The 198,941-nt window shown below is 65.2% G+C and carries 196 protein-coding genes and 1 tRNA gene; 90 read left to right on the top strand and 107 right to left on the bottom strand.

The genetic code is table 11. From position 1 onward, the window contains the following. Positions 1-769: 769 nt before the first annotated feature. Positions 770-1,558, bottom strand: coding sequence for an SDR family NAD(P)-dependent oxidoreductase (locus L338_RS04325; RefSeq protein ID WP_022697140.1), 789 nt, complete (start codon positions 1,556-1,558; stop codon positions 770-772). Positions 1,559-1,710: 152 nt separating this feature from the next. On the opposite strand from L338_RS04325, the gene L338_RS04320 reads away from it, so the two are divergent. From L338_RS04320 to L338_RS04300, 5 genes are all read left to right on the top strand, one after another. Then, on the top strand, positions 1,711-2,943 hold the full coding sequence (locus L338_RS04320; protein ID WP_022697139.1) for an EAL domain-containing protein: 1,233 nt from the start codon (positions 1,711-1,713) through the stop codon (positions 2,941-2,943). Positions 2,944-2,992: 49 nt separating this feature from the next. After that, complete coding sequence (locus L338_RS04315; protein WP_022697138.1) at positions 2,993-3,583, top strand: uracil-DNA glycosylase family protein; 591 nt, start codon at positions 2,993-2,995, stop codon at positions 3,581-3,583. A gap of 39 nt (positions 3,584-3,622) precedes the next feature. Beyond that, on the top strand, positions 3,623-4,486 hold the full coding sequence (locus L338_RS04310; protein WP_022697137.1) for a TIGR01459 family HAD-type hydrolase: 864 nt from the start codon (positions 3,623-3,625) through the stop codon (positions 4,484-4,486). A gap of 113 nt (positions 4,487-4,599) precedes the next feature. After that, positions 4,600-5,031, top strand: coding sequence for a MaoC family dehydratase (locus tag L338_RS04305; RefSeq protein WP_022697136.1), 432 nt, complete (start codon positions 4,600-4,602; stop codon positions 5,029-5,031). Between the two features lie 13 nt (positions 5,032-5,044). Then, the gene (locus L338_RS04300) at positions 5,045-5,977 is read left to right on the top strand and encodes a bifunctional riboflavin kinase/FAD synthetase (RefSeq protein ID WP_022697135.1); all 933 of its coding nucleotides are present in this window, start codon (positions 5,045-5,047) and stop codon (positions 5,975-5,977) included. Here the strand turns inward: L338_RS04300 and L338_RS04295 are convergent. Further along, positions 5,974-6,249: a hypothetical protein gene (locus tag L338_RS04295; protein WP_022697134.1), complete on the bottom strand. Its 276-nt coding sequence runs from the start codon at positions 6,247-6,249 to the stop codon at positions 5,974-5,976. The two genes, L338_RS04300 and L338_RS04295, sit on opposite strands and share 4 nt — an antisense overlap. Before the next feature lie 200 nt (positions 6,250-6,449). Between L338_RS04295 and ileS the strand changes: the two genes are divergently transcribed. From ileS to mutL, 4 genes are all read left to right on the top strand, one after another. Next, positions 6,450-9,380, top strand: a complete 2,931-nt coding sequence (gene ileS, locus L338_RS04290) for an isoleucine--tRNA ligase (RefSeq protein ID WP_022697133.1) — start codon at positions 6,450-6,452, stop codon at positions 9,378-9,380. Further along, positions 9,373-9,861 carry a signal peptidase II gene (lspA, locus tag L338_RS04285; protein ID WP_051122699.1) on the top strand — a complete coding sequence of 163 codons (489 nt, stop codon included), beginning with the start codon at positions 9,373-9,375 and terminating at the stop codon, positions 9,859-9,861. The genes ileS and lspA overlap by 8 nt, the downstream gene beginning before the upstream one ends. A 70-nt stretch (positions 9,862-9,931) precedes the next feature. Continuing rightward, complete coding sequence (locus tag L338_RS04280) at positions 9,932-10,456, top strand: DUF3035 domain-containing protein (protein ID WP_022697131.1); 525 nt, start codon at positions 9,932-9,934, stop codon at positions 10,454-10,456. Positions 10,457-10,539: 83 nt separating this feature from the next. Further along, positions 10,540-12,411, top strand: a complete 1,872-nt coding sequence (mutL, locus tag L338_RS04275; RefSeq protein WP_022697130.1) for a DNA mismatch repair endonuclease MutL — start codon at positions 10,540-10,542, stop codon at positions 12,409-12,411. On the opposite strand, the gene L338_RS04270 is transcribed toward mutL, so the two are convergent. From L338_RS04270 to L338_RS04250, 5 genes are all read right to left on the bottom strand, one after another. After that, positions 12,408-13,685, bottom strand: a complete 1,278-nt coding sequence (locus tag L338_RS04270) for a cation:proton antiporter (protein WP_022697129.1) — start codon at positions 13,683-13,685, stop codon at positions 12,408-12,410. The genes mutL and L338_RS04270 overlap by 4 nt on opposite strands. A 34-nt stretch (positions 13,686-13,719) precedes the next feature. Next, on the bottom strand, positions 13,720-14,310 hold the full coding sequence (locus tag L338_RS04265) for an NADPH-dependent FMN reductase (protein ID WP_022697128.1): 591 nt from the start codon (positions 14,308-14,310) through the stop codon (positions 13,720-13,722). A 3-nt stretch (positions 14,311-14,313) separates the two neighbouring features. Then, complete coding sequence (rsmD, locus tag L338_RS04260; protein WP_022697127.1) at positions 14,314-14,886, bottom strand: 16S rRNA (guanine(966)-N(2))-methyltransferase RsmD; 573 nt, start codon at positions 14,884-14,886, stop codon at positions 14,314-14,316. A 15-nt stretch (positions 14,887-14,901) separates the two neighbouring features. Next, positions 14,902-15,714, bottom strand: coding sequence for a DUF1206 domain-containing protein (locus tag L338_RS04255; protein ID WP_022697126.1), 813 nt, complete (start codon positions 15,712-15,714; stop codon positions 14,902-14,904). Positions 15,715-15,789: 75 nt separating this feature from the next. Continuing rightward, entirely contained in the window at positions 15,790-16,539 is a 750-nt protein-coding gene (locus L338_RS04250; RefSeq protein WP_033310466.1) for a pseudouridine synthase, read from the bottom strand. 136 nt (positions 16,540-16,675) lie between these two features. Here L338_RS04250 and L338_RS04245 point away from each other — a divergent pair, with 136 nt between their 5' ends. Further along, positions 16,676-17,377: a 2OG-Fe(II) oxygenase gene (locus L338_RS04245; RefSeq protein ID WP_241762227.1), complete on the top strand. Its 702-nt coding sequence runs from the start codon at positions 16,676-16,678 to the stop codon at positions 17,375-17,377. 74 nt (positions 17,378-17,451) lie between these two features. Here L338_RS04245 and L338_RS04240 read toward each other — a convergent pair whose 3' ends face one another. Further along, on the bottom strand, positions 17,452-18,210 hold the full coding sequence (locus tag L338_RS04240; RefSeq protein ID WP_022697124.1) for a Bax inhibitor-1/YccA family protein: 759 nt from the start codon (positions 18,208-18,210) through the stop codon (positions 17,452-17,454). Between the two features lie 135 nt (positions 18,211-18,345). On the opposite strand from L338_RS04240, the gene def reads away from it, so the two are divergent. The 16 genes from def (at position 18,346) to L338_RS04155 (ending at position 34,459) form a co-directional block, all read left to right on the top strand. After that, on the top strand, positions 18,346-18,906 hold the full coding sequence (def, locus tag L338_RS04235) for a peptide deformylase (protein ID WP_022697123.1): 561 nt from the start codon (positions 18,346-18,348) through the stop codon (positions 18,904-18,906). After that, complete coding sequence (locus L338_RS04230; RefSeq protein WP_081639466.1) at positions 18,906-19,505, top strand: hypothetical protein; 600 nt, start codon at positions 18,906-18,908, stop codon at positions 19,503-19,505. The genes def and L338_RS04230 overlap by 1 nt, the downstream gene beginning before the upstream one ends. A gap of 131 nt (positions 19,506-19,636) precedes the next feature. Further along, positions 19,637-19,921, top strand: coding sequence for a hypothetical protein (locus L338_RS04225; RefSeq protein WP_152485807.1), 285 nt, complete (start codon positions 19,637-19,639; stop codon positions 19,919-19,921). 117 nt (positions 19,922-20,038) lie between these two features. Next, positions 20,039-20,977 carry a methionyl-tRNA formyltransferase gene (gene fmt, locus L338_RS04220; protein ID WP_027068266.1) on the top strand — a complete coding sequence of 313 codons (939 nt, stop codon included), beginning with the start codon at positions 20,039-20,041 and terminating at the stop codon, positions 20,975-20,977. Positions 20,978-21,031: 54 nt separating this feature from the next. After that, positions 21,032-21,859: a TIGR00282 family metallophosphoesterase gene (locus L338_RS04215; protein ID WP_022697119.1), complete on the top strand. Its 828-nt coding sequence runs from the start codon at positions 21,032-21,034 to the stop codon at positions 21,857-21,859. Positions 21,860-21,948: 89 nt separating this feature from the next. Beyond that, entirely contained in the window at positions 21,949-22,611 is a 663-nt protein-coding gene (locus L338_RS04210; RefSeq protein ID WP_022697118.1) for a glutathione S-transferase family protein, read from the top strand. Between the two features lie 154 nt (positions 22,612-22,765). Next, positions 22,766-23,512 carry a YebC/PmpR family DNA-binding transcriptional regulator gene (locus tag L338_RS04205; RefSeq protein WP_027068265.1) on the top strand — a complete coding sequence of 249 codons (747 nt, stop codon included), beginning with the start codon at positions 22,766-22,768 and terminating at the stop codon, positions 23,510-23,512. A 64-nt stretch (positions 23,513-23,576) separates the two neighbouring features. Next, a complete protein-coding gene (locus L338_RS16340; protein ID WP_022697116.1) occupies positions 23,577-25,094 on the top strand; it encodes a sensor histidine kinase in 1,518 nt (505 codons plus the stop codon). An 8-nt stretch (positions 25,095-25,102) separates the two neighbouring features. Then, a complete protein-coding gene (locus L338_RS16335; RefSeq protein WP_022697115.1) occupies positions 25,103-25,609 on the top strand; it encodes a response regulator in 507 nt (168 codons plus the stop codon). Positions 25,610-25,714: 105 nt separating this feature from the next. Continuing rightward, positions 25,715-26,773: a serine hydrolase domain-containing protein gene (locus L338_RS04190; protein ID WP_022697114.1), complete on the top strand. Its 1,059-nt coding sequence runs from the start codon at positions 25,715-25,717 to the stop codon at positions 26,771-26,773. A 194-nt stretch (positions 26,774-26,967) separates the two neighbouring features. Then, on the top strand, positions 26,968-27,801 hold the full coding sequence (locus tag L338_RS16330; protein ID WP_022697112.1) for an MBL fold metallo-hydrolase: 834 nt from the start codon (positions 26,968-26,970) through the stop codon (positions 27,799-27,801). 100 nt (positions 27,802-27,901) lie between these two features. Continuing rightward, positions 27,902-30,157, top strand: a complete 2,256-nt coding sequence (locus L338_RS04175) for a M3 family metallopeptidase (protein WP_022697111.1) — start codon at positions 27,902-27,904, stop codon at positions 30,155-30,157. Between the two features lie 144 nt (positions 30,158-30,301). Next, positions 30,302-31,345 (top strand): efflux RND transporter periplasmic adaptor subunit, encoded by a 1,044-nt coding sequence (locus L338_RS04170; RefSeq protein WP_022697110.1) that lies wholly within the window; start codon positions 30,302-30,304, stop codon positions 31,343-31,345. 77 nt (positions 31,346-31,422) lie between these two features. After that, a complete protein-coding gene (locus L338_RS04165) occupies positions 31,423-32,115 on the top strand; it encodes an ABC transporter ATP-binding protein (RefSeq protein ID WP_022697109.1) in 693 nt (230 codons plus the stop codon). Then, positions 32,112-33,275 (top strand): ABC transporter permease, encoded by a 1,164-nt coding sequence (locus L338_RS04160; protein ID WP_022697108.1) that lies wholly within the window; start codon positions 32,112-32,114, stop codon positions 33,273-33,275. The genes L338_RS04165 and L338_RS04160 overlap by 4 nt, the downstream gene beginning before the upstream one ends. 5 nt (positions 33,276-33,280) lie before the next feature. Beyond that, positions 33,281-34,459 (top strand): ABC transporter permease, encoded by a 1,179-nt coding sequence (locus L338_RS04155; protein ID WP_022697107.1) that lies wholly within the window; start codon positions 33,281-33,283, stop codon positions 34,457-34,459. Positions 34,460-34,467: 8 nt separating this feature from the next. Here L338_RS04155 and L338_RS04150 read toward each other — a convergent pair whose 3' ends face one another. From L338_RS04150 to L338_RS04140, 3 genes are read right to left on the bottom strand one after another with little or no spacing between them, the layout of a single operon-like run. Beyond that, the gene (locus L338_RS04150; protein WP_022697106.1) at positions 34,468-35,631 is read right to left on the bottom strand and encodes a Kelch repeat-containing protein; all 1,164 of its coding nucleotides are present in this window, start codon (positions 35,629-35,631) and stop codon (positions 34,468-34,470) included. Then, positions 35,628-36,152, bottom strand: coding sequence for a hypothetical protein (locus L338_RS17530; protein ID WP_022697105.1), 525 nt, complete (start codon positions 36,150-36,152; stop codon positions 35,628-35,630). Before L338_RS17530 ends, L338_RS04150 begins: the two co-directional genes overlap by 4 nt. Positions 36,153-36,159: 7 nt before the next feature. Next, entirely contained in the window at positions 36,160-36,900 is a 741-nt protein-coding gene (locus tag L338_RS04140; RefSeq protein ID WP_022697104.1) for a creatininase family protein, read from the bottom strand. A gap of 114 nt (positions 36,901-37,014) precedes the next feature. On the opposite strand from L338_RS04140, the gene L338_RS04135 reads away from it, so the two are divergent. Further along, the gene (locus tag L338_RS04135; RefSeq protein WP_161624595.1) at positions 37,015-37,503 is read left to right on the top strand and encodes a VLRF1 family aeRF1-type release factor; all 489 of its coding nucleotides are present in this window, start codon (positions 37,015-37,017) and stop codon (positions 37,501-37,503) included. On the opposite strand, the gene arsC is transcribed toward L338_RS04135, so the two are convergent. From arsC to L338_RS17525, 3 genes are read right to left on the bottom strand one after another with little or no spacing between them, the layout of a single operon-like run. After that, a complete protein-coding gene (arsC, locus tag L338_RS04130) occupies positions 37,500-37,856 on the bottom strand; it encodes an arsenate reductase (glutaredoxin) (RefSeq protein ID WP_022697102.1) in 357 nt (118 codons plus the stop codon). The genes L338_RS04135 and arsC overlap by 4 nt on opposite strands. Beyond that, entirely contained in the window at positions 37,853-38,728 is an 876-nt protein-coding gene (locus L338_RS04125) for an HpcH/HpaI aldolase/citrate lyase family protein (RefSeq protein WP_022697101.1), read from the bottom strand. Before L338_RS04125 ends, arsC begins: the two co-directional genes overlap by 4 nt. A gap of 9 nt (positions 38,729-38,737) precedes the next feature. Then, on the bottom strand, positions 38,738-38,893 hold the full coding sequence (locus tag L338_RS17525) for a hypothetical protein (protein WP_022697100.1): 156 nt from the start codon (positions 38,891-38,893) through the stop codon (positions 38,738-38,740). 159 nt (positions 38,894-39,052) lie between these two features. Here L338_RS17525 and L338_RS04120 point away from each other — a divergent pair, with 159 nt between their 5' ends. From L338_RS04120 to L338_RS04105, 4 genes are all read left to right on the top strand, one after another. Then, a complete protein-coding gene (locus L338_RS04120; RefSeq protein ID WP_022697099.1) occupies positions 39,053-39,757 on the top strand; it encodes a glycosyltransferase in 705 nt (234 codons plus the stop codon). Then, a complete protein-coding gene (locus L338_RS04115) occupies positions 39,754-41,829 on the top strand; it encodes a glycosyltransferase (protein ID WP_022697098.1) in 2,076 nt (691 codons plus the stop codon). Before L338_RS04120 ends, L338_RS04115 begins: the two co-directional genes overlap by 4 nt. Positions 41,830-42,406: 577 nt before the next feature. Next, positions 42,407-43,021 carry a hypothetical protein gene (locus L338_RS04110; RefSeq protein WP_022697097.1) on the top strand — a complete coding sequence of 205 codons (615 nt, stop codon included), beginning with the start codon at positions 42,407-42,409 and terminating at the stop codon, positions 43,019-43,021. A 4-nt stretch (positions 43,022-43,025) separates the two neighbouring features. Next, positions 43,026-43,331 carry a winged helix-turn-helix domain-containing protein gene (locus L338_RS04105; protein ID WP_022697096.1) on the top strand — a complete coding sequence of 102 codons (306 nt, stop codon included), beginning with the start codon at positions 43,026-43,028 and terminating at the stop codon, positions 43,329-43,331. A gap of 9 nt (positions 43,332-43,340) precedes the next feature. Here L338_RS04105 and L338_RS04100 read toward each other — a convergent pair whose 3' ends face one another. Together L338_RS04100 and L338_RS04095 are read right to left on the bottom strand one after the other, a co-directional pair. After that, on the bottom strand, positions 43,341-44,276 hold the full coding sequence (locus L338_RS04100; RefSeq protein WP_022697095.1) for an L-threonylcarbamoyladenylate synthase: 936 nt from the start codon (positions 44,274-44,276) through the stop codon (positions 43,341-43,343). Between the two features lie 36 nt (positions 44,277-44,312). Next, a complete protein-coding gene (locus tag L338_RS04095; protein ID WP_022697094.1) occupies positions 44,313-44,852 on the bottom strand; it encodes a redoxin domain-containing protein in 540 nt (179 codons plus the stop codon). Between the two features lie 123 nt (positions 44,853-44,975). On the opposite strand from L338_RS04095, the gene L338_RS04090 reads away from it, so the two are divergent. Then, the gene (locus L338_RS04090) at positions 44,976-46,346 is read left to right on the top strand and encodes a DNA recombination protein RmuC (protein WP_027068262.1); all 1,371 of its coding nucleotides are present in this window, start codon (positions 44,976-44,978) and stop codon (positions 46,344-46,346) included. Here the strand turns inward: L338_RS04090 and L338_RS04085 are convergent. From L338_RS04085 to L338_RS04060, 6 genes are all read right to left on the bottom strand, one after another. Further along, positions 46,343-47,467, bottom strand: coding sequence for an ABC transporter permease (locus tag L338_RS04085; RefSeq protein ID WP_022697092.1), 1,125 nt, complete (start codon positions 47,465-47,467; stop codon positions 46,343-46,345). The two genes, L338_RS04090 and L338_RS04085, sit on opposite strands and share 4 nt — an antisense overlap. Positions 47,468-47,473: 6 nt before the next feature. Continuing rightward, entirely contained in the window at positions 47,474-48,412 is a 939-nt protein-coding gene (locus L338_RS04080) for an ABC transporter ATP-binding protein (protein ID WP_022697091.1), read from the bottom strand. Beyond that, a complete protein-coding gene (locus L338_RS04075) occupies positions 48,409-49,350 on the bottom strand; it encodes an HlyD family secretion protein (protein WP_022697090.1) in 942 nt (313 codons plus the stop codon). Before L338_RS04075 ends, L338_RS04080 begins: the two co-directional genes overlap by 4 nt. Then, complete coding sequence (locus L338_RS04070; RefSeq protein ID WP_022697089.1) at positions 49,347-50,000, bottom strand: TetR/AcrR family transcriptional regulator; 654 nt, start codon at positions 49,998-50,000, stop codon at positions 49,347-49,349. The genes L338_RS04075 and L338_RS04070 overlap by 4 nt, the downstream gene beginning before the upstream one ends. Before the next feature lie 85 nt (positions 50,001-50,085). Continuing rightward, a complete protein-coding gene (locus L338_RS04065) occupies positions 50,086-50,472 on the bottom strand; it encodes a VOC family protein (RefSeq protein ID WP_022697088.1) in 387 nt (128 codons plus the stop codon). A gap of 15 nt (positions 50,473-50,487) precedes the next feature. Beyond that, positions 50,488-50,955, bottom strand: coding sequence for an NUDIX domain-containing protein (locus tag L338_RS04060; RefSeq protein ID WP_022697087.1), 468 nt, complete (start codon positions 50,953-50,955; stop codon positions 50,488-50,490). A gap of 47 nt (positions 50,956-51,002) precedes the next feature. On the opposite strand from L338_RS04060, the gene L338_RS04055 reads away from it, so the two are divergent. The 3 genes from L338_RS04055 (at position 51,003) to L338_RS04045 (ending at position 52,241) form a co-directional block, all read left to right on the top strand. Beyond that, entirely contained in the window at positions 51,003-51,431 is a 429-nt protein-coding gene (locus L338_RS04055; RefSeq protein WP_022697086.1) for an NUDIX hydrolase, read from the top strand. 10 nt (positions 51,432-51,441) lie between these two features. After that, a complete protein-coding gene (locus L338_RS04050) occupies positions 51,442-51,888 on the top strand; it encodes a TIGR02301 family protein (RefSeq protein WP_022697085.1) in 447 nt (148 codons plus the stop codon). Positions 51,889-51,971: 83 nt separating this feature from the next. Next, positions 51,972-52,241, top strand: a complete 270-nt coding sequence (locus tag L338_RS04045) for a hypothetical protein (protein WP_051122703.1) — start codon at positions 51,972-51,974, stop codon at positions 52,239-52,241. Here the strand turns inward: L338_RS04045 and L338_RS04040 are convergent. Beyond that, positions 52,238-52,450, bottom strand: a complete 213-nt coding sequence (locus tag L338_RS04040; protein WP_033310459.1) for a hypothetical protein — start codon at positions 52,448-52,450, stop codon at positions 52,238-52,240. The genes L338_RS04045 and L338_RS04040 overlap by 4 nt on opposite strands. Positions 52,451-52,779: 329 nt before the next feature. Here L338_RS04040 and L338_RS04035 point away from each other — a divergent pair, with 329 nt between their 5' ends. Beyond that, the gene (locus tag L338_RS04035; RefSeq protein WP_022697082.1) at positions 52,780-54,069 is read left to right on the top strand and encodes a DUF2235 domain-containing protein; all 1,290 of its coding nucleotides are present in this window, start codon (positions 52,780-52,782) and stop codon (positions 54,067-54,069) included. On the opposite strand, the gene L338_RS04030 is transcribed toward L338_RS04035, so the two are convergent. Both L338_RS04030 and L338_RS04025 read right to left on the bottom strand, forming a co-directional pair. Next, a complete protein-coding gene (locus L338_RS04030; protein WP_022697081.1) occupies positions 54,054-55,394 on the bottom strand; it encodes a dihydroorotase in 1,341 nt (446 codons plus the stop codon). The genes L338_RS04035 and L338_RS04030 overlap by 16 nt on opposite strands. 93 nt (positions 55,395-55,487) lie before the next feature. Continuing rightward, on the bottom strand, positions 55,488-55,940 hold the full coding sequence (locus L338_RS04025; RefSeq protein ID WP_022697080.1) for a hypothetical protein: 453 nt from the start codon (positions 55,938-55,940) through the stop codon (positions 55,488-55,490). 132 nt (positions 55,941-56,072) lie between these two features. Here L338_RS04025 and ygfZ point away from each other — a divergent pair, with 132 nt between their 5' ends. Then, entirely contained in the window at positions 56,073-56,849 is a 777-nt protein-coding gene (ygfZ, locus tag L338_RS04020; RefSeq protein ID WP_022697079.1) for a CAF17-like 4Fe-4S cluster assembly/insertion protein YgfZ, read from the top strand. Here the strand turns inward: ygfZ and L338_RS04015 are convergent. After that, complete coding sequence (locus L338_RS04015) at positions 56,846-57,481, bottom strand: YceI family protein (protein WP_022697078.1); 636 nt, start codon at positions 57,479-57,481, stop codon at positions 56,846-56,848. The genes ygfZ and L338_RS04015 overlap by 4 nt on opposite strands. An 8-nt stretch (positions 57,482-57,489) precedes the next feature. Beyond that, complete coding sequence (locus tag L338_RS04010; protein ID WP_022697077.1) at positions 57,490-58,065, bottom strand: cytochrome b; 576 nt, start codon at positions 58,063-58,065, stop codon at positions 57,490-57,492. A 182-nt stretch (positions 58,066-58,247) separates the two neighbouring features. Between L338_RS04010 and L338_RS04005 the strand changes: the two genes are divergently transcribed. Next, positions 58,248-60,026 carry an acyl-CoA dehydrogenase family protein gene (locus tag L338_RS04005; RefSeq protein ID WP_022697076.1) on the top strand — a complete coding sequence of 593 codons (1,779 nt, stop codon included), beginning with the start codon at positions 58,248-58,250 and terminating at the stop codon, positions 60,024-60,026. A 13-nt stretch (positions 60,027-60,039) separates the two neighbouring features. Here L338_RS04005 and L338_RS04000 read toward each other — a convergent pair whose 3' ends face one another. Continuing rightward, complete coding sequence (locus tag L338_RS04000) at positions 60,040-60,945, bottom strand: glycosyltransferase family 2 protein (RefSeq protein WP_022697075.1); 906 nt, start codon at positions 60,943-60,945, stop codon at positions 60,040-60,042. Between the two features lie 105 nt (positions 60,946-61,050). Here L338_RS04000 and L338_RS03995 point away from each other — a divergent pair, with 105 nt between their 5' ends. Together L338_RS03995 and L338_RS03990 are read left to right on the top strand one after the other, a co-directional pair. Then, positions 61,051-62,181, top strand: a complete 1,131-nt coding sequence (locus L338_RS03995; protein ID WP_022697074.1) for a GNAT family N-acetyltransferase — start codon at positions 61,051-61,053, stop codon at positions 62,179-62,181. 44 nt (positions 62,182-62,225) lie between these two features. Continuing rightward, positions 62,226-63,509, top strand: coding sequence for a mechanosensitive ion channel domain-containing protein (locus L338_RS03990; protein WP_022697073.1), 1,284 nt, complete (start codon positions 62,226-62,228; stop codon positions 63,507-63,509). A gap of 37 nt (positions 63,510-63,546) precedes the next feature. On the opposite strand, the gene L338_RS17760 is transcribed toward L338_RS03990, so the two are convergent. The 11 genes from L338_RS17760 to fliF all read right to left on the bottom strand — a co-directional run bounded on the left by L338_RS17760 (position 63,547) and on the right by fliF (position 74,057). Beyond that, entirely contained in the window at positions 63,547-64,155 is a 609-nt protein-coding gene (locus L338_RS17760; protein WP_022697072.1) for a DUF4870 family protein, read from the bottom strand. A 105-nt stretch (positions 64,156-64,260) separates the two neighbouring features. Next, entirely contained in the window at positions 64,261-64,605 is a 345-nt protein-coding gene (locus tag L338_RS03980) for a DUF4870 family protein (RefSeq protein ID WP_022697071.1), read from the bottom strand. A 55-nt stretch (positions 64,606-64,660) separates the two neighbouring features. Next, a complete protein-coding gene (locus tag L338_RS03975) occupies positions 64,661-64,963 on the bottom strand; it encodes a hypothetical protein (RefSeq protein ID WP_022697070.1) in 303 nt (100 codons plus the stop codon). Between the two features lie 35 nt (positions 64,964-64,998). Then, positions 64,999-65,799 carry a nucleotide-binding protein gene (locus L338_RS03970; RefSeq protein ID WP_022697069.1) on the bottom strand — a complete coding sequence of 267 codons (801 nt, stop codon included), beginning with the start codon at positions 65,797-65,799 and terminating at the stop codon, positions 64,999-65,001. Beyond that, positions 65,796-66,803: a flagellar biosynthesis protein FlhF gene (locus L338_RS16320; protein WP_022697068.1), complete on the bottom strand. Its 1,008-nt coding sequence runs from the start codon at positions 66,801-66,803 to the stop codon at positions 65,796-65,798. Before L338_RS16320 ends, L338_RS03970 begins: the two co-directional genes overlap by 4 nt. A gap of 46 nt (positions 66,804-66,849) precedes the next feature. Next, positions 66,850-68,901, bottom strand: a complete 2,052-nt coding sequence (flhA, locus tag L338_RS03955) for a flagellar biosynthesis protein FlhA (RefSeq protein WP_022697067.1) — start codon at positions 68,899-68,901, stop codon at positions 66,850-66,852. 78 nt (positions 68,902-68,979) lie between these two features. Further along, entirely contained in the window at positions 68,980-70,344 is a 1,365-nt protein-coding gene (flbD, locus tag L338_RS03950; protein WP_022697066.1) for a sigma-54-dependent transcriptional regulator FlbD, read from the bottom strand. A gap of 15 nt (positions 70,345-70,359) precedes the next feature. Continuing rightward, a complete protein-coding gene (gene fliN, locus L338_RS03945) occupies positions 70,360-70,734 on the bottom strand; it encodes a flagellar motor switch protein FliN (protein ID WP_022697065.1) in 375 nt (124 codons plus the stop codon). A gap of 12 nt (positions 70,735-70,746) precedes the next feature. Then, positions 70,747-71,373: a FliH/SctL family protein gene (locus L338_RS03940; protein WP_022697064.1), complete on the bottom strand. Its 627-nt coding sequence runs from the start codon at positions 71,371-71,373 to the stop codon at positions 70,747-70,749. A 12-nt stretch (positions 71,374-71,385) separates the two neighbouring features. Next, on the bottom strand, positions 71,386-72,414 hold the full coding sequence (fliG, locus tag L338_RS03935; protein ID WP_206740783.1) for a flagellar motor switch protein FliG: 1,029 nt from the start codon (positions 72,412-72,414) through the stop codon (positions 71,386-71,388). 5 nt (positions 72,415-72,419) lie between these two features. Next, positions 72,420-74,057, bottom strand: coding sequence for a flagellar basal-body MS-ring/collar protein FliF (gene fliF / locus L338_RS03930; protein ID WP_022697062.1), 1,638 nt, complete (start codon positions 74,055-74,057; stop codon positions 72,420-72,422). Between the two features lie 200 nt (positions 74,058-74,257). On the opposite strand from fliF, the gene L338_RS03925 reads away from it, so the two are divergent. After that, positions 74,258-74,506, top strand: coding sequence for a hypothetical protein (locus L338_RS03925; RefSeq protein WP_022697061.1), 249 nt, complete (start codon positions 74,258-74,260; stop codon positions 74,504-74,506). On the opposite strand, the gene L338_RS03920 is transcribed toward L338_RS03925, so the two are convergent. Next, positions 74,503-76,041 carry a M20/M25/M40 family metallo-hydrolase gene (locus L338_RS03920; protein ID WP_022697060.1) on the bottom strand — a complete coding sequence of 513 codons (1,539 nt, stop codon included), beginning with the start codon at positions 76,039-76,041 and terminating at the stop codon, positions 74,503-74,505. The genes L338_RS03925 and L338_RS03920 overlap by 4 nt on opposite strands. 101 nt (positions 76,042-76,142) lie before the next feature. Here L338_RS03920 and L338_RS03915 point away from each other — a divergent pair, with 101 nt between their 5' ends. The 4 genes from L338_RS03915 to L338_RS03900 are packed head-to-tail and all read left to right on the top strand — an operon-like array spanning position 76,143 to position 78,773. Continuing rightward, complete coding sequence (locus tag L338_RS03915; RefSeq protein ID WP_022697059.1) at positions 76,143-76,457, top strand: YbjQ family protein; 315 nt, start codon at positions 76,143-76,145, stop codon at positions 76,455-76,457. Continuing rightward, on the top strand, positions 76,454-77,176 hold the full coding sequence (gene lepB / locus L338_RS03910) for a signal peptidase I (protein ID WP_022697058.1): 723 nt from the start codon (positions 76,454-76,456) through the stop codon (positions 77,174-77,176). The genes L338_RS03915 and lepB overlap by 4 nt, the downstream gene beginning before the upstream one ends. A gap of 27 nt (positions 77,177-77,203) precedes the next feature. Beyond that, positions 77,204-78,085, top strand: a complete 882-nt coding sequence (locus L338_RS03905) for an SDR family oxidoreductase (protein WP_022697057.1) — start codon at positions 77,204-77,206, stop codon at positions 78,083-78,085. Between the two features lie 28 nt (positions 78,086-78,113). Then, entirely contained in the window at positions 78,114-78,773 is a 660-nt protein-coding gene (locus tag L338_RS03900) for a hypothetical protein (protein ID WP_022697056.1), read from the top strand. A gap of 29 nt (positions 78,774-78,802) precedes the next feature. On the opposite strand, the gene L338_RS17300 is transcribed toward L338_RS03900, so the two are convergent. The 5 genes from L338_RS17300 to L338_RS03880 form a co-directional block, all read right to left on the bottom strand. Then, complete coding sequence (locus tag L338_RS17300) at positions 78,803-79,108, bottom strand: hypothetical protein (RefSeq protein ID WP_152485806.1); 306 nt, start codon at positions 79,106-79,108, stop codon at positions 78,803-78,805. A gap of 106 nt (positions 79,109-79,214) precedes the next feature. Further along, the gene (locus L338_RS03895) at positions 79,215-80,468 is read right to left on the bottom strand and encodes a multidrug effflux MFS transporter (RefSeq protein WP_022697055.1); all 1,254 of its coding nucleotides are present in this window, start codon (positions 80,466-80,468) and stop codon (positions 79,215-79,217) included. Between the two features lie 213 nt (positions 80,469-80,681). Continuing rightward, a complete protein-coding gene (locus L338_RS03890; protein WP_022697053.1) occupies positions 80,682-81,194 on the bottom strand; it encodes a hypothetical protein in 513 nt (170 codons plus the stop codon). Between the two features lie 245 nt (positions 81,195-81,439). Further along, positions 81,440-82,564, bottom strand: a complete 1,125-nt coding sequence (locus L338_RS03885) for a 2OG-Fe(II) oxygenase (RefSeq protein WP_022697052.1) — start codon at positions 82,562-82,564, stop codon at positions 81,440-81,442. Between the two features lie 89 nt (positions 82,565-82,653). Then, positions 82,654-83,400, bottom strand: a complete 747-nt coding sequence (locus L338_RS03880; RefSeq protein ID WP_022697051.1) for a sulfite exporter TauE/SafE family protein — start codon at positions 83,398-83,400, stop codon at positions 82,654-82,656. 130 nt (positions 83,401-83,530) lie between these two features. On the opposite strand from L338_RS03880, the gene L338_RS03875 reads away from it, so the two are divergent. Then, a complete protein-coding gene (locus tag L338_RS03875) occupies positions 83,531-85,372 on the top strand; it encodes a M61 family metallopeptidase (protein WP_027068257.1) in 1,842 nt (613 codons plus the stop codon). A gap of 13 nt (positions 85,373-85,385) precedes the next feature. Here the strand turns inward: L338_RS03875 and ychF are convergent, their stop codons facing one another. From ychF to L338_RS03750, 25 genes are all read right to left on the bottom strand, one after another. Beyond that, positions 85,386-86,483 carry a redox-regulated ATPase YchF gene (gene ychF / locus L338_RS03870; RefSeq protein WP_022697049.1) on the bottom strand — a complete coding sequence of 366 codons (1,098 nt, stop codon included), beginning with the start codon at positions 86,481-86,483 and terminating at the stop codon, positions 85,386-85,388. Positions 86,484-86,555: 72 nt separating this feature from the next. After that, positions 86,556-87,161 carry an aminoacyl-tRNA hydrolase gene (pth, locus tag L338_RS03865; RefSeq protein ID WP_022697048.1) on the bottom strand — a complete coding sequence of 202 codons (606 nt, stop codon included), beginning with the start codon at positions 87,159-87,161 and terminating at the stop codon, positions 86,556-86,558. Positions 87,162-87,205: 44 nt separating this feature from the next. Beyond that, complete coding sequence (locus L338_RS03860) at positions 87,206-87,895, bottom strand: 50S ribosomal protein L25/general stress protein Ctc (protein WP_022697047.1); 690 nt, start codon at positions 87,893-87,895, stop codon at positions 87,206-87,208. Between the two features lie 145 nt (positions 87,896-88,040). Further along, positions 88,041-88,199, bottom strand: coding sequence for a hypothetical protein (locus tag L338_RS17520; RefSeq protein WP_022697046.1), 159 nt, complete (start codon positions 88,197-88,199; stop codon positions 88,041-88,043). 157 nt (positions 88,200-88,356) lie between these two features. Then, positions 88,357-89,592, bottom strand: coding sequence for a midas domain-containing protein (locus tag L338_RS03855; RefSeq protein ID WP_022697045.1), 1,236 nt, complete (start codon positions 89,590-89,592; stop codon positions 88,357-88,359). Positions 89,593-89,729: 137 nt separating this feature from the next. After that, on the bottom strand, positions 89,730-90,662 hold the full coding sequence (locus L338_RS03850) for a ribose-phosphate pyrophosphokinase (protein WP_022697044.1): 933 nt from the start codon (positions 90,660-90,662) through the stop codon (positions 89,730-89,732). Positions 90,663-90,775: 113 nt separating this feature from the next. Next, the gene (locus L338_RS03845; protein WP_022697043.1) at positions 90,776-91,108 is read right to left on the bottom strand and encodes a DMT family transporter; all 333 of its coding nucleotides are present in this window, start codon (positions 91,106-91,108) and stop codon (positions 90,776-90,778) included. Then, the gene (gene folP, locus L338_RS03840; protein ID WP_022697042.1) at positions 91,105-91,935 is read right to left on the bottom strand and encodes a dihydropteroate synthase; all 831 of its coding nucleotides are present in this window, start codon (positions 91,933-91,935) and stop codon (positions 91,105-91,107) included. Before folP ends, L338_RS03845 begins: the two co-directional genes overlap by 4 nt. Before the next feature lie 41 nt (positions 91,936-91,976). Next, a complete protein-coding gene (locus L338_RS03835) occupies positions 91,977-92,849 on the bottom strand; it encodes an SDR family oxidoreductase (protein ID WP_022697041.1) in 873 nt (290 codons plus the stop codon). 66 nt (positions 92,850-92,915) lie between these two features. Continuing rightward, positions 92,916-94,847 (bottom strand): ATP-dependent zinc metalloprotease FtsH, encoded by a 1,932-nt coding sequence (gene ftsH / locus L338_RS03830; RefSeq protein ID WP_022697040.1) that lies wholly within the window; start codon positions 94,845-94,847, stop codon positions 92,916-92,918. Then, positions 94,844-96,184, bottom strand: a complete 1,341-nt coding sequence (gene tilS, locus L338_RS03825) for a tRNA lysidine(34) synthetase TilS (RefSeq protein WP_022697039.1) — start codon at positions 96,182-96,184, stop codon at positions 94,844-94,846. The genes ftsH and tilS overlap by 4 nt, the downstream gene beginning before the upstream one ends. 71 nt (positions 96,185-96,255) lie before the next feature. Next, complete coding sequence (locus tag L338_RS03820; RefSeq protein ID WP_022697038.1) at positions 96,256-97,167, bottom strand: tetratricopeptide repeat protein; 912 nt, start codon at positions 97,165-97,167, stop codon at positions 96,256-96,258. A gap of 140 nt (positions 97,168-97,307) precedes the next feature. Next, a complete protein-coding gene (pal, locus tag L338_RS03815; RefSeq protein ID WP_027068256.1) occupies positions 97,308-97,832 on the bottom strand; it encodes a peptidoglycan-associated lipoprotein Pal in 525 nt (174 codons plus the stop codon). Positions 97,833-98,030: 198 nt separating this feature from the next. Then, a complete protein-coding gene (tolB, locus tag L338_RS03810; protein ID WP_152485805.1) occupies positions 98,031-99,338 on the bottom strand; it encodes a Tol-Pal system beta propeller repeat protein TolB in 1,308 nt (435 codons plus the stop codon). 47 nt (positions 99,339-99,385) lie between these two features. Then, complete coding sequence (locus L338_RS16315; RefSeq protein ID WP_022697035.1) at positions 99,386-100,225, bottom strand: energy transducer TonB; 840 nt, start codon at positions 100,223-100,225, stop codon at positions 99,386-99,388. A 6-nt stretch (positions 100,226-100,231) separates the two neighbouring features. Continuing rightward, positions 100,232-100,678, bottom strand: a complete 447-nt coding sequence (gene tolR, locus L338_RS03795) for a protein TolR (RefSeq protein ID WP_022697034.1) — start codon at positions 100,676-100,678, stop codon at positions 100,232-100,234. Continuing rightward, on the bottom strand, positions 100,678-101,403 hold the full coding sequence (gene tolQ, locus L338_RS03790) for a protein TolQ (RefSeq protein ID WP_022697033.1): 726 nt from the start codon (positions 101,401-101,403) through the stop codon (positions 100,678-100,680). The genes tolR and tolQ overlap by 1 nt, the downstream gene beginning before the upstream one ends. 96 nt (positions 101,404-101,499) lie before the next feature. Next, entirely contained in the window at positions 101,500-101,964 is a 465-nt protein-coding gene (gene ybgC / locus L338_RS03785; RefSeq protein WP_022697032.1) for a tol-pal system-associated acyl-CoA thioesterase, read from the bottom strand. A gap of 3 nt (positions 101,965-101,967) precedes the next feature. Further along, the gene (gene ruvB, locus L338_RS03780) at positions 101,968-103,002 is read right to left on the bottom strand and encodes a Holliday junction branch migration DNA helicase RuvB (protein WP_022697031.1); all 1,035 of its coding nucleotides are present in this window, start codon (positions 103,000-103,002) and stop codon (positions 101,968-101,970) included. Beyond that, positions 102,999-103,628, bottom strand: a complete 630-nt coding sequence (ruvA, locus tag L338_RS03775) for a Holliday junction branch migration protein RuvA (RefSeq protein ID WP_022697030.1) — start codon at positions 103,626-103,628, stop codon at positions 102,999-103,001. The genes ruvB and ruvA overlap by 4 nt, the downstream gene beginning before the upstream one ends. Further along, positions 103,625-104,128 (bottom strand): crossover junction endodeoxyribonuclease RuvC, encoded by a 504-nt coding sequence (gene ruvC, locus L338_RS03770; RefSeq protein WP_022697029.1) that lies wholly within the window; start codon positions 104,126-104,128, stop codon positions 103,625-103,627. Before ruvC ends, ruvA begins: the two co-directional genes overlap by 4 nt. Before the next feature lie 145 nt (positions 104,129-104,273). Beyond that, positions 104,274-104,546 (bottom strand): CtrA inhibitor SciP, encoded by a 273-nt coding sequence (gene sciP, locus L338_RS03765; protein WP_022697028.1) that lies wholly within the window; start codon positions 104,544-104,546, stop codon positions 104,274-104,276. Positions 104,547-104,708: 162 nt separating this feature from the next. After that, on the bottom strand, positions 104,709-106,061 hold the full coding sequence (locus L338_RS03760; protein WP_022697027.1) for a flagellar hook protein FlgE: 1,353 nt from the start codon (positions 106,059-106,061) through the stop codon (positions 104,709-104,711). Positions 106,062-106,174: 113 nt separating this feature from the next. Continuing rightward, complete coding sequence (locus L338_RS03755) at positions 106,175-106,861, bottom strand: flagellar hook assembly protein FlgD (protein ID WP_022697026.1); 687 nt, start codon at positions 106,859-106,861, stop codon at positions 106,175-106,177. 10 nt (positions 106,862-106,871) lie between these two features. After that, on the bottom strand, positions 106,872-108,767 hold the full coding sequence (locus L338_RS03750) for a flagellar hook-length control protein FliK (protein WP_022697025.1): 1,896 nt from the start codon (positions 108,765-108,767) through the stop codon (positions 106,872-106,874). Positions 108,768-109,158: 391 nt separating this feature from the next. Between L338_RS03750 and flgK the strand changes: the two genes are divergently transcribed. The 3 genes from flgK to mnmA all read left to right on the top strand — a co-directional run bounded on the left by flgK (position 109,159) and on the right by mnmA (position 113,459). Continuing rightward, positions 109,159-111,279 (top strand): flagellar hook-associated protein FlgK, encoded by a 2,121-nt coding sequence (gene flgK, locus L338_RS03745; protein ID WP_022697024.1) that lies wholly within the window; start codon positions 109,159-109,161, stop codon positions 111,277-111,279. Between the two features lie 13 nt (positions 111,280-111,292). Then, the gene (locus L338_RS16310) at positions 111,293-112,219 is read left to right on the top strand and encodes a flagellin (RefSeq protein WP_081639456.1); all 927 of its coding nucleotides are present in this window, start codon (positions 111,293-111,295) and stop codon (positions 112,217-112,219) included. Positions 112,220-112,295: 76 nt separating this feature from the next. Beyond that, the gene (mnmA, locus tag L338_RS03735) at positions 112,296-113,459 is read left to right on the top strand and encodes a tRNA 2-thiouridine(34) synthase MnmA (RefSeq protein ID WP_027068255.1); all 1,164 of its coding nucleotides are present in this window, start codon (positions 112,296-112,298) and stop codon (positions 113,457-113,459) included. Here mnmA and L338_RS03730 read toward each other — a convergent pair. Next, positions 113,456-114,640, bottom strand: coding sequence for an alpha-hydroxy acid oxidase (locus L338_RS03730; RefSeq protein WP_022697021.1), 1,185 nt, complete (start codon positions 114,638-114,640; stop codon positions 113,456-113,458). The genes mnmA and L338_RS03730 overlap by 4 nt on opposite strands. A 98-nt stretch (positions 114,641-114,738) precedes the next feature. Here L338_RS03730 and L338_RS03725 point away from each other — a divergent pair, with 98 nt between their 5' ends. Together L338_RS03725 and L338_RS03720 are read left to right on the top strand one after the other, a co-directional pair. Then, complete coding sequence (locus tag L338_RS03725) at positions 114,739-115,926, top strand: thiolase family protein (protein WP_022697020.1); 1,188 nt, start codon at positions 114,739-114,741, stop codon at positions 115,924-115,926. A gap of 89 nt (positions 115,927-116,015) precedes the next feature. After that, complete coding sequence (locus L338_RS03720) at positions 116,016-116,609, top strand: hypothetical protein (protein WP_022697019.1); 594 nt, start codon at positions 116,016-116,018, stop codon at positions 116,607-116,609. Here L338_RS03720 and queE read toward each other — a convergent pair. Further along, positions 116,606-117,253 carry a 7-carboxy-7-deazaguanine synthase gene (queE, locus tag L338_RS03715; protein ID WP_022697018.1) on the bottom strand — a complete coding sequence of 216 codons (648 nt, stop codon included), beginning with the start codon at positions 117,251-117,253 and terminating at the stop codon, positions 116,606-116,608. The genes L338_RS03720 and queE overlap by 4 nt on opposite strands. Then, complete coding sequence (gene queC, locus L338_RS03710) at positions 117,235-117,939, bottom strand: 7-cyano-7-deazaguanine synthase QueC (RefSeq protein WP_022697017.1); 705 nt, start codon at positions 117,937-117,939, stop codon at positions 117,235-117,237. The genes queE and queC overlap by 19 nt, the downstream gene beginning before the upstream one ends. A 58-nt stretch (positions 117,940-117,997) precedes the next feature. On the opposite strand from queC, the gene cutA reads away from it, so the two are divergent. From cutA to L338_RS16300, 4 genes are all read left to right on the top strand, one after another. Next, on the top strand, positions 117,998-118,324 hold the full coding sequence (gene cutA / locus L338_RS03705; protein WP_022697016.1) for a divalent-cation tolerance protein CutA: 327 nt from the start codon (positions 117,998-118,000) through the stop codon (positions 118,322-118,324). A 107-nt stretch (positions 118,325-118,431) separates the two neighbouring features. Next, complete coding sequence (locus tag L338_RS16305; RefSeq protein ID WP_022697015.1) at positions 118,432-119,631, top strand: sensor histidine kinase; 1,200 nt, start codon at positions 118,432-118,434, stop codon at positions 119,629-119,631. Positions 119,632-119,699: 68 nt separating this feature from the next. Continuing rightward, the gene (locus L338_RS03695; RefSeq protein ID WP_022697014.1) at positions 119,700-120,221 is read left to right on the top strand and encodes an MgtC/SapB family protein; all 522 of its coding nucleotides are present in this window, start codon (positions 119,700-119,702) and stop codon (positions 120,219-120,221) included. Positions 120,222-120,239: 18 nt separating this feature from the next. Beyond that, positions 120,240-122,543, top strand: a complete 2,304-nt coding sequence (locus tag L338_RS16300; RefSeq protein ID WP_022697013.1) for a glycosyltransferase family 2 protein — start codon at positions 120,240-120,242, stop codon at positions 122,541-122,543. Here L338_RS16300 and L338_RS03685 read toward each other — a convergent pair. Further along, complete coding sequence (locus L338_RS03685; RefSeq protein ID WP_022697012.1) at positions 122,521-123,567, bottom strand: GDP-mannose 4,6-dehydratase; 1,047 nt, start codon at positions 123,565-123,567, stop codon at positions 122,521-122,523. The two genes, L338_RS16300 and L338_RS03685, sit on opposite strands and share 23 nt — an antisense overlap. A 69-nt stretch (positions 123,568-123,636) precedes the next feature. Next, complete coding sequence (locus L338_RS03680; RefSeq protein ID WP_022697011.1) at positions 123,637-126,036, bottom strand: glycosyltransferase; 2,400 nt, start codon at positions 126,034-126,036, stop codon at positions 123,637-123,639. Positions 126,037-126,293: 257 nt separating this feature from the next. On the opposite strand from L338_RS03680, the gene rfbA reads away from it, so the two are divergent. Further along, entirely contained in the window at positions 126,294-127,160 is an 867-nt protein-coding gene (gene rfbA, locus L338_RS03675) for a glucose-1-phosphate thymidylyltransferase RfbA (protein ID WP_022697010.1), read from the top strand. Here rfbA and L338_RS03670 read toward each other — a convergent pair. The 6 genes from L338_RS03670 to L338_RS16290 all read right to left on the bottom strand — a co-directional run bounded on the left by L338_RS03670 (position 127,157) and on the right by L338_RS16290 (position 135,673). After that, positions 127,157-128,131, bottom strand: a complete 975-nt coding sequence (locus L338_RS03670; RefSeq protein WP_022697009.1) for a hypothetical protein — start codon at positions 128,129-128,131, stop codon at positions 127,157-127,159. The genes rfbA and L338_RS03670 overlap by 4 nt on opposite strands. 15 nt (positions 128,132-128,146) lie before the next feature. Further along, positions 128,147-129,094: an NAD-dependent epimerase/dehydratase family protein gene (locus L338_RS16295; RefSeq protein ID WP_022697008.1), complete on the bottom strand. Its 948-nt coding sequence runs from the start codon at positions 129,092-129,094 to the stop codon at positions 128,147-128,149. A 65-nt stretch (positions 129,095-129,159) separates the two neighbouring features. Continuing rightward, on the bottom strand, positions 129,160-130,428 hold the full coding sequence (locus tag L338_RS03660; protein WP_022697007.1) for an FkbM family methyltransferase: 1,269 nt from the start codon (positions 130,426-130,428) through the stop codon (positions 129,160-129,162). Then, on the bottom strand, positions 130,412-131,473 hold the full coding sequence (locus L338_RS17515) for a hypothetical protein (RefSeq protein ID WP_022697006.1): 1,062 nt from the start codon (positions 131,471-131,473) through the stop codon (positions 130,412-130,414). The genes L338_RS03660 and L338_RS17515 overlap by 17 nt, the downstream gene beginning before the upstream one ends. Positions 131,474-131,484: 11 nt before the next feature. After that, complete coding sequence (locus tag L338_RS03650) at positions 131,485-134,580, bottom strand: rhamnan synthesis F family protein (protein WP_022697005.1); 3,096 nt, start codon at positions 134,578-134,580, stop codon at positions 131,485-131,487. Between the two features lie 40 nt (positions 134,581-134,620). Continuing rightward, positions 134,621-135,673 carry a class I SAM-dependent methyltransferase gene (locus L338_RS16290; protein WP_022697004.1) on the bottom strand — a complete coding sequence of 351 codons (1,053 nt, stop codon included), beginning with the start codon at positions 135,671-135,673 and terminating at the stop codon, positions 134,621-134,623. Positions 135,674-135,891: 218 nt separating this feature from the next. On the opposite strand from L338_RS16290, the gene L338_RS03640 reads away from it, so the two are divergent. Further along, on the top strand, positions 135,892-139,116 hold the full coding sequence (locus L338_RS03640) for an amidohydrolase family protein (RefSeq protein ID WP_022697003.1): 3,225 nt from the start codon (positions 135,892-135,894) through the stop codon (positions 139,114-139,116). Further along, complete coding sequence (locus L338_RS03635) at positions 139,117-139,614, top strand: c-type cytochrome (RefSeq protein ID WP_022697002.1); 498 nt, start codon at positions 139,117-139,119, stop codon at positions 139,612-139,614. Between the two features lie 83 nt (positions 139,615-139,697). Here L338_RS03635 and L338_RS03630 read toward each other — a convergent pair whose 3' ends face one another. From L338_RS03630 to L338_RS03615, 4 genes are all read right to left on the bottom strand, one after another. Next, positions 139,698-142,574: a S8 family peptidase gene (locus L338_RS03630; RefSeq protein ID WP_241762230.1), complete on the bottom strand. Its 2,877-nt coding sequence runs from the start codon at positions 142,572-142,574 to the stop codon at positions 139,698-139,700. A 326-nt stretch (positions 142,575-142,900) separates the two neighbouring features. Beyond that, a tRNA-Ile gene (locus tag L338_RS03625) sits at positions 142,901-142,977 on the bottom strand. Between the two features lie 70 nt (positions 142,978-143,047). After that, on the bottom strand, positions 143,048-144,199 hold the full coding sequence (locus L338_RS03620) for a M15 family metallopeptidase domain-containing protein (RefSeq protein ID WP_022697000.1): 1,152 nt from the start codon (positions 144,197-144,199) through the stop codon (positions 143,048-143,050). Positions 144,200-144,230: 31 nt separating this feature from the next. Beyond that, on the bottom strand, positions 144,231-146,057 hold the full coding sequence (locus L338_RS03615) for a L,D-transpeptidase family protein (RefSeq protein ID WP_161624594.1): 1,827 nt from the start codon (positions 146,055-146,057) through the stop codon (positions 144,231-144,233). A gap of 254 nt (positions 146,058-146,311) precedes the next feature. Between L338_RS03615 and L338_RS03610 the strand changes: the two genes are divergently transcribed. Then, positions 146,312-147,019 (top strand): SIMPL domain-containing protein, encoded by a 708-nt coding sequence (locus L338_RS03610; protein ID WP_022696998.1) that lies wholly within the window; start codon positions 146,312-146,314, stop codon positions 147,017-147,019. Positions 147,020-147,041: 22 nt separating this feature from the next. Here L338_RS03610 and panD read toward each other — a convergent pair whose 3' ends face one another. Then, entirely contained in the window at positions 147,042-147,407 is a 366-nt protein-coding gene (panD, locus tag L338_RS03605; protein WP_022696997.1) for an aspartate 1-decarboxylase, read from the bottom strand. Between the two features lie 179 nt (positions 147,408-147,586). Here panD and L338_RS03600 point away from each other — a divergent pair, with 179 nt between their 5' ends. After that, on the top strand, positions 147,587-148,375 hold the full coding sequence (locus tag L338_RS03600) for a Crp/Fnr family transcriptional regulator (protein WP_022696996.1): 789 nt from the start codon (positions 147,587-147,589) through the stop codon (positions 148,373-148,375). Here the strand turns inward: L338_RS03600 and L338_RS03595 are convergent. From L338_RS03595 to dnaG, 6 genes are all read right to left on the bottom strand, one after another. Next, positions 148,372-150,099 carry a M28 family peptidase gene (locus L338_RS03595; protein ID WP_022696995.1) on the bottom strand — a complete coding sequence of 576 codons (1,728 nt, stop codon included), beginning with the start codon at positions 150,097-150,099 and terminating at the stop codon, positions 148,372-148,374. The genes L338_RS03600 and L338_RS03595 overlap by 4 nt on opposite strands. 319 nt (positions 150,100-150,418) lie before the next feature. Next, the gene (locus L338_RS03590; protein ID WP_022696994.1) at positions 150,419-150,706 is read right to left on the bottom strand and encodes an aspartate decarboxylase; all 288 of its coding nucleotides are present in this window, start codon (positions 150,704-150,706) and stop codon (positions 150,419-150,421) included. Positions 150,707-150,772: 66 nt separating this feature from the next. Beyond that, on the bottom strand, positions 150,773-151,249 hold the full coding sequence (locus L338_RS16285) for a GNAT family N-acetyltransferase (RefSeq protein WP_022696993.1): 477 nt from the start codon (positions 151,247-151,249) through the stop codon (positions 150,773-150,775). A 41-nt stretch (positions 151,250-151,290) separates the two neighbouring features. Continuing rightward, positions 151,291-152,409 (bottom strand): serine hydrolase domain-containing protein, encoded by a 1,119-nt coding sequence (locus L338_RS16280; RefSeq protein ID WP_022696992.1) that lies wholly within the window; start codon positions 152,407-152,409, stop codon positions 151,291-151,293. A 100-nt stretch (positions 152,410-152,509) separates the two neighbouring features. Then, positions 152,510-154,462 carry an RNA polymerase sigma factor RpoD gene (gene rpoD / locus L338_RS03575; protein ID WP_022696991.1) on the bottom strand — a complete coding sequence of 651 codons (1,953 nt, stop codon included), beginning with the start codon at positions 154,460-154,462 and terminating at the stop codon, positions 152,510-152,512. 54 nt (positions 154,463-154,516) lie between these two features. After that, positions 154,517-156,451, bottom strand: coding sequence for a DNA primase (gene dnaG / locus L338_RS03570; RefSeq protein ID WP_022696990.1), 1,935 nt, complete (start codon positions 156,449-156,451; stop codon positions 154,517-154,519). Between the two features lie 142 nt (positions 156,452-156,593). Between dnaG and L338_RS03565 the strand changes: the two genes are divergently transcribed. Next, a complete protein-coding gene (locus tag L338_RS03565; protein WP_022696989.1) occupies positions 156,594-156,899 on the top strand; it encodes a GIY-YIG nuclease family protein in 306 nt (101 codons plus the stop codon). Positions 156,900-157,041: 142 nt separating this feature from the next. On the opposite strand, the gene L338_RS03560 is transcribed toward L338_RS03565, so the two are convergent. Next, a complete protein-coding gene (locus L338_RS03560; RefSeq protein WP_022696988.1) occupies positions 157,042-157,503 on the bottom strand; it encodes a GatB/YqeY domain-containing protein in 462 nt (153 codons plus the stop codon). Between the two features lie 166 nt (positions 157,504-157,669). On the opposite strand from L338_RS03560, the gene carA reads away from it, so the two are divergent. From carA to greA, 5 genes are all read left to right on the top strand, one after another. After that, entirely contained in the window at positions 157,670-158,833 is a 1,164-nt protein-coding gene (gene carA, locus L338_RS03555) for a glutamine-hydrolyzing carbamoyl-phosphate synthase small subunit (RefSeq protein ID WP_022696987.1), read from the top strand. Continuing rightward, on the top strand, positions 158,830-160,371 hold the full coding sequence (locus L338_RS03550; RefSeq protein WP_022696986.1) for a peptide ABC transporter substrate-binding protein: 1,542 nt from the start codon (positions 158,830-158,832) through the stop codon (positions 160,369-160,371). Before carA ends, L338_RS03550 begins: the two co-directional genes overlap by 4 nt. Positions 160,372-160,442: 71 nt before the next feature. Beyond that, positions 160,443-163,697, top strand: coding sequence for a carbamoyl-phosphate synthase large subunit (gene carB, locus L338_RS03545; RefSeq protein ID WP_022696985.1), 3,255 nt, complete (start codon positions 160,443-160,445; stop codon positions 163,695-163,697). 14 nt (positions 163,698-163,711) lie between these two features. Beyond that, a complete protein-coding gene (locus tag L338_RS03540) occupies positions 163,712-164,425 on the top strand; it encodes a hypothetical protein (RefSeq protein WP_033310449.1) in 714 nt (237 codons plus the stop codon). A gap of 97 nt (positions 164,426-164,522) precedes the next feature. Next, positions 164,523-164,996: a transcription elongation factor GreA gene (gene greA / locus L338_RS03535; RefSeq protein ID WP_022696983.1), complete on the top strand. Its 474-nt coding sequence runs from the start codon at positions 164,523-164,525 to the stop codon at positions 164,994-164,996. 58 nt (positions 164,997-165,054) lie between these two features. Here the strand turns inward: greA and L338_RS16275 are convergent, their stop codons facing one another. Both L338_RS16275 and L338_RS03520 read right to left on the bottom strand, forming a co-directional pair. Further along, positions 165,055-166,470: a M23/M56 family metallopeptidase gene (locus L338_RS16275; protein ID WP_051122696.1), complete on the bottom strand. Its 1,416-nt coding sequence runs from the start codon at positions 166,468-166,470 to the stop codon at positions 165,055-165,057. Next, positions 166,467-166,844: a BlaI/MecI/CopY family transcriptional regulator gene (locus L338_RS03520; protein ID WP_022696982.1), complete on the bottom strand. Its 378-nt coding sequence runs from the start codon at positions 166,842-166,844 to the stop codon at positions 166,467-166,469. Before L338_RS03520 ends, L338_RS16275 begins: the two co-directional genes overlap by 4 nt. Positions 166,845-166,964: 120 nt before the next feature. On the opposite strand from L338_RS03520, the gene L338_RS03515 reads away from it, so the two are divergent. Next, positions 166,965-167,942: a mitochondrial fission ELM1 family protein gene (locus tag L338_RS03515; RefSeq protein ID WP_022696981.1), complete on the top strand. Its 978-nt coding sequence runs from the start codon at positions 166,965-166,967 to the stop codon at positions 167,940-167,942. 3 nt (positions 167,943-167,945) lie between these two features. On the opposite strand, the gene L338_RS03510 is transcribed toward L338_RS03515, so the two are convergent. Both L338_RS03510 and L338_RS03505 read right to left on the bottom strand, forming a co-directional pair. Further along, the gene (locus L338_RS03510; RefSeq protein ID WP_022696980.1) at positions 167,946-168,209 is read right to left on the bottom strand and encodes a hypothetical protein; all 264 of its coding nucleotides are present in this window, start codon (positions 168,207-168,209) and stop codon (positions 167,946-167,948) included. Further along, entirely contained in the window at positions 168,206-168,457 is a 252-nt protein-coding gene (locus L338_RS03505) for a hypothetical protein (RefSeq protein ID WP_022696979.1), read from the bottom strand. The genes L338_RS03510 and L338_RS03505 overlap by 4 nt, the downstream gene beginning before the upstream one ends. A 111-nt stretch (positions 168,458-168,568) precedes the next feature. Between L338_RS03505 and L338_RS03500 the strand changes: the two genes are divergently transcribed. Continuing rightward, positions 168,569-169,492, top strand: a complete 924-nt coding sequence (locus tag L338_RS03500) for an aminotransferase class IV (protein WP_022696978.1) — start codon at positions 168,569-168,571, stop codon at positions 169,490-169,492. Continuing rightward, positions 169,489-170,217 carry a sulfotransferase-like domain-containing protein gene (locus tag L338_RS03495; protein ID WP_022696977.1) on the top strand — a complete coding sequence of 243 codons (729 nt, stop codon included), beginning with the start codon at positions 169,489-169,491 and terminating at the stop codon, positions 170,215-170,217. Before L338_RS03500 ends, L338_RS03495 begins: the two co-directional genes overlap by 4 nt. On the opposite strand, the gene L338_RS17510 is transcribed toward L338_RS03495, so the two are convergent. Beyond that, positions 170,214-170,372, bottom strand: a complete 159-nt coding sequence (locus L338_RS17510) for a hypothetical protein (protein ID WP_022696976.1) — start codon at positions 170,370-170,372, stop codon at positions 170,214-170,216. The two genes, L338_RS03495 and L338_RS17510, sit on opposite strands and share 4 nt — an antisense overlap. A 41-nt stretch (positions 170,373-170,413) precedes the next feature. After that, positions 170,414-171,853 (bottom strand): PQQ-dependent sugar dehydrogenase, encoded by a 1,440-nt coding sequence (locus L338_RS03490; RefSeq protein ID WP_206740782.1) that lies wholly within the window; start codon positions 171,851-171,853, stop codon positions 170,414-170,416. Between the two features lie 138 nt (positions 171,854-171,991). Between L338_RS03490 and L338_RS03485 the strand changes: the two genes are divergently transcribed. The 4 genes from L338_RS03485 (at position 171,992) to L338_RS03480 (ending at position 175,501) form a co-directional block, all read left to right on the top strand. Beyond that, the gene (locus tag L338_RS03485) at positions 171,992-173,485 is read left to right on the top strand and encodes a UbiD family decarboxylase (RefSeq protein WP_022696974.1); all 1,494 of its coding nucleotides are present in this window, start codon (positions 171,992-171,994) and stop codon (positions 173,483-173,485) included. Between the two features lie 58 nt (positions 173,486-173,543). Beyond that, a complete protein-coding gene (locus tag L338_RS16915) occupies positions 173,544-174,407 on the top strand; it encodes a DUF4747 family protein (RefSeq protein WP_081639450.1) in 864 nt (287 codons plus the stop codon). A 12-nt stretch (positions 174,408-174,419) separates the two neighbouring features. After that, the gene (locus L338_RS17295) at positions 174,420-174,977 is read left to right on the top strand and encodes a hypothetical protein (RefSeq protein WP_152485803.1); all 558 of its coding nucleotides are present in this window, start codon (positions 174,420-174,422) and stop codon (positions 174,975-174,977) included. Positions 174,978-175,066: 89 nt separating this feature from the next. Further along, positions 175,067-175,501 carry a YybH family protein gene (locus L338_RS03480; protein WP_022696973.1) on the top strand — a complete coding sequence of 145 codons (435 nt, stop codon included), beginning with the start codon at positions 175,067-175,069 and terminating at the stop codon, positions 175,499-175,501. An 87-nt stretch (positions 175,502-175,588) separates the two neighbouring features. On the opposite strand, the gene L338_RS03475 is transcribed toward L338_RS03480, so the two are convergent. Further along, positions 175,589-175,900, bottom strand: coding sequence for a GIY-YIG nuclease family protein (locus L338_RS03475; RefSeq protein WP_027068248.1), 312 nt, complete (start codon positions 175,898-175,900; stop codon positions 175,589-175,591). Between the two features lie 609 nt (positions 175,901-176,509). On the opposite strand from L338_RS03475, the gene L338_RS03470 reads away from it, so the two are divergent. Continuing rightward, the gene (locus L338_RS03470; RefSeq protein WP_022696971.1) at positions 176,510-176,737 is read left to right on the top strand and encodes a hypothetical protein; all 228 of its coding nucleotides are present in this window, start codon (positions 176,510-176,512) and stop codon (positions 176,735-176,737) included. Between the two features lie 21 nt (positions 176,738-176,758). On the opposite strand, the gene L338_RS03465 is transcribed toward L338_RS03470, so the two are convergent. Continuing rightward, positions 176,759-177,151: a hypothetical protein gene (locus L338_RS03465; RefSeq protein ID WP_022696970.1), complete on the bottom strand. Its 393-nt coding sequence runs from the start codon at positions 177,149-177,151 to the stop codon at positions 176,759-176,761. A 181-nt stretch (positions 177,152-177,332) separates the two neighbouring features. Between L338_RS03465 and L338_RS03460 the strand changes: the two genes are divergently transcribed. Then, positions 177,333-178,082, top strand: coding sequence for an enoyl-CoA hydratase/isomerase family protein (locus L338_RS03460; RefSeq protein ID WP_022696969.1), 750 nt, complete (start codon positions 177,333-177,335; stop codon positions 178,080-178,082). After that, positions 178,079-179,248 (top strand): hydroxymethylglutaryl-CoA reductase, encoded by a 1,170-nt coding sequence (locus L338_RS03455; protein WP_022696968.1) that lies wholly within the window; start codon positions 178,079-178,081, stop codon positions 179,246-179,248. Before L338_RS03460 ends, L338_RS03455 begins: the two co-directional genes overlap by 4 nt. A gap of 3 nt (positions 179,249-179,251) precedes the next feature. Here the strand turns inward: L338_RS03455 and L338_RS16910 are convergent, their stop codons facing one another. Continuing rightward, positions 179,252-179,425, bottom strand: coding sequence for a DUF4169 family protein (locus L338_RS16910; protein WP_022696967.1), 174 nt, complete (start codon positions 179,423-179,425; stop codon positions 179,252-179,254). Positions 179,426-179,511: 86 nt separating this feature from the next. On the opposite strand from L338_RS16910, the gene L338_RS03450 reads away from it, so the two are divergent. The 5 genes from L338_RS03450 to L338_RS03430 all read left to right on the top strand — a co-directional run bounded on the left by L338_RS03450 (position 179,512) and on the right by L338_RS03430 (position 184,079). Beyond that, complete coding sequence (locus L338_RS03450; protein WP_022696966.1) at positions 179,512-180,447, top strand: NAD(P)H-dependent flavin oxidoreductase; 936 nt, start codon at positions 179,512-179,514, stop codon at positions 180,445-180,447. Between the two features lie 82 nt (positions 180,448-180,529). Next, positions 180,530-180,922: an MAPEG family protein gene (locus tag L338_RS03445; RefSeq protein WP_022696965.1), complete on the top strand. Its 393-nt coding sequence runs from the start codon at positions 180,530-180,532 to the stop codon at positions 180,920-180,922. 95 nt (positions 180,923-181,017) lie between these two features. Beyond that, a complete protein-coding gene (locus L338_RS03440) occupies positions 181,018-183,015 on the top strand; it encodes a BCCT family transporter (RefSeq protein WP_022696964.1) in 1,998 nt (665 codons plus the stop codon). Between the two features lie 58 nt (positions 183,016-183,073). Continuing rightward, the gene (locus L338_RS03435) at positions 183,074-183,448 is read left to right on the top strand and encodes a hypothetical protein (RefSeq protein ID WP_022696963.1); all 375 of its coding nucleotides are present in this window, start codon (positions 183,074-183,076) and stop codon (positions 183,446-183,448) included. A 55-nt stretch (positions 183,449-183,503) separates the two neighbouring features. Continuing rightward, positions 183,504-184,079 (top strand): DUF4142 domain-containing protein, encoded by a 576-nt coding sequence (locus L338_RS03430; RefSeq protein ID WP_022696962.1) that lies wholly within the window; start codon positions 183,504-183,506, stop codon positions 184,077-184,079. Positions 184,080-184,088: 9 nt separating this feature from the next. Here the strand turns inward: L338_RS03430 and L338_RS03425 are convergent, their stop codons facing one another. Genes L338_RS03425 through L338_RS03410 form a run of 4 tightly spaced genes read right to left on the bottom strand, consistent with a single transcriptional unit; the run spans position 184,089 to position 186,757 of the window. After that, positions 184,089-185,327, bottom strand: a complete 1,239-nt coding sequence (locus L338_RS03425; RefSeq protein ID WP_022696961.1) for a CCA tRNA nucleotidyltransferase — start codon at positions 185,325-185,327, stop codon at positions 184,089-184,091. Further along, positions 185,324-185,650, bottom strand: coding sequence for a DUF6111 family protein (locus tag L338_RS03420; protein WP_022696960.1), 327 nt, complete (start codon positions 185,648-185,650; stop codon positions 185,324-185,326). Before L338_RS03420 ends, L338_RS03425 begins: the two co-directional genes overlap by 4 nt. Position 185,651: 1 nt before the next feature. After that, complete coding sequence (locus L338_RS03415; RefSeq protein ID WP_022696959.1) at positions 185,652-186,281, bottom strand: CoA pyrophosphatase; 630 nt, start codon at positions 186,279-186,281, stop codon at positions 185,652-185,654. Beyond that, positions 186,278-186,757, bottom strand: a complete 480-nt coding sequence (locus L338_RS03410; protein WP_422110943.1) for a DUF1285 domain-containing protein — start codon at positions 186,755-186,757, stop codon at positions 186,278-186,280. The genes L338_RS03415 and L338_RS03410 overlap by 4 nt, the downstream gene beginning before the upstream one ends. Positions 186,758-186,905: 148 nt before the next feature. On the opposite strand from L338_RS03410, the gene L338_RS03405 reads away from it, so the two are divergent. From L338_RS03405 to L338_RS03370, 9 genes are all read left to right on the top strand, one after another. Then, positions 186,906-187,901 (top strand): AAA family ATPase, encoded by a 996-nt coding sequence (locus tag L338_RS03405; RefSeq protein WP_022696957.1) that lies wholly within the window; start codon positions 186,906-186,908, stop codon positions 187,899-187,901. Between the two features lie 10 nt (positions 187,902-187,911). After that, a complete protein-coding gene (locus L338_RS03400) occupies positions 187,912-188,802 on the top strand; it encodes a DUF58 domain-containing protein (protein WP_022696956.1) in 891 nt (296 codons plus the stop codon). Next, on the top strand, positions 188,803-191,526 hold the full coding sequence (locus L338_RS03395; RefSeq protein WP_022696955.1) for a DUF4159 domain-containing protein: 2,724 nt from the start codon (positions 188,803-188,805) through the stop codon (positions 191,524-191,526). Beyond that, complete coding sequence (locus tag L338_RS03390) at positions 191,523-193,571, top strand: hypothetical protein (protein ID WP_022696954.1); 2,049 nt, start codon at positions 191,523-191,525, stop codon at positions 193,569-193,571. Before L338_RS03395 ends, L338_RS03390 begins: the two co-directional genes overlap by 4 nt. Before the next feature lie 68 nt (positions 193,572-193,639). Next, entirely contained in the window at positions 193,640-195,193 is a 1,554-nt protein-coding gene (locus L338_RS03385) for a mechanosensitive ion channel family protein (protein ID WP_022696953.1), read from the top strand. Positions 195,194-195,275: 82 nt separating this feature from the next. Then, complete coding sequence (locus tag L338_RS03380; protein WP_022696952.1) at positions 195,276-195,965, top strand: pirin family protein; 690 nt, start codon at positions 195,276-195,278, stop codon at positions 195,963-195,965. A 50-nt stretch (positions 195,966-196,015) separates the two neighbouring features. Then, complete coding sequence (locus L338_RS03375) at positions 196,016-196,606, top strand: hypothetical protein (protein ID WP_022696951.1); 591 nt, start codon at positions 196,016-196,018, stop codon at positions 196,604-196,606. A gap of 9 nt (positions 196,607-196,615) precedes the next feature. Continuing rightward, positions 196,616-196,795 (top strand): hypothetical protein, encoded by a 180-nt coding sequence (locus L338_RS17290; protein ID WP_022696950.1) that lies wholly within the window; start codon positions 196,616-196,618, stop codon positions 196,793-196,795. A gap of 101 nt (positions 196,796-196,896) precedes the next feature. Next, positions 196,897-197,775, top strand: a complete 879-nt coding sequence (locus L338_RS03370) for a peptidylprolyl isomerase (RefSeq protein ID WP_022696949.1) — start codon at positions 196,897-196,899, stop codon at positions 197,773-197,775. 62 nt (positions 197,776-197,837) lie between these two features. Here the strand turns inward: L338_RS03370 and L338_RS03365 are convergent, their stop codons facing one another. Then, entirely contained in the window at positions 197,838-198,803 is a 966-nt protein-coding gene (locus L338_RS03365) for a calcium-binding protein (RefSeq protein ID WP_022696948.1), read from the bottom strand. Between the last annotated feature and the right edge of the window lie 138 nt (positions 198,804-198,941).

Here is a 198,941-nt window from a genome sequence, read left to right as displayed (position 1 = left end):
CGTTGGAGGCAGGCGCTTTGTTCTGAGAGCCGCCCCCTCACCCTTTCGCGCAGCCAATCAGAGATTGGGCGCTCAAAACCCTCTCCCCCTCGCGGGGGCGAGGGGACTTTTCTTTTTCAAATAGCTCCCGGAATCCGCGTTAGCGGATATCCGGGATCCAGTCTCCGTCGTCTCTGGACCCCGGATATTGGCTGCGCCAATTCCGGGGACTCCTAGTGGAGCTGATGCGCGGAAAGCTCCGCATGGCATGGCCATCGGAGGGGCGGGTGATCCTCCGGGCGAGCCGGAGGGTAAGGGGACGGCGCGTGTCGCAAGACGCAGGCCTATGGGTAGTGTTTTGTTTGTTCGCGACCTCACGAACACGCGCCGGGCGGCGTTTGACCTGCCTGACCGGGTGGGTTTGCGGCCGTTTTCCTCCGCAGTTCCCGGCGACAGGCCGGAGACGATATGCGGAAGGTCAAATCCGCCCGGCTCCGGCGCCGCATCCGACCGTCCCTTGATGACCAGCTAGCAAGGCCCCTCATGACGGCGAACAGGGAGGATTATGGGGGCGGCGCGGACCCGGTCTGATATTTTGTGGTTTGTCCCCGTTTTCAGACGCTCTTCGAGACGCCGCGCGTCGCGCGGCTCCTGAGGGAAGGGGGTGATGGACAGGGTTGAACGGCAACGGTTTCCGCTTTCGCGCCCAAGCCTGAGGAGCCCGTCAGGGCGTCTCGAAGGCAGGGTTTGAGAAGACGCTATTTCCTCCGGAAATTCGCGGAACTTTCCCCTAGAACCCGCTCTCTGCGATGTCGACGCCGCCGTCGATGACCAGGGTCTGGCCGGTCATGAAGGCGCCGGCGGGGGAGGCGAGGAAGACGGCGGCGCCGGCGATCTCGTCCGGCATGCCGATGCGCTTCAGCGGGGCCTTGGAGGTGACCTGTTTGAGGATGTCGGGATTTTCCCAGAGGGCGCGCGCGAAATCGGTCTTGATGAGGCCCGGCGCGATGGCGTTGGCGCGTACGCCCTTGGGGCCGAATTCGGAGGCGATATTGCGGGCGAGCTGCATGTCGGCGGCCTTGGAGATGCCATAGGTGCCGATGACCGAGGAGCCCTGCACGCCGGTGATCGAGGAAATGATGACGATGGCGCCCTCGCCCCGCTCCGCCATTTCGGGGAGCACCATCTGGCTGAGCCAGTGATTGGACTTGATGTTGTTGGAGAGGACCTTGTCGAAGGCCTCGTCGTCGATTTCCAGCATCGAGCCGAAATGCGGGTTGGAGGCGGCGTTGCAGACCAGAATGTCGATCTTGCCCCACTTGGCGCGGGTCTCGTCCACCAGGCGCTGGAGGGCGTCCTTGTCCGAAATATTGGCCGGGATGGCGATGGCGGCTTCGCGGCCCTCTTTCTCATTGATGGCGTCGACCACTTCCTGACAGGCGGGCGCCTTGCGGGAGGAGACGACGACATTGGCGCCGGCGGCGGCCATCTGTTCAACGATGGCGCGGCCAATGCCGCGGGAAGAGCCGGTGACGACGGCGACTTTGCCGGAAAGATCGAAAAGACTGGACGCGGACAAGGGCGGCCTCCCCATTTTTCTTGATTGGCTGTTCGTGTTGCGCCGCACCCTAAACCGCATGGGGGCGCTGACAAGAGAATATGGTTAACGCTCTATAAAGCAGGGCATGGGACAAGCGTGGCAGAGTCCTGTTCATCACACGGAATCCGCCGATGCCGCGCCTGATCGATATTCTGCTGACCCTGACCTATTCGATGGCGTGCTGCGTGGGCGCGCTGGCCCTGATGCGGATTTTCGGCGTGCCGCCGGTGGGCACGATGATCGTGGCGGCGGCGGGCATATTGTTGTGCCTGCAGCTACATCTGGCCGGGTCCAGCAACAGTTTCCGCCATGACGTGCGCAAGGATATCGCCAAACTGCGCAAGGAGCAGACGCGGCTGGAGAAGGCGGCGACGGAAACCGCGGCGCGCCTGAAGGAAATTACCGAGGACTTCGCGGTGCGCGGCGAGGAGCGCGAGCGCGCGCTGGTCAGCGAGATGAAGGTGATCGAGACGCTGATCGAGCGCATGGGCGAGCGGATGCCCGCGGGCGGGGCCGCGCGGCGCCCGGCGAGCGGCGGGGCGCCGAATGAGGATATGCTGTCCGTGGTGCGCGAGGCGCTGCAGGAGAACCGGGTGGATCTGTATCTGCAGCCCATCGTCTCGCTGCCGCAGCGCCGGGTTTCCTTCTATGAGAGCTATACGCGGCTGCGCGATGCATCGGGCCGGGTGGTGATGCCCGGCGAGTTCCTGAAGGTCGCCATGGATGCGGGCCTGATGACGGCCATCGACAATCTGCTGCTGTTCCGCTGCGTGCAGATCGTGCGGCGGCTTTCGGCCAAGGACCGCCAGACGGGGGTGTTCTGCAACCTGTCCCCCGAATCGCTGGAGGACCCGGATTTCTTTCCGCAATTCATGGATTTCATGCGGCAGAATTCCGATCTCTCCAGCTCCCTGATCTTCGAAATCGGGCAGGATTCCTTCCTGCGGCGCAGCCCGGAAGCGGCGCGCAACATGGCGCGGCTGGCCGATTTCGGGTTCCGCTTCTCCATCGACCACGCCACGGACCTGTCCGCCGACTTTGCCGACATGCGGCGGGCGGGCGTGAAATTCTTCAAGGTGCCGGGCGAAATTCTGGTCGAGCGCCTGCTGGGCGGAGCGGAGATGATGGACGTGTCGCCGGAAGATTATGTCGGCCATTTGGCGCGCTTCGGCATCGAGCTGATTGCCGAGAAGATCGAGACCGAGGCCACGGTCGTGGAAATCCTCGACCTCGACGCCGCGTTCGGCCAGGGGCATCTGTTCGGCGAGCCGCGCCCGATCCGCGAGGACGCGCTGACCGAGACCCATGCCCCCATCGCCACGCCGACCCATGCCGATATTCCCCGCGCGGCGGCGATGCATTAGGGCATCAGTGCGAGACTCTAGCCAGCGAACCAAAGATATTCTGAACCGGTTGGCACGGAAAAGACTGGAAACCCGCTGGACGTATCAGTTCAAAGGCGAAACCGTCGAGTTCCGGCAGCCGGAGGATTACGGCTACGACTTCCGCGGCCTTGTCTCGCCCTATTCCAAGACAGCCGGCAATATCCGGTCCGACCTAATGCTGGTGCTGCAAGACTGGGCCTCGCATGACAAACTGTCCGGAGCGTTCAATCCCCTCATCCAGACGCATGGGCATGATCCGAACCTTCGCACCAATATCGTCTTGAAAAACCTGCTGCGGCGGAAGCTGAACCGCGCTCTGCAAGATGTTTATGGAACGAACGTATTTCCATTCATCAAGGCGGGAAACATCAGCGCGCCTATTCCGAAAAGCTATTATTTGTACGCCGCGCAAGAATTCACGATTCATGAAGTTGAAGCCGTAGCACCCCGATTCCTCCTCACGCTCGGTCGGGCATCCACAGCCGCTCTCATACCTTTCGAGGTCCGTTTGCGAGGCGCCGGTTGCCGGATATTCCATCTTCCGCACCCGGCAGCGCGCATATCGCGCGTGCGAATGGACGAAGCCTGGAGTGAGCTCGAAAGAGAAATGACGGCTTAGCGATTGATCCCGGGGCGCCCCCCCGCTACCTCCGCCCCCATGAGCCTTCCCCGACCCCTGCCCCGGCTTCGAGACGTTGCGGGCGATTACGACGCCCTGATGTGCGACATCTGGGGCGTGATCCATAATGGCCGCGACGTGTTTGACGAGGCGATCGAGGCGATCCGCCGGTTTCAGGAAACGCGGGGGCCGGTGGCGCTGATCTCCAACTCTCCGCGCCCGTCTTCGGAAATTCCGGCGCAGTTCGCGCAGCTGGGCGCGCCGCGCGATATCAGCGACCTGATCGTGACCTCCGGCGACGCCACGCAGGACGAGCTGAAACATCGCGCGCCCGGGCCGGCCTACAAGCTGGGCCCGGCGCGGGACGAGCCGATCTATGACGGGACCGGGCTGGACTTCGCCGGGATCGATGAGGCGGCGTTCATCTCCTGCACCGGGCTGGTGGACGATGCGACCGAGGGGCCGGAGGATTACCGCGAACTGCTGGGCCGCGCGGCGGAGCGGGGCCTGCCCATGGTGTGCGCCAATCCGGACATCGTGGTGCAGCGGGGGGATGCCACGATCTGGTGCGCGGGGGCGCTGGCGCAGCTCTATGAAAAACTGGGCGGCGAAGTGGTTCTGGCCGGCAAGCCGCATGAGGCGATCTATCGCCTGACCTTCGAGCGGCTGAACAAAGCGGCGGGGCGCGCCGTGCCGCGCGAGCGGATCCTGGCCATCGGCGACAGCCTGGGCAACGACATCGCCGGGGCGAACGCGCAGGGCGTCGACGCGCTGTTCATCGGCGGCGGAATCCACGGCGCGGAAGTCAGCAGCGCGGCGGGCGTGGATATCGAGGCGCTGGACCGCAAACTGAAAGAGCGCGGGCTGACCGCGCGCTATGCGGCGGCGGCGCTGGCCTGGTAGGGCGGCGCCGCTTCATTGCGCCGCGCGCGGGCTGCGTTAAAACACCGCCCCAGCCGCAGCAATTTGAAAAGCTGGCGAGTCATAACGCCGATGCTTTAAGAGGGGGACGCGCCTTGGAGCAGCCCGAGTACAAATATCTGGAAGACCTGGAAGTCGGCCAGACGGCCGAGTGGGACGCGCTGGTCGACGAGAAGGCCGTGAACGCCTTCGCCGAGCTGACCGGCGACCGCAACCCGGTCCATGTCGACGAGGAATACGCCAAAACCACCGTTTACGGCACGCGCATCGCGCACGGGGCGCTGACGGCCTCCTATATCTCCGCCGTTCTGGGCAATATCCTGCCCGGGCCGGGGGCGATCTTCACGGGGATGGAGCTGCGCTTCCGCCGGCCGGTGCCTGTCGGCTCCGACGTGAAGGCGGTGGCCGAGGTTGCCGAGATCAACGAGAAGACGCGGCGCGTGACCATGAAGGTGAAATGCCTGGCCAATGGCAAGCCGGCGGTCTCCGGCATCGCGCACGTGGTCGTGCCGCGCCGCGAAGGCTAGAGCGGACCCGCCGTTGAACGCCGCCGCGATACAGGTTCACCGGGGCTGGACGGGCCTGCCCGATGCGGCGCGCGGATGCGCCGTGGCGCTGGGCAATTTCGACGGCGTCCATAAGGGCCACCGCGCGGTGCTGGCCGCCGCGGCCAAGGAGGGCGCGCCGCTGGCCGCCGCCGTGTTCGATCCGCATCCGCGCCGCTTCTTCGCGCCGGATTCCCCGCCCTTCCGCCTGTCCAGCAACGCCATGCGCGCGGAATTGCTGGACGCGGCGGGCGCGGACCATCTGTTCGCCCTGCCCTTCGACGAGGATTTGCGGGAGACCGCGCCGGAAGCCTTCGCGCGGGACATTCTGAGCGAAGGACTGGGCGCGGTGCGCGTGGCGGTGGGCGAGGATTTCCGCTTCGGCAAGGACCGCGCGGGCGACGTGGCGGCGCTGGAAGCGTTCGGGGAGAAATACGGGTTCGAGGTGGCGGCGGTGGCACCGGTGGAGGCCGGCGGGGGCGTGGCCTCCTCCACCCGCGTGCGGGACGCGCTCAAGGACGGCGACGTGGCGCTGGCAACCGAAATCTTGGGCCATGACTGGCGGATCGACGGCGAGGTGATCGGCGGCGACAGGCTGGGCCGGGAGCTGGGCTGGCCAACCGCGAATATAGAGATGGGCGACTATCTGCGCCCGCTGCACGGCGTCTATGCCGTGCGCTGCCGCATCGAGGACCAGGAGGCGTGGCGGCCGGGCGTGGCGAGCCTCGGCCTGCGTCCGACCGTGGAAGGCAAGGACGAACGGTTCGAGGTTCACCTGTTCGATTTCTCGGGCGACCTCTACGGCAAGCGCGTGGAGACGGCCTTCGCCGGCTTCATCCGCGGGCAGGAGAAGTTCGACTCGGTGGACGCGCTGGTCGCGGAAATGGAGCGCGACGGAGAGAAGGCGCGGGCGTTGCTGAACGCCTAGTGCCTGGTCGTCATGTCGATGACGCTGTGCATCAGGCGGTCGACATGCTCGGCGACGATGTCGCGGGCGGCCTCGTTCTGTTCGTCGGTGAGGTTGGGGGCGTACCACATGGCGACGTCGCGGCGCGTGACCTGGGCCAGACGCTCCATCCATTCCTCGTGATCCCTGGGCGCGGACATCACCACCAGGCGCATCAGGATATGCTCCATCGCGACCACTTGCAGATTGAGGCGGGTGAGCTGGTCGGTGATCTCGACTTTCTTGTCAGCCATGGCGCGGCGCCCCTGTCAGCCGTTTGAAGGCCTGTCAGCTTGCCGGATTCCCGGCGGCTTGGTAATGCCCTTCCACGATGACTGCGTATCGCCTCATTCCGGACTGCATCCGAATTACCCGCCCGGCCCGCTGACTCTTTCGCGGCGCCGGGACGCCTTATACGCTTTGCCTGACAATCTGAGACGTTATTAAGACCGCTATGAGCGACACGCCTGAAAACAAAGAGGGCGCGCGGGACTACCGCGACACCCTGTTCCTGCCCAAGACCGATTTTCCCATGCGCGCCGGGCTGCCCAAGAAGGAGCCCGAGTGGCTGCAGCGCTGGGACGACATCAAGCTGTACGAGCGCCAGCGCGAGGAATCGAAGGGACGGCCGCAATTCGTGCTGCATGACGGCCCGCCCTACGCCAACGGCCATATCCATATCGGCACGGCGATGAACAAGATCCTGAAGGATTTTGTCGTCCGCTCGCGCCAGATGGCGGGCTATGACGCGCCCTACGTGCCGGGCTGGGACTGCCACGGCCTGCCGATCGAGTGGAAGGTCGAGGAAGCCTACCGCGCCAAGGGCCAGAACAAGAACGATATCCCGATCAATGAATTCCGCGCCGAGTGCCGCGCCTTCGCCGACAAGTGGCTGGACGTGCAGCGCGAGGAGTTCAAGCGGCTGGGCGTAAACGGCGAATGGGACCGCCCCTACACCACGATGGCCTTCGAGGCCGAGGCCGTGATCGTCGAGGAATTCCTGAAATTCGCGACGTCGGGCATGCTGTATCGCGGCTCCAAGCCGGTGATGTGGTCGCCGGTGGAGCAGACCGCGCTGGCCGAGGCGGAGGTCGAATATCGCGACCATGTCTCGCCCACCATCTGGGTGAAATTCCCGGTCGTGAACGGCCCCGAAGCGGTGGTCGACGCGGACATCATCATCTGGACGACGACGCCCTGGACGATCCCGGCGAACAAGGCGATCTCCTATGCCGACGACATCGCCTATGGTCTCTACGAGGTCACGGCGGTCGACGATTCGGATTTCCAGCCCTGGGCGGCGCCGGGCGACCGCCTGCTGGTCGCCGACAAGCTGTGGGACGAGGTCGCCGCGGCGGCGAAGATCACCGGGTCCACGCGTATTCAGGACGTCGACCCGTCCGGCCTGGAATGCGCGCATCCGTTCCGCGATTATCAGCCGGACGAGGCGCACGGACACTGGAATTACGCCGTGCCGCTGCTGGAAGGCGATCATGTCACCGACGATGCGGGCACGGGTTTCGTGCACACCGCGCCGGGACATGGTCAGGAAGACTACGCCGTCTGGCGCGCCCACGGCCATCACGAGATCCCGCAGACGGTCGGCCCGGACGGGCGGTTCTATGACAGCGTGCCGCTGTTCGGCGGCGACGAGATCATCCGCACCGAGGGCAAGAAGACCGGCCAGTTCGGCCGCGCCAACGACAATATCATCAAGGCGCTGATCGAGGCGGGCCGCCTGCTGGCGCGCGGACGGATGGAGCATTCCTATCCCCATTCCTGGCGCTCCAAGGCGCCGGTGCTGTTCCGCAATACCGAGCAATGGTTCATCGCGCTGGATGACGAGCATGGCCTGCGCGAGACGGCGCTGGAGGCGATCGGCGCCACGAAATGGACGCCGAAACAGGCCGAGAACCGCATCACCGCGATGGTCGAGGACCGGCCCGACTGGCTGATCTCCCGCCAGCGGGCGTGGGGCGTGCCGCTGACCCTGTTCGTGCACAAGGATAATGGCCAGTATCTGCGCGATCCTGACGTCAATGAACGCATCCTGGACGCGGTGCGCGCGGGCGGCGCAGACGCCTGGTTCGACACCTCCCCGGCGGAGTTCCTGGGCGACGCCTATAACGCCACCGAGTGGGAGAAGGTCACCGACATCCTGGACGTATGGTTCGATTCCGGATCCACCCACGCTTTCGTGCTGAAGCCGTGGGGCCTGAAATGGCCGGCGGACCTGTATCTGGAAGGCTCCGACCAGCATCGCGGCTGGTTCCAGTCCTCGCTTCTGGAATCGTCCGGCACGCGCGGCCGCGCGCCCTATGACGCCGTGCTGACGCATGGCTTCGTGATGGACGGCGAAGGCCGCAAGATGTCCAAGTCGCTGGGCAATGTGATCGCGCCGGAAGAAGTGGCGAAACAGTATGGCGCGGAAATCCTGCGCGTCTGGGTCGCCTTCTCCGACTTTACCGACGATCTGCGCATCGGGCCGGAGATCATCCAGTCCGCGGCCGATTCCTACCGCAAGCTGCGCAATACGCTGCGCTATCTGATCGGCGGTCTGGACGGGTTCGAGCAGTCCGAGCGCGTGGCGCGGGACGAAATGCCGGCGCTGGACCGCTGGGTCCTGCACCGTCTTTCGGAGCTGGATGAGACGGTGCGCGAGGCCTATGCGGCCTATGACTACAAGCGCGCCTTCTCCGCCCTGTTCAATTTCTGCACCATCGACCTTTCGGCCTTCTATCTGGATGTCCGCAAGGACGCGCTTTATTGCGATCCGCTGGATTCGGTCCGCCGCCGCGCCTGCCGCACGGTGATGGACGCGGTGTTCGACCGGCTGAGCGCGTGGCTGGCGCCGCTGATGCCGTTCACGATGGAGGAAGTCTGGCTGTCCCGCTTCCCGAGCGAGGACGACAGCGTGCATCTGCGCCTGTTCCCCGAGACTCCGGACGGCTGGCGCGATGAGGCGCTGGCCGAAGACTGGAAGCTGTTGCGCCGGATGCGGCGCGTGGTGACCGGGGCGCTGGAGGTGGAGCGGCGCGAGAAGCGCATCGGCGCATCGCTGGAAGCCGCGCCGACCGTGCATATCGCCGACAAGGCCTATCTGGACGCCATCGAGCGCCAGCGCGGCGAGGCGGGCGCGGACGCCTTCCTGGCCGATCTGTTCATCACCTCTCAGGCGAAGCTGAGCGAAAAGGCCGCGCCAGAAGAGGCGTGGCGCGACCCGGAAGAAACGGCGGACATCGCCGTGGTTCCGGGCAAGGCCGAGGGCGTGAAATGCCAGCGGTCATGGAAATATTTCGACCCCTCCACCGCGGAGCCGGACTATCCGGACATCACGCCGCGCGACGCCGAGGCGGTGCGGGAATGGGACGCGGCCCATGGATAGGATCAAGCCCCCGATGCTGGGCGGGCTTATCGCCGCGGCCATCATTATCGCCGACCAGATCGTGAAGATGTGGATCCTGTATGGCATCCAGCTTCCCATCCGCCGCACAATCGAGGTGCTGCCGTTTTTCAGCCTGACCATGGTGGAGAACCGGGGCGTGAGCTTTGGCATGTTCCAGGCCGACGGGATTGGCCGCTGGCTGTTGTCCGCGTTCGCGCTGGGCGTCGCCGCCATGCTGGCCTGGTGGCTGCGCCAGACGGAGCGGCGGACGCTGGCGCTGGGGCTGGGGCTGGTGATCGGCGGGGCGATCGGAAACCTGATCGACCGCGTGACGCGCGGCTACGTGATCGATTTCTTTGACTTTTCCGACCTTTACTTTCCTTACGTCTTCAATGTGGCGGACGCCGCGATCTCTATCGGCGTCGCCTTTCTTCTGCTGGATTTCGTGCTCAATAATGACGAGACGGAAAAGAAGGCCTGAAACCTCTCTTGGCCGCACCCGCCGATCTCGGCTAGAACACCGGACGACTTAATTCTGCAAGGCCGCTGATATGAAACGCTTCCTGCTTCTCCTTCCCGCCCTCGCCCTGGCGCTGCCGGGCTGTTCGAGCCTGTCCCGGGCCGTCGGCGGCGGCAAGGCCAAGCCCGACGAGTTCGCAGTGGTCACCAAGCCGCCGCTGGTGGTGCCGCCGGAATATAATCTGCAGCCGCCGCGTCCGGGCGAAACGCGCGAACAGGCGACCAACCAGCAGGCGCAAACCGCGCTGCTGGGCGCGCAGAGCGTGGCCGACGCCTCCGACGCCGAGCAGGCGCTGGTGGCGCAGGCGGGCGGGCTTTCGACCGACAACTCCGTGCGGGTCGAGCTGGACCGCGAGGTTTCCGGCATCACCTACAAGCAGCGCAGCTTTGCCGACCGCATCCTGTTCTGGCGCGGCAATGGCGCGAGCGGCGACACGACCGCGCTGGATTCCGAGGAAGAAGCCGAACGCCTTGAGAAAATCACCGAGGCGACAGGCGGCGGCGAGGTCGAAATCGAGCGCCGGCGCGGCGTGGTTTCCAAACTGCCGGGCCTCTAGGGTTCATCTGACAACAATTTCTGTGGGCGGCGCGGCGCGCCGCCCTTGATCGAATCGCGGCGCGGATCGACGCTTCCGCCCTTATGACGATTCGCCGTCTCCCCCTTGAAACCGTCAACCGCATCGCGGCGGGCGAGGTTATTGAACGCCCCGCCAGCGTGGTGAAAGAGCTGGTCGAGAACGCGCTGGACGCCGGTGCGCGCCGTATCGAGGTGCGGATCGAGGGCGGCGGAACGCGCCTGATACAGGTCAATGATGACGGGCGCGGGATGAGCGCCGAGGAGCTGCCGCTGGCGCTGGAGCGCCATGCGACCTCCAAACTCTCGCCCGACGAGGAAGGGCGCTATGACCTTCTGGCCATAGGCTCGCTGGGGTTCCGGGGCGAGGCCCTGCCCTCCATCGGCTCCATCGCGCGGCTGGCGATCACCTCGCAATCCGCCGATCTGGGCGAGGCGTGGCGGCTGGAGATTGACGGCGGGGAGATGCGGCCGGTGAAACCGGCCTCGACGCTGGGTCATTCGGGAACGCGCGTGGAGGTGCGGGACCTGTTCTACGCCACGCCCGCGCGCCTGAAATTTCTCAAGACCGAACGCTCCGAGACGATGGCGGTGACTGACGTTGTGCGGCAGCTGGCCATGACGCGGGCCGATGCGGGCTTCACCCTGAACGTCAATGGCCGCTCCACCCTCTCCCTCAACCCGGAGAAAAGCGACGACGAGGCCGGACGCAAGGCGCGGCTGGCCGCGATCCTGGGCCGGGAGTTCGGGGACAATACGCTGGAGATCGACGCCGAGCGGGAGGGCGCGCGGGTGACCGGGTTCGCCGCCGTGCCGACCTTCAGCCGCGGTTCGTCCCGACATCAATATCTGTTCGTGAACGGGCGGCCGGTGAAGGACCGGATGCTGAACGGCGTGGTGCGCGCGGCCTATCAGGATTTCCTGGCGCGCGACCGTCACCCCGTCGTGGCGCTGTTCCTGAACGTGGAGCCGCAGCGCGTGGACGTGAACGTGCATCCGGCCAAGGCAGAAGTGCGGTTCCGCGATTCCGGGAATGTGCGCGGGCTGCTGATCTCCGCCCTGCGTCATGCGCTGGCCGGGGCGGGGCATCGCGCCTCCACCACCGTGTCGGGCTTCGCACTGGGCGCGGCGCAACCGGAAGGGGCCCGCCCCTACCCCTCCGCGCCGTATCGCGGCGGCGGCGCGGGAAGCGCGGCCCCGGCATGGCGGCCCGAGCCGCGGCCCGATTACGATCAGGCGCTGGTGGATGGATATTCGGCGCGGGTGGAGGCGCCGGAAGAGGACTGGCGGCCGCGCGGCGACGGTGAAGCGCCGCCTGAGGGCGAATACCGCGCCGAGGAAGAAGTCCCGCTGACGGCGCGCCCGCTGGGCGCGGCGCGGGGGCAGCTGCACGAGACCTATATCGTCGCCCAGACCGAAGACGGCATCGTGATCGTGGACCAGCACGCCGCGCATGAGCGGCTGGTCTATGAGCGGATGAAGGTGGCGCTGGACGCCAAGGGCGTGGAGCGGCAATCGCTGTTGATCCCCGAAATCGTCGACCTTGAGCCGGACGATGCGCGGCGGCTTCTGGAGCGCAGCCATGAGCTGGCCGAGTTGGGGCTGGTGATTGAGCCGTTTGGCGAGGGCGCGGTGGCGGTGCGGGAAGTGCCCGCGCTGCTGGGCAAGCTGGATGCGGGCGGAATGCTGCGCGATCTGGCCGACGAGATCGCCGATTATGACGAGGCGCTGTCGCTGAAAGAGAAGCTGGGCGAGGTGTGCGGTACGATGGCCTGCCACGGCTCGGTGCGCGCCGGGCGGCGGCTGAACGGACCGGAGATGAACGCCCTCCTCCGCGAGATGGAAGCCACCCCCCATTCCGGCCAGTGCAATCACGGCCGGCCAACTTACGTGGAACTGAAACTCAAGGACATCGAGCGGCTGTTCGGCCGGCGCTAGCCCTTGTCCATGCGGAAGCGCGCGGGGCTGGGCTCGATTTCCTCGAACTCCCGCATTTCGGGCGAGTCAGCCTTCAGGCCGGAGATGCGGCCGACATAGAGGCGGGCGAGCGGGCGGGCGCTGAGGCCGTGGGCGAGGATGCTGAGGGCGACCGTGATGGCGGCGACGTTCAGGATCAGGTCCTGCGCGGCGAAGTCCGTCCGGCCCGCGACGATGACCGCGAAGACGATGCTGGCCAGGCCTCGCGGGCCGAACCATCCGAGAAACAGCTTGGTGGAAAGGTGCAGCCGCACGCCCGCGAGGCTGAGCCAGATGGCGAGCGGACGGATGGCGATAAGGCTGAGCGCGGCGAAGACGGCGATGCGCCAGTCCAGCGCGGCCAGCGCGCCGGGCAGCAGGGCAAAGCCGAAAATGGCGAAGGTGATGAGGCTGAGAAGCTGACCCTCCGTCTCGCCGAAATCGGCCACGGCCTCACAGACGCGCCCGGCGAACGCGCCCAGCGCAAGACCGGCCGCGAAGGCGGCGATAAAGCTGTTGCCGCCAATCAGTTCGGCGGCCGCGAAAGCGATCAGGGCGAGGCCGACGGCGCTGAGCTTTTCGAACCCCTCGGTCATCCAGCCGCGCGCCACCGCGACCTCCACCCATTTGCCGCCCAGCCCGCCGGCCAGCAGCCCGGCCGCGGCGCCGAACACGATCTGCTGGCCCGCAAACCCGGCCCAGCCCCATGCGCCGCGCGAGGCCTCGTCCGGCGCCACCAAGGCCAGCAGGATGAACACCATGGGCAGGGCCAGCCCGTCATTCAGGCCGCTTTCGACATTGACCGTCTGGCGCACCTGCGCCGGGACCGCGTCATCGGTGATGACCGCCTGACCCAGCGCGGCGTCAGTCGGCGCCAGAACCGCGCCCAGCAGCATCGCCTCCGCCCAGCCGAGCTGGGGGAACAGCGCATGAGCGGCGAGCCCGCCGAGCGCCACCGCCAGCGGCAGGCCAATCAGCAGCATGCGGGCCGGGATCGAGCCTTCCCGCATCAGGGCGGAGACGCGCACGCGGGCGGCGTCCGCGAACAGGACAAGGACGAGGGTGAGTTCGGTGACAAGCTCGATCACGCGCTCTGGCACGCTGGCGTCCAGCGTTCCGAAGACCGCGTCGCTCATGAGCAGGCCCAGGGCGGCGAACGCCATCGGGGCGGTCACGCTGCGGTTCTGAAGCACGCGCGAGAAACCGCCATAGAGAAGGATAGCGGCGGCCAGAAGGGCGAAGGCGAGGGTTTCCACGCGGCGGAATCTAGCCCGTCAGGCGGGCGCGCGCCTAGTAGGGCGGATCCTTCTTCGCGCGCTGGGCCTTTGCGGCTTCGGCCCACCAGGCAAGGTCGTCGGCGAAGCGGGTGAAGCTTTTTTCGAACCCGTCATGCGCCTGATCGGTGGGTTCGCCGTCTTCCGACAGGGTTTTGTGGATCTGGCCGACGGAGAAAACCTGCGAGACGGACGGCATGCCCATTTCGGCGAGGCTGGTCCGCCAGTTCATCATGGCGCGCACGCCCGCGAAGCGGCCCATCGAATAGGTGGCGATGCCGGAGGGGCGCCAGAAATATTCCTCGAGAAAATGATCCATGAGGTTTTTCAGGCCCGGCTGGACGCCCTGATTATATTCGCCCGAGACGATGATGAAGGCGTCGGCGTTGCGTAAGGACTCCGCGACGCGCTCCATCGCCTCCGGCGCTTCGCCCTCGTCATATTCCTTGTACATGCGGTCGAGGATGGGCAGGCCGACATCTATCGCGTCGATCAGCTCCGGCCGGTCGCCGCGCGCTTCCAGCCGGGAGACGATATAGCGGGCGAGGCGGATGCCCTTCCGGTCGCGGCGGTAGGAGCCATAGAAAACGGGAATATTGAGCGCCATGCGTCAGTCCTCCTGTTGTGCGGCCTTCATGAAATAGAGCTTCGCCGCGCCGTAGCTACGTTCATCGATAATTTCCACGCCCGGCGCGTCCACGTCTTCCCGCTTGCCGACCTCGGCAATGATCAGGGCGTCGCTGCTCAGCCAGCCGCCCGAGAGCAGACCGGGAAGCGTCGCCTCCACCAGCCCCTGGCCATAGGGGGGATCGAGGAAGGCGAGATTGAAGGGGGAGCCGAGACCGGCGGGCTTGGGCCCGAGATCGGTGGCGCTGCGCCGGTGCAACCGGGTAATGCCGAACAGGGAGAGCGTGTCGATCGTCTCCCGTATGGCGCCGCGGGCCGCGGAGTCGGTCTCCACGAACAGGGCGAAAGCCGCGCCGCGGGAGATCGCCTCGAACCCCAGCGCGCCGGTGCCGGCGAACAGGTCGATCACGCGCGCGCCGTCCAGATCCGGCGCCCAGCCGGCATGGGCGAGAATGTTGAACAGCGACTCGCGGGCCTTGTCGGAGGTGGGGCGGGTGTCGCGGCCCTTCGGCGCGGCGATGGGCTGTCCCTTGAAGCGGCCCGATACGATTCTCATAAGGTCTTCGTCTGCTCAGCTCTTGGTGACGGAATCCGGCGGCGTGATGCGGCGATAGAGCGCCTCCACCACCGAATAGACCGCATAGCCCAGCAGGGCGAGCCCGGCCAGAATATAGAACGCCTCGCCATAGGGCTGCTGGCGCAACCAGCCGAGCGTCCCGGCGAGGCCTTTCGCTTCGCTGGCGTCGGCCTCCAAAGCGGCCAGCACGATGAAGCCGCCGATCAGGATGAAGATCAGGCCGCGTCCGCCAACGCCGAACCGGGTGACGGGGCGAAGCCGCCGCACCGTGGGCGCGGCGCGCATCGCCTCCTCATATTGCAGGGTCCAGGCGCGCCAGATCTGCGCCGCGCCGGAGCCGGCCAGCGCCAGTCCGGCCAGGGCCAGCGCAAACCGGCCCAGAGGCTGTTGCAGAAGAAAGCGGGCCGCGGCCTGCGTATCGCCCCCGCCCGGACTGTCGCCAGCCCCGGCGGTGGCGAGAATCGCGAAGGCGGACACGCCCAGCAGGAAATGGCTGACCCCGCTGGTCAGCATGCCAAGGCGGGAGATCAGGCCAGTAGCGTCCCGGCCTTCATCCTCCGCATCCATGAAAGCCTGTATCAGGCGCCAGAGGGCGTAGGTGATCAGGCCGGCGCCCAGCACGGCGAGCGCCATCTGGCCGGCGGGCGCCTTTTCCAGCGTGCGGAAAGCCGTAGTCGGGTCAGGATTGCCGGATCCGCCAACGCCGAACACCGCATCCAGCGCCAGCACGGCCAGCAGCGTGTAGACCACGGCGCGGGCGAACAGGCCGACCTGCGCGGCGCGGCGATAGATCTGGGTGCGTGACATCTTGCGGGCGGGCTTTCCGGATCGCGGCGGCGATCACTGACAACCCCGGCCGGGGCCGCGAAGTTCCGCGCGGCCTTAAAGTTTCCGCCGGAATTCGCGGGGCAGCTGGTCCTTCAGGACGCGGCGGGCGACTTCATCGACCTCCCGCGCGCCCAGACTGCCCAGCTGGAACGGGCCATAGGCGGTGCGGATCAGACGGTTCACCTTCAGCCCGACGGAGTCCAGAACCTTGCGGACCTCGCGATTCTTGCCCTCCTTGATCGCCACGGTGATCCAGAGATGCGAGGCGGTCTCGCGCTCGATCTTCGCCTCGACGGGGCCGTATTTCACGCCATCGACCTCGACGCCTTTCTTGAGGCTGTCCAGGCGGGCCTGCGTGACCCGGCCGAAAGCGCGGGCGCGATAGCGGCGGGTCCAGCCCGTGGAGGGGTGCTCCAGCAGGCGCGCCAGATCGCCGTCATTGGTCAGCAGCATCAGGCCTTCGGAATTCATGTCCAGACGCCCGACCGAGATGACGCGCGGCAGACCCGCGGGCAGGGAGTCGAAAACGGTCTTGCGCCCTTCCGGATCCTTGTGGGTGGTCAGCAGGCCTTCCGGCTTGTGATAACGCCACAGGCGCGGCGGGATGTCCCGCTTCAGAAGCTCGCCATCGACCGCGATCTCGTCATCTTCGGTGACATTGAGGGCGGGACTTTTGATGGTCTTGCCGTTCACCGTCACGCGGCCTTCGGTAATCAGCTTTTCTGAATCGCGGCGCGAGGCGATGCCCGCGCGGGCAATGACCTTGGCGATGCGGTCGCCGGCGGGTTTTTCGGTGTCTGTCATGGCGTGGATGTATCACTCCTGCCGCGCCGGTCCATCCCGCAGGCGCCGCAAGGATCGGAATGCGCCCGCCGGCGGGACGCGTCATGGTCCCCTGACGACAGAGATCTAGCGGCGCAAGGGAAAAGCAATGACGCAAATGGCCAGACGGATTGGCAGACAGGACTGGGGAGAGATCGAAGGCGCGCTGGATGCCTTCGGATGCGCCGTCATGCCCGGCCTTCTGAGCGAAGAGGAATGCCGGTCGCTGCGCGGATTATATGATGAGGCGGACCTGTTCCGCAGCCGCGTGGTGATGGCGCGGCACGGGTTCGGGCAGGGCGAGTATCAGTATTTCGCCTATCCGCTGCCGGATCCGGTCGCGCAGCTGCGCTCCGCGCTCTACCCCCCGCTTGCGGCCATCGCCAATCGCTGGAGCGCGGCGCTGGGGCAGGATGCGTCCTATCCTGACGATCACGCCGCCTATCTGGACCGTTGCCATGAGGCCGGCCAGACGCGCCCGACGCCGCTGATGCTGCGCTATGGGCCGGGCGATTATAACCGGCTGCATCAGGATCTGTACGGCGAACAGGTCTTTCCCCTGCAAGCGGCGGTGCTGCTGTCCCGGCCCGGCGAGGAATTCACCGGCGGCGAATTCGTGATGACCGAACAACGGCCCCGCGCGCAATCACGGGCCGAGGTGGCCCCGTTGCGGCAGGGCGACGGCGTGGTGTTCGCCGTGCATTACCGGCCGGCGGAAGGAAAGCGCGGGATCTACCGCCTGAACTTGCGGCACGGGGTCAGCCGCCTGCGCAGCGGGCAACGTCACGCGCTGGGGGTGATCTTCCACGACGCGGCCTGAAACAAAGACCGCAAACAAAACGCCCCGGCGCGAAGGCCGGGGCGTTTCCTGAAATTATCAGACTTCAGACAGGCCTATTCGCGGCTGCCGCCCATGAACATGAGCAGGAACTGGAACAGGTTGATGAAGTTGATGAACAGCGACAGCGCGCCAAAGGACGTCGCCACGTTCATCGCGGCCTGATCGCCGCCCAGCGCGTAATAGGTGTGCTTCAGGCGCTGCGTGTCATAGGCGATGAGACCGGAGAAGATCAGCACGCCGATGGCCGAGATGGCGAACATCAGGGCCGGCGACTGCAGGAACATGTTCACGATCATGGCCAGCACCAGGCCGATCACGCCCATGATCAGGAAGCTGCCCATGCCCGACAGGTCGCGCTTGGTCGTGTAGCCGAACAGCGACAGGCCGCCGAAGGCCGCCGCGGTCACGAAGAAGGTCGTGGCCAGCGATTCGCCGGTATAGATGAACGCCCAGACGCCGAGGCCAAGGCCGATCGTGGAAACGAACGCCCAGTAGAGCGCGCCCGCCTGACGCGGCGAGGGATTACGCATCGCGAACATGGCGATGAAGATCATCACCAGCGGCGACCACTGGATGATCGTGCCCAGCAGGGTCATGCCCTGGAACTGGCCGGACGGCGAGATGACGTAGAGCGCATCGCGCAGCGGCGCAAAATACACCGTGGCCGCGGCCAGAAGCGCCGACAGCGCAAGGCCCAGCGCCAGCTTGTTGTAAACGCCCAGCATGAAAGCGCGCAGACCGGCGTCGACGGACATATCCATCGAGCCTGCCGCGGCGCCGCGCGGCGCATAGGATCGGTTGAACTGGTTCATTTTGGTCAGACTTTCCTTTCTGCTTTCATAGCAGACCCCTATTCCCGGTAGAATATTGGCGCAGCGCGCCCGTTACGCAAGGGATACCGCCAGCCTTCTTGACCATGAGGCACAGCGCGCTTACCTCCTCAAATCATGGCGATACGGCGAATTCTCACTGTCGCGGACCCGGCCGATCTGGCGGTCCTGAAGAAAGTCTCCGACCCGGTCGAGGGCGGGGTGACGGACGAATTGCGCGCGCTGATGGATGACATGCTGGAGACCATGTACGACGCGCCGGGCATCGGCCTGGCCGCGATCCAGGTCGGCGTGCCCCAGCGCATTATCGTGATGGACCTTGCCGGAGAAGGCGAAGAGCCGCAGCCGCGCTATTTCGTGAACCCGGAAATTCTGGAAACGAACGAGACCAAGGCCCCCTATCAGGAGGGCTGCCTGTCCGTGCCCGACATCTATGACGATGTGGAGCGCCCGACAGAGGCGAAGATTCGCTATCTGGACTATGACGGTAAGGAAGTGGTCGAGGATGCGAGCGGCCTGTACGCGGTCTGTATCCAGCACGAGATGGACCATCTGAACGGCGTCCTGTTCATCGATCATCTCTCCCGCCTGAAGCGTCAGCGCTATATCCAGAAGGTGAAGAAGCTGGAGAAGCTGAAAGCCGACGAGGCGCCCGCCGATCACGCCGCGGCGCTGTGATCCGCCGCGCGCTGGCCGTTCCGGCGCTGCTGGCCCTTACGGCCTGCGGCGCGTCCGAGGATACGGCGGACCGGCAGGCGGATGACGCCTTCTTTGCCGCCCTCTCCGAACTTTGCGGCAATGCCTATGAGGGCGAGGCCACCGATAACCGGCCGGAACCTGAAGCCGGAACCGACCCGTTCGAGGAAAACCGTCTGGTCATGCATGTGCGCGGCTGTACGGCGGACGAAATCCGCATACCGCTGCATGTTGGCGAGGATCGTTCGCGCACCTGGGTGATCACCCGCACGGAAGACGGGCTGCGCCTGAAACACGATCACCGCCATGAAGACGGCGCGCCGGACGCGGTGACGATGTATGGCGGCGACAGCGCGGACGCGACGGCTGAACGCGTCGAATTTCCCGCCGACGACGAAAGCAAGACGCTGTTCCAGCGCGAAGGCCTGGCGGTTTCCACCCAGAACACCTGGGCGCTGGAAATCGATCCCGGCGACGCGTTTGTTTACGAACTCTCTCGCCCGGGCCGCTTCTTCCGGGCCGAGTTTGACCTGACCCGGCCGGTCACGGCCCCGCCCCCGCCCTGGGGCGCGGAGGACTAGACCCCGAACCCTTACGCCTGTTATTTTATTACAAAGCTTGGCGCGCTCTGGCCGCAGAGGGGCGTCGGGGTTATTATGCAAGGGACTTGATCAAGGGCCGCACCGGCCCGGCAGGGGAAAAGGGGCAAACCATGAATATGAAACTCGTCATCGCCGCGGCGGGCGCCGCGCTGGCCGTTAGCGCCTGCGCCGCACAGAATGAAATGGCGGCTTCCGGCGAAACCAAGGTCGCCGGGGACGATCAGCTGATCTGCGAGCGCGTCCAGACCGTGGGCAGCCGTTTTTCCGAGGAGGTCTGCATGACCAAGGCGGAAATGAAAGAGCAGCGGGACGACAATGAAGCCTTGATGGATCGTGTGCGCGGCCAGTCCAACCGGACCGCCGCCGAACCTACAGGCATGACGCCCACCTTCTAGGCGCGCCGCTTTACCGCGTCTGACGCTTAAATCATGGAGCGGGTCATGGAAGATGGCCCGCTCCATTATCATGTCGGGCGGCTTGAATGCGCGCGGCGAGGCTATATCACAGCGGCCATGACGCTACGCCTCGCCTTCATGGGAACGCCGGACTTCGCCGCGCCCTCCCTCACCGAGATCATCACTGCGGGCCATGACGTGGCCTGCGTTTATACGCAGCCGCCCCGCCCCGCCGGAAGGCGCGGCCGCGAGATGACGAAATCCCCGGTGCACGAACTGGCCGAGGGGTTCGGCATCGAGGTGCGCACGCCGGACAGCCTGAAAAGCGAAGAAGAGCAGGCCCGCTTTGCGGCGCTGGAGCTGGATGCGGCCTGTGTGGTCGCTTATGGCCAGATTCTGCCCCCCGCCATTCTGGAGGCGCCGGAGTTCGGCTGCCTGAACCTGCACGCCTCGCTGCTGCCGCGCTGGCGCGGGGCGGCGCCGATCCAGCGCGCCATCATGGCGGGCGATGCGATGACCGGCGTGCAGATCATGCAGATGGCGGAAGGACTGGACACCGGCGACATCCTGCTGTCGGAAACTGCGCGCATCTATCCGTTCGAGACGGCGGGCAGCCTGCATGACCGCCTGATGGAGACGGGCAGCCATATGTGGCCGCGCGCGCTGGCGGCGCTGGAGCGCGGCGGCCTGACCGCCACGCCGCAGGGCGAAGACGGCGTGACCTATGCCAGAAAGATCGAGAAAGCCGAGGCGCGCATAGACTGGACGCGGCCGGGCGAGGAAATCGACCGACTGATCCGCGGCCTCTCCCCCTTCCCCGGCGCCTGGTTCGAAATCGAGACGCCGAAGGGCAAGGCGCGGGTCAAGGCGCTGCAATCGAAATACGAGCCGGAGGAAAGCGGCGCGCCGGGCGAGGTCCTGGATGCGGCGCTGCTGGTCGGCACGGGCGAGGGCGCGGTGCGCCTGACCCGTCTGCAGCGCGAGGGGCGGCCCGTGATGGACGCGGAGGATTTCCTGCGCGGCGCCCAGACGGGCAAGGGCGAACGCCTCCTGTAAGCGGGAACGACATGCGCCTCGACTTGGGCGGCGCGCGGGCTTAAGTCCGGCTGCATGAAAATTGCGATCATCGGAGACATCATGGGCCGGTCGGGCCGGCAGGCGCTGGGCGATCATCTGCCCGGCCTGCGCGAGCGGCTGAATCTGGATTTCGTGGTGGTGAACGCGGAGAACGCGGCCCACGGCTTCGGCATTACCGAAGGCACGGCGGAGGAGCTGTTCGAGGCGGGCGCGGACGTTCTGACCCTTGGCAATCACGCCTGGGACCAGGCCGAGGCGCTGACCTATATCGAACGCGAACCGCGCCTGCTGCGCCCGGTCAATTATCCGGAGCTGGCGCAGGCGCCGGGAACGGGCGCCAACCTGTATGACGCGCCGGATGGCCGCCGGGTTCTGGTCATGAACGTGCTGGGCCGTATCGGCATGGACGCGCTGAACGATCCGTTCGACGCGGTGGACCGGGAGCTGAATTCCTGCCCGCTGGGCGCGGCGGCGGATGCGGTGATCGTGGATTTCCACGCCGAGGCGACATCGGAGAAATACGCCATGGGCTGGTTCTGCGACGGCCGCGCCAGCGCGGTGGTCGGCACCCATACCCATGTGCCGACGGCGGACGCCCGCGTGCTGACGGAGGGCACGGCCTATATCACCGATCTGGGCATGACCGGCGATTATGATTCCGTCATCGGCATGGAGAAGTCCGAACCGCTGCAACGCTTCACCTCCCGCATCCGTTCGGGCCGGTTCAGCCCGGCGGACGGCGAGGGCACGGTGTGCGGCCTGTATGTCGAAACCGACGACGCCACGGGCCTGGCCACCCGCGCCGAGGCGATCCGCATTGGCGGCGCGCTGGATAGCGGCGGGCCCTCTTCGGACCGGTAACGGCGTTTACGCGCGGGGCAGGGTTTACAAGCGCGCGGCGCGGCCCATTTCTTTGCGGGTCCCGCAGCAAGCCATGAAAGGCCGCCCTGATGCTGACCGTCCATCACCTGAACAATTCCCGTTCCCAGCGCGTGCTCTGGCTGCTGGAGGAACTGGGCGCGGAATACGAGATCGTCCGGCACGAGCGGGACAAACAGACCATGCTGGCCCCGCCCTCGCTCAAGGCGGTGCATCCGCTGGGCAAGTCGCCTGTGATCGTGGACGGCGGACTGACGCTGGCCGAGACCGGGCCGATCATGGAGTACATCCTGGACAAGTACGGCGAAGGCCGCCTGACCCCGGCGAAGGGCGACGCCGATTACTGGCCGTATCGCTACTGGATGCACTATGCGGAAGGCTCCGCCATGCCGCCGCTGGTCATGAAGCTGGTGATGACGCAGATCCCCAAGCGCGCGCCCTTCTTCATGAAGCCGTTCGCCAACGCCATTCTGGGCAAGGCCCAGAAAGCGTTTGTCGACCCGCAACTGGTCAGGCACGCCGATTACTGGGAAGCGGCGGTGCAGGACACAGGCTGGTTCGCGGGCGAGGCCATGACCGCGGCCGACATCATGATGAGCTTCCCGGTCGAAGCCGGGGCGCAACGCGCCGGATATGACAGCCGTCCGGCCCTGAAAGACTTCCTGAAACGCATTCATGCGCGCCCGGCCTACAAGGCCGCGCTGGAGAAGGGCGGGCCCTACGCCTACGCATAAAGACGCGGCGCTGCGCACCGGCCCCCTTGGCGAAGCCGGATGGCTTTCGTATTTAGGGGCGTAAAGCTTCAATTCATTGAAAACCTGCGCCGATGCGGGCCTGATCAGGAGGCCTTTCCGGCGCGCGCTTTCAGACCACAAGGAAAAGACCTCCATGGCCGGACATTCAAAATGGGCGAACATCCAGCACCGCAAGGGGCGTCAGGACGCCGCGCGGTCCAAGCTGTTCTCCCGGCTTTCCAAGGAAATCACCGTGGCCGCCAAGATGGGCGCGCCCGATCCGGACATGAATCCGCGCCTGCGTCTGGCCATCGCCAACGCCAAGGGCCAGTCCATGCCCAAGGACAATATCCAGCGGGCGATCGACAAGGCCTCGGGCAATGACGTCGCCGAATATGAAGACATCCGCTATGAAGGTTTCGGGCCGGGCGGGGTCGGCATTATCGTCGAAGTCTCCACCGACAACCGCAACCGCGCCGCCGCCGAAGTGCGGGCCGCCTTCTCCAAGCATGGCGGCAATCTGGGCGAGACGGGCGCGGTCAGCTTCATGTTCGACCAGGTCGGCGAGATCCGCTATCCGCGCGACAAGGCCAGCGACGAGGAAATGCTGGAAGCCGCCATCGAGGCCGGCGCCGAGGACGTGGTGCATGAAGAGGACGAACATGTCGTCTTCACCGTGCGCGAGGACCTGGCGGACGTTTCCACGGCGCTGGAAGGCTCCATGGGCGAGGCCAGCTCCACCAAGATGATCTGGCGGCCGCAGAACACGATCGAGATGGATGAGGACAAGGCCGGGACGCTTCTGAAGCTTCTCGACGCGCTGGACGATTCCGACGACGTGCAGAGCTTCTACGGCAATTACGAAATCTCCGACGACGTCATGGAAAAGCTGGACGCCTGATCGGTTCTGGCGCGGCCTGAGGAAAACCGCTAGACATTCCGCCGGGTTACGGGGAATGCGGTAGATGAGCGGCGCAGCGCCAAGGCTTGGGGACGACGAGGACCTCCAGATCGTTCTGGAGACGGCGATGGACGCCGTCATCGTCATGCGCAGCGACGGAAGCGTGCATCGCTGGAACGGCGCCGCCGAAGCCATGTTCGGCTGGTCCGCCGCCGAGGCGGTGAGCCGCAACATGGGCGACATGATCATCCCCCCGCAATATCGCGAGGCCCACGCCAGGGGCCTGAAACATTATCTGGAAACCGGCGAAGGCCCGGTTCTGGGCCAGCGCCTGGAATTGAGCGCGATACGGCGCGACGGATCGGAATTCCCGATCGAGCTTTCGATCCGCGCGCTGAAAGCCCGGGACGCGCCGGTCTTTCTGGGTTTTATCCGCGATATAACCGCCGAGAAGGCGGAAGAGGAACGGCTTGAAACGCAGGCGCAGGAAGCCAGATTGCTGCACCGTGTCGCGAGCCTGGCCGCTGAATCCGCCTCGACCGACGAAGTCCTGCACACCTGTCTGGAGGCGGTGTGCGAGCTGACGGGCTGGCCGCTGGGCCATGCCTTCATCCCCGACACCAACAATCCCGGACGCCTGAAGCCGACCGGCATATGGGCCGGGTCGGAGAGCGGATTCGAGGCGTTCCGGGAAACGACCGCGAAAACCACGCTGGCCCATGGCGAAGGCCTGCCGGGCCATGTCTGGAAAACCGGCGAGCCGCGCTGGATTGACGACCTTGAGACGCATCCCGAATTCGTGCGGATACGCGATGCCGGTCCGCTAGGGGTGCGGTCCGGTTTTGCGTTTCCGGTGCGGGCGGAAACGCGGATCGTCGCGATTCTGGAATTTTTCAGCCAGGTGCGCGAGGCGCCCGATCCCCGGCTGCTGCTGACCGCCCAGACCATCGGCGACCAGGCCGGACGGGTTCTGGAGCGCCGCCAGGCCAGCGACCGTCAGGAATTGTTGCTGGCGGAACTGAACCACCGCGTGAAGAACATGCTGGCTGTGGTTGTGGCCATTGCCTCCCAGACCGCGCGCAGCGCCACGGACCTTGGCCAGTTCAACGAGACGTTCAGCGCGCGCCTGCAGAGCCTGTCGGCGACCTATGGCTTGCTGACCAAGGGCAACTGGGAAAGCACGCCGCTGACCGACCTGATAGACGCGGTCGTTACGCCGCATGCTGGCGAGGGCCGCCTGACGGCGGATGGCCCGCCGGTCCGGCTGGCGCCGCGCGCGGCGTTGGCGCTGAGCATGGTGCTGCACGAACTATCCACCAATGCGGTCAAGCACGGCGCGCTGGGCGCGCCAGCGGGCAAGCTGTCTGTTTCATGGACGCCCTGCCGGGATGAAACGGGGCAACGCATCATGCTGGACTGGACAGAGTCCGGCATGAAAATCGCAGGGCCGCCCGAGCGCCGGGGGTTTGGCGTTTCATTGATCGAAACCAGCGTCCAGCACGAATTGGGCGGACGGGCCGAGATGAATTACAAACCCGCCGGACTGGCCGTGCGGATCGAGTTTCCGCAACCTTATCGCTGAGGCTTTTTTTGACCCTGCCCGTGTTCATATCGCCAGAATCCATTCACCGCCCGCCGGGCCGGCCCGCGTGTGTCAGGTTCGGCGGCGCTGGCGGCGGTCAGAAGGGGCGCGAAGGCGCGGCGGGCCAGGATGCGCCGAAACGTCTGGATCAGCTGAACATTCTTGTTGTCGAGGACGAGTTGCTGGTCGCCTGGCATCTGGAAGGGCTGGTGCGGGACATGGGCGCCTCGGTCTGCGGTATCGCCAATGACGGCGAAAGCGCGCTGGCCATGGCGCGCCGGGAACAGCCGGACCTGATCCTGATGGACGTCAATCTGGGCCGCGGGAAGGACGGCGTCACCGTCGCCGCGGAACTAACCGGCGATCTGGACGCGTATTTCCTGTTCGTGACCGCCTATGACGCCGGGACAGTGGAATCCCGCAAGCGCCTCATGGGCGTGGAGGGCCCGGTCATCGGCAAGCCGGTGGACGGCGCGCGCCTGGGCGCGGCCATTCGCGGCGTCATTCAGAACTGACCGGCTTATTACGCGGGCCTGTCTGGCCAATGGACAAGGTTTAACGTGGGTTTGCCGCAAGGCTGCCCTAGGTTTCGCGCCGTAAAACGGGGCGGAGACATCATCATGAAAACATGGATCGGATGGGCGTGCGCGGCGATGGCGCTGGGCGCTTGTGCAATGACGCGCGCCGGCGCGGAAACGCCGGACGGCTCTGTTGCCACGGTCGACGGGGAACGGGCCGCCTCAATAGACAAGGTCTTCGAAAGCCTGCTTTCCGACTACGGGCTGCACGCTGCCGGCGCCGGCGTGATCCGCGATGGCGAACTGGTCTGGACCGGCTTCTATGGCGAAGAGAGCCCGGGAGAACCGGCTTCGGCGGACACCTTGTTCAATGTGGCTTCGATCACGAAAACCGTGGCGGCCGAGACGATGTTGCGTCTGGCGGCGGAAGGCCGGCTCGACCTTGATGAATCCATGGCGCGATACTGGGTGGATCCGGATATTGAGGAAGATCCGCGCCATGAGGCCCTGACAGCCCGGATGGCGCTGACCCATGTGACCGGATTTCCCAACTGGCGCTTCTTCCTGGAAGACGGAACCCTGCAATTCATTTCTCCCCCCGGCGAGGCGTTCGGTTATTCGGGGGAAGGCTTCGATTACGCCATGCGCTATGCCGAGGAGAAAATCGGGGCTCCTTTTGACCAACTGGTGCGTGAGGAAGTTTTCGAGCCGGCTGGAATGAAAGATGCGCGGTTCAGTGTCGATGAAACTGCGTTTGACCGCATTGCCCGGCCGGCCAGCAGCCAGGGCGAATTTTACGGATATTATTGCAGACCCAATGGCTGGTGCCGCGAACCGGGGGATTATTCCGCCGCCGACGACATGGTCACCACGGTCAGGGATCATGCGGCTTTCCTGATTTCCGTCATGAACGCGGACGGCTACGGGGCGGAGCTGGCCGAAGACCGTGACCGGGTTCAGTCTGTGCGCGACGAAAACCCGCCGTCGATTGCGCCGCCGCGCCTGCAGGTTTTTGTCCGCAACAGCAAGGCTATGGCCTGGGCTGGGAAGTGCTGGATTACGGCGATTTCAAACTGGTCGGACACGGGGGCAGCGACTGGTCGGAAATGGCGCTGGCCTATTTCTATTCCGGGTCGAAGGACGGGGTCATCGTGTTCGTGAACGCGCCCCAGACCGAGGCCGTTATGGCCATGCCCGAAGCGATTGCGGCGCTGGATCCTGATTCACCTATGTTGTCCCGCTATCTTCAATGGCGCGCCGAGGCGGCAAGCCGGAAGAATCAGGAAGAATAGCTGGACGCGGCGGGCCGTGGCGGCGATGCTGAGGCCTGTTTTTCAGACATCGCCGCGACAAAATTGTTCACCACCATATTTCCCCGCCTTGCTCTTGCCGGTCTCGCCCTTCTGACATGGGCCGCGCCCGCGGCGGCGCATGATCCGGAGGCGAAATATCTCGCCAATGAGGGGGTGATGGTCACGCGGGGCGAGACGAAAATCCTGTTCGATCCGCTGTTCGGCGAATCCTTCGGCCAGTACGAGCTGGTCCCGGAGGATATGCGCGCCGCGATGCTGGCCGGCGAAGCGCCGTTCGACGGCGTGGACGCGGTGTTCGTCAGCCATGCCCACGCCGATCATTTTGCCGCCGAAGACATGGTGGCCTATATGCGCGCCGTTTCCGAAGCCCGCCTCTACGCGCCGCAACAGGCCGTGGACATGATGGCGGAGATCGCGGGCGCGGACGATCCGATATTCGCGCGCGTCACGCCCATCGCGCTGGAGCGCCTGGATGACCCGGCGCGTCTGAATGCGGCGGGCATCGCCATCAAGGCCGTGCGCGTCCCGCACGCCGGATGGCCGCAGCGCGCCGATGTGGAGAACCTGATTTTCCGCGTGACGCTGGATGACGAGACCACGGTCATGCATATGGGCGACGCCGATGTCAGCGACTGGCACTACGCCCCGCATCAGGAAATCTGGGACGAGCGCGCGCTGGACGCCGCTTTTCCGCCATACTGGTTTCTTACCTCTGAGGCTGGACGGTCGATACTGACCAACCGGTTCAAACCCGCGCGCACGATCGGGGTGCACGTTCCGTCAAGCGTTCCCGACGATCCCGCCGCGCGCGAAAAATCCTTGAGGGACGCAGATCTGTTCACCCGCCCGGGCGAAACCCGCAGGCTGGGCGAATAGGCGCGCAAGGCGTTCGCATCATTACGTTTTGCTAATTTTCGCTTCACGTTCGCGGGCGCTATGGTCCGCGCCAAGTTTTAACTGACTGGGGAGTCTGACAATGAAGAAATCCTATCTGACCACCGTGTCGGCGCTGGCCGCGCTGACGCTTTCCGCCGGCGCCGCGCTGTCGCAGGACGCCGAAACCGAGGAGGCTGCGGCGACCGAAATGAGTGCTGACGCCGAGATGACCGCCGAAGTGAGCGGCGACGCGCTTCTGGCCGAATGGGAAGGCCCCTATGGCGGCGTTCCGGCCTTCGACAAGATGTCCGTCGACCAGCTTCAGCCCGCCCTTGAAAAAGGCATGGACATGGCGCGCGCCCAGCTGGAGGCCCTGGCCGCCAGCGAGGAAGCGCCGACCTTCGAGAACACCATTGCGGCCATGGAGCGCGGCGGCGAGGAACTGAGCCGGGTCTTCACCTATTACGGGATCTACAGCTCCAACCTGAACAGCCCCGAAGTGCAGGCCGTGCAGCGGGAAATGTCCCCGAAACTGGCCGCCTTCCAGGATGAGATCTACCAGAACAGCGCCCTCTTCGAGCGGGTGAAGACGGTCTATGAGAACCGGGAAGACCTGAACGCGGAGCAACAGCGTCTGGTCTGGGACTATTACACCGACTTCGTGCGCGCGGGCGCGGCGCTGGACGACGAGCAGAAGGCCCGCGTGGGCGAGATCAACCAGCGTCTGGCGACGCTTTACACCAATTTCTCGAACAATCTGCTGCATGACGAAGAGGCCTATGTCACCTGGCTGGGCGAGGACGACCTGGAAGGTCTGCCGGAATCCACGGTGAACGCCGCCAAGTCGGCCGCGGACAATTACGAGGGCGAGGCGGAAGGCGAATACGCCATCACCAACACGCGCTCTTCCATGGACCCGTTCCTGACCTATTCGGACGACCGCGCCCTGCGCGAGGAAGTCTGGCGCACCTATTACAGCCGCGGCGACAATGGCGACGAGTATGACAATAACGCCCTGATCGCCGAGATCCTGAAGCTGCGCGAAGAGCGGTCGCGTATTCTTGGCTATGACAATTACGCCCAGTACGCCATCGAGAAACAGGTGGCGGCCGAGCCGCAGAACGCCATCGACCTGATGATGAAAGTCTGGCCGTCGGCCGTGGCCCGCGTCGAGGAAGAAGTCGCCGAAATGCAGGCGATCGCCGACGAGGAAGGCGCGGACATCACCATCGAGCCGTGGGATTACCGCTATTATGCGGAGAAGGTCCGCAAGGCGAAATACGACCTCGACGCCAACGAGGTGAAAAACTACCTGCAGCTATCCAATCTGGTCGACGGCATGTTCTGGATGGCGGGGGAGCTGTACGGCTTCGAGTTCACCCCGACCGACGATCTGCCCGTCTATCATGAGGACGTGAAGACCTGGGAAGTGACGGACATCGAGTCCGGCGACCCGGTCGGCCTGTTCTATTTCGATCCCTATGCCCGTCAGGGCAAGCGGTCGGGCGCGTGGATGAACGCCTACCGCACGCAGGAATCGATGGACGGCGAGGTGCTGCCGATCGTCTCCAACAACTCCAACTTCGTGAAGGTCGCGGAGGGCGAGCCGATCCTGATTTCCTGGGACGACGCCTCCACCCTGTTCCACGAGTTCGGTCATGCCCTGCACGGCCTGAATTCCGACGTCACCTATCCGACCCTGTCGGGCACGGCGGTGCCGCGCGACTATGTGGAATTCCCCAGCCAGGTGCACGAGAACTGGCTGGCCACCCCGGAAGTGCTGCAGAACTACGCGCTGCATTATGAAACGGGCGAGCCGATCCCGGACGCGCTGGTCCAGAAGATCGAGAACGCCGGCACGTTCCGCCAGGGCTTCGACACGACCGAGTATCTGGCCAGCGCGCTGGTGGACATGAAGTACCACACGCTAGAAGACGCCTCCGACGTCGATCCTGACGCCTTCGAGCGTCAGGCGCTGGAGGAAATCGGCATGCCGGACGAGCTGCCGATGCGTCACCGCAGCCCGCAATTCGCCCACATCTTCTCGGGCGAGGGCTATGCGGCCGGCTATTACTCCTATCTCTGGGCCGACACCTACGGCGCGGACGCCTGGGAAGCGTTTGAAGAGGCCGAAGGCCCGTACGATCCGGCGGTCGCCGAGCCGTTCCAGAAATGGATCCTGTCGGTCGGCAATACGATCGATCCGACGGTCGCCTATGAGAACTTCCGCGGCCGTCCGGTGGACACCAATGCGCTGCTGCGCCAGCGCGGCTTCCCGGTCTCCGGCGTTGCGGGCGAAGCGTCCGGCGACGCCGGCATGGACACGCCCGCTCCGGGCAACGATCCGGCCGAGTAAGCGCGCCTTCCGGATGTGAAGGGATTAAGGGCGGGCCCGAACCGGGTCCGCCCTTTTTCTGTGTGAATTTTTGCGCTTGCCCCTTCCCGCCGCCCCGCAACCGGGTCTAAAACGCCCGGCCCCGGGGGAGACGGATTTTTAAAGATGAGCGAAGAGCGTAAGGCGCAACTCCAGTCACTGCGGATCGAGCGGGAAGAGGACGCGCCGCGCGGCGGCGTCCCCCTGCCCGCCGTTATCGCAATCGCCGTGGCGGCGGCGCTGATCGCCGCCATTGCCGTCTGGCTGCTGCTTCCGCGGGGAAGCGCGCCGGAAAGCGCCGAAACGCAGGCGGCGGCGCAATCGGCGGCCTCCCCCGCCGGCGGCGAAGGCGAATCCGCCGCGCCGGCGCAATCGGCGCCGCCCAGAGCAGGCGGGCTGGCGGCGTCCGGCTATGTGGTGGCGCGGCGGCAGGCGACGGTCTCCGCCGAGATCACCGGGCGGATACAGGAAATCCTGTTCGAGGAAGGCGCGGAGGTCGAAAAGGGCCAGGTCCTGGCGCGGCTGGATGATGAGCGCGCCCGATATGACCTGGCGCTGGCGCAGGCCCGCGCCGCTTCCGCCGGGGCCAATATCGAAGCGCTGCGCGCGCAATATACCGAGGCGGAAAACGTGTTCCGCCGCGCATCGCGCCTGGCCGAGCAGCAGGCCGGCGCGGAAGCCAATGTCACCGCCGCCCGCGCGCAGCTGGACAGCCTCGCCGCCCAGATACAGGCCTCCCGCGCGGAGCTGAACGTCGCCCGCACACAGGCCGCCAGCGCCGAGGACTACGTGGACCGCCATGTCATCCGCGCCCCGTTCGCGGGCGTTGTGATCGCCAAGAACGCGCAGGTGGGAGAGATCCTCTCCCCGGTGTCGGCCGGGGGCGGGTTCACGCGGACCGGCGTGGCGACGCTGGTGGACATGGCCTCGCTGGAGATCGAGGTGGACGTCAATGAGGGCCAGATTCAGCGCGTGAGCGCCGGGCAGCGGGTCGAAGCCGTTCTGGACGCCTATCCGGACTGGCGCATCCCGGCCCATGTCGAGGCCATCATCCCCACCGCCGACCGCGCGCGCGCCACGATCCAGGTGCGCGTGGCGTTCGACGAACGGGATTCGCGCATCCTTCCGGACATGGCCGCGCAGGTGACATTCCTGGAAAACCGGAACTGACTTTAAAATATAAAGTAGGTCTGCTAGATTGGCTGAAATTCGATACAGCCTGACCTGACGAGAGGGACGAAAACGTCATGACGGAGCCGCTCTACCAGCTCACCGATCTTTCCAAGCGTTACACGCGCGGCAAGGAATCGATCACGATTTTCGAGAAGCTGACGATGACCATCCCCGCCGGGGACTTCATCGCCATCATGGGTCCGTCCGGCTCCGGCAAGACGACGCTTCTCAACCTTCTGGGCGGGATCGACGCCCCCTCCTCCGGCGAGGTGGTGTTCGAGGGCAAGCGCATCGACAATATGAGCCAGGGCGCGCTGGCCAAGTGGCGCGCGGCCAATGTCGGCTTCATCTTCCAGTTCTATAATCTGATGCCGACCCTGACCGCGGCGCAGAATGTCGAGCTGCCGCTGCTGCTGACGAAACTGGGCGGCAAGGAGCGTAAGCAGCGCGTGAGGACCGCGCTGGACATCGTCGGCATCGCCGACCGCGCCGGACACCGCCCGACCCAGCTTTCCGGCGGCCAGCAACAGCGCGTCGCCATCGCCCGCGCCATCGTGGCCGACCCGGAAGTTCTGCTCTGCGACGAACCGACGGGCGACCTAGACCGCGCCACCGCTGACGAGGTCCTGGCCACGCTGCAGCTTCTGAACAAGGAGCTGGGCAAGGCTATCGTGATGGTCACCCACGACCCCAGCGCCGCCAAATACGCCCAGCGCGAACTGCATCTGGACAAGGGCCGGTTCGTCGAGAAGGAGCTGGTGACGTGAACGGCGCGACGCTCGTCCGCAAGAACCTCTTCCGCAAGAAGCTGCGGGCCATCCTTCTGCTGTTCTCGATCCTGATCGCTTTCCTGATCTTCGCCGTGCTGGGCGCCTTCAACAAGACGCTGAATGCGGGCGTGGAAACCGCCGCGGCGGACCGGCTGGTCACGGTGAACAAGATCAATTTCACCGTCTCCATGCCCTATGCCTATTGGGGCCGGGTGGCGAGCGTGGAAGGCGTGAAGAATGTCAGCCAGGCCAACTGGTTCGGCGGCTATTACCAGGAACCGCGCAATTTCGTGCAGACCTTCGCGGTCGATCCCGAAACCTATATGCGCGCCTATCCCGAGCTGGAGTTTACGCAGGGCAGCGCCGAGGCCTTTTTCAATAACCGCCAATGCCTGGCGGTCGGGGCGGATCTGGCCCTGCAATATGAATGGAACGTGGGCGAGCGCGTGCCGCTGAATTCCAATATCTGGCAGCAGCAGGACGGCACCTCGGACTGGGATTTCGATATCTGCGCCATCTTCGACGCCGAGGATGACAATGTCCCGGCCAATTACGCCCTGTTCCACTACGAGTATTTCAACGAGTCGCTGGCCTTCAACCGCGACCAGGTGGGCTGGCTGATCATCAATACCGAGGACCCGTCGATGAATGACGCGGTCTCCCAGCGCATCGACGCGATGTTCGCCAACTCCCCGGCCGAGACCGAAACCACGACCGAGGCCGCCTTCAGCAAGGCGTTCATCGAACAGCTGGGCAATATCGGACTGATCATCACGCTGGTGACCGGCGCGGCGTTCGCCACGATCCTGATGATTGTCGGCACCACGATGGTCATGGCGATCAATGAGCGCACGCGCGAGATCGCGGTGATGAAAACCATCGGTTTCCCGGCGCCGCGCATCTTCCGCATGGTGCTGAGCGAATCCCTGTTGCTGAGCCTGATCGGCGGATTGCTGGGGATCGGTCTGGCGGCCTCGCTGATATGGCTGATGTCGCAATCGCCCGCGGTCAGCGGCTCGCTGCCCGGCCTGTCGGTCGGCTGGCGGGTCACGTTTATCGGTATCGGATTCATGATCGCGCTGGGCCTGATCACCGGGTTGATCCCGGCCTGGAACGCGATGCGGGCGAATATCGCCGAAGCCTTCGGGAAGGTCTGACCGCCATGTTCAAGCAAACCGCAGCCATTACGGCTATGAATATCCGCTCCATCCCGCAGCGCCTTGGCATGTCGCTGGCGGCCATTGTCTCCATCGCCTTCGTGGTGGGCGTGCTGCTGGCCTTCATGGCGATGGCCAACGGCTTCTGCGCCACGGTGTCCGGCACCGGCGCCGAAGACGTCGCCGTCATGCTGCGCGCCGGATCGCAGGCGGAACTGAACAGCAATATGTCGCGCGACGAGGTGCTGCTGGTCGAGCGCGGCCCCGGCATCGCCGCGGGCGGCAACGGCGCGCCCGTGACCTCGGCCGAGCTTTACGTGATCGTGGACGGCAAGAAGCGCGGATCGGGCACGGACGCCAACCTGCCGCTGCGCGGCGTCGGGCCGGAAGGGCCGCAGATGCGCGCCGGCTTCACCATGACCGAAGGGCGCATGTTCGAGCCGGGCGCGGCGGAGCTGATCGTCGGCGAAGGCGTGATCCGGGAGTTTTCCGGTTTCGAGCTGGGCGAGGAAATCCGCCTTGGCACGAACACCTGGCGCGTTGTGGGCGTCTTCTCCACCGGGGGCACGGTGTTCGACTCCGAGATCTGGTCGGAAATCGGCGTGCTGCAGAACCTCTACAGCCGCGGATCCTCGGTTCAGTCCATGCGGGCGCAGATGACCTCTCCCGAGGCGATCGAGGAGTTGCAGGCCTATGTGGAGAACGAGCCGCGCCTGAACCTGGACGTGCAGAGCGAAAAGGAATTCCTGGCCAGCCAGGCCGGAGGCACGGTGACGCTGATCAAGTTCCTGGGCTGGCCGCTGGCCGTCGCCATGGCCATCGGCGCGCTCGCCGGGGCCTGGAACACGATGTATTCCTCCGTCGATGCGCGGACCAAGGAGATCGCGACCCTGCGGGCCATCGGCTTCAGCGGCTTCGCGGCCTTCCTGGGGACGATGATCGAGTCACTGGCCCTGGCCATACTGGGCGGAATTCTGGGGGCAGTGGCGGCCTATCTGCTGTTCGACGGCATCAGCGCATCGACGCTGGGCGGCGGGTTCACGCAGGTCGTGTTCTCCTTCGCGGTGACCCCGGCCTCGCTGATCGCGGCGATGATACTGGCCATCATTGTCGGCTTTCTGGCGGGATTCTTCCCGGCCATGCGCGCGGCGCGCGTGCCGCTGCTGGCCGTGCATCAGGACTAAGGACGCCTCTATTCGGTCAGGCCGATGTCATGGGCGATTACCGCGTCCATGACCTGCCGGTCCGCGTTCATGCCGCCCAGCGTCACGAAGCGCCCGTTCCATTCGATCAGCCCCCGGTGGTCCATCGTGCCGGTGTCGGGATCGGCCAGCACGGCAAACTCCCGGGCCGCAAAATCATAACCCCAGGCATGGGCGGAGGGGTCGCTGGGCGCGCCGTCATAGGCGACGCCATCGTAGTTATAGGGATTGTCCGTGCCGCCGATGAAGACCGTCAGGCCCAGCCGGGCGCTGCCCGTCGCCGCCATGCGGTAATGGGCGGGCGGCAGGGAATCCCGCTGCGTCCAGTCGATGATCTCCGGCTGCGCGATGTCGGCCCGCCCTTCCCAGCACTCGGCGGACGGTTCGAAGCGGCGGTCTTCGCCCGGCTTTGACCCCGGCACGACCTTCACGCCATCGCAGATCACCATATGCGCCATTTGCGGCCCGCCGGTCTGCGGCGGATCGGCGATCACCCCGCCCGCATGGCCGAAGACCGGCGCGCCGGGCCAGGGCGTGGCCTGCCGCCATTCGTCGCGCTGCGCGTCATAGAGCTGGACCAGATCGACATTGTCCGTGTCGTGCCAGCCGGAGACCAGATAGATGTAGCGCCCGCCCACCGGCAGTGCGACGGCGTCATCGACCGGGGTCGGCATGTCCGCCGCGCGGGAATAGGTCCGCCCCGCAGGATCGAAAATCCAGACTTTCGGGGTCGATTTTTCCGAGCCGTCATCAGCCACCGTGTAGCCGCCGAAAACATAGATCCGGTCTTCCAGCGTCGCCGCGACGGCGGCCAGCCGTCCCACCCCGTCCGGCAGGCCCGCGATTTCCGCGCACTGCCCGGCGGCGAGGTCGCACTCATAGGCATCGGCGGTCAGGTCGCGCCACGTCTTGCCCGCGTGCAGCCCGGCAAAGCTGTAGGCCATCGCGCGCCCGTCCACGCGCGCCGCGGCGACCGCGTTGTTCGAGACCGCCTCCGGAAGCCGGGCGATCACGGCGGAGGCCCGGTCCGCCGTTGTGATGGTCATGGTGGTGTTCGATTGAACATCGGCGGCGACGTCATATTGCGCCGGGGCGCCGGTTTGCGTGGCGCAGGCGGCCAGCGCGCCGGCAGCGGCCAGAGATATGTATTTCATTCCAGGCGTCCCTTCAGATTCTTGAGCGCGCCGCGCCACGCCGCCTTCATGATTTCGCATGTTCCGGCGTCGGAAATCTTTTCGTGATTGACCGCGATCTGCGTCTTGCCGCCGGGCTTTTCTGTCAGATAGATCGCGACCCGGCCGCCGCTGTTCCAGGACCCGCGCAAAGTCTTGTTCGGGTGCGCGGTCGTGACCTCGATCCAGCCCGTGGGCGCCCATTCGCGGAAGGCGCCGGTGCTGACTTCTTTCCAGACGGCCTTGGGCGGGGCGGCGATGGTCTTTGAAGCGGTGGCCTGCAAACCGTCCGGCATTTCATGCTTTTCGCGGCGGCCGCGCGCCTGCTCCCACGCATTGGCGATGGTCTGCGCCCACCAGCCGGAGACGCCCTGATCCCGCAGGGCTGCGGCGATGGATTTATGATCCAGCTCCGCCGCCCAGCTGTCCAGATCGGAGAACCACGCGGCCCAGTCCCGGCCCGTGGCCTTGATGGCGGCGTCGTCTCCGGGGCGGGATGTCATGTCCGGTTCAGTCGCCCCGGAAGAATTTCCCGACTTCCGAAATCAGGCCCGCTTTCGCCGCCTTGACGATATGGGCGCCCTTTTCCGGCGTCGCCTGCGAGGGGTCGGAGCCGATGCGGCCGTCCGGGAAGCGCCTGCGATAGTCCGCCGCGTCGCGCACCGGGCCGAGCGGGGCGTGCTTGGGCGACATCTTCACGTCCTTCTGGTGCTCCGGGTACGCGTAATAGGTGACCGACACCTCCGAGGCGGTGGCGTGATAGCCCTCGCCCGAGGGGATCACCTCTTCCACCGCTTTCGCCACGCCCGGCAGCTGCCACCAGTTGGCCTGCTTGCAGACGAACGGCGCGGACTCGCCCGCGAAGGAATAGGCGGCGTAAGCTTCCGCGAAGGCCGCGTCGATCGTGGCGATGTTTCCGCCATGGCCGTTCAGGAAATAGATGCGCGTGAAGCCGTGCCGCGCCAGCGAGGCCAGCCAGTCCTGAATCACCGCGATCATGGTGGAGGGCGACAGCGTCATGGAGCCGGGAAAGCCCAGATGATGCTGCGCCACGCCGATCGAGAAGGTGGGGCCGACCAGAAAGCCGCCCTCGTCCCCCGCCTCGCGCGCGATGACTTCGGGACAGATCGCATCGGTGCCGACCAGTCCGTTCGGGCCGTGCTGTTCATGCGAGCCGATGGGAATGACGATGCCGGTGGATGTTTCCAGATAGGCTTCGACTTCGGGCCAGGATGCGGTGTGTAGGTTCATGGGCTTCGCTCTAGCGCGCAGGACCGGCTGCTGCAAGGCGGCGCCATTGCCGGAACCGGGGCCGCTCCCCACTTGTTGATGACAGGCAAAGACAACAGAGAAGGAGATCCTTCCATGGCGAGAATGGCTGCGGAACGCATTGACTGGATTGTGGTTTTCGATGGCGCCAAGGCGCTTCTGTTCGAGAACGAAGGGTTCAGCGATGCGCCGGACTTCAAGCTTCTGGAGAAGGACGAGATCGACAACCCGCCTGACCGCGAACTGAAAACCGATGCGCCGGGACGTTCGGCCGATAATGGCCACGGCCAGCGATCCGCCATGGACGAGACCGATTTCCATGAGCAGCAGGAAAGGCGCTTCGTCAAACGCATCGCGGAATCACTGAACCACTCCGCGATGGAGAACAAATTCGACCGGCTCTATGTATTCGGCGCGACCAGTTCGCTGGGCACGTTCCGCGACAATCTGCATGAGAAGGTCACGGAGAAAATCGCCAGGGAAGTTCACGGCGACTACGTGAACCACCCGGTGAAGAAGCTGGAAGAGCGGTTCAAGAAGGAACTGGCCCCGCCCAAGGAAGACTTCGAAATTCCCGGCGGCTAGCGCAACGCCGCGACCTCCAGAACATTTTCGGGCGGGCGGCCAAGGGCCGCCCGTTCGCCGTTTATGGCGATGGGACGCTCGATCAGTTTCGGGTTCTCGCTCATCGCCTTGAGAAGCACGTCCTCGTCAGTGACGTCTTTCAGGCCCAGCTCCTTATAGACGTCCTCTTTCGTGCGCATCAGCTGCCGCGCGGAGTCGAAATCCAGCTTCTTGACGATGGCTTTCAGCGTGTCCGGACTCGGCGGGGATTTCATATATTCCACGATTTCCGGATTGATCCCGTGCTGGCGCAGCAGCGCCAGAGTCTGGCGGGACTTGGAGCAGCGAGGATTGTGATAGAGCTGGAGCGTCATTGTCCGGCGTTCCTGTTTTCGTGTTGTGCGGCCATCGCCAGTATGCGGCGGGCGCGCGTCAGGTGAAGAATTTCAACCATCTCGCCATTCACGCTCAACACCGCCTTGCCCTGGTTTTCAGGCGCGTCGAAGGCGGCGGCGACGGCTTCCGCCCAGGCGACTTCGTCCGGGGCGGGGGAGAAGGCGCGATTGGCGATGTCGATCTGCGCGGGGTGGATCAGCGTCTTGCCGTCGAAGCCGAGACGGCGGCCCTGAAGCGCCTCCGCTTCGCACCCTTCGGCGTCTTTCACGTCATTGAAAACCCCGTCCAGCGCGATCAGGCCGCAGGCGCGGGCCGCGGCGACCGTGGCGGCCAGGTGCGGGACCAGTTCGGCGCGGTCCGGGCCGGGACGGGCGCGCAGTTCGGAGGTCATGTCATTGCCGCCAAAGACCAGCGCCTCGAGCCCGGTATCGGCCGCCTGCGCGATCTCTTTCAAATTCATCAGGGCGCGCGGCGTTTCGATCATCGCCCAGAGCGGCGTCTGGGCGCCGGCCGGGAGCATCCGGCGGACTGATTCAAGGTCCGCGGCGGCGGCAACCTTGGGGATGACGATGGCGTCGGCGTTGGCGTCCGCGGCCGCTTTCACGTCCGCCGCGATCCAGTCCGAGTCCAGCGCGTTGACGCGGATAACGTGCGCGGCGCGACCTTCGCGGCTGGCGATGCGGTCCGCCGCCATGGTCCGCGCGGATTCCTTGTCCGCTTCGGCCGTCGCGTCTTCCAGATCAAAGACAAGGATGTCGGCGTCCAGCCCGCGCGATTTTTCCAGCGCGCGGGCGTTGGAGGCCGGCATGAAAAGGGCCGACCGCCAGAGGCGGGGTGCGGAGGCGGTCATGGAGCCGCCCTATTTGGCCTGCTTCTTCAGCTCTTCGAGGATATTGTGGAGCAATCCTTCAACATTGCGGACACGGAACAGGAGTTCCTCAACCTGAATGTCGGAGACTTCAAAATCCGCGTCGGGTTCGAAATCCGCCGCTTTCTCTTCCGGGTCGATCGCCATGACGCGCCTCTTGCTGTTTTGTGAAAACCTTCGGATCGAAGTCGCATTGGCCGGGGATGCTGTCAACTTGGTCGCCAAGCGGTCTCGAATCCGGCTACCCTACCCGCTATACGGGATTTTCCCGCCCGCCAATTCCAGCAGCAAATCCGCCCCGCCGCCATGGCCGATGCGCCCCTGATCTCCATCGTCACCATAAACCGCGATAACGCCGCCGGACTGTACCGCGCCCTGCGCAGCGTGGAGCGGCTGAACCGCGCCTGCGAGCTGGTGGTCGTGGACGGGGATTCCAGCGACGGATCCGCCGAGATTGCGCGCGATTTTTCCCATATCGTCACCACCCTGATCGCCGAGCCCGATGGCGGCATCTATGACGCCATGAACAAGGGCGCGCGGGCGGCCACGGGCGAATGGGTAATCTTCATGAATTCGGGAGACGCCTTCGACGCGCCGGAGGCGCTGGACGATCTGGATCTGGACGAAGCGGACATCGTTTATGGCGATGCGCGCGCCGCCGGAGCCGGCCATGTGCGCCAATACGCGCGCTCGCTGTGGCGGGGCATGGCGTTCTGCCATCAGGCGGCGCTGACGCGGCGCGAATGGCTGGAGAAATTCCCCTTCGACGAGTCCCGGCGCGTGATCGCGGACTGGGAGTTTTTCGTAAAATGCGACCGGGCGGGCGCGAAGATACGGAAGACGGACCGCGTGATCGCCAGCGTTGACGATACGGGCCTGTCCTATGGCGACAGCGCGCGCCTTGCGGCCGAACGCCTGCCTGTCGCGCTGCGCCATTATGGCTGGAAGACCCCGCAACTGATCCCCTTCTATCTGAAGCTGATGGCCCCGGCCGGGGAGCGCGCCGCGTGAGCCGGCCGCCCATCATCATCGCCGGGGTCGGGCGCAGCGGCACGACCGCCGCGTTCGAGCTTATCCATGGCTGGCTGAAGAATCTGGAACAGCTGGGGACCCCGGTTTACGAGCCCTATATCTGGGATTCCAAAGCCCTGTTCCGGGGCGATGATCTGAACCCGGACGGCTTTACGACGCAGGCGTTTTCGGCGCGCGGCGTGCTGACCCATCTGGAAACGCCGCTGTTCCTGACCGAACCCAACGCCGCCCATGACCAGTTCGTCGAGAGCCTGGTTCCGGAGGGCGACGGGCTGATCAAGATGATCCGCGGGTGCGGCCGGCTGGAGGCGTATTCGCGGCTCTACCCGAACGCGAAGGTCATCGGCGTGGTGCGCAACCCGTTCGACAGCGTGAATTCGGCGCATCTGCATTTCTCGCTGCTGGGCGACGAGTTCCACCGCAGCGACAAGCTGCGCCTAGCCGAAGAGATAGAGCGGCGCTTCGGCGACAAGGCCGACCTGCCCGCCAGCCCCGACGAGAAGGAGCATGTCTGGGCCGGTTACTGGTGGCTCTACATGAACCGGGCCCTGACCGAGCATTACGCGGCGCACCCGAAGAACGTGATGCTGCTGCCCTATGAGCTGCTGCTGGAAAACGAGGCCGTGGCGCGCGACCGGCTGGCCGGGTTCCTGGGCCTGGCGCCGCTGGCCGCGCCGGAAGTGACGCAGGGGCGCAAGCGCACCGGAGTCACGACCAAGGCCAACCGCGTGCTGAGCGAGGCGGAGATCGGCTTCCTGACCGATTTACAGAACTGGTACGAGGAATTCCTGCTGGACCCGCTGGAGACGGAGGGCCTGATCTCCGACCGTTACAAGCTGGGCGGTCTGCAGGATTTCTACGAAAAGAGCACCGGCCATTCCCTGCTGCGCAAATATCCGACCTGGCGCACCAGCGTGGGCTGGCGCTTCGCCTTTGACGGACGGACCGGCCACAAGAAGCAGGACGCGGAGACGCGCGCCAGCGAGGCGCAGGCGCAGCTGGAAAACGCGCTGAAATCCCTGGCCCGCCCCTCCCGCAATGACGACGCGCAGATCAGCTGCATCGTCAGCATCCATAACGAACCGCTGGAGACGATCGAGCGGGCGCTGGGCTGCCTGCTGACGCAATCGCTGCGGCCGACGGAAATCATCCTGGCCGACGACGCGTCCGACGAGGCGGTGTCCACGCATTGCCGCCGGCTGGCGGAATCTCATTTCAATGTGCGGCACCTGCGCCAGCCGAACAATGTCGGCCCCGGCGCGAACCGGCATCTTGCGACCCTGCAGGCCCGTCAAAACTGGGTCGCCCACATGGATACGGACGATTTCTGGTGGCCGGACAAGCTGGAGGCTGAATGGGCGGCGCTGCAGGGCGCCGACGATCCGCTGAGCGCTGTCGCGATGAGCGATGTCGAGGTCTATGAGGACGGAGATTACGATCATAGCTGGGTGATGGAAGAGCTGGCGGCCCTGCCGGGCTATCGCCAGGTCGGCTATCTGTTCAGGCGCGACGGCCCGGTGCCGCGCGACATGCTGATGACCAAGGCGCTGTACCGCGCCGCGGGTGGGTTCGAGACCTATGGCCGGATGTACGAGGACTGGGTCTTCAAGCTGCGCCTGACGCGGGTGGCGAGCGCCTGGGTGGCGACCGGGCGGAGCGGGGTTTCCTATTACCGGGAGCGCGATCTGGGCCTGTCTTCCGGCGATGCGATGAAGCATCTCTACTGGCGCTGGTTCGCCCTGTGCCGCAACGCGGCGATCGAACCGGATTACGAACCGCTGCTGCGCGACGGCTTCTGGATGGCGGCGGAGCTGCTGCCGGCCCATGAATGGCTGCGCAAGCTGTTGCACATCGCGCTGGCCCGCGCGGTGAAAAGCGGCGATCCGCAACCGGCCCTGCGCCGCGCCGCGCAAGGCTTTCTGGACCGCGCCCGGCTGGACCGCCCCGAGGGCCATTACGCCGGGGAGCTGGAACGCTTCGCCCAGGACTTGATGGGCATGGAGCGCGGCCAGAATCGGACCCGGAAGCTGAAACTGGTCCGCACGCGGTAGGGTTTTTGCCTCGCCCTCTCGCCTCTCTCCACCGTCATCCTCCGGCTTGACCGGAGGACCCAGGGAACGTGGGGCGCAAAGATTTCAACTGGGTCCTCCGATCTCCGCTGTGCTCCGTCGGAGGATGACGTTTTGGGTTGGTGTTTTCGGTTACGCGTGACCCGGTCTGATTGTTGTTGATTCATCCCCCCTAAATTGTCATCCCGCACGGAGCGAAGCGGAGATGCGGGATCTTGGCGAAGCTTGCGCGCTTGTTCGCCTGGATCCCGGATCAAGTCCGGGATGACAGGTGGGTGATATAGAGGCGCGCGTTTTGTTCTGTGACGGCCCTTCGAGACGCCGCGCCTGAAGGCGCGGCTCCTCAGGGTGAGGGTGATGGGGAGGGTTAAGGGGAAGAGGGCTTCACCCCCCCCGATCCCTTAGCCTGAGGAGCCCGGAAGGGCGTCTCGAAGGCGAACTCCACAGGGCGCAAACTTCCTCTGGAAATCACGCGATTCATCCCGAGAAAACGCCCCTTGCAATCTCCGCTCATTTCATATACTTTATTTTGTAAAGTTATTTATATGAGGGAAATGTGATGAGCACGCTCACTCAGGATCTGGACTATATCAAGGACCTTGCCGAGCGCGGGGAGACCGCGCCGCTGGTGGGGGGACGGTTTGCGTTGTGGTGGGGGGTGCTGACCGCCGCCATGCTGGGGCTTCACTGGATGGCGCTGACAGGACGGACGCCGTTTCCGATTGACGCCATCGGGGCGTTCTGGATCGGTTACGCGATTATCGGCGGCATCGGCACGGCGCTGCTGGCGACCCTGGTCAAGGACCCGGCGGGGGTTTCCTCGGTCAATAACCGTCTGGCCAATATGGTCTGGTCGACCATTGGCGTGCCGATCGGGCTTTATACGTTCGGCGTATTTTTGGGCGTGGCGTTCGGCGCGGCGCCGCTGGCCGCCTTCGACTCCATCCTTGGGGTGGCGTTCGCCTGCTACACCATCGCCTTCTATGCGGTGGGGCGGTTCTCCCGCGACCGGGTGATGCTGGGCTTTGCGGTGATCTGCGCGGCGGCCACCGTCATTTCCGGCCTGTTGATCGGGCAGAGCGTGCTTTATCTGGCCGCGGCGGGCTTTGTGCTGGCCACGGCCGGCGTGTCGGGGCTCTACCAGATGGCGCGGGCGCCGCGCACGACGGTATAAACCGATGTCAGAGTTCAACGCCGATAATCTGGACGAGGTGATCCACGGGCGGCTGCGGCTGGGCGTGATGGCCTATCTCGCCTCCGCCGGGGCGGCCAGCTTCGCCGACCTGAAAGCGCAGACCAGTGCGACGGACGGCAATCTTTCAGTGCATCTGCGCAAGCTGGAGGACGCCGGATATGTGGAGATCGCCAAGAAGTTCGAGGGCCGGAAGCCGTTGACCACGGCGAAACTGACCCCGGCCGGGCGCAAGGCCTGGATCGCCTATCTGGAACAGATGCGCAGCCTGATGGGCGACGCGGCTGAATAATAAAAATCGCTAACCGGCGGCGCGGCGGAGGCGGTCATTGATCGCCTCGCCCAGCCCCGCCTCGGGAACCGGCGCCACCGCGATGGCGCCGGTTTCGCTGTCCAGACGCCGCAGACAGGAAAACAGGTTTGCGGCGGCCTCGGCCAGATCGCCTTCGGGCGAGAGGTTCAGCGCCCCGTCCGGCGCGCCGGGGCCGAAACCCAGATACGCCTCCCCCGCTTCCGGCGCGCTGGCGTTCAGGCGCAGGCGGGCGTTCGGCGCATAGTGGCGGCGCAGCATGCCGGGGGAGCCAGTCTCGCCCGGTTTTGCATCGGCCAGCGGGCCGGAGACGGCTTCGATCTCCGCGCGTGAGAGGCCGCCGGGGCGGAGCAGGGTTGCGCCCTCCCCGCGCACTGCGACTACCGTGGACTCCACGCCGACGCGGCAGGGGCCGCCATCCAGGATCAGGTCGATCGCCTCGCCCATCCCTTCCACGACATGAGCCGCGGTGGTGGGGCTGATGGTCTCTGACGGGTTGGCGCTGGGGGCCACCAGCGGGCCGCCGAAAGCCGTCAAAAGGCTTTGCGCGGCCGGGTGCGCCGGGGCGCGCAGAGCGACCGTATCCAGACCCGCTCGGGCGAGATCGCAGACCCCGCAATCGGGGCGGGCGGGGAGGACGAGGGTGAGAGGGCCGGGCCAGAACGCGGCCGCCAGCCGTTCGGCCAGACCTGACGCCTGACCGTGGCGCGCGGCCTCATCGAAGCCGCCGACATGGGCGATGAGCGGGTTGAAGCGCGGGCGGCCCTTGGCGGCGTAAAGCCCGGCCACGGCGCGCGGGTTGGCGGCGTCCGCGGCGAGGCCATAGACGGTTTCCGTCGGCATCGCGACCAGCCCGCCGCCGCGCAGAATTTCCGCGGCGCGGGCGATGGCGGCCGGATCGGCGGCATTGAGGACAGGCGCAGTCATGACCGCCCCGACATGCCCGCAAAGCGCGGGCGGCGTCTAGTCCGGAACGTGTTCGACCTTGCCGCGCGCCGGGTAGCGTTCCTTCACCACGAAGTCGATGGCGCTGAGGAGATCGTCGAGGCCGGGGCGGGCGAACGGGACCGTCTGGACAAAAGAGGCGTAGAGCGCGAACTCCGGATCGATCAGGAACAGGCCCGGTTCGGTGAAATATTCCGGCTCGCCATCCTTGATCGCCTGCGAAATGAACAGGCCCCATTTGCGGGCTTCTGCCAGCTCGAACCCCCAGCCGACCTTCAGATTTTCGATCTCCCATTCCTTGACCGAAGCCTCGGCGGTTTCCTCGTCATCGGCGCTGAGGAACAGGACGGAGAGACCGCGCGCCTTTAACTCATCGGCCCGCTTGTCCCAGGCCTGCATGGTGTTCTTGCAGATCGGGCAATGCTTGCCGCGATAGACATTGATCAGGGCGAAATGCTCGATCGACTGGTCGCGCAGGGAGAACCGGCCTCCGCCAACCAGCGGAACCGCGAGATCGGGGGCAGGGCGGCCGGGGATGATCGGCTGGATATCGGACATGGCTTTTACGGTCTCTCGCATGAATTATTGAGCGGCGTCTGAAACGCGGCGCGGAATGACGGCGTTCCCGGCCATTGGCAGCGGGCAATGGCGGGAACGGAACGAATCGGGGACAAAGAACGCATGACCGACCCTGTCCTGATTGGCGTTGCCGCCTTCCTCGCCGGCGCGTTACTCGCCGCCCTGATCGTTTTTGTCCTGACCGCGCGGCGCGCGAACGCCGCGCGCGAGGAATTGTTGCACACGAAAGGCGATCTGCGGGAGGCCGCGGTGAAGGCCGGGCAGGCCGACGATATCCGCGCGAAGCTGGACCAGAGCGAAGCCCGGCTGCATCAGGCGGAGAAGGATCTGGAGTCGCTGCGCTCCCGCGCCGAGGAGCGCGAGAAGGCGCATCAGGAGAAGGTGGAGACCCTGATCGCGTTCCGGCAGGACATGGAAAAGGAATTCAAGACGCTGGCCGATCAGGCGCTGGAAAAGCAGTCCAGGACCTTCGCCGAGACCAATCAGGAAAAGGTCCAGATGCTGCTGAACCCGCTTCGCGAACAGATCAAGAATTTCGAGACGGCGTTCCAGAAAGACGGCCATACGCGCACCGAACAGACCACGACCCTGCGTCACATGTTCGAACAGCTGGAAAAACAGACCGGGCAGATTTCCAAGGAAGCGACCGACCTGACCAATGCGCTGAAAGGCTCCACCCAGCAGCAGGGCGCGTGGGGGGAGATGATCCTGGAAACGATCCTGGAGAAATCGGGGCTGCGCGAGGGCGAGGAATTCGTCACCCAGAACACCGCCCACACGGCAGAGGACGGAACCCGGCTGCGGCCGGACGTGGTGGTGAACCTGCCCAACGAGCAGAAGCTGGTGATCGACTCCAAGGTCAGCCTGCTGAGCTTTGAGCGCTGCGTGAATTGCGAGGAAGAGGCGGAACGGAACGCGCACCTGAAAAGCCACATCAATTCCGTGCGCAACCATATCAAGGGATTGTCGGCCAAGGACTACGCCCAGCTTTATGGCGGGGTGGATTTCGTGGTGCTGTTCGTGCCGATTGAATCCGCGCTGTCGCTGGCGATCCAGCATGACAGCGAGATCCAGAGTTATGCGGCGTCGAACAATGTAATGATCGCTTCGCCCAATACGCTGCTGATGGCGCTGCGGACGGTGCAGAATCTCTGGCGGATCGAGAACCAGAACCGCCACGCGCAGGAGATCGCCTCCCGCGCCGGGGCGCTGTACGAGAAATTCGCCGGATTTGCGGAGGATCTGGAGAAGGTCGGGCTGAATATCGACCGGGCGCGCAACGCCTATGACGATGCCCGCAAGAAGCTCTCCACCGGGCGCGGAAACCTGGTGCGACAGGCGGAGATGCTGAAAGAGATGGGCGCGGAAACCAGCAAGTCCCTGCCCGACAAGCTGACCGCCCTGTCGCATCACGAAGACGACGACGAAGATGCGGACGAGGCCGGCGCCCTGCCGGGCGGCGAAGACTCCTAGTCCAGCGTCTGGCGGTAGCGGTTGACCGCGATGGTGGTGATGACGGTGAGCTGGATCAGCATCGGCCAGATTTGATTGACGATGTCGGTAAAGCCGGCGTCTTTCAGCACCACGGCTCGGGTCAGGCGGATGAAATGGGTGGTGGGCAGAGCCTCCCCCAGCCAGCGCGCCCACAGGGGCATCCCCTCGAACGGGAAGATGAAGCCTGACAGCAGGATCGAGGGCAGGAAGAAGAAGAAGGTCATCTGCATGGCCTGCATCTGGGTGCGGGCCAGCGTGGAGATGAGGAAGCCCAGCGCCAGATTGACCACGATGAAAACGGTCGCCCCGAGCAAAAGCGGCGCGAGGCCGCCCGTGAAGGGCACGCCGAACAGGCCGACTCCTGCGATCAGCAATATGGCGATCTGGATATAGCCCACCCCGACATAGGGCAGGATCTTGCCGATCATCACCTCCATTGGCCTGGCGGGGGTGGCGAGCAGGGTCTCCATCGTCCCGCGCTCCAGCTCCCGCGTGATGGCGATGGCGGTGATCATGGCCATGGTCATGGTGAGAATGACCGCCAGCAGGCCGGGCACGATATTATAGGCGGTGACGCCGGCCGGATTGTAGCGGCGGTGGACGACAAGATCCCAGGGCGGGGGATCGGGCGCGGCCAGCGCCGCCTCCTCCATCAGCGGCGAGAGGGCGCGCTCCAGCAGGACGGGCAGCGCGCCGACCGGGCCGCCGGCGGCGACGGGGTCGGTGGCGTCGGCCTCCACCACGATCTGCGGGCGCTCGCCGCGGACCAGCGCGCGCTCGAACCCTTCCGGGATGATGACCACGAAATCGGCCGCGCCGGTCTTCAGGGCCTCGTCGCCCTCCGCCGCCGAGCCGACCACGCCGGTCACGTCAAAGAAGGTGGAGGTGTGCAGGGTGGAGACTATGGCGCGGGTGAAGGGGCCGTCATCGCGGATGTCCAGCAGAGTCGGCAGGTGGCGCGGGTCGGTATTGATGGCGTAGCCGAACAGAGTGAGCTGGACGATCGGGATCATGATCATGATCGCAAAGGTCAGCCGGTCCCGCCGCATCTGGACCAGTTCTTTCTTCAGGACGGCGAATATGCGGCTGAAGGAGTACATGACGCCTCAGGCCGCCTGCGCCGCGTCATCGCGGTTCTGCTCGATCAGGTGGATGAAGACCTCTTCGAGGCCCGCTTCGCTCTCGCGCAGCTCCAGATTTTCACGGTCCCTGTAGGAGGCGAGACTGCGCGCCAGCGCGCCGGCGTCCTTGCCGGAGACGTGCAGGGCGTCGCCGAAGCGGGCGACCTGTTCGACCGGGGCGAGCCGGCGCAGCTCCTTCGCCAGATCGTCGAGGTCCGGACCCTTGATGCGCCATGTAACGAGGCCGGAGCGTTCGGGAATTTCGGCGGCGGGGGCGTCGACCAGCTTGCGGCCCTTGTGGATGAAGCAGATGTGATCGCACTGGATCGCCTCGTCCATGTAATGGGTGGAGACGAGGACGGTGATGCCGCTGGCCGTCATGTCATGGATCCGCTCCCAGAAATGGCGGCGGGCGGCAGGGTCGACGCCGGCGGTGGGTTCGTCCAGCAGGAGAAGGTCCGGCTTGTGGATCATGGAGGCGGCCAGCGCCAGACGCTGCTTCCAGCCGCCGGAGAGCTGGGAGGCGAGCTGTTTCGCGCGGTCGGCGAGACCATATTCCGCCATCACCGCGTCGACGCGGGCGCGCACGTCCGACTCGCCATACATGCGCGCCATGAAATTGAGGTTCTCTCGGACGCTGAGTTCCTCATAGAGCGAAAATTTCTGGGTCATGTAGCCGACGCGTTTCTTGATCCGGCGGCCTTCGGTGAGGATGTCGTAGCCGAGCGCGGTCCCCTTCCCCTCGTCCGGGGTGAGGAGGCCGCACATCATGCGGATCGTGGTGGTTTTCCCCGACCCGTTGGGGCCGAGAAAGCCATAGATCACGCCCTTTGGAACGCTCATGGAGAGATGGTCGACGGCGGTGAAGTCGCCGAACCTTTTGGTCAGACCCTCGACCCGGATGGCGGGTTCGGCGGCGTTCATCGGTCCAGCCGCACCTGGACGGGCTGGCCGGGATGGAAGCGCGCGGGGTCTTCGGGAACGGCCTCGATGCGATAGACCAGCTTGGCGCGCTCGGTCTCGCTGAAGATGACGGGCGGGGTGTATTCGGCCTGTGTGGAGATGAAGGCGATTTCGGCGGTGAGACCGGCCGGACAGCCGTCGCACGCGGCGCTGACGCCCTGACCGGCGGTGACGCGGGCAAGCTCCGCCTGCGGCACGAAAAAGACCAAGCGCATGGCGTCGTCCGGCAACAGGGAGAGGACCGGGGCGTTGGGGGAAGCGGCCTCCCCCGGGCGGCGGAAGATACGCTGCACGCGGCCGGGCGCGGGGGCGCGGAAAGAGCGGTCGGCGAGCTGTTCAGAGGCCAGGGCGAGGCGCGCCTTGGCCGCTTCAACTTCATCCCCGGCGGCTTGAATGGCGTCTTCGCGGGCGGGCAGCGCGGCGAGTTGACGCTGCGAGGCCAGTTCCTGCACCCGGGCGCGGGCGACGCCGAGGGCGCGTTCCGCTTCGTCCAGTTGGCGCTGCGGGGCGGCGTCCTGCGCGACCAGTTGCTGCGCGCGGTCATATTCTTCCTGCGCCAGGGCAAGGTCGGCGCGGGCGGAGGCAAGGCGGTCGCCCGCGGCCTCCACCTCTTCCGGGCGGCCGCCGCGCTGCAGGTCGGCCAGACGCGACCGGGCGGCGGCGAGCTGGGCCTGCGCTTCCTGTACGGCGAGGCGGGCGCGTTCGGCGTCGACAGAGAAGAGCGGCGCGCCTTGCTCCACGCGGTCGCCCTCCGCCACGTCCAGCGTGGTGATCAGGCCCGGTTCGCGGGGGCTGAGATAGCGGTAATCGCCTTCGGCATAGCCCAGCAGGGCCTCGTCATCACTGGCGCCGCAAGCGGCGAGGGCGAGACAGGCGAGCAGGATGGCGGCGCGGATCATTTGGGCTTGCCCCCTTCGGCCCGCATCCCGTTCAGGATGATGTCCAGATGATGCTGGGCCATGATATTGCCGGGCAGCGGCGGATCGTCGGCGCGGGCGAACGTGGTTATCCAGACCATGTGCAGCATCAGCCCGCCGATGATGGAGCGGGCCGCGGCCTGCGGATCGACATCGCGGAACTGGCCCTGCGTGACGCCGGCGCGGATCAGGCGCTGCAGCGCGCCGAGGCCGACCTCAATCACCTCTTCCCGATAGAATTCCGCCAGTTCAGGGAAATTTCCGGCTTCCGCGATGATCAGGCGCGGCACGGCAAAGCGGCGCGGGTCGCTCATCGCCTCGCCCATGAAGCTGACCGCCATGCGCAAGGCCCCGGCGGGGTCGTCCTCCGCATTTTCCATCAGGCTGGCGGCGTGGGCGGCGACCGGCGTGACGGAGCGGCGGATCAGGGCGCGCAGCATGTCTTCCTTGGACGGGAAATAACGATAGAGCGCGCCCTGGGACAGCCCGGCGCCGCGCGCAATCTCCGCCACCGTGGCGCCGGAAAATCCCTTCTTCACGAAGGCGTCCAGCGCGGCGTCCAGAATATCGTCCGGGCGGGCTTCCGGGCGGCGGCGCCAGCCCGGTTTGGGTGTCTTTTCGGCTACGCTCATGCCCCTTAAATAAATGAGCGCTCATTTATTTACAAGAGCAGCGGGAGCTCTTTACACCAAGGCCGGCGCTCAATGAATACGGGTGTCAGGCCCCGGTCTGTATCGGCTGCCAGAGTTCGATCTTGTAGCCCTCCGGGTCGATGAACCAGCCGAAACGGCCATAATCATAGGACTCGATTTCACCCGCGAGTTCGGCCCCGCCGGCGCGCACCTTTTCCAGCACGCCTTGCAGATCGTCGACACGGAAATTGATCATGGCTTCCCGCCCGGACGGCTGGAAATAATCGGTGTCCTGTTTGAACGGACCCCAGACAATACGCAGGTCCGGCGCGTCATCCTTGGACGGCTGGAAGGCCGTTCCGTTCCAGCCATCGGTCACGTCAAAGCCCAGATGGTCGCGATACCAGGCGGCCAGCGCCGCCGGATCCTTGCATTTGAAAAACACGCCGCCGATGCCGAGCACTTTCGCCATGCGAACACGCCTCCCCTACCAGTGCGGCGAGACCTCCCGGCCCGCGAAGGCCTCTTCGAGCCGCCGCCTTGTTCCGTTTGTAACATCATCGGGCAGTCCGGCAGGGGAAAACCAGCCGCGTTCGGCGATTTCGAACCCTTCCAGCGGATCCACCGCGCGCCAGGAATCGGCGCGGAATACGATGACATGGTCGCCGCGATAACTGGCATGGTTGGAATAGACGCCGAAAAGCGACAAGGTTTCGGCATGAACGCCCGCCTCCTCCGCCGCTTCGCGGCCCGCCGCCTCGATGGCCGTCTCGCCGCGCTCCACCCCGCCGCCGGGCAGGTGCCAGCCATGGGCGTAGGAATGGCGGATCAGGGCGACGCGCCCCTGCTCATCGGCGGCGATCACGCGAACGCCCAGCGTCATCGGCCGCTTGAAACGCCACCACAGGCGCATGACAGGTTTCCAGGCCGCGCGCACATCCACCGGATCAATCATGGCGCCCAGACTGGCGTGTTCGCGTCGCGTGGCAAGAGGGCGCGGTCATGATCCGGCCCGTGGCGGCGGCGGGCGCGGTGGTGTTCCGCGGCGATGACGTGCTGCTGATCCGGCGGGGAGGCGCGCCGCTGAAAGGAAGCTGGTCCCTTCCCGGCGGCAAGATCGAGTTCGGCGAGACGGCCATCGAGGCGGTTGCCCGCGAAGTGCGCGAGGAGACCGGCTGCGAGATCGAGGTGATTGGCCTGATCGACGTTGTCGACCGCATCGACCCCGGCAGCCATTACGTGCTGGCCGATTACGCCGCGCGCTGGATCAGCGGCGAACCGCGGCCCGGCGATGACGCCGACCGGGCGCGCTTCTTCGCGCCGGACGCGCTGGCGCCGCTGGATTTGTGGTCGGAAACCGTGCGTGTGATCGCGCAGGCGCGCCGCATCCTTCATGAATCAGTCAGAGACGGTTCAGGGTCCCGGCGTTAGGTTGCGCGCGATGAAACAGCGCGTTTTTCAAATCCTCGCCGGGCTGACCGCCCTGACGCTGCTGGCCGCGCCCGGATGGGCGCAGGAACGCTATGACCGCGTTCTGGAGAACCAGGCCGAAGCGCCTGAGCCGGACGAGGCGTCGGCGCAGCCGAAAGTCGTGCGCTCCAGCCTGCTGATCGCCTTGGCCGAGACGATCGGCGGGGCGCATTATCTGCGCCTGACCTGCGAGGGGCGGGATTCCCAGTACTGGCGGAACCGCATGGTTGAGCTTCTGGAGCTGGAGGCGGGCGAGCGTTATCGCCTGCGCGACGCGATGATCGAGGCGTTCAATGACGGCTATCGCTATCAGGAACGCCGGTATGCGCGGTGCGGGGCCGAAATGAAGGCTGAGGAACAGACGCTGTCGCGCACAGGCGCCGATCTGGCGAGACAACTGGGCGATCCCTATCTATAGGGCTGAATTCAAACTGTCGCTTGACCTTTGAGGCGCGTTCGCGCCGACTGTCTTTTGCGGACAAAACGCTGTGGGAGCATTCAATGCCGAAAGCTGGCCGTTATGAAGGGAATGACGGGCGCGTGGTGGAAGAAGAACAGAAATCCATCGCGCTGGACCGCATCCTGGACGCCTGGGACGACGCGCTGGGCGACGGGTGCGAGCCGGACCACATCGCCACCGCCGCCATCTTCGCCGCGCTGACCGACATGATCGACGCCTATGGCGAGGAGCCGGTGGCGGAAATGGCGGAATCCCTGCCCGAACGCATCCGCAAGGGCGAGTTTTCCATGCGCGAGGGCCAGGCCCACTAGGCCCCGCCGCGCGCCGCCTTCATATCTTCCGACAATTGAGCGATGTCCTTCACGGTGAATTTCTCGCCGCGGACGCAGACGATGTCGCGCTCATCGATCCTGCCGAACCAGTCCACCGATTCCACGGGGACATGGATCAGGCCTTCCACCATGCCGCCGGCCAACATCTGGCGCACCTTGATCTCTATCAGGCCGTTTGACTGGGACATGGCGCGCCTTCTTTCGTTTCGCGGTTCATTGCCGGGGAAACGATAAGGCGCGGCCATTTATAAAGAATGACGGCCGGACCACGCGCCTTGGGGGAGACTGCGTCATGGCCCGGCCGCCGAATCCACCGTTGCCTATTGGGGGGCGCAACGGCAGGGGGTCGCCGGCTTCTATAGGGGGAGGGACGCCGGCTTTGGTTCAACGCACATGGGAAGCGAATCCGGCGTCCGCTAGGGGCTAAAACTGCAGCCATGCCGGAAATTCACGCCGTTATTTAACCCACGATAGAAAAATCCTGTCGGCGGTCGCCCATCGAGGGTATTCTTCGCCCATGGCGCGGCTGGCGATCTTCTGCGACGGAACGTGGAACCGGCTGGATTCCCGCTTTGCGACCAATGTCGTGAAACTGGCCGAATCCGTGGAACCGGTGGCCCGTGACGGCGTGCGGCAACTGGTTTTCTACGATGACGGGGTGGGATCGGGCACGGCGGTCGCCAAGGGCGTGGACAAGCTGATCGGCGGAGCGACCGGCAAGGGATTGCTGCGCAATATCGAGGACGCCTACCGCTTCCTGATCTTCAATTACCAGCCGGGCGACGAGATATACGTTTTCGGCTTTTCGCGCGGGGCGTTCACCGCGCGCAGCCTGTGCGGCCTGATCCGCAATTGCGGCATTATCCAGCGGCGCTACGCCTCCCGCGTGGACGAGGCGATTGCGCTTTATCGCGACGCCAGCGAAGCCGGGCACCCGAACGGGGAGAAGGCGCTGGAATTCCGCGCCCGCTACGCCGCCGATCACATACTGAACGACCGCGATATCGCGCACCGGAAGGCCGAGGCCGATCCGCCGCCGCGTCTGCGGGTGGATTTTCTGGGGGTGTGGGACACGGTCGGCTCTCTGGGCCTGCCCGATACATTCATCACCGGCCTGTTCCAGCGGAACGAAAAGTTCGCCTTCCACGACACCCAGCTGAGCGCGATGATCCGCGCCGGGCGTCACGCCGTGGCGATTGACGAGAAGCGGGAGAGCTTCTCACCGACGCTGTGGACGCCGGACGAAAGCCACGATCCCGAGACTGTGCAGCAAGCCTGGTTTCCGGGCGATCACGGCTCTGTCGGCGGCGGCGGCGACATCACGGGGCTGAGCGACGCGGCGCTTCTGTGGATTGCGGAGGGCGCGCTGGAGGCGGGGCTGGAATATTCCCCCCTGCCCGATACGCCGCTGCGCACCGCGCGGCCCGACCACCGGGCGGCGCTGGAGAATATCTCCTCGGCGGCGCGCAAGGGCGGGCTGACGTCTTTTATTACCCGGCGGCTGCCGAAAAAGGACCGTCTGGCGGTGCTGGAAAAGGCTTATCGCGAAGAGGTCGAGCGGCTGGAAAAGCTGGGCCGGGCGGAACTGGCCGCAGAGCTGAAGCCGCCGCGCATCGCCGTGGAGGAACTGGCGGCGAGCGCCATTCTGCGCTGGAACGAGGCGGCGGAGAACCTGGCCGAGGGCAAGCCCTATCGCCCCGGGACGCTGGACGGGCTGAAAGATTTGCTGGAGGGAGCGGCGGCGCTGGCGAAATCGGCCGCGGAGCGGCTGTCCGCGCTGGCCGCCCGGTTTCAGCCCTCCGGCTGAAACGTTTCCATGAAGCGGACGGGTTCGCCTAGTCCTTCGGCGACCACTTCATCGTCGCGCATCACGATATTGCCGCGGATGATGGTGGCTTTCGGCCAGCCGGTGACGGTCATGCCCGCGAACGGGGTCCAGCCGGACTTGTTGGCCATCATCGCGTCGGTGATTTCCTTCTTCTCTTTCATATCGACGATGGTCAGGTCGCCGTCATAGCCCTTGGCCAGACGCCCCTTCCCGGCCGTGCCGAAGACGCGCTGGGCGCCGGCGCTGGTCAGGTCCACCACGCGCTCAAGGCTGAGGCGGCCGGCGTTTGCGTGATCGAGCATCAGGGGCAGCAGGGTCTGCACGCCCGGCATACCGGAGGGCGATTGCGGATAGGGTTTTTCCTTTTCCTCCAGCGTGTGCGGGGCGTGGTCGGAGCCGATGACGTCGGCAACGCCCTGACGCACGGCCTCCCACAACGCGGCGCGGTGATCGGCGCCGCGCACGGGCGGGTTCATCTGGGCGCGGCCCTTCAGGCGCTCATAGGCTTCAGGGCCCTCCAGCGTGAGGTGCTGGGGCGTGATCTCGACCGTGGCGATATCTCGCGCGGCAGCCAGAAGCGGGATCTCGTCCAGGGTGGAGACATGCAGGACATGGATGCGCTTGCCGCATTTGCGGGCGAGCCGGATCAGGCGCTCGGTCGACAGGCGCGCGGCCTCGGCGTCGCGGACGTCCGTGTGGCTGGTCCAGTCGCCCTGGCGGGCCAGCGAGCGGCGCTCTTCCAGCCGGAATTCGTCCTCCGAATGGAAAGTGGCGCGGCGATTGACGTTGCGCAGCACGGCCTCCACGCCCTCGTCGGTCTCGATCAGGAGATTGCCGGTGGAGGCGCCCATGAAGACCTTGACCCCGCAACAGCCGGGCAGGCGCTCCAGCTCGCCCAGATGTTCGGTGTTCTGCGGCGTGCCGCCGACATAGAAGGCGTGGTCGCAATCCATCCGGCCCTTGGCGCGCTTCAGCTTGTCGGCCATGGCGTCCGGATCGGTGGTGGTGGGGTTGGTGTTCGGCATTTCGAATACCGCCGTCACCCCGCCCAGAACCGCGCCGCGCGCCCCGGCCTGAAGGTCTTCCTTGCGCTCCAGCCCCGGCTCTCGGAAATGCACCTGGGTGTCGATGACACCGGGCAGGACGTGCAGGCCGGTGGCGTCGAATACCTCGCCCGCGTCCGCGGTCGAAAGATCGCCGATATAGACGGTCTTGCCGCCGGTGATCCCGACATCGGCGCGGAACGTGCCCGCGTGATTGACGACGGTGCCGCCGCGTACGATCAGATCATAGGTCTCGGCCATATCTCGCCCTTCGTTTTGACGCGGACCGGAAAATACGGCCCGCCCTCTTTTAACGGGGCGGAGCGTGAAGAATCCAGTTTTGCGCGCGGCGGGTCAGGCGGCCGGGGCCGGCGCTTTCCCCTGCGCGGCGCGGCGGAACAGCCATGCAGACAGCACCCAGAGCGCGGTGAAGAAGGCCGTCGCGAACACGATATCGGTGGCCTGTCCCCATCCCGCGGCCAGGGCGGCGAGCGCGACCAGCGCCTGTGCAAGCGCCGTCGCGCCCAGCGCGGCGGCCATGCCGCGCGGCCGGAACCGCGCGATCAGGGCGCCGATGAAGCCCACGGCCAGCACGCCGACGAACAACATATTGGCGTCGTGATTTTCCGACCCGATGATTCCCACCGCGCCATTCACCCAGATCAGCAGGAAAGTCCCCAGCGCCGCGATTGCCGAAGCGCCGCGATAGGCCAGACTGCCCGAACGCCGGAACGCCAGATAAAGCGCAAGCGCGGCGCCCGTCACCAGCGCGCCCATGATCACGAAATCAGCAATGCTCCAGTCCATGTCCGTCTCCCCGTCGGTCCGGCGGCAGTTTCGCGCCGTCAGTGATTTCTGACAACGCAATAAGGCCGGATGATGGATTTGCGGGCCGGTTCAGGCTTGCAACACGCCCCGGCCGCCCGCATCTAGCCCGGCATGACGCAACCCGCCCTCCTCACCGACCGCGCCGTCCTTCGCATCAGCGGGGAGAATGTGCGCGAATTCCTCAACGGCCTTGTCACCAACGAGATGACCAAGGGCGACGATGCGGTGTTCGCCGCGCTGCTGACCCCGCAGGGCAAGATCCTGGCTGAGATGATCATCAGCGATGGCGGCGACGGGGCGCTGTATGTCGACACGCCCGCGGAGGGCGCGGCGGCGCTGATGCAGCGGCTGGCGATGTACAAGCTGCGCGCAAAGATCGAGGTGGCCGATGTCAGCGACACGCTGGGCGTGGTCCTGCACGGCGCGGGCGCGTTTGCCGATCCGCGCCATGATGGCCTGCCGCCGCGCGCGATCGCCCCGCGCGAGGGCGTCCCGGCGGTGGACGGTTATGACGCAGCGCGCATCGCGCTGGGCGTCCCGGAGCTGTTCAAGGATTACCAGCCCGCCGACATTTTCCCCGCGGACGCGGCGATGGACTGGTTCAACGGGGTCAATCTGAAGAAGGGCTGTTTCGTCGGCCAGGAAGTGGTCAGCCGAATGCACCGCAAGGGAACGCTGCGCAAGCGCATGCTGCCCGTGAGGGTGGAGGGCGGCGCGCCGGACTACGGCGTGGAAGTGACCGCGGATGACAAGCCGGTGGGCGATATCCGCTCCTCCAACGGCGCGGACGCCATCGCCCTGTTGCGCATCGACCGGCTGGAGAAAGCGGAAACGCCGCCCGTGACGGACGGGCGGCGCGTGGACGTGCTGCGGGCGGGCGCGCCCTAGCGGGTCGCCGCGACCTCTATCGTCACGGAAATCGAGTCGGAAACCGCGCCATCGAAATCGCCGCCGCCGACATTCCAGCCCGCGCGCTCAAAGCCGAACGCGGCCTGTGCGTTGGCGGTGTCGCCGCTGATCGCGACCGAGAACGGCAGATTGAACGGGTGCGACTGGTCCTTGATGGTCAGAACGCCCTGCGCCGCATAGCCGCCCTGCGTGGCGGTCACGCTGTTCGAGACAAAGCGCGCCTCGCCGGGCCCCAGCCAGTCGGCGGAGGTCGCCGTTTCGTCCCGGTCGGAATCGCCGGTGCCCAGAGAGGCGAGATTGACGCGGGCGTCGATCTTCGAACCTTCCAGATTATCCGGATCGAACCAGATATCGGCCGACCAGTCGGAAAATTCGCCGTCGAACGCCTCGCCATCGATCTCGCCTGCGAAGGTCAGCGCGCTCTGCGCCTGATCCACCGTCCAGCGGTCGGCGGCGTTCTCGGGCGCCTCGGCGGCCGGGGCGGCGGGTTCGGCGGGCGCGGTCTGGGTTTCGGCTTCGGCCGGGGCCTGGGCGGCGGTGTCCGGGGCGCCGGAGTCGCCGCAGGCGGCGAGGGCCAGCACGGCGAGGGCGGCGGGGGCTATGCGGATCATGGCGGGTCTCACTTCTTCGAGAAGGGAATCGGGATCATGCGCTGCAGCAGGTCGATACGCTCCACGAACTGATGCTTCAGCGCCGCCCCGACATGTAGTGCGAGAAGCGCCAGAATCACCCAGGCCATCTTCGAATGAACATTCTCGAACACCGCGTCCAGGACCTCCTTCGTGTCACGGGGCAGACCCGGCAGGATAGGCAGGTGCGGCCATTCGAACAGGAAGAAGAAGCGCGTCGGGATGCCCAGCGGCGAGGACGACACCATCAGCCAGCCAGCCAGCGGCATGGCGATGATCAGAACATAAAAGGCCCAGTGGACGGCGGTGGCGGCGGTTTTCTCCCACGCTTTCATCTCTTCCGGATAAGGCGGGGTCTTGTGGGTGAGGCGCCAGATCAGGCGCGCGACGGACAACACAAGAATGGTCAGGCCGACCGATTTGTGAATCTGGAAATAGTTGAGCTTCTGCGTGCTGTTCGGCAGGTCGCCCGCCCACCAGCCGAAGAAGATCATGCCGATAATGGCAATGGCGATCAGCCAGTGCAGCGACATCGCGACGGCGTTGTAACGGCGTGTTCCGGTCATGGAGGCGCTGCTCCCTTGAAGCCTGTTTCTGCTTGTACGGGAATGATAACGGCGCGCGTGGCCGCGTCACCTGTGAAAGCGTGACTGGGCGCCGCAGCATTTGCGCCATTGGCCGCGCGGCTTCCGCCCTCTAAGTTCCCCCTCTCCACGCCAGAGACGAGATAAAGAGAGCTTCGCCAAACATGCCCTACACCGCCCCTGTGGAAGATATCCGCTTTTCTCTGGAAGACGTCGTCGCGATGGACGGCCTGAAAACGACCGGCGCGTTCGACGAGCTGTCGCGCGACCTGACCGCACAGATCCTTGAAGAGGCCGGCAAGTTCACCGCCGACATTCTTGGCCCGCTGAACCGGTCCGGGGATCAGGAAGGCTGCACGCTGAAAGACGGCGCGGTGACCACGCCCAAGGGCTTCTCCGACGCCTATGCCCGCATGGTCGAGGGCGGCTGGCAGGGTCTGGCCGCGCCGGCCGAGCATGGCGGCATGGGCCTGCCCCGCGCGCTGGGCGTGGCGCTGCAGGAAATGATGCAGGCGGCCAACATGGCGTTCGGCCTCTGCCCGATGCTGACGCAGGGCGGGATCGAGGCGTTGCTGGCGCATGGCGACGAGCACCAGAACAGCGTCTATCTGCCCAAGCTGATTTCCGGCGAATGGTCCTGCACCATGAACCTGACCGAGCCGCAGGCGGGATCCGACGTTGGCGCGCTGCGCACCAAGGCCGAGCCGAACGGCGACGGATCCTGGTCCATCACCGGCCAGAAAATCTACATCACCTGGGGCGAGCATGACTGCACGGAGAACGTGATCCACACCGTGCTGGCCCGCACCCCGGACGGCGTGCCGGGCACCAAGGGCATCTCGCTGTTCCTTGTGCCGAAATTCTTCGTGAACGAGGACGGGTCACTGGGCGACCGCAACGCGGTGAAGGCGATCGGGCTGGAAGAGAAGCTGGGCATTCACGGCTCCCCCACCTGCACGATGGACTATGCCGGAGCCAAAGGCTGGCTGATCGGCGAGGAATTCGACGGCATGAAGCTGATGTTCACGATGATGAACTCGGCGCGCCTGAATGTCGGGATGCAGGGCGTGGGCGTGGGCCATCGCGCCTATCAGCGCGCGCTGGCCTATGCGCAGGACCGCACGCAGGGCCGCGACCTGGACGGCGACTATCCGGCCGCCATCATCAATCATCCGGACGTGCGCCGCATGCTGATGGTGATGAAAGCCAAGCTGGAAGCCGCGCGGCATATCTGCCTGGCGACCGCCGTGGCGGCCGATTACGGCCTGCATTTCGAGCTGGAGGAAGACCGCAAGGCTGCGAAATGGCGTGAAGACCTGCTGACCCCGATGGCGAAAGCCTGGGGCACGGATCTGGGCGTCGACGCCGCTTCGCTGGGCGTGCAGATCCATGGCGGCATGGGCTTTATCGAGGAATCGGGCGCGCCGCAGCAATATCGCGACGCCCGTATCGCCCCGATCTATGAGGGCACGAACGGCATTCAGGCCATCGACCTTGTCGGCCGCAAGCTGTCCATGGATGGCGGCATGCCGATGAAGCGCCTGATCGAGGAAATGCGGGAGACGGTCGAGGACCTTGAGACCAGCTCCAATGAGGAGCTGCCGCTGATCGCGCGCCGTCTGGCCCCCGCCGTCGACCAGCTGGAGCGCACCGTGGCGTGGCTGACCGACAAGAAACGCGACCCGGAAGAGCGTCTGGCCGGCGCTTATCCCTTCCTGACGCTGGCGAGCGAAGTGACCGGGGGCTATTACATGGCCATCGGCGCGGTGGCCGCGCAGCGCCGTTTGAAGAACAAGGAAGGCGATCCGGGCTTTGCCGATTCAAAGGTGGCGCTGGCCCGCTATTACGCCGACAGCGTGCTGCCCAAGGCTGCGGGCCATGCGGCCGAGGTGATGGGCGCGGCGGACGCCATGCTGGACTTCCCGGACGAATACCTGGCGTAAGACGGCCTGACGCCTAGGCCCCGCCATAGAGGCGGGGGGCGAAGCGGTCGCCCCAGAACACCTTGCCCAGCCCCTGCACGCTGCGATCCAGCATCGCGGCGCGGCGGGGCGAGCGGATAGCCCACAACAGGCCCGCAGCGGCGCCGTAGGCCACGGCCTGCGCCGCCCCGACCGTCATCCAGCCGATGACGCCGGGCGCGTCCGGCGGGGTGCGCGCGGCGCAGCTCTGGCTGGGCCCCTGCCCGTAAGCGAAGCCGCGCGCCAGCGCATAGCGCAGACAGGCGCGCGATTCCGGCACATATTCCAGAACCCGCGCCCGCGACGCCCAGCCGAAACGCGCGCCTTTATGCTTCAACATCGCGAACAGAAGGTCGTCTTCGCCGCCCAGCTGATCGGCCTTCGCGTCGAAGGGCGAAGCGGTCAGGGACAGTCCCTCGCGCGCGATCATGGAATTGCCGCAGCCATGATAATTGTCCAGCACGGCGTCTTCGGCCGGCCCGGTGCGGGCAAAGAAACCCTTGAGGAAATCGCGGTGCGCGGCCGGCGCCGTTTCAGGCAGAACCGTGTCTATAGGGCCGAAAACAATATCGGCGCCCAGATCCGTCAGCGCCGTGTCCAGCGCCCCCAGCCAGCCCGGCAGGGCTTCCTCGTCATCATCGAGAAACGCAATGCGCGGGGCGGAGGCGGCGGCCCATCCTGTGTTGCGCGCGGTGGCCACGCCGGGGTTCGGCTCCGCAATCAGGGTCAGGCGGGCGTCCTTGATGCCCGCCAACGCCCGATCCGCGCCGCCTTCGGGCGCGTTATCGACCACGATGACCTCGAAATCCGGCGCGCCTTCCTGCGCCAGCGCGCTTTCAACGGCGCGCCGCAGACCGTCCGGGCGGCGGAACGTGGGTATGACAACCGAGATACGCGCCATGGGCGGCCTTCGCGAAAATTTTCAACGTCTTTCCTTGATATTCACCTATCACCGATAGGGTTGCGATCCGGTGAAGCCAGAGGGCGGGTGGCGGCGACAAGGTTTATGCGTACGAATCTGATTCACCCGGGCGAGCTCGGGCCTGAAGAAATCAAGGCGTGGAAAGCCATCACGGCGGAGATGGGGACGCACAGCGCCTTCATGGAGCCGGAGTTCGCGCGCGCGGCGGGCCAGGCCCGCGGCGATGCGCGCGTGGCCGTTTTCGAAAATGACGGCGAGATCGTCGGCTTCTGGCCGTTTCACAAGCGCCCCATGCATTTTGCGCGGCCCATCGGCGCGCCGTTCAGTGACCAGCACGGCCCGGCCATCCGGCCCGGCGCGGCGTTCGACCCCGCGGCGGCGCTGAAGGCGATGGGCATGTGCGCCTATGCCTATTCCACCCTGCTGGACCCGGAAGCGCGGTTTTCTTCCGGCGCGCGGGCCGTGCAGGACGGATACGTGGCGGAGACCGGCGGCGACGGGCAAGCCTATGCGGCGCGCCTGAAGGCCGAACACAAACGCTATCACAAGACCATCGAGCGGCGGCGGCGGAAGCTGGAAAACGAGCGCGGGACGGTGGAGATCGTCCTGCGCGACCGCGATCCCGAAGCGTTCGAGCAGGTGTTGCGCTGGAAGCGCGAACAATATGCGGCGACCGGCCTGCATGACGTTCTGGCCCCGCGCTGGGTCCGGGTGATGCTGGACGCGCTGGGCGATACGGACGCCGAAGACCATGGCCTGCGCATGTCCACGCTGCGCGTGGACGGGCGACTGGCGGCCGGGGAAATCTGTCTTCTGGGCGCGGGCAGCCTGCATAGTTGGATTCCCGCCTATGACGCGGAATTCGGGATATATTCGCCCGGCCTGCAATTGCTGCGCGGACTGATCGAAGGGACCAACGATCTGGGCGCGGACCGCGTCGATCTGGGCGCGGGACATGGTTATTACAAACGCTATTTCACGTTCGAGCGGCGGGCGCTGATCGACGGGGCGGCGTTTGCGCGGGGCGCGGGCGCGCAGGTGATGAAATCGGCCATGGGGGGCTGGCGCGGGCTGGAAACCGCGCCGCTGGGCCCGATGTCGAAACTGGCCGGGAAGGCGCGCCGGCGGCTGGGCCAGATCGCGGCCGTGGAGCCGGGCCTTGGCGGACGGGTGCGCGGGGTCGCGCGCGCCTTCAGGCAACACGCGCCGGGCTGAACGCCTTATTGATCCGCCCGCGCAGGGCGGCGCATAGTCTTTCCATGAAACGCCTGTTTGTCTGTCTTGCGCTGCTGTGGGCGCTGCCCGCCCTTGCCCAGTCCCCGGAATCCGAAAACGCGCCGCTGGCGCTGGAGGCGGACGACGCGGCCATTGATGCGCGGCTGGAATCCCTTTTCGGCGAGATCGAGGGCCTGTCCGGGATCGAAGTCCGGGTGCAGTCGGGCGTCGTGACGCTTGGCGGCGAGGCCGGCGCCCCGGAAGCGGCCTTGCGCGCGGAGAATCTGGCGCGGCGGCTGGAGGGCGTGGTCGACGTCACCAATAATGTGGAGGTGTCCGCCGATATATCGGAGCGGGCGCAACCGGCGCTGGCGCGGCTGACCGATTTTTACGAGACCGCGGCGCGGGACTGGCCGGTCTGGCTGGCGGCGCTGGCCGTATTCGCCGCGTTCTGGCTGTTGTCGGTGGTGCTGTCGCGGTCGCGCTTCGTGTTCGACCGGCTGACGCCCAACCCGTTCGTGGCCGATCTGCTGCGGCGGGCCATTGGCTGGGCGCTGATCCTGGCGGGGCTGATCGCGGCGCTGGACCTGGCCGGGGCGGCGGGAATGATGTCCGCGGTTATCGGCGCGGCGGGCGTGGCGGGACTGGCCATCGGCTTTGCCCTGAAGGACACGGTGGCGAATTATATCGCCTCCACCCTCCTCACCCTGCGCCGCCCGTTCGAGGCCAACGACATCGTGCGCATCGGCGATCAGGAGGGCACGGTCGCCCGCCTGACCCCGCGCTCCACCATTCTGATCACCACGGATGGCAATCATGTCTCCGTTCCCAATGGCACGGTGATCCAGTCGGTCATCGTGAACTTCACGCGGCGGCCGCAGCGGCGCTTTTCGTTCGAGGTCGGGATCGGCGCGGCGGACGACGCCGGCAAGGCCTGCCGCGTCACGCGGGACGCCATCGTTGCGACGCAGGGCGTGATCGCGGATCCGGCCCCGGCCTGCATCGTCAAGGCGTTCGGCAATTATAACCTGATCCTGGAGGCGTCCGGCTGGGTGGACCAGCGGGCCAGCAGCTTCCTGTCTGTGCGGGGGCTGGCCATCGCGGCGGTGCGCGACGCGCTGCTGGCGCAGGGCATCGACCTGCCCGATCCGATTGTGCAGGTGCGCCAGCTGGGCGAAGCGGCGCCGGCCGAGGCCGCAACGCCGAGAACCGCGCGGACCGACCTTCAGGACATGGCCGAACAGCAACCGGAATCCGAAGCCGCCGAACAGGCCGCGCGCGAGGCCGAGGAAGGCGAGAACCTTATGAAAAAGGCGGCGCCCGAATGAGCGCCGCCCTGTTTCAAGCTTGGGTTTTCCGTCCCGCCTAGATCAGCCAGGTCTTGGGATCGGGGATCGGCTTGTTGTCGAGCAGCCGGACGACGCCGACCACCAGCCGCAACAACCACCACACCGCCAGTGCGATGAAGAGCGGTATGCCGATAACCACGAAAATCAGGATGAAGCAGATCACCGAACCGGCAAGGCCGATCCAGAAGGTGCGGATCAGATATTCATAATGGCCGGCCAGAACGGGATTTTCCGTGTCCCGCTTCAGATAGGCCAGGATCACGCCCACGATCGCGGCGATGCCGCCCGTCACGAAGGTCGCGAGATAGAGGATATAGGACACAATCGCGATGGTGCGGTCGTCTGAATCGGCAATGGATGAGCGCGCTTCGCTATAGGAGCGCGAGGCTTCATCGCGCGCCGCCGAAGCGGCCTTGGAGGCGCGGTCCTGCGCCGAGCGCGCCGCCGAGCTCATCTTCTCGCGGGTTTCGGACGATTTCTGTCCGCCGGACGCGCTCTGTTCGGCGCCGCCGCCCGCCGCCGCGGTGCGGTCCATCGCGACATCTTCCGGACTGCCGCCTGTGTCAGCGGCGTCCGTGTCCGGCTTTTCAGGATCGTTGGGGGTAGGCTCTTTGGGGTCAGCCATTTGGGAAAGCATCCTCACTCTGGAGACTATTTCCCCTGATAGATGATCCGATTGCGGGTGAAACTCAAGGTCTGCGCGCGGAAATCGGCGAACGCACGCGCCCTGTCAGAGCCCGAGAAACCAGCTGCGGGGCGAGGGAATGGCCTGATTGCCCAGCGCCTTGACCAGCCCGATGACCGAACGCGCCAGGAACCACAGCGCGGCGAGAAACCAGACCGTCTTGGCCAGACCCAGCGGCCAGACCACAAGTCCCAGGACCGCCAGCAATATGCCGATCCAGAACGTCCTGATCTGGAACACGAAATGGGAGTTCGGCCCCGGCCCGCCCATGTTCAGCTTGAGATAGGCGAGGATCACCCCGATAAGCGAGAGCAGCCCGCCCGGAATGGCAAAAAGCACATAGATAATAACGGCGTAGGTTTTCAGCTTGTGCGGATCGCGGTCTGACATGGCGGTCCTCGAAATCCCGGTCTGCTGGCGGCTCTGTGACGATAACCGGCGCGCCCTAGCGCCGGCGGTACATGCGCTTCAAAGCGAAAATCGCGCCAATCGCGGCGGCGTAGAGCGCCGCGCGCAGGATCAGGACATCGCCGGGCTGCTGGGTGAAGCGGTCGCCCGAGCGCGCCAGCGCCGTCCACGGCGCGGCGCCGCCCAGCATGTGGATCAGGCCCATGACGGCGTAATCGGCGATGAGCGCCAGCGCCACGGCCAGCGCAAGCTCCTTCCAGCGGCCGACCAGAAAGGCGGCGACCGCGGAAACGGCGGCCATCACGGCGTAATCGACCGGCGTTAAGGCGTCGAACGGCATAATCCCTCCCCCCAGAGTGAACGGCCGATACTATATCAGGCCGCCCGGGCGGCGGGATCCCCTGCAAGAAACGCGGCCAGACGGCTGACATCGCCCGCCGCCTGGCTGTCGGGCGCACGCTCGAACAGCGGTTTCTGACGTCGGATCGCGTCCTTGGCGCGCGAGTCACGGCGCACGGCGCCGGCATATTCCGGGGTGAAGCCGAGGAAGGTCGTGCAGGTCTTCGCAAACCCCTCATAGGCGCCGCGCGCCTGATTGAAGGTCTCGCTCATATTCAGCGCCACAAACGGTTCGGCGGAATCGTCCCGCAGGCGCAGCATCTTCACGAAGGCGTAGGCGTCGGTCATCGAGGTCGGCTCATCCATCAGCACGACCAGAACATCGTCCGCCGACATGCAAAGCCGCATCAGCGCGGGCTCGACGCCCGCAGCCAGATCCACCAGCACCCGGTCATATTTCAGCGACAGCCCGGCCAGCGCGGCGGCGAGCGAGGCCGCTTCCTCTTTCGAGATTCCGGCCATGGCGCCGGAGCCGGAACGCCCGGCGATAACATCGAACCCGCCCGCGCCGGCCCCGCCCATGGCGGGCGTGACCGCGTCTTTCAGCTCCCGCTCCCCCGTCACAACGGCGGAGAGGTCGTGCGGCGGGGTCAGGCCCAGCTGCACGTCGACATTGGCCATGCCCAGATCGCCGTCGAACACCAGAACGCGCTCGCCGCGCCGGGCGAAGGCCTGCGCCAGCGAGGCGGAAATAAAGGTTTTGCCCACGCCGCCCTTGCCCGAGGCGACGGCCAGGATGCGCCCGGCGGGGGCGTGCGGCGTTTGTTGAGCATTCATGCGGCGGTCTCCTCTTCCCATACCAGGTCGGATTCGCCGCCGGACGGGTCTTCCAGCAGGAAGCGCGCAAGGCGCAGCGGCGTGGCGGGGGCGAAACCGCCCCCCAGATACGGTGTGGCGGAAAACTGCGCATAGGCGAGGCCGCCGGGCCGGGCGAGGCTGACCAGCGCGCCGCGTCCGCGCACCGCATCCAGCTTGGAGGCGATGGCGCGGCTGGCGCCCAGTTCGCCCGCGCGGCGGGCCAGCATGCTGGCCTCTTCCCGCGCCATGCCGGAATCGATGACCAGAACAGGATCGGCCCCGGCGGCGTCGATCAGGTCCACCATGGCGGCGACATCGCGGCGGTCATAGAGATTGGCGGCAGGGGCGTCGACGATCACGAATTCATCCTCGCCCGCCCCGTCCACGATGCGGGCCAGCGCGTCCAGATCCTCCGCCACGTCGAAAGCCGCGCGCGTGGCCTCGGCATAGCGGCGCAATTGATCGGGGGCGGCGGCGCGCGCCCAGTCGGCGCAGACCAGCCGCGCGGACTCGCCGTTCAGCGCGGCGCGGGCGGCCAGCTTGGCGGCGGCGGAGGTCTTGCCCGCGCCCGCCGGGCCGATGAGAACCACCGCGCCGTCCAGCGCCGCGGAAACCGGGCGGAAGCGGAAACGGGTTTCCAGCGCCAGCGCCAGCGCGGCGACCGGCGAATCCTCGTCCAGCGAATCTGCGGCGCGGCCCAGAGAGTCCGCCATCTCGCCCTCCACCCCGTGGGCCGAGAGGATGGCGCCGATCCGGCCGAGGCTTTCAGGCTCCAGCCCCGCCGCGGCCAGAGGGCCGCGCGACGCCGCATCCGGATCCAGCTCCGCTCCGCCGTCCGGCTTCGCCTCGACCGCGGCGCGCACTTCCAGATTGCCGCCCTCTGTGGCGCGCGTCGTCACGATGATGGCGTCCGGTCCCATTTCCCGGCGTACCAGAGTCATCGCTTCGGCCATGTCCCGGACGATGAAGGACCGCAGCCTCATGGCGCGGTCCTCTCACATCCATCCGGCGTGAACCCTGCCCGCCTCATCAAACCTGCCCGGCGGTCCTGAGCCGCGATTTGGGGTGGACCTCGTTCTGCGACATGACCGGGGTCTGGCCGCGGAAGCGTTCGATCAGGGAGCGGACATAGGGGCGGATGGCCGGGCTGGTCAGCAAGACCGGGGCCTCGCCGCGCTGCGCGGCCTCGTCAAAGGCGTTCCGGACGGCGGTGACAAATTCATGCAGCTTGGTCGGCGGCAGGGCGAGCTGACGCTCGTCCCCCTGCCCGATCAGGGACTCGGCGAAGGCCTGCTCCCACGGCGGAGACAGGGTGATGACGCTGAGCGTCCCGTCCGGGCTGATATTCTGATGGCAGAGCTGACGGGCCAGGCGGGACCGCACATGTTCGGTGACCGCATTGAGATTCTGCGAATGGGAGCTGGCCTCGGCGATGCCTTCCAGAATGGCGGGCAGGTCGCGGATGGAGACGCGTTCGGCCAGCAGGTTCTGAAGCACGCGCTGGATGCCCGACCGGGTGATCTGGCTGGGCACGATATCGTCCAGCAGTTTCTGGTGCTCCTTGGAAAGCTCGTCCAGAAGCTTTTCGGTCTCCGCGAAAGAAAGCAGCTCGGGCATGTTGTCGCGGAGGATTTCCGTGAAATGGGTCGCCAGAACCGTGGCCGGGTCGACAATGGTGTAGCCGCGGAAGGTCGCTTCCTCGCGCATATTGTCGTCGATCCAGGTCGCGGGCAGGCCGAACGCGGGTTCCTTCACATGCTCGCCGCCCATATCGATCTGCGCGCCGCCGGGGTCCATCACCAGAAGATGATTCAGCTTCAGCTTGCCCTCGCCCGCGCGCATCTCCTTGACGCTGATCGCGTACTCGTCGCTCTCCAGCACCATGTTGTCGAGGATGCGGACCGAGGGCATGACGAAACCCATCTCCTGCGCCAGAGACCGGCGCAGCGCCTTCAACTGGTCGGTCAGGCGGCGGCCCTCGACCTCGTTGATCAGCGGCAGCAGGCCGTAGCCCAGCTCGATCTTCAGGACATCCATGGCCAGCGCTTCGGAGATCGGCGCCTCTTCGGGCTCTGTCTCCTGCTGTTCGATGGCGGCGCGGGCGACCTCGGCGGCGTTGGCCTCCCGCGTGCGGCGGTGAATGACATAGGCGCTGCCGCCGGCCAGCGCCGACATCAACGCAAAGGGAAGCAGCGGCATGCCGGGCAGCAGGCCGGCCATCAGGGCGATGATGGCGACCATGGTCAGGCCCTGCGGATAACCGGAGAACTGGGCGACAAGCGCCTTGTCGGCCGCGCCCTCCACGCCGGCCTTGGAAACCAGCAGGCCGGCGGCGATGGAGATGATCAGGGCCGGGATCTGGGAGACCAGGCCGTCGCCGATGGTCAGCTTGGTGAAAGCGTTGGCGGCGTCGCCGACCGCCATGTCGTGCTGCATGATGCCGATGACCATGCCCGCGACGATATTGATGCCGGTAATCAGCAGGCCCGCGACCGCGTCGCCACGCACAAATTTCGACGCGCCGTCCATCGAGCCGAAGAAATTGGATTCCGATTCCAGCTCTTTCCTCTTGGCGCGCGCCTCGTCCTCGCTGATCAGGCCGGAGGAGAGATCGGCGTCGATGGCCATCTGTTTGCCGGGCATGGCGTCCAGCGAGAAGCGCGCCGCCACTTCGGCGATCCGGCCCGAACCCTTGGTAATCACGACGAAGTTCACGATCACCAGGATGATGAAAACGATGATCCCGATGACGTAGGAGCCGTTCATCACGAAGGCGCCGAACGCCTCGATAATATCGCCCGCCGCGCCGGTGCCCTCGTGCCCGTGCGAAAGGATCAGCCGGGTGGAGGCGATATTCAGCCCCAATCGCAACATGGTCGCGATCAGCAGGACCGCCGGGAAGGCGGAAAATTCCAGCGGTTTATTGATAAACAGCGCGGTCATCAGGACCAGCACCGAGAAGGAAATCGAGATCGCCAGCGCGAAATCCAGCAGCCAGCGCGGCATCGGCAGGATCAGCATCACCAGAATGGCGAGAATGCCGACGGCCAGCGCCACGTCGCCGCGCAGCGGCGAACGCATGATGGCGCCCCAGTTCCAGGCGGGTGCGCCGGAAGCGGGTGCGTCAGAAGTGGCTGTTGTGTCCGACACCTAGCGCGATCAGGCCGCTTCGCCGGCGCGGGACTGGCCGGACTGGGGCACCTGGACGCCCTCATCGATATAGAGGCGCAGCTTGTTGCGCAGGGTGCGGATGGAAATACCAAGGATATTGGCCGCATGCGTGCGGTTGCCCAGGCAATGCTCCAGCGTGTCCAGGATCAGTTGCTGTTCGACCTCGGCCACCGTCTTGCCGACCGCGCTCTGCGCCGCTTCCGCGGTTTCCGCGGCGCGGCGGGCGGTATTGTCCTCGCCCGGCGTATAGACAGACCCGTCCGGCATGCGGATGGCGTTGCGCTCTATCTCTTCCTCGCGGGAGAGCAGGACGGCGCGGTGCATGGTGTTTTCCAGCTCCCGCACATTGCCCGGCCAGTTGCGGGTCAGCAGCAGGTCACGCGCATCCTTGGAGATGGCCTTGTGCGACAAGCCGTTGGCGGCGGCGTATTTCTTCCCGAAATGATCCGCCAGCGCCAGAATGTCGGCCGGGCGCTCGCGCAGGGCCGGCAGGTGCAGGTTCACCACGTTCAGGCGGAACAGCAGGTCTTCGCGGAACTGGTTTTCCGCGACGGCCTTCTTCAGGTCCCGGTTGGAGGTGGCAATGATGCGGATATCGACCTTTACGGGGCCGGAGCCGCCGACGCGGTCAATCTCGCGCTCCTGCAGGGCGCGCAGAAGCTTGGCCTGCAGGCGGGCGTCCATCTCCGAGATTTCGTCCAGCAGCAACGTGCCGCCGTCGGCTTCCTCGAACTTGCCGATGCGGCGGGCCGTGGCGCCGGTGAAGGCGCCCTTCTCATGGCCGAACAGCTCCGATTCCAGCAGGTTTTCCGGTATGGCGGCGCAGTTCACGCTGATGAAGGGATTCTTGGCGCGTCTGGACTTGGTGTGGACATAGCGGGCCATGACTTCCTTGCCCGCCCCGGACTCGCCGGTGATCAGGATGGAGGCGTCAGAGCCGGCGACCTGGTCGGCCAGGCCCGTGATGTCCTGCATCGCGGGGTCCTGCGCGATCATCGCGCGCTCGTCATCGGAGACCGCGGCCAGAACGGCGGCGATCATGTCCGAGTCCGGCGGCAGCGGGATGAATTCCTTGGCGCCGGCGCGGATGGCCGCGGCCGCCGCTTCCGGGCGCACGTTCACGCCGCAGGCCACGATCGGCACATGGATGCGCTCGGCCTCGTTCGCGGCGATCAGCGCCGCGATATCCAGATTGAGGTCGACCATGATGAGGTCGGCCCCCTGCCCGGCGCACAGCGCGCGGGTGGCCTGTTCGATGCTATCGACCTGGGAGACTTTCGCCCCCCGCCGGTGCGCGATGGAGGTCGCCTCCGAGAGCTGTCCGCTGAGTGATCCGACAATAAGAAGCCGCATTGTTTTCGCCCTTCCCTAGTTCGCGCCGTTGTCTTTGATGATCTCGGTCATCGTCACGCCCAGCCGTTCCTCGACCAGCACAATCTCGCCGCGCGCAACCAGGCGGTTGTTGACGTAAATATCGATCGCTTCGCCGACCTTGCGGTCCAGCTCCAGCACGGTTCCCGCGTTGAGCTTCAACAGCGAGGCGACGTCCACATAGGTCTTGCCCAGAACGGCCGAGATGTTCACCGGCACGTCGAACACGGTCTGCAGATCCGCAGCGGCCTTCACGCCGCCATCCTCGTCCAGGATTTGCGCTTCCTGCCCGCCCGTCGTGGTCAGGGCGTTGGCGTCCTGCGTGTCCTTCTGGTTCTCGAATTCGGGTAGATCCAGATCATTGTCGCTCATGGCGATTCCTTTCTAGGCCGCCTGTTCTTCATCATCGCCGCCGCCCGCCGGGGCGCGGCCCATGCGGCCGCGGACGAGAGTCTCGATCCGCGCCGTTGTCTCTTCAGGGTCGAAGGTCACCGCGCCTTCGTCCCAGTCCAGGCAAACCATGCCTGAGGCTGCGTCCTCGACCGGGTCGACGCGCAGCATGCCTTCAAAGCCGATCTCGGCGACGGCCTGCTCCAGCGCCGGTTTCAGCCGGTCCATCAGATGCGCCGGAACGCGGGCGCGCAGGCGCGGCGCGGCGCGCAGCTCGCTGGCGCAGGACTCGATCAGGTCGGTCAGCTCCGCGTCCGGGTAGCCGTCCAGCGCGGCGCCGGCGATCTTCCGCGCCGCGGTCAGGGCCAGTTCGGCCGCGTCGGCGCGCAGGGAATCGTGAATGGAGGCGGTCTGGCTCAGCGCCATCTGCATCTGGCCGGCCAGCGTCTTCAGCGCCTGCGCGGCCTCGGCCTCCATGCCCTGCCGGCCCTCTTCGCGGGCCTTGTCCTTCTCGGCTTCCACTTCCTCCAGCGTCAGGACGCGCTTGGTCTCCGCCGAGCGCAGCACTTCGCCGTCCGCCGAGAACTCGGTGCCGAACTGGAAGGGTTTTGCGTTCTTCATCGTCCCGGCCCCCTAGTAGATCAGCTCGTCGTCGCCGCCTGAGTCGGCGAGCATGATTTCCCCGCGCCCGGCGAGGTCCTTGGCGGTGGCGACCATGGCCTGCTGGGCGGCGTCGACATCCTTCAGACGGACAGGACCCATCGCGGCCATGTCCTCCCTCATGATCTTGGCGGCCCGCTCGGACATGTTGGAGAAGAAGAGATCGCGCAGGGAATCCGACGCGCCCTTCAGCGCCAGCGCCAGCTGGTCCTTCTCCACCGTCCGGATCAGCGTCTGCACGCCGCCCGGGTCCAGCTTGGACAGATCCTCGAACACGAACATCAGGGCCCGGATGCGCTCGGCCGCGTCGCGGTTGCGCTCTTCAAGCGAGGCCAGGAAGCGGTTCTCCGTCTGGCGGTCGAAATTATTGAAAATCTCGGCCATCATTTCGTGGCTGTCGCGTTTGGACGTGCGGGCCAGATTGGACATGAACTCGGTGCGCAGCGTCTCCTCGATCTTGTCCAGGATCTCGCGCTGCACCGGCTCCATCCGCAGCATCCGGGAGACGACCTCCAGCGCGAATTCCTCCGGCAGGGCGCCCAGCACCTGCGCGCTGTGGTCGGAGCGGATCTTGGACAGGATCACCGCGACGGTCTGCGGGTATTCGTTCTTCAGGTAATTGGCGAGAACCGTCTCGTTCACATTGCCGAGCTTGTCCCACATGGTCCGGCCGGCGGGACCGCGGATTTCCTCCATCACGCCGTCGACCTTGTCCTCTGGCAGGAACTTGGCGAGCATGCGCTGGGTCGCGTCGTAGGAGCCCATCAGCGAGCCGGTCGAGGACATCATCTCGACGAATTCCAGCATCAGCGTTTCGACTGCGCCGGACGCGACATTGCCCAGATTGGACATGGCGGACGAGACTTCCTTGATCTCGTCTTCGTCCATCATCGACCAGATGGGCTTGCTCTCATCGCCCAGCGCCAGCAGGACGACGGCCGCCTTTTCCGCGCCCGTGAGGCGTTCGGAAGTATCAATCGCTCTGCGGTCCCTGCGCGCCATCGCCATCAGGCCTCATTCATCCAGGTGCGCAGGATGGAGAGGGACTCCTCCGGGTGGTTTTCCACGATCTCGGTGATCTGCTTGACGGTGGAGGCTTTCAGCTTGCCGTCCACGCGGTCGATATCGATGCGCGCGCCGTCATCCTCCGGCCCGGGCAGCGCGCGCGGCTGGCTGCTCTGGTCGGTGACCTGCGCGGTCTGGGCGCCCGGCAACGCGCCCTGCGCGCCGGCGCCCGCCAGCGCCGGGGTCATGGGCGAGGTCAGGCCGCTGGCCAGCGGACGCGCGACCAGGAAGATCAGCGCCAGTCCGATGATCAGCAGAACGCCGATTTCCGCAGCGCGCATGATGTCGTTCTTGGAGAAAGAGAACAGGCCCGGCGCGGTCCCTTCCGTGCCCATCGTCGTATCCATGTGCTGGAACGGCAGCGAGGTGATTTCCAGGACATCGCCGCGCGATTCCTCGAACCCGACCGCGGCGCGGGCCAGGGCGGCGATGCGGTCCAGCTCCGCCTGCTCGCGCGCTTCGAACGTGACCGTGCCGTCCTCGGCGACCACGCGGCGCTCGTCCACCGCCACGGCGACCGAAAGGCGCGTCACCGCGCCCGGTTCGCGGACCTCTGTGCGGGTGGTGCGGGAGTTTTCGTAATTGACCGTTTCTTCCAGCCGCTCGCGGGAGGAGCTGGCGGTGGGGCCGTCGGCGGCCTGCTGCTGGTTCGGCAGGTTGTTGGCGACGGTGACGCCCTGCTGCTGGTCGCTTTCCTGATCCTGGGAGGTTTCCTCGACCGTCTGGGTGGACAGCACGACCTGGCTGTCGGGGTCATAGACCTCGGCGTTTTCGGTGATGCGGTTCATGTCCAGCTGGGCGGCAACCTGAACCCGGACCGCGCCATTGCCGACAATCGGCTCAATCGCGTCCAGCGCCTTCTGGCGCAGGCGCTCTTCCAGCCCGGCGCGCTGATCGGCGACGGCCATGGCGTTATATTCGTCGCCGCTTCCCTCCGCGCCGTTGGCCAGCGTGCGGCCCGTCTCGTCAACAACCGTCACGCGGTTCGGCTGCAGGCCGGGCACGGAGGTGGCCACAAGATTTCGGATCGTGTTGGCGTGCGAGGCGCCCATGGAGGAATCGGCCAGGCCGATGACCACGGTGGCGGTCGGATCCTGCGATTCGCGCTCGAACAGGCGGCGCTCGGGCATCACCAGATGCACGCGGGAGGAACGGATGCCGCGCAGCGACAGGATGGTGCGCGCCAGCTCGCCTTCCGTGGCGCGCTTGGCGTTGATGTTCTGGATGAATTGCGTGGCGCCCAGCGCGTCGGTCTCGTCGAAAATCTCGTAACCGACGGAGCCGGAGCCCAGCGGGCCTTCCTGCGCCACCAGAAGGCGCGCATTGGCCACGGAATCGCGCCCGACATAGATCGAGGAGCCGCCGTTTTCGAGGCGGTATTCAATGCCCGCCGCGTCCAGCTGCTGGGTCACGGCGGCCGCGTCCTGCGCCGCCAGACCGCCATAGAGCAGTGATTCGCCCTGCCCCCCGGCGCGCGACATGATCAGCGCCAGCGCGATCGCCACGCCGGCGGTGACGCCGATAATCAGCGCCAGGCGCATGGCGCCCTGTCCCTTGAGAAATTCCGTCAGTCCGTTCACTTCGCGCTGAAGGTCCCCCGACCCGTCTGCAAATCATCGACTAGGCAGGAATTACCCAGTGTGGCGTAACCGAGACGTTAATACGGAGCAGATTGACGGTTTTCGCCTGCAGTTTTCCGCAGAAATTCCATGGCGCTAGGCGCAACGGGCGCGGAGGCGTATCCTTGGGCAGAGCCGCCGAGTCGATAAGGGAAAACGCCATGCGCGAGAAACAGGACGGACTGACCCTGCTGGCCTATGCGCTGATCGGGGCGGGCGCGTTAATCTATGGCGTCGGCGTTCTGGCGACGCTGGTGGCGGGCATTGTCATCGCCGGCCCGCTCTCCCTGCTGGCAATCAGCGTGCTGGGCCTGCCGGTGATCGGAGTGGGCATTCTTCTGATCAAAGTGATTCGCGACCGGATGAACGATCCCGAAGACCGCCACTACTCAAACGACATCCACGACTAGAATTCGCCGCCTTCGGCGATGATCGCCGCATAAAGATCAATACCGTCCCAGAGATGGCCCAGGCGCAGATTTTCGTTCGGGGCGTGCTGGTTATTGTCCGGATTGACCATCGGGATGATGATGGCCGGCGCATCCATCGCCTCGGTAATGATTGAAATGGGCAGGGAGCCGCCCAGCGTCGGCACGACATGGGCGCGGCCGCCGGTGGCGGCCTGCACCACGTCGATCAGGCGTTCGGACACGGCCAGGTCCAGCGGCGTGCGGGCGGCGGCGTAACCCGACTCTTCCCATTCCAGCTTTGCCAGATTGGCGTTGGCGGCGCGCATGGCGCGGTCCGGCTCTTCCGTCACAAGCTGATAGCCCTGACCCTCCACATGGCGGGCGATGGCGGCCTGCACCGCCGGAATTTCCTGTCCCGAGACCAGCCGCACACCGAGAAAGGCCGTGGCCTCTGACGGGATGGCGTTCGGCGCGGCGCCGCTGAGCGGTCCGGCGCGCAGGCCCAGCACGTTCAGCGCCGGACGCATCAGAGACTCGCCGTAGGATTCCGCGCTTTCAAATTCGGCCAGTCCGCCGTCCCGCGCCATGCGTTCATCGTCATGCGCGGTGCGCGCGGCTTCCCGCGCCGCCTCGCCCGGCGTTTCGCCGAACGGGAAATCTTCAATCAGGATATGGCCTTCGTCATCGCGCATGGAGGCGACCAGATGCGTCAGCCGCGCCGCCGGGTTGGGCGCGACATTGCCGTAATGACCGCTATGCAGCGGCCCCGGCGGGCCATAGACGGTTAATTCCGCGCCGATCACCCCGCGTACGCCGAATATGATGCGCGGATCGCCGGACGGATCCACCGGCCCGTCCGCGAAAATCCACACATCGGCGGCCAGCTTGTCCGCATGGGCGGCCAGCAGCCGGTCCAGATTGGGCGAGCCTTTTTCCTCCTCGCCCTCCAGGAAAATCTTCAGATTGGCGGAGGGCGCGATTCCGGCGGCGTCCAGCGCGTCTATCGCCGCCAGAATCGCCACGATCGGTGCCTTGTCGTCGCTGGCCGAGCGGGCATAGAGCCGCCACTCATCGGGGAAATCCTCCGCGGTTTCCAGCGCGGCCGGTTCCCCGCCCTCGTCGCGGCGGGCGGTCATCAAGACCGGATCATACGGGTCGCTGACCCAGCGCGCGCGATCCACGGACTGGCCGTCGAAATGGGCGTAGAGCATCAGGGTGCGCTCCGCCCCCGGCGTCTGGCGCGTGGCCAGCACGGAGACCGGGGCGTCGCCTACCTCAAGAATCTCCGTCTCGAACCCGCGCGCCTCGAACAGCCCGGTCAGGTGTTGCGCATTGGCGCGGATGTCTTCGGGGACCGCCGCGTCGTTGGGAATGCGCAGCAGGGCGTCCAGCTCCGCCATGATCGCCGGGGCGTTTCCGGCGCGCCAGTCGGCGGCCGCCTGCATGGCCGGTTCGACGTCCGGGGATTGCGCCCGGGCCGGGGCGGCGAGCGCGGCGGCGGCGAGAAGCGAAAGCGCGGCGGCGTGTCTGATCATGTTTTCCCGTTCCCAAGTCTCTTGCGCCCGCACGGCGCCCGCGCGCAGGATGCCCGAAGGGCTGCGGCCCGCACAAGTTCAAGGGAGAGAAAGACCAGCCCATGATCGTGACAATGGCAGAGAGCGTTCCGGGCCGTGAAATCGCCGAAGTGGTCGGCGTGACCCGCGGCAATGTGGTGCGCGCGCGTTTTATCGGGCGGGACTTCATCGCCGGCTTGCGAAACCTGGTGGGCGGCGAGGTGAATGAATATTCCAAGCTGCTGGCCGAGGCCCGTGAACAGGCGCTGGACCGCATGACCAGACACGCAACCGAAATGGGCGCGGACGCGGTGATCAGTTTCCGCTTCGCCTCCGCCGCCATCATGGAGGGCACGTCGGAGATTCTGGCCTATGGAACGGCGGTGAAACTGAAATGACGGACTGGCGCAATCTGGCGGCCGAGTTCTGGGCCACGGCGAAACTGTTTGCCGCCGCCGCCGCGGTCTACACCGTCTTCACCACCGCCGCGTTCGGGCAATTCTATATTCCCAGCGAATCCATGCGGCCGAACCTGGCGGTCGGGGACCGCATCGCGGTTTCCAAATACGCCTATGGCTGGAGCCGTCATTCCCTGCCGTTCAATGTGGGCGGACTGCTGCCGGCGGGCGGCAAGATCATGGGCCATACGCCCGAACGCGGCGATGTTGTGGTGTTCCGCCATCCGGAAACCGGCGTCACCCTGATCAAGCGGGTCATCGGCCTGCCCGGCGACACAGTGGCTGTGCGGGACGGCCGTGTGATCCTGAACGGGAAGGCGCTGCCCGCCATGCCCGCCGGCCGCGTACGCGTGACCGCCGAACAGGGTCCGGAGCGATGGGCGGACACGCAACGCGAGCGCCTGCCCAATGGCCGCGAATACATCACCTATGATCTGGGGCCGAGCGCGCTGGACAATGCCGGGCCGTTCCAGGTGCCGGAGGGACAGCTTTTCATGATGGGCGACAATCGCGACAACTCCATCGACAGCCGCGTCTGGGGCGGCGCGCCGCTGGAGAACGTCACCGGCCGGGCGGAGACGGTGATCTACACCTTCGCGCCCTTTCACCGCTCCCACGCCGAACCCGAAACCGAAGGCCGCCTGTGGCGGCGTCTCTAGAGACCTGCAGATACAAGGGACAGAGTTATGAGCCTCCTCAAGGGCAAATCCATTTTCATCACCGGCGCCAGCCGCGGCATCGGCCTGGCCATCGCCAAGAGATGCGCCGCCGACGGCGCGAAAATCGCCATCGCCGCCAAGACGGTGGAGCCGGACCCGCGCCTGCCCGGCACGATCCACACCGCCGCAAAAGAGATCGAGGAGGCCGGGGGCGAAGCCTTTCCCGTGCAGTGCGATATCCGCGACGAGGATCAGGTGCAGCGCGCGGTTGAAATGGCGGCGGGCGAGTTTGGCGGCATCGACATCGTGGTGAACAACGCCTCGGCCATCTTCCCGCGCGGCACGGCGGACACGCCGATGAAGCGCTATGACCTGATGCACCAAGTCAATGCGCGCGGCACCTTCCTGGTCACCCAGAAATGCCTGCCTTACCTGAAGAAGGCCGAGAACCCGCACATTCTCACCCTCTCCCCGCCGCTGGACATGCAGACCAAGTGGTTCGCCCCGCATGTCGCCTATACCAGCGCCAAGTTCGGGATGAGCCTGTGCGTGTTGGGCTGGGCCGGGGAGCTGGCCGAGGACGGCATAGCGGCAAACGCGCTGTGGCCGCGCACCGCCATCGCCACCGCCGCCATCCAGAACGTGCTGGCCGGCGAGGAAGGCATGAAACAGTGCCGCAAGCCGGAAATTCTGGCCGATTGCGCCTATCGCGTCTTCGTGAAGGATTCCCGCAAGTTCACCGGCAATTTCCTGATCGACGACACCTTCCTGCATTCGGAAGGCATTACCGATTTCGACCAGTACAAGGTCGACCCCTCGAAAGAGCTGCTGCCGGACTTCTTCGTGCCGGACAAGGGCTATCCCGCCCCGCCGGGCGTGAAGGTGATGGATGTCAGCCTGATGGGCTAGGCGGGCGCCGGAAGGGGGAGACGCAAACATGTTCATCGGCCATTACGGACCGGCTTTCGCCGCCCCCGCCGCGCGGCGCATACCGCTCTGGCACCTCTTCATCGCCGTACAGCTGGTCGATTACGGCTGGGCCATACTGTCGATCCTCGGCGTCGAGAAAATGCGGATCGAACCGGGCTTCACGGCGATGAGCCCTTACGATCTCTATCACATGCCGTGGACGCACAGCCTTGCCGCCTCGCTGGTCTGGGCGGGCGCAGCGGCGGCCCTCTATGCGCTGGTTCTGAGGCGCGGCTGGCCGCGCGGTCTGGTGATCGGCGCGGCGGTGCTCAGCCACTGGTTCCTGGACCTGCTGGTCCATACGCCGGATCTGGCGCTGTGGCCCGGCGGGCCCAAGGTCGGGCTGGGCTGGTGGGATAGCTGGCCGCTGGGGCTGGGGTCGGAACTGATCGTTCTGGCCGCCGGGTTCGCGCTCTATATGACCGTCTCGACCGCGAAATCGGCGCTGGGCCGCGTGACGCCCTTCATCCTGCTGGGCGTCCTGGCCCTGCTGGAGGCGTCCCACCTCTTCGTCTCCATGCCCGATCAGACGGTGACGCAAGGCGCGGTGAGCATCCTGATTGTCTTTACGGTCCTGACCGCGCTGGCCGCCTGGTGCGACGCGACGCGGCGCTACAAGAGTGTCTAGCGCTTTGGCGATTTTCGCCGGTTATGAGCTTATTCTTCTTTTGGGCGATTGGTCGCCGATGCCGCGATATTTCTGACTAACAGAGCACAATAAAAAAAGAAGCTGACGCCCAATATGACAGCGGCAAGCTCTCTAAAAACATCTGAAAGCGCCATCCACCCGGAAATAAAGCAAACGAGTCCTGGTACATCGACATATTTGCAGAAGCGCAGACTTCTTATCGAAGTTAATTTCGAAAAAGCCACATGCAGGAAGATTGATGTGTGGACGTAAATCACGAACCGTATGCTGACGATGAAGAAGAGCGATGCGAAAAACGCGGTGACAGGCGACATTGGATCACATTGCTCGGCAGGTTCGGGGCTTTCTCACCTCACTGTACGGTAAGCGCAATTGTAGCGACAAATTGTAAGTTGGCGCTTAGTTAGAAGCTGTACGGTTTCAGGCCGCCGCGCCGTCTTCCTCGTCCTCATATTCCTCCGCGCCGAACAGCTTGCCGCGTTCGGTGGCGAAGATGATGAGAAGGGCGAGGACGCCGAGGATGGCGTCGCCGAAGACCAGCGGGAAAGCCGTGCCGGCATAGGCCGCGCCGATAAAGCCGCCAATGACCGCGCTGATGGTGGAGGTCGCCGCGCCATAGGCGGCCGAGGTCACGCCCGCGCGCTTGCCCGCCGGCTCCATGACCAGCGAGGAGAAGTTCGCGCCGATCATGCCGAACAGGAACATTGCGGCGAACAACAGCGAATAGAACACCCAGAATCCGTCGATCCCGGCGGAGATCAGCAGGGCGTGTCCGCCGCTGATCAGGATGAACAGGATCAGCGCGCCGTGCGACAGCCGCCGCTGCCCCACCTGTTCGACCATGCGCGCATTGATGAAATTGGAGATCGACAACCCGCCCGCGATGCCGGCAAAGGCCAGCGGGAACACCGCGCCCAGCGAATATTGCTGCGCCATAATCTGCTCAGACGTGGCGATGAAGGAAAACAGCGCCGCGAAGATCAGGCTGGAAGCCAGCATGTAGCCCAGCGTGATGCGGTGGGAGCAGGCAATCGCGTAATTCTTCAGGATCGGCATGAGGCGGAATTCGGAGCGGTCCTCCGCCGCCAGCGTTTCCGGCAAGCGCGTGAAAATCCAGATAAACAGACCGGCCCCGGCGGCCAGGAGCGCGCCGAAGATCCAGTGCCATTCACCCCCGAACAGGATCAGCTGGCCCAGCGAGGGCGCCAGGATGGGCGCGGCCATGAACACGGTCATGGCCAGAGAGATCACCCGCGCCATGCGCCGCCCGTGCACCAGGTCCCGCACCACCGCCATGGCGATGACGCGCGTGGCGGCCGCCGCCACGCCCTGCAGCGTGCGGGCGATCAGAAGGGTCAGAAAGGTCGGCGCGATGATGCAAAGCAGCGTGGCCGCCATGAACCCGCCCAGCGCGGAGAGCAGCACGCCCTTGCGCCCGTAGGAATCGGCCAGCGGGCCATAGACAAGCTGCGCCAGGCCAAACCCGAACAGATAGACAATGACCACAAGCTGCCGGCGATTGGGGTCCGTCAGCTCGAACGCCTCGCCGATATCGGGAAGGGCGGGCAGCATGATGTCGATGGACAGCGCGTTCAGCGCCATCAGGCTGGCGACCATCGCGATCAGTTCGGGAATCGCAATAACGGGATGTGAGCGGGAATCCGCCTGCGCCATGACGCCAGCCTCCGGGAGGAATTGATATGCCCCGGCGCGCGCAAACGGTGAACCGGCGATTGGTTCTTACCGATTTCGGCCTGCTGCACTGCAAAATCAAGCGCGGCGCAGAAAAAACCCCGCCGTGAAGCACGGCGGGGTTGAAGGTGTCCGGTCCGGCGCGGAACCAAGGAACCGCTAGCCGGACCGGATCAACGGAGATTTTTGGTCTTCTTACGAGCCCGAAACGTCCGCTTCCGCGTCAATCTCGGTCTCGACGTCCGTTTCGGCGCCGGCGGACGGATTCAGTTCGTCTTCCGTCACGGCCGCGACGATGGTGCCATCGTCAGCGATGATCAGGCTTTCCGACTCGACGTCGACCGTCTCGCCGCTGGCCAGCAGGATGGTCGCATTCGCGGTATCCGCATCCAGCGTGTCCAGCGTGCCGATGACTTCGCCCTGGTAATAGACGTCGGAGCCAAGATTGGCTTCGGTCACATAGTCAGGGGCGGTCACTTCCGCGTCGGCCTCGGCGTTCGCCTCGGCGTCCGTTTCAGCTTCCAGCTCGACGTCGTCGACCATCGGCTCCTGAGTGGTCTCAAGATCGCCGTCGACGGACGGCAGTTCGTTCTGAAGCTCAACTTCGCCCGAAGCGTCCGTGTCGATGTTGGAATCGACTTCCTGGGCCAGGGCGGGCGCAGAGATCAGGGCCGCAATCGCAGCGGCGGAATAAAGAATATTACGCATGAGAGCCTCCTTTTCGTGTCTCACATGGGGTATAAATGCATGAACCAAGGCGGCTTTGCGGCAGGTTCTGGAAGTTGTGACGGCGGAATCGTCAGAAATCGCCAAATTCCCGATTTATCAATAAATTCAATTATTTATAAGACTGCATGGCGCGCCGGTCCTGTGCAGTGATTGCAGTCCGGCCTGCAATGGACCGGAACGGTCCCGGTTTTTAAGGCCTGAAGGCGTTTCTCCGGGCCATCCCCTCAAGCGTCCGCGGCGGGGCGGGCCGCGGCGTTCGAGTGATATTGCCCGACATCCTGCGCCAGATAGCGGTTATTGGCCTCGCGGATGGCGGCCGCCGCGTCATCATAGAGGAAGGGCAGGAAGGCGAAGCGCCGTCCGGCCGTCACCGGCGTCACCGCGTGCATCAGCGCGCAGGAGAACACCACCGCCGCCCCCTTGGGAATCTTGATCGAGCGCTGGCCGTATTCCGGAAAATACAGCTCTCCGCCCTCGAACGCGTCATTTAGATTGATCGAGACGGCGAAGCGGCGATGCGCCGTGCCCTTGGAGGTATTATCCCGGTGGGGCCGGAAATGGCCGCCGGTGACGCTGTCGTAGCAGGCCACGATATAGCGCTCCATCCGGGTCACCTTGAAATTGTGGATCCGGGAAATTTCCGGAACCACCTTCCGGATGATGCGCATGCGCAGCTCGGCCTGCAGGGCCTTGTCCTCGATATCATAGTCGGCGCGCCGCTTGTGGGCGTTGTCGAACAGGCGGGTCGTCTTGCCGTCCACTTCCCGCATGAAGCCGGACTCGCGCCCGCCATGCGTCTCGTAAAGCCCGATCAGGCGCTCGCAGAATTCCGGCTCGAACACATTGGGCAGGACAAGGACGGGGGCATGGACGGGCAGGCCCGGATGTTCTGCAACCGGGGGAAGACCGGCCAGGTAATCAGCCACTTTCCGCCATTCGGCCCCGCCCTCCGACTGGAAGACGGCGCGGATGCGCAATGTCGGGTCCATCACCATCCAGACGCGGCGGTCGCCTTGCGGGCCGGAAACGCCATAGAGCTGGCTGATCTTGCGGTCGAAATCCCAGAAATAGCGCACGCCCGGCAGCATCGGCTTCAGGCGCTGTTCCTTCTCGTCCGCCGGATCGGTGGAGACGCCGAAAAAGGCGACCGTGTCGTCGTCGAACAGGGTCCGCCGTTCTTCCACGATACGCAGCATTTCACGGCCCGCCGCGTCGCCGGCGGAATGATGGAAGCACAGCACGACATAGCGCCCGCCCACCGTATCGAACGCATAGTTCGGGTTGGACGTGCTGCGCTGTCTGAACCAGGGGGCCGGTTCGCCCGGCTGCAAGATGCGTGTTCCCGTCATGCTGGCGGCCCTCCCGAAACGCCCGTAGGCGGTATTATTGCCGGGCGCGCGGAACTGTCGAGAAAAATCCGGACGCGCGCTGCGCGAGGCTATTGGAACAGGCCGGCCAAAAGCGCGCGCTGATCCCAGATCATCACCGCGCCGCAGACCGCCATCACCGCGATCACGACGCCGCGAAACTGTAGTTCCGGCATCCGCTCCAGCCACGCCCTGGCCAGCCAGTTGGCGCTGAAAGCCCCCAGTCCCGCGGCCAGACCGAACAGCCATATCTGTCCGCTCATCGCCCCGAACGCGGCATAGGCAGCCAGTTTCACCGCATGCATGGGCAGGGAAACCGCCGTCTTGGTCCCCGCCATGCGGCCCTTTGTGATCTTCGCGTTCAGATAAAGAACATTGAGGATGGGTCCCGAGGCCCCGGCCAGGCCCGAAATCAGGCCGACGACCGCCTGCGCCGGCAAAAACAGCCAGTAGCGGACCCGGAACGTGCGTTCGACGCGGCCCAGACGGTATTGCGCCACGGTGGAAATCAGGAACAGGCCGATCAGGATCTGCAGCCACGGTGCCGGGGCGACGGAAAACAGAACCGCCCCGATGGCGCCGCCAAGCACCCCGCCGGGCAAGGCCCAGCGCACCACGCGCCATTCCACCGATTTCCAGAAAGCCAGCAGACGGCCGCCCCCGGCAATCACGGTCGCCAGCGTCACCACCGGCGCCACGGCCTGCGCCCCGGCCAGAAAACCCACGACCGGCACAAGGATCAGCGCCCCGCCTCCGCCGCCAATGGTGGAAACGATCCAGGCCATGAAGCCGGCCAGGGCGAGAAAGATGTAGAACATGGCGAAAGACTAGATCAGACCGGCTGCGATTTCCCGCCATCTTGAGACGAATGCCGCAGGCGTGTTCAATCGCGCAGTTTGAATTTCCTCACGCGCAATCCACGCGCCCGCCCTTTCAAGGATGGTTTTCATGTCGCCAAAACTGCTCGCCAGCGCCGTATTTCTTGCGCCCGCCCTCGCCGCCGCCCAGCCCGCCGGCTCCGCGCCGGTCCAGTATGAGGCGAGTTTCGAGAACGCGGCGCATCACGAGGCACGCATTTCGGTAACGTATGAGGATGCCGGCGACGCGCCCGTGACCTTCCGCATGGCGCGCTCCTCCCCCGGGCGCTACGCGATCCATGAGTTCGCCAAGAACGTCTATGACTTTTCCGCGACCGACAGCGCCGGGAACGCCCTGACCGTATCGCGCGAAGACCCCTATAGCTGGACGGTTTCGGGCCATGACGGGACGGTGACGGCGACCTATACGCTGTATGCAGACCGCGCCGACGGCACCTATTCGCAGGTCGACACCACCCATGCGCATCTGAACATGCCCTCCGCCTTCCTGTGGGCGGAGGGATTGGGGGAGCGGCCGGTCGAGATCACCTTCAATCCCGCCGATCCGGACTGGAAAATCGCCACGCAACTGGAGCCGACCGGCGATCCAAACGTCTTCCGGGCGCCCGATTTCCAGTATTTCATGGACAGCCCGACCGAGCTTTCCGACTTCGACCTGCGCGAATGGACGGTGGAGGAAGAAGCCGGCAGCTATACGATCCGCCTTGCCTTGCACCATGACGGCACGGCCGAAGACGCCGATGAATACGCCGCAATGGCGCAGAACGTGACCGAGGCGCAGATCGAAATGTGGGGCGACATCCCCGATTTCGACTATGGGACCTACACTTTCATCGCCTGTTACCTGCCGCATGTGAACGGGGACGGGATGGAACACCGCAATTCCACCATCCTGACTTCCGCCAACGGGCTCTATAAGGCCGAATTCGGGCAGCTGGGCACGCTCAGCCATGAGTTCATACACGCCTGGAACGTGGAGCGCCTGCGCCCGGCGGAGCTGGAGCCGTTCGACTTTACCAAGGCCAATCCGACCCCGTCCCTGTGGTTTGCTGAAGGGTTCACCTCCTATTACGCGCCGCTCTTCACCCTGCGCGCGGGCGAAACCGATCTGGACGAGTATCTGGAGGACCTCTCCGGCACGCTGGATTATGTGCTGAACGGGCGCGGACGGGACCTCGCCTCGCCGCAGGATATGAGCCTTCGCGCCCCGTTTGTGGACGCGGCGACGGCCATCGACCCCACGAATTATTCCAACACCTTCGTGTCCTATTATCCGTACGGGGCGGTTATCGGGCTGACGCTGGACCTGACCCTGCGTGAACGCTTCGATGATGTGACGCTGGACGACTATATGCGGCGCATGTGGGAGACCCACGGCCGCGCGGAAACACCCTATACGCCCGCCGATCTGGAAGCCGGACTGGCCGAGGTGACAGGCGATGCGGCCTTCGCGGAAGCGTTTTTCGATCAATATGTGGAGGAAAGCGGCCTGCCGGACCTCGGCGAATTGCTGGAACAGGCGGGACTTATGCTGCGAAAGGCCAATGAAGGCGACGCGTCTTTAGGCCCGGTGACTCTGAAAACGGACGGGAAAGCGGTGGAAATCGCCTCGAATGCGGCCCGGAACAGCGCGCTTTACGCCGCGGGACTGGATCGCGGCGACGAGGTTTTGCGCCTTGGACGGCTGACCATCGACAGCGAAAGCGACTGGGAGGACGCCGTTTCGCGCTTCGAGCCGGGCGATACGGCGGAGATTGTGTTCGTCAAACGCGGCCGGGAACGCACCGAAACCGTGACGTTCGGCGAGGACCAGACGCTGGAAGTGGTCGCGTTCGAGGACGCGGACCGCGATCCGAGCCGCGCGCAAAAACGCTTCCGCCGCGCCTGGCTGGGCGAGGATACGGCCGAATAGGTCCGGAGAGCCCTCAGGCGTTGAAGCGGAAATGCATCACGTCGCCCTCGCGGACGATGTATTCCTTGCCTTCCAGACGCATTTTCCCGGCGTCCTTGGCCGGCTGTTCGCCGCCCACCGCGACATAATCGTCGTATGAAATCGTCTCGGCGCGGATAAAGCCCTTCTCGAAGTCGCCATGGATGACGCCGGCGGCCCTGGGCGCGGTCCAGCCCTCGCGAATGGTCCAGGCGCGGGCCTCTTTGGGACCGACCGTGAAATAGGTCTGCAGGCCCAGAAGCTGGTAGCCGGTATGGATCATCCGGTTCAGGCCCGGCTCCTCCAGCCCCAGCTCGCCCAGATATTCGGCGCGCTCATCAGGCTCCAGAAGGGCGAGTTCCGCTTCGATCTTGGCAGAAATGACCACCGCGGGGGCACCTTCCTGCTGCGCCCGTTCCATGACCTTTTCGGAGTGTTCGTTGCCGGCAGCGGCCGATTCCTCGTCCACATTGGCGATCATCAGGACCGGCTTGGCGGTCAGAAGCTGGAGCATCTTCCAGTCCTTTTTCGCCTCTTCCGGCACATCGGCGTTGCGGGCCGGATTGCCCTCGCGCAACTGGTCCAGCGCCAGGTCGATCAGGACAAGCTGAGCCTTGGCCTCTTTCTCCCCGGACTTGGCTTTCTTCTCCACGCCCGCGCGGCGTTTTTCCAGGCTGTCCATATCGGCCAGCATCAGTTCGGTCTCGACGGTCTCAAAGTCCGCAATGGGATCGACGCGGCCCTCGACATGGGTGACGTCGCCATCCTCGAAACAGCGCAGGACATAGGCCACGGCGTCGACCTCGCGGATAGTGGCCAGGAACTGGTTGCCCAGCCCTTCGCCCTTCGAGGCGCCGCGGACCAGGCCCGCTATGTCGACGAAATTCATGCGCGCCGGGATGATTTCCTTCGAGCCTGCGATCTCTGCCAGTTTCATCAGGCGCGGTTCGGGCACGGCGACCTCGCCCACGTTCGGCTCGATCGTGCAGAACGGATAATTCGCCGCCTGCGCCGCCGCCGTCTGGGTGAGCGCGTTGAAAAGGGTCGACTTGCCGACATTGGGCAGGCCGACGATGCCGCATTTGAAGCCCATCGATGAAAATTCCGTTGGCGTTAAAGGGTTAGAGCGCGAGGTGATGCGGCCGGCGGGGCCGCGCGTCAAGGTTCAGCTGTCAGCCGCCTTGCGGGGATCGGCTTTCGGGGCGGGCGCCAGACGCATTACCTCCGTCTGGAAACGCTCCTCATCGCGCGAGGCGAGATAGGGCGCGGCGTCCGCGCAGGCGTCCAGGAGCGGGGTCAGCCAGTCCCGCTGTTCGGCCTTGCCGAAATCATGCAGCACATAGGAATGGACCATGTCCTTGTGGCCGGGATGGCCAACGCCCATGCGGGCGCGGCGGAAATCGGCGCCGGCGTGGCTGATCATGGAGCGGATGCCGTTATGCCCGGCCGCCCCGCCGCCCGTTTTCATGCGGAAGCGGCCCGGAGCCAGGTCGATTTCATCGTAAAAAACGGCGATGTCCTCGGGGGCGAGCTTGAAAAAGCGCATCGCCTCGGCAATCGAACGGCCGCTTTCATTCATGTAGGTCTGGGGCTTGAGAAGCAGGATCTTCTCGCCATCGATCACGCCCTCGGCGCTTTCCGCCTGAAAGCGGGCGCGCCATGGGCCAAAGCCGTGGCGCGCGGCAATCGCGTCCACGGCCATGAAACCGATATTATGACGATGTCCGGCGTATTTCGGACCCGGATTGCCGAGCCCGGCCCATATCTGCATGACGCTCCGGAAGGCTTTCGGATGCGTCCGCCTGAAAAAGCGGACTAGCCTTCTTCCTTCTCGGGTTCGATATCGCCAGCTTCGCTGTCAGAGGTGTCGATATCCTCTTCCTGCTCGGTCGTCGGCACCTCGTCGGCGGCGACTTCCTCTTCAACGATCTCTTCTTCCTTCTTCATCTTCGCGCCGATGGTGGCGACGGTGAAGTCACGGTCGGTGATCGTCGGGCGGACGCCGGACGGCATCGGGATAGAGGAGATGTGCACGGCGTCGTTGATGTCCAGGCCGGTCAGGTCGGCGATCAGCTCTTCCGGAATGGAGCCGGCCGGGGTGTTCACCTCGACCATGTGGCGGACAACGTTCAGGACGCCGCCGCGCTTAAGGCCCGGAGAGGCTTCTTCATTGATGAAGTGGACCGGGATCTCGACGTCGATCCGGGTGTTTTCCTCGACCCGCAGCACGTCAATGTGCAGCGCCTTGTCGGTGACCGGATGGAACTGGATGTCGCGGGTGATGACGGGCTGACGCTCGCCGTCATATTCGATCTCGATCATGTGGGCCAGCAGGTTGCCTTGCTTGATGGCCTTGACCAGTTCGTTTTCCTTGAAGGCGATCGCGACCGAGCCACGCTCGCCGCCATAGATCACGCCCGGGACCAGACCTTCGCGCCGTGCAGCGCGGGCGCCGCCCGTGCCTTTGGATTCACGCACATCGACCTTGAGAACGATATCGCTCATTGCTTTGCCGCCTTCACCTAAAAACGTATCCGCCGCCCCGTTGCGGGCCGGCGCCTCGCGGAACCGCCACTGCCGTTCCGCGGCATTGAATTTAAGGCGGCGCTTTTATGGGATAAGCGCGCCGGGCGCAAGCCATGCACTGCGGCTAGTCGCGGCGCATGTCCGGATCGCCCAGCCAGAGCACGATGCCGTTATCACTGGCCGCGCTCTCCAGCTCTTCCGCGTGGCTGTAAACCGCCACGGCGGACACCGCCGCGATCAAAAGGCTGACGGCGATCAGAAAACGCGCCTGTCTTGTTTTCATAAGTCTGGTCATCTTGCTTCAGAGCTTACCAGTCCGAGGCTGATTGAACGCTGAAGCCCCCATTCATCCGTCGTTGTAATTACACCGTGATGACAAAGCAAAGGCCGGCCCCTGCGGGCCGGCCTTTTTATGCGGTTATTCTATCCGGAAAAGGCTTTTATTGCTGTTCCGGATTGTCATCGGTCATCGCATCATCGTCCATGGCGGCGTCATCGCCCTGACCGTCATCCATTTCGATGTCGGTTTCGATGCCCGCTTCACCGTCCACGCCGGCATCCGTTTCCGGATCGACCATCATGTCCGCGCCGACATCGGCCGCAACGCCCGCATCAGACTCCACCGCCATCACGGCGACGGGAGTCCAGCCATAGGCTTCGGCGAACTCGGTAAACACCACGCGGCCGCTGCCGTCAGTGTCAACCGCGGTGAAGCCCTGCGTGCGGCTGGCGGTGTCTTCCGCCTGCCAGTCCGACCATTCGTTCGAGGACACCGAACCATTGCCGTCCGCGTCCATCGCGGTGAAGCTGGTCAGCAAGCTGACCTGGTCGTCTTCCGTGCCGTAATCCGACGCCATCGGCGCGCTGGCCTGCATGTCCGCGTCCGCAGACATGGAGGCGCTGGCGCCATCGCCGCCCGCGGTATCATCGGGCGAGGTCAGCTTGGCCGGAGGCGTGGCGTCGTCATCGGCCTGCGGCGTGTTGTTGGCCGCCGCTTCCGGGGTTTCGCCATCGGCGGTCAGCCCCATCTCGGTATTGGCTTCGGCCTCGGCGTCGGTCACTTCCGTGTCCGTGTTCATGGCGTCGGCCGGCGGATCGACCGGCGCTTCCATGTCGCCGTCGCCATCGTTGGTGACTTCCTGATCAACGCCGATTTCGGCGTCGCTTTCCACAACCGTTTCCGGCTGGGTTTCGTCATCGACGGTGGGCTGGGCCATGGCGTCCATGTCCGTCTCCGCGCCCATATCCATTTCGGCGTCAGGGCCGGCTTCCACGCCGGTATCGGCTTCGACATCCATGTCCATGTCGCCGGAATCGGTTTCCGCGGTCATGTCCGCGCCCACATCGGCGGCGATGCCGGCGTCAGGCTCCGGCGCGTCGATTTCCGGCGCTTCCATTTCCATTTCCAGGCCGGTTTCAGCGTCGGCGTCCATCTCGGTCTTCGCCGTCATCCAGGCGTCGTATTCGGTCTGGGAGAGACCTTCGCTGGAATCGGTGTCGTAGATATCGAAATCGGCTTGCGTGACGGCCTTGGATTCGGCTTGAATTTCTTCAAGCGAAAGCTCGCCGTCGGCGTTCGCATCGAGGGCGGCAAAGGCGCTGTCATCCTGCGCATTGGCGGAAAACGCCATGAGCGCAATGGTGGCGGTCGCTGCAAAAAGGGACTGGGTCTTCATTTTGGGTCTCCAGGCTTCAAAAAGCCGCGCGCGCCGCCCGTCCGGTGGGCCGCCGCGTGGCGCTATTGTCTCATTGTGCCTGGATAAACGACTCAACGGCCCTTCCCGTTCCCTGCGATACGGGGCGGGCGTGAATCCTAGTCGAAGAGCTTGGAAACGGATTCGTCGTGCGCGATGCGGCGGATGGCCTCGCCGATCAGGGGGGCGACGGTCACCTGGCGGGTATTGCGGGCCGCCTTGCCGTCTTCGGGCATCTGGATGGAGTCGGTCACGACCAGCTCGGTCAGCTCCGAATTCGCGACCTTGTTCCAGGCGCTGTTGGACAGCACGCCGTGCGAGGCATAGGCGCTGACCTCCACCGCGCCCTGTTCCTTCAGGGCGGCGGCGGCGTTCACCAGCGTGCCGCCGGAATCCACCATGTCGTCGAACAGGATGCAGCGGCGGCCCGAAACGTCGCCGATGATGTTCATTACCTCGGACTCGCCGGCCTTGGGACGGCGCTTGTCGACGATGGCGATATCGGCGCCGATGCGGGCGGCCAGCTGGCGCGCGCGGACCACGCCGCCAACGTCCGGCGAGACGATCATCATGTTCTCGATATCGTATTTCTTGCGGATATCGTCCTCCATCACCGGGGTGGCGAAGAGGTTGTCGGTCGGGATGTCGAAGAAGCCCTGAATCTGGCCGGCGTGGAGATCCATGGTCAGCACGCGGTCCGCGCCGGCGGCCTCTATCAGATTGGCGACCAGCTTGGCGGAGATCGGGGTGCGGCCGCCGGTCTTCCGGTCCTGACGCGCATAGCCGAAATAAGGGATCACCGCGGTGATGCGCTTGGCCGAGGCGCGGGTCAGCGCATCAATGCTGATCAGCAGCTCCATCAGGTGATTGTTTGCCGGGGCCGAGGTCGACTGGACCATGAACACGTCCTCGCCGCGGACATTTTCGTCGATGGTGACGAAAATCTCGCCGTCGGCGAACGTCTTGACCTGCGCATTGGTCAGCGGGACGTCCAGATAATCCGCGATGGCGGAGGCGAGTTCGGGATTGGCGTTGCCGCACATCAGCTTCATGGGGCGGGGCTCTCCGTCATGGGATCGGCGTCGGGGGTTTCGCCGCGCTCAATAGCAAAGGCCCGGGGCCGCGCAAACTGTGACAATGAAGTGACGCTGTGTTTTTCGCGCGCTCAGGCGCCCTGCGGCGCGGTGGCCAGTTTCAGACCCACAATCCCGGCGAGGATCAGCGCGATAAAGAAGATGCGCGGCCAGGTCGCCGGCTCCTTGAAGAACAGGATGCCGAGCACGGCCACGCCAACCGCGCCGATGCCGGTCCAGACGGCGTAGGCGGTTCCGGCGGGCAAAGCCTGCAAGGCGCGGATCAGCAGGACCATGGAGAGAACCAGCGCGCCGATGCACAGCGCCTTCCACGGCAGGCCGCGGCCCCAGAGATATTTGAAACCCAGCGCCCAGACGATTTCCAGCGCGCCAGCAATCACCAGCAAGCCCCAGGGACCGATCATGTTTTCCTGTCCTTTATGGCGCGCCAGACTTTCAGCGCCTGCGCGGTTTCCGCCACATCATGCACGCGCAGCACGCGCGCGCCGCCCTGCGCCGCCGCGATGGCGGCCGCCACGGAGCCGCCCAGACGGTCCGCCACGGAGTCGGCGGCCGGGTCCAGCAGGGCGATGAAACGCTTTCTGGAGGCCCCGTAGAGCACGGGGAAGCCCAGATCGCTGACCTGGCGCAGGCCGCGCGTGAGAGCGAGATTGTCCTCCAGCGATTTTCCGAATCCGATCCCCGGATCCAGCCAGATATTTTCGCGGCTGACGCCCGCCGCTTCCGCGGCCCCGGCGCGGCCGGTCAGGAAAGCGGCGACATCGGCCACGACGTCGTCATAGGGCGCGAGATCGGCCTGCATGGTCTTGGGGTCGCCGCGCATATGCATCAGGACGATGGGGACGCCCAGCTCCGCTGCGGTGGCGGGGCTGTCGTCAGCGAAGCGAAGGGCGGTCACATCATTCCAGATATTCGCTCCGGCGCCGATGGCGGCGCGGGCGACGGCCGGCTTCATCGTGTCGATGGAGACCGGCGTGGCGCTTTCAGCGCGCAGGGCCTCGATAACAGGAATGACGCGGTCCAGTTCCTCGGCCTCGCTGACAGGATCGGAGCCGGGACGGGTGGATTCACCGCCGATATCGATGATGTTCGCGCCCTGATCGATCATCGCCATGGCCTGACGCATGGCGGCGTCGCGCGCGGCAAATCGCCCGCCATCCGAGAACGAATCCGGCGTGACGTTGAGAATGCCCATGATGGCGGGGCGCTCAGGGGGCAGGAGATCGGCCATGACTCTTGCCCTATCCGTTTTCCGCTTCCGCGAAAAGACTCCTAGCCGCCGACCACGGTGCCGCCATTGGGATGCAGCACCTGTCCGGTCATGTAGCTGGAATCCGCGCAAGCCAGAAACAGGTGACAGGGGGCAACCTCGTTGGGCATGCCGGGGCGGCCCATGGGTGTGTCCGCACCGAACTCCTCAACCTGCCCAGCTTCAAAACTGGCGGGGTTGAGGGGCGTCCAGATCGGTCCCGGCGCCACGCCGTTCACCCGGATGCCCTTGTCTGTCAGTTGCTGACAGAGAGAACGCGTGAAGGCGACCATGCCGCCGCGCGTGACGGAGTAATCCACCAATACGGGTTGGCCTTTATATGCCGTGATCGAGACCGTGTTTACGATGGCGTCGCCCTTCTCCAGATGCGGGAGAGCGTGCTTGGTCATAAAGAAATAGCCCATCACATTGGTCTTCAGCGTGCGCTCGAACTGCTCGGTGGAGATATCCTCCAGATGTTCGTCGACATGCTGCTCGGCCGCGTTATTGACCAGCACGTTGAGGCCGCCGAATTCCCGGACCGTGTCGGCGATAAACTGTTTGCAGAATTTCTCTTCGCCGACATCGCCGCGGCGGCAGAACGCCTTGCCGCCCTCGCGCTCTATCAACGCGACGGTTTTTTTCGCGTCCTCGTCCTCCTCCTCGCCCTTGTAGAGAAAGGCGACATCGGCGCCTTCGCGGGCGAACAGGACGCAAATGGCGCGGCCAATGCCGCTATCGCCCCCGGTTATGATGCACGACTTGCCTTTCAAGCGGTCAGAGCCGCGGAATTTCGGTTCGTAATCGGGCGGCGGATCCAGCTCTGTCTCCCTGCCCGGAAGCGAATCCTGAGACTGGCGCGGCGGACCGCCTTCAAGTTTTTCAATACCGGACATGAAACGGCTCCCTCGAGATCATCCTCAAGGGAGCCGAACGGTGATTCTGCGCGGAGGTTCCCGGCGTCAGGCGCCTTGCGGTTCCGGGTCGATGCCGGGGACGTGGTGGCCGGTGGCTTCGTCCTCGTCAGTGACGGGCAACGCGCTGGTCGGGCCTTCGTCCAGTTCCGGGGGGTCTTCCGGGTCGCGATTGGGAGGCTCGCCGGTTTCCAGCAGGCGATTGATCTCCTCGCCCGACAAGGTCTCGTATTCCAGCAGCGCTTCCGACAGCTTGGTCCAGTCCGCTTCCTTCTCGGTCAGGATGCTGGTGGCGCGGTCATAGCCGCCCGTGACCAGTCCCTTGATCTCCGCTTCGATCCGGCGCGCGGTTTCGGGGGAGATGGAGCGGTTATTGGCGATCTGCTGCCCCAGAAAGACCTCGCCCTGATCCTCGCCATAGGCAATCGGCCCCATCTCGTCCGACAGGCCGTATTCGGTGACCATGGCGCGGGCCAGCTTGGTGGCCATCTGGATGTCGGAGGCGGCGCCGGAGGTCACTTTCTCCTTGCCGAACTTGATCTCTTCCGCCACGCGGCCGCCCATCAGGATGGCCAGACGCGAGGTCATTTCCTCTTTCGTCATCGACATCTTGTCGCCTTCGGGCAGCTGCATGACCATGCCCAGCGCGCGGCCGCGCGGGATGATCGTCGCCTTGTGCACCGGGTCGGCGGACGGGACGTTCAGCGCGACCACGGCGTGGCCGGCCTCGTGATAGGCGGTGAGGGTGCGCTCTTTCTCCGACATGACCATGGAGCGGCGCTCCGGCCCCATCATGACCTTGTCCTTGGCGTCCTCGAACTCCAGCATTGTGACCAGGCGCTTCGACCGGCGGGCGGCCAGAAGCGCGGCCTCGTTGACCAGATTGGCAAGGTCCGCCCCGGAGAAGCCGGGCGTGCCGCGGGCGATGACTTTCGGCTCCACGTCGGAGGAGGTCGGGACCTCCTTCATGTGGACTTTCAGAATCTTCTCGCGGCCCGAAATATCGGGGTTGGGCACCACGACCTGACGGTCGAAACGGCCCGGGCGCAGCAGCGCCGGGTCCAGAACGTCCGGGCGGTTGGTGGCGGCGATCAGGATGATGCCGTCATTGGCCTCGAACCCGTCCATCTCGACCAGAAGCTGGTTGAGGGTCTGTTCGCGCTCGTCATTGCCGCCGCCGAGCCCGGCGCCGCGGGAGCGGCCGACCGCGTCGATCTCGTCGATGAAGATGATGCAGGGCGCGTTCTTCTTGGCCTGTTCGAACATGTCGCGGACGCGGGAGGCGCCGACGCCGACGAACATCTCGACGAAATCCGAGCCGGAAATGGTGAAGAAGGGCACGTTGGCCTCGCCCGCCACGGCGCGCGCCAGCAGGGTCTTGCCCGTGCCCGGCGGGCCGATCAGAAGCGCGCCTTTCGGGATCTTGCCGCCCAGGCGCTGGAACTTGGCCGGGTCCTTCAGGAACTCGACGATTTCCTGCAGCTCTTCCTTGGCCTCGTCGACGCCGGCGACGTCCTCGAACATCTTTCGGCCCTGATGCTCGGTCAGCAGGCGCGCCTTGGACTTGCCAAAGCCCATCGCGCCTTTGCCGCCGCCCTGCATCTGGCGCATGAAGAAAATCCACACCGCGATCAGGAGCAGCATCGGGAACCAGCTGATCAGAATATTGGTCAGCATGTTGCCGTCTTCGGAGGTCGGCTTGGCGGTGATCTCCACGCCTTCGTCATACAGGCGGTCGGCAAGACCGTCCGCGTTGGGCGGAGCGTAGGTGACGAAGCGGGACCCGTCCTGGGTGACGCCGGTGATCTGCTCGCCCGCGATTTCCACGCTCTCGACCTCGCCCGCATCGACGCGGCTGATCATCTCGGAGAAGGGAATCTCGCTGGACGCGCCTTGCTGGGCCGGGGCCTGCAGCAGGTTGAACAGGGCGATAAGAAGCAGAAGGATGATCGCCCAAAGGGCCAGATTTCTCAGCGTCATGGACCTAAACCAGGTTTCAAAGAGCGGCGCTCGCCGCGAATTTCAGAGTCCGAATGTGGGGCGCCGGAACGCCCTTCGCCACCCGGACCCGCAGTTTTTGCGCCAAGCCGCATATGCGCCAGCCGCGCAGGGGCCAGATAATCCAGCCCCGCAAGACCTGCATTATAGTCCAGAAGCGGCGCTGCGGCGATATGCGCGCCCCGCATCAGCACAGGCAGGGTCGCTCGCGCGCGTTCCGGCAGGCCGCTCAGGCGATTGCGGGCGGCGGCGGGCAGCGCGGACGCATTGCGCCCCAGCGGCGCCGCTGTCAGGCCCGCCTCCCGGGCCGTGATCTGATAGCGTCCGTCCCAGTCGGCGGGGTTATCAAGCGTAAGCGGCAAGGGCGGCAGAGCGGATTTGTCCGAACGGCCCAGAACCGCACCGGAATCCCGCGTGGCGTGAAGCGCGCCGCCGTCCAGCCACAGAAGCGCGCCGCCCAGCGTCAGGCTTGCCGCCTCGCCGCCTGTCAGGGCCTCTGCCGCCTGATCAGCGCGGTCCCGCGCGGGCGGATGCGCCTGCCCCGAAACCGCCGCGATCAAACCCTGCAGCGCGCGGCCCGCAAGCGGCGCGGGGGCGTCACGAAGAACCGCAAGCGGGATACGCGCCCAGCCTTCCGGGCGAAACTCGGCTTCGGTAAGAATGGCGGCGGCGCCCGCATCCTCCCGGTCCGCGAGGCGCCGGGCGGAGTCCGCAAGCAAGGCGAGGCGTTCGGGAGCGATCCCCGCAGTCTCAAGCCGGGCCAGCGCGCCGCGGATGCGGATGCGTTCAAACCGGGCGTTCTCGTTGGCCGGATCCTCGATCCAGCTGATCTCGCCCTCCTGCAGGCAGGCGCGCAGGGCGTCGCGGCGGCTGTCCAGAAGCGGCCGGACGATTTCCAGCTCCCGCCCCTGCGGCCAGAGCGGATGCGGGCCGCGCCGCGTCATCCCGGCCAGCGCACGCCAGTGGCCGCCGCGCGCCGCGCGCATCCACACCGTTTCGGCCTGATCGTCCAGCGTGTGACCGGTAAGGATGATGCTGGCTTTGAAATCCCGCGCGGCGTCCGCGATCAGGGCGTGGCGCGCCTGCCGGGCGGCGGCCTGCACGCCGGTTTCCGGTTTCTCGCCGCGCCAGCCGATGATTTTGGCGTCCAGACCCATGTGACGGGCCGCTGTGGCGGCGAATTCGGCGTGATCGGCGGAATGCGGCGCAAGCCCGTGATCGATGATAATTGCGCGAAGGGCGACGCCGGAAGCGTCCGCCCAGGGCTTGGCTAGCCGGGCCAGCGCCATGGAATCGCCGCCGCCGGACAGCGCAATCACGGCGCGGTCCGCGCCGGCGGTCAGCCGGGTCAGACGCCCGGCGATATCATCAGAAAGTGGAACGTCCCCGGTCAGCTGCAGCCCGCGCGGCTGCGCTCGCGGCTGGCGGCCTGGAGCACGGAGTCGCTGGCTTGCGGGAATTGCTGGGCCACAGCGCCCAGCGTCTGACAGGCGTCGTTCTTCTGGCCCATATCGACCAGCGCCACGCCCAGCTGCACCATGGCTTCCGGCGCGCGCGGACCGCCGGCCTGCATGGCCTGCATCAGGGATTCGGCCGCGATGGCGGACTCGCCCTCGATCAGTTGCAGGCGGCCGACCCAGAAATAGGCCTCGCCCCGGCGCGGATCGTCCGGCGCGGCGGCCAGGAAATCCTGATAGGCGCCGCGGGCCGCGCCGTAATCGCCTTCATTGAGGCGGGTCTGGGCCTGGGCGAAGAGAAGGTCCGGGTCCGCGTTCATGTCGCGCGAATCCATCACGCTGGAGCCGAGCGGCCGGGTGGCGGCGCGTTTGGCCTCCGCATTGGGGTCGTCCGGATTGACGATGGCGACATCGGCGTCCGGGTCGTCGACAAGGCTGACAGGACCGCGATCGCCCGAACCGCCGGAATTGCTGGAATAATTGCGCGCGCCGTTATTGCCGTTGAAGGCTTCCTCGCCCTCGCCGCCCGCTGCGCCGCCGCGGTCCATCACCGCGAACATGTCCTCCTGCAGCGCCTCATACTGACGCTTCAGCTGGCGGTTCTCGTATTTCACCTCCTCGACCTGGGAGGTGAGGTTCTGGATTTGCCGCTCCAGATCATCGACGCGCGTCAGCATGCGCACGGCCGCCGGGTCGCCCGACATCTGGCGGGATTCCATCTGGCGCATCGTGGCTTCGACCGCGCGAAGGCGTTCGTCCAGTTCGCGGCGGCTCTGGGCCGAGGCGTCCTGAGGCAGGGAGACGGCGACAAGGGCGAAAATCAGGAATGTGGTCAGTGCGCGCATGGGTCGTCCATTAGGCAATAGGGTTGGCGAAACTATGGCCGGGCCGGGCCGGAACGCAAACGGCGCCCGGCGGGGAGGTCCCGGCGGGCGCCGTATTTCAAGCGTCGTCAGCCGCGAACGGCCTTTCCGCTACGCGTCTCCTAGCTGGAGACGGCGCCGGAGACGATGTTGCTGGTCGCATTCCTGTTCAGAGCCCAGCACTCCTGCGAAGACGCAGAGCAGACCGGGCGTTCTTCACCGTAGGACACCGTGGACAGACGCGAGGGATCGATCCCGCGCGACACCAGATAGTCCTTCGCCGAGTTGGCGCGGCGCGCCGCCAGGGCGAGGTTGTATTCGCGCGTGCCGCGTTCGTCGGCGTGGCCGCCGACCAGAACGGTCACGTTCGGATATTCCTGAAGCCAGGCGGCCTGACGGTCGAGCGTCGCGCGGCCTTCGCTGTCCAGCTGATAGGAGTCGAGTTCGTAGAAAACGCGGTCGCCCGCATTCTCGACGAAATCGGCTTCGGTTCCGGGAACCGGACCGCGATCGATATTGGCGTTGGGATCGCCGCGATCAGTGGTCTGGGGCGGTTGAGACGGCGTGGTATCCACCGGCTCGTCTTTTTTGGCGCAACCGGCGGCCACGAGGGCGGCGGCGGCAAACAAGGCAATCTGGAACTTCATGGGATTCCCCTTGAACAAAAAACTTTTCTTTCGGGCGAGCGTCTGCACGGCATCCGTCAGCCCCGTCAACGTTGCGATCCGGGCAACCGGACCGCGCGCTATCGCATTACGCCGTGCGCGCCCTTCCAGAACGGCATTCTACGCGAGAAACGCAACGGAGTTCCAACGATTTCTATAAATTCCCTTTTCAGGCGAGTGTCAGTCCAACAGCGGCGACCACGCCGGATCGGAGGCCGAGCCGGGCGTATTCACCCGGCGCAGGTTCTGGCCGGTCAGGTCAATGCTCCAGATGGAGGGTTCGCCGCCCCGCTCTTCACGCCAGAACATGATCACCCGGCCATTGGGCGCCCAGGTGGGGCCTTCGGCGCGGAACCCGTCGGCCAGCAGGCGCTCGCCTGACCCGTCGGAGCGCATGACGCCGATGGCGAACCGGCCGCCCGTAATCTTGGTGAAGGCGATCAGGTCGCCGCGCGGAGACCAGACCGGGGTGGCGTAGCGCCCCTCGCCGAAACTGATCCGCTCCACGCCCGAACCGTCGGCGTTCATGATGTAGAGCTGCTGCGAACCGCCGCGGTCGGATTCAAACACCACGCGGTCGCCTTCCGGGGAGAAGGTGGGAGAGGTGTCGATGGACTGGCCGAAGGTGAGGCGCGTCATCTGGCGCGAGCGCAAATCCATCACATAGATGTCGGTATTGCCGGCCTCCTCCAGCGACATGACCACTTTCGATCCGTCGGGGGAGAAGCGCGGGGCGAACGTCATATTGCCGATATTGCCCAGCGTCTCGTGGCGGCCGGTTTCGATATCGAACAGATGAATCTGCGGCTTGCCGGTGCGGTAGCTCATATAGGTGATCATCTGGTTCGACGGCGAGAAACGCGGCGTCAGCACCGTGTAATCGCCGCTGGTCAGGAACTGCATATTGGCGCCGTCCTGATCCATGATCGCCAGGCGTTTCACGCGATTCATCTTGTCCCCGCTTTCGGAGACAAAGACGATGCGGGTGTCGAAATAGCCCTCTTCGCCGGTCAGGCGCTTATAGATCTGGTCGGAGACCTTGTGCGCGATCCGCCGCCACAGATCGGGCGTGGCGGTGAAGGACAGGGCCAGGATTTCCTCCTCGCCATAGACGTCCCACAGGCGGAAGGCGACGCGCATGCGCGACTCCGACTGAAGCTCCACTTCGCCGGTCAGCAGGGCCTGGGCGTTGATCAGCCGCCAGTCCTGAAAGCGCGGACGCACATTGAAGTCCTGGATGTCCTCGACGAAGGCCTCCTGGGAGATCGGCTCGAACAGGCCGGACCGCTCCAGATTATTGGTGACCACGCCGGCGATGTCGGCGCCCAGATCGGCGGCCTCGGGCGTATCGCCCATGAACGGGTCGACCGCGACGGGCAGCGGATTCAGGTGGCCCTTGTTGATGTCCACTTCGATCTGGGCGTGCGCGGGCGCAACCACCAGAAGGACCGGGAGGAGGACAAGCATCAGAAAGCGTTGCATGGACATCTCTCTCATCGTTTCGCCGCCAGACGGGCGGGCAATGTGTAGCGCAGTCAGTTCGACGCGTCGAAGTTCATCGTGATCTCGCGCCAGGCGGAATATTTGTCAGCAGGAAGGAAAGAATATGGCGCGCACTGTTGCACCGCGCGCACAGCCCGCTCCCCCGCCAGCCGCAAATAAGGATCGCCTGACAGGCGAATCCGGTTGGCGTTCAGAAGCTGCGGCTGGGAGGCCAGCGTGCCGTCCCGGTTGAGCTGAACGCGCACGGAGACCGCCAGTTCTTCCGGATTGGGCGCGTCCAGCGGCGCGCGCCAGCATTCCAGCATGCGGCGGCGCAGGGCGTCATATTCGGAAATCGTCATGTCGGTGCCGAGCCCGGCGGCCGGGCGCGCCTCCTCGGCGCGTTCGGGCGGGGTGTCGCCGGAATCCTCGCGCCGGTCAGGGGGGCGCTGCTCCTCCTTGGCCTTGTCGACCAGGGAGGCGATGCGGTCGAGATTGAACTCTTCCTTTTCCGGCTCGGGTTCGGGCTCAGGCTCCGGTTCAGGTTCTTCCTCAACCGGCTCCTCGTCCGGGGCGTCGATGACTTCCGGCTCGGCCTCGGGCTCTTCCTCGACCGGCTCGGGTTCGGGGGCCGGAGCTTCCTCGACCTGTTCGGCGGGCGGCTCCTCGTCCGGGGTTTCCTCGACGGCCGGCTCCGGCTCTTCCACCGGTTCGGGCTCCTCGTCCTCCACCGCGGCGCGGATATTGGTCTCCTCGCCGATCGTCACCAGCTCGATCGGGACCACCGGCACGGGGGAATCGTCCACCGTCTTTGCGGCATAGGGCAGCGCGATCAGCCCGCCGGTGATCAGCACGGCGTGCCCGATAATGGATAAGGGCAGTCCGGCGCGCATCGGTCTTTATTCGTTTTCGGTGGTTTCGGTCGGGTCTGTGACCATGCCGATATTGGTAAAGCCCGCCGAATTCAGCCGCGCCATGACGCGCATGACCTTGCCGTACTCAACGGCGTTGTCGCCGCGCACGAAGATGCGCTCCTGATAACCGGCCTCCGACATGGCGGAGAGACGCGGCACCAGTTCCTCCATCGGAATTTCGGTCTCCTGAAGGAAGATCGTTCCGTCCGGCTGGATGGTGATGGTCAGGGGTTCCGAATCCGCCGACAGGGCCTTGGCCTCTGTCTTGGGCAGGTCCACCGGCACGCCGACGGTCAGCAGCGGCGCTGTGATCATGAACACGATCAGCAGCACCAGCATGACGTCGACCAGCGGCGTGACGTTGATCTCGGCCCGGGGGCGGAAACGCCCGCCGCCGCGCCCGCGCGGTTGATGAGTGACTCCGGCTCCCATCAGCGCCGCCCGTGGATGCGGCGGGACAGGATCGCCGACAGCTCGTCCGCATAGCCTTCAAGACGCACGGCGTATCTGGAGATGTCGGTGGAGAACTTGTTGTAGAAAATCACCGCCGGGATGGCCGCGACCAGGCCCAGCGCGGTGGCGAACAGCGCCTCCGCGATACCGGGCGCAACGACGGCGAGATTGGTGTCGCGCGAGGCGGCGATGGCGCGGAAAGAGTTCATGATGCCCCAGACCGTGCCCAGCAGGCCCACGAACACCGACACCGAGCCGATGGAGGCCAGCGCGCCGAGACCGCTTTCGAGATTGGAAATTTCCCGCTGCACGGCGACGTTCATCACGCGGTCGATGCGTTCCCGCAGGCTCAGCATCTGGCCTTCGGAGGTAGAGTCCTTCGACTCCCGCCATTCGGACATGGCCGCGGCGAAGACCCGGCTCATCGGGTCGCGCGGCTTGGCGGCGAAGGTGTTGTTCAGATCGTCCAGAGAGCGGCCGGCCCAGAAATCATCCTCGAACCGGCGCGCCTTGCGGCGCAGGCCCATCAACTGGAACTGCTTGTCCAGAATAATGGCCCAGGACCAGATCGAGGCGAGCGCCAGCCCGATCATCACGGCCTTGACGATAATATCGGCCCTGAAAAACAGGCCGATGAACGAATAGTCGGCTTCGCCGGGGCCGAGCGCGGCGGGTCCGGCGGCGGCCAGCATCAGAATGTCCATCTAGGCGGGTCTCCCCATGGTTAATTCTCTCGCGAGTCGCGGGTTATTCTTGGGCCGCCGCGCGCCCGGTCAAGTTCAGCTTCGTTTCGCGGCTGATTATGACGATTTCAGGACGGATCGGGCGTGGCGGATTATCTGTTCGCTTACTGTTGCAGGAAGGCGACGCGGACGTCCTGCAAAATCGATGCAAGCCGCCTCCACGCTCCCTTCCATCAGCATGGCCTCTTTCCGCAGGATACGCTGCTCCATCTTCAGTCTCGCCCCGCGCGCATCGACCAGCCGTGTTTCCACAATCAGGGCGTCGTCGATCCGCGCCGGGGCATGAAATTTCAGGTTCGCTTCCCGGATGGCAAAGCCCAGAGGCGGATCAAGTTCCGCCAGCGCCGCATGCGCCACGCCTGCGCAGCGCAGGAAATCGGTGCGGCCGCGCTCCATGAATTTCAGATAATTGGCGTAATAGACAACGCCGGTGAAATCGGTGTCTTCGTAATAGACGCGCACGGGCAGGCGGTGCAGGCCGTCTTCGATCCGGCCCTGAGCCGGCTGCTCTTTTCCGCTCATGGTCTATTTCTCGCCGAACAGGCCGGCCTGCGGGCCGCTGGGCGGCGGGGTCAGGCCCATATGTTCATAGGCGCGGGGGCAGGCGACGCGGCCGCGCGGGGTGCGCATGACAAAACCTTCGCGCACCAGAAACGGCTCGATCACTTCCTCAATGGCGTCGCGCGCTTCCGCCAGCGCCGCGGCCATGGTCTCCACGCCGACAGGGCCGCCGCCGAACATCTCCGCCAGGGCTTTCAGGTAGCGGCGGTCCTGCCGGTCCAGCCCGATAGCGTCCACGCCAAGCCGTTTCAGCGCCTTGTCAGCTTCGGCGCGGTCGATCATTTCCGCGCCGTCGCTTTCGGCGAAGTCGCGCACGCGGCGCAGCAGGCGCCCGGCGACACGCGGCGTGCCGCGGGCGCGGCGGGCGATTTCCAGCGCGCCTTCCTCGCTGAGCGGCGCGCCCAGCTTGCGCCCCTGCCGGGCGACGATATGGGCCAGCTCCTCGACTTCATAAAAATCCAGCCGCACGGGCACGCCGAAACGGTCGCGCAGGGGCGTGGCCAGAAGCCCGGCGCGGGTGGTGGCCCCAATGAGTGTGAAGGGAGCCAGGCCGACCTTCACCGAGCGGGCCGACGGCCCCTCCCCGATAATCAGGTCCAGCTCGAAATCCTCCATCGCCGGATAGAGGACCTCTTCGACCGCCGGGTTGAGGCGGTGGATCTCGTCAATGAACAGGACGTCGCGCGGCTCCAGATTGGTCAGCAGCGCGGCGAGGTCCCCCGCCTTGGCGAGGATCGGGCCGGACGTGGAGCGGAAATTCACCCCCAGCTCCCGCGCCGTGATCTGCGCGAGCGTGGTCTTGCCAAGGCCCGGCGGGCCGGACAGCAGGACATGATCCAGCGCCTCGCCGCGATTGGCGGCGGCGCGCACGAACACTTTCAGATTGCCGACCGGATCGCGCTGGCCGACGAATTCATCGAACGTTTCTGGGCGCAGCGCCTTGTCGCGGCCGTCATCGTCCTGACGTTCGCCGGATATGAGACGGTCTTCCTCGCTCACCGGGCCAGCTCTTTAAGCGCGGCTTTCAGGACGGCGTCGAGTTCGGGGTCATCGCCGGCGTCCGCCAGCGCCTCGGCCACGGCGCGTTGGGCGTCGGTGCGGTCATAGCCAAGATTGGTGAGCGCCGAGACGGCGTCCAGCCGCACGCCGGAAGCCGCGGCGGCGGGCGAATTGGGCGCCGCGCCTGGCCCAGAGGGCGCGGGCGCGGCGGCAAGGCCCCGCCCGGAAGGCGGCGCCTTGTCCTTGAGTTCGGATACCACGCGGGCGGCCAGCTTCTTGCCGACGCCATGGGCGCGGGACACCGCGCCGGCGTCTTCCAGCGCGGAGGCGTTCATCAGGTCGTCCGGGGTCAGGGCGTCGAGGATCGCGGCGGCGACCTTGGAGCCAACGCCCGGCACTTCCTTCAGGCGGGCGAACCAGGCGCGTTCGCCCTCGCTGGCAAAGGCCCAGAGCTTGAAGGCGTCCTCGCGCACCTCGGTCTCGATATGCAGCTCCGCCGCCTCGCCGATCTGGAGATTGCGCAGCGTCCGCGCCCCGGCGAAGACCAGATAGCCGACCCCGTGGACGTCCAGGATCGCCTCGCCCTCGCCGATCGTGTCGACGACGCCTTTCAGTTTGCCGATCACGAGGCGGCCGCCAGACGGTCGCGCGTCAGCCCGGTGTGCGCGTGGCAAATCGCAACGGCCAGCGCATCGGCCGCGTCCGCCGTCGCGCGGCAGCCGGGCAACAGGACGGAGACCATGGAGGCCACTTGGCTTTTCTCCGCGCCGCCCGTGCCGACGACCGATTTCTTGATTTCCCGCGCGGCGTATTCGGCCACCGGCAGACCGGCGCGCGCCGGGGCCAGCAGCGCCATGGCGCGGGCCTGCCCCAGTTTCAGGGCGGACGATGCGTTCTTGGCCATGAAGGCTTCCTCGACGGCGGCGTGATGGGGCGCGTGTTCGGCGATCAGCGCATCCAGCGCGTCAAACAGCACACAGAGCCGGTCTGACATGGCCGCATCGGTCGGCGGCGCAATCACGCCATGGGCGACATGGGTCAGCCGCGCGCCCTCGACCGTGACGACGCCCCAGCCGCACCGGCGCAGGCCGGGGTCCACCCCCAGAATGCGAATCGCTCCCCGCATGGGGCCATCATAAACGAGAACGTAAAGGAAACGTCGATAGGCGCGGCGGAGATTTCAGCGCGGACGCGCAGCGCGCGTCAGGTCAAAATGAAAGAGGCCGCTTTCGCGGCCCCGTTTCTTCGCCTGACATGTAAAAGCGTAATGCCTAGTGATTGCGGTATTTCTGGACGCGCGTGGTGCGCAGGCCGGCGAGGCCGTGATCGTCCAGGCTGCGCTGCCAGGCGAGGAATTCCTCGACCGTCAGGCGGTAGCGGGTGCAGGCGTCCTCCAGGCTGAGGAGGCCGCCACGGACCGCGGCGACGACTTCCGCCTTGCGGCGGGCGACCCACCGGCGGGTTTCCGGCTTGGGAAGATCAGCCAGGGTCAGCGGGCTGCCATCGGGTCCCATAACGTAATTTTCTGTTCGGCGCGGATTCATGGTCGGTCAGCCAATTCCCTTGTTTGTTATGACGTATGTCTTACCCCAAGCGTCCTAACAATCGGCTAAAGCAATCATCGACCATCGAGTCGATTTGTTAGCTTAATCATATGGTTAACGCCGGCTGAATCGGCTCAGCCGGCGTCTCCCATGCCCCCTCAATTACCGCTTCATCCGGATCAGCTCGTCGAGCATTTCGTCGGCGGTTGTGATGATTTTCGAGCTGGCCGAATAAGCCCGCTGAGTCTTGATAAGATTGGCGAATTCGGTCGCCAGATCGACGTTCGACGCCTCCAGAGTCGCCGAAGAGATTATTCCGGCGCCGCCGGTCTTGGGCACCTTCAGGGAGAAGTCGCCGGAGTCCCCAGAGATGCGGTAGGCGCCGCCGACTTCGGAGATCAGCCCGTTAGGATTCGGGAAGGTCGCCAGCGGCAACTGATAAACTTTCCGCACCACGCCGTCGCCGAAGGACGCCACGACGAAGCCTTCGTCATCGATGGAGATGGACGGATTATCGTTGAAGGCCGAGCCGTCAATGGCGGTGGAAACCAGCACGGACGGGCTGTCGAACTGGGTCAGGCCGCCGGTCTCGCCCGGGCCGCCGAGATTCAGCGCCACGGTCTGGGGCGATTCCACGCCGGTGGAGGCCGCCCAGGGAATGTCCAGAGACGCCGGAAGCGTGGTTCCCCCCGCATCGATCTGGCCGTTGGCGTCGAACGTCACGATACCGGTCGCGATCTGGCCGTCGACCAACGGCGGCGCGCCATTCACGTCGCCCGGCGGATCGGAATAGACCTCGACATGCCATTCGTTCGGATTGGCGCTGGATTTCAGGAAAGCGAGATTCAGCGTGCGCGAACCGCCCTGGGAGTCGTAAACGGTGATGGTGCGCGTGAAGTCCGGATCCACGGCGCCGGAGGCCATGTTGTTGGCCGTGGCGGTGGCGTCATAGGTGGCTTCCGCGGCGCTGATCTCTGTCGAGGCGCGCAGATTGGCGTTGATCTTGACGTTGCTGGTGGCCTCCGCGACGCCGGAGATGGAGCCGATATCCACCGGCTCGAGCGCGGTCAGGTCGGACGGGTTCGCCGTGACGCTGCCGTCCGGATTCACCGGCCAGCCTTGCAGATAATAGCCCGAGGAATTCACCAGCAGGCCGCTTTCATCGACATTGAAGGAGCCAGCGCGGGTGAACAAATAGTCCGAAGCCTGCCCGGTGGAGGCGGTCGGGCTGACCACGAAGAAGCCGGCGCCGGAAATGGCGAGGTCGGAGCTGTTGCCCGTGGCGGTCAGCTGGCCCTGCGTGTTCACCAGCTGGCGCGTCGTGGATTTGACGCCGCCCGCGGAATAGGAGCTGGAAGCCGAGGAATCGGCCTGGAACAGAGAGTCGAACAGGGTGTCGGTCCGCTTGTAGCCGACCGAGTTCACGTTCGCGATATTGTCCGAAATCGCGGCCAGGGCGCTGGAGTTTGCGGCCAGGCCGGTCGTTCCGGCGAGAAGCGCAGAGTTGATGGACATTGGAGAGTGCTCCCTTTGTTTGTGTCCTTATGTGAGGGAGCGCGTTTTGCGCTTTGTTTTCATTTCGCTCCCGTTTCCGGCGTTCTTGCCGATGGGGAGCGCCGGCCGTTTATTCAGGCGGCCGGGTCTTCAGTGGCGGGGGCTTGCGCCTCCCGCAAATCCTTGACCGATCCGAGCGCGACACGAAGGTCGCCGATCAGGAGGGCCGGCTCGGCCCCCGTGAAATCGGCGCCGGTGACGCGGCCAGTAACGGTGGTTCTGGCGGTAATCTTGTCGCCGTCCTCGTTCAGGGCGGTGACCTTCATCGTGTAGACGCCGTCTTCCAGCGGGTCCCCGTTATTGTCGGTTCCGTCCCAGACAAATTCGTGATCGCCGGATTCCAGCGCGCCTTCAGTCTCGAAGACCACGCGCCCCTTCTCGTCGGTCACGACCAGCTTATTTTCGGCCGCGTCCTGCGGCAGGTTGTAAGACCATTTCGCCTGGCCATCGATCAGCGGAGACTGGTTGGAAAACACCGTCGCCTCGCGGCCCAGATAGCTGGCGGTGGAGCCGAACGCGGCCGCGTATTGCAGGCCGATCATCGTCTCCAGGCTTTCATTCTGCTTGATCTGCTGCTCGACGCCGGAGAACTGGACCAGCTGGGTCATGAACTCGGTCGATTCCAGCGGATTGAGCGGGTCCTGATTCTTCATCTGCTCGGTCAGCAGGGTCAGGAAAGTCTCGAAATTATTGGCCAGTGACGCGGAGGCGTTGGTGGCGCCCGCCGCCTGTCCCTGTGATGCGATGCCGCCGATATCCATGGGGGCCTCCTTAAATCCTGACGCTCATGCCGCCGCGGGCGGCAAGGCGGAAGCCAAAGGCGTCCACGCTGCGCTCGACGGGGGTTTCGATCCGGGCTGTGGCCTCGGCCGCGCCATCAGCCGAGGCGATGGCCGGGGCGTTCGATCCGCCGCCCTGCCGCTGCGATCCGAATTGTCCGCCGGCATTATCCTGACGCAGGCCGAACTGCAGGCTGTCCTGCTGCAAATCCAGACCGGAATCGGCCAGGGCGCGCTCCAGCGCGCGGGCGGCCTGTTTCAGATCGGTGAGGGTTTCGGGGCGCTCGGCCAGCAGAATGGCATGGGCTTTCTTGTCGGCGCCGATTTCCAGCCGCACCTCGACCTTGCCCAACTCCGGCGGGTCCATACGGATCTCGAAGCGGCGGGAGCCATTATTGGCCTGCCGCGCAATATCCTTGGCCATGCGCGCCACGGCCGCCGCGTCGACATGCGGACCCGGGCGGGTCTGGGCCTGTTGCGTGGCGGCGCTGCGATCGGCGCGGGCGCCATCGGCGGCGCGATTCATCGTGTCCATCGCCCAATCGCCTTCGGGGTCGGCCATCTGACCGCCGTCACCCAGCTTTTCATTCATCGCGGCGGCCGCGACGGCGGTTTCCATGACAGGGGCCACGGCGCCGGGAGTTGTTGCAGACGGCGCGGAGGCCGCTGCCGTCTGGGGCGCGCCTGTTTCCGCGCCGCGATTGGCGCCGGCGGACTGACCGCCCGCGCGTTGCGCGTTCGCAGCGGCGTGGGCGGCGGCCAGCTGGGCGCCCGGCGTGGCGGAAGCCGCGCCCGTCGCGCTCTGGCGAATGGAAAGATTGAGCTTGCCGGCATCAGCGTCACCGGCCGCGGCGGCCGCCGCCTGGGCCAACGTTCTTGACGACTCTCCGTTCGACTGCGGGGCGGATTGCGCCGCGGTCTGAGCGGTTGCGGATTTCCCCGCCCCGGCCGCCGTTTGTGCATTGGCGGCGGACGGGTCAGCCTTGACAGCGACAGCGTCCGGCGCGGTCCGGCCCGCGCGGCTGCCAAAGCGGGATTCTATATTGCGCGCAAACTGTGCGGCAGCGCCTTCAGTCAGGGCGCCCGGGACCGGCAGCGCCGCACGGTCTGTCGGGTTGCCGATCACCGCGCCGGTTTTGGGGTCTGTGACCGGGACAACGCCGGGCTGTTCATCCGGAACGGGCAGCAGGGAGGGCGTGGTGTCGCCCGTCGCGGGCGGCTTCACGGTGATATCCCCGCCGGTCGGGGAGCCGCCATTATAATTAGGCTGCGCGCCGTCGGGCGAGATCGTGACATTGGCGAACAGGGCGCGGCGCGCGGCGGCTTCCGCCTGATGCGCTTCACGCGCGGCCATATTGTTCATCAGTTTGTGGGCGAAGCTGTTCAGGCGCATGGGGTCGCCCGCCGTGCCGCGGAAATCGCCCATTTCGGTGTTGCCGCGCACGAATGTCTTCGACCAGCGCAGACCCATCAGGGTGTTCAGGGTTTCCTGGTGCCCGGCCTGGGCCGCGGCGCGCTCGGCCAGCTCTTCATCGGACAGAAGCTGATAGCCCGGCGCCGAGGCAGCGGCGGCCTCGGGATTGGTGGCGACCGCCGCGGCGGCGTCTTCAGTTTCAGCGCCGGTGGTTTCAGCGCCGCCGCCAGACGAACCGGCCTTGCCGCTTTCGGAAGACGCGCCCGCGCCCGTGGAAGCGGCGGCTTTGAGGGTGCGCGCCAGGCCGCCATTATAATTGGCTTTGCCCGCGCCCGCCTCGCCGGTCGCCGCGGATCCCGCATTGGACAGCATGGAGGAGAACAGGCTGGCGTTCTTTCCGCCAGTCTTGCCTGTGGAGGCGGAGCCCCCCGTCGCGCCGGCGAAAACCAGATTCAGGAGATTGGCTGCGTCCATTGTGCGTATTTCCGCGTCTACCCTGTCCTGAGCGCACCCCGCGCCCGGTCCCTGCCTGACTTCAGCAAGGAGCAAGCCAGTTTTCAAAAACGCATAACTTATTGTTTTAACTGTCTATTTTTTGATTCACGTTTTTCAACCCGCCATTCTTGCCGGGTCGATTCTACCCCCCTGAGGGAAGAGTTTTCCGCCCCCGCCATTGCGGCACGCCGCTTGAAACAGAGTCCGCCAGAGCACTGCGCGGGCTGACGTCGCGCGGCAAAAGAAACGCGAAGAAACGCAAGAATGACAATGAGTTACGGGAAATCAGGCGCGCCCTCCGCTCTCAAGCGGACGGGCGGTTCTTGCCGGGCTCCACGGAAGTTCTTGCCGGGAAGGCGGGTTTGACGCGATGAGCATCAACGGAGTTCTTGGAAACGCCCTGACCGGTCTGCTGACAAGCCAGACCGCGATGCGCAACACCTCCAATAATATCGCCAATGTGAACACGCCCGGCTATGCGCGCGTCGATACGCAGTTTTCCGCGCGGTCCTATGCCGGCATCGGGGCCGGAGTGGAAATCGGCACGATCCGCCGCGTGGTCAGCGAATTTCTGGACGGCTCCGCCCTGCGCACAACTTCAGGGGCGAGCGAAGCGGAAACGCGCGCAGACCTGCTGGACCGCGTGCAGGCCCAGTTCGGTTCGCCGGATGATTCCGGCTCCATCTTCGCGCGGCTGCAATCCACCTTCACCAAGATCGGCGCGGCCGCGCTGGACCCCGCCAGCATCGCCGGACGCCAGTCCGCCATCAGCCAGGCCGAGCAGCTGTTCGATGAATTCTCCCGCCTGTCGGCCGAGATCCGGACGGTGCGCGCGGAAACCGACGCGCGGATCGGGGATTCCATCGGCAAGGTCAATTCCCTGCTGACCGAGATTCACGACATCAATGCCCAGATTTCCCGTCTGCACGCCTCGGGCGGCGATGTGACGGGTCTGGAAAACCGCCAGTCACAACTGATCGACGAGTTGTCGAAATATGTCGATGTGCGCACACAGGCCGGGTCGTCCGGCGGGGTGATCGTACGCACGGGCGACGGGGTGGAGCTGGTCGGCCAGACGCTGAAGACGTTTGAATATAACGCCTCCGGACAGGGCGGACTGAACGCCGCCTATTCCGCCATCACGCTACGCAGCGAAAACGGCACGGCCATCAATATCGAACCGCACATCCAGTCCGGCGAATTGCGCGGCCTTCTGGACGTGCGCGATCACGAACTTCCGGAACTCGCCGCCGAGTTGTCGGAGTTGGCGGCAGGCAGCGCCGATGCATTGAACGAGGCGCATAACAACGCCACCGCCGTTCCCGCGCCCGCCAGCCTGACGGGCCGCAATACCGGCCTTATGGCGGGCGATGCGTTGAACTTTTACGGGGCGACGACCGTGGCCATCACCAATGCGGACGGTACGCTGGCCCGGCGCGTGGATATCGATTTCGACGCCGGAACCCTGTCCGTCGATGGCGGCGGCGCCACGCCCATCGGGGGCGGCACGGTGGGCGATCTGGTCACCGCGCTGAACACCGCGCTGGGCGGCAGCGGGTCGGCCAGCTTCACGAACGGATCGCTGCAGATTTCCGCAGCCGGGGGCGGCGGCGTCTCCATGCTGCAGGACGAGGCCAATCCCAGCGATCGCGGCGGGCGCGGCTTCTCTCATTTCTTCGGGTTGAACGACATGATCGTGTCGGAGCGCCCGGCCTTCTTTGAGACGGGTCTCAGCGACGCCGACGCGCACGGATTCACGCCGGGGGAGACCCTGACATTCCGGGTGACCGGCGCGAACGGAACGGTGCGCGACATCGACGTGACGGTGGGCGGGACCAGCTTCGCGGACCTGCGCAACGCGATCAATGACGCGACATCGGGCATCGGCAATTACGGCTCTATCCAGTTCGACGCGGACGGGCAGTTGTCGATCAGCGAGAGCGGCGGCAATTCCATCCAGCTTGTCGGCGACACGACCAGCCGGGGCGGGACAGGCCTGTCCTTCTCCCAGATGTTCGGTCTGAGCCGGGAGGCGGCGGCCGGGCGGGCGGAGGCGTTCTCCGTCGCAGACCGCATCGCGAACAATCCAGAGCAGCTTTCCCTGGCGCAGCTGGACCTTGCCAGCGGCGCGGTGGGCGACACGGTGCTGTTCGCGGGCGACAATCGCGGCGGGCTGGCCCTGCAGAGCATGCTGACCTCGTCCCGCGCCTTTGACGCCGCGGGCGGGCTGAATTCCGCGCAGACCAGTCTTGAGCAGTTCGCAAGCCGCGTGGCCGGGGATATCGGCCTGCGCGCCGCCCGCGCCGATTCCGACCGGGCGAGCGCGCTGGCGCTGGCCGAACAGGCCGAGGCGAAACGGGCTGAGATTTCCGGCGTCAATATGGACGAGGAACTGGCCAACATGACCATCTACCAACAGTCCTATAACGCCTCGGCGCGCCTCATCCAGGCGGCCAAGGAAATGACCGACACCCTCCTCAACATGGTCTAGGGGATTTGAAGCCATGACGCGTATCGCAACATCTCAATTGAACCAGTCGGCGCTGGCCGACCTCATGCGCGCGCAACAGCAAAGCTTCGACGCGCTGCAACAGGTCAATAGCGGCAAGAAGGCGCAGGATCTCAAAGGGTTTGGCGCCGACGCGCCGGCGCTGCTTTCGGCGCGCGGGCTGCAATCGCGCACCGAAGGCTATCTGGATAATCTGAAAGTGCTGCAGAACCAGACCTCGGCGCAAAACCTGGCGCTGGAAAACGTCTATGATTCCGCGACCGGCCTGCGGGAAATCGTCACCAACGCCATGTCCGTCGATGACGCCGATGTTCTGATGCAGGAAGTGGAGCGCGTCTTCCTGGACGCGGTGAACGCCATCAATGTGAAACAGGGCGGGCAATATCTGTTCGGCGGCGTGAAGACCGACACGCCCCCGGTCAATATCAACTCAATGGCCGATCTGGCCGCCGCGGCCAGCGTCGACGACATTTTCGACAATGCGGACCGGGCGCGGGTCACGCGGCTGGACGATGACCGGATTGTGGAAGCCGCCCCGGTCGCCGACGAGGCGGCGCGGGAGCTGTTCGCCAGCTTCAAGCGGATTGCCGAATTCGACGCCGGGCCCAACGGTCCCTTCGGGGCCGACCTGACCGACGCCCAGCGAACCTTTCTGACCACCGAGCTGCAGAACATCTCCGGAGCGACGGACGATGTCAGCGCGGCGGTTTCCAAGAACGGCCTGCTGCAGTCACAGGTCGACGACGCCTTCGCGCAGCAGACGGCGAAGTCCGATTACCTGAAAGGTCTGGTCAGCGATCTGGAAGAAGTGGACATGGCGGAAGCCATCAGCCGGCTGCAGCAATCCCAGCTGGCCGTGGAGGCCTCGGCGCGGGTCTTCTCATCGCTCTCCCGCACCTCATTGCTGGATTTTCTGCGCTAGATCGCCTACCTGACGCGCTTGAAAAACAAGCTTTGTCGCGGGCCTTGACCCCGCGGGAGAGGATGAGATGAGCGTTATGACCGCCCCTGCGCCCGAAATGCGCGCCGGGCTGAACTCCCTTGGATTCGCAAAACCGCCTTCGGAAACCCGCGTGGTCGCCGCCATGTCGGGCGGCGTGGATTCGTCCGTCGTCGCCGCCATGCTGGCCAAAGAGGGCTATGACGTTATCGGCGTCACGCTGCAGCTTTACGATCATGGCGCGGCGCTGAAGAAAAAGGGCGCGTGCTGCGCCGGTCAGGACATCCATGACGCGCGCCGCGTGGCCGAGGCCTGCGGCATACCCCATTACGTTCTGGATTATGAAAACCGGTTCCGCGACTCCGTGATGGAGGACTTTGCCGACACCTATCTGGCCGGCGCCACGCCCATTCCCTGCGTGCGCTGTAACCAGAAGGTGAAGTTCAAGGACCTCCTCGAAACCGCCAAGGATCTGGGCGCGGACTGCATGGCCACCGGCCATTACGTGCAGCGCGTCATGGGCGAGGCGGGCGCCGAACTGCATCGCGGCGCCGATGACTCGCGCGACCAGTCCTATTTCCTGTTCACCACCACGGCTGAACAGCTGGATTACTTACGCTTTCCGCTGGGCGGTCTGGAAAAGGACGAGGTGCGCAAGCTGGCCGCCGAGTTCGGCCTGCGCGTGGCGTCAAAGCCTGACAGTCAGGATATCTGTTTCGTGCCGCAGGGCCGCTATACCGACGTGGTCGAGAAACTGCGCCCCGGCGCGGCCGATCCGGGCGACATCGTGCATGTCGACGGCCGGGTTCTGGGCCGCCATGACGGGGTGATCCACTACACGGTGGGTCAGCGGCGGGGCCTTGGCGTCTCCACGGGCGAGCCGCTGTTCGTGATCCGGCTGGACCCTGAAAACAGCCGCGTCATCGTCGGCCCGCGCGAGGAACTGGGCGTGTCGCGAATTGCGCTGAAAGAGGTCAACTGGCTGGGCGACGAGGCGCTGGATTCGGACGCTCTGGACGGCAAGCCGGTGCTGGTGCGCGTGCGCTCCACCCGGCCGCCGCTGCCCGCACGCCTCTCCACTAAAGGCGAAACGCCGCTATCGGTCATCATGGATGATCCCGAGGAAGGCGTGGCTCCAGGACAGGCGGCGGTTTTTTACGACGCCGCACGGCCGATGCGCGTCCTCGGCGGCGCCTGGATCACAGGCACGGAAAACAGCTAGAGGCGTTGAACATCGCCGGACGAAAGTCCGGCGATGTTCTGCTTCCCCATCAGCGCCAATGTGCGCGTAACTTCTTCCTTGAGGCGTGTCAGCGCGCGGGTCGCGCCCGCCTCCCCCGCTGCGGCAAGGCCGTAGAGATAGGGACGGCCCACGGAACAGGCCTTCGCGCCCAGCGCCAGCGCGATGACGGCGTGCTTGCCGCGCCGGATTCCGCCATCGCAGATCACGTCCAGCCTTCCGTCCGCGGCCTCGACGGCGGCGGCGATGCCGTCCACCGGCGCTGGAGCGCTGTCCAGCTGGCGGCCGCCATGATTGGAGATCATCACTGCATCGGCTCCGAGTTGGGCCGCACGCGCCACGTCCGCCGCACTCTGCAATCCCTTGATCACGAAGGGGCCATCCCAGTGTTCGCGCAGCCATTCGGCGTCTTTCCAGGTCAGCGTGCTGTCGAACTGGGTATGGATATATTGCAGCAGCGACATCGTCTTGCCCGACAGTCCGCCGCCGCCATGCGAGACATTCTCCAACTCGAACCCGCCGAAGCCCGTGGTCAGCGCCCAGTGCGGATGGGCGGCGAAAGACAGCGCAGATTTCAGGGAGAAACGCGGCGGGATGGTCATGCCGGTCTTCAGGTCCCGCTCCCGATTGCCCTGCACGGGCGTATCCACGGTCAGGCAAAGCGCGTCGTATCCGGAAGCCTTCGCGCGCTCCACGAACTCCGCCGTCAGGCCGCGATCCCTGAAAATATAGACCTGAAACATTTTCGGCCCCGGCGTCGCCGACGCGATATCTTCCATGCTGGTTGTGGCGAGCGTGGACACGGAATAGAGCGTGCCTGTGGCGTCCGCCGCCCGGGCCGCGGCCCGTTCGCCTTCGTGATGAAACAGCCGGGTCATTGCGGTGGGCGCAAGGAAGACCGGCCAGTCCAGCTTGCGTCCGAACAATTCGATCCCGGTATCCACCGCCGAGATGTCGTTCAACTGGCCGGGCGTGATCTCGTAATCGTCGAACGCGGCCGTGTTGCGTTTCAACGTCCACTCATCGTCCGCCCCGCCATCAATATAGTTGAACATCGGCGCCGGCAGGCGGCGGCGCGCGGCTTCACGGAAATCGGCGGTATTATAGAGGCGGTCCAGCTTCATGGGACGATCATAGGGGATGGGCCGCACGGGGAAAGCCATGCGGCCGGGTCATCTTCTGCCGGGATTGTTGCGGTGCGTCAGAGCCGGGTCCATATAGCGGGAAAGAGAATTTCAGACCTTGAATTGAGGAGCCCGCCATGTCCCAAGAATCCGATCCGATCGTCATTGTCGGCTATGCCCGCACCCCCATGGGCGGCCTGCTGGGCGAGCTTTCGGCCATGAACGCCAATGAGCTGGGCGCCGTCGCCGTGGAAGCGGCGCTGAAAGACGCCGGCGTCTCCGGCGATGACGTGACCTCCATTTACATGGGCAACGTGCTGTCCGCCGGTCAGGGCCAGGCCCCGGCCCGCCAGGCCGGCATCAAGGGCGGTCTGCCCAAAGGCGTCGAGGCGACCACGCTGAACAAGATGTGCGGATCCGGCATGCAGGCCGCGATCATGGGCCGCAATGCGCTGCTGGCCGGCGAAGGCGAGATCATCGTGGTCGGCGGCATGGAATCCATGACCAACGCCCCGCACCTGATGAACCTGCGCAAGGGCCACAAATACGGCTCCGCCGAGCTGCCGGACCATATGGCGCTGGACGGCCTGACCGACGCCTATGACGGCAAGCCGATGGGCTATCACGCCGACGAAGCCGCCAAGAAATACCAGTTCACGCGCGAGGCGCAGGACGCCTACGCCATCGAGACGCTCAGCCGCGCCCAGCGCGCGACGACCGAGGGCGACTTCAAGCGCGAGATCAGCCCGGTGACCATCGCCGACCGCAAGGGCGAGATCGTGGTGACCGAGGACGAGCTGCCCAAGCGCGCCCGTCCGGACAAGATTCCGTCCCTGAAGCCGGCCTTCCAGCCGGAAGGCACGATCACCGCGGCCAATGCCAGCGCCATTTCCGACGGCGCGGCGGCCATGGTGCTGATGCGCGCCTCCACGGCCAAGGACAAGGGCCTAAAGCCCATCGCCAAGATCGTCGCCACCGCCGCCCACGCGCACGAGCCGGAGTGGTTCACGACCGCGCCGGTCCCGGCGATGGAAAGCGTGCTGAAAAAATCAGGCTGGAAAAAAGACGATGTCGATCTGTGGGAAATCAACGAGGCGTTCGCCGTGGTCCCGATGATCGCGATGAAGGAAATGGGCCTTTCCCACGACAAGGTGAACGTCAATGGCGGTGCCTGCGCGCTGGGCCATCCCATCGGCGCGTCCGGGGCGCGCATCATGGCCACGCTCCTGGCGGCGCTGGAAAACCGCAAAGCCAAGCGCGGCGTTGCCTCGCTTTGCATTGGCGGCGGTGAAGCCACGGCGGTGGCTCTTGAAATGCTCGACTAAGCTCCTGATTTATACATGTGTCTTACCCTTGGCGGCGGATTGGGCTACAATCGGCCGCGGGGGGCGAACACCAATTCGGGAGCCTCAATATGCGTAACCAAATCGCAATTGCCGCCTCTTCGATCCTGGCGCTGGCTGCGACGCCCGCCATGGCGGGAGGCGACTGGGAAAACACTCTGAACGCACAGATTCAGGGTCCGCTGACCATCGGCACGGTTTCATTGACCGCGGAGATGGAAGAAACCGCCCAGAATGTCGGACCTGACGATGTTCAGGACCTTCTGGCCGATCTGCGCAGTGACGCCGAACAGTCGCTCGGCAAGGCCGGGCTTCTTGGCTCCGGCCCCTCCGCGGTGACGGTGAACCTGTATCTGGCCGATGCGGAGCCGAACCGTCCGACGCACTGGCAGCTGTCCGGCAAGGGCGTCTTCGGGGACTCCGACGACCCGCGCGCGCGTGTCTCGCAGTCAAACTCGCTCAGCCTTCAGAGCATTGCGCTCGGCGGCGTGGAAGTCACCGCCGAGTTCGTCGACCAGACCGGCGCGAGCCTTGGAACCGTGACCTATGATTACGAGGAAAACACCCTCGAGGACGTCAAGGGTTACGCCACCTGGACAACGGCCAATCGCGGCATCGAGCGCTTCGCGCGCAAGCTGCCGGGCAAGCTGACGCCGACTTCTTAAGGGACTTCGATCCATTTGTGCGTCTGAAGGCTCAGACGCCATTTCGGATGGTCCAGACAATAGCGATAGGCCGCGGCGGCGTTCTCTTGCCGCTGCGGCCCATCCATTGGCTGTAGCGAAAAGCGGCCAAACTCCAGCGATTCAAACGCAGACGGCTCAAGCCCGTCTTGCGGAAAGACCAGTTTCAGCTCGTCTCCGTGAAGCTGTTTCAGGGGCGCCCCGGCTTTCGGGCTGACGCAGAGCCAGTCGATGCCGTCCGGCGCTTGCAGCGTGCCGTTGCTCTCCACCGCAATCTCGAACCCTTCGGCGTGCAGCGCCGCCACCAGAGGGGCGTCCAGCTGAAGAATCGGCTCGCCCCCTGTACAAACGACCAGCGGATCGCCGCCCGCCGGCCAGAAGGATTTGACGTGGCGCGCCAGCGCCTCCGGCCCTTCAAACCGGCCGCCGCCGGGACCGTCCACGCCAACAAATTCGGTATCGCAGAACTGGCAGATGGCTTTCTCGCGGTCCTGCTCCCGCCCGGTCCACAGATTGCAGCCCGCAAAGCGCAGGAAAACGGCCGGACGGCCGGCCTGCGCGCCTTCGCCCTGCACTGTCAGGAACGTCTCTTTGACCGAATAGATTTTCACGCTGCGCTCCGCCATTCGCGCCAGCCCTTTTCGCGCAGATCGCAGGCCGGGCAATCGCCGCAGCCCGCGCCCCAGTCATGGGGGGTACGGTCGCCGCGGTAACAGGTATGGGTTTCCGTCACGATCAGACCGGTCAGCGCCGCCCCGCCCAGTTCGTCGGCCAGCGCCCAGGTCCGCGCCTTGGTCAGATCCATCAGCGGCGTCCTGATCGGCACTGGCCGGCCCATGCCGCGCTCCAGCGCGGTTTCCATGGCGTCCATCGTGTCGCGCCGGCAATCGGGATAGCCGGAATAATCCGTCTGGCACATGCCCCCGACCAGATCGTCTATATCGCGCACCGCCGCGCGCGCCGCCGCCGATGTCAGGAAGGCCAGATTACGGCCCGGGACAAAGGTGGAGGGCAATTCGCCCTCGGGCGCGGCAATCTCCTGATCGGCCGTCAGCGCGCTTTCGGCCAGCCGGCCGAACCCGGTCAGGTCGGCGACCAGGTCCTCGCCCATCTTCGCGCCCCATTCCGGAAACCGGACGGGAAATTCCCGCAGGACATTCGCGCGGCATTCCATTTCCACCGCATGGCGCTGGCCGTAATCAAAGCCGATGGTTTCCACTCTGTCATAGCGGGCGAGCGCCCATGCAAGGCAGACCGTGGAGTCCTGCCCCCCGGAAAACAACACCAGCGCGGATTGAGATTGTGCGGTCATCTATGCCCTAAATCGGTATTCTTTCGCCGCCTGTATAGCCCCCGACGGGAGTATTCGCATGAGCGAGCACCGCCTGATTTACAGCACGTGGCCCGACGCCGAAGCCGCGGAGGCCGCCGCGCGGACCGTAATCGCGGAGAAGCTGGCCGGGTGCGCCAATATCCTGCCCGGCGCCGTGTCGGTCTTTCAATGGGAGGGCAAGACCATGCGCGACCCCGAATGCATCATGCTGTTCAAGACCACGGCGGGAAGCGCGGAAACCCTGATCCGCCGGCTGGCCGACCTTCACCCCTATGACGTTCCGGCGCTCAGCGCGATCCCGCTGGACGAGACCGCCTCCCACGCGCCCTATCTGGCCTGGCTGGACGAAAGCTGCGGGGCGTGAAGCTTTCGTGAAATCTGCCGCGCCGGCGGCCCTCATTAAGATGCGTGAAACACCGTTCCCACAGAAGAACGCGGTAGATTTCCCTGCGCCTTTACCGGGTCCTTTGAATGGAACGCACTGTTGAATCCCTGATCGTCGACGCGCCCGCACTCCCGCCGGAAACGACCGGGGACGCGGCCTATGAGATATTCTCAAGCGACGAAAACCTGTTTGTCTGCGCCGTTGTCGATCATGGCCGCCCCGTCGGCCTGCTGAACCGCGACCGCTTCTATCAGCAGATGGCCGACCGTTTCGGCCGGGCGCTGTATTCCCAGCGCCCTGTAACCTTTCTCATGCAGGACGATCCGCTGATCGTGCCGCATGACACGCCGGTCGCTCGGCTGAACACGCATATTCTGGAATCCCGGCCGGCCGCGCTCCTGGACGGTTTCATCATAGCCGACGGGGATGGCAGATTTCTGGGCGCGGGCACGACATTCGCCCTGTTCTCCGCCGCCGTGGAAGAGACCGAAAGCCGCTCCGCCATGCTGGAACGGATGACGGTGGATCTGGAAACCGCCAGGCAGGAGGCGCTGGAGCACGCGCGCGTCAAAGGCGAATTCCTGGCCACGATGAGTCATGAAATCCGCACGCCGCTCAACGGCGTTCTGGGCCTGTCCAATGTACTCATCCGGGCCGGGCTTAATCCCGACCAGGAAAAGCTTGCCCGGACCATTCACGAATCCGGCGAGACGCTCTTGTCCCTGCTGAACGATATTCTCGACATGTCGAAAATGGACGCGGGACAGGCCGAGCTCAATCGCGAGCATTTCGATATCGAGTCGCTGGCCGAGCATACGCGAACCTTCTGGGATGCGCGGGCGCGCGAGGCCGGGTTGAGCTACGCCGTCGAATGCAAGTGCGAGATCAGCCGCATCGACGCCGATCAGGGCCGCATACGGCAGATCATCTCCAATCTCGTCGGCAACGCCCTGAAATTCACGCCTGAAGGCGGGGTGACCGTGCGCATCCTTTCCGAAGACAGCTCCGCGCCGGGGCGCGGACGGCTGCGCGTGGAGGTCGCCGATACCGGCATCGGCGTTCCCGCCGCCGCGCGGGAGCGTATTTTCGAGGCGTTCTCACAGGCCGAATCCTCACATACGCGCCGGTTTGGCGGCACGGGTCTGGGCCTGACCATCTGTAAGCGGCTGGTCGACATGATGGGCGGGGAGATCGGCTTCCGGAATCGCGATAGCGGCGGCTCGACATTCTGGTTCGACCTTCCAGTGGAAACCCCCGCGGGGGATCAGCGGCACGAGGCGGCGTAAACTTCGTTTCACGGCCGGCCCGGTCTGCGTCTAGAATTGGCGCGCCGCCGTCCGAAACGGGATTTGTCATGCCTGAATTTCTGATGCTGACCCAGACGCCCCTTTGGGAGGCGGCTCTGCGTCTGGTTCTGGCCGCTCTTCTGGCTTTCTCTGTCGGCTTTGAGCGCTACGTGAAGGACAAGCCGCTGGACGTGCGCCCTTTCATGATGGTGTCCGTAGGCGCTTGCCTGGCGGTGATCGCGACCATGGAGCTGGCGGCCACGGTCAATACCGAGCTGCCGGTCTCCGTCGATCCGGCCAAGGTCTTCAACGGAATTATCACCGGAATCGGCTTCCTGGGCGCCGGCGCGATGTTCCGCGCCGACGGCGCGGTGAACGGCGCGGCGACGGCGGCCAGCGTCTGGGTCATGGGCGCGGTCGGGATCTGCTGCGGCATGGGGCTTTACGGCCTTGCCCTGCTGGGCGCGCTCTCGGCGCTGGGCGTGTTGTTGCTGCTGGGGCCGCTGGCCGCGCAGACAAAGGATGGCATGGACGAGGTCGAGGACTCAGTGGCCCGGCAGCGCAACAACCATCACGATGAAGAGCCCTGATTTGTCTGCACCCGCCCCATGAGCCGCCCCGCGTCTGAAACCCCGCCCGTCGAAGACATTCACTGGGCCTGCGCCGCCGTGCTCGGCGCGCCGCTGGCGCCGCCGCGGCTGGTTGCGCGACTGTCCGGCGCCGCGCCCGATGAAGTCCTGAAGGCGCTGGCCGCCGAGCGCGTATTCAAGCGCCGCGTTTATGACGCCATTCAGGACAACGCCACGCTTCCCCATGACGCCCTGCCCGCAATCACGCTGGGCCGCGCCCGGTCATGGCTGACGGGCGAAACGGCGCGCCCGGCGAGCGGGGCGGAAACCCTGCTTGCGGCGCTGGAGCGGGACGGCTTCCGCGACGGTCTTGAAGCGGCGGGGCTGGACGGTGAATCCCTGGCGGCGGGACTGCGGCGAAGGCTGGCGCATCCGGAGTCGGAAATCCGCGGCGCGCTGGAAGTCGGGATCGCCGGCGAGTGCCGGGGCTGGGCGCTCCGCCCTGGCGGCGGAACGATTGCGCTGGACATCCTGATTGATGGCGAAACGCTGGCGCGCACGGAAACCGGAGTCTGGCGGCCCGATATCGCCGCCGCGCCGGAGGGCGGCGGCGCCTGCGGTTTTCATGTGTTTTTCGATATTCCGTCCCGGCTGCTTCAGCAGGAACGATTGAGTTTGCGGGTCGTGGAAACCGGAACCGGCCGACAGATCGGACCGGTTCATCATCTGACCGGCGCGGGCGGGCTGACGCCGGAGCGCATGGCCGGGGGCGCCGCGCGCATAGCGCCGCCGCTACACGCCGCCCTGCTGCGCGGCCTGACCCTGACTGGCCCGCCCGACAGGACGGAAGCGAGCCGCGTCAGCATCATCCCCTGCGGCCCGGACGATTCCCTGGAAGCCGCGCTGGAAAACGAAAGCGAAGCGGAAGTTCTGCCCCTGGGCGCGCGGCTGGCGGATGCCCGGAACGAGACCGTGATCCTGCAGGCGCCGGGCGTGAGGTGGCGGCCGGGGGCGATGCAATGGCTGTCCCGGGCGGTGCAGGCGAGCGGCCGCGCCGTGTTCTGCGACGGACAGACCACCGACAAGGCTGGAGAAGCGTCTCCCCTCTGGAAGCCGGGTTTCGATTATGACCTGCTCCTCCAGGGCGCTCTTCCCGGCGCGGCCATCGCGCTGCCGCGGCCTGACGCCCGGATAATCGCGGAAGAAGACCCGGCGTCGGATGCACGGATGATGGAAACCTGCCTCCGGTTCTGGGAGATGCGCGGGGATGCGGCGTTCCTGCATCTTCCCCTCATTCTGAGTCTTGCGCCTGAAAGCGCAGAACAGCCGCAGCCGGGCGCCCGTCAGGCCGTTGAGGCCCATCTGGCGCGGCGCGGCCTGTTGGCGGAATCAACGCCTGCGCTGGACGCTTTTACCGGCGCGGCCCTGCCCGGCCGGCTGGCCGTTCACTGGCGCCGCCGGGAAGCCGAACCGATCCGCGTCATCATTCCCACGCGCGACAAGGCGGAGGATCTGAAAACCTGTATCGACAGCCTTCGCGGAACGGCGGCGCAGCCCGAGGCGCTGCATATCACCGTGATCGACAATGGCAGCGCGGAGGACGCCACCGCCGCCTATCTGGCCACGCTGGAAGGATATGAGCGGGTGAGGGTCCTGCGCGATCCGCGTCCCTTCAACTGGGCGGCGCTGAACAATGCGGGCGCGGCGGACGCCGTCGAGCCAATTCTGGTCTTCGCCAATAATGATATCGAAAGCCTGACGCCCGCCTGGGACGCCATTGTGCGGGGGCAGATGCAAAGACCGGAGATCGGCGTTCTGGGGGCGCGCCTGCTTTATCCCGACAACCGGCTTCAGCACGCCGGGATTATCCGCGGGCCCGGCGGAGGCACGGTTCACGATTGCGAGGGCGATCCGGTGGACCTCGCCGCGCCGCGCAGCGACCTCACCCGGCTGGATCATGCCTGCCTTGGCGTCACCGGCGCGTTCCTGTGCTGCCGGGCGGAGGATTTCAGGGCGCTGGAGGGATTCGATGAAGGGTTCGCGGTCGCGTACAACGATCTGGATTTCTGCCTGCGCATGAAACAACGGGGGCTGAAATCGCTCTACGCGCCGGCGCTGACGCTGCGCCATGCAGGGTCGGGCACGCGCGGACCGGACGCCGCCAGCCCGGAGGCGCTGTTGCGCGGCGCCGATGAGTTTTCACGGTTCCAGTCCCGCCACGGCGAAGCCGCCATGACCGATCCGCTCGCCAATCCCAATTTCACGGGCCTGCCGCCGCGAACTCTCGTCTCGCCGATTTCGGAAGCCGGTGCGGACCAGCTTATCCGGCCGCCACGCGCGTAAAATTCTGCGCCGAAAGCCGGTCGCAATCCTCGGCCACCATGGTCTCGATCAGCAATTCGAAACTGGTCTTGGCGCGCCAGCCCAGAACCTCGTACGCCTTCGCAGGATCGCCGCAGAGGCTCAGGGAATCCAGCGGGCGGTATAGCGCCGGGTCGACGCGGACCAGGGTCTTCCCCGTTTTCCGGTCAATGCCGATCTCGGTCTCGTCCTCGCCTTCCCAGACGATGTCAAAGCCCAGCAGGGAGCCGGCCAGGGAACAAAGCTGACGGACGGTGTGCGTGCGGCCCGTGGCAATGACGAAATCATCGCCCTGCGGCTGCTGCAGAATGCGCCACATGGCGTCGGCGTAATCGCCAGCGTATCCCCAGTCGCGCCGGGCGTCCAGATTGCCGAGCGTGAATGCGCCGCAAGCGCCATAGGCAACCTGAACCAGGCTGTGCACGACCTTCCGCGTCACGAACTGGACCGGCCGCAACGGCGATTCATGGTTGAACATGATGCCCGACGAACAGTGCAGATCGAACGATTCCCGATAATTGACGGTCGTCCAGTGCGCCGAGGCCTTGGAGACCGCATAGGGACTCAATGGATGCAGCGCCGTGTTCTCGCGCTGCGGCGTCATGCGGGCGTTTCCGAACATTTCCGATGACGAGGCCTGGAAGAACCGGGTTTCCGGCGCGAAAGCGCGTATGTCTTCCAGGAATCGATTGACCGCGATGGCGTTCACATGGGCGTAGGCCACCGGATGGTTCCAGGACTCCGCGACCGAACTCAGCGCCGCCAGATTATAGATTTCGTCAGGCCGGTATTGCGTGAGCGCGGTGCGTATCTGGTCCGGATCCGTGATGTCCAGGCGGATTTTATCGATGTCGAGATCGACGCCCAGCGTTCTCAGGCTGGCGCAGTGAAAATCCGAAACATGCTGGTCCGCGCCAATTACCCGGTAGCCCTTCTCCAGAAGAAGACGGGAGAGATAGGCGCCGTCCTGGCCCATCACGCCGGTAATCAAGGCGATCGGCTTCATTCGAATATCACTTCCACCATGGGAAAAGCGCGTTCAACCACCACACATTAACCAGTGTATTCCGGGCGTCTAGAAGGCCAGCGCTTCGGACAGCCGTCTTGCGAACCGGTCCTGACTGTAAATCGACCCGATCAAGACGCTTCCACGTTCCGCGCGCACCAGCGCCGCGCCGTAATCTCCGTGTACGGCGCGCATCTGTTCAACTGCTGCGTCGGGATCGGGTTCCGCCCAATCTCCCAGCGATTCCGTCTGGTCCATCTTTTCATAGGGAACAGGCGTGAGGCTGGCCGCGACCGGATATCCCGTTTCCTCCGTGCAGAAATCGCGCGGGCCGGAAAAATCGGTGGAGACCACGGGAATGCCGAGCGCCAGAGAATGCGCCAACCCGTAACCGAATCCTTCGCCGCGATGCAGCGAGAGAAAACAGTCCGCCCCCGCAATCATGGCCCAGTATTCCTCCGCCGGGAGGTCTCCCAACACGATTTCAACACGGTCGTCGCGGGCCGCCAGGTTCTGGATCAGCGGCCAGTCCTCGCCCGCGCCCCAGTGATCCTCGTCAATACTGCGGATCTTCAGAACCAGCCGCACGTCCCTGTTCCCGGGAAAGGCCTTCTGGAACGCCTGAATGGAGCCGAGCGGGTTCTTGCGCGCCAGACCCGAATGGACATCGGCGATGGAAAGAAACGTGGTCGGCCCGGACCGTCCTGCGCGCGCCAGCCCTTGCGGAAGATCGATCGGCAGACCGATGGTCACCACATCCGCGTCATCGCCCAGCGAGGCCCGAACCGTGTCCTTGACAAACCGCGTGGCGGTCACCACCCGGCTGACGCGGGACAGCGCCTGCGCGTGCATTTCCGGCAGTCGCGTTGTCTCCCAGAACGGGAAAGCCACAGTATTACGCCGGGTCAGATCGGTATATTGCGCCGCATACATATCCAGAATGCGTTGCGCATTGGCGCAAAACAGGATGGTGCCGGTTTCAGGCTTCAGCCGCGAGGTGCGGCGTATGAATCCCGCTACGGGCCGGCTCAGGGCCTTGCGGCCGAAACCGTTCAGCGCCGTCGCCGCGCTGCGCGCCACATCGCCCAGTGAACGCTCGGTCTCTCCGATAACGGCCACGCCCGGTCCGGGCGTGGGAGCGATGTTTTCGCCATCCCGGATCGCCAGAAGAACAGCGCGCAAGTCTCCGGCCTCCGCTGGCCCGGCGCGCTCAAGAACGAAATCCACCCATGCCGGCTCGATCAGACGCCGCGCCCCGGCGGCGCCCGCATCGGAAATCGCGGCCAGCAGGCGCTCTGCCAGCTCGCTCCGGCTCAGGGAGCGCGCGTGAGACTCCCCCGCGTTGTCCAGCCGGTGCGCCGCCCAGCGGTTTATCTGCAGGCCATGGAGCGAATAGGCGGGTTCGGTCAGGCTGGCGCAATCCACGTCCAGACCCAGGCGCAACCACCGCCAGCCGCCGGGCAGGATGCGATTGGCCAGAGCCGCGGTCCGCCGCCAACGTTCGGAAGTCTTGAGTTGATCGTACAGGCCCGAACGGCGGTCTTTCCAGAATTCCAGAAAGAACAGCAAGGGGGCCTGAAAACCGGAAATCGTCTCCAGCTGGGCCAGCGCCTGAACATAATCGTCTTCGACGATCAGGTCTGGCGACAGCCGGCGGAGCGTCCGGTAGATCGCCAGATGATCCTCGAACGGCCAGTTGTCGGCATTGACCGGGTTAGAGGCCGGCAGCTTGGCGGCGAACATGTAGCGGCTAAGGAAACAGCACCCGGCAGATGCGGGCACGCTGTCCGGCGGCGCGCTGGCCGATAGCTTTTTCTGCGCGGCTTCCAACGCATCCTGTGAAATCGGCTCATCAAGCGCGGGCTTGAACTCCAGCCGCTTTTCGCCGGCCTGTACAATGACCCTGTCCTGCGCCGTCAGCGCCCGCGGCAGGCGCACGCAGCGCATGGAAAAGCCGGGGCGAACAGGCTCGGCGTCCATGACCGGATCGTCATTGACATGGATCCGGATGCTGCAATCGGGATCGCCTTTCCGGACAATGCCGATCAGGACGATTTCATCGCTGGCATATTCAAGGGGGTTCAGCACCCGGACCACCGCCGCGCCGCCATCGGTGCGGGCCGAGGCGGAGACCGCCGCATGATGTTCGAGCGCGGAGAACGCTCCGTCGATAACATTCAGGAAGGACGCCAGACGCTCGCCCTGCGACTGAAAATGCCCGGAGAACAGCGCCGCGCCTTCCGCCAGCGCCCGGACCGGAATGCGCTCCAGACCGCCCTCGAACTGATAGATCAGGTTCCCCAGCAAGGTGACCGGATCGCGGCCCGCGTCGCTCAACAGCTCCCGCGCCCATTCCAGTTCCGGCTTGTAAGGATGACGCCCGGCCAGAAGCTGATAGAGCCGCGCCAGGAACGCATCCGTCGAAGCCGGCGGGCCGGGACCGTCAGGGTGCTCATTCAAACCGGCCATAAATGCTCCCCGAACGCCGCCTCTTCACAATCCAGCTTTGCCGGCCAAATGAACAATCCAAGATGACAGCGGTTTGAACCGTGCCCAAAGACCGCGTCAAGATACAGACCAAACTGCGCTTACCCGTGTAACGTAAAACGGCGCTTCGAGCGGGCCTCAAAAAACCTGCTGTTCAGCCTCGCCGCTTGAAGGGCGGGAATAAACTTGGCACAGCGGCGCGGTTGGGCGGCTTTGAAGATTGGAAAAGGGGAACACGGGTGAAGGGAATCATACTGGCGGGGGGCAGCGGCACGCGGCTTTATCCTTTGACCATTCCGGTGTCGAAACAGGTCCTGCCTGTCTACGACAAGCCTATGATCTATTATCCGCTCTGCACGCTGATGCTGGCCGGAATCCGCGAAATTCTGGTGATTTCCACCCCGCGCGACGTGGAAACCTTTGAAAATCTGCTGGGCGACGGCTCGCAGTGGGGCGTGCGCATAGAATACGCCACCCAGCCCAAGCCGGAAGGACTCGCACAGGCCCTGATCATCGGCGAGGAATTCACCAATGGCGATCCGTCCTGTCTGGTTCTGGGCGACAATCTTTTCTACGGCGCGGGGATGACCGCGCTGCTGAAGCGCGCGGGGGAGCTGACCTCGGGCGCGACCGTGTTTGGCTATCGCGTCGAAAAGCCGTCCCGCTACGGCGTTGCGACGGTCGACGACGCCGGCCGGGTCACCTCCATCGTCGAGAAACCCAAGGACCCGCCCTCCAATCTCGCTGTCACGGGCCTTTATTTCTATGACGGCAAGGCTGCGGAAATGGCGCGGTCCCTCAAGCCCTCGCCGCGGGGCGAGCTGGAAATTACCGATCTGAACCGGCTCTATCTGGAGAAGGGCCAGCTTTCCATGGAAACCATGGGCCGCGGCTATGCGTGGTTCGACATGGGCACGCACGACTCGCTGGCCGATGCGACCAATTTCATCCGCACGATCGAAACCCGGCAGGGCCTGAAGGTCGCCTGCCCGGAGGAGATCGCCTTCCATAATGACTGGATTTCCGACGACCAGCTTACGCGTCAGATCGATGCGCTGGGCCGCAACAAATATGCGGGCTATCTCTCCCGCCTGCTTTCCAGCTAGCGGGCGGGATTCTTTCCGCGCTTCTCGTTCGCCATCAGGTGCAGGACATAGCCCATCGCCCGGTACAGCCGGTCGATATCGCTCTCGCCGGATTCATCGGCCGGCGGCTCCAGCCCGAACAGCGCGTCATGGTCCACGTCCGGCGCGAAACGCCGGCGCAGGGTTTCATTGCTCTCCCGGAACGAATCCATGACGGCTTTCGCCAGCGGAAACGGCATCCGGCCTGAAACGAACGCCTCTTCCGGGAGGCGGTCTTCCAGATAACGATAGACGACATTGTCGTGCGGCCCTTCGAACAGGAAGGGCGCGCGCTGGAACACCTCCATCAGGGCCGGGTCGAAACCCGGATTGATGCGGCCCGGGCGCGCCAGCCCGTCCCCGTCAATGCCCGCGCGGGCGCAGAAATCGGTCAGCAAATCGCCGCCCGTCAGCGTCTTCTCGTTCAGCCAGACCATTTCATAGGCCTCTTCCGGGATCGCCGATTGCGTCCAGGCCGACCAGATCCCTTCATAGTCGGGCGTGGTCCGGTTCAGGCATTGCTCCACCCATTCCTCCAGCGTCAGGCCCGCCTTCACCTGCCACTGCTTCCACGCGGCGTAGATCCACGCATCCTGACGACGCACATAATGCAGGACTTTCAGGTCGAACCTGTCCGCCATTCCTTCGAACAGGGCCGCCCGCTCTCGTCGCCCCAGCGTTTCGGCGGAAATGACCGCGATTTTCACGCGCCGGTCCTGCGAGGCCTTTTCCAGGGCTTCGCGGATGCCTGCGCCGGCCGATTCAGGGTCCTTGGCCTTGTCCTCCAGCCAGAAATTGGGCGGACGGCGGATTTCAGCCTCGTTCGAAAATTCGAAATCCTTGCCGGCCGTGGCCACGCCGCGCTCCAGAAGCGCCGCCTGATTGTCGATCAGGAAGCGTTGAATGCTGGAGCTGCCGGCCTTGCTGTGGCCGATATGAAGAACAACGCGCATATTTTCTCTTCTGGTTTACCGGCCGCGCCAGGCGTGATGGGCGGCGTAGTGCTCGAAGGTTCTGTTCAGTCCGTCGCGAAACGCGACGCGGGGCCGCCAGCCCAGCCGCGCCCGGGCGCGGCTGATGTCCAGAATCACGTCCCGCACCTCCTGCGCCCCCGCTTCCTGATGGTCGATCTCCGGCTCTGTCTGGCTCCACTGGCGGAAGGCCTGAAGAATATCCTGCACGGAATGGCCCCGGCCGCTGCCGATATTCAGGGTCAGACCGGAGGTATCGGGCGCGGCGATCAGCGCCTTTACCGCCTCGATCACATCGTCTGCATAGACATAGTCGCGCCTGGCCCGGCCCTCCCCGAACAGCTTGAAGGCGCGGTCCTCGAACACCGCCTCCAGCAGCGCCGGGATCACGCCCTGGCCGCGTTTCACCGGCTGGTCGGGGCCGTAAATATTCCCCACGCGCAGGATCGAATAATCCATGCCCTTGGCCGCGTGAAACATGCTGAGATAGCGCTCCAGCGTCAGTTTCGAGGCGCCGTACGGGCTGATCGGACGGGCTGGCGCGTCTTCCTGGATCGGCAGGCGGTCGGCATTGCCGTACACCGTGCCCCCCGATGAGAAGAAGATGAGCTTGGCCTGCGACCGCTCGGCCATGCGCTCGAAAAACGTGATGTGCGGCAGCAGGTTGTTCTCGACATCCTCCGCCACCGCCCCTTCCGCATTGCGCGGAGGCGTGGCGTTGATCAGGTCGATGATGATGTCGGCCTTGCGGCAGATATTGACCATGCGGTCGGTTTCATTGAAGTCGGCGGAAATCAGGTCGCCGCGCGGGCAGATTTGCGCAAAACGGGCGGCGTCCAGATTGCGGCTGACCAGCGTGAGGTGCGCGCCCGCCTCCCCGGCGAGGCCCTGGCTCAGCTGGCGGCCGATATAGCCGTTCGCTCCCAAGATGATAATTCGCTTCATGCCAGCCCTGTCTGTGTGCCCGCGATGCACTCTACCTGCGGATAGAACATCATCCAGCCGCTTGGTCACCCCTTGGCGGACGCGCGGCTTGTCAGCGCCCCGGCCCAGCCCGCCGCGTGCGTTGCAAGTTCTTTCAGCCCGGCCTGCCGGTAAGCCCGCTGCAGCAGAGCGATATGGTTCGCCGCATAGGGCGCCAGTTCGGCCAGCCGCACGGCGTGGCGCAGCGCCTCGCCCGTCATGCCGGCCTGATGTGCAGCCTGACAGGCCATGTGGCGGTAGCGCGGCGCGGCCGGGGCCAGCGCAATAGCGGCCTCCGCATATTTCACCGCCGCCGCCGGATGACCGCGGCGCATTTCGCAGACCCCGGCCAGATAGGACGATACCGGATTGGCGGGGTCGAGGCGGTGAAATGTCTCCGCCTCCGCCAATGCGCTTTCCGGGTCCCCTGCGGCCAGGTGGATCTGGGTCAGGCGTTCATGCGCGTCCGGATTGCCGGGCGCCAGATCGATAAAGGCCCGCATTTGCTCCGCCGCGGATGCGTAATCGCCCGCCTTGTGCGCGGCGGCGGCGCGCAGCGATGCGGCCACGGCGGCGCGGGCGGCGTCATCATGGCGCGCCGAACGGGTGAAGGCATAGACATCGCCATGGATCAGGTCGGCGCGCGGGAACAGGCCCGCCGCGGCGAAATCTTCCGCGGCTTTGATCGCGCCATCAGCGCCCAGAATTTGCGGATGGATTTCCGCCACCACCGCCTCAGCCGGCCCCAGAGCGTCACAGGCCGCCAGCGCCGCCTCGCCGCCTTCGATGTCCATCAGGATGACATTGGCGCGGCTATCGGTCAGCGCGTCGGCAAGGGAGACGGTCTGGACCTCGATCATTCCGCGTCCGGCCTCGACATTTTCATGCAATGACCCGGCGAGGAAATTCTCGTTCGCGCGATACTGGACGCTGTCTCCGCCCTGCGCGGTGACCGCAGCCTGAATCAGGCGCACCGGCATTGCATTCAGTAGGAAATTGCGCGCCGCCGCGTCTGCGGTCTGCGGATTGGCTTCATAGCTGACGACATTGTCCGGCCCCAGGATGCGGGCCGCGTGCAGGGCGACCACGCCGAAACCGCCGCCAATCTCCAGCAGGCGGTCGCCCGGCTTCAACAGCGCGCGCAGCACGGCGATCTCTGCGCGCTCATAGGCGTCATTGGCCAATGCCAGCGCGATGGTCTCGTCAATCAGGCCCGGATCGTCCGCCAGATCGAATCCCCCGCAGCCGAGCCGCCAGGGCCTGCGGGGCGGATCGTATGGCGGGGCAGTCACTTGCGGCTCAGGAGTCCGGCTCATGCTTGACGCCGAGCCGCTCTTCCAGCGCCGCGATCCGGTCCCGCAATTCCTTCTCGCGACGGCGTGTCTGTTTGAGGTGGACCGCAAACAGTTTGGCGAGCGTTTCGGCCGGCAGCGCGCCGGTAAAGTCCACGCCGCGATCCGGGTCCGCGGGCGCATCGTCCAGCGCCAGAGCAGACTTGTCGCCGTCGAAATAGGCGTCGACCACCCTCTGGTTGGAGTCGGCGTAAAGCGTCCGGTACTGCTCGGCCAGTTCGGCGCTCATGCGGTATTTTGGCGCCCACTCCCCGGCCGCCGCCACGCCGGCCAGCCACTTGTCCAGCCCGAAATCGCCAAACATGTTGGCCAGCCGCTTGAATTCCAGAAGGTCGGCGGGAAGGCTTTCATTGACGCGGCCTTCGCCATTTTCCAGCTCGCCCGCTTCCAGAATGTCGGGCCGGTCCAGCGCCTCGAAAAAGCTTTTCTGTACAGTCTGGTCGCGCGCCGCCCTGTCATAACCGATGGCGCGGATGTTCTCGCGTCCGAAGCTCTCCGCCCAGGCGCCCAGCACCTTCTCCCAGTCCAGCCGCTCGCTGTAATTCGGCGCGCGGACCGGCTCACGGCGATTCATCGCCTTCACGTCCTGATTATAGCCGGACTCGGTCAGGTAATCCTGACGGCGCAGATAGATGATAATCTTGCAGGGAAGCCCTATGCGGTCGGCGATCTGGGCCTTTGCGCGTTCGGCCAGCCCCATGGAGAGATATTCGGAGGACAGAACGATCGTGCCGAACTGCGGCTGCGACAGCGCGTGTTCGATATCCTTCCAGACGTCCTGCTCGTCGATCCGGCGAATGCTCTGCACGTCCGCCGCCTTTGCGCGGGCGTCATCGGGCAGCGTATCCACGGCGACGCGGTGCGCGTAAATCTTGCGGGACGGCGTCCAGAAACCTTTTTCCAGAAGGTCGCCGCGATGTTCCTCCATCAGGCGCTGGAGATATGACGTGGCCGTCTTCGGCAGGCCGATATGGAGATAAAGAGTCTTGTCCGGTTGTCCTGACGCCACGTCTGTTCCCTCTAGAAGCCGGCTGCGCGGCGGTCGGTTCTGTCAACCGTGCGCCAGTGATGCCCCGTCGCCTCGCAGACGACCGGGAGCATCCGTTCGATCGCATGGAGCATGGTGCCGTCATAGGGCAGCGGCTCCGCCGGGAAATCGGTCCAGTCGAATTTTTCATCCAGCATGGGCTTCAAGGCCGCGGTTCGCGCCCAGAACATGTTGCCCAGCGGAAATTCTATGACGTCGGGCAGGGCGTCCGCCGCCAGACCAATCCGCTCGGCGAACCGCGCCGCTTCCTCGCGGTTTTCCGTCCAGCCGATGATGTGCGGGTCTTCCGGGAAGACCAGGCCCAGCGTCTGATCCTCCGCGAAAGCGGTCAGGATGGTGTTCAGCGCCGCGCGTCCGCCCAACAGCCGGTCGATCATGTAATCGCGCCACGTATCGCCCTGGTCCGATTGCAGGTCGGCGCTCTTCTTGCCGTGAATATGGCCAACGACGTCGTACTCGCTCCACTTGCCCGGCCAGGCCGCCAGGAAGGGCCCGATATCGCGGCCGCGATTGGGCACGTCCTTGATCTCCACCTTGCCGTTCCGATAGGCGGAGAACACGGTTTTCAACCGCTTCGCCTTGTCCTTGCCCGTGGTGGTGATGAACAGGTCGCAGGACGCGTCCGCCCCCAGAAGCCGGCTAAGCATGTCGGGCGCCAGCTCGTCATAATGAAGATGGATGTGCAGGGCGGTTTTCTGCCCCTGCGGCGGCTCGGACTCGTCCAGTTCCAGACCGCTGACGCAGATGCAGTCATGATTCAGGCCGACATCGCCGCTGCGCGCGATCGTGGCCAGGGGATTGTCTCCGCGCTTGCCATGGGTCGCGGCATAGAGCCGGTCATTGAAGCCGCGCCGCGATTTCGCCGGGAACACGCCATGGGCGGCCAGCTTGCAGTACAGCTTGACCAGGTCGCTCTGGCGCGGCGCGATCAGGTTGTTGCGCACCTGCAGCCAGGCCGGCGCTCCCTGATCGAAAAAATCCTTCTGGAACAGGCCGGCGTTCAGGATCGCCTCGGCGTCCGCGGCCTGACGCTGGACGCTTTCCTTGGCCCGGCGCGCCGCCGCGCGGATTTCATCGACATAGGACGGGAAGTCCAGAAGCTTCTCGATCTTCGTCTCGTCGAACTCCGGAATCTCGCCGTCGGCCAGGGACTTCAGCGCCGCCGCGGCCGCTTCCTTGTCCTGATACGGCGCGGCCTGCACCGGGAAGCTTTTGCTGGCGAGGTCCGCAACGCCCGTCGCGCCCTCAAAACACACCACCGGCGTCCGGTGCGCCAGCGCGTCCAGGACCACGTTCGGGAACGGGTCGAGGCGCGAAGGCAGGTAGAAGGCGTCCGCCATTGACCACAGCGTGTTCAGCGAGCCCTGCTCGTCCACGAACACGACCTCGTCCTCCAGCCCGGAGCGCTTGACCTCGTCCGCCAGCCAGACCGAATAATTGATGTCGTTTTTGGGCCGGTAATTGCCCCCGACCCACACGAAGCGGAAAGGCCGGTCCGTCAGCTTCTTGAAGTGGCGCGCGGTGGAAATGAACAGGTCCACGCCCTTGCGCGGATGCACCCATCCCGCGCCCATGACGACAAAGGGTTTGTCCGGGTCTTCCGGCGCGGCGGCGGGCGCTTCATCGTCATCGGCGGCTTCGGGCGCCTCGCCCAGTTTCAGCTTGGCGTAGAGCTGCTCGCGCGTCAGGTCGTCGTCCGAGGCTTCCGTCGTGCCGATCACGCAGCGGCCTTGATGACGGGTGATCAGGCTGTCGGGGACATCGTCGATCAGGAAGCTTTCCAGCTCGTCAATGGCGCTTTCGCGCACCAGATTGGCCGGGAAGATGGTCACGTCCGACAGCAGCACGCTGCGCCCGATCTTGCCGCGCGGCAGGGAATATTCGGAAAATTCGTGGATCAGCGAGACAATCGGGATGCCCGCCTTGGTCAGCGCCGGGGCGACCTTGTTGGTCTCCACCGAATTGAGAATCGCGTAATCCAGTTCCGCCCGGTCGCCGATCGCCTTGATCACGGCCTCCACCGCGCCCGGTTCAGGGATGCGTTTTAGCGTAAATATGCTGAAATCCGCAAAATCGTCGGCCAGGTCGCCCGGACGCCCCAGCCAGGACACGACATTGTGGTCCCGCGACAGTTCGGCCACCAGATTGAGGCCGAGGATCGGCGCGCCGGTCCGGTTGGCGTCATGGCAGACCACCAGGACTGTCGGCTTGTTCGGGTCCAGCGTGCGGCCGCCTTTGTTGAACAGATATCCTGTCTTGGGCGTCGCGGCGCGCCCCTCGGAGGCGCCGGCGTCGATGAAATGGAGCAGCGGATTGACCTCCGCCTCCATGATGTCGGGATGGTTCGCCAGATAATATTGCGCGTCGAACCGGGCTGACGGCTCATAGCCGCGGCGGAAACCGTAAGTGCAGAAATGCACGACCGGATCGAGGTCCGGCGTCTCGTGCAGGTAACGCTCGCGGTAATAATCCTCGTCGAAATATTCGCTGTCGCGCAGGCGTTCGCCGATCCGGTCCGCCGCCTTGAAGCTGGGATAGGCCCAGCGCCGCTCGTGATGCTCCACATAGTGCATGAACGGACAGCGGAACGCCGTCCAGTCCGGGTAGTAGTCGCCGTAAAACTCGCCATCGAAATCCGGGCGCGGGCGGAACCGGTTCAGGACGCCGTGCTTCAGATAATGTTCGATCGCGTCCTGGTCATGCGGCGTGCCGTACCGCTTGCGATAGAAATGGAAGTCGAAAAGCCCGCTGCTCCGGATGCGGAAAGCATCGGCGCGCAGCACTTCCGGTCCGGGATAACGCCCTTCCGCGCGGCCGCTCAGCACGTAATGCTGGAACGGATCGACGTCCGCCGCCTGAACATCGGCATAGGTTTCGACATAGAATTGCGCGTCGAACACCGGCGAAGGGCGCAACCCGTCGCGCGCGCCTTCGGTCATGTAGTGACCGATCAGGTCGCGGCGTCCGCCTTCTTGCCCGCTGCGGGCGCGGTAATAATCGTAATCGAACAGGCAGGATCGCTCGATCCGGTCGATGATGGCGTCATCAAGCTGGTCTTCGGCCGGCACAATCTGTTCCTTCTTGATGGGTGTTGGCGCGGAGGCGGAATTATCCGGGCTTCACCATGATGGCGGCGTTCTGGCGGGTAATGAACGTGCCGGGATCCTTGAAGTCGCGAACCTCGAAATACCGCCCCCAGACGCGGCGGATATAGTCCTTGGTATGATAGGCGTCGGCGTAGAATTCGGAGAATACGCCCTGCCAGCGCTGGTGGCTTTCAAATACGAAGCCGCCGTCATTCATCAGCCCCTTGGTGACGCGCTCCACCATTTCCTGGCTGCGCACGAAGGCCTCCAGGAACTCTTCGTTGCGGAACGTCACGATCGCCACGCCCCCGGGCTTGAGAACCCGCGCCCATTCCTCCAGCCACTTGATCTGGTGGTCTTCGTCCAGATGGGTGAGCACGGAGATGGCGTACATCAGATCGACGCTGTCGTCGGGAATATCGACCGGCGGATACTCCGTCCCGATCAGGAAACGATGCTCCGGCATGTGCTGGCTGAGCCAGGCGATGGCGTCTTCGTGAAGGTCGCAGCCGATCAGCTTGGCCTTGGTGTGGCGCGGCAGCCCGCGCAGCACGCGCCCCACGCCGCAGCCGAAATCAAGGATGCTGTCGAAGTCCGCGATGTCCTTGCCCAGATCCGAAACCGTCTGGGCGATCAGGTCGGCCTGCCGGTCCCCGTTGCGGATATGTTTCTCGACGGACGGCACGTTTGTGAAGGCCTGGATCAGCCAGGCCGGCGGGACCGGACGGTCTAGCGCGTCCCGGGGCGGATTCTGAAAGCTTTCGTCCGCCCGCGGATCCTCCAGCGGGGCCGCGCGCACCGCGCCAGTGGGCAAGACGGTAAACTTCAGCGGCTGGCCCGGCGTCAGGCCCGCTTTTTCAAGCTGAGCGGGGCCAAATTTGACATTGCCATGGGCGGCAAACTCGGTGTCCGGTTTGACCTTCGCAAAGACAAATTCGCCATTGCCCAGCGGAATGGCCGCAACCGGATCGCCCGGCGCGAAGCCGGCCTCTTTGAGGACGCTTTCAGGAACAGGGACTTCCTTGGGCCGCGCGCTGGAGGAGAATGCGACGGGCTTCAGGTCGGAATCTTTCATTGAACGTACCAGGCTCGCTTTTTCACGCCGGTCGGGAAAGCTGGCGTCATGCCCTCCGTTTCCGGCCATTCCATGTCTTAGGCGGTTTCGCGGGGCAAAGGCAAAAACAGTTTCACGCCCCTCCTCCCGTGCGCTCGATAGCCGCCTTGTGACCGGCCGTCCACGCACCTAAGGTCCGCGGCGACAAATCAATAACTTCATGTTCGGGGAGAGGGACGATGAAACTCGGCGCCGCCGCCGCGCTCAGCGCGTTTTCGATTATGGGAGCCACCGCCGCCGCTCAGGATGGCGATTCGGACAAGCCGGAATGGGATGTCGCCAATCCGCCGATGGAAACGCGCGAGGTTTCCATCGACGTGACAGAGGGCACATGGATGAGCCTAGACGTCAGTCCGGACGGGCGGACCATTGCCTTCGACCTGCTGGGCGATATCTACACGATGCCGATGTCCGGCGGCGACGCCACGCCGGTCTCCAGCGGCCTGCCCTGGGAATACCAGCCGCGTTTTTCCCCTGACGGTTCGCGCCTGGCCTTCACCAGCGACCGCGGCGGCGGGGACAATATCTGGATCATGAACGCCGACGGCTCCGACCGCCGGCAGGTGACCGAGGAAACATTCCGCCTTCTCAATAATCCCAGCTGGAGCCCCGACGGAAAATTCATCGCCGCGCGCAAGCATTTCACCACTTCGCGTTCGCTCGGGACCGGCGAGATTTGGCTTTATCACGTCACCGGCGGCGGCGGCGTGCAGCTGGTCGAGAAGCCAAGCGAGGAGCACCAGAAAGAGCTGGGCGAGCCGGCCTTCTCCCCCGATGGCCGCTATGTCTATTACTCCCAGAACGTCACCCCGGGCGGGACATTTATCTACGCTCAGGACTCCAATACCGACCTGTTCAATATCAAGCGCTATGACATGGAGACGGGCGAGATCGACACCGCCGTCTCCGGCCATGGCGGCTCTGTGCGTCCCGAACCCTCACCGGACGGGCGTTATCTGGCTTTTGTCCGGCGGGAGCGCGCCAAATCCAGGCTCTATCTGAAGGATTTGCGCTCCGGCGAGACGTTCAAGATTCATGACGCCCTGGATCAGGACATGCAGGAAACCTGGGGCGTACAGGGCATGTACCCGAACATGGACTGGACCCCGGACAGCCAGGCGCTGGTCTTCTGGGCCGGCGGCAAGATCAAGCGGATCGATATCGACAGCCGCGAAGTCACGGAAATTCCCTTCCGCGTTCAGGATTCGCGGCAGGTCATCGACCCGCCCCGGCCGCAGATCGATGTCTTCACCGACACGTTCCAGACGACCATGCCGCGCTTCGCCGCGGTGTCGCCGGACGGAAACCGCGTGGTCTTCCAGTCCCTGGGCAAGCTCTACGTCAAGGATATGTCCGGCGGCGGCCCGCGCCGCCTGACCGGCAATGACAGCGACCGGCGCGAGCTTTTCCCCGCCTGGTCGCGGGACGGAAGCCGCATCGTCTTCGCCACATGGGATGACGAGGATCTGGGCGCCATCCGCACCGTTTCGGCTTCGGGCCGGGGCGAGCGGCTGGTCACCGACAATCCGGGCCATTACCGCCGCCCGGCTTTCTCGCCGGATGGAAACACCATCGTCTTCGAGAAGGGCGAAGGCGGCTATTTGACCGCCCCCGAATGGTCGGAAGGCAGCGGCGTCTATCGCGTCCCGGCCGGCGGCGGCGAGATCGAGCGCGTCTCCAAATCCGGCGGCGAGCCGCATTTCGGGGCCCGTGGCGACCGTGTCTTCATGACGGTTTACGAGGATGACAAGCGCCAGCTGATCAGTACGGACCTGAATGGCGAGGCGCGGCGCGTTCACGCCTCCGGCGTCCTGAACGCCGGCTACCGGGTTTCTCCGGCGGGCGATTACGTGATCTTCCGCGAAAACTACGACGCCTATGTCATGCCGCTGGCGCCCGGCCCGCAATCGGCGGACGCCTCCAAGGACGCCAAGGCGTTCCCGGTCACCGAAATAAGCAAGGACGGCGCGTCATGGCCGCACTGGTCCAATGACGGCCAGCGCTTCCACTGGTCGCTGGGTCCGGCGCTGTATTCCGCCGATCTGAACGCCATCACCCGCAACGCCCCCGCCGCGGAGGGAGAGGACAACGCCTTCACCCCGCCGGAGAGCGGGGTCTCGCTTTCCATGAGCGTCGATGCGGCCAAGCCTTCGGGCGTGGTCGCCCTGACCAGCGCGCGCATCGTCACCATGACCGATGCGGAGGGCGGCGTCATCGAGGACGGCGTGATCGTGATCAACGGCAACCGCATCGCCGCCGTCGGCGCGTCCGGCGACGTGGAAATTCCCGGCAATGCGGAAACCGTCGATGTGGCGGGCAAAACGATCATCCCCGGCCTGATCGACGCGCACGCCCATGGCGCGCAGGCCGATGACGAGATCATCCCGCAGCGCAACTGGCTGGCCGTGGCGCATCTGGCGCTGGGCGTGACCACCGTGCACGACCCGTCCAACGACTCCTCGGAGTTTTTCGCCGCGAACGAGCTGCAGCGCGCCGGCCGGTATCTCGGCCCCCGCCTGTTCTCCACGGGCGAGGTTGTCTATGGCGCGAAAGCCCCCGGCTTCTTCGCCGACATTCAGGATTATTCTGACGCGCAGGAACATGTGCGCCGCCTGAACGTGCAGGGCGCGCACAGCATCAAGAACTATAACCAGCCCCGCCGCGACCAGCGCCAGCAGGTCGTGGCCGCCGCCAAGGCGGTCGATATGGCCGTCGTGGCGGAGGGCGGTTCTCTCTATCACATGGACATGGCGATGGTCGCCGACGGCAACTCCACCATCGAGCACAATATCCCGCAATCCATGCTCTATGAGGACGCGCTGAGCTTCTATGGCCAGACGGACGTCGCCTATACGCCGACGCTGGTCGTCACCTATGGCGGTCCGGCGGCGGATCCCTACTGGCGCATGACCGATGATGTCTGGAAGCATCCGATCCTGTCCCGCCACGTGCCGCCGCATGTCCTGCAGCCGCGCAATGTCCGCCGCACCAAGGCGCCGGAGGAGGACTTCGCCGATCAGGTCAGCGCCGCGACCGCGAAACTGCTGTCGGAGCGCGGCGTGATGGTCTCCATCGGCGCGCACGGACAGGAAGAGGGTCTCGGCTCCCACTGGGAGATGTGGTCCTTCGTGCGCGGCGGCTGGAGCCCGTTGAACGCGCTGAAGGCCGCCACCATCACCCCGGCCCGCGCGCTGGGCTTTGACCGCGATCTCGGCTCGCTGGAGGAAGGCAAGCTGGCGGACCTCGTGGTTCTGGACGCCAACCCGCTGGAGGATATCCGCAACAGCGACGACATCTCGCATGTCATGCTGAACGGGCGGCTCTATGATCCGGTGACCATGCGGGAAACGGCGACCGGCGATTACGCGCCCGCGCCCTATTACTGGGAAGAGGAGCAGGAATAGATGACAAGACTGACCCTGTTCGCCCTGGCCGCCCTGGCCGCCGCCGGCCTGGCGCTGGCGGCGTGCGGCGGCGAGGATTCCGCTCCGGCGGGTGATGGCGCCGCCGGCGGATCCGCCGGCGCGGGCGACACCGCCACGGCCGATCCGCTGGAGGGCGTGACGTTCGAGATCGCCGGCGTCACGGGCGATGCGAAGTCCGGCAAGCGCATTTTCCGCCAGTGTCAGGCCTGTCACACGCTGGAGCCGGGCATGAACCGCGTCGGACCGTCCCTGCACGGCGTCATCGGCCGCGAAGCCGGCGCGGTCGAAGGCTTCCGCTATTCAAACGCCAACGCCAATTCGCACCTGATGTGGAGCGAAGAGGTCCTTTTCGAGTATCTGGAAAACCCGCGCGAGTATCTGCCGGGCACCACGATGTCGTTCGCGGGCCTGAAGGTGGCGCAGCAACGCGCCGACGTGATCGCCTATATCAAGGCCGCCGGCGGCGACGCCGAATAGGCGCTCCACGCAAAGAAAAACGGGGCCGAATTCAATGGAGGAACCCGGCCCCGCCCCAACGCATCGCGCCGTGGGAGAGTGTTTTAGAAGCCGATCCCGAAGCGCGCCCCGACGGTTACATCCGTACTGCCGCGGGACCGCGTTTCGGCCTGGCTGAAGGCGCTGATTTCGCCGCGCCCGTCCATGACCGGCGCTGCATAGAGCGCCTCGAAGACATAGTCGCGGTTCTGGCCGCCTATATCGAAAGTCTCGGTCACCACGCCGATTTCACCGGTCTGGCGATCCACGACCTGCACCGATGTGTATTCCAGCTGCCCGCTGGAAACCTGCAGCGGCTGCGCCATCGACAGGCGCACCCGGTCTGACTCGCCGAACAGGCCGGTCTTGGCGGCCGCCACGCCGAACGCGGTGGAGGTCAGGCCGCCATCGGCGACCGACAGCACATTGTCCGCCAGCGAACCGGCGCGCGTCCGGCCCACCGTGACGGAGGCCGACAGGTTGACCGTGTCGGTCAGCTGATAGCCGCCGCTGAAGGTCGCCGCGTCAGTCACGCCGCCCTTGTCCATGGCCAGCGAACCAAGGCCCTGAATGCCCAGCAGGCCGGAGTTTTCCTGCAGCTGGGTATAGGCCACGCCAAACGAGGCCCGCCCGGTCAGGGCGTAGTCCATGCCGAAATTGATCGCCGAGGCCTTGTAATCCTCCAGCCCTTCGATCAGCGGCAGCTCCTCATTGCTCCAGGGCGCGACATAGAAGCGGTCATTCTGCGTCTCCGTCATGCCGAAGCTGAGGGTCGCCTTCTCGCCCAGCCCGTAGGAGCCGCCGGCATAGGCCCCGCCGGAGGCCAGGCCCAGCACCGGATTGGCGCCACCCGTGGAGACGTCATAATCGGAGAACAGGCCAAAGCCTTCCTGCCCGGAAAGCGCCATCGCGCCTTCGCCATAGCCGAATTTCAGCGCCAGGCCCGTCTCCGGCTGTTCCAGGCTGAAGCCGGTCTGGAAGGGCAGCGCGCTTTCGGAATAATCCTCGAACGGGCTGCGATTGGCGATCGACATTTCGAAGCGCCAGTCCTGTCCGCGCGCGATTGGCGCGGTGTGCGTCGTCACGTCGCTGAAGCTGAAGCCATCCATCCAGTCGATCATCCGCTCATAGAGATAATGCTGGAAGCGTTCGTCCTCGCCGCGGATCTTGGCGGTCTGGCCGATCAGCTGGGTGGACAGCGGAATGGCGAAGTCGCGCCAGGTGTCGCCGATATATTCAAAGGCATAGAAATACATGCCGTCGGCTTCCCAGGCCTCGCGCTCGCTTTCGCTGGGATTGCGGATCTGCGTCGCGCGCTTCCGCTTCAGCTTGTATTTGTGAAGCTCGCCGTTCTTCTTGTATTTCGGGACGTTCTCGTACCAGTAGAGCCGGTTGAAATTCAGCGGCGATTGCGACGCCTCGATGTCCAGCATCCCCCAGCCATAAACGCCGTCCACGCCGGGCTCGCCCAGATCACGCGCCGATTGCAGGATGATGCCCGCGCTCTCTTTCGGATAACGCGACAGCCACGGCCAGCGGTCGTGCAGCAGCGCGATGGCGCCGGTCACCAGCGGCGCAGCGAAGGAGGTGCCGCTGCGGCGGACCAGCCCGCCTTCGCCGTCGGCGACCAGGATCATTTCACCCGGCGCCACCAGGAAGCGGTATTTCAGCTTGTTCTCTTCGTGACAGATCCCGTTATCCAGCAGGCATGCCTCGCCCGGCGTATTGGAGAAGCTGGAAATTTCGCCTGAAGGGCCGACCGATCCCACGATCAGCAGGTTGGGATCGTTCCGGAAATCCCAGTCCAGATCCACGGTCTGCTGAATGCCGTCATTGCCCGCGGCTTTCACAAAGATGACCCGGTCCATCTTCTTGATGACCTTGTCGGAGAAGATACCGCTCCATTCCTGGTTCAGCGTCCAGCCCGACACGCCCAGCGACATATTAATGATGGTCGATTTCTGCTGCAGCAGATTATAGATGCCAAGGCGGATATCGTCCCAGCCGGCCGTGCCGGTTTCATCGAACGGGCTATAGGCCGCCACATCGGCGTTCGGCGCGATGCCCATCACGCCCTCGCCGTCATGTTCGGAGACCAGGAGGCTGATCACGCCCGCGCCATGACCGCCCGTCTGGCTGTCATAGCCGCCGGCATAGATCAGGTTGTCCGTCAGATCGTCATGCCCGTGAACAGAGGCGTCCAGCAGGCCAATTCGCACATCGTCGCCGCTGCCCTGGATCTGCGTCAGCGCCGGGGACCAGTTGGCCGCAGCCATCCAGTGATCGACGCGGTCCGCGCCGGAAAACGCCATCAGCCCGTCATACCAGTCCATGAAGAAGGCCGAACGGTCCGCCGCGTCCAGGTCTTCCAGAGAGCTGGCGTCGGTCAGGTCGATGCCGTGCTTTGCAAAAACGTCCTGTGCAAAGCCGTTCCAGAAGGAAAGCCCGGTATCGGCCTCGACAACCTCGCCCCACACCGCTTCGGACTGGGCCAGCATGGCGTTGAGATCGCTCAGAACCTGCTGATAGTCGGCTTCCGTGCCGCCATCGAACGGGCCGATATCACCCCAGAAGGCGTTGATGTCGCCCCAGAACGGGCCCATATCCCCCCAGAAGGGACCGATATCCCCCCAGAACGGTCCCAGATCGCCATAGAAGGGGCCGATATCCCCCCAGAAGGCGCTGATATCGCCGTAGAATGGATTGATGTCGCCCCAGAACGGACCGATATCGCCCCAGAACGGGCTGATATCGCCGTAAAACGGATTGATGTCGCCGTAGAAAGGATTGATGTCGCCGTAAAACGGATCGAGGTCGCCATAGAAAGGGTTGATGTCCCCGTAATATGCCGTGCGGTCCGTACCGTCCTCGGCGCCCGGTTTTGCGAGAGCCGGCCCGGCAAACAGAACCGTCAGGGAAGCAACGCCAGCAAACAAATGCATCTTCTGCACCGGCCGACTCCTTATTATTTTTAGCGGCGACGACGGAGCTTCCCATAAAAAAACTATTTAAATTCTAATGACTTAGGTTGAAACTTCCTTTCTGATATTATTCGTATTTGATGCAATTCTTAAAACTCGATTAGGCACAAAATCTCTGCCCGCCATTCTCCAATCAAAAAAAGCTCTTTGATTTCAGCGGGTTGAAAAATGCCTGCTTGAAAGCGGCGGGTTCCGCTACAGGGCGGCGTCGCGTCTGCCCGGACGGCAGGACCGAAAATGCGTTTAAAACCCGGTTCGCGGGATTAAAGAATGTCCCGCAAGAGGGATGGTGGGCCCGGCAGGACTCGAACCTGCAACCAGACCGTTATGAGCGGCCGGCTCTAACCAGTTGAGCTACAGGCCCACAAGACGCGAAGTCCAAGCGGACCTGTCAGGGTTTAGCGCGGGCGCGGCGGCGGGAAAAGCCGTTGCTGTCAGCGGCCCCAGCGCGCGGCGCGGCCGCGGCCGTCCACATGAATGAACGGGCCGTGCACCGCGTTGGCGCCGTAGGAGCCAAGCCCGCCGTCTGGAAGGTCGTCGCGTTCGGCGAACAGCTCTTCAGCGTAGTCGTAGAGCCAGTCGGCGTCCTTCTTGTTCAGCTCTCCGTCGCCGTTCAGATCGTCCATCACGCCGTCCTGCGGCGCGACATCGACATAGACGTCGGACGCGTCCCCCCACATATGGCGCGAGAATTCGGTCGCCCCGATGCCGTAATTATAAAAGGGGGAACGGAAACCGCTCATCACATACAGCGTCTCGGCGTCCGTCACCCCGTCCTCGCGAAGGCTGATCAGCAGCGCCTCCAGGCGGCGCATCATCGGGTCCGTCAGCGCGATATATTTCGGCCAGTGGCCGGGTTGCTGCTTGCAGATGAACTGGCCGGCGCGGAAATGCGGCGTGATGCGGCGGTCCATGTCCTCTTCAGTCAGGCGGATATAGCCGGCCGGCGGGGTGCGCGGATGTTCGTCCATGCGGAATCCGTCCTCTGACCCGTCCTCGAAATTCTCCGCAGGCTCAAGCACGATCGCCGTAACCTGCTGCACGGTTTCGCCATCGCCATTCGTAATCTCGATATCGTGGAAGCCCGTTTCTTCCGGCGCCGTCCAGGAAACCTTGCCCTCGCTCACTTCCGCCAGATCGCCATCCACGCGCAGGGAATGTCCGCCAGGCAGGCCAAAGCGCGCATTCTCGCCCGGCAACAGTTTCACGAACCAGAAATCATAGGGCGCCGCCTCGCCATTGAGCAGCAGCGGCGCATCGTCCTCGGCGCCGGATACAAAGGCGGCGGCTTCCCCCGCAATCGCCGGGCCGGGCGGCACCATGTCGGTCTCAAGCGAATCAGCGGGCAGCGACGCCTTGTTCGCTCCGGTCAGGCGGGCGGACAGCGCCGCCACCTTTTGCGGCGCGGCGTCGGGCCCGGGCTCACGATATTCCCGCAGGCCCCGCCGCTCGCCAGTTTCAGGCGGGGTCCGGGGCTGATCGAACATGACGCCGTCCTGATGACCGGGTTCAAGGTCATCGGCCAGCGCGGACGCAATCAGCGCCGCGCCGGCCACAGAGGCGCACAGGAAAATGGCGGCTTTCATCAGGCTGTCCCGTCCGTTCCTCAGGTCCCGGTTATCCAGCCTGCAGCGAAGCATATTGCTCTGACGAAATCTGGGCAGGCTCGGCCATCATGACAGGCTGCTCCTGACGCTGGTAGATATCCCGCCAGAAATAGACTTCGCCGTCTTCCACCGTGGTCAGGTCATAGGTGATCTCGACCGGGATTTTCCAGGCCAGCGGGATGCGCTGGTTGTCGCCGCTGCGGACCGCGCTTTCCACGTCATCGGTCGCGCCGCCGGCGCGGGCGGTCCAGCTGGCGAATTTCACCGGGTCTTCAAGCCGGATACAGCCCGAGGAGAAAGCCCGCTCGTCCTCCGCGAACAGATGATCGTCCGGCGTGCCGTGCAGATAGATCGCGTCCTTGTTGGGGAACTTGATTTTCAGTTCGCCCAGCGCGTTCCACGGGCCGGCCTTCTGCACCAGACGATAGCGGGAGGGCGCCTCGCTGCTGTGCCAGTTCACATTATAGGCGCTGACGCGGTCACCGGATTCGCGGTCATAGACGATGAAATTATGCGCGTCCGCATAGCCGGGATCGGCGCGGAGCTTGGACAGTTTCTGACGGATCATCAGGCCGGTCGGCACATACCAGCGCGGATTGGCGACGATGAATTCGGCTTCGTCGCTGAAACTCGGCGTCGGCGTGCTGGTCTTGCCGACGATCGCCTTCATGGAAAGGACTTCCTTGCCGTCCTCCCAGGCCTCGGCCTGATAGGAAGGGATATTCACACGGATCAGCTTGCCGTCGCGGCCGGCGATCTCGCGTTCCGCCTGCATCGCGGTTTCAATCCGCGCAATCTTGGATTCGACGGATTCGTTCAGCGCCTCCAGCGTGCGCGGACCGACCACGCCGTCGCGCTTCAGCCCATGACGGGCCTGAAAGGCTTTCAGCGCGTTCTGAAGCTCCGGGCCGTAAACGTCCTGCCGGGATATATCGTCCGCGTCCGGGCCCATATCGCCCAGCCGCACAGACTGGAAGAATCCCTGCTGCTCGCCGGCGTAAAAGCCTTCCGCCTCCAGGCGCTGACGCAGCAGGGGAATGCGCGGATCACTGTCGCCCGCCTCGATCAGCTCGCCCTCGGGCAGGGCGCGCCATCCGCCATCCGCGGCGATGTCGCGATAATGCTCCAGCTCCTCGTTCAGCGCGCTCCAGTTCTGACGGTCCTGGTAATCGCGCGGCGCCTGACGGCTGCCGAATGCGCCGCTCACCGGTTCAATCGCCGGCGCGGTGTTGGCGCGGTCTGCGCGGGCGGGCGCGACCAGATCCATTCCGGCGGCGATGTCGCCGTTGGCCGCGGTCAGCAGGGCCTGCGTTGTCTGGGAATGCGCCGGCGCGGCCTTGGGCGAGCGCACGGCGGCGCCCTCGTCCTGAAGCCCGCGGCTGACCTGCTCGGCCAGCTGAAGGAAGGCGCAGCTCATGGCGATTTCCGCCTGCGCCAGTTGTTCGGCCGATTGCGGCTGGCGCGGAATGGTCATCAGGGTTTCGCTCAGCCGGGGCGTGATTTCCGCATCATGGCGGCGGGCGGTTTCACGGATCGCCTCTTCGAACGACTGCCCGTCATAGGTCCAGATCGGCTGGAAGAGATTGCGCGCATAAGCGGCCCGGGCGGCCTGCGGCACGCCTTCGGAGAGATTTTCCGCCAGCATGGCTTCAAACGCGCCGTCGGTGATCTGGGTCTCCAGCGCGGAAGATATGGCGGCGGAGGACAAGGCCGTGGAATTCAGGGCGTTTGTATCCTCGGCATTGGCATCGGCCGTCAGAACGCCGGATGCTACGGCAAGGGAACCGATCGCGGCGGCGGTGCTCAGGGCGGCGCTCATGCCAGTCAGGGCTCTCATTATGACGTCTCCGTTTTTATCATCTTGGCCGGAGGAAGGCGGCAAAGCCCTGTTCTGTTCCCGAATCTAAGCCATTCTTTTTCATGTGTTTTTCGATGGAACCATCGGACAAAAAACGCGTTTGGCGCCGTCACATTTAAGGCGGCCGGGTCATCGGAATGTCCCCGCTTCGCCTTGATCCTGTCGTGATTCCAAGATCAATTGGCGGGCGTGAGAGGGACGTTACAACCGCCCGCCCTCCAAGGAGATTTCATATGATACGATCCGCCCTAGTCGCCCTGACCCTGCTGGCCGTTCCGGCCTCGGCCATGGCGCAGAATGTCGATTTGCGTCCCAAGCTGTCGCTGAACGCCACCGGCGAGGCCAAGGCCGCGCCCGATATGGCCACGCTCTCCGCCGGCGTTGTCAGCCAGGCCCAGACCGCCGAAGCCGCGTTGTCCGAGAACTCATCCAAGATGAACCGCGTGGTGGCGGAGCTGCGCAAGGCGGGCGTCGCGGACAAGGATATCCAAACCTCGAACCTGAATATCAGCCCGGTCTACGCCAATAACCGCGAGAACACCGAAACCGGCCCGCGCATCAGCGGCTATCGCGCCTCCAACCAGGTCACCGCCACCGTGCGCGATCTGGACGATGTCGGCCCGGCGATCGACGCCATGGTCCGCGCCGGCGCGAACAATGTGAACAATGTCGGCTTCAGCCGTGAGAATTCGGACGAGGAAATGGACGCCGCGCGCCGCGACGCCATGGAAAAAATTCTGGAAAAGGCCCGCCTTTACGCCGAGGCCGGCGGCTTCAAGCTTGGCCCGATTCTGGAGCTGAGCGAGAGCGGCGGTTATTACCCGCAGCCGCAATATGCCCGCATGGCGATGGCCGAATCCGCGGACGGCGCCACCCCGGTCGAGCCGGGCGAGCTGACCATGTCGGTCAACGTCAACGCGACGTTCCAGATCGAATATTGATTGTTTTCAGGAAAGGATCCGGTCAGGCGGCCCTGGGCTGGCTGACCGGCTCGTTCCGCTCGTCCAGCTGCACCACGGTCGGCGCGTAGCTGGCCGCCGCTTCCGCATCCATCTGGGCGTAGGACACCACGATGATGCGGTCGCCGGTCTGCACCATGCGGGCCGCCGCGCCATTCACGCCGAACACGCGGCTGCCGCGCGGCGCTTCGATGGCGTAAGTCGTGAACCGGGCGCCCGAATTGATATTCAGCACGTCCACCTGCTCATGCGGCAGAATGTTCGCCGCATCCAGAAGATCGCGGTCAATGGCGATCGATCCCTCGTAATTGAGGTCCGATTGCGTCACCACCGCGCGGTGGAGCTTGGCTTTCATCATCGTCAGGATCATGTCGGGTCAGCCCTCATTCCATAAGCTGTCTGGCCTGATATGGGGCTATATAGGGGGCATCCTTCGCAGATGCAAAAAATTCCGGCGCCCGGTTTTTCTTGCGGAAAGTCCTTGGGAATTGACGCTCGAAGCGGGATACTCTTGGAAAAACGCCCAGACATTCAGACAAGCAGAGGCTCATGAGCCAGGTCCAGACCAAAAGCCGGATACGGGAAAGCGCGTCCCGCGCCGAAATCCACAGTTGTGTTGTGGAGAAACTCTCCCATTACGCGCCCCTTAGCGACTCCGAAGCGCGGCTGATTTCACGGCTGGAGGAACGCCCCCGCACCTTCAAGGCGAACGAGGTGATTTGCGGCTCCGGCGAGGAGCTGGGCAGCCTGTTCATCGTCCGCGAGGGCCGCGCCTATACCTATCAGATCCTGGGCGATGGCCGCCGCCAGATCCTGCAACTCTACTATCCCGGCGATATTATCGGCACGCGGGACATCGTCTTCGAACAGTGCACCGCCTCCACCGTCTGCGCGACGGAGGCCGTGCTCTGCCCCTTCGACAAGAAGGACCTGAAGGAGGTGTTCGAGAAGGCCCCGAAGGTCGCCGCCCTGATCTACGCCATCGGGATGCTGGAGCAGGTCGTGGTTCTGGACCGGCTGAAAGCGATCGGCCGGATGCAGGCGCGCGAGCGTCTGGCGCATTTCCTTCTGGAGGTTCTCAGCCGCTCACGCGTGGCCTGTCACGACCCGGCGGCGCCGCTGGAGCTGCGCCTGAACCAGGAAACCATCGGCGATGTTCTGGGCCTGACGCAGGTCCATGTGAACCGCACGTTCAAGCAGCTGGAGCGCGACGGCCTGATCAAGCGCGTCAACGGCAAGATGGAGCTTCAGGAAGCGGAGCTGACCCACATCGCCGAATTTACCGACCGCTATCACCGCATCGACACGTCATGGTTCCCGGTTTCGCGGGAAGACTAGTTGGCGGCTTCATTCGCCCCTGAGGCGTTCCCCGCTTCATCGGCGGCGTCCGCCATGGGGCCGCCATACCGCGTCCCGAAATAATCGCCGGCGTTCCAGACCGGCCGTTCGTCGGCATTGGCCACCTCGGTCATGATCTCGTAATTGGCGCGGGCGAACTTGGCCCCGGCCAGATAGTTCAAAGGCTGGCTGAGATCATCGCCGGGACGGTGATAATTGGTCGCCAGAAAACCCCGGAACTCCGTCTCGCCCTCGCCCTCGAACCCGGTCATCAGGAACAGCGAGGGGATGCCCTGCTGAACGAAGCGGTAATGGTCGCTGCGGGTGAACAGGTTCTGGTCGGGCAGCGGGTCGGGCGTCAGGGTCACGCCGATCTCCGCCAGCGCCGACTCGGTCAAGGACCCCAGCGTGGAATGGTCCGCCCCGAACGCGATGACGTCCGTAAAATCATAGAGCAGGACCGGCATGTCCAGATTGATATTGGCGATGATCGATTCTTTGGGGACGGTCGGGTTGTTGACGTAATATTCCGCGCCGACCAGCCCCTTTTCTTCCGCCGTCAGGGCAATGAACATCAGCGAGCGGCGCGGCGCGGCCTCTGACGCCGTCACGCGCGCCACTTCCAGCATCGCCGCCGTGCCGGAGGCGTTATCCATCGCGCCATTATTGATCTTGTCCCCGCCATCGACGCGTTCGGAAATGCCGATATGGTCCAGATGCGCGGTCAGCACGACATATTCGTCCTTCAGCGCCGGGTCCGAGCCCTCGACCACGCCGATGACATTCTCGCTCGCCAGGTCCGAATGCTCGTTGACCGCAGACATGCGGACAGAGACCGGCAGGTCAAAACCCGCAATATCCGCTCCACCGGCCTCCGAGGCGGCCATGATGTCCTCATAGCTCCGCTCGGCGCCTTCAAACAGGCGCGCCGCGCCGGCCTCGCTGAGCACGGCCTGCCCGTCCAGTCCGGGCGCGGCCTCGTACGCCGTCCCGTCCGGGCCGATCCAGGTGATGCTGCCGCGGCCCGCGAAACGCGCCAGCGTTTCGAACGAAAAGCGGCGCTGCCCTTCCGGGGCCATCAGAACGATCATACCCGCCGCGCCCTGTTCCACGGCGGTTTCCGCCTTGGTGGTGCTGGACGCCAGATGCGCGGCCAGAGAGCTATCGACCCCCGGCGGCGCGGCGCCGATCACCGCCACGATCTTTCCTTCCGCGTCGATCCCCGCGTAATCGTTCCGCTGCTCCGTCACCGCGCCGTAGCCGGCAAACACCACCGGCGCCTCGACAAGGGTCTCGGTCCTGTTGGGATCGTCGCCGGGCAGAAATTCCACCCGCGCGTCCAGCGTCTCTTCACCGCCATCGCGCAGAATGGCGAATCCGGCGGCCTCGACATCGCTGGTATAGCGGCGCAGGGCCACCGGTTGCATGTAGCCCTCGCCGGCGCCCGGTTTCAGGCCCGCCTGCGCAAACTGGCTGGCGACATATTCGGCCGCGATGTCATAGCCGCGGGTTCCCGCCTCGCGCCCCTCAAGCTCGTCACTGGCCAGAAAGCCGATATGGGCGCGGATATTGCGCGCCTCGAACAGGGGGTCGTTCGCCGCGTCATAGCCGGCGGACTGCGCGTCGCCGCCGCGGGCGCCGGCGGCCTCCCCGTCAGTCTTTTCGCTGTCCGCCCCGCAGGCGGCCAGCAGCAGCGCCGCCGCGATCAGGATTGCTCGTGTCATGCTTGTCGTCCCCATCTGTCCTTGCGCTCCTTCTAGCCCCCGCAGCGACAGGCGCAAATGTCTGCGCCGCCGCACGGGCGCATAACGGGCATTCCCGCGCCGAAACACGCGCCGCACGGCGCGCGGCGCCGTCACTGTAAAAGGGCGCCGCGCCGCTCTTCCCAAGCGCGGCGGCCACCCCACATCATTTTCAAGAAGCCCCCCATGGCTTCCGCATCATCGATCGGTCCTCCCCACAAGCCGATCGACCCCGCGCCCCGTCATTCCTCCGCGAATGGCGGGGCGCTTTCATTTGAGGAAACGCGGAATGGAAAGCGGCCTAGCGCTTGTCGCGCCAGTTTTCCATGGCCGAAGAAATCGCGAACGTCTCCCGGTATTTCGGGGAGTCGGAGGGGCGCGGCGGCTTGTCCCGCGTCAGCTCCATGATCTCGGCCAGCTTATTGTGCGCCGCGCCGGACTGGCCCGCCCCGATATAGGCGTGCAGCTCGACCAGCGCGTTGGACAGCGGGTCGTCCGCCCGGATCACGAAATAGGGTTCGTCGTCAGCCAGGTCGGGCAGGCAGTCGAACTGGGACGGATTGGCTTTCGAGCCGAGCGGCGCAGACATGGCGGGTAGCCTCGCAATAGTGAGAATCAGTCACCGCCAAGCCTACAGGATAGCCAAGGTCCGCGCCTAGCCGCCCTCGTCCTCGCCCTCCAGCCCGTGCAGCGTCCAGCGCTGGACCGAGACTTCCTCCGCGCCGGAGGAGCGGTAGAGCCCGTCCGCGGCGTCGGTTTCGGAGCTGGTCCACATCATGAAGGTGGCCGGGCTGGCCTTCACATCCTCGACCACGGCCTCGAACAGCGCCCGGCCCGTGCCTTCGCCGCGCCCTTCCGCGCCCACGCAGACCTCGGCCAGCCACGCCCCGGCGCCGCCGTGGCCGCTGTCATAATAGGCGTGCCAGACGGCGTAGCCGACCGGAACCTCGTCCTTCTCGGCGACCAGGACATGGAAGCTGGTGTCGTGCTGGAACAGCGAGGTCTTGATGCCCTGCGGCGTGCAATGTTCGGTCGAACACCCAACCACCTCGTTCAGCTGGGCGGACAGGCGGCCAATCGCGGCGGCGTCTTTGGGACGGGCGGCGCGGATCTTGATCTCGGTATCGGACATGGGCGGCGTTCCTTTTGTCTGGGCGTCAGGGAGCGGGAAATTCACTCCCAGCACTTCAAACCCGAATCCGGGATAGAGGGTTCCACCGCATGCGCCGCCGCCCAGGCGATCGCAAAAGGCGACATCAGGTCCTGTCCGTCCTGCCGGTTGGTCAGGACGATGGCGGACACCCCGTCATCGACCGCCCGGACATAGGCCGTGCCGGAATAACCGGCATGGGTGACGATGCGCTTTCCGCCGGCCACATGCGACCACCAGCCCCGCGCATAGCCCCAGCGTTCACAACGCTCCCCGGCGTCGAATTCCCGCTGGATCTCCCACGCCGCCTCCATGGCCGCGGCGTTGATGACCTCGGGATCGGCCAGTTCAGCCTCCCACTTCATCATGTCGTTGAGAGAGGACATCACCCCGAAATGCGGCGTCAGTTCGAACTGCCAGACCCGGCGGTTGCGCTGTATCCCGCCGTCCTTCCACGCATAGCCCTCGGCGCGGTGCGGCACGATGGCGGACTGGTCCAGGAAGCGCGTCTGCGCCATGCCCAAGGGTTCGAAATACTCGGCCTGCATGTGTTCGTCGAAAGTCTGCCCGGTCACCGCCTCGACAATCACGCCCAGCAGGAAATAACCCTCGTCCGAATAGGACCAGTCGGTCCCCGGCTCGGACAGCATGGGCGTCGCCTTGGCCGATTCCAGCATATTCTCTCTGGAATAGTCGGTCAGCAGAACGCCGTCCGCCGTCTCCTCGAAGCGGTGATCCAGCCCCGCCATGTGGCTCAGCAGCATGTCCACCGTGATCGCCCCCCACGCCTCCGGCGCGTCCTCGACAAAATCGGTGACCGGCGCGTCCAGAGACAGCCGCCCCTCCTCGACCAGCGTCATCACCGCCAGCGCCGTCATCTGCTTGGTCAGCGAGGCCAGCTCGAACACCGTATCCGGCGTCACCGGCGCATCATGCTCCAGACTCGCCGACCCATACGCGCCGACATGCACAGCCTCGCCATCCCGCATCACCGCCACGGCGGCGCCGGGGAAATGCCCGTCTTCCATCAGGCGTTCGATGACGGGGTCGAGATCGTCAATGTGAGGCTGCGCGGCGGCCGGTGCGACGAAAGCGCAAACAAGGGCGGCCGCGCTGGCGACCGGGCGAATAAAAGCGATCATGAACAGGAACTCTGGGCAGCGAAGGATAACGCCAGACCCTACCGGCCCGCCCCCATCGAACCAAGAAAAAAGCCCCGGCGGAACCGGGGCTTTTTCGTTTCTAATTGTCGAGGAAGCTGCGGAGTTTCCGCGAGCGGCTGGGGTGTTTCAGCTTGCGCAGCGCCTTCGCCTCAATCTGGCGGATACGTTCGCGCGTCACGCTGAACTGCTGGCCGACTTCTTCCAGCGTATGGTCGGTGTTCATGCCGATGCCGAAGCGCATGCGCAGCACGCGCTCCTCGCGCGGGGTGAGCGAGGCCAGAACCCGCGTCGTCGTCTCGCGCAGGTTTGACTGGATCGCGGACTCGATCGGCAGGATGGCGTTCTTGTCCTCGATGAAATCGCCCAGATGCGAGTCTTCCTCGTCCCCGATGGGGGTTTCGAGGGAGATCGGCTCCTTGGCGATCTTCATCACCTTGCGGACCTTTTCCAGCGGCATGCCGAGCTTTTCGGCAAGCTCTTCCGGCGTCGGTTCGCGGCCGAACTCGTGCAGGAACTGGCGCTGGGTGCGGACAATCTTGTTGATCGTCTCGATCATGTGCACCGGGATGCGGATGGTGCGGGCCTGGTCGGCGATGGACCGCGTTATGGCCTGCCGGATCCACCACGTCGCATAGGTCGAGAATTTGTAGCCGCGGCGGTATTCGAACTTATCGACCGCCTTCATCAGGCCGATATTGCCTTCCTGGATCAGGTCCAGGAACTGCAGGCCGCGATTGGTGTATTTCTTGGCGATGGAGATGACGAGCCGCAGATTGGCCTCGACCATTTCCTTCTTCGCCACGCGGGCCTCGCGCTCGCCCTTCTGGACGGTGCCGACGATGCGGCGGAACTCGTCCAGCGGCACGCCGGTATCGGTGACCAGCTTGGTGATCTCGTCGCGGATCGCGTCGATTTCCTTGCCTTCTTTCTCGAAGAAGCGGGTCCAGGCCTTGGACTTGCCGGTCAGGTCCCCGGCCCAGTCCTCGTCCAGCTCGCGGCCGAAATAATTTTCCAGGAAATCCTTGCGCGGCACGCCCTGGCTGTCGGCCAGACGCAGCAGCTTGCCCTCAAAGCTCATCAGCTGCTTGTTGATGTCATAGAGCTGGCCGACCAGCGCCTCGATCCGGGCGTTGTTCAGGTGCAGCTGCTTGATATTGGTGATGATGGATTCCTGCAGACCGTCATATTTGTCGGCGGTCTTGGGGCCCAGATCCTTGCCCTGCGTGCGCAGCTGGATCAGCTTGGCCTGAAGCTTCCGGTAGGCGTCGAAATCGGACGCCACGGAATCCAGAATGCCCATCACGGATTCGCGAAGCTCGGCCTCCATCGCGGCCATGGACGGATTGACGCCCTCGTCATCGTCCTCGTCATCATCGGAATCTTCGTTTTCGGAGTCTTCCGAGGTTTCGTCTTCGTCCTCGTCTTCTTCCTCTTCATCCTCGACCACCTGTCCGCCATAGGTGGCGTCCAGATCGATGATGTCGCGCAGGAGAATACGGCCTTCCTGAAGCTCGTCGCGCCAGACCATGATGGCTTCGGCGGTCAGCGGCGACTCGCACAGCCCCTTGATCATGGTGTCGCGGCCGGCCTCGATCCGCTTGGCGATGGCGATCTCGCCCTCGCGGGACAGCAGCTCCACCGTGCCCATCTCGCGCAGATACATGCGCACCGGGTCGTCGGTGCGGTCGGCGGAGGCGGAGGTGTTGGTGGTGGGCGGGGCATCCTTTTTCTTGGTCACCGCACGGGACTTGGATTCCTCGCCCTCGCCCGCGGCGCCGGACTCGTCGTCATCGCCCGCGGCGTCCTCGTCGACGACATTGATGCCCATTTCCGAGATTTGCGAGAGCACGTCCTCGATCTGTTCGGAGTTGAACTCTTCCGAGGGGAGAACCTTGTTGATCTCCTCGTGCGTGACATAGCCGCGCTTCTTCGCGGCGGCGATCATCTGTTTGACCGCCTTGTCCGACAGGTCCAGCAGCGGGCTGTCCTGGCTCTCGGTGCGTTCGGCTGCGGCGCCGGCCGATTTGCTCATATTATATAACGCCCCTGTTGCTAGGACGGACCCGATCCCCCGAAAAGGACCGCCCTATTTGCGTTTCTTTTTCAACGCTTTCTCGAAAATCGCGCTGATCCGGTCGTCAAACCCGCTATCGCGCCCGGTATCGGGCTCGGCCTCGTCGGAGGGCCGGGTTTGAAGACTGCGCGCGCTGCGAAAGCGTTCCAGACTCTTTTCACTTGGATCGTCGACAACCGCCCGTCTGGCATGCGCCCGCTCTTCTTCCGCCGCGCGGCGCGATGCATAGACCTCATACGCCCGGCGCCAGGAATCCGAGGCCTTTTCCGGGTTCGAAAGGTCGCCGGAAAAGGTGGCGAGCAAGAGCCGCCGTTCGGAGTCGAGCGCGCCAAGCCGATCGCTCAATCCCAGCCGGGCGAAATGGCTCCTGAGCCCCTCAATGTCAAGCGTTTCTCCTGATTCACCCGACTCGATCAGGGCGTCGCGCAGGCGCGCGAGCGGCGCATCGGCGAATTCCATCTCGATCAGCTCCTCGGCGAACAGGTCCGAAAGCTCCGGACGCTCGATCGCCGCATAGAGCAAGGCGCGGCTCATCAATTCGGCCCCGCCCTTCTTTCCCGCGCGCGCTTTCAGCTCGCCCGTCGGCCCGCCGCGCTCCCAGTCCTCCATGGGGCGGCGCGGCGTCCAGGGGCGGCCGGTCCCGCCATTGCGGGCCTGCGGACGGGCCGGTTTGGTCAGCGCGTCGAAGCGGGAAAGCAGCTCGGCGCGATACTGCTCGCGCACGCTGTCGTCCTTGATCTCGCCCACCGCCTCGAACAGGCGGCGCTTCAGACCGGCGCGCGCCTCCGGCGTTTCCAGCGGCTCGGCTTCGTATTCCCGCCGCCAGACCATATCGACCAGCGGAATTCCGCCCTCCAGCGCCCGTTTCAGCGCCGCCGGGCCTTCCTCCCGCAACAAATCGTCCGGGTCGTTGCCCTCGTCCAGATGGATAAAGCGCAGCGACTTGCCCGGCTCCAGCAGGGGCAAGGCGCGCTCGACCACGCGAAACGCCGCGCGGCGCCCGGCATTGTCGCCGTCGAAGCACAGCAGCGGCTCCCCGCCCACGCGCCAGGCCAGCTTCATCTGGTCCTCGGTCAGCGCCGTGCCCAGCGGCGCCACGGCCTGCCCCACCCCGGCCCGGGCGCAGGCAATGGCGTCCAGATACCCTTCCACCACAATCAGGTTCTTCATGGAGGCCTTGGGGTCGTTCGCCGCCTTGCGCGCCTCTGTATAGCGGTAAAGCGTCATGCCCTTGTGGAAGAGCGGCGTGTCCGGGCCGTTGAGATATTTCGCCCGCGCCTCCTTGGAGAGCGCCCGCCCGCCAAAACTGACCAGCCGCCCGCGCGCATCATGGATCGGGAACATCACCCGCCCGCGGAAGCGGTCATAAGGGCTGCCGCCGTCATCGGGCTGAATCAGCAGGCCGGCCTCCACCAGCTCCGCCGGTTTCGCGCCCTTGGCGACCAGTTCGTCCTTCAGCGCCGTGCGCTGGTCCGGCGCGTAGCCGACGCCGAACCGCTTCCATTCGTCCGGTTTAAGCCCGCGCCGCTCCAGATAGGCGCGCGCCTCCTTGCCGTAGGCGCGCCGCAGCGCCGCCTCATAGAAAGCCTGCGCCGCCGTGATCCAGTCCAGAAGGGTGTTGCGCTGCTCGGCCCGGCGCTCGGCCTCCGGGTCCGGCGCTGGCAGGGCGAGGCCCGCCTCTCCGGCCAGCGCCTCCACCGCCTCGGGGAAACTCATCCCCTCGGTTTCCTGCAGGAAGGAGAAGATGTCGCCGTGCTTGCCGGAGGAGAAGCAGTGATAGAAGCCCTTCTCGTCATTGACGAAAAAGCTCGGCGTCTTCTCCTTGTTGAACGGCGACAGCCCGGCGAATTCCCGCCCCTGCCGGCGCAGCTTCACCCGCCGCCCGATCACCTCGGACGGACGCAGACGCGCCTTGATCTCGTCAATGAAATCGTCGGTGAACCGCATGGAGCCTCTTACCTAAGCTGTAAAACTAACTCGCCTGATGCGACTCCGCCATTAGGGACTGCGGCACATTTGCTGAATTGGGATATCTCATTACCCCCGCTAGTGTCCCCGGAAATGACGTAGTCATTATCCGGGGTCCAGAATGCACGCCGACGCCGAAAAGGCCGCCTGGGTCTACATTATGGCGAACCATCGAAACGGGACGCTTTACAGCGGTTCGACCGTCGATCTGGTGCGTCGGACATGGGAGCACCGCGAAGGATTCATTCCGGGCTTCACCAGGAAATATGGATGCAAGATGCTGGTGTGGTTTGAGGTCCACCCGGATCTGGAAACCGCTCTGGTTCGAGAGAAACGGCTGAAACGCTGGCGGCGCGCGTGGAAACTAAAACTGATTGAAGAGATGAATCCGCATTGGCACGATTTGTGGGAAGACTTGTCGCTGTAACGGCGTCCCTGGACCCCGGACAATGACTTTGTCATTTCCGGGGACTCTCGTTGATATGTCGACTTACAACCCTTCAACGAGCCCCCGGAAGCGCTGAAAGCGCTATCGGGGTCCAGTTTTCAGCGAAACGCGAGAAGCGCTTCTAGCGCAGCATGTCCTTCACCGCGGCGCCGGCCTTGGAGAAATCCATCTGCCCGGGATAGCGCTCTTTCAGCGCGCCCATGCAGCGGCCCATATCCTTCAGGCCGGAGGCGTCCAGCTCCTCGACGACATCGCCGGCGGCGGCGCTGATTTCCTCATCGCTCATCTGGCGCGGCATGTATTCGCGGATGATTTCCATTTCGTCGCGTTCGCGCTCGGCCAGCTCATAGCGGCCGGCGTCCTCGAACGCCTTGGACGATTCCTCGCGCTGACGGACCATCTTGGAGAGGATCGACATGATCTCCTCTTCCTCGCAGCCCTTGCAGCGATCCTCGGCCCGGGCGGCGATGTCCCGGTCCTTGATGGCCGTCTGGATGAGGCGCAGCGTCGAGACCTTCACGGCTTCGCGCGCCTTCATGGCGACCTTCAGATCAGTTTCGATACGCTCACGGAGCGTTGTCATATTTGCCTCCAGCCTGTGGCGCGCCACAAGCGGTAACGGTTAAAACCTTGTTTTGGTTCGATAAGTCCTGACAGTCCCGCGCGCTTGACGCATCAAGGTCTTCGACCCTACCTAAGCGGCCGCGCGGACACTCTTTCTCCGCGCTCACTACAGGGTGGCGTGACATATGGTGGAAGCTTCTGCAAATCAAGGCGCCACCGCAATCCTGGCGCTCGCCGACGGCTCGGTATTTTTCGGCCGGGGCGCGGGCGCGACAGGCGAAGCGGCGGGCGAACTTTGCTTCAACACGGCAATGACCGGGCAACAGGAAATCCTGACTGACCCCTCCTATACCGGACAAATCGTCTGCTTCACATTCCCCCATGTCGGAAATGTGGGAGCCAATCCGGACGACATGGAAACCGGCCGCAAGGACGCCGCGCTGGGCGCGGTAATGCGCGCCGACATCACGCGCGCGGCCAACTGGCGCGCGGCGCAGGATTTTGACGACTGGATGGAATCGCGCGGCATTGTGGGCGTCACGGGCGTCGATACCCGCGCCATCACCAAGCGAATCCGTGAAAACGGCATGCCGCACGCCATTGTCGCGCACGACCCCGATGGCCAGTTCGATGTCCCGGCCCTGATCGAAAAGGCGAAAGCCTTCGCCGGTCTGGAGGGCGCGGACCTGGCCAGCGCCGTTACGACCGAAGAATCCTATGGGTCCACAGAGGCGCGCTGGGACTGGCCGGACGGCTTCCCGCAGACCGCCGATGACGCGCTTCATGTCGTGGTCATGGATTTCGGGACCAAGAAGAACATCCTGCGCTCGCTTGGCGCGTCCGGCCTGAAAGCCACCGTCGTTCCGGCGAAAACCACCGCCGATGAAATTCTGGCGCTGAAGCCCGACGGCGTGATGCTGTCCAACGGCCCCGGCGATCCCGCCGCGACGGCGGAATACGCCGCCCCGGTGATCCGCGACATCATCGCCGCCGGCGTGCCGGTTCTGGGCGTCTGTCTCGGCCATCAGCTTCTGGCGCTCGCCGCCGGGGCGAAAACGGTGAAGATGGAGCAGGGTCATCACGGCGCGAACCACCCGGTGAAGGATCTGACCACCGGCAAGGTGGAGATCGTCTCGATGAATCACGGCTTCGCGGTGGACCGCGACACCCTGCCGGATTCGCTGGAAGAGACGCATGTCTCCCTGTTTGACGGCACCAATTGCGGCCTGCGCTTCAAGGACGCGCCGGTCTTCGCCGTGCAGCATCACCCGGAAGCCTCGCCCGGTCCGCAGGACAGCTTCTATCTATTTGACCGCTTCGCAGACGCGATGCGGGAGCGGCGGGCTTGACCGGGCCAAGCCGCCGAAGCGTTCTCGCCGGGGCCGCGGCCCTGGCGGCCTGCCAGCCCGCGTCCACGCCGCAATCGGTGTTGCGCGTGGGCCTTCCCACCGGCGCGGATTCGCTGGACCCGTTCGTGGGCCAGTTCGCCGCCGCCGCCATTATCTATCGCCAGATCCATGCCCCGCTGGCCGGCTACCGGGATGATCACGCCGTGACCGGACGCTGGGAGTCGGAGGGCGGTTTCATGCGCTGGACGGCGCATCTGCGTCCCGGCCTGAAATGGTCGAACGGCGAACCGCTGACCGCCAGCGACATCCTGTGGAGCCTGCGCCGCGGCGCCAACCCGGAAACCGCCGGCCCGGATGTCGGCGATCTCTCGATTATCCGCGGCGCGCTTGAAATCGTGCGCGGTCAGTCCGCGCCGGAGGCGCTGGGCGTCCGCGTTCTGGACGGGCGCACGCTGGAATTCACCCTCACCCGGCCGCACGCCGATTTCCCCGATGCAATGCGCGAGTTCTATCCGATCAATCCGCGCGCCGTGGAAACTCATGGACCGGACTGGACCCGGCCGGAAAATTTCGTCTGCTCCGGCCCCTATGTTCCCGTGGCAGAAAGCCAGCTTTCGCTGACGCTCAAGAAAAACCCAAATCATCACCGGGCCGATGCGGTCTCCATTCCGGAAATCGAGATGTCGGTGGTGGAGGATGCGGGGGCCCGCGTCCGCCTGTTCCGCGCCGGAGATCTGGACCTGGCGCTGGACCCGCCCGCCAACCGGCTGGAGGAACTGCGCGGCCTGCTGGGCGATCAGGCCCGCACCTATGACGCGCCGCGCCTTGTCTATCTGAAGGTCAATCATGACCGCGAACCGCTGGCCGATCCGCGCATCCGCCGCGCGCTTCATATTTCCATCGACCGTGAATTCATCGCCGGCCAGATCATCGGCGGCTCGGCCGAACCCGCCTTCACCGCCGTGCCCGGCGTCGCCGAAAGCCTGAGCGCCACGCCGCACGAGACGCGCATGGAGACCGCCGCGCGTCTGGTGCGGGAGGCGGGCTATGGCCCGGACAATCCCTTGACGCTGGGCCTTCTGCATTCGGGCGAGGAACGCGCCCGCGTCGCCGTGGCGCTGGCCGATGACTGGGCCCGCATCGGCATCAACGCCGAAATCCAGGCCAGCGAATCGACCGGGCTGTACGCCATGGTGGGCGAGGGGCGCTTCGATCTGGCGCTGGCCCGCTTCGACCGCGGCATGCGCTCGGCCAACTGGCGTTATCTGGAACCCTTCGCGCCCGGCGGTTTCGCCGCCAATTTCGGCTGGGAAGACCCGGCCCTGGCGGCGCTGATCGAGGATATTCAGGCCGAAGGCGATCCCGAACGCCGCGACGCCCTTGTCGCGCGGGCCGAAGGTTTGATGATGGATCAGGCCAATCTGATCCCGCTAATGCGCGAAAACGCCATCTGGCTCATCGCCTCCCGCATCCAGGGCGCGGACGACGAACAGCCTGTTTTCTGGGGCGATCTGGCCCTGTCGGCGCCCGCTGGCTGACAAAAGCGCGCTTTTCGCGTCATTCAATGCTGGCCTCCCCCGGTTCGAGTCACTAGAACCCTTTTCTCGACATGCCCCGTCGAAACGATCTCCACTCCATACTCATTATCGGCGCCGGTCCGATCATCATCGGTCAGGCGTGCGAATTCGATTATTCCGGTGTTCAGGCCTGCAAGGCGCTGCGCGAGGAAGGCTACCGGGTCATCCTGGTGAACTCCAACCCGGCGACCATCATGACCGATCCGGAAATCGCCGACGCGACCTATATCGAGCCGGTGACGGCCGATTTCGTCGAGAAGGTGATCGCCAAGGAAAAACCGGACGCGCTGCTGCCCACCATGGGCGGCCAGACCGCGCTGAACGTGGCGCTGGAGCTGGACCGCTCCGGCGTGCTGGAGCGCCACGGCGTTGAGATGATCGGCGCCCGCGGCGACGTCATCGACAAGGCCGAGAACCGCGAACGCTTCCGCTCCGCCATGGACGATATCGGGCTGGAATCCCCGCGCTCTCGCACCGTCCACACCGTCGCCGAGGCGATGGAGGCGGTGAAGGATACCGGCCTGCCCGCCATCATTCGCCCCTCCTTCACGCTGGGCGGCACGGGCGGCGGCATCGCCTATAATATCGAGGAATTCGAGGAGGTCGTGGAACGCGGCCTCGACGCCTCCCCCTACACGGAAGTCCTGATCGAGGAATCCGTTCTGGGCTGGAAGGAGTACGAGATGGAGGTTGTCCGCGACAAAGCGGATAACTGCATCATCATCTGCTCCATCGAAAACATCGACCCGATGGGCGTGCATACCGGCGACTCGGTCACCGTCGCCCCGGCGCTGACCCTGACCGATCGCGAATATCAGCGCATGCGCAGCGCCTCCCTCGCCGTCCTGCGGGAAATCGGCGTGGAGACCGGCGGCTCCAACGTGCAGTTCGCCGTGGATCCCGATACGGGGCGCATGGTGGTGATCGAGATGAACCCGCGCGTCTCGCGCTCCTCGGCGCTGGCCTCCAAGGCGACCGGCTTCCCGATCGCCAAGATCGCCGCCAAGCTGGCTGTCGGCTACACGCTGGACGAGCTGACCAACGAGATCACCGGATCGACCCCGGCCAGTTTCGAGCCGACCATCGACTACGTCGTCACCAAGATGCCGCGCTTCGCGTTCGAGAAATATCCCGGCGCGGACTCCCTCCTCACCACCTCCATGAAATCGGTGGGCGAGGCGATGGCGATGGGCCGGACCTTCAAGGAATCGCTTCAGAAGGCTCTGCGCAGCCTGGAGATCGGCGTTTCCGGTCTGGATCCGGTGGAGATTGCGGGGCTGGGCGACGGCGACGACTTCAAGGCCGTCCGCGCCGCCCTGTCCAAGCCCACCCCCGACCGCCTGCTGATTATCGCCGAAGCCTTCAGGCAGGGCTTCACGGTCGAGGAAATCCACGCCGCCTGTTCCTACGAACCCTGGTTCCTGCGCCAGCTTGAAGAGCTGGTCACGACCGAGAAACAGGTGATCGAGAACGGCCTGCCGGACACCGCGGACGCTTTCCGCGCCCTGAAGGCTGACGGTTTCTCCGACGCGCGTCTGGCCGCCCTGACCGGCATTCCGGAGGAAGAGGTCCGCGCCCGGCGCCATGCCCTGAATGTCCGCCCGGTCTATAAGCGGGTCGATACCTGCGCCGGCGAATTCGCGGCGCAGACCCCCTATCTCTATTCCACCTACGAGTCCCCCAGCTTCGGCGAGCCGGAGTGCGAGGCCGAGCCTTCGAGCCGCAAGAAGGTCGCCATTCTCGGCGGCGGCCCCAACCGGATCGGACAGGGGATCGAGTTCGACTATTGCTGCTGCCACGCCGCCTTCGCGCTGGAGGAGATGGACATCGAGTCCGTCATGGTGAACTGCAACCCGGAAACCGTCTCCACCGACTACGACACCTCCGACCGCCTGTATTTCGAGCCGCTGACCGCCGAGGATGTCGGCGAGATCATGCATGTCGAACAGTCCGCCGGTCATCTGGAAGGCGTGATCGTGCAGTTCGGCGGCCAGACCCCGCTGAACCTCGCCGGCCCGCTTGAGGCCCAGGGCGCGCCGATCCTCGGCACGCCGGTCGACGCCATCGATCTGGCCGAGGACCGCGAGCGGTTCAGCGCGATGATGAACAAGCTGGGCCTGAAACAGCCGCCCAACGCCATCGCCAAGTCGGAGGAAGAAGCCTTCGCCGCGGCGAAGGAGCTGGGCTATCCGCTGGTCCTGCGCCCATCCTACGTGCTGGGCGGCCGCGCCATGGAAATCGTCGCCGATGACGAATCCCTGAAACGCTATATCCGCAACGCCGTTGTGGTCTCCAACAAGAAGCCGCTGCTGCTGGACCGCTACTTAAGCGACGCCATCGAGATCGACGCCGACGCCATATGCGACGGCGAGGAGGTCTTCGTGGCCGGCATCATGGAGCATATCGAGGAAGCCGGCGTGCATTCCGGCGATTCGGGCTGCGCCCTGCCGCCCTATTCGCTGGATGAGGAGATGATCCAGCGCCTCACGAAACAGACCGGCGAAATGGCGCTGGCGCTGGGCGTGCGCGGCCTGATGAACGTGCAGTTCGCGATCAAGGACGGCGACATCTATGTCCTTGAGGTGAACCCGCGCGCCTCCCGCACTGCGCCGTTCGTGGCCAAGGCCATCGGCCTGCCCATCGCCGCCATCGCAGCCAAGGTCATGGCGGGCGCGAAACTTCCGCAATTTGACCTGCGTCAGGTCTGGTCCGGCCGCATGGCGGTCAAGGCCGTCACCCTGCCGTTCGCCCGCTTCCCGGGCGTCGACCCGGTGCTGGGGCCGGAGATGCGCTCCACCGGCGAATCCATGGGCACGGACGTCAATTTCGAAAACGCCTTCTCCAAGGCCCAGCGCGCCATCGGCGTGACCCTGCCGCACGAAGGCACGGTCTTCATGTCGGTCAAGGATTCGGACAAGGACGCCATCGTCCCGCTGGCCGCCCAGCTGGCCGATATCGGCTTCCGCGTGATCGCCACCGGCGGCACGGCGGCCTTCCTGAAGGAAAAGGGCGTGCCGGTTGAGCGGATCAACAAGGTCTATGAGGGCCGCCCTCACATCGTGGACGCCATGAAGAACGGCGATGTGGACCTGGTCTTCAACACCACCGAGGGCCGTCAGGCGCTGCAGGATTCCTATTCCATCCGCCGCACGGCGCTGGAGCTGAAAATCCCGTACTACACCACGCGCGCGGCGGTGAAGGCGGCAGTCATGGCCATCGCCAAGACCGACGAAGAGAAAATGGACGTCATGTCATTGCAGGAAATTCGCGCTAAGTTCGCCGCGTGAACACGATTGCCTGCATGAAGTGGGGCACGCGCTACGGCCCCCAATACGCCAACCATCTCTACGCCTCCGCAAAGCGGAACATGGCGCGCGATTTCCGCTTCATCTGCTTTACCGAGGATGCGGCGGGCCTTGATTCCGGCATCGACGTCCAGCCCCTGCCCGCCATCGACCTGCCGGACCGCGTGGCCTGGACGCCGTGGCGCAAGCTCTCGCTCTGGCAGACCCCGCTGGCCGATATCAGCGAAGGCGATGTGCTGGTCCTTGACCTCGACCTCCTCATCACCGGCCCTCTGGACGACTTTTTCACCTACAAGCCCGGCGAATACTGCGTCATCGAGAACTGGACCCAGAAGGGCGAGGGCGTGGGCAACACCTCCGCCTTCCGCATCCCGGTCGGCCGCTATCCTGAAATCTATGACCGCGTGCAGACCGATCCCGAAGCTGTCCTGAAACGCTGGCGGATCGAGCAGCAATATATCTCCGACCTCATTCCGCAGCAGAATTTCTGGCCGCGCGAGTGGTGCCTGAGCTTCAAGCACTCCATCCTGCCGCCGTTCCCGGTCAACTGGTTCAAGACCCCCGAATTGCCCGCGGACGCCCGCATCGTGGCCTTTACCGGCCACCCGGACCCGGACGAGGCGCTGGAGGGCAAATGGCCGGCCCCGTGGTACAAACGCCATTACAAACATGTCCGCCCCACGCCCTGGATTGGCGACCACTGGCGTTGACATCTTGAAACCCGGTCAAAGGCTTCCTAGAGTCTTTCCGCCGCAACGACGGGCTTGAAGGTCAAACGCCCGCGTTAATCGAAACGGTTTTCTGTACATGCAAAAAATACCCATGACGGCGGAAGGGCACCGCGCCCTTGACGCAGAGTTGAAACGTTTGAAGTCCGAAGAACGCCCGGCCGTGATCCAGGCGATCGCGGAAGCGCGCGAGCACGGCGATCTCTCGGAGAACGCCGAGTATCACGCCGCCAAGGAGCGCCAGGGCTGGATCGAAGGCCGCGTCGCCGAGCTTGAAGACAAGATGGCTCGCGCTCAGGTGATCGACGTGTCCAAGCTGAATGGCGACACCGTCAAGTTCGGCGCCACGGTCACGCTGGTGGACGAGGACACAGACGATGAGTCCGTCTACAAGATCGTCGGCGAGGACGAGGCGGACGTGCGGGACAAGAAAATCTCCATCACCTCCCCCATGGCCCGCGCCCTGATCGGCAAGGCCGTCGGCGATTCCATCGAGGTTTCCGCCCCCGGCGGCGCCAAGGCCTACGAAATTCTGGAAGTCGTCTGGAAATAGAAAACGCCGGACCGCCCCTGGCGGCCCGGCGCTTCACTGACGCGAAACCGGTTCGGGGTCAGTCCTGCGTCAATCCGGGCAGATACAGGGCCGGGTCCACCGGCTCTCCGTCGCGGCGCACCTCGACATGCAAGTGCGGGCCGGTCGTCACGCCGCTTGATCCGACAAACCCGATCGGATCTCCGGCGGTGACACGATCACCTTCCATCACCGTGAACCCGTCCATATGGGCGTAGAGCGTGGTGTATCCCTCGCCGTGGTCCAGCACGATCACCTGACCGTAGGACGCCTTGCCGTTCAGCCCGTTCTCATCCGCATAACTGACGCGTCCGTCCGCGGGCGCGGCGATTGTCGTCCCGCGCGGGGCGGCAATGTCGTATCCGTTATGGAATTTCTGCGGCCGGATGGAGAGGGAGGACGGGCCGAAGCGCGAGGTGATCTTTCCGTCCAGAACCGGCTGGCTGAAGCTGATCGCCTGCGCCGCGGCGGCGTGCATCGCCTGCGCAACGCCGGCCGGCAGCGCCACGGTCAGCAGGGCCGCGGCCGATAGCAGGCCCGCCCCCCGGCGGGCGGTATGTTTCGGGGCGCCTAGAATGGCTTTCAATCTCATTTCCATGATCCTTTTGTCGGCTACGCCAAGACTGACCGCGAAAGAGCGCCCCGAACTCGCTCTTGCGGCATCCAGCAGGGTGCGGGCGTAGAGACGCGCCCCGCCATTTCCGATCACCGCCAGCGCCGCGGCGTCGCATGCGGTTTCCACCGCCCCGCGCCGCCGCCGCTGGATTGCGAACCAGAACGGATTGAACCAAAGAAGGATTCCCGCGGCCCGCGCCGCCAGCTCGGCGCGCGCATCGCCGCGCTTCACATGCGTCAGCTCATGGATAAGCGCGCAGCGCAAAGCCCCGGCCCGCTCCGGCGCCAGCCATCCCGCCGGGACCGCCACGACAGGGCGAACTATCCCGGCCGAAAAAGGCGACCCGTTCCCTGAAAAAACCCTTAGCGACGGCGCGCGCGGCAGACCCGCTTCCGCCGAAAGCGCTCCCATCGCGTGGGCAAGGCCGCGCGGCGCCGCGGCGCTGCGGGCCAGAAGCCTTTCTAAGCGCCAGCTGCGCGCCGCCTCGAACAGGCCGCGCCAGATCGCCCCGGCCAGCCAGACGCCCGCAAGCCAGATCGCCAGACCGGGCGCATCCGCCGCGCCTTGCTGAATTCGCGCGGCCTCCGGCGGCGCAAGGGCGGGAACGCCCTCTCGCAGGCCTTCAAACCATGCCGGATCAAAACCGCTGGCGGCCGGCGGGCCGAACCGCCAGAACGCCAGTGCGAAAACCAGCGGCGCCATGGCCGCAAGGCTGGCCGCCGCCCATGTCCGATCGGCGCGCGGCCCGCCCGGCAGGGCGCGCGCCAGGCCATGGGCGCAGACCGCCACCGGCAGCGTCATCGCCAATGCCGCCAGCGCGATTTCCAGTCCCGCGCTCAATTTTCTTCCTCCCCGCCCTCTTGCTCCAGCAGAGTCTCCAGCTCCGCCAGATCGTCGTCATCCAGCAACGGGCTGCCCGCAAAGGCGGAAGCCGGAAGCGGAGCGTCCAGATCGAAGACTTGGGCGGAAAAGCGCCGGACCATGCCGCTGAGCACGGCCGCCTTCGACAGCGCCGGAGCGAACACGGCGAGGCCGTGAGAATCGCGCCTCGAGACCAGCCCCTTTTCCACCATGCGCGAAATCAGCGTGCGGGTTGTCGAATAGGACCAGTCCTGCGGACCGCCCAGACGGGCATGCACTTCGCGGGCGCTCAACGCGCCTTCGTTCCAGAGGGTTTTCAGAACGGCCATCTCGCTGGGGCTGGGGGGCTGCATACTGTCTCCGTAACAGGTTCGCTACATCTGTAACATACCCCTGACATCCGTCAATCCCGTTCTCCGAGCCCGCGGCCTTTTCTCTGGTCACTGCCCCGCACTTGTCCGACAATAGGTCTCATGAATCAGCGGAACGGGCTGTGCCATGTCGTGTCCGACGGGCGGCGCGGCATCGAAAATCAGGCGCTGGGACTGGCCGAAGCGGTCATGCGGCGTATCCCGCTGACGATCGAGGTGCGCCATGTGCCGCGCCCCACATGGCGCGATGTTCTGGCGCGGCTGCTTGGCCGTCCCGTCGCGCCCCGCGCTGACGAACACAACACCGCGCCGGCCCTGTGGATCGGCGCCGGCCGGGCGGCGCTTTATCAGGCGCGCCGCGACCGCCTGCGCTATCCGGACGCCTTCTTCGTCTATGTGCAGGATCCCGGCCCGATGGCGGACCTGTTCGATCTCGTCATCGCCCCCGAACATGACGGCGTAACCGGCGATAATGTCGTCTCGACGCTGGGCTCCACCAACCGCATCACCCGCGAGCGGCTGAACGAGGAGAAGGCGCGCTTTTCCGAACATATCGCCCGCCTGCCCGAACCCCGCATCGCGGTGCTGATCGGCGGCCCGTCAAAACGCCACCGTTTCGACCGCCCCACCATAGGCCGCATCCGGGAGGCGTTGAGCGGCCTGCGTGAGGCGGGGGCCAGCCTTATGATCACCGCTTCGCGCCGCAGCCCGCCGGCGGTTCACGCCATGCTGAAGGAGCTGCGCGACGAACCCGATGTCTGGTTGTGGGAGGGGGACAGCGCCGGCGACAATCCGTATTTCGCGTTCCTCGCCGCGGCGGACTCCATTCTGGTGACCGCGGATTCCACCAATATGCTGACCGAGGCGGTCAGTGCGGGGAAACCGGTCATGATGCTGGAAGTCGGCGGCTCGGACGGAAAGTTCGCGGACCTGCACGACGCGCTGGTCGCGCGCGGCTATGGCTGCTGGTTCATGGGCGATGTTGAATCCTGGCCCGTCGAACCCCTGCGGGAGACCGACCGCGCGGCGGAAATCCTCGCCACCCGCTTTCTGGCGCGGGAAAAGAAGCGCGGCGCCTGACGCCTAATGCTGGCGCGGCGCGGTCCGCTTCAGTTCCCGGCGCATGGTTTCCGGCGCGGTTTTCTCCGCCGCCCCGACGGCCTTGTCGGCGGCCTCGTGCTTGCGGCGGCTTTTTCGCACCGCCCGCAACGCGGTAATCGAATTGCCGACCAGCAGCGCCAGCCCGGCCGCCGTCACCAGAATACCGCCCGGAAAGACCGACACGGTCAGAACAATGCCCGCCGCCGTGATCAGCACGCCCGCTATGGCCAGAAGCGCGCGCATCATGGCTGGGTCTTTTCCAGCGTCTTCCTGATCCGTGACGGCGATTTCCGTTCCGCCTCGCGCAGCTTTTCGTCCAGCCGGGCGCTGCGGGACCGGCGTTCGCGCAGCCAGTCCTGGCTCCGGCGAGAATTGCCGATGACCAGCGCCACCCCCGTGGCGATCATGATCAGGCCCACTGGAATCGGCGTCCAGAAAAGCGGCAATCCGAAAGCGATAAGCAGCACGCCCAGTATCGTCAGGAACAGTCTCATGCGGTTTTTTGAACGCGCCTCGCGCGCTTTGGTTCTGCAAGGCTTGCCATCGCCTTCAGCCTTCCGTTCAGTGGGCTTTGAACAACACGCTCAATCGGACAGGTCGCGAAAATGGATGAAGGCAGCCACGCTTACGAGGACGATACCCGCAACGCCGATGTGAAGGTTTCGGTGAACGGGGAGATCGTTCACCGGGACAAGGCCGTCGTGTCGGTTTTCGACGCCGGCTATATCCTCGGCGACGGGGTGTGGGAGGGCGTGCGCCTGCATCACGGAAAATGGGTGTTCCTGGACGCCCATCTCGACCGCCTGTTCCAGGGCGCCAAAGCCATCGACATGGATATCGGGCGGACCCGCGATGAAATCCGCGCCGCGCTGGACGCCGTGGCCGAAGCCAACGGCATGACCACCGGCGTTCATGTCCGCCTGATGATCACGCGCGGCCGCAAGACCGCGCTGCACCAGAGCCCGCGGTTCACCGCCTCGCCCGCCACCATGGTCATCATACCGGAGCACAAGACCCCCAGCCCGCGCCTCCTGAAAGAGGGGCTGCGGCTGGCCACCGTTCCGGTCCGGCGCGGCTATTCGGACGTGCAGGATCCCAAGCTGAATTCGCACTCCAAGCTGAACTGCATCCTGGCCGCCATCGCCGCGGACAAGGCCGGCGCGGACGAGGGGCTGATGCTGGACCCGCACGGCTTCGTCGCCACCTGCAACTCCACCCATTTCTTCATCGTGACGAAAGGCGAGGTCTGGACCTCGACCGGGGATTTCTGCCTTGCCGGCGTCACGCGCCGGAAGATCCTCGATCTCTGCGCCCGCAACGGCGTCACCGCGCGGGAGAAGAATTTCACCCTCACCGATGTCCATTCCGCCGACGAGGCTTTCGTCACCGGCACGTTCGGCGGCGTGGTTCCGGCGCGGGAGATTGACGGCCGCGTCATCGGCAATGGCGAGCGCGGCCCCGTCGCGAAGAAGCTTCAGGACTGGTACGCCGCCTATATGGACGAGGAAGCGGGGGTGACCCGCGCATGACGGTCCGCGTGATGGGCTGGTCCGGCCCGCGCAACATCTCCACCGCCATGATGCGCAGCTGGGAGAACCGCCCCGACACGGAAGTGCGGGACGAACCCTTCTACGCCCCGTGGCTGGCCGAGACGGGCACCGGGCACCCGGCTCGCGCCGAGACGCTGGCCGCGCACGAGACCGACCGCGCGAAAGTCGCCGCGGCCTGCGCCGCGCCCGGCCCGCAGGGCGCGCCGGTCTTCTATCAGAAGCAGATGGTGCATCACGTGCCGCGCGGCGCGGACCTTTCCTTCGCCAGGGACGCCCGGCATTTCTTCCTGATCCGCGACCCGCGCCGCGTCGCCGCCTCCTATGTGAAGCGGTTCGAGGATGCGAGCGCCGAGCGTCTGGGCTTCACCCGGCAGCTGGAGATTTACGAGGAGGTCGCCGCGCTGACGGGCCGCGACTGGCCGGTGCTGGAATCGGAAACGATTCTCGCCAAGCCCGAAGCCGCCCTGCGCGCCCTCTGCGAGGCCATCGGGATTCCGTTCAGCGGGGACATGCTGCATTGGCCCGCCGGCAAGCGCGCCAGCGACGGGGCTTGGGCCGCCGTCTGGTATGATGCGGTCGAGCGCTCCACCGGCTTCGGCGATCCCTCGCCCGAACCCGGCCCGCTGCCCGAGAACCTCGAAGCCATCGCCGCTGAGGGCCGCGCCCCGTACGACGCGCTGAAAGCCCGCGCGCTGCGGCCCTAGCGCAGGCTCTTGTCCACGCCGCCGCCCTTCTTGGCGGAGGCCAGGATCGTACTTCCCGCGCCGATGATGATGAAGCCGAACGGGATGGGGGAGATCATCAGCACGGAGCCGAGGACCACCAGCACCCACCCGAAAAGATTAGCGAGGCCGCGCATGGCTCTATCCTAGCGCGGCCCCGCCCTGTCCGCGAGCGGCCTTATTGCCCGCCGCTCTGGTCCGGCACGATGCGCACGATCTGCTCGTCCGCCGCTTCCAGCGCCAGATAGATCGCCCCGTCCGGGCCGGTTTTCACGTCGCGCACGCGGCTGGGGGCTTCCAGCCATTCCTCGGCGATGACCCGGTCGCCGTCCAGCACCAGGCGGGAAACCCGCATGGTCGCCAGACCGCCGACGAATATATCGCCCCGCCATTCGGGGAAGACCTCGCCGTCATAGAAGGTCATGCCCGAGGGCGCGATCACCGGGTCCCAGTAATAGACCGGCTGCTCCATGCCCTCCTGTTGCGCGATGCCCTCGCCCATCGTGGAGCCGTCATAGTTCTGGCCATAGGTGATGGTGGGCCAGCCGTAATTCTTTCCGGCCTCGGGCGTGTTCACCTCGTCGCCGCCGCGCGGGCCGTGCTCGATGGTCCACAGCGCGTCCGTCTCCGGGTGCAGCGCCGCGGCCTGGATGTTCCGCAGGCCATAGGCCCAGACTTCCGGCGCGCCCTCCGCGCCATCGGCGAACGGGTTGTCCTCCGGCACGGAGCCGTCGGGATTCAGGCGCACCACGGTCCCGATATGGTCCTGCGGGTCCTGCGCCCGGTCGCGGGGCGGATTATTGCTGCGTTCGCCCAGCCCGACATAGAGCGTGCCGTCCGGCGCGAACACGATGCGGGAGCCGAAATGCTTGGTGGAGGCCCAGCCCGGCTGCTGCTGGAAGATCACTTCCACGTCGTTGAGCTGGCCGTTCTCCAGCCGCCCGCGCGCGACCGAGGTTCCGTTCTCGCCCTCGCCGCGCGGTTCGGAGAAGGTGAAATAGACCATGCGGTCGCTGGCGAAATCCGGGCTCAGCGCCACGTCCAGCAGGCCGCCCTGGTCGCGATTATCCACTTCCGGCACCCCGCCGATGGGGGCGGAGACCGTGCCGTCCGGCTGCACGACATGCATCGTGCCCGCCTTCTCGGTCACCAGCATCGCGCCGGAGGGCAGGAATTCGAAGCCCCACGGGCTGTCCAGACCGTCCGTCACCGGCTCGATGGTCCAGGCATGGGTCACGGCGGGTTTCGGGGCGCGCGTCTGGCCGTCAAAAGCCGGCTCGACATAATCGACATTCGGCGCGCCGGTTTCCGCCGGCGCGGTGTCGGAGACCTGCACCACCGGCGCGGTGGTCAGCGTCCCGGCGTCCTGCGCCATGCCGGTTTCCATGCCGTCTCCGGTTTCGCCGGCCATCTCGCCGTCCATGCCGGCGTCCATGTCCGCCATGCCGTCCGCCTCATCGGCGGCCGGGGCGGCGTCCTCGCCCGCGTCCATGGCGGAGGCGTCGGCATCGCCGTTCTCGGTCAGGGCGGCGCTGTCTTCGGCGTCCAGTTCGGGGGGTTCGGAATTGCATCCGGCGACCGTGATGGCGGCGGCGGAGGCGAGCAGCATCATGCGCATGAGGGTCTCCATGTCTGGGCGGGTGTTTGCAAACTGCCCGCTAAACTATGCCGCCGCGCCCAGGGTTCCAAGAAATCGGTCCCCGCGCGGCGCAAACGCCTCTTTCCCGAACGCTTCGCCCCCTCTAGCTTGCCGCCCATGGCCTACCGTTCCCTGCGCGACTTCCTCGACACCCTCGAAGCCGACGGCGACCTGAAACGGGTCTCCGAGCCCGTCTCTACCAATCTGGAGATGACCGAGATTCACCGCCGCCTCCTGAATGAGGGCGGCCCCGCCATGCTGTTCGAGAATGTGGTGAAGGAGGACGGCTCCAAGTCGGACATGCCGGCCCTCATCAATCTCTTCGGCACGGTGGAGCGCGTCGCCCGCGCCGTCACGCTGGACGGCAAAGAGCGCCGCACGGCGAGCGACCTCCGCGAGGTTGGCGAGCTGCTGGCCTTCCTGCGCCAGCCCGAACCGCCCGGCGGCTTACGGGAAGCGCTCGACCTCGTCCCGCTCGCCCGCAAGGTCATGGCAATGCGCCCGAACACGGTGAAGAACGCCCCCTGTCAGGAGATCGTGCTGGAGGGCGAGGACGCGGACCTCGACGCCCTCCCCATCCAGACCTGCTGGCCGGGCGAGCCGGACCCGCTCATCACCTGGCCGCTCGTGGTCACGCAAGGGCCCGGAAGTGAGAAGATCGACGCCCCCAATCTCGGCATCTACCGCATGCAGAAGCGGGGCAAGCGCGAGACCCTGATGCGCTGGCTGCACACGCGCGGCGGCGCGCAGCATTACCGCAGCTGGAAGGGGGAGCGGCCCGAGCCCATGCCCGCCGCCGCCGTCATCGGCGCCGATCCGGGCACGATCCTCGCCGCCGTCACGCCGGTGCCCGAGACCCTGTCGGAATATCAGTTCGCCGGCCTCCTGCGCGGCGCGAAAGCCGAGCTGGTCCAGTGCAAGACGATTCCCCTGAAAGTCCCCGCCGAGGCCGAGATCGTGATCGAGGGCCATGTCATGCTGGATGAGTATGGCGACGAAGGCCCCTATGGCGACCACACCGGCTATTACAACGCCGTAGAGCCCTTCCCGGTCTTCAAGGTCAGCGCCATCACCATGCGCCGCGACCCCATCTATCTCACCACCTTCACCGGCCGCCCGCCGGACGAGCCGTCCGTGCTGGGCGAGGCCCTGAACGAGGTCTTCATCCCCCTCCTGCAACAGCAATTCCCGGAGATCGTGGATTTCTGGCTGCCGCCGGAGGGCTGCTCCTACCGCATTGCGGTCATCTCCATGAAGAAGACCTATCCCGGCCACGCCAAGCGCGTGATGATGGGCGCCTGGTCCTTCCTCCGGCAATTCATGTTCACCAAGTGGATCATCGTCGTCGACGACGATATCGACGCGCGGGACTGGAAAGACGTCATGTGGGCCATCTCCACCCGCATGGACCCGGCCCGCGACACGACAATCATCGACAACGCCCCCATAGACTATCTCGACTTCGCCTCCCCGAAAGAGGCGCTGGGCTCAAAAATCGGCCTGGACGCCACCAACAAGATCGGCGCGGAGACCAGCCGCGAATGGGGGGAGAAGCTGGAGATGGATGGGGACGTTATTCGACGGGTGGATGACTTGTGGGGGCGGTTGTAATATTATTGAATAAAATCTTAGAATTCATATTACGCCGGTGTTGAGGGGGGAGTGATACATGGCTCGTAAGCGGAGACTACAAGCAAAAGCTTTGAACATAAGGCTAAACGAACATAATCGGGCTACCTACTCAGCGTACATTAAGGCGATCAGGAAAAGAAAGTTGCCCGTAAACGTGTGGGGCGACACCTACGTCGCAATTGTAAGTGTAGAAGCCCTAGATACAGGAAATTTTAGAGGCATAATTGCCAAGTTTACCGATATTGATTCTGACGCCTGGTTTGATGGCAGGCAGTTTGAAGAATATGATCACGGCCCTGAAATTCCATCCAACTGGTATGCTAATTATCGCCCCTTCCACTTTTATTTCGATACTCAAAATCATACATTTTACTTCGAGTCCTATGGTATAGAAGGGCCATTTAGCGAAACTTTTGTTCTAAAGTATTTTCAAAAACTACTGAAAGATCCGATCTTGCTTGATGAATTTGGCCATGGCGACGTAAATGTCATTCAAGACAAAGAAAAGTTGGAAGAAATATTTGGTATCGCTGAATTAAAAAAAGTACAAATAACTATCAAGCGGCCTAACCAAGATATGTGGCCGGAGGCAAGAAGTCGCCAAATTCAGGATCGGTTCCGCCGGATGCGCGTCAAAGAAGAAATGACGGAATATAAGTCTGTAGCAAATCAATCGATCGAACCCGATGAGGAAATGATGGAAGATGCGGCTGTTGCGATGCGCGACGGCAAAGTACGCACAGAAGGTCACACACGAGACGGCGCTAAGGATGTGAGGGGCTCAGAAGCACACCCCGCTCAAGAAGGTGTTAGATATGACCCAGATGAGCAGACAGACCTTCAAGCTTTTAGAGATGCGATCACAAAACTCCATGGAAGAATAATGGATGGAGAAAATTGATGACCCTAACCCATGTATGAAACGCTTGGGTTATCACTAAGAGCATATTGGATTGCTTATGGAGGCTGGCGAGAACTGGCAGGATCACCATTCCTCCACGGCGCCTTATTCATTTCTATCATATCGTTTCCGATATGGACCCAGTCGGATTGGTGGCAGGTCGCCTTACCCGTAATTTCCACAATTCTTGGCTTTACTATTGGAGCCTATGCAATTTTATTAGGCTTTAGTGGCAGTAATTTTTTGTCTGCACTTGCTGGCCGAGAATCAGACGGCTCCCAAAGCCCATTAATGGACATTAATGCTACCTTTATGCATTTTTTAATTGTTGCTTTATTTTCACTAATATTGACAACATTATCCATCAGCGTAAATAATTTTTCAATCTTGAGATTGGTGCATCAATATTATGATGTTCCTGTGATTGTATTTTACTTGAACAAGGCAATTAATTTATTTTTAAATTTCTTTTTTTATTCAGTGTTTTCCTATTCGCTGTCATTGATATTAGCGACATCGTTCGCGCTTTTTCGACTCGTTCGCGATTTTGATGAAAGCGCTAATCCTTGAACCGTGCAGCGCGCGCTTCAGCTACCCACATATTCTCGTCCTGCTAAACTCCCCACGCAATCGCTCCGATTGCGTGGGGAGAACCAATCATGACTCATCGCTTTTTCGCCGCCGCCTCTGTGGCGGCGCTTGTTGCCGGTCCGGCTGTCGCTTCGGACTGGGATCTGAATGAACGCTTCGAGGCCGGCATGGAGGCCGAGGACGCGGCGGCGCTGGCCGCCCTGTTCGAGGAAGACGCCATATCCTACGGCCCCGACGGCCAGACCGCCCGCGGCCGGGCGGAGATCCAGGCCAGCTGGCAGGGCTTCTTCGACGCCTTCGACAATATCACGCTGGAGCTGGCGCCCGACGGCTCCCACGGCGACGACCAGACCCACGCCGAGTGGGGCATCTACACCCTCACCATGACCCCGGCCGCCGGCGGCGAGGAAATCACCTCCATGGGCCGCTACACCGACTACAGCGTCAAAAGCGAAGACGGCTGGCGCTACAAGTTCGACCACGCCTCGCCGATGGCGGAGTAGGTTGCCCGGGCGGCGCGTCCGGCCCGACTGCGGCGCGCCGTTCGTCTTCTATCACCGTCATCCTCCGGCTTGACCGGAGGACCCAGTTTAAATCTGCGGCCCGAGCCAGCCGCTCGCGACCTCGCCATACAGATCGCGCCACTGCGGATTATTCCGCTCGATCAGCTCCAGCTTCCATTTGCGCAAATAACGCTTCAGCCGCTTTTCCCGATTGATGGCCGCGTCCACCGTTTCGAAAGTCTCGAAATGCACCAGCATCGAGACGCCGTATTTCCTGCAGAATTTCGAGCCGAGCCCTTCCCGGTGCTCCCACACGCGCCGGATCAGGTCGTTGGTGACGCCAATATAGAGCGTCCCGTTACGGGCGCTGGCGAGGATATAGACATAGAAGGCGCGCATGAATTTCCACACTTCGCGCCACTCTGGGTCCTCCGGTCAAGCCGGAGGATGACGGGGATTGCGGCGGTTTGGACAATAAATCACCGCCAGTTTATCCCCGGCGTCTCAAACGCCCCTATACTCAACCTGTCTGCCGCCCGTGGAGGGGACCGAAGGCCTGGTCGCTTTGGGGGCGGGGGACGCGGCGCCGGAGCGCGATGGGTGAGATTGACCTTTCACGCCCGCTCCGGCCTGTCGGCGGGAACTGCGGAGGAAAACGGCCGCAAACCCACCCGGTCATGGCAGGTCAAACGCCGCGCGGCGCGTCTTTTGGTCCGCGAACACTAAAAACTACATACGGCCTGCGTTCCGAAACGACGCGCCGCTCCCTTCCACCTCATCCCTCTTCGGGCCAAACGGCCCGCGGAGCTTTCGGCGCATGAGCAGCAATAAAACCCTCGCCCCCCTTAATGGGGGAGAGGGCAATGAAGCCCCAAAGCCCGCGAGGGCTTTGGATGACTGAATGGGAGAGGGGGTGATCAGACGTTTACACGGGACGCGGAGACGATAACCGCCGCTTAACCCTTCCCGCTAACCCGCAGGCAAGGAAATGCCGCGACACTCATCGCCATGAGCGCCATCGCCAATATCGGGACCGCCGCCCTGACCGCCGCCCATGCCCGGGCCGCGGACGCGGCGCAGACCATCGCCGGCGCGCGGGCCGCCCCGGCCGGGACCGACCCGATCGTTCAGGGCGCGGTTGAGCTGAAGCGCGCGGAGGCGGAGGCCGACGCGGCGGCCGCCATCATCCGCACCGCGGACGAGATGACAGGAACCCTCCTCGACATGCTGGCCTGAGGGCGCGGCGTCCGGGCGCGCCTAGTCCCAGCGGAAGCCCTGGCAGAACTCGGTCTTCGAGACGTCCTTGCCGCGCAGCGGCCGCGCGCAGACCATGGCGTATTCCTCCCGCGTCAGCGGCAGCGAGCCGCAGCTATTGGCGATCGTTTCCTTCGCCCGGTTCAGCGTCTGCTGCATCTGTTCATAGGCGGTCAGCACGCCGTTATAGACGGTCGCATCCGCCGTGGTGCGGTTGGTCTGGAGCCACTGATAGGTCTTGTCGTGATCGGCGGCGAGGGTCTCGGCCATTGAGGCCATGCCGACGCAATAGGCCGCGTCCGCCACCCGCCCGGTATCGGCGGTCTGCGCCTGCGCCGCGGCGGCCGGCAGGGTCAGGAGGGCGAGCGGGGCCAGGAGCGCGTGCAGCTTGGTCATGGCCGCAACCCTTGCCCAAAATCGGGCCGCGATCAACGCACCCGTGTTATTTTTTGTGCGATGCACAATAATATTTTGCTGCGCTTTTGCTGCAAGCTATCTAGCGCAGCATTTTTGCCTTTGAGCGGGGCGCAAGATCGCCTCTCGCCAAGCGCCGCCGGACCGGGCTAGGCTGCGCGGCATGAGCACCGTCAACACGCACCGCGCGGGCGATATCGCGCGCATCACGCTGAACCGGCCCGACGCGCTGAACGCCTTCTCGCCCGAGCTGCTGGACGACCTGACCGCCGCCTTCAAGGATTGCGCGGAGGACCCGCCCGCCGCGGTGACCCTTTCCGGCGCGGGCCGCGCCTTCTCCGCCGGGGTCGACCTGAAGATCCTGCAGAAGGGCGCGCCCGAGCATGGCCGCCTCGCCGGGGTCTATGAGGGGCGCGACGAAGCCGTGATCGCCGCCCTGCGCGCCGTTCCCTGCCCGGTGATCGGCCAGGTGCACGGCGCCTGTTTCACCGGCGCGCTTGAAATGGCGCTGCATTGCGACTTCATCTTCACGACCGAGGACACAAAGTTCGGCGACACGCATGCAAAATTCGCCATCCGGCCGAGCTGGGGGATGAGCCAGAACCTGCCCCTGGCCGTCGGCCTGCGCCGCGCGAAGGAGCTCAGCTACACCGCCCGCACCTTCACCGGGGCGGAGGCCGCCGAGTGGGGCCTGGCCAACGCCGCCCTGCCGGACCATGACGCGCTGGAGGCGCACGCCGCCGAGACCGCCTCGCGCATCGCCGCCAACGACGCCGCCACGGTCCGCGCCTACAAGGACCTGCACCGCATGCACGAGGAAAAACTGATCGCCGACGCGCTGGAAGAGGAAATCCGCCGCGACTATCCGGAGATCACCAGCACGGAAGAACGCCTGAAGGGCTTCGGCTCATGACAAAAATCCCGCGCAACAAACAGGACGACTACACCGCCGGCGTCATCAAGGACCGGCAGGACTTCATCCGCGAGCAGACCGGCGCGGAGCTGGAGCATACCGCCCGCTTCTCCTTCGCCCCGGACGCGGTGCGCGGCAATATCGAGAACTTCACCGGCGTCGTTCAGATGCCGCTGGGCCTCGCCGGCCCCATGCAGCTGAACGGCGAGCATGCGGGGGGCGATGTCTACGTCCCCATGGCCACCACCGAGGGCACCCTAGTCGCCTCCTATAATCGCGGCATGCGCCTGACGCGGGAGGCCGGGGGCATCACGGTCAGCGTGGTCGACGACGCCATGCAGCGCGCCCCGGTCTTTATCTTCGAGAACGCCCGCCAGGCCCGCGATTTCGGCCTCTGGGTCACGGAGAATTTCGAAGCGATCAAGGCGCAGGCGGAAACCACCACCAGCGTCGGAAAGCTGCGGGACATCGAACAATATTCCGCCGCCCGCATGCTGTGGCTGCGCTTCAATTTTACCACCGGCGACGCGGCGGGCCAGAACATGGTCACCAAGGCCGCCCGCGCCGCCTGCATGTGGATCCTGGATTCCTACCCGGAAAAGATCGCCGATTTCCGCCTGGCGGCGAACATGGATACCGACAAGAAGCACTCCCACCTCAACACGCTGCGCACCCGCGGCAAGCGCGTGATCGCCGAATGCGTCATCCCGGACCAGCTCTTGCGCAAACACATGAAGGCCGGCGCGGACCAGTTCGTTCGCTACCGCTACCTCTCCAGCGTCGGCGCGCTGCTCTCGGCTTCGATAAACAACGGCTCGCACTCGGCCAACGGCATCGCCTCGGTCTTCATCGCGACGGGGCAGGACGAGGCAAACGTCGCGGAGTCCTCCGCCGCCATCGTCTATACGGACCTGACGCCGGACGGCGACCTCTACTATTCCATCACCATCCCGTCCCTGATTGTGGCCACCTATGGCGGCGGCACCGGCCTGCCGACCCAGCGCGAATGCCTGGAGATCATGGATTGCTACGGCGCGGGAAAGGCGAAAAAGCTGGCCGAGATCATCGGCGGCGTGGCGCTGTGCGGGGAGCTGTCGCTCGCCTCCGCCATCCTCGCCGACGACTGGGTCCACAGCCACGAAACCTACGGCCGCAACCGGCCCTGAGGCTTACTCCCGCTTCTTTCCGTCATGGTCGCGGCGCGCCTTGTCGGCCGCCGCGGCCTCTTCGGATTTCTGCGCCTTGGCGCGGCCGAATTTCGCGCGGTTTTCCGCCGCGCGGTCCGCGTCCTCCTGCCGCGCCTTTCGTTTTTTGAACTGGCGGAGATTGATCAGCTCGGCCATGGTTCGCCTTCGCACTTGCAGCGCCCCTTCGCGGGCGCGCCGATCATCCGCCCGTCCTGACCCGCAATCAATGGCCGCCTGACGCTATGCTTCCTCCCATCCTGCAAAAACTCTCCGTGCCGGTTGTCGGCGCGCCGCTTTTCATCATCTCCAACCCGGATCTGGCGCTGGCCCAGTGCAAGGCCGGGGTCGTGGGCAGCTTCCCGGCGCTGAACGCCCGGCCCGAGAGCCTGCTGGACGAATGGCTGGCGCGCATGACCGAGGAGCTGGACGGGGTGGAGGGCGCGGCGCCGTTCGCGGTGAACCAGATCGTCCACCGCTCCAATGCAAGGCTGGAGCACGATCTTGAGCTCTGCGTGAAATACAAGGTCCCCATCGTGATCACCTCGCTGGGGGCGCGTGAGGAGTTGAACGAGGCCGTGCATTCCTATGGCGGCATCGTGCTGCACGACATCATCAATAACCGCTTCGCCCACAAGGCGATCGAGAAGGGCGCGGATGGCCTGATCGCGGTCGCCGCCGGGGCCGGCGGTCATGCCGGGGCGCTTTCGCCCTTCGCGCTGGTGCAGGAAATCCGCGAATGGTTCGACGGGCCGCTGCTGCTGTCCGGCTCCATCGCCACCGGCAACGCGGTTCTGGCGGCGCAGGCCATGGGCGCGGATCTGGCCTATATCGGCAGCCCCTTCATCGCGACCGAGGAAGCCAACGCGGAAGCCGCCTACAAGCAGATGATCGTGGAGTCCGGGACCGACGACATCGTCTATTCGAACCTGTTCACAGGCGTGCACGGCAATTACCTGAAACCGTCCATCACCGCGGCCGGCATGGACCCCGACAACCTGCCCGAGAGCGATCCATCCAAGATGGATTTCGGGGCCGGGGCGGGCGAGGCCAAGGCGTGGAAGAATATCTGGGGCGCGGGCCAGGGCATCGGCGCCATCGACAAGGTGCAGCCGGCCGGCGATCTGGTGGCGCAGATCAAACGGCAATACGAGGCCGCGAAGGCCTCGCTCTGCGCATAGCTGGGTCGCAAAATTTATTTATCCCCGCCGTGCCCGGCGCGGCTATAATGACGGCTTCACGTGAAACAGGAGGCCGCCGCCCATGACCGCCCTGCAAGCCGCCGCGCTCTATACCGCGCTCAATCTCTTCCTTCTGGTGTTTCTGGCCTATCGCGTGGCCAGCCGCCGTCAGGCCTCCAAAATCGGGCTGGGCCACGGCGACAATGAAGAGCTTCACCGCGCGGTTCGTGTGCACGGCAATGCCGCGGAATGGCTGCCGGGCGCGCTTCTGGGGCTTCTGTTGCTGGCGCTTCTGGACGCGCCGGTCCTGCTGATCCATGCGCTGGGCGTGTTCCTGATCCTGGGACGGGGCCTGCACGCCTATGGTCTTTCGGCCAGTCCGGGCACGACGCGGGGCCGGGTCGCGGGCGCGGCGATCACGCTTCTGATCTATGTCATCGAGGGCGCGGCGCTGTTCTGGTTTGCGCTTCGCTAGGCGCGGCCTGACGTCCATCTGACCGGGGCCGGGGTTGCGCCGGGCGCTCTGACCGTTATGGCTGCGGGGTCTTAAAAGCAGCCAGGATCTAATTCATGGAGCCCGCCCAACCGAAGGAAAAGACGCTGGAGCCGGCGGTATTCTTTCCCGCCGCCATTGTCATCTTCGCCGTCGTCATCTTCGCGTTTGTCGCCCCGGACTACGCCTCCACCGCGTTCACGGACGTCCAGTCCTGGATCGCGATCAATGTCGGCTGGCTCTATCTGCTGGGCGTCTTCCTGTTCCTGGGCGTTTCCATCGTCATCGCGTTTTCCAGCTGGGGACGCATCCGGCTGGGCCCGCAGGATTCGACGCCCGATTACAGCTTCACCTCCTGGTTCGCGATGCTGTTCTCCGCCGGCATGGGCATCGGCCTGATGTTCTACGGCGTGGCCGAGCCGATCATCCACTTCACGTCCCCGCCGGGCGGCGCGGACGGCGGCACGGTGGAGGCGGCGCGTCAGGCAATGGTCACCACCTTCTTCCACTGGGGGCTGCACGCCTGGGCCATCTATGTCGTGGTCGGGATGATCCTGGCCTATTTTTCCTTCCGCCACGGACTGCCGCTGACCATCCGCTCCGCGCTCTATCCGCTGATCGGAGAGCGCATTTACGGCCCCGCGGGTCATATCGTGGACGTCATCGCGGTGATCGGCACGCTGTTCGGCGTGGCCACCTCGCTGGGCCTTGGCGTCATGCAGGTCAATTCGGGCCTGTCCCATTTGTTCGGGATTCCGGAAACCGGCCTGGTTCAGGTCCTGCTGATCGCCGGCATCACCGGGCTGGCCACTATCTCGGTCGTTGCGGGTCTGGACGCCGGGATCAAGCGGCTGAGCCAGGTCAATCTGTGGCTGGCGCTGGCCCTTCTGGCCTTTGTCTTCCTGACCGGGCCCACGGTGTTCCTGCTGAGCGCCTTCACCGAGAATCTGGGCGCCTATATGAGCGACTTCATCCCGCGCAGCTTCCGGATGGACGCCTATGGCGATCATGTCTGGATGTCGAACTGGACGCTGTTCTACTGGGCGTGGTGGATTTCATGGTCGCCGTTTGTCGGCATGTTCATCGCGCGGATTTCGCGCGGCCGGACCCTGCGTGAATTCATCCTGGGCGTGCTGATCGTGCCGTCCCTGTTCACCTTCCTGTGGCTGACCATCTACGGCAACAGCGCCATTTCGCTGGAGCTGGCGGGCGACAGCACGATCGCCGCGGCGGTGGCGGACAATGTGCCGGTGGCGCTGTTCGTGTTCTTCGAAAACCTGCCCTTTGGCCAGATCGCCAGCCTGCTCGGCGTGGTTCTGGTCATCACCTTCTTCGTGACCTCATCGGATTCCGGGTCGCTGGTCATCGACACGATCACGTCCGGCGGGCACATGAACCCGCCGGTCTGGCAGCGCATCTTCTGGGCGGTTCTGGAAGGCGCGGTCGCCGCGGCCCTGTTGATCGCGGGCGGCGAAAGCGGGCTGAAAGGCCTGCAAACCGCGACCATCACGGCGGCGCTGCCCTTCACCATCGTTATCATGGTCGCGATCATAGGCCTGTTCCGCGGCTTGAACGATGAAAGCCGCCGCTGGATGGGGGCGATGACCGCCGCGCCGGTGACCGTCGAAGGGGCAACCATCCCCTGGCGCGAACGCCTCAAGGTTCTGGTCTCACACCCCGATCACGGGGACGTGGAATCCTTTATCGCCCAGACGGTCAAACCCGCCCTTGAGGAGTTCGCCGAAGGCGTGCGGCAGCATGGCGGCGAGGCCAGCGTCAGCGCCAAGACCGACCGCGCGCGCCTGACCGTTCCACATTCGGAGGGCGAGGACTTCATCTATAGCGTCCGCGCCAAGAGCTATTCGGAGCCACATTTCGCCTTCCCCCATATCGAGGAAGAAAAAGACCGCGAAGACGAACGCTATGTCCGGGCCGAGGTCTCTCTTGTCGAAGGCGGGCAGCATTACTCGGTCTATGGCTATTCCAAGAGCCAGGTGATTCAGGACGTGCTGCGCCAGTACAACCGTCATCTGCAATGGATGCATCATTCGCGCGGAGCGCCGATGGCGAGCTGATTTTTTACGGCGCGGCGCCCTCGCCGCGCCGCAATCGGCGCCTAACTGGAAAGGCGTGATGCTTCTCGCCGCGATCCTTCTGGCCTTACAGGCGCCGCAACCGGCCGGCGCGCTGGCCGTGTCGCCGCCCGACCAGAGCGTGGAGGCGTATCAGGGCGAATGGGATCAGGCGGTGCGGCAATGGCGCGCCTGTTATTTCCCGCGCGAGACCTACCGCTATGTCCAGTCCATGGCCGACGCGCTGGTTCAGACCAAGGCCTATGCCGCGCAAGGCCTGACGCCGGAGCGGATCGAGCCGGAATTTTCCGCCCTGCAGGACACCCGCGAGCAATGCCTGACGCTGGCCGCGGAGATGGAGCCGATCATCGAGGCGTTCACCGCCGCGCAAGACCGGCCCGGCCTGTTGCGTCCCTGGCGCGCGCCGCGGCCATAACACAGATTAAGCATGCCGCACGGAACGGCTTGGCGAGTCCGGCGTTGAGGCGGGCATGAAACACGCCATCTATATTGTCCCCGCCCTTCTCGCCCTCGCCGCTTGCGGCCAGCCCCGCGCCACGGGTCCGCAACTGGCCGGCGCCGCCAACGCGGCGGAATCGGGAAGCGAGGCGCAATCGCCGGCGGAGGCGCGACAGCAGGCCTTCCTCGAAGAGGCCTATCGCATCCACGCCTTTGCGATCAAAACCGGTGAGATGGCCTATCAGCGCTCCGACGATCCGCAGGTCCGCGCGCTGGGCCTGAAAGCCGCCAATGAGCACAAGAACTGGCTGAACCGTCTGGAACGCATCGCGGACGAGAACGAGATTCGCCTCGACAAGCGCAGCGCGGCGCTGAGCGGCTACCACGCCGAAGCGCTGGACGAACTTCTGCTGCTGGAAGGCGACGAGTTTGACCGCCGCTTCGTGGCGGTAGAGCAGGAAGCGCAGACCCGCGCCAAGGCCTGGTTTGCGCAATCGGGCGGCGACGCCAGCCTGTCCCCCGACTTCTCGGATTATTCCGCCAGCATCCAGCCCGTTCTCGGGCAGCTGGAAACGCTCGCCCATTCCATCGGGCGGAGCATGGCGTAAGAGGCCGGCTCAGGCGCTTTGGATTTGATCCAGAAGCGCCGCGCGGTCCAGAGAGAAACCGCTCTCGATCCACTTGTTTTCAAGCGATTTCAGCTCTTTCCCCAACGCCTCGCCGGGCTCATAGCCCTGTGCGATAAGGTCCTTGCCGGAGACCGGAAATTCCGGCCGCTCCCACGATTTCAGCCGTGAAACGAAATCTCCCAGATCCCGCTCGGGCTCATCGGCCCAGGCCAGAATCGCGCGGTCCAGAAACGGCTGCGCGCCGTCGCGGTACAGCGCGGCGTTCAAATCGGCCTCACTGATTTCATCGCCCAGCCCTTCGCCGCGCTGCAGCCCGTGGCCGAGCCGCGCCCAGGCCATGATCCGCCCCTTTTCCGCATTGGACAGTTTGAGCTTCGCCACAATCGTCTCAGCCCGCTCCACCCGGGGCGGCAGCAGCGCCATGAATCTCAAGAGGGGATCGATGTCCCAGCCCTGCGCCTGTTCCAGCGCGGGCAGGCGGGACGCCGTATCGACGCCGAATTTCGAGCCGGTCAGCGTTTCCAATACGGACACAGTCCACATCCAGCGCAAGGCAAAGCCGGGATCCGGGGCGGCGAGGAGTTTCTTCAATTCCGCCCAGATCCGCTCGGCGGAAAGCGTTTCCATCTGCGCCTTGTGGCGGGAACAGGCCAGCAGGCCGTCGCGGTCCGGGCGGCCCGATCCATACCACGCGAAAAAGCGGAAGAAGCGCAGGATGCGAAGATAGTCTTCGCGGATGCGGTCATCGGCATCGCCGATGAAGACAATCTCCCGGTTTTCGGCATCTTTCAGCCCGTTCTGCGGATCGTAAACCTGTCCGTCGAAATTGGCGTAGATGGCGTTGATGCGAAAATCGCGGCGCCGCGAATCCTCGTCCCAGTCCTCGGTGAAGGCGACCACGGCGCGACGGCCATCGGTCGACACGTCCTTGCGCAGCGTCGTGACCTCGAACGCCTCGCCGCCGGAGACCGCGGTGATCGTGCCGTGCTCCAGCCCGGTGGGCACGGCTTTCAGCCCGGCGCTCTCCAGCGCCTTTGTCACGGCGTCCGGCTCCAGCTGCGTAGCGATATCCACGTCATCGACCGGGTCGCCCAGAATGGCGTTGCGCACGCAGCCGCCCACGAAGCGGGAGCCTCCGGGACGCGCGGCCTCCAGCGCCTGCAAAACAGGACGCAGCGAATCTGCGGTCATCCAGGGATGATCGGCGGGATCGAGTCTGACTGTCATTGCGAGCGGGCGCGCTCCTTCGGATCCTTTTTGGCCAGCTCGCCCGCCTCATCCGCCGGCACGAAGCGTCCGGGAACGACCTCTCCGTTCTCAAGATGGGCGGGGATATAGACCGTGTCGCCGCCCTCGCCCGAATTGAGCGCGAAAACAACCAGCCCCAGCAGCGTCAGGCTGCCCCCGGCGATCAGCAGGATCTGAAGCGGCCAGGCGCGGAACGCGCCGCGCGATTCCTGACGCATTCGCGCCAGCAAGGCGCGATAGACGAAATAGATCACGAAAGGCAGCGCGAACAGGATCAGTTGGATCAGCGCAATGCGCAGCATGTCAGTCTGTCTCCTCGTTCGCGCCGATGCGGTCGGCCAGCGCCTTCAACATGCCCGCGGTCGCGCCCCAGATGAAGTGCTCGCCATAGGGCATGGCATAAAAATAACGCCGCTGGCCATTCCAGACGCGCCATTGCCGCTTGTGATTGGCCGGGTCCATGAGGAAAGAAAACGGCGCCTCGAAAATGCGCGCCACTTCGCCCGGATCGGCCTGCAGCTTCACATCCGGGTCCAGACGGCCCGCGAAGGGCGTGACATGGAAGCCGGTGACCGTCTCATACCCCTCCCACGCGCCCAGCAATTCAATCGCATCGGGCGGCGCGCCGATTTCTTCATGGGTTTCACGCAAGGCGGCATGGGCGAGATTGTCGTCGCCCTCCTGCAGGCGGCCGCCGGGGAAGCTGACCTGGCCGGCATGGGTCGGCAGGTGCTTCTGCCGTTCGGTCAGCACCACGAACAACTCGCCATTGCGCTCCACCAGCGGGGCCAGAACCGCCGCCTGACGCGGCTGTCTGGCCACGCCCGCCGATCCCTGATTGAGGTCGTAATCGCTATGGGTCAAACGCGCCGGCCCGCCCTCCGGCGGGTCCAGCCGGGTTTGCAGGCGCGTGATCCAGTCAGCCGGGCTCATGCGGCGGGGCCGAGATCGAAGAACTCACCGCCGCTCATCACGCCCATGCGCCCGTCCCGCGCCTCCGCCAGTTCGGCGAGCTGGTAGAAGACCGGGCGATTGATCAGCGCCTCCAGCCGGCCGCGCACATGCACGAAGGGCGTCGGCTCTCCCGTCTCGGGGTCGATTTCCACCCGGATCGGGTGGTCGGGGCCTGCGGTGACGCGGTCGCCCACGGCGGTGCGGAATTGCAGGATCTGGTCCCGGCCCTCCCCGGCGCGGTCCATTTCCACGGCGAGGAAGGGGGCGGCCTCCACCCGGATTTCCATTTTCTCGACCGGGGTGACCAGATAGTGCTTTCCGTCTTCGTCCTTCCTCAGGACGCTGGCGAACAGCTTGACCAGCGGCAGGCGGGTGATACGCCCGCCCTCATGCCACCAGGAGCCGTCGCGGCGGATCTCTATATCGATCTTGCCGCAATGTTCGGGCTCCCACATTTCCACGGGCGCGGCCTTCTGGCGCGCCGCAGCAAGCAGCCGCGTGAACGAATCGTCATTTTCCCGCCGGGATTTGTCGGACATATGCTGTCGAATCTTCGCTTCGGTCGCTTTATCTCTACGGCCCTAATATGGGACTTATTGCTTCATGAACGATACCGCACTGCAAGACGACCTGGTCCGCAAGGCCGATGACGCCGCCGCGCGCCTTGCCGAAGCCCGCGAAGCGGCGGGGAAAATCATCCTGGGCCAGGACGAGGTTCTGGACCTGTCATTCGGCGCCATTCTGGCCGGGGGGCACGGCCTTCTGGTGGGCGCGCCGGGACTGGCCAAGACCAAGCTGGTGGAGACGCTGGGCGTCGTTCTGGGGCTCGATTCGGGCCGGGTGCAGTTCACGCCGGACCTGATGCCGCCCGATATTCTGGGCTCTGAAGTGCTGGAAGAGGGCGCGGACGGCAAGCGCGCCTTCCGCTTCATCGCCGGCCCGATCTTCTGCCAACTTTTGATGGCGGACGAGATCAACCGCGCCTCGCCCCGCACCCAGTCCGCCCTGCTGCAGGCGATGCAGGAGCATCACGTGACCGTGGCCGGCAAGCGATACGACCTGCCCGAGCCGTTCCACGTGCTGGCGACGCAGAACCCGATCGAGCAGGAAGGCACCTATCCGCTGCCCGAGGCGCAGCTGGACCGATTCCTCTACCAGATCGACGTCCCCTATCCGAAGCTGGACGCCGAGCGGGACATCCTGCTGGCCACCACGGGCAGCGAGATCGAACAGCCGAAGAACGTACTGACCGCGAAGGAGCTGATGGAGGCGCAGGCGCTGGTGCGCCAGATTCCGGTCGGCGAGAAGGTGCTGGAGGCCATCCTGAAACTGGTGCGGTTGGCCCGGCCGGACGATTCGCCGCTGGACCTGACGCGCGAATTCGTCGCCTGGGGCCCCGGCCCGCGCGCCGGTCAGGCGCTGATGCTGGGCGTGCGCGCCCGGGCGCTGATGACCGGCCGTCTGGCGCCCTCCACCGATGACGTGGCGCGCCTGGCCAAACCGGCGTTGAAGCACCGCATGGCGCTGAGCTTCGGCGCCCGCGCCGAGGGCGTGACGCTGGATTCCCTCATCGACCGCCTGATTTCCGAGCTGGACTAGGCGGTAATCCATGGCCCGCGCCGCCGTGAAACCCCAAGCGCCCGCCGCGCTGCGCCGTGAGGCCGAGGAACAGGCCGCGCGCTACCCCGCGCTGATGGCCGAGGCCGAACGCATCGCCGTGACCGTGGCGCAGGGCGTCCACGGACGGCGGAGAAAAGGCGTGGGCGAAACCTTCTGGGAGTATCGCCACCACGCCCAGACCGACCCGGTCACGCGCATCGACTGGCGCCGCTCCGCCCGGTCGGACGACCTGTTCGTGCGGGAAAATGAGTGGGAGGCCGCCAATTCCGTGTGGCTGTGGCGCGACGGCCGGGCCTCCATGGACTGGCGCTACGACAGGAAATTGCCGCTGAAGAAAGACCGCGCCGCGGTTCTGTCCATCGCGCTGGCCTCCCTGCTGATCCGGGGCGGCGAGCGTTGCGCGGTTCTGGGCGAGGGCGATGCCCCGCGCGCCGGAAACGCCGGGCTGGACCGCGCGGCGTTGCTGCTGGCCGCGGGGACCGGCGATATCGCCGAGACCGATTTCGCGGCGCTGGCCCGCCATGCCCGGCTGGCCCTGTTCAGCGATTTCCTGGAGCCGGTTGAGACCTGGCGCGCCCGCCTGTCGCAGCTTTCCGGCATCCCGGCGGGCGGGGTCCTGGTGCAGATCGCCGATCCGGCGGAAGAAGATTTCCCTTATGCGGGACGCACGCTGTTCCGCGCCTCGGGCGGCGGGCAAGAGCTGCTGGTCGGGCGGGCCGAGAATGTCGGCAAGACCTATCGCAATCGCTATGCGGCGCACAGGGACGATTTGAAGGCGCTGGCCCGCCGTGCGGGGTGGCCGCTGGTGCGCCACCGCACGGACCAGCCCCCGGCCCGCGCCCTGCAGGCCATCTATCAGGCCATGGCGCCGGAGGGTTAGGTGCTCAGTCTCGGCCCCATCGCCTTTGCCGCGCCGCTGGCGCTCCTGGGTCTTCTGACCCTGCCGGTGATCTGGTGGCTGCTGCGCGCCACCCCGCCGCCGCCCAGCAAGGTGACCTTCCCGCCGCTGCGCCTGTTGATGGGCGTGCTGCCGGACGAGGAACAGCCCAACCGCACGCCGCTCTGGCTGGTGATTTTCCGCATGCTGATCGCCGCGGCGATCATTCTGGGCCTTGCACGCCCCATCCTGTTCCCGCGCGAAGGGGCGGAGGACGCGCCGCTTCTGCTGGTCGTCGATGACGGCTGGGCGGCGGCGCAGAACTGGGACCGCATCGTCGGCGCGGGCCGGGCCTATATCTCCGACGCCCAGCGTGGCGGGCAGAGCGTGACGCTGGTCTTCACCGCGCCGCAGACCGGGACCGAAACCCTGACCGCCATCAGCCCCGGCGAGGCGAGGCGGCGGCTGGACGCGCATGAACCCGCGCCCTGGCCCGCGGACCGCGAAGCGGCGGCGCAACGGATTCGCGATGCGGCGCTGGAAAACGGCCCCTATGCCGCGGTGTGGCTTTCCAGCGGCGAGGGCGCGGACGCCGAGACCTTGGCCGAGACGCTGAAATCGCAGGGCGCGCTGGGACAGGCCGTTCTGGTCGGCCCGTCCGGCTCACAGGCGCCGCTGGCGCTCAGCCCGCCGGATGCAACCGCGCGCGGATTCGAGGTTCTGGTGAAGCGCGCCGGGGCAGGCGGCGAGCGGGGCGGCGACGTGGTCGCCATGGCCGCCGATGGCCGGTTGGTGGCCCGCGCCCCCTATCAGTTCGAGGAAGGCGCGCGGGAGGCGCTGGCCCGTTTCGACCTGCCTGCGGAAATCCGCCGCCGGGTGGCGTTGCTGCGCATTCCCGGATCCGCCTCCGCCGGGACGGCGCAGATTATCGACGACCGCTGGTCGCGCCCCATTGTCGGGCTGGCCGCGCAGGGCGCGGAACAGGACAGCCAGCCCCTGCTGTCCGATCTCTTCTATCTGGAAAAGGCGCTGGATCCGTTCGCGGAAACAAGGCGCGGGGCGATGGACAGCCTGATCGAATCCAGTCCCGGCGTGATCGCCGTGGTCGACGCCGCGCGCATCGACGATCCGGAGGCGCTGGCCGCCTATATCGAGGATGGCGGCGTGCTGTTGCGCTTTGCCGGACCGCGCATGGCGGCGGGCGGCGACGTGCTGCTGCCGGTCACGCTGCGCGAGGGCGGGCGGTCCATGGGCGGGGCGCTGGCCTGGGACGAGCCGCAGGCGCTGGCCGAGTTTCCGGAAAGCTCTCCCTTCGCGGGGCTGAGCCTGAGTGAGGATATCACGGTGGAGCGTCAGGTGCTGGCCGAACCGGAGCCGGATCTGGGCTACAAGACCTGGGCGCGGCTTCAGGACGGCACGCCGCTGGTCACCGCCGAGCGCGTGGGGCGCGGCTGGATCGTGCTGTTCCACGTCACCGCCAATCCGGAATGGTCGAACTTGCCGCTCTCGGGCCTGTTCCTTGAGATGCTGGACCGGGTTTCCGGTCTGGCGACCGCGGGCGGCGCGGGCGCGGAAGCGGGCGAAGGCCCTTACCGGCTGGAGCGCGCGGTCAATGCGCGCGGCCTGCTGGGCGCGCCGTCCGGCGATGCGCGCCCGGTGCCCGCCGACGCCTGGCCGCCGGACGCCATCGGCCCCGAAACGCCGCCGGGGCTTTACCGGCGGGGAACGGACGCCGGGGCGCTGAACGTGATCGGGCCGGGTGATACGCTGATCGCCACGCCCCGGATCAACGGCGTGCGCGCGGATAATTACGGCGAACGCTCTCCGCAACGGCTTTCCGGCCTGCTGCTTCTGGCCGCGCTGGTCCTGCTGGCCGCCGACGCGATTATCGCCCTGTTGCTGTCGGGCCGGATGCGCGGCCTGACGCGCCGCCTGCGCCCCGGCGCGGCGGCGATGGCCGCGGGCCTGTTCGCGGTGGCGCTGAACCCCGGACCGGCCCGCGCACAGGACGCGGACGAAGCGGCGATGGCGGCGGCGCTGGAGATGCGGCTGGCCTATGTCGAGACCGGCGATGCGGAGATCGATCAGATGAGCCGCGCCGGGCTTCAGGGCCTGACGCGCGAGCTGATCCGCCGCTCCGCCGTCGAACCGGCGGAACCGGCGGGCGTAACCATCGGCGAGGACAATCTGCTACTCTATCCGCTGCTCTACTGGCCCGTGCGCAGCAGCGAGCGGCCGCTGAGCCCGCGCGAGACCGCCGCGCTGGACGAATATATCAAGGCGGGCGGCACGGTTCTGTTCGATACGCAGGATGCGGGGACAGCCGCCACGCGGCTGGGCGGCGGTCATCAGGGCCTGCAGGTATTGCTGTCCGATCTGGACGTGCCCCCGCTGGCCCCGGACCCGGCCGAACACGTTCTGACCAGGAGCTTCTATCTGCTGGACGACTATCCCGGCCGCTGGGACGGCGGGAAGCTGTATGTCGAGACGGACGAGGCCAGCGGGCGCGACGGAGTTTCAGGCATCATCATCGGGTCAAACGATTACGCCGCCGCCTGGGCGGTCGACGCCGAAGGGCGGCCGATCGCGGCCATCGCCTCTGACGATCCGCGTCAGCGGGAGATCGCCTACCGGGTCGGCGTCAATCTGGTGATGTATGTCCTGACCGGCAACTACAAGGCCGATCAGGTGCACGTGCCGGCGCTGCTGGAGCGCCTCGGCCAATGATCTCTTCCATCGAGTTCGAACCGCTGGTCCCCTATCTGGCGCTGATCATCGGCGGCGGGCTGGCTCTGCTGGGCGTGCTGATCGGGGCCGCGCTGGGCCTGCGCGGCTGGATCCTGCGCACGCTGGCGGCGCTGGCGCTGATCGCCGCGCTCGCCAATCCCTCCATCGTGAGGGAGGAGCGCGAGCCGCTCTCCGACATCGCGGTGATGCTGGTCGACAGAAGCGAGTCGATGGAAGCCGGAAACCGCGCCGCCGCCGCGGATTCGGTGGCGGCGGCCATCCGCCAATATGCAGAAAACGACGACAGTCTGGAGCTGGTCGAGGCGGAAATTCCCCGTGATTCCAGCGGCACGCGGCCCTTCGAGGCGCTGTCCGGCGCGCTGGCCGAGGTTCCGCGCGACCGTCTGGCCGCCGTGATCGACGTGACAGACGGACAGGCGCAGGACGCCCCCGAGGATCCGGACGCGCTGGACCTCGGCGCGCCCTTCCACGCCGTTCTGGTGGGCGACCCGGACGCCGATGACCGGCGGCTGGAGATTGTCCGCGCGCCGTCCTTCGGGCTGGTCTCCGAACCGGTCAGCTTTGTCGTGAAAGTGATCGACCCGGCGGTGCCGCCCGGGACCTACGCCAATGTCAGCCTGTCGGTGGACGGCGACGAACCGGTGCGCGCCCGCGCCCGGGTGGGCGAGGAATCGGAGGTCCTGCTGCCGCTGGGCCATCGCGGCCCCAATATCGTTGAGGTGACGGTGGCGGAGGGGCCGGAGGAGCTGACCCTGATCAATAACCGCGCCGCGCTTTCCATCACCGGCGTGCGGGACCGCCTGCGCGTGCTGCTGGTCACCGGGGAGCCGCACCAGGGCGCGCGCGACTGGCGCAACCTGCTGAAATCCGACCCCAGCGTGGACCTTGTCCATTTCACCATCCTGCGGCCGCCGCAGAAGGACGACCGCACGCCGATCGACGAGCTGTCCCTGATCCAGTTCCCCACCACCCAGCTGTTCGTCGAAAAGCTGGACGAGTTCGATCTGATCATCTTCGACCGCTATAAGCGGCGCGGCGTGCTGCCCCCGCTCTATCTGGACAATGTCGCGCGCTATGTGGAGGACGGCGGCGCGCTGCTGGTCGCCGCCGGGCCGCCCTTCGCCGGGCCGCTGAGCCTGTCGCGCTCCATGCTGGCAAGCGTACTGCCCGCCCGTCCGACGGGCCGCGTCGGCGAGCAGCGCTTCGCGCCGGGCCTGACCGAAGCCGGACGCATCCACCCCGTCACAGCCGGCTTCGCGGACGAGGCCGCGGAACAGTGGGGACCGTGGTTCCGCATTGTCGAGGCGGAGGCCGTCTCCGGCGATACGCTGATGTCCGGCCCGGACGACCGGCCCCTGATGGTTCTGGACCGCGTGGGGGAGGGCCGCGTCGGGCTGCTGCTGTCCGATCAGGCCTGGTTGTGGGCGCGCGGATACGAGGATGGCGGCCCCTATCGCGAATTGTTCCGCCGGGTCGCGCACTGGCTCATGAAAGAGCCGGAACTGGAAGAGGAGCGCCTATCGGCCCGGATCGAGGGCGAAACCGCCATTGCCGAGCTGCGCACCATGGGCGAAGCGCCGGAAGGCGGAACCATGACCGCGCCGAACGGCGAAGAGACGCTGCTGGAGTTCAGCGAGGTTTCGCCCGGCCGCTATCGCGCCGAACTGACGGTCGGCGGCACCGGGCTGCACCGCTTCCGCGCCGGCGAGCTGACCGCCGTGGCCGCGGCCGGCGCTCTGAACCCGGCCGAGTTCGAGAACATGAAGGTCGATGGCGAGGCGCTGGCCCCCGTCGCCAGCGCCACGGGCGGCGGCGTGATCTATGCCGGCGAGGCGGGGGAAGCCCCGCAGATGCGCCGGGTCCGCGAAGGCTATGACGCCGCGGGCCGCGAATGGATCGGCTTCAAGCGGAATGAGCGTTATCGCGTGGCCGAGCGGGAATCGACGCCCGCCGCGCCCGCGCTGCTGATGCTGGCGCTGGTCCTGCTTCTGACCGGCGGGGCGTGGCGGCGCGAGGGACAATAAGTCCGCAGTTAAGCTAACCTGTTCTATCTCGACATGAATCACGCTTGCCGTGTAGCTTTGTACGCGGAATGCAGGATACCGCCTCGACCGCACAGGATCAGACCACGCCGCCCGAAGAGGGCGCGCAGGACATGCCCGAAATCCAGGCGGACCTGCCTGAGATCAACCCCGAATCCATCGCCCGCCGGCTGGAGCCGGAAAATGTCCGCGACCTGGTTTCGCAGGGGTGGGTCTGGGTCGCCGACAATATCCTGACCCTTGAGGCGGCGCTCCAGATCGCGCTGGTCGCGGCCTCCATCACCGGCGCCATCCTGATCTACCGCCTGGCCCTGAAGGGCATGGAGCGGCTTCTGGAGCGCGAGGATGTTCCGGACCTGGCCAAGAAAATCGGTCACTGGGTGCGGCCGCTGATCTGGCCGGCCCTGTTGCTGATCTTCTTCATGGCCTCGGAGATGGGACTGGACGCGCTGGGGCAGGCGCATTTCCTGCCCCGGGTGGCGGTCAGCCTGACGGTCGCGTGGATCGTCATCCGCTTCTTCTCCACCATCATCCAGGAACCGTTCTGGGCGCGCACCGCCGCCACGCTGGCCTGGGTCATCGCGGCGCTCAGCATCTTCGGGCTGTTGCGGCCAACCGCGGAATTCCTGGATACGCTGGCCTTCGTGGTGGGCGATACGCGCCTGTCCGCGCTGTCGGTGGTGCGGGGCCTGTTCATCGCGGTGCTGTTCTTCTGGATCGCGCTGTGGTTCTCAGGGATCCTGAAAGGCCGGATTGACCGCCTGCCCAGCCTGACGCCGTCCGTCCGCATACTGCTCTCACGGGCGATGCAGCTTCTGCTGATTACGGTGGCGGTCCTGATCGGCCTGTCCTCCATCGGCTTCCCGCTGACAGCGCTGGCTTTCTTCTCCGGCGCGCTGGGCCTTGGCATCGGCTTCGGGCTGCAGCAGATCTTCTCCAACCTCGTCTCCGGCGTGATCCTGCTGCTGGACCGGTCCATAAAGCCGGGCGACGTGATCCAGGTGGACGAGACCTATGGCTATGTGAAGTCGCTGGGCCTGCGCTACGCCTCGGTCGTCACCCGCGACAATCACGAGCACCTGATCCCGAACGAGGAATTCATCATCAACAAGGTGGTGAACTGGTCCTTTTCCGACCGGGCGGTGCGGATCAAGAAGGAGGTGGGCGTCGCCTATGACGCCGACATCCACAAGGCGCGGGAACTGATGCTGGAGGCCGCCGGCTCGATCGAGCGCGTGCTGAGCCATCCGCGCCCGGTGTGCCTGCTGACCGGGTTCGGCGACAGCGCCGTGGAACTGGAAATCCGCTTCTGGATCTCCGACCCGCAGAACGGGGTGCGCAACGTCACCAGCGAAGTGCTGCTGGCGATCTGGGACCTGTTCCAGGAGCATGAAATCGCCATCCCCTTCCCGCAGCGCGACCTGCATATCAAGTCGGTCGAGCCGGGGATTCTCACCGTTGCGCAACGTCAGCCGCCGGCGCCCGCCGCCCGGCCGAAGACCACGAAGGAGGAGGTCGACGCGCGGCAGGGAAGCGGCAAGGGCGAGGCGCCGGACGAGGATCAGCCTGAAAGCGTGACGGACGCGCCCGATTTCGACGACTGACGCGAACCGGGCTTCACATTCGCAAAACTTTGCCTATCTACGTTCCCAAGCGGCTGTCAGCCGCATGTCATGGAGCGATACGATGATCGAGAAACGCCCTTTCAACCAGCTTGGCCGGTTCGAGAATGACTGGCTGAATGCCCATTATCATTTCAGCTTCTCCCGCTATTTCGACCCGCAGCGCATGGGCTGGGGCAAGCTGCGCGTGTGGAATGACGACACGATCCGCGCCGGAACCGGCTTTCCGCCGCACCCGCACGACAATATGGAAATCATCACCTATGTCCGGACCGGGGCGATCAGCCACAAGGACAGCCTGGGCAATTCCGGGCGCACCGCCGCGGGCGACGTGCAGGTGATGAGCGCGGGCAGCGGCATCCGCCATGCCGAGTTCAATCAGGAAGACGAGGATACGACCCTCTTCCAGATCTGGATCGAGACTGACCAGACCGGCGGCGAACCCTATTGGGAGACCGCGGAATTTCCCAAGGATTCAGGGAAGTTTGTCACTCTGGCGTCCGGCCGGAAAGGCGACGACGCGCTGCCGATCCGTCAGGACGCCCGCATTCTGGGCGCGACGCTGAAAGCGGGCGAAAGCGAAACCTATGAGCTGGGCGAAGGGCGCTATGCCTATCTGGTCGTGGCCCGCGGTTCGGCGGACGTGAACGGCGTGACGCTCGGCCCGCGCGACGGCGCAGCCATCCGCGAGGAAGACGTCATCCGCATCAAGGCCGGCGAGGAGGCCGAGCTGGTGCTGGTGGACACTGTCTGAAGCAGCCGCGGTTAACAGTGTTTTCAGTCATGGCGCCCCAGAGTGGCGCCATGATGCTGTTTCAGAATCGCAAGCCCGAGACCGAAGAGGTCGACACCAGCGTCGCGGTGGACCGCGCGCTGCGTCACGCCGCCGTCAAGGATCCGTATGCCCTGAAGGAGCAGACGCAGATCCTGGAGAACGCCATCGCCACGCTGGAGGCCGCCGCGCAAGGGGTGGACGCCATCGGCGCGATGATCGGCGAGGGCCGGGAGCTGACGGGAAGCGCCGCGGCGACCGAGAACAAGGCCAAGCGCGCCCTGATCGCCGAACGCTATAACGACATGATCGAGGCCATCGACACTGCCGCCAAGGCGGCCAGCGCCAACGGCGTGAACCTCATCGATGACGGGCATGACGAGATCGAGATCAATCTGCAGGAGCATGGCGGCGTGAAGCTGGCCGTTCGCCATACCCGCCTGACCCGGGGCATTGGCGGATTCCAGCTGTCCCCCGCGCGCGACGCCTTCGATGGCGATGCGGAGATTGAACAGATCCGCAAGGAACTGGACGACGCTCACGCCCGGCTGGACGGGCTGGCCGAACGCTATTGCGCCGACGCCGCCTTCCTGGCCGAGCGTCTGGCCGCCTTCGCGGCCTGATTTGTGGCCATGAAACGCTTACTCCTCGTCCTAATCGCGGTACTGGCCTGTAACGGTCTGGCCGGCTGCATCGCCGCTACCGCCGTATCCGTGGCCGGCGATGTTGTTCAGGGAACCGTGGACGTGGCCGGCAATGTCGGTCAGGCCGTCATACCCGGCGATGATGATGACGATGAGGACGACGACTGAGCGTCGGTCTTCTTCCGTAATATTTCAAACCTCTTCCATGTTCCGCTCGGAGCGGACGCGCGCTAGGCTGCGGCCCGTTCCGCTTTCCCGCAGGAGTATGCATGCGCGCTTCCACGACTTTTGCCGCCCTTGCCGCCGTCCTGGCGCTCGCCGCGCCCGCCGCCGCACAGGATGCGAACCCGGAAGATGACGCCGCCAACTGGCGCGCCGTAGCCCCGGAAAATCTTCTTCTGTTGGAGACGCCGGACGGCACCGTCACGATCGAGCTGAACCCGGCTTTTGCCCCGCAAACCGCCGAACAGATGCGGACCCTCGCCCGCACGGGCCATTATGACGAAGGCGCGAGTTTTTATCGGGTAATCGGCAATTTCGTTGCGCAGGGCGGCATCTGTATCGGCCCGGACTGCGAAGGCGATGACGGCGCGCCGGAACTGCCCCGCGAGTATGAGCGCGAAATCGGCGAGGGCATTGAGTTCACCCCGCTGGGCAATGCCGATCTGTTCGCGCAGGAGGCCGGCCATATCGGCGGCTTCGCCGCGGGCCGGGAGGACGATACGGTCTGGCTGCTGCACTGCATGGGCGCCATGGCCATGGCCCGGAACAACGACCCCGATTCCGGCTCCTCCCATTTCTACATCATAAATGGACAGGCGCCCCGGCATCTGGACCGCAACCTGACCGTATTCGGGCGGGTGATCGGCGGGATGGATCATGTTCAGGCCGTCAATCACGCTGCGCCCGGCAATGCCTCCGGCGTTATCCCGGACGCAGGCGACCGCACGCCCATCCTGTCGGTCTCGCTTGCCGCGGACCTGCCCGCGGGCGAGCAGCCGCAATGGGAGGTCATGCGGACGGATTCGCAGGCATTTGCGGATCTGAAAACTGCCAAGCGGGTGCGTGACGGCGAGTTCTGGTTCCGCAAGCCCCCGGAGACCGTGGACATCTGCACCCTGACCGTACCGGCGCGGCGGGTCGACTAGGCCCGGAAAGCAGAAGGACGGCGAAGTTCGCCGTCCTTCCATACTGACGAAGCTGCAGATCGTCAGAGTATGATGCCCAGGAGATCGTCGAGAATGCCGCCCAGGGTAGAGCCGACATTGTCCAGCAGATTCCCGTAGGTGAGGATCGCCAGGGGCGCGGCCGTGTCCTGGATATATTCGACATCCGATCCGACCAGGATCGTGTTGCCATTGCCATCGTCCAGCACGACTTCGCCGTTCAGGTTCAGCGTGACGAGATAGTCGTCCGCGGCGCCGTCTTCGAACACCACGCCGTCGAACCCGTCGCCGCCGTAGAATTCGTCTTCGCCGAAGCCGGCCCTGAAGACATCATCGTCATCGCCGCCATAGGCGATGTCGTCACCGCCCTGGTTCTGGAAGATATCGTCACCGGCGCCGCCATAGCTGATATCGTCGCCGCCGCCATCGACCAGCCGGTCATTGCCGGACCCGCCATACAATCTGTCATTGCCGGCGCTGGCGTTCAGGAGGTCATCGCCCGCCTCGCCAATCAGGAAGTCGTTGCCGAATTCCCCGAACAGGTCGTCATCGCCATTACCCCCGTAAAGCGTATCCACGCCGCTGCCGCCGACCAGCGTGTCGACCCCCGAACCGCCGTCCAGAACGTCATCGCCGTCGCCGCCGAACAGGCGGTCATCGTCTGCATTGCCGCCCAGATCGTCATTGCCGTCACCGCCGCGCAGCGTGTCGTCGCCGTCACCACCGCGTAGCTTGTCGGCCCCGGAGTCCCCTTTTAGGATGTCGGAACCGAGTTCGCCATAGAGCGAGTCCGCGCCCGTTCCGCCAATCAATGTGTCGTTTCCATCGCCCCCGGTCAGGAAATCATTTCCTGAATTGCCGCGCACGATGTCGTCGCCGGCGCCGCCGATCAGTTCATCAGCCCCGCCATTTCCGAACAGTTTGTCGTCTCCGGCGCCTCCGAAGATGGAGTCCGCCGCGCTGGTGCCGGTCAGAATGTCGTTGCCCGTGGTTCCGTTGATAACTGCCATTTTTCTCCTCCTGTGGCTTATGCACGTATTAGGTGCATGAACTTTAGAGGCGTGCAACTCAAAAGGGATTTTTATTCGATATGCACTTTAAAATAATTATGAGAAAAATAGAGAATCAAGTTGCTGATATTAAAGGTA

Source organism: Euryhalocaulis caribicus (assembly GCF_000412185.1).
GTDB lineage: Bacteria > Pseudomonadota > Alphaproteobacteria > Caulobacterales > Maricaulaceae > Euryhalocaulis > Euryhalocaulis caribicus.
Note: the sequence above shows the minus strand (reverse complement) of the source record. Positions and strands in the feature narration are given on the sequence as shown.

Coding starts and splice junctions, on each gene's coding strand:
- L338_RS04320 (WP_022697139.1), top strand. CDS start 1,711: ATGCCGCGCCTGATCGATATTCTGCTGACCCTGACCTATTCGATGGCG.
- L338_RS04310 (WP_022697137.1), top strand. CDS start 3,623: ATGAGCCTTCCCCGACCCCTGCCCCGGCTTCGAGACGTTGCGGGCGAT.
- L338_RS04295 (WP_022697134.1), bottom strand. CDS start 6,249: ATGGCTGACAAGAAAGTCGAGATCACCGACCAGCTCACCCGCCTCAAT.
- ileS (WP_022697133.1), top strand. CDS start 6,450: ATGAGCGACACGCCTGAAAACAAAGAGGGCGCGCGGGACTACCGCGAC.
- lspA (WP_051122699.1), top strand. CDS start 9,373: ATGGATAGGATCAAGCCCCCGATGCTGGGCGGGCTTATCGCCGCGGCC.
- L338_RS04280 (WP_022697131.1), top strand. CDS start 9,932: ATGAAACGCTTCCTGCTTCTCCTTCCCGCCCTCGCCCTGGCGCTGCCG.
- mutL (WP_022697130.1), top strand. CDS start 10,540: ATGACGATTCGCCGTCTCCCCCTTGAAACCGTCAACCGCATCGCGGCG.
- L338_RS04265 (WP_022697128.1), bottom strand. CDS start 14,310: ATGGCGCTCAATATTCCCGTTTTCTATGGCTCCTACCGCCGCGACCGG.
- rsmD (WP_022697127.1), bottom strand. CDS start 14,886: ATGAGAATCGTATCGGGCCGCTTCAAGGGACAGCCCATCGCCGCGCCG.
- L338_RS04255 (WP_022697126.1), bottom strand. CDS start 15,714: ATGTCACGCACCCAGATCTATCGCCGCGCCGCGCAGGTCGGCCTGTTC.
- L338_RS04250 (WP_033310466.1), bottom strand. CDS start 16,539: ATGACAGACACCGAAAAACCCGCCGGCGACCGCATCGCCAAGGTCATT.
- L338_RS04245 (WP_241762227.1), top strand. CDS start 16,676: ATGGCCAGACGGATTGGCAGACAGGACTGGGGAGAGATCGAAGGCGCG.
- L338_RS04240 (WP_022697124.1), bottom strand. CDS start 18,210: ATGAACCAGTTCAACCGATCCTATGCGCCGCGCGGCGCCGCGGCAGGC.
- def (WP_022697123.1), top strand. CDS start 18,346: ATGGCGATACGGCGAATTCTCACTGTCGCGGACCCGGCCGATCTGGCG.
- L338_RS04225 (WP_152485807.1), top strand. CDS start 19,637: ATGAATATGAAACTCGTCATCGCCGCGGCGGGCGCCGCGCTGGCCGTT.
- fmt (WP_027068266.1), top strand. CDS start 20,039: ATGACGCTACGCCTCGCCTTCATGGGAACGCCGGACTTCGCCGCGCCC.
- L338_RS04215 (WP_022697119.1), top strand. CDS start 21,032: ATGAAAATTGCGATCATCGGAGACATCATGGGCCGGTCGGGCCGGCAG.
- L338_RS04210 (WP_022697118.1), top strand. CDS start 21,949: ATGCTGACCGTCCATCACCTGAACAATTCCCGTTCCCAGCGCGTGCTC.
- L338_RS04205 (WP_027068265.1), top strand. CDS start 22,766: ATGGCCGGACATTCAAAATGGGCGAACATCCAGCACCGCAAGGGGCGT.
- L338_RS16340 (WP_022697116.1), top strand. CDS start 23,577: ATGAGCGGCGCAGCGCCAAGGCTTGGGGACGACGAGGACCTCCAGATC.
- L338_RS04190 (WP_022697114.1), top strand. CDS start 25,715: ATGAAAACATGGATCGGATGGGCGTGCGCGGCGATGGCGCTGGGCGCT.
- L338_RS04175 (WP_022697111.1), top strand. CDS start 27,902: ATGAAGAAATCCTATCTGACCACCGTGTCGGCGCTGGCCGCGCTGACG.
- L338_RS04170 (WP_022697110.1), top strand. CDS start 30,302: ATGAGCGAAGAGCGTAAGGCGCAACTCCAGTCACTGCGGATCGAGCGG.
- L338_RS04165 (WP_022697109.1), top strand. CDS start 31,423: ATGACGGAGCCGCTCTACCAGCTCACCGATCTTTCCAAGCGTTACACG.
- L338_RS04155 (WP_022697107.1), top strand. CDS start 33,281: ATGTTCAAGCAAACCGCAGCCATTACGGCTATGAATATCCGCTCCATC.
- L338_RS04150 (WP_022697106.1), bottom strand. CDS start 35,631: ATGAAATACATATCTCTGGCCGCTGCCGGCGCGCTGGCCGCCTGCGCC.
- L338_RS17530 (WP_022697105.1), bottom strand. CDS start 36,152: ATGACATCCCGCCCCGGAGACGACGCCGCCATCAAGGCCACGGGCCGG.
- L338_RS04140 (WP_022697104.1), bottom strand. CDS start 36,900: ATGAACCTACACACCGCATCCTGGCCCGAAGTCGAAGCCTATCTGGAA.
- L338_RS04135 (WP_161624595.1), top strand. CDS start 37,015: ATGGCGAGAATGGCTGCGGAACGCATTGACTGGATTGTGGTTTTCGAT.
- arsC (WP_022697102.1), bottom strand. CDS start 37,856: ATGACGCTCCAGCTCTATCACAATCCTCGCTGCTCCAAGTCCCGCCAG.
- L338_RS04125 (WP_022697101.1), bottom strand. CDS start 38,728: ATGACCGCCTCCGCACCCCGCCTCTGGCGGTCGGCCCTTTTCATGCCG.
- L338_RS17525 (WP_022697100.1), bottom strand. CDS start 38,893: ATGGCGATCGACCCGGAAGAGAAAGCGGCGGATTTCGAACCCGACGCG.
- L338_RS04120 (WP_022697099.1), top strand. CDS start 39,053: ATGGCCGATGCGCCCCTGATCTCCATCGTCACCATAAACCGCGATAAC.
- L338_RS04110 (WP_022697097.1), top strand. CDS start 42,407: ATGAGCACGCTCACTCAGGATCTGGACTATATCAAGGACCTTGCCGAG.
- L338_RS04105 (WP_022697096.1), top strand. CDS start 43,026: ATGTCAGAGTTCAACGCCGATAATCTGGACGAGGTGATCCACGGGCGG.
- L338_RS04100 (WP_022697095.1), bottom strand. CDS start 44,276: ATGACTGCGCCTGTCCTCAATGCCGCCGATCCGGCCGCCATCGCCCGC.
- L338_RS04095 (WP_022697094.1), bottom strand. CDS start 44,852: ATGTCCGATATCCAGCCGATCATCCCCGGCCGCCCTGCCCCCGATCTC.
- L338_RS04090 (WP_027068262.1), top strand. CDS start 44,976: ATGACCGACCCTGTCCTGATTGGCGTTGCCGCCTTCCTCGCCGGCGCG.
- L338_RS04085 (WP_022697092.1), bottom strand. CDS start 47,467: ATGTACTCCTTCAGCCGCATATTCGCCGTCCTGAAGAAAGAACTGGTC.
- L338_RS04080 (WP_022697091.1), bottom strand. CDS start 48,412: ATGAACGCCGCCGAACCCGCCATCCGGGTCGAGGGTCTGACCAAAAGG.
- L338_RS04075 (WP_022697090.1), bottom strand. CDS start 49,350: ATGATCCGCGCCGCCATCCTGCTCGCCTGTCTCGCCCTCGCCGCTTGC.
- L338_RS04070 (WP_022697089.1), bottom strand. CDS start 50,000: ATGAGCGTAGCCGAAAAGACACCCAAACCGGGCTGGCGCCGCCGCCCG.
- L338_RS04065 (WP_022697088.1), bottom strand. CDS start 50,472: ATGGCGAAAGTGCTCGGCATCGGCGGCGTGTTTTTCAAATGCAAGGAT.
- L338_RS04060 (WP_022697087.1), bottom strand. CDS start 50,955: ATGATTGATCCGGTGGATGTGCGCGCGGCCTGGAAACCTGTCATGCGC.
- L338_RS04055 (WP_022697086.1), top strand. CDS start 51,003: ATGATCCGGCCCGTGGCGGCGGCGGGCGCGGTGGTGTTCCGCGGCGAT.
- L338_RS04050 (WP_022697085.1), top strand. CDS start 51,442: ATGAAACAGCGCGTTTTTCAAATCCTCGCCGGGCTGACCGCCCTGACG.
- L338_RS04045 (WP_051122703.1), top strand. CDS start 51,972: ATGCCGAAAGCTGGCCGTTATGAAGGGAATGACGGGCGCGTGGTGGAA.
- L338_RS04040 (WP_033310459.1), bottom strand. CDS start 52,450: ATGTCCCAGTCAAACGGCCTGATAGAGATCAAGGTGCGCCAGATGTTG.
- L338_RS04035 (WP_022697082.1), top strand. CDS start 52,780: ATGGCGCGGCTGGCGATCTTCTGCGACGGAACGTGGAACCGGCTGGAT.
- L338_RS04030 (WP_022697081.1), bottom strand. CDS start 55,394: ATGGCCGAGACCTATGATCTGATCGTACGCGGCGGCACCGTCGTCAAT.
- L338_RS04025 (WP_022697080.1), bottom strand. CDS start 55,940: ATGGACTGGAGCATTGCTGATTTCGTGATCATGGGCGCGCTGGTGACG.
- ygfZ (WP_022697079.1), top strand. CDS start 56,073: ATGACGCAACCCGCCCTCCTCACCGACCGCGCCGTCCTTCGCATCAGC.
- L338_RS04015 (WP_022697078.1), bottom strand. CDS start 57,481: ATGATCCGCATAGCCCCCGCCGCCCTCGCCGTGCTGGCCCTCGCCGCC.
- L338_RS04010 (WP_022697077.1), bottom strand. CDS start 58,065: ATGACCGGAACACGCCGTTACAACGCCGTCGCGATGTCGCTGCACTGG.
- L338_RS04005 (WP_022697076.1), top strand. CDS start 58,248: ATGCCCTACACCGCCCCTGTGGAAGATATCCGCTTTTCTCTGGAAGAC.
- L338_RS04000 (WP_022697075.1), bottom strand. CDS start 60,945: ATGGCGCGTATCTCGGTTGTCATACCCACGTTCCGCCGCCCGGACGGT.
- L338_RS03995 (WP_022697074.1), top strand. CDS start 61,051: ATGCGTACGAATCTGATTCACCCGGGCGAGCTCGGGCCTGAAGAAATC.
- L338_RS03990 (WP_022697073.1), top strand. CDS start 62,226: ATGAAACGCCTGTTTGTCTGTCTTGCGCTGCTGTGGGCGCTGCCCGCC.
- L338_RS17760 (WP_022697072.1), bottom strand. CDS start 64,155: ATGGCTGACCCCAAAGAGCCTACCCCCAACGATCCTGAAAAGCCGGAC.
- L338_RS03980 (WP_022697071.1), bottom strand. CDS start 64,605: ATGTCAGACCGCGATCCGCACAAGCTGAAAACCTACGCCGTTATTATC.
- L338_RS03975 (WP_022697070.1), bottom strand. CDS start 64,963: ATGCCGTTCGACGCCTTAACGCCGGTCGATTACGCCGTGATGGCCGCC.
- L338_RS03970 (WP_022697069.1), bottom strand. CDS start 65,799: ATGAATGCTCAACAAACGCCGCACGCCCCCGCCGGGCGCATCCTGGCC.
- L338_RS16320 (WP_022697068.1), bottom strand. CDS start 66,803: ATGAGGCTGCGGTCCTTCATCGTCCGGGACATGGCCGAAGCGATGACT.
- flhA (WP_022697067.1), bottom strand. CDS start 68,901: ATGCGTTCGCCGCTGCGCGGCGACGTGGCGCTGGCCGTCGGCATTCTC.
- flbD (WP_022697066.1), bottom strand. CDS start 70,344: ATGCGGCTTCTTATTGTCGGATCACTCAGCGGACAGCTCTCGGAGGCG.
- fliN (WP_022697065.1), bottom strand. CDS start 70,734: ATGAGCGACAATGATCTGGATCTACCCGAATTCGAGAACCAGAAGGAC.
- L338_RS03940 (WP_022697064.1), bottom strand. CDS start 71,373: ATGAAGAACGCAAAACCCTTCCAGTTCGGCACCGAGTTCTCGGCGGAC.
- fliG (WP_206740783.1), bottom strand. CDS start 72,414: ATGGCGCGCAGGGACCGCAGAGCGATTGATACTTCCGAACGCCTCACG.
- L338_RS03925 (WP_022697061.1), top strand. CDS start 74,258: ATGCGCGAGAAACAGGACGGACTGACCCTGCTGGCCTATGCGCTGATC.
- L338_RS03920 (WP_022697060.1), bottom strand. CDS start 76,041: ATGATCAGACACGCCGCCGCGCTTTCGCTTCTCGCCGCCGCCGCGCTC.
- L338_RS03915 (WP_022697059.1), top strand. CDS start 76,143: ATGATCGTGACAATGGCAGAGAGCGTTCCGGGCCGTGAAATCGCCGAA.
- lepB (WP_022697058.1), top strand. CDS start 76,454: ATGACGGACTGGCGCAATCTGGCGGCCGAGTTCTGGGCCACGGCGAAA.
- L338_RS03905 (WP_022697057.1), top strand. CDS start 77,204: ATGAGCCTCCTCAAGGGCAAATCCATTTTCATCACCGGCGCCAGCCGC.
- L338_RS03900 (WP_022697056.1), top strand. CDS start 78,114: ATGTTCATCGGCCATTACGGACCGGCTTTCGCCGCCCCCGCCGCGCGG.
- L338_RS17300 (WP_152485806.1), bottom strand. CDS start 79,108: ATGTCGCCTGTCACCGCGTTTTTCGCATCGCTCTTCTTCATCGTCAGC.
- L338_RS03895 (WP_022697055.1), bottom strand. CDS start 80,468: ATGGCGCAGGCGGATTCCCGCTCACATCCCGTTATTGCGATTCCCGAA.
- L338_RS03890 (WP_022697053.1), bottom strand. CDS start 81,194: ATGCGTAATATTCTTTATTCCGCCGCTGCGATTGCGGCCCTGATCTCT.
- L338_RS03885 (WP_022697052.1), bottom strand. CDS start 82,564: ATGACGGGAACACGCATCTTGCAGCCGGGCGAACCGGCCCCCTGGTTC.
- L338_RS03880 (WP_022697051.1), bottom strand. CDS start 83,400: ATGTTCTACATCTTTCTCGCCCTGGCCGGCTTCATGGCCTGGATCGTT.
- L338_RS03875 (WP_027068257.1), top strand. CDS start 83,531: ATGTCGCCAAAACTGCTCGCCAGCGCCGTATTTCTTGCGCCCGCCCTC.
- ychF (WP_022697049.1), bottom strand. CDS start 86,483: ATGGGCTTCAAATGCGGCATCGTCGGCCTGCCCAATGTCGGCAAGTCG.
- pth (WP_022697048.1), bottom strand. CDS start 87,161: ATGCAGATATGGGCCGGGCTCGGCAATCCGGGTCCGAAATACGCCGGA.
- L338_RS03860 (WP_022697047.1), bottom strand. CDS start 87,895: ATGAGCGATATCGTTCTCAAGGTCGATGTGCGTGAATCCAAAGGCACG.
- L338_RS17520 (WP_022697046.1), bottom strand. CDS start 88,199: ATGAAAACAAGACAGGCGCGTTTTCTGATCGCCGTCAGCCTTTTGATC.
- L338_RS03855 (WP_022697045.1), bottom strand. CDS start 89,592: ATGAAGACCCAGTCCCTTTTTGCAGCGACCGCCACCATTGCGCTCATG.
- L338_RS03850 (WP_022697044.1), bottom strand. CDS start 90,662: ATGAAGCTGATGTGCGGCAACGCCAATCCCGAACTCGCCTCCGCCATC.
- L338_RS03845 (WP_022697043.1), bottom strand. CDS start 91,108: ATGATCGGTCCCTGGGGCTTGCTGGTGATTGCTGGCGCGCTGGAAATC.
- folP (WP_022697042.1), bottom strand. CDS start 91,935: ATGGCCGATCTCCTGCCCCCTGAGCGCCCCGCCATCATGGGCATTCTC.
- L338_RS03835 (WP_022697041.1), bottom strand. CDS start 92,849: ATGTCCGGTATTGAAAAACTTGAAGGCGGTCCGCCGCGCCAGTCTCAG.
- ftsH (WP_022697040.1), bottom strand. CDS start 94,847: ATGACGCTGAGAAATCTGGCCCTTTGGGCGATCATCCTTCTGCTTCTT.
- L338_RS03820 (WP_022697038.1), bottom strand. CDS start 97,167: ATGCGCGCACTGACCACATTCCTGATTTTCGCCCTTGTCGCCGTCTCC.
- pal (WP_027068256.1), bottom strand. CDS start 97,832: ATGAAGTTCCAGATTGCCTTGTTTGCCGCCGCCGCCCTCGTGGCCGCC.
- tolB (WP_152485805.1), bottom strand. CDS start 99,338: ATGTCCATGCAACGCTTTCTGATGCTTGTCCTCCTCCCGGTCCTTCTG.
- L338_RS16315 (WP_022697035.1), bottom strand. CDS start 100,225: ATGCGCGCCGGACTGCCCTTATCCATTATCGGGCACGCCGTGCTGATC.
- tolR (WP_022697034.1), bottom strand. CDS start 100,678: ATGGGAGCCGGAGTCACTCATCAACCGCGCGGGCGCGGCGGCGGGCGT.
- tolQ (WP_022697033.1), bottom strand. CDS start 101,403: ATGGACATTCTGATGCTGGCCGCCGCCGGACCCGCCGCGCTCGGCCCC.
- ybgC (WP_022697032.1), bottom strand. CDS start 101,964: ATGAGCGGAAAAGAGCAGCCGGCTCAGGGCCGGATCGAAGACGGCCTG.
- ruvC (WP_022697029.1), bottom strand. CDS start 104,128: ATGCGGGGAGCGATTCGCATTCTGGGGGTGGACCCCGGCCTGCGCCGG.
- sciP (WP_022697028.1), bottom strand. CDS start 104,546: ATGAATCCGCGCCGAACAGAAAATTACGTTATGGGACCCGATGGCAGC.
- L338_RS03760 (WP_022697027.1), bottom strand. CDS start 106,061: ATGTCCATCAACTCTGCGCTTCTCGCCGGAACGACCGGCCTGGCCGCA.
- L338_RS03755 (WP_022697026.1), bottom strand. CDS start 106,861: ATGGATATCGGCGGCATCGCATCACAGGGACAGGCGGCGGGCGCCACC.
- L338_RS03750 (WP_022697025.1), bottom strand. CDS start 108,767: ATGGACGCAGCCAATCTCCTGAATCTGGTTTTCGCCGGCGCGACGGGG.
- flgK (WP_022697024.1), top strand. CDS start 109,159: ATGAGCATCAACGGAGTTCTTGGAAACGCCCTGACCGGTCTGCTGACA.
- L338_RS16310 (WP_081639456.1), top strand. CDS start 111,293: ATGACGCGTATCGCAACATCTCAATTGAACCAGTCGGCGCTGGCCGAC.
- mnmA (WP_027068255.1), top strand. CDS start 112,296: ATGACCGCCCCTGCGCCCGAAATGCGCGCCGGGCTGAACTCCCTTGGA.
- L338_RS03730 (WP_022697021.1), bottom strand. CDS start 114,640: ATGGCTTTCCCCGTGCGGCCCATCCCCTATGATCGTCCCATGAAGCTG.
- L338_RS03725 (WP_022697020.1), top strand. CDS start 114,739: ATGTCCCAAGAATCCGATCCGATCGTCATTGTCGGCTATGCCCGCACC.
- L338_RS03720 (WP_022697019.1), top strand. CDS start 116,016: ATGCGTAACCAAATCGCAATTGCCGCCTCTTCGATCCTGGCGCTGGCT.
- queE (WP_022697018.1), bottom strand. CDS start 117,253: ATGGCGGAGCGCAGCGTGAAAATCTATTCGGTCAAAGAGACGTTCCTG.
- queC (WP_022697017.1), bottom strand. CDS start 117,939: ATGACCGCACAATCTCAATCCGCGCTGGTGTTGTTTTCCGGGGGGCAG.
- cutA (WP_022697016.1), top strand. CDS start 117,998: ATGAGCGAGCACCGCCTGATTTACAGCACGTGGCCCGACGCCGAAGCC.
- L338_RS16305 (WP_022697015.1), top strand. CDS start 118,432: ATGGAACGCACTGTTGAATCCCTGATCGTCGACGCGCCCGCACTCCCG.
- L338_RS03695 (WP_022697014.1), top strand. CDS start 119,700: ATGCCTGAATTTCTGATGCTGACCCAGACGCCCCTTTGGGAGGCGGCT.
- L338_RS16300 (WP_022697013.1), top strand. CDS start 120,240: ATGAGCCGCCCCGCGTCTGAAACCCCGCCCGTCGAAGACATTCACTGG.
- L338_RS03685 (WP_022697012.1), bottom strand. CDS start 123,567: ATGAAGCCGATCGCCTTGATTACCGGCGTGATGGGCCAGGACGGCGCC.
- L338_RS03680 (WP_022697011.1), bottom strand. CDS start 126,036: ATGGCCGGTTTGAATGAGCACCCTGACGGTCCCGGCCCGCCGGCTTCG.
- L338_RS03670 (WP_022697009.1), bottom strand. CDS start 128,131: ATGCGCGTTGTTCTTCATATCGGCCACAGCAAGGCCGGCAGCTCCAGC.
- L338_RS16295 (WP_022697008.1), bottom strand. CDS start 129,094: ATGAAGCGAATTATCATCTTGGGAGCGAACGGCTATATCGGCCGCCAG.
- L338_RS03660 (WP_022697007.1), bottom strand. CDS start 130,428: ATGAGCCGGACTCCTGAGCCGCAAGTGACTGCCCCGCCATACGATCCG.
- L338_RS16290 (WP_022697004.1), bottom strand. CDS start 135,673: ATGAAAGATTCCGACCTGAAGCCCGTCGCATTCTCCTCCAGCGCGCGG.
- L338_RS03640 (WP_022697003.1), top strand. CDS start 135,892: ATGAAACTCGGCGCCGCCGCCGCGCTCAGCGCGTTTTCGATTATGGGA.
- L338_RS03635 (WP_022697002.1), top strand. CDS start 139,117: ATGACAAGACTGACCCTGTTCGCCCTGGCCGCCCTGGCCGCCGCCGGC.
- L338_RS03630 (WP_241762230.1), bottom strand. CDS start 142,574: ATGCATTTGTTTGCTGGCGTTGCTTCCCTGACGGTTCTGTTTGCCGGG.
- L338_RS03620 (WP_022697000.1), bottom strand. CDS start 144,199: ATGAAAGCCGCCATTTTCCTGTGCGCCTCTGTGGCCGGCGCGGCGCTG.
- L338_RS03615 (WP_161624594.1), bottom strand. CDS start 146,057: ATGAGAGCCCTGACTGGCATGAGCGCCGCCCTGAGCACCGCCGCCGCG.
- L338_RS03610 (WP_022696998.1), top strand. CDS start 146,312: ATGATACGATCCGCCCTAGTCGCCCTGACCCTGCTGGCCGTTCCGGCC.
- panD (WP_022696997.1), bottom strand. CDS start 147,407: ATGATCCTGACGATGATGAAAGCCAAGCTCCACCGCGCGGTGGTGACG.
- L338_RS03600 (WP_022696996.1), top strand. CDS start 147,587: ATGAGCCAGGTCCAGACCAAAAGCCGGATACGGGAAAGCGCGTCCCGC.
- L338_RS03595 (WP_022696995.1), bottom strand. CDS start 150,099: ATGACACGAGCAATCCTGATCGCGGCGGCGCTGCTGCTGGCCGCCTGC.
- L338_RS03590 (WP_022696994.1), bottom strand. CDS start 150,706: ATGTCTGCGCCGCTCGGCTCGAAAGCCAATCCGTCCCAGTTCGACTGC.
- L338_RS16285 (WP_022696993.1), bottom strand. CDS start 151,249: ATGTCCGATACCGAGATCAAGATCCGCGCCGCCCGTCCCAAAGACGCC.
- L338_RS16280 (WP_022696992.1), bottom strand. CDS start 152,409: ATGATCGCTTTTATTCGCCCGGTCGCCAGCGCGGCCGCCCTTGTTTGC.
- rpoD (WP_022696991.1), bottom strand. CDS start 154,462: ATGAGCAAATCGGCCGGCGCCGCAGCCGAACGCACCGAGAGCCAGGAC.
- dnaG (WP_022696990.1), bottom strand. CDS start 156,451: ATGCGGTTCACCGACGATTTCATTGACGAGATCAAGGCGCGTCTGCGT.
- L338_RS03565 (WP_022696989.1), top strand. CDS start 156,594: ATGCACGCCGACGCCGAAAAGGCCGCCTGGGTCTACATTATGGCGAAC.
- L338_RS03560 (WP_022696988.1), bottom strand. CDS start 157,503: ATGACAACGCTCCGTGAGCGTATCGAAACTGATCTGAAGGTCGCCATG.
- carA (WP_022696987.1), top strand. CDS start 157,670: ATGGTGGAAGCTTCTGCAAATCAAGGCGCCACCGCAATCCTGGCGCTC.
- carB (WP_022696985.1), top strand. CDS start 160,443: ATGCCCCGTCGAAACGATCTCCACTCCATACTCATTATCGGCGCCGGT.
- L338_RS03540 (WP_033310449.1), top strand. CDS start 163,712: ATGAAGTGGGGCACGCGCTACGGCCCCCAATACGCCAACCATCTCTAC.
- greA (WP_022696983.1), top strand. CDS start 164,523: ATGCAAAAAATACCCATGACGGCGGAAGGGCACCGCGCCCTTGACGCA.
- L338_RS03520 (WP_022696982.1), bottom strand. CDS start 166,844: ATGCAGCCCCCCAGCCCCAGCGAGATGGCCGTTCTGAAAACCCTCTGG.
- L338_RS03515 (WP_022696981.1), top strand. CDS start 166,965: ATGAATCAGCGGAACGGGCTGTGCCATGTCGTGTCCGACGGGCGGCGC.
- L338_RS03510 (WP_022696980.1), bottom strand. CDS start 168,209: ATGATGCGCGCGCTTCTGGCCATAGCGGGCGTGCTGATCACGGCGGCG.
- L338_RS03505 (WP_022696979.1), bottom strand. CDS start 168,457: ATGAGACTGTTCCTGACGATACTGGGCGTGCTGCTTATCGCTTTCGGA.
- L338_RS03500 (WP_022696978.1), top strand. CDS start 168,569: ATGGATGAAGGCAGCCACGCTTACGAGGACGATACCCGCAACGCCGAT.
- L338_RS03495 (WP_022696977.1), top strand. CDS start 169,489: ATGACGGTCCGCGTGATGGGCTGGTCCGGCCCGCGCAACATCTCCACC.
- L338_RS17510 (WP_022696976.1), bottom strand. CDS start 170,372: ATGCGCGGCCTCGCTAATCTTTTCGGGTGGGTGCTGGTGGTCCTCGGC.
- L338_RS03490 (WP_206740782.1), bottom strand. CDS start 171,853: ATGCGCATGATGCTGCTCGCCTCCGCCGCCGCCATCACGGTCGCCGGA.
- L338_RS03485 (WP_022696974.1), top strand. CDS start 171,992: ATGGCCTACCGTTCCCTGCGCGACTTCCTCGACACCCTCGAAGCCGAC.
- L338_RS16915 (WP_081639450.1), top strand. CDS start 173,544: ATGGCTCGTAAGCGGAGACTACAAGCAAAAGCTTTGAACATAAGGCTA.
- L338_RS17295 (WP_152485803.1), top strand. CDS start 174,420: ATGTATGAAACGCTTGGGTTATCACTAAGAGCATATTGGATTGCTTAT.
- L338_RS03480 (WP_022696973.1), top strand. CDS start 175,067: ATGACTCATCGCTTTTTCGCCGCCGCCTCTGTGGCGGCGCTTGTTGCC.
- L338_RS03475 (WP_027068248.1), bottom strand. CDS start 175,900: ATGCGCGCCTTCTATGTCTATATCCTCGCCAGCGCCCGTAACGGGACG.
- L338_RS03470 (WP_022696971.1), top strand. CDS start 176,510: ATGAGCGCCATCGCCAATATCGGGACCGCCGCCCTGACCGCCGCCCAT.
- L338_RS03465 (WP_022696970.1), bottom strand. CDS start 177,151: ATGACCAAGCTGCACGCGCTCCTGGCCCCGCTCGCCCTCCTGACCCTG.
- L338_RS03460 (WP_022696969.1), top strand. CDS start 177,333: ATGAGCACCGTCAACACGCACCGCGCGGGCGATATCGCGCGCATCACG.
- L338_RS03455 (WP_022696968.1), top strand. CDS start 178,079: ATGACAAAAATCCCGCGCAACAAACAGGACGACTACACCGCCGGCGTC.
- L338_RS16910 (WP_022696967.1), bottom strand. CDS start 179,425: ATGGCCGAGCTGATCAATCTCCGCCAGTTCAAAAAACGAAAGGCGCGG.
- L338_RS03450 (WP_022696966.1), top strand. CDS start 179,512: ATGCTTCCTCCCATCCTGCAAAAACTCTCCGTGCCGGTTGTCGGCGCG.
- L338_RS03445 (WP_022696965.1), top strand. CDS start 180,530: ATGACCGCCCTGCAAGCCGCCGCGCTCTATACCGCGCTCAATCTCTTC.
- L338_RS03440 (WP_022696964.1), top strand. CDS start 181,018: ATGGAGCCCGCCCAACCGAAGGAAAAGACGCTGGAGCCGGCGGTATTC.
- L338_RS03435 (WP_022696963.1), top strand. CDS start 183,074: ATGCTTCTCGCCGCGATCCTTCTGGCCTTACAGGCGCCGCAACCGGCC.
- L338_RS03430 (WP_022696962.1), top strand. CDS start 183,504: ATGAAACACGCCATCTATATTGTCCCCGCCCTTCTCGCCCTCGCCGCT.
- L338_RS03425 (WP_022696961.1), bottom strand. CDS start 185,327: ATGACAGTCAGACTCGATCCCGCCGATCATCCCTGGATGACCGCAGAT.
- L338_RS03420 (WP_022696960.1), bottom strand. CDS start 185,650: ATGCTGCGCATTGCGCTGATCCAACTGATCCTGTTCGCGCTGCCTTTC.
- L338_RS03415 (WP_022696959.1), bottom strand. CDS start 186,281: ATGAGCCCGGCTGACTGGATCACGCGCCTGCAAACCCGGCTGGACCCG.
- L338_RS03410 (WP_422110943.1), bottom strand. CDS start 186,757: ATGTGGGAGCCCGAACATTGCGGCAAGATCGATATAGAGATCCGCCGC.
- L338_RS03405 (WP_022696957.1), top strand. CDS start 186,906: ATGAACGATACCGCACTGCAAGACGACCTGGTCCGCAAGGCCGATGAC.
- L338_RS03400 (WP_022696956.1), top strand. CDS start 187,912: ATGGCCCGCGCCGCCGTGAAACCCCAAGCGCCCGCCGCGCTGCGCCGT.
- L338_RS03390 (WP_022696954.1), top strand. CDS start 191,523: ATGATCTCTTCCATCGAGTTCGAACCGCTGGTCCCCTATCTGGCGCTG.
- L338_RS03385 (WP_022696953.1), top strand. CDS start 193,640: ATGCAGGATACCGCCTCGACCGCACAGGATCAGACCACGCCGCCCGAA.
- L338_RS03380 (WP_022696952.1), top strand. CDS start 195,276: ATGATCGAGAAACGCCCTTTCAACCAGCTTGGCCGGTTCGAGAATGAC.
- L338_RS03375 (WP_022696951.1), top strand. CDS start 196,016: ATGATGCTGTTTCAGAATCGCAAGCCCGAGACCGAAGAGGTCGACACC.
- L338_RS17290 (WP_022696950.1), top strand. CDS start 196,616: ATGAAACGCTTACTCCTCGTCCTAATCGCGGTACTGGCCTGTAACGGT.
- L338_RS03370 (WP_022696949.1), top strand. CDS start 196,897: ATGCGCGCTTCCACGACTTTTGCCGCCCTTGCCGCCGTCCTGGCGCTC.
- L338_RS03365 (WP_022696948.1), bottom strand. CDS start 198,803: ATGGCAGTTATCAACGGAACCACGGGCAACGACATTCTGACCGGCACC.